At 67.3% G+C, this 191,611-nt stretch carries 236 protein-coding genes, 3 tRNA genes and 2 pseudogenes; 110 read left to right on the top strand and 131 right to left on the bottom strand.

The genetic code is table 11. The annotated features are described in order from the left end of the window. Positions 1 to 565, bottom strand: a pseudogene (locus ACJ4V0_RS15145) (IS630 family transposase); the annotation flags it as partial. A gap of 240 nt (positions 566 to 805) precedes the next feature. On the opposite strand from ACJ4V0_RS15145, the gene ACJ4V0_RS15150 reads away from it, so the two are divergent. Continuing rightward, entirely contained in the window at positions 806 to 1,327 is a 522-nt protein-coding gene (locus ACJ4V0_RS15150; RefSeq protein WP_448300429.1) for a hypothetical protein, read from the top strand. Between the two features lie 326 nt (positions 1,328 to 1,653). On the opposite strand, the gene ACJ4V0_RS15155 is transcribed toward ACJ4V0_RS15150, so the two are convergent. The 13 genes from ACJ4V0_RS15155 to ACJ4V0_RS15215 form a co-directional block, all read right to left on the bottom strand. Continuing rightward, the gene (locus ACJ4V0_RS15155; RefSeq protein ID WP_448300430.1) at positions 1,654 to 2,454 is read right to left on the bottom strand and encodes an MBL fold metallo-hydrolase; all 801 of its coding nucleotides are present in this window, start codon (positions 2,452 to 2,454) and stop codon (positions 1,654 to 1,656) included. An 8-nt stretch (positions 2,455 to 2,462) separates the two neighbouring features. Further along, positions 2,463 to 3,257 carry a TatD family hydrolase gene (locus ACJ4V0_RS15160; protein ID WP_448300431.1) on the bottom strand — a complete coding sequence of 265 codons (795 nt, stop codon included), beginning with the start codon at positions 3,255 to 3,257 and terminating at the stop codon, positions 2,463 to 2,465. Next, positions 3,257 to 4,801, bottom strand: coding sequence for a methionine--tRNA ligase (gene metG, locus ACJ4V0_RS15165; protein WP_448300432.1), 1,545 nt, complete (start codon positions 4,799 to 4,801; stop codon positions 3,257 to 3,259). Before metG ends, ACJ4V0_RS15160 begins: the two co-directional genes overlap by 1 nt. Positions 4,802 to 4,824: 23 nt before the next feature. Continuing rightward, positions 4,825 to 5,874, bottom strand: coding sequence for a DNA polymerase III subunit delta' (locus ACJ4V0_RS15170; protein ID WP_448300433.1), 1,050 nt, complete (start codon positions 5,872 to 5,874; stop codon positions 4,825 to 4,827). Then, positions 5,871 to 6,536: a dTMP kinase gene (gene tmk / locus ACJ4V0_RS15175; RefSeq protein ID WP_448300434.1), complete on the bottom strand. Its 666-nt coding sequence runs from the start codon at positions 6,534 to 6,536 to the stop codon at positions 5,871 to 5,873. The genes ACJ4V0_RS15170 and tmk overlap by 4 nt, the downstream gene beginning before the upstream one ends. Next, a complete protein-coding gene (locus ACJ4V0_RS15180; RefSeq protein ID WP_448300435.1) occupies positions 6,533 to 7,726 on the bottom strand; it encodes a D-alanyl-D-alanine carboxypeptidase family protein in 1,194 nt (397 codons plus the stop codon). The genes tmk and ACJ4V0_RS15180 overlap by 4 nt, the downstream gene beginning before the upstream one ends. A gap of 54 nt (positions 7,727 to 7,780) precedes the next feature. After that, the gene (locus tag ACJ4V0_RS15185; RefSeq protein WP_448300436.1) at positions 7,781 to 9,022 is read right to left on the bottom strand and encodes a septal ring lytic transglycosylase RlpA family protein; all 1,242 of its coding nucleotides are present in this window, start codon (positions 9,020 to 9,022) and stop codon (positions 7,781 to 7,783) included. A 268-nt stretch (positions 9,023 to 9,290) separates the two neighbouring features. Next, positions 9,291 to 9,380 (bottom strand) — tRNA-Ser (locus ACJ4V0_RS15190). 124 nt (positions 9,381 to 9,504) lie between these two features. Beyond that, positions 9,505 to 9,747 carry a hypothetical protein gene (locus ACJ4V0_RS15195; protein ID WP_448300437.1) on the bottom strand — a complete coding sequence of 81 codons (243 nt, stop codon included), beginning with the start codon at positions 9,745 to 9,747 and terminating at the stop codon, positions 9,505 to 9,507. A 59-nt stretch (positions 9,748 to 9,806) separates the two neighbouring features. Then, positions 9,807 to 10,412 (bottom strand): acyl-homoserine-lactone synthase, encoded by a 606-nt coding sequence (locus ACJ4V0_RS15200; protein ID WP_448300438.1) that lies wholly within the window; start codon positions 10,410 to 10,412, stop codon positions 9,807 to 9,809. Positions 10,413 to 10,482: 70 nt separating this feature from the next. Beyond that, positions 10,483 to 11,190, bottom strand: coding sequence for a helix-turn-helix transcriptional regulator (locus ACJ4V0_RS15205; protein ID WP_448300439.1), 708 nt, complete (start codon positions 11,188 to 11,190; stop codon positions 10,483 to 10,485). 163 nt (positions 11,191 to 11,353) lie between these two features. Continuing rightward, positions 11,354 to 11,653 carry a hypothetical protein gene (locus ACJ4V0_RS15210; protein ID WP_448300440.1) on the bottom strand — a complete coding sequence of 100 codons (300 nt, stop codon included), beginning with the start codon at positions 11,651 to 11,653 and terminating at the stop codon, positions 11,354 to 11,356. 115 nt (positions 11,654 to 11,768) lie between these two features. Then, entirely contained in the window at positions 11,769 to 12,251 is a 483-nt protein-coding gene (locus ACJ4V0_RS15215) for an Hsp20/alpha crystallin family protein (protein WP_448300441.1), read from the bottom strand. Positions 12,252 to 12,414: 163 nt separating this feature from the next. Here ACJ4V0_RS15215 and rimO point away from each other — a divergent pair, with 163 nt between their 5' ends. Together rimO and ACJ4V0_RS15225 are read left to right on the top strand one after the other, a co-directional pair. Then, a complete protein-coding gene (rimO, locus tag ACJ4V0_RS15220; RefSeq protein WP_448300442.1) occupies positions 12,415 to 13,755 on the top strand; it encodes a 30S ribosomal protein S12 methylthiotransferase RimO in 1,341 nt (446 codons plus the stop codon). Between the two features lie 274 nt (positions 13,756 to 14,029). Next, positions 14,030 to 14,701, top strand: a complete 672-nt coding sequence (locus tag ACJ4V0_RS15225; RefSeq protein ID WP_448300443.1) for a L,D-transpeptidase — start codon at positions 14,030 to 14,032, stop codon at positions 14,699 to 14,701. 457 nt (positions 14,702 to 15,158) lie between these two features. Here the strand turns inward: ACJ4V0_RS15225 and lpdA are convergent, their stop codons facing one another. From lpdA to ACJ4V0_RS15280, 11 genes are all read right to left on the bottom strand, one after another. Continuing rightward, on the bottom strand, positions 15,159 to 16,598 hold the full coding sequence (gene lpdA, locus ACJ4V0_RS15230; RefSeq protein WP_448300444.1) for a dihydrolipoyl dehydrogenase: 1,440 nt from the start codon (positions 16,596 to 16,598) through the stop codon (positions 15,159 to 15,161). Positions 16,599 to 16,624: 26 nt separating this feature from the next. Then, positions 16,625 to 17,110: a hypothetical protein gene (locus ACJ4V0_RS15235; protein ID WP_448300445.1), complete on the bottom strand. Its 486-nt coding sequence runs from the start codon at positions 17,108 to 17,110 to the stop codon at positions 16,625 to 16,627. A gap of 7 nt (positions 17,111 to 17,117) precedes the next feature. Next, complete coding sequence (locus ACJ4V0_RS15240; RefSeq protein WP_448300446.1) at positions 17,118 to 18,461, bottom strand: pyruvate dehydrogenase complex dihydrolipoamide acetyltransferase; 1,344 nt, start codon at positions 18,459 to 18,461, stop codon at positions 17,118 to 17,120. Positions 18,462 to 18,484: 23 nt separating this feature from the next. Next, complete coding sequence (locus tag ACJ4V0_RS15245; RefSeq protein WP_448300447.1) at positions 18,485 to 18,778, bottom strand: DUF5076 domain-containing protein; 294 nt, start codon at positions 18,776 to 18,778, stop codon at positions 18,485 to 18,487. A 291-nt stretch (positions 18,779 to 19,069) separates the two neighbouring features. After that, entirely contained in the window at positions 19,070 to 20,476 is a 1,407-nt protein-coding gene (locus ACJ4V0_RS15250) for a pyruvate dehydrogenase complex E1 component subunit beta (RefSeq protein WP_448300448.1), read from the bottom strand. A gap of 21 nt (positions 20,477 to 20,497) precedes the next feature. Further along, positions 20,498 to 20,773 carry a hypothetical protein gene (locus ACJ4V0_RS15255; protein ID WP_448300449.1) on the bottom strand — a complete coding sequence of 92 codons (276 nt, stop codon included), beginning with the start codon at positions 20,771 to 20,773 and terminating at the stop codon, positions 20,498 to 20,500. Between the two features lie 10 nt (positions 20,774 to 20,783). Beyond that, positions 20,784 to 21,893 carry a pyruvate dehydrogenase (acetyl-transferring) E1 component subunit alpha gene (pdhA, locus tag ACJ4V0_RS15260; RefSeq protein ID WP_448300450.1) on the bottom strand — a complete coding sequence of 370 codons (1,110 nt, stop codon included), beginning with the start codon at positions 21,891 to 21,893 and terminating at the stop codon, positions 20,784 to 20,786. Between the two features lie 184 nt (positions 21,894 to 22,077). Further along, on the bottom strand, positions 22,078 to 22,395 hold the full coding sequence (locus tag ACJ4V0_RS15265; protein ID WP_448300451.1) for an FtsB family cell division protein: 318 nt from the start codon (positions 22,393 to 22,395) through the stop codon (positions 22,078 to 22,080). Positions 22,396 to 22,441: 46 nt separating this feature from the next. Beyond that, a complete protein-coding gene (locus ACJ4V0_RS15270) occupies positions 22,442 to 23,347 on the bottom strand; it encodes a DMT family transporter (RefSeq protein ID WP_448300452.1) in 906 nt (301 codons plus the stop codon). 101 nt (positions 23,348 to 23,448) lie between these two features. After that, positions 23,449 to 23,868, bottom strand: coding sequence for a nuclear transport factor 2 family protein (locus ACJ4V0_RS15275; RefSeq protein WP_448300453.1), 420 nt, complete (start codon positions 23,866 to 23,868; stop codon positions 23,449 to 23,451). 112 nt (positions 23,869 to 23,980) lie between these two features. Then, positions 23,981 to 25,060 (bottom strand): helix-turn-helix domain-containing protein, encoded by a 1,080-nt coding sequence (locus ACJ4V0_RS15280; RefSeq protein WP_448300454.1) that lies wholly within the window; start codon positions 25,058 to 25,060, stop codon positions 23,981 to 23,983. A gap of 22 nt (positions 25,061 to 25,082) precedes the next feature. On the opposite strand from ACJ4V0_RS15280, the gene ACJ4V0_RS15285 reads away from it, so the two are divergent. Further along, positions 25,083 to 25,724, top strand: coding sequence for a YbjN domain-containing protein (locus ACJ4V0_RS15285; protein ID WP_448300455.1), 642 nt, complete (start codon positions 25,083 to 25,085; stop codon positions 25,722 to 25,724). A gap of 79 nt (positions 25,725 to 25,803) precedes the next feature. Here the strand turns inward: ACJ4V0_RS15285 and eno are convergent, their stop codons facing one another. Next, positions 25,804 to 27,087 (bottom strand): phosphopyruvate hydratase, encoded by a 1,284-nt coding sequence (gene eno, locus ACJ4V0_RS15290; protein ID WP_448300456.1) that lies wholly within the window; start codon positions 27,085 to 27,087, stop codon positions 25,804 to 25,806. A 267-nt stretch (positions 27,088 to 27,354) separates the two neighbouring features. On the opposite strand from eno, the gene queF reads away from it, so the two are divergent. From queF to rpmG, 11 genes are all read left to right on the top strand, one after another. After that, the gene (gene queF / locus ACJ4V0_RS15295; protein ID WP_448300457.1) at positions 27,355 to 27,801 is read left to right on the top strand and encodes a preQ(1) synthase; all 447 of its coding nucleotides are present in this window, start codon (positions 27,355 to 27,357) and stop codon (positions 27,799 to 27,801) included. 143 nt (positions 27,802 to 27,944) lie between these two features. Beyond that, positions 27,945 to 28,844, top strand: coding sequence for a hypothetical protein (locus tag ACJ4V0_RS15300; RefSeq protein WP_448300458.1), 900 nt, complete (start codon positions 27,945 to 27,947; stop codon positions 28,842 to 28,844). Between the two features lie 103 nt (positions 28,845 to 28,947). Beyond that, a complete protein-coding gene (gene pimA / locus ACJ4V0_RS15305) occupies positions 28,948 to 30,606 on the top strand; it encodes a dicarboxylate--CoA ligase PimA (protein ID WP_448300459.1) in 1,659 nt (552 codons plus the stop codon). 74 nt (positions 30,607 to 30,680) lie between these two features. Beyond that, positions 30,681 to 31,520: a hypothetical protein gene (locus ACJ4V0_RS15310; RefSeq protein ID WP_448300460.1), complete on the top strand. Its 840-nt coding sequence runs from the start codon at positions 30,681 to 30,683 to the stop codon at positions 31,518 to 31,520. A gap of 115 nt (positions 31,521 to 31,635) precedes the next feature. Further along, entirely contained in the window at positions 31,636 to 32,613 is a 978-nt protein-coding gene (locus ACJ4V0_RS15315; RefSeq protein WP_448300461.1) for a DMT family transporter, read from the top strand. 172 nt (positions 32,614 to 32,785) lie between these two features. Beyond that, entirely contained in the window at positions 32,786 to 34,249 is a 1,464-nt protein-coding gene (locus ACJ4V0_RS15320; protein WP_448300462.1) for an OpgD/OpgG family glucan biosynthesis protein, read from the top strand. Further along, positions 34,225 to 36,399 (top strand): glucans biosynthesis glucosyltransferase MdoH, encoded by a 2,175-nt coding sequence (gene mdoH / locus ACJ4V0_RS15325; RefSeq protein WP_448300463.1) that lies wholly within the window; start codon positions 34,225 to 34,227, stop codon positions 36,397 to 36,399. Before ACJ4V0_RS15320 ends, mdoH begins: the two co-directional genes overlap by 25 nt. Positions 36,400 to 36,607: 208 nt before the next feature. After that, positions 36,608 to 38,386: a NirA family protein gene (locus ACJ4V0_RS15330; RefSeq protein ID WP_448300464.1), complete on the top strand. Its 1,779-nt coding sequence runs from the start codon at positions 36,608 to 36,610 to the stop codon at positions 38,384 to 38,386. Beyond that, entirely contained in the window at positions 38,383 to 39,990 is a 1,608-nt protein-coding gene (locus ACJ4V0_RS15335; RefSeq protein WP_448300465.1) for a sulfite reductase subunit alpha, read from the top strand. Before ACJ4V0_RS15330 ends, ACJ4V0_RS15335 begins: the two co-directional genes overlap by 4 nt. A 10-nt stretch (positions 39,991 to 40,000) precedes the next feature. Beyond that, positions 40,001 to 41,488 (top strand): siroheme synthase CysG, encoded by a 1,488-nt coding sequence (gene cysG / locus ACJ4V0_RS15340; RefSeq protein WP_448300466.1) that lies wholly within the window; start codon positions 40,001 to 40,003, stop codon positions 41,486 to 41,488. A gap of 117 nt (positions 41,489 to 41,605) precedes the next feature. After that, a complete protein-coding gene (rpmG, locus tag ACJ4V0_RS15345; protein ID WP_448300467.1) occupies positions 41,606 to 41,773 on the top strand; it encodes a 50S ribosomal protein L33 in 168 nt (55 codons plus the stop codon). 168 nt (positions 41,774 to 41,941) lie between these two features. Here rpmG and ACJ4V0_RS15350 read toward each other — a convergent pair whose 3' ends face one another. The 3 genes from ACJ4V0_RS15350 to ACJ4V0_RS15360 form a co-directional block, all read right to left on the bottom strand. Then, on the bottom strand, positions 41,942 to 43,216 hold the full coding sequence (locus ACJ4V0_RS15350) for an outer membrane protein (RefSeq protein ID WP_448300468.1): 1,275 nt from the start codon (positions 43,214 to 43,216) through the stop codon (positions 41,942 to 41,944). Positions 43,217 to 43,763: 547 nt separating this feature from the next. After that, positions 43,764 to 45,137: a PleD family two-component system response regulator gene (locus ACJ4V0_RS15355; protein WP_448300469.1), complete on the bottom strand. Its 1,374-nt coding sequence runs from the start codon at positions 45,135 to 45,137 to the stop codon at positions 43,764 to 43,766. A 16-nt stretch (positions 45,138 to 45,153) separates the two neighbouring features. After that, positions 45,154 to 45,525, bottom strand: coding sequence for a response regulator (locus ACJ4V0_RS15360; protein ID WP_448300470.1), 372 nt, complete (start codon positions 45,523 to 45,525; stop codon positions 45,154 to 45,156). A 94-nt stretch (positions 45,526 to 45,619) separates the two neighbouring features. Between ACJ4V0_RS15360 and ACJ4V0_RS15365 the strand changes: the two genes are divergently transcribed. Then, positions 45,620 to 45,922, top strand: a complete 303-nt coding sequence (locus ACJ4V0_RS15365; RefSeq protein ID WP_448300471.1) for a DUF3572 domain-containing protein — start codon at positions 45,620 to 45,622, stop codon at positions 45,920 to 45,922. A gap of 49 nt (positions 45,923 to 45,971) precedes the next feature. Next, positions 45,972 to 47,234 (top strand): DNA polymerase IV, encoded by a 1,263-nt coding sequence (locus ACJ4V0_RS15370; RefSeq protein WP_448300472.1) that lies wholly within the window; start codon positions 45,972 to 45,974, stop codon positions 47,232 to 47,234. A gap of 9 nt (positions 47,235 to 47,243) precedes the next feature. Here the strand turns inward: ACJ4V0_RS15370 and ACJ4V0_RS15375 are convergent, their stop codons facing one another. After that, a complete protein-coding gene (locus ACJ4V0_RS15375) occupies positions 47,244 to 48,218 on the bottom strand; it encodes a cell envelope integrity EipB family protein (protein ID WP_448300473.1) in 975 nt (324 codons plus the stop codon). Between the two features lie 57 nt (positions 48,219 to 48,275). On the opposite strand from ACJ4V0_RS15375, the gene ACJ4V0_RS15380 reads away from it, so the two are divergent. Genes ACJ4V0_RS15380 through ACJ4V0_RS15390 form a run of 3 tightly spaced genes read left to right on the top strand, consistent with a single transcriptional unit; the run spans position 48,276 to position 50,681 of the window. After that, a complete protein-coding gene (locus ACJ4V0_RS15380) occupies positions 48,276 to 48,734 on the top strand; it encodes a RidA family protein (protein WP_448300474.1) in 459 nt (152 codons plus the stop codon). Further along, positions 48,734 to 49,489 carry a glycerophosphodiester phosphodiesterase family protein gene (locus ACJ4V0_RS15385; RefSeq protein WP_448300475.1) on the top strand — a complete coding sequence of 252 codons (756 nt, stop codon included), beginning with the start codon at positions 48,734 to 48,736 and terminating at the stop codon, positions 49,487 to 49,489. Before ACJ4V0_RS15380 ends, ACJ4V0_RS15385 begins: the two co-directional genes overlap by 1 nt. A 10-nt stretch (positions 49,490 to 49,499) precedes the next feature. Further along, positions 49,500 to 50,681 (top strand): GNAT family N-acetyltransferase, encoded by a 1,182-nt coding sequence (locus ACJ4V0_RS15390; RefSeq protein ID WP_448300476.1) that lies wholly within the window; start codon positions 49,500 to 49,502, stop codon positions 50,679 to 50,681. Between the two features lie 10 nt (positions 50,682 to 50,691). Here the strand turns inward: ACJ4V0_RS15390 and ACJ4V0_RS15395 are convergent, their stop codons facing one another. Further along, positions 50,692 to 51,111, bottom strand: coding sequence for a hypothetical protein (locus tag ACJ4V0_RS15395; RefSeq protein ID WP_448300477.1), 420 nt, complete (start codon positions 51,109 to 51,111; stop codon positions 50,692 to 50,694). Between the two features lie 238 nt (positions 51,112 to 51,349). On the opposite strand from ACJ4V0_RS15395, the gene ACJ4V0_RS15400 reads away from it, so the two are divergent. The 3 genes from ACJ4V0_RS15400 to ACJ4V0_RS15410 all read left to right on the top strand — a co-directional run bounded on the left by ACJ4V0_RS15400 (position 51,350) and on the right by ACJ4V0_RS15410 (position 52,530). Then, complete coding sequence (locus ACJ4V0_RS15400) at positions 51,350 to 51,607, top strand: hypothetical protein (protein WP_448300478.1); 258 nt, start codon at positions 51,350 to 51,352, stop codon at positions 51,605 to 51,607. Between the two features lie 162 nt (positions 51,608 to 51,769). Beyond that, positions 51,770 to 52,012, top strand: a complete 243-nt coding sequence (locus tag ACJ4V0_RS15405) for a hypothetical protein (RefSeq protein WP_448300479.1) — start codon at positions 51,770 to 51,772, stop codon at positions 52,010 to 52,012. A 71-nt stretch (positions 52,013 to 52,083) separates the two neighbouring features. Further along, the gene (locus ACJ4V0_RS15410; protein WP_448300480.1) at positions 52,084 to 52,530 is read left to right on the top strand and encodes an HIT family protein; all 447 of its coding nucleotides are present in this window, start codon (positions 52,084 to 52,086) and stop codon (positions 52,528 to 52,530) included. On the opposite strand, the gene ACJ4V0_RS15415 is transcribed toward ACJ4V0_RS15410, so the two are convergent. From ACJ4V0_RS15415 to ACJ4V0_RS15440, 6 genes and pseudogenes are all read right to left on the bottom strand, one after another. Continuing rightward, positions 52,531 to 52,881 (bottom strand): AzlD domain-containing protein, encoded by a 351-nt coding sequence (locus tag ACJ4V0_RS15415; RefSeq protein ID WP_448300481.1) that lies wholly within the window; start codon positions 52,879 to 52,881, stop codon positions 52,531 to 52,533. Positions 52,882 to 53,069: 188 nt separating this feature from the next. Further along, positions 53,070 to 53,621: pseudogene (locus ACJ4V0_RS15420) on the bottom strand (AzlC family ABC transporter permease); the annotation flags it as partial. 132 nt (positions 53,622 to 53,753) lie between these two features. Continuing rightward, positions 53,754 to 56,237, bottom strand: coding sequence for an ATP-dependent Clp protease ATP-binding subunit ClpA (clpA, locus tag ACJ4V0_RS15425; RefSeq protein WP_448300482.1), 2,484 nt, complete (start codon positions 56,235 to 56,237; stop codon positions 53,754 to 53,756). A 54-nt stretch (positions 56,238 to 56,291) separates the two neighbouring features. After that, positions 56,292 to 56,627, bottom strand: coding sequence for an ATP-dependent Clp protease adapter ClpS (clpS, locus tag ACJ4V0_RS15430; protein WP_448300663.1), 336 nt, complete (start codon positions 56,625 to 56,627; stop codon positions 56,292 to 56,294). A 282-nt stretch (positions 56,628 to 56,909) separates the two neighbouring features. Continuing rightward, entirely contained in the window at positions 56,910 to 60,428 is a 3,519-nt protein-coding gene (gene mfd / locus ACJ4V0_RS15435; RefSeq protein ID WP_448300483.1) for a transcription-repair coupling factor, read from the bottom strand. After that, complete coding sequence (locus ACJ4V0_RS15440; RefSeq protein ID WP_448300484.1) at positions 60,428 to 60,727, bottom strand: FAD assembly factor SdhE; 300 nt, start codon at positions 60,725 to 60,727, stop codon at positions 60,428 to 60,430. Before ACJ4V0_RS15440 ends, mfd begins: the two co-directional genes overlap by 1 nt. A 126-nt stretch (positions 60,728 to 60,853) precedes the next feature. On the opposite strand from ACJ4V0_RS15440, the gene recG reads away from it, so the two are divergent. From recG to ACJ4V0_RS15475, 7 genes are all read left to right on the top strand, one after another. Beyond that, a complete protein-coding gene (gene recG, locus ACJ4V0_RS15445) occupies positions 60,854 to 62,968 on the top strand; it encodes an ATP-dependent DNA helicase RecG (RefSeq protein ID WP_448300485.1) in 2,115 nt (704 codons plus the stop codon). 3 nt (positions 62,969 to 62,971) lie between these two features. Continuing rightward, the gene (locus ACJ4V0_RS15450) at positions 62,972 to 63,337 is read left to right on the top strand and encodes a YbaN family protein (protein ID WP_448300486.1); all 366 of its coding nucleotides are present in this window, start codon (positions 62,972 to 62,974) and stop codon (positions 63,335 to 63,337) included. Then, positions 63,334 to 64,239, top strand: a complete 906-nt coding sequence (locus tag ACJ4V0_RS15455) for a PfkB family carbohydrate kinase (RefSeq protein WP_448300487.1) — start codon at positions 63,334 to 63,336, stop codon at positions 64,237 to 64,239. Before ACJ4V0_RS15450 ends, ACJ4V0_RS15455 begins: the two co-directional genes overlap by 4 nt. A gap of 8 nt (positions 64,240 to 64,247) precedes the next feature. Continuing rightward, positions 64,248 to 65,030: a hypothetical protein gene (locus ACJ4V0_RS15460; protein ID WP_448300488.1), complete on the top strand. Its 783-nt coding sequence runs from the start codon at positions 64,248 to 64,250 to the stop codon at positions 65,028 to 65,030. A gap of 84 nt (positions 65,031 to 65,114) precedes the next feature. Further along, positions 65,115 to 65,861: an SDR family oxidoreductase gene (locus ACJ4V0_RS15465; protein ID WP_448300489.1), complete on the top strand. Its 747-nt coding sequence runs from the start codon at positions 65,115 to 65,117 to the stop codon at positions 65,859 to 65,861. 308 nt (positions 65,862 to 66,169) lie between these two features. After that, entirely contained in the window at positions 66,170 to 66,421 is a 252-nt protein-coding gene (locus tag ACJ4V0_RS15470; protein WP_448300490.1) for a type II toxin-antitoxin system RelE family toxin, read from the top strand. 2 nt (positions 66,422 to 66,423) lie between these two features. Next, positions 66,424 to 66,813: a helix-turn-helix domain-containing protein gene (locus tag ACJ4V0_RS15475; RefSeq protein ID WP_448300491.1), complete on the top strand. Its 390-nt coding sequence runs from the start codon at positions 66,424 to 66,426 to the stop codon at positions 66,811 to 66,813. Between the two features lie 82 nt (positions 66,814 to 66,895). Here the strand turns inward: ACJ4V0_RS15475 and ACJ4V0_RS15480 are convergent, their stop codons facing one another. From ACJ4V0_RS15480 to ACJ4V0_RS15690, 43 genes are all read right to left on the bottom strand, one after another. Further along, a complete protein-coding gene (locus tag ACJ4V0_RS15480; RefSeq protein WP_448300492.1) occupies positions 66,896 to 67,258 on the bottom strand; it encodes a DUF1937 family protein in 363 nt (120 codons plus the stop codon). Next, positions 67,255 to 68,718 carry a hypothetical protein gene (locus tag ACJ4V0_RS15485; RefSeq protein ID WP_448300493.1) on the bottom strand — a complete coding sequence of 488 codons (1,464 nt, stop codon included), beginning with the start codon at positions 68,716 to 68,718 and terminating at the stop codon, positions 67,255 to 67,257. The genes ACJ4V0_RS15480 and ACJ4V0_RS15485 overlap by 4 nt, the downstream gene beginning before the upstream one ends. An 87-nt stretch (positions 68,719 to 68,805) precedes the next feature. Further along, positions 68,806 to 69,174: a hypothetical protein gene (locus tag ACJ4V0_RS15490; RefSeq protein ID WP_448300494.1), complete on the bottom strand. Its 369-nt coding sequence runs from the start codon at positions 69,172 to 69,174 to the stop codon at positions 68,806 to 68,808. A gap of 61 nt (positions 69,175 to 69,235) precedes the next feature. Continuing rightward, the gene (locus tag ACJ4V0_RS15495; RefSeq protein WP_448300495.1) at positions 69,236 to 69,538 is read right to left on the bottom strand and encodes a hypothetical protein; all 303 of its coding nucleotides are present in this window, start codon (positions 69,536 to 69,538) and stop codon (positions 69,236 to 69,238) included. A gap of 49 nt (positions 69,539 to 69,587) precedes the next feature. Further along, entirely contained in the window at positions 69,588 to 69,731 is a 144-nt protein-coding gene (locus ACJ4V0_RS15500; protein ID WP_448300496.1) for a hypothetical protein, read from the bottom strand. A gap of 25 nt (positions 69,732 to 69,756) precedes the next feature. Further along, positions 69,757 to 70,173 carry a hypothetical protein gene (locus ACJ4V0_RS15505; protein WP_448300497.1) on the bottom strand — a complete coding sequence of 139 codons (417 nt, stop codon included), beginning with the start codon at positions 70,171 to 70,173 and terminating at the stop codon, positions 69,757 to 69,759. Further along, positions 70,173 to 70,427, bottom strand: a complete 255-nt coding sequence (locus ACJ4V0_RS15510; protein WP_448300498.1) for a hypothetical protein — start codon at positions 70,425 to 70,427, stop codon at positions 70,173 to 70,175. Before ACJ4V0_RS15510 ends, ACJ4V0_RS15505 begins: the two co-directional genes overlap by 1 nt. Positions 70,428 to 70,467: 40 nt before the next feature. Then, positions 70,468 to 71,007, bottom strand: a complete 540-nt coding sequence (locus ACJ4V0_RS15515; protein ID WP_448300499.1) for a TIGR02594 family protein — start codon at positions 71,005 to 71,007, stop codon at positions 70,468 to 70,470. 37 nt (positions 71,008 to 71,044) lie between these two features. Beyond that, positions 71,045 to 72,151, bottom strand: a complete 1,107-nt coding sequence (locus ACJ4V0_RS15520) for a phage late control D family protein (RefSeq protein WP_448300500.1) — start codon at positions 72,149 to 72,151, stop codon at positions 71,045 to 71,047. Between the two features lie 8 nt (positions 72,152 to 72,159). Further along, on the bottom strand, positions 72,160 to 72,372 hold the full coding sequence (locus tag ACJ4V0_RS15525) for a tail protein X (RefSeq protein WP_448300501.1): 213 nt from the start codon (positions 72,370 to 72,372) through the stop codon (positions 72,160 to 72,162). A 5-nt stretch (positions 72,373 to 72,377) separates the two neighbouring features. Then, complete coding sequence (locus ACJ4V0_RS15530; RefSeq protein WP_448300502.1) at positions 72,378 to 72,899, bottom strand: phage tail protein; 522 nt, start codon at positions 72,897 to 72,899, stop codon at positions 72,378 to 72,380. A gap of 29 nt (positions 72,900 to 72,928) precedes the next feature. Then, entirely contained in the window at positions 72,929 to 75,508 is a 2,580-nt protein-coding gene (locus ACJ4V0_RS15535) for a hypothetical protein (RefSeq protein WP_448300503.1), read from the bottom strand. A 23-nt stretch (positions 75,509 to 75,531) separates the two neighbouring features. Beyond that, on the bottom strand, positions 75,532 to 75,720 hold the full coding sequence (locus ACJ4V0_RS15540) for a GpE family phage tail protein (RefSeq protein ID WP_448300664.1): 189 nt from the start codon (positions 75,718 to 75,720) through the stop codon (positions 75,532 to 75,534). Continuing rightward, positions 75,717 to 75,998 carry a phage tail assembly protein gene (locus ACJ4V0_RS15545; RefSeq protein ID WP_448300504.1) on the bottom strand — a complete coding sequence of 94 codons (282 nt, stop codon included), beginning with the start codon at positions 75,996 to 75,998 and terminating at the stop codon, positions 75,717 to 75,719. The genes ACJ4V0_RS15540 and ACJ4V0_RS15545 overlap by 4 nt, the downstream gene beginning before the upstream one ends. Positions 75,999 to 76,043: 45 nt before the next feature. Next, positions 76,044 to 76,550: a phage major tail tube protein gene (locus ACJ4V0_RS15550; protein WP_448300505.1), complete on the bottom strand. Its 507-nt coding sequence runs from the start codon at positions 76,548 to 76,550 to the stop codon at positions 76,044 to 76,046. Between the two features lie 80 nt (positions 76,551 to 76,630). After that, a complete protein-coding gene (locus ACJ4V0_RS15555) occupies positions 76,631 to 78,067 on the bottom strand; it encodes a phage tail sheath C-terminal domain-containing protein (protein WP_448300506.1) in 1,437 nt (478 codons plus the stop codon). Positions 78,068 to 78,151: 84 nt separating this feature from the next. Then, complete coding sequence (locus tag ACJ4V0_RS15560; protein WP_448300507.1) at positions 78,152 to 78,679, bottom strand: hypothetical protein; 528 nt, start codon at positions 78,677 to 78,679, stop codon at positions 78,152 to 78,154. Between the two features lie 9 nt (positions 78,680 to 78,688). Next, the gene (locus tag ACJ4V0_RS15565) at positions 78,689 to 81,292 is read right to left on the bottom strand and encodes a glycine-rich domain-containing protein (protein ID WP_448300508.1); all 2,604 of its coding nucleotides are present in this window, start codon (positions 81,290 to 81,292) and stop codon (positions 78,689 to 78,691) included. Between the two features lie 24 nt (positions 81,293 to 81,316). Next, positions 81,317 to 81,511 (bottom strand): hypothetical protein, encoded by a 195-nt coding sequence (locus ACJ4V0_RS15570; protein ID WP_448300509.1) that lies wholly within the window; start codon positions 81,509 to 81,511, stop codon positions 81,317 to 81,319. A gap of 12 nt (positions 81,512 to 81,523) precedes the next feature. Further along, positions 81,524 to 83,788 carry a hypothetical protein gene (locus ACJ4V0_RS15575; RefSeq protein WP_448300510.1) on the bottom strand — a complete coding sequence of 755 codons (2,265 nt, stop codon included), beginning with the start codon at positions 83,786 to 83,788 and terminating at the stop codon, positions 81,524 to 81,526. A 4-nt stretch (positions 83,789 to 83,792) separates the two neighbouring features. After that, on the bottom strand, positions 83,793 to 85,082 hold the full coding sequence (locus tag ACJ4V0_RS15580; RefSeq protein ID WP_448300511.1) for a phage tail protein I: 1,290 nt from the start codon (positions 85,080 to 85,082) through the stop codon (positions 83,793 to 83,795). Next, positions 85,079 to 85,972 carry a baseplate assembly protein gene (locus ACJ4V0_RS15585; protein ID WP_448300512.1) on the bottom strand — a complete coding sequence of 298 codons (894 nt, stop codon included), beginning with the start codon at positions 85,970 to 85,972 and terminating at the stop codon, positions 85,079 to 85,081. The genes ACJ4V0_RS15580 and ACJ4V0_RS15585 overlap by 4 nt, the downstream gene beginning before the upstream one ends. Before the next feature lie 10 nt (positions 85,973 to 85,982). Then, positions 85,983 to 86,357 (bottom strand): GPW/gp25 family protein, encoded by a 375-nt coding sequence (locus tag ACJ4V0_RS15590; RefSeq protein WP_448300513.1) that lies wholly within the window; start codon positions 86,355 to 86,357, stop codon positions 85,983 to 85,985. Continuing rightward, complete coding sequence (locus ACJ4V0_RS15595; RefSeq protein ID WP_448300514.1) at positions 86,329 to 86,529, bottom strand: hypothetical protein; 201 nt, start codon at positions 86,527 to 86,529, stop codon at positions 86,329 to 86,331. The genes ACJ4V0_RS15590 and ACJ4V0_RS15595 overlap by 29 nt, the downstream gene beginning before the upstream one ends. Positions 86,530 to 86,545: 16 nt before the next feature. Beyond that, positions 86,546 to 87,070 (bottom strand): phage baseplate assembly protein V, encoded by a 525-nt coding sequence (locus ACJ4V0_RS15600; protein WP_448300515.1) that lies wholly within the window; start codon positions 87,068 to 87,070, stop codon positions 86,546 to 86,548. Between the two features lie 16 nt (positions 87,071 to 87,086). Then, on the bottom strand, positions 87,087 to 87,626 hold the full coding sequence (locus ACJ4V0_RS15605; protein WP_448300516.1) for a hypothetical protein: 540 nt from the start codon (positions 87,624 to 87,626) through the stop codon (positions 87,087 to 87,089). After that, a complete protein-coding gene (locus tag ACJ4V0_RS15610; protein ID WP_448300517.1) occupies positions 87,623 to 88,048 on the bottom strand; it encodes a phage virion morphogenesis family protein in 426 nt (141 codons plus the stop codon). The genes ACJ4V0_RS15605 and ACJ4V0_RS15610 overlap by 4 nt, the downstream gene beginning before the upstream one ends. A 1-nt stretch (position 88,049) precedes the next feature. Further along, positions 88,050 to 88,493, bottom strand: coding sequence for a phage protein Gp36 family protein (locus ACJ4V0_RS15615; RefSeq protein WP_448300518.1), 444 nt, complete (start codon positions 88,491 to 88,493; stop codon positions 88,050 to 88,052). 15 nt (positions 88,494 to 88,508) lie between these two features. Continuing rightward, a complete protein-coding gene (locus ACJ4V0_RS15620) occupies positions 88,509 to 88,748 on the bottom strand; it encodes a hypothetical protein (RefSeq protein WP_448300519.1) in 240 nt (79 codons plus the stop codon). Between the two features lie 7 nt (positions 88,749 to 88,755). Further along, entirely contained in the window at positions 88,756 to 89,112 is a 357-nt protein-coding gene (locus ACJ4V0_RS15625; protein WP_448300520.1) for a hypothetical protein, read from the bottom strand. Positions 89,113 to 89,168: 56 nt separating this feature from the next. Then, a complete protein-coding gene (locus tag ACJ4V0_RS15630) occupies positions 89,169 to 90,119 on the bottom strand; it encodes a major capsid protein (RefSeq protein ID WP_448300521.1) in 951 nt (316 codons plus the stop codon). A 92-nt stretch (positions 90,120 to 90,211) separates the two neighbouring features. Continuing rightward, positions 90,212 to 91,039: a hypothetical protein gene (locus tag ACJ4V0_RS15635; protein WP_448300522.1), complete on the bottom strand. Its 828-nt coding sequence runs from the start codon at positions 91,037 to 91,039 to the stop codon at positions 90,212 to 90,214. 84 nt (positions 91,040 to 91,123) lie between these two features. Next, positions 91,124 to 91,294, bottom strand: coding sequence for a hypothetical protein (locus ACJ4V0_RS15640; RefSeq protein ID WP_448300523.1), 171 nt, complete (start codon positions 91,292 to 91,294; stop codon positions 91,124 to 91,126). Positions 91,295 to 91,466: 172 nt separating this feature from the next. After that, on the bottom strand, positions 91,467 to 91,649 hold the full coding sequence (locus tag ACJ4V0_RS15645; protein ID WP_448300524.1) for a hypothetical protein: 183 nt from the start codon (positions 91,647 to 91,649) through the stop codon (positions 91,467 to 91,469). Next, complete coding sequence (locus ACJ4V0_RS15650) at positions 91,621 to 91,884, bottom strand: hypothetical protein (protein WP_448300525.1); 264 nt, start codon at positions 91,882 to 91,884, stop codon at positions 91,621 to 91,623. Before ACJ4V0_RS15650 ends, ACJ4V0_RS15645 begins: the two co-directional genes overlap by 29 nt. A 21-nt stretch (positions 91,885 to 91,905) precedes the next feature. Next, positions 91,906 to 91,979, bottom strand: a tRNA-Gly gene (locus tag ACJ4V0_RS15655). 253 nt (positions 91,980 to 92,232) lie between these two features. After that, entirely contained in the window at positions 92,233 to 92,460 is a 228-nt protein-coding gene (locus ACJ4V0_RS15660) for a hypothetical protein (RefSeq protein WP_448300526.1), read from the bottom strand. Positions 92,461 to 92,627: 167 nt separating this feature from the next. Next, positions 92,628 to 94,244: a DUF4055 domain-containing protein gene (locus tag ACJ4V0_RS15665; protein ID WP_448300527.1), complete on the bottom strand. Its 1,617-nt coding sequence runs from the start codon at positions 94,242 to 94,244 to the stop codon at positions 92,628 to 92,630. Continuing rightward, positions 94,244 to 95,839 (bottom strand): phage terminase large subunit, encoded by a 1,596-nt coding sequence (gene terL / locus ACJ4V0_RS15670; RefSeq protein WP_448300528.1) that lies wholly within the window; start codon positions 95,837 to 95,839, stop codon positions 94,244 to 94,246. The genes ACJ4V0_RS15665 and terL overlap by 1 nt, the downstream gene beginning before the upstream one ends. Then, positions 95,769 to 96,341, bottom strand: coding sequence for a hypothetical protein (locus ACJ4V0_RS15675; protein ID WP_448300529.1), 573 nt, complete (start codon positions 96,339 to 96,341; stop codon positions 95,769 to 95,771). Before ACJ4V0_RS15675 ends, terL begins: the two co-directional genes overlap by 71 nt. Then, positions 96,319 to 97,017, bottom strand: coding sequence for a ParB/RepB/Spo0J family partition protein (locus tag ACJ4V0_RS15680; protein ID WP_448300530.1), 699 nt, complete (start codon positions 97,015 to 97,017; stop codon positions 96,319 to 96,321). The genes ACJ4V0_RS15675 and ACJ4V0_RS15680 overlap by 23 nt, the downstream gene beginning before the upstream one ends. Then, positions 96,989 to 98,377, bottom strand: coding sequence for a putative antirestriction adenine methyltransferase (locus ACJ4V0_RS15685; protein WP_448300531.1), 1,389 nt, complete (start codon positions 98,375 to 98,377; stop codon positions 96,989 to 96,991). Before ACJ4V0_RS15685 ends, ACJ4V0_RS15680 begins: the two co-directional genes overlap by 29 nt. Before the next feature lie 93 nt (positions 98,378 to 98,470). After that, entirely contained in the window at positions 98,471 to 98,917 is a 447-nt protein-coding gene (locus tag ACJ4V0_RS15690) for a hypothetical protein (protein WP_448300532.1), read from the bottom strand. A 183-nt stretch (positions 98,918 to 99,100) separates the two neighbouring features. Here ACJ4V0_RS15690 and ACJ4V0_RS15695 point away from each other — a divergent pair, with 183 nt between their 5' ends. The 19 genes from ACJ4V0_RS15695 (at position 99,101) to ACJ4V0_RS15785 (ending at position 109,348) form a co-directional block, all read left to right on the top strand. Continuing rightward, the gene (locus ACJ4V0_RS15695) at positions 99,101 to 99,490 is read left to right on the top strand and encodes a hypothetical protein (RefSeq protein WP_448300533.1); all 390 of its coding nucleotides are present in this window, start codon (positions 99,101 to 99,103) and stop codon (positions 99,488 to 99,490) included. Positions 99,491 to 99,525: 35 nt separating this feature from the next. Next, the gene (locus ACJ4V0_RS15700; RefSeq protein WP_448300534.1) at positions 99,526 to 99,801 is read left to right on the top strand and encodes a hypothetical protein; all 276 of its coding nucleotides are present in this window, start codon (positions 99,526 to 99,528) and stop codon (positions 99,799 to 99,801) included. A gap of 150 nt (positions 99,802 to 99,951) precedes the next feature. Further along, positions 99,952 to 100,842: a ParB/RepB/Spo0J family partition protein gene (locus ACJ4V0_RS15705; protein WP_448300535.1), complete on the top strand. Its 891-nt coding sequence runs from the start codon at positions 99,952 to 99,954 to the stop codon at positions 100,840 to 100,842. 117 nt (positions 100,843 to 100,959) lie between these two features. Next, positions 100,960 to 101,565 (top strand): DUF488 family protein, encoded by a 606-nt coding sequence (locus ACJ4V0_RS15710; RefSeq protein WP_448300536.1) that lies wholly within the window; start codon positions 100,960 to 100,962, stop codon positions 101,563 to 101,565. Positions 101,566 to 101,718: 153 nt separating this feature from the next. Continuing rightward, entirely contained in the window at positions 101,719 to 101,919 is a 201-nt protein-coding gene (locus ACJ4V0_RS15715) for a hypothetical protein (RefSeq protein ID WP_448300537.1), read from the top strand. Between the two features lie 53 nt (positions 101,920 to 101,972). After that, complete coding sequence (locus ACJ4V0_RS15720; protein ID WP_448300538.1) at positions 101,973 to 102,107, top strand: hypothetical protein; 135 nt, start codon at positions 101,973 to 101,975, stop codon at positions 102,105 to 102,107. A gap of 177 nt (positions 102,108 to 102,284) precedes the next feature. Further along, a complete protein-coding gene (locus ACJ4V0_RS15725) occupies positions 102,285 to 102,470 on the top strand; it encodes a hypothetical protein (protein ID WP_448300539.1) in 186 nt (61 codons plus the stop codon). 3 nt (positions 102,471 to 102,473) lie between these two features. Continuing rightward, positions 102,474 to 102,740, top strand: coding sequence for a hypothetical protein (locus ACJ4V0_RS15730; RefSeq protein ID WP_448300540.1), 267 nt, complete (start codon positions 102,474 to 102,476; stop codon positions 102,738 to 102,740). Next, the gene (locus tag ACJ4V0_RS15735; protein ID WP_448300541.1) at positions 102,737 to 103,156 is read left to right on the top strand and encodes a hypothetical protein; all 420 of its coding nucleotides are present in this window, start codon (positions 102,737 to 102,739) and stop codon (positions 103,154 to 103,156) included. The genes ACJ4V0_RS15730 and ACJ4V0_RS15735 overlap by 4 nt, the downstream gene beginning before the upstream one ends. Further along, on the top strand, positions 103,153 to 103,683 hold the full coding sequence (locus tag ACJ4V0_RS15740) for a hypothetical protein (RefSeq protein WP_448300542.1): 531 nt from the start codon (positions 103,153 to 103,155) through the stop codon (positions 103,681 to 103,683). The genes ACJ4V0_RS15735 and ACJ4V0_RS15740 overlap by 4 nt, the downstream gene beginning before the upstream one ends. 101 nt (positions 103,684 to 103,784) lie before the next feature. Beyond that, a complete protein-coding gene (locus ACJ4V0_RS15745; protein WP_448300543.1) occupies positions 103,785 to 103,997 on the top strand; it encodes a hypothetical protein in 213 nt (70 codons plus the stop codon). Beyond that, a complete protein-coding gene (locus ACJ4V0_RS15750; protein WP_448300544.1) occupies positions 103,994 to 105,100 on the top strand; it encodes a hypothetical protein in 1,107 nt (368 codons plus the stop codon). Before ACJ4V0_RS15745 ends, ACJ4V0_RS15750 begins: the two co-directional genes overlap by 4 nt. A gap of 2 nt (positions 105,101 to 105,102) precedes the next feature. Further along, the gene (locus ACJ4V0_RS15755; protein WP_448300545.1) at positions 105,103 to 105,714 is read left to right on the top strand and encodes a hypothetical protein; all 612 of its coding nucleotides are present in this window, start codon (positions 105,103 to 105,105) and stop codon (positions 105,712 to 105,714) included. Next, entirely contained in the window at positions 105,711 to 105,977 is a 267-nt protein-coding gene (locus ACJ4V0_RS15760) for a hypothetical protein (protein ID WP_448300546.1), read from the top strand. Before ACJ4V0_RS15755 ends, ACJ4V0_RS15760 begins: the two co-directional genes overlap by 4 nt. Positions 105,978 to 106,042: 65 nt before the next feature. Then, the gene (locus ACJ4V0_RS15765; protein ID WP_448300547.1) at positions 106,043 to 106,228 is read left to right on the top strand and encodes a hypothetical protein; all 186 of its coding nucleotides are present in this window, start codon (positions 106,043 to 106,045) and stop codon (positions 106,226 to 106,228) included. Next, positions 106,225 to 106,551, top strand: coding sequence for a DUF5983 family protein (locus ACJ4V0_RS15770; protein WP_448300548.1), 327 nt, complete (start codon positions 106,225 to 106,227; stop codon positions 106,549 to 106,551). The genes ACJ4V0_RS15765 and ACJ4V0_RS15770 overlap by 4 nt, the downstream gene beginning before the upstream one ends. A 3-nt stretch (positions 106,552 to 106,554) precedes the next feature. Beyond that, positions 106,555 to 107,127, top strand: coding sequence for a hypothetical protein (locus tag ACJ4V0_RS15775; protein ID WP_448300549.1), 573 nt, complete (start codon positions 106,555 to 106,557; stop codon positions 107,125 to 107,127). Between the two features lie 3 nt (positions 107,128 to 107,130). Further along, positions 107,131 to 108,558 (top strand): DUF4942 domain-containing protein, encoded by a 1,428-nt coding sequence (locus ACJ4V0_RS15780; protein ID WP_448300550.1) that lies wholly within the window; start codon positions 107,131 to 107,133, stop codon positions 108,556 to 108,558. A 91-nt stretch (positions 108,559 to 108,649) separates the two neighbouring features. Continuing rightward, positions 108,650 to 109,348, top strand: coding sequence for a DUF2786 domain-containing protein (locus tag ACJ4V0_RS15785; protein WP_448300551.1), 699 nt, complete (start codon positions 108,650 to 108,652; stop codon positions 109,346 to 109,348). On the opposite strand, the gene ACJ4V0_RS15790 is transcribed toward ACJ4V0_RS15785, so the two are convergent. Beyond that, complete coding sequence (locus ACJ4V0_RS15790; protein ID WP_448300552.1) at positions 109,345 to 109,734, bottom strand: hypothetical protein; 390 nt, start codon at positions 109,732 to 109,734, stop codon at positions 109,345 to 109,347. The two genes, ACJ4V0_RS15785 and ACJ4V0_RS15790, sit on opposite strands and share 4 nt — an antisense overlap. A gap of 177 nt (positions 109,735 to 109,911) precedes the next feature. Here ACJ4V0_RS15790 and ACJ4V0_RS15795 point away from each other — a divergent pair, with 177 nt between their 5' ends. The 8 genes from ACJ4V0_RS15795 (at position 109,912) to ACJ4V0_RS15830 (ending at position 112,544) form a co-directional block, all read left to right on the top strand. Next, positions 109,912 to 110,415, top strand: a complete 504-nt coding sequence (locus ACJ4V0_RS15795; protein WP_448300553.1) for a hypothetical protein — start codon at positions 109,912 to 109,914, stop codon at positions 110,413 to 110,415. 10 nt (positions 110,416 to 110,425) lie between these two features. Further along, positions 110,426 to 110,659, top strand: coding sequence for a hypothetical protein (locus ACJ4V0_RS15800; protein WP_448300554.1), 234 nt, complete (start codon positions 110,426 to 110,428; stop codon positions 110,657 to 110,659). After that, the gene (locus tag ACJ4V0_RS15805; RefSeq protein WP_448300555.1) at positions 110,656 to 110,841 is read left to right on the top strand and encodes a hypothetical protein; all 186 of its coding nucleotides are present in this window, start codon (positions 110,656 to 110,658) and stop codon (positions 110,839 to 110,841) included. The genes ACJ4V0_RS15800 and ACJ4V0_RS15805 overlap by 4 nt, the downstream gene beginning before the upstream one ends. Then, positions 110,826 to 111,248 (top strand): hypothetical protein, encoded by a 423-nt coding sequence (locus tag ACJ4V0_RS15810; protein WP_448300556.1) that lies wholly within the window; start codon positions 110,826 to 110,828, stop codon positions 111,246 to 111,248. Before ACJ4V0_RS15805 ends, ACJ4V0_RS15810 begins: the two co-directional genes overlap by 16 nt. 4 nt (positions 111,249 to 111,252) lie before the next feature. Continuing rightward, the gene (locus ACJ4V0_RS15815) at positions 111,253 to 111,489 is read left to right on the top strand and encodes a hypothetical protein (protein ID WP_448300557.1); all 237 of its coding nucleotides are present in this window, start codon (positions 111,253 to 111,255) and stop codon (positions 111,487 to 111,489) included. Next, positions 111,486 to 111,860, top strand: coding sequence for a hypothetical protein (locus ACJ4V0_RS15820; RefSeq protein ID WP_448300558.1), 375 nt, complete (start codon positions 111,486 to 111,488; stop codon positions 111,858 to 111,860). The genes ACJ4V0_RS15815 and ACJ4V0_RS15820 overlap by 4 nt, the downstream gene beginning before the upstream one ends. Further along, positions 111,860 to 112,075, top strand: coding sequence for a hypothetical protein (locus ACJ4V0_RS15825; RefSeq protein WP_448300559.1), 216 nt, complete (start codon positions 111,860 to 111,862; stop codon positions 112,073 to 112,075). Before ACJ4V0_RS15820 ends, ACJ4V0_RS15825 begins: the two co-directional genes overlap by 1 nt. Positions 112,076 to 112,229: 154 nt before the next feature. Next, a complete protein-coding gene (locus ACJ4V0_RS15830; RefSeq protein WP_448300560.1) occupies positions 112,230 to 112,544 on the top strand; it encodes a hypothetical protein in 315 nt (104 codons plus the stop codon). Between the two features lie 184 nt (positions 112,545 to 112,728). Here ACJ4V0_RS15830 and ACJ4V0_RS15835 read toward each other — a convergent pair whose 3' ends face one another. From ACJ4V0_RS15835 to ACJ4V0_RS15900, 14 genes are all read right to left on the bottom strand, one after another. Then, positions 112,729 to 113,349 (bottom strand): hypothetical protein, encoded by a 621-nt coding sequence (locus ACJ4V0_RS15835; RefSeq protein WP_448300561.1) that lies wholly within the window; start codon positions 113,347 to 113,349, stop codon positions 112,729 to 112,731. A gap of 1 nt (position 113,350) precedes the next feature. Beyond that, positions 113,351 to 113,965, bottom strand: a complete 615-nt coding sequence (locus tag ACJ4V0_RS15840) for a hypothetical protein (RefSeq protein WP_448300562.1) — start codon at positions 113,963 to 113,965, stop codon at positions 113,351 to 113,353. Beyond that, positions 113,965 to 114,351 (bottom strand): hypothetical protein, encoded by a 387-nt coding sequence (locus ACJ4V0_RS15845; RefSeq protein WP_448300563.1) that lies wholly within the window; start codon positions 114,349 to 114,351, stop codon positions 113,965 to 113,967. Before ACJ4V0_RS15845 ends, ACJ4V0_RS15840 begins: the two co-directional genes overlap by 1 nt. A gap of 4 nt (positions 114,352 to 114,355) precedes the next feature. Next, complete coding sequence (locus tag ACJ4V0_RS15850; protein WP_448300564.1) at positions 114,356 to 114,550, bottom strand: hypothetical protein; 195 nt, start codon at positions 114,548 to 114,550, stop codon at positions 114,356 to 114,358. After that, positions 114,550 to 115,083, bottom strand: a complete 534-nt coding sequence (locus tag ACJ4V0_RS15855; RefSeq protein WP_448300565.1) for a single-stranded DNA-binding protein — start codon at positions 115,081 to 115,083, stop codon at positions 114,550 to 114,552. Before ACJ4V0_RS15855 ends, ACJ4V0_RS15850 begins: the two co-directional genes overlap by 1 nt. Positions 115,084 to 115,220: 137 nt before the next feature. Continuing rightward, entirely contained in the window at positions 115,221 to 115,730 is a 510-nt protein-coding gene (locus tag ACJ4V0_RS15860; RefSeq protein WP_448300566.1) for a hypothetical protein, read from the bottom strand. Beyond that, positions 115,687 to 116,577 (bottom strand): hypothetical protein, encoded by an 891-nt coding sequence (locus ACJ4V0_RS15865; protein ID WP_448300567.1) that lies wholly within the window; start codon positions 116,575 to 116,577, stop codon positions 115,687 to 115,689. Before ACJ4V0_RS15865 ends, ACJ4V0_RS15860 begins: the two co-directional genes overlap by 44 nt. 9 nt (positions 116,578 to 116,586) lie before the next feature. Continuing rightward, positions 116,587 to 117,198 carry an MT-A70 family methyltransferase gene (locus tag ACJ4V0_RS15870; RefSeq protein WP_448300568.1) on the bottom strand — a complete coding sequence of 204 codons (612 nt, stop codon included), beginning with the start codon at positions 117,196 to 117,198 and terminating at the stop codon, positions 116,587 to 116,589. After that, entirely contained in the window at positions 117,195 to 117,542 is a 348-nt protein-coding gene (locus ACJ4V0_RS15875) for a hypothetical protein (protein ID WP_448300569.1), read from the bottom strand. The genes ACJ4V0_RS15870 and ACJ4V0_RS15875 overlap by 4 nt, the downstream gene beginning before the upstream one ends. Positions 117,543 to 117,553: 11 nt before the next feature. Next, a complete protein-coding gene (locus tag ACJ4V0_RS15880) occupies positions 117,554 to 117,796 on the bottom strand; it encodes a hypothetical protein (RefSeq protein ID WP_448300570.1) in 243 nt (80 codons plus the stop codon). After that, positions 117,793 to 118,272: a dATP/dGTP diphosphohydrolase domain-containing protein gene (locus tag ACJ4V0_RS15885; protein WP_448300571.1), complete on the bottom strand. Its 480-nt coding sequence runs from the start codon at positions 118,270 to 118,272 to the stop codon at positions 117,793 to 117,795. The genes ACJ4V0_RS15880 and ACJ4V0_RS15885 overlap by 4 nt, the downstream gene beginning before the upstream one ends. Then, entirely contained in the window at positions 118,269 to 119,039 is a 771-nt protein-coding gene (locus tag ACJ4V0_RS15890) for a helix-turn-helix domain-containing protein (protein WP_448300572.1), read from the bottom strand. Before ACJ4V0_RS15890 ends, ACJ4V0_RS15885 begins: the two co-directional genes overlap by 4 nt. Before the next feature lie 15 nt (positions 119,040 to 119,054). Beyond that, complete coding sequence (locus ACJ4V0_RS15895; protein WP_448300573.1) at positions 119,055 to 119,444, bottom strand: hypothetical protein; 390 nt, start codon at positions 119,442 to 119,444, stop codon at positions 119,055 to 119,057. A 163-nt stretch (positions 119,445 to 119,607) separates the two neighbouring features. Then, positions 119,608 to 120,093, bottom strand: a complete 486-nt coding sequence (locus ACJ4V0_RS15900) for a hypothetical protein (RefSeq protein ID WP_448300574.1) — start codon at positions 120,091 to 120,093, stop codon at positions 119,608 to 119,610. A 158-nt stretch (positions 120,094 to 120,251) separates the two neighbouring features. Here ACJ4V0_RS15900 and ACJ4V0_RS15905 point away from each other — a divergent pair, with 158 nt between their 5' ends. The 32 genes from ACJ4V0_RS15905 to ACJ4V0_RS16060 all read left to right on the top strand — a co-directional run bounded on the left by ACJ4V0_RS15905 (position 120,252) and on the right by ACJ4V0_RS16060 (position 139,412). Further along, positions 120,252 to 120,950: a helix-turn-helix domain-containing protein gene (locus ACJ4V0_RS15905; RefSeq protein ID WP_448300575.1), complete on the top strand. Its 699-nt coding sequence runs from the start codon at positions 120,252 to 120,254 to the stop codon at positions 120,948 to 120,950. Positions 120,951 to 121,109: 159 nt separating this feature from the next. Beyond that, complete coding sequence (locus ACJ4V0_RS15910) at positions 121,110 to 121,541, top strand: hypothetical protein (protein ID WP_448300576.1); 432 nt, start codon at positions 121,110 to 121,112, stop codon at positions 121,539 to 121,541. Positions 121,542 to 121,552: 11 nt separating this feature from the next. Continuing rightward, positions 121,553 to 122,197 carry a siphovirus Gp157 family protein gene (locus ACJ4V0_RS15915; RefSeq protein WP_448300577.1) on the top strand — a complete coding sequence of 215 codons (645 nt, stop codon included), beginning with the start codon at positions 121,553 to 121,555 and terminating at the stop codon, positions 122,195 to 122,197. Positions 122,198 to 122,199: 2 nt separating this feature from the next. Then, on the top strand, positions 122,200 to 123,273 hold the full coding sequence (gene bet / locus ACJ4V0_RS15920; protein ID WP_448300578.1) for a phage recombination protein Bet: 1,074 nt from the start codon (positions 122,200 to 122,202) through the stop codon (positions 123,271 to 123,273). A 42-nt stretch (positions 123,274 to 123,315) separates the two neighbouring features. Beyond that, on the top strand, positions 123,316 to 123,855 hold the full coding sequence (locus ACJ4V0_RS15925) for a transglycosylase SLT domain-containing protein (protein ID WP_448300579.1): 540 nt from the start codon (positions 123,316 to 123,318) through the stop codon (positions 123,853 to 123,855). A 109-nt stretch (positions 123,856 to 123,964) separates the two neighbouring features. Next, positions 123,965 to 124,441, top strand: a complete 477-nt coding sequence (locus tag ACJ4V0_RS15930) for a DUF1367 family protein (RefSeq protein WP_448300580.1) — start codon at positions 123,965 to 123,967, stop codon at positions 124,439 to 124,441. Then, positions 124,438 to 124,935 (top strand): hypothetical protein, encoded by a 498-nt coding sequence (locus tag ACJ4V0_RS15935; RefSeq protein ID WP_448300581.1) that lies wholly within the window; start codon positions 124,438 to 124,440, stop codon positions 124,933 to 124,935. The genes ACJ4V0_RS15930 and ACJ4V0_RS15935 overlap by 4 nt, the downstream gene beginning before the upstream one ends. Then, positions 124,932 to 125,099, top strand: a complete 168-nt coding sequence (locus ACJ4V0_RS15940; protein WP_448300582.1) for a hypothetical protein — start codon at positions 124,932 to 124,934, stop codon at positions 125,097 to 125,099. The genes ACJ4V0_RS15935 and ACJ4V0_RS15940 overlap by 4 nt, the downstream gene beginning before the upstream one ends. An 11-nt stretch (positions 125,100 to 125,110) precedes the next feature. Next, positions 125,111 to 125,299 carry a hypothetical protein gene (locus ACJ4V0_RS15945; protein WP_448300583.1) on the top strand — a complete coding sequence of 63 codons (189 nt, stop codon included), beginning with the start codon at positions 125,111 to 125,113 and terminating at the stop codon, positions 125,297 to 125,299. After that, positions 125,296 to 126,006, top strand: a complete 711-nt coding sequence (locus tag ACJ4V0_RS15950; RefSeq protein WP_448300584.1) for a GcrA family cell cycle regulator — start codon at positions 125,296 to 125,298, stop codon at positions 126,004 to 126,006. The genes ACJ4V0_RS15945 and ACJ4V0_RS15950 overlap by 4 nt, the downstream gene beginning before the upstream one ends. Further along, complete coding sequence (locus tag ACJ4V0_RS15955) at positions 126,003 to 126,170, top strand: hypothetical protein (protein WP_448300585.1); 168 nt, start codon at positions 126,003 to 126,005, stop codon at positions 126,168 to 126,170. Before ACJ4V0_RS15950 ends, ACJ4V0_RS15955 begins: the two co-directional genes overlap by 4 nt. Further along, positions 126,167 to 126,610 (top strand): hypothetical protein, encoded by a 444-nt coding sequence (locus ACJ4V0_RS15960; RefSeq protein ID WP_448300586.1) that lies wholly within the window; start codon positions 126,167 to 126,169, stop codon positions 126,608 to 126,610. The genes ACJ4V0_RS15955 and ACJ4V0_RS15960 overlap by 4 nt, the downstream gene beginning before the upstream one ends. After that, positions 126,607 to 127,113 (top strand): DUF1643 domain-containing protein, encoded by a 507-nt coding sequence (locus ACJ4V0_RS15965; RefSeq protein WP_448300587.1) that lies wholly within the window; start codon positions 126,607 to 126,609, stop codon positions 127,111 to 127,113. The genes ACJ4V0_RS15960 and ACJ4V0_RS15965 overlap by 4 nt, the downstream gene beginning before the upstream one ends. A gap of 17 nt (positions 127,114 to 127,130) precedes the next feature. After that, the gene (locus ACJ4V0_RS15970) at positions 127,131 to 127,334 is read left to right on the top strand and encodes a hypothetical protein (RefSeq protein WP_448300588.1); all 204 of its coding nucleotides are present in this window, start codon (positions 127,131 to 127,133) and stop codon (positions 127,332 to 127,334) included. Further along, positions 127,331 to 127,663, top strand: coding sequence for a hypothetical protein (locus tag ACJ4V0_RS15975; protein ID WP_448300589.1), 333 nt, complete (start codon positions 127,331 to 127,333; stop codon positions 127,661 to 127,663). Before ACJ4V0_RS15970 ends, ACJ4V0_RS15975 begins: the two co-directional genes overlap by 4 nt. After that, positions 127,653 to 128,570: an ead/Ea22-like family protein gene (locus ACJ4V0_RS15980; protein ID WP_448300590.1), complete on the top strand. Its 918-nt coding sequence runs from the start codon at positions 127,653 to 127,655 to the stop codon at positions 128,568 to 128,570. The genes ACJ4V0_RS15975 and ACJ4V0_RS15980 overlap by 11 nt, the downstream gene beginning before the upstream one ends. Further along, positions 128,561 to 128,698 carry a hypothetical protein gene (locus tag ACJ4V0_RS15985; RefSeq protein WP_448300591.1) on the top strand — a complete coding sequence of 46 codons (138 nt, stop codon included), beginning with the start codon at positions 128,561 to 128,563 and terminating at the stop codon, positions 128,696 to 128,698. Before ACJ4V0_RS15980 ends, ACJ4V0_RS15985 begins: the two co-directional genes overlap by 10 nt. After that, positions 128,698 to 129,618, top strand: a complete 921-nt coding sequence (locus tag ACJ4V0_RS15990) for an exonuclease domain-containing protein (protein WP_448300592.1) — start codon at positions 128,698 to 128,700, stop codon at positions 129,616 to 129,618. The genes ACJ4V0_RS15985 and ACJ4V0_RS15990 overlap by 1 nt, the downstream gene beginning before the upstream one ends. 92 nt (positions 129,619 to 129,710) lie before the next feature. Next, positions 129,711 to 130,835: a DNA polymerase III subunit beta gene (gene dnaN, locus ACJ4V0_RS15995; protein WP_448300593.1), complete on the top strand. Its 1,125-nt coding sequence runs from the start codon at positions 129,711 to 129,713 to the stop codon at positions 130,833 to 130,835. 65 nt (positions 130,836 to 130,900) lie between these two features. Further along, entirely contained in the window at positions 130,901 to 132,988 is a 2,088-nt protein-coding gene (locus ACJ4V0_RS16000) for a DNA cytosine methyltransferase (RefSeq protein ID WP_448300594.1), read from the top strand. A gap of 245 nt (positions 132,989 to 133,233) precedes the next feature. Further along, complete coding sequence (locus tag ACJ4V0_RS16005) at positions 133,234 to 133,461, top strand: hypothetical protein (RefSeq protein ID WP_448300595.1); 228 nt, start codon at positions 133,234 to 133,236, stop codon at positions 133,459 to 133,461. A 40-nt stretch (positions 133,462 to 133,501) separates the two neighbouring features. Then, entirely contained in the window at positions 133,502 to 133,747 is a 246-nt protein-coding gene (locus ACJ4V0_RS16010) for a DUF2312 domain-containing protein (protein WP_448300596.1), read from the top strand. 67 nt (positions 133,748 to 133,814) lie between these two features. After that, on the top strand, positions 133,815 to 134,345 hold the full coding sequence (locus tag ACJ4V0_RS16015; RefSeq protein WP_448300597.1) for a hypothetical protein: 531 nt from the start codon (positions 133,815 to 133,817) through the stop codon (positions 134,343 to 134,345). After that, positions 134,345 to 134,536, top strand: a complete 192-nt coding sequence (locus ACJ4V0_RS16020) for a hypothetical protein (protein ID WP_448300598.1) — start codon at positions 134,345 to 134,347, stop codon at positions 134,534 to 134,536. Before ACJ4V0_RS16015 ends, ACJ4V0_RS16020 begins: the two co-directional genes overlap by 1 nt. Before the next feature lie 11 nt (positions 134,537 to 134,547). After that, entirely contained in the window at positions 134,548 to 135,066 is a 519-nt protein-coding gene (locus tag ACJ4V0_RS16025) for a hypothetical protein (protein ID WP_448300599.1), read from the top strand. Then, positions 135,066 to 135,500: an ASCH domain-containing protein gene (locus ACJ4V0_RS16030; RefSeq protein ID WP_448300600.1), complete on the top strand. Its 435-nt coding sequence runs from the start codon at positions 135,066 to 135,068 to the stop codon at positions 135,498 to 135,500. The genes ACJ4V0_RS16025 and ACJ4V0_RS16030 overlap by 1 nt, the downstream gene beginning before the upstream one ends. Then, positions 135,487 to 135,879 (top strand): hypothetical protein, encoded by a 393-nt coding sequence (locus tag ACJ4V0_RS16035; protein ID WP_448300601.1) that lies wholly within the window; start codon positions 135,487 to 135,489, stop codon positions 135,877 to 135,879. Before ACJ4V0_RS16030 ends, ACJ4V0_RS16035 begins: the two co-directional genes overlap by 14 nt. Next, positions 135,876 to 136,166 (top strand): hypothetical protein, encoded by a 291-nt coding sequence (locus tag ACJ4V0_RS16040; protein ID WP_448300602.1) that lies wholly within the window; start codon positions 135,876 to 135,878, stop codon positions 136,164 to 136,166. Before ACJ4V0_RS16035 ends, ACJ4V0_RS16040 begins: the two co-directional genes overlap by 4 nt. Then, positions 136,159 to 137,097, top strand: a complete 939-nt coding sequence (locus tag ACJ4V0_RS16045) for a DUF5131 family protein (protein ID WP_448300603.1) — start codon at positions 136,159 to 136,161, stop codon at positions 137,095 to 137,097. Before ACJ4V0_RS16040 ends, ACJ4V0_RS16045 begins: the two co-directional genes overlap by 8 nt. Then, positions 137,084 to 137,824 (top strand): DNA N-6-adenine-methyltransferase, encoded by a 741-nt coding sequence (locus ACJ4V0_RS16050; RefSeq protein ID WP_448300604.1) that lies wholly within the window; start codon positions 137,084 to 137,086, stop codon positions 137,822 to 137,824. The genes ACJ4V0_RS16045 and ACJ4V0_RS16050 overlap by 14 nt, the downstream gene beginning before the upstream one ends. Then, positions 137,821 to 138,111, top strand: a complete 291-nt coding sequence (locus tag ACJ4V0_RS16055) for a hypothetical protein (RefSeq protein WP_448300605.1) — start codon at positions 137,821 to 137,823, stop codon at positions 138,109 to 138,111. Before ACJ4V0_RS16050 ends, ACJ4V0_RS16055 begins: the two co-directional genes overlap by 4 nt. Then, positions 138,108 to 139,412, top strand: coding sequence for a site-specific integrase (locus tag ACJ4V0_RS16060; protein WP_448300606.1), 1,305 nt, complete (start codon positions 138,108 to 138,110; stop codon positions 139,410 to 139,412). Before ACJ4V0_RS16055 ends, ACJ4V0_RS16060 begins: the two co-directional genes overlap by 4 nt. 174 nt (positions 139,413 to 139,586) lie before the next feature. On the opposite strand, the gene ACJ4V0_RS16065 is transcribed toward ACJ4V0_RS16060, so the two are convergent. Continuing rightward, positions 139,587 to 139,661 (bottom strand) — tRNA-Lys (locus tag ACJ4V0_RS16065). Positions 139,662 to 139,798: 137 nt separating this feature from the next. Next, positions 139,799 to 140,056 carry a hypothetical protein gene (locus ACJ4V0_RS16070; RefSeq protein ID WP_448300607.1) on the bottom strand — a complete coding sequence of 86 codons (258 nt, stop codon included), beginning with the start codon at positions 140,054 to 140,056 and terminating at the stop codon, positions 139,799 to 139,801. A 173-nt stretch (positions 140,057 to 140,229) separates the two neighbouring features. Between ACJ4V0_RS16070 and ACJ4V0_RS16075 the strand changes: the two genes are divergently transcribed. Further along, positions 140,230 to 140,736, top strand: a complete 507-nt coding sequence (locus ACJ4V0_RS16075) for a DUF2937 family protein (RefSeq protein ID WP_448300608.1) — start codon at positions 140,230 to 140,232, stop codon at positions 140,734 to 140,736. A 2-nt stretch (positions 140,737 to 140,738) separates the two neighbouring features. Here ACJ4V0_RS16075 and ACJ4V0_RS16080 read toward each other — a convergent pair whose 3' ends face one another. Further along, the gene (locus tag ACJ4V0_RS16080; protein WP_448300609.1) at positions 140,739 to 141,101 is read right to left on the bottom strand and encodes a hypothetical protein; all 363 of its coding nucleotides are present in this window, start codon (positions 141,099 to 141,101) and stop codon (positions 140,739 to 140,741) included. Positions 141,102 to 141,222: 121 nt separating this feature from the next. Here ACJ4V0_RS16080 and ACJ4V0_RS16085 point away from each other — a divergent pair, with 121 nt between their 5' ends. Next, positions 141,223 to 142,080, top strand: a complete 858-nt coding sequence (locus ACJ4V0_RS16085) for a polyphosphate kinase 2 family protein (protein WP_448300610.1) — start codon at positions 141,223 to 141,225, stop codon at positions 142,078 to 142,080. Positions 142,081 to 142,102: 22 nt separating this feature from the next. Here ACJ4V0_RS16085 and tgt read toward each other — a convergent pair whose 3' ends face one another. From tgt to coaD, 5 genes are all read right to left on the bottom strand, one after another. Continuing rightward, positions 142,103 to 143,239 carry a tRNA guanosine(34) transglycosylase Tgt gene (gene tgt / locus ACJ4V0_RS16090; protein WP_448300611.1) on the bottom strand — a complete coding sequence of 379 codons (1,137 nt, stop codon included), beginning with the start codon at positions 143,237 to 143,239 and terminating at the stop codon, positions 142,103 to 142,105. Next, the gene (gene queA, locus ACJ4V0_RS16095) at positions 143,236 to 144,312 is read right to left on the bottom strand and encodes a tRNA preQ1(34) S-adenosylmethionine ribosyltransferase-isomerase QueA (RefSeq protein WP_448300612.1); all 1,077 of its coding nucleotides are present in this window, start codon (positions 144,310 to 144,312) and stop codon (positions 143,236 to 143,238) included. The genes tgt and queA overlap by 4 nt, the downstream gene beginning before the upstream one ends. Positions 144,313 to 144,391: 79 nt before the next feature. Next, on the bottom strand, positions 144,392 to 144,892 hold the full coding sequence (locus tag ACJ4V0_RS16100) for a peptidylprolyl isomerase (protein WP_448300613.1): 501 nt from the start codon (positions 144,890 to 144,892) through the stop codon (positions 144,392 to 144,394). A 36-nt stretch (positions 144,893 to 144,928) separates the two neighbouring features. After that, positions 144,929 to 145,495: a peptidylprolyl isomerase gene (locus ACJ4V0_RS16105; RefSeq protein WP_448300614.1), complete on the bottom strand. Its 567-nt coding sequence runs from the start codon at positions 145,493 to 145,495 to the stop codon at positions 144,929 to 144,931. 35 nt (positions 145,496 to 145,530) lie between these two features. Further along, positions 145,531 to 146,037, bottom strand: coding sequence for a pantetheine-phosphate adenylyltransferase (gene coaD / locus ACJ4V0_RS16110; RefSeq protein ID WP_448300615.1), 507 nt, complete (start codon positions 146,035 to 146,037; stop codon positions 145,531 to 145,533). A gap of 181 nt (positions 146,038 to 146,218) precedes the next feature. On the opposite strand from coaD, the gene ACJ4V0_RS16115 reads away from it, so the two are divergent. The 5 genes from ACJ4V0_RS16115 to ACJ4V0_RS16135 all read left to right on the top strand — a co-directional run bounded on the left by ACJ4V0_RS16115 (position 146,219) and on the right by ACJ4V0_RS16135 (position 150,491). Beyond that, positions 146,219 to 147,385: a M20 family metallopeptidase gene (locus ACJ4V0_RS16115; protein WP_448300616.1), complete on the top strand. Its 1,167-nt coding sequence runs from the start codon at positions 146,219 to 146,221 to the stop codon at positions 147,383 to 147,385. Between the two features lie 116 nt (positions 147,386 to 147,501). After that, a complete protein-coding gene (locus tag ACJ4V0_RS16120; protein WP_448300617.1) occupies positions 147,502 to 148,293 on the top strand; it encodes an SDR family NAD(P)-dependent oxidoreductase in 792 nt (263 codons plus the stop codon). Next, on the top strand, positions 148,290 to 149,276 hold the full coding sequence (locus tag ACJ4V0_RS16125) for a small ribosomal subunit Rsm22 family protein (RefSeq protein WP_448300618.1): 987 nt from the start codon (positions 148,290 to 148,292) through the stop codon (positions 149,274 to 149,276). Before ACJ4V0_RS16120 ends, ACJ4V0_RS16125 begins: the two co-directional genes overlap by 4 nt. Further along, positions 149,273 to 149,512, top strand: a complete 240-nt coding sequence (locus ACJ4V0_RS16130; protein WP_448300619.1) for a cysteine rich repeat-containing protein — start codon at positions 149,273 to 149,275, stop codon at positions 149,510 to 149,512. Before ACJ4V0_RS16125 ends, ACJ4V0_RS16130 begins: the two co-directional genes overlap by 4 nt. An 85-nt stretch (positions 149,513 to 149,597) precedes the next feature. Further along, positions 149,598 to 150,491: an EamA family transporter gene (locus tag ACJ4V0_RS16135; RefSeq protein ID WP_448300620.1), complete on the top strand. Its 894-nt coding sequence runs from the start codon at positions 149,598 to 149,600 to the stop codon at positions 150,489 to 150,491. Here ACJ4V0_RS16135 and ACJ4V0_RS16140 read toward each other — a convergent pair. The 3 genes from ACJ4V0_RS16140 to ACJ4V0_RS16150 form a co-directional block, all read right to left on the bottom strand. After that, positions 150,478 to 151,569 (bottom strand): 5-(carboxyamino)imidazole ribonucleotide synthase, encoded by a 1,092-nt coding sequence (locus ACJ4V0_RS16140; protein WP_448300621.1) that lies wholly within the window; start codon positions 151,567 to 151,569, stop codon positions 150,478 to 150,480. The two genes, ACJ4V0_RS16135 and ACJ4V0_RS16140, sit on opposite strands and share 14 nt — an antisense overlap. Continuing rightward, positions 151,556 to 152,065: a 5-(carboxyamino)imidazole ribonucleotide mutase gene (purE, locus tag ACJ4V0_RS16145; protein ID WP_448300622.1), complete on the bottom strand. Its 510-nt coding sequence runs from the start codon at positions 152,063 to 152,065 to the stop codon at positions 151,556 to 151,558. The genes ACJ4V0_RS16140 and purE overlap by 14 nt, the downstream gene beginning before the upstream one ends. A gap of 135 nt (positions 152,066 to 152,200) precedes the next feature. Beyond that, the gene (locus ACJ4V0_RS16150) at positions 152,201 to 152,413 is read right to left on the bottom strand and encodes a YdcH family protein (protein WP_448300623.1); all 213 of its coding nucleotides are present in this window, start codon (positions 152,411 to 152,413) and stop codon (positions 152,201 to 152,203) included. 229 nt (positions 152,414 to 152,642) lie between these two features. Between ACJ4V0_RS16150 and ACJ4V0_RS16155 the strand changes: the two genes are divergently transcribed. Next, positions 152,643 to 152,825 carry a YdcH family protein gene (locus ACJ4V0_RS16155; RefSeq protein ID WP_448300624.1) on the top strand — a complete coding sequence of 61 codons (183 nt, stop codon included), beginning with the start codon at positions 152,643 to 152,645 and terminating at the stop codon, positions 152,823 to 152,825. 105 nt (positions 152,826 to 152,930) lie between these two features. Here the strand turns inward: ACJ4V0_RS16155 and ACJ4V0_RS16160 are convergent, their stop codons facing one another. Further along, positions 152,931 to 153,482 (bottom strand): cytochrome b, encoded by a 552-nt coding sequence (locus ACJ4V0_RS16160; RefSeq protein ID WP_448300625.1) that lies wholly within the window; start codon positions 153,480 to 153,482, stop codon positions 152,931 to 152,933. Positions 153,483 to 153,737: 255 nt separating this feature from the next. Here ACJ4V0_RS16160 and ribA point away from each other — a divergent pair, with 255 nt between their 5' ends. Further along, a complete protein-coding gene (ribA, locus tag ACJ4V0_RS16165; RefSeq protein ID WP_448300626.1) occupies positions 153,738 to 154,859 on the top strand; it encodes a GTP cyclohydrolase II RibA in 1,122 nt (373 codons plus the stop codon). An 85-nt stretch (positions 154,860 to 154,944) separates the two neighbouring features. Beyond that, complete coding sequence (locus ACJ4V0_RS16170) at positions 154,945 to 157,215, top strand: glycosyltransferase family protein (RefSeq protein WP_448300627.1); 2,271 nt, start codon at positions 154,945 to 154,947, stop codon at positions 157,213 to 157,215. Here ACJ4V0_RS16170 and ACJ4V0_RS16175 read toward each other — a convergent pair. The 6 genes from ACJ4V0_RS16175 to ACJ4V0_RS16200 are packed head-to-tail and all read right to left on the bottom strand — an operon-like array spanning position 157,202 to position 162,695. Beyond that, positions 157,202 to 157,969, bottom strand: a complete 768-nt coding sequence (locus ACJ4V0_RS16175; protein ID WP_448300628.1) for a LamB/YcsF family protein — start codon at positions 157,967 to 157,969, stop codon at positions 157,202 to 157,204. The two genes, ACJ4V0_RS16170 and ACJ4V0_RS16175, sit on opposite strands and share 14 nt — an antisense overlap. An 11-nt stretch (positions 157,970 to 157,980) precedes the next feature. Further along, the gene (locus tag ACJ4V0_RS16180; RefSeq protein WP_448300629.1) at positions 157,981 to 159,015 is read right to left on the bottom strand and encodes a 5-oxoprolinase subunit C family protein; all 1,035 of its coding nucleotides are present in this window, start codon (positions 159,013 to 159,015) and stop codon (positions 157,981 to 157,983) included. Then, positions 159,012 to 159,737 carry a 5-oxoprolinase subunit PxpB gene (gene pxpB / locus ACJ4V0_RS16185; RefSeq protein ID WP_448300630.1) on the bottom strand — a complete coding sequence of 242 codons (726 nt, stop codon included), beginning with the start codon at positions 159,735 to 159,737 and terminating at the stop codon, positions 159,012 to 159,014. The genes ACJ4V0_RS16180 and pxpB overlap by 4 nt, the downstream gene beginning before the upstream one ends. 13 nt (positions 159,738 to 159,750) lie before the next feature. Then, a complete protein-coding gene (locus ACJ4V0_RS16190; protein ID WP_448300631.1) occupies positions 159,751 to 161,055 on the bottom strand; it encodes a TRAP transporter large permease in 1,305 nt (434 codons plus the stop codon). 46 nt (positions 161,056 to 161,101) lie between these two features. Then, positions 161,102 to 161,683 (bottom strand): TRAP transporter small permease subunit, encoded by a 582-nt coding sequence (locus ACJ4V0_RS16195; RefSeq protein WP_448300632.1) that lies wholly within the window; start codon positions 161,681 to 161,683, stop codon positions 161,102 to 161,104. Between the two features lie 13 nt (positions 161,684 to 161,696). Continuing rightward, positions 161,697 to 162,695 carry a TRAP transporter substrate-binding protein gene (locus tag ACJ4V0_RS16200; protein ID WP_448300633.1) on the bottom strand — a complete coding sequence of 333 codons (999 nt, stop codon included), beginning with the start codon at positions 162,693 to 162,695 and terminating at the stop codon, positions 161,697 to 161,699. 312 nt (positions 162,696 to 163,007) lie between these two features. Between ACJ4V0_RS16200 and ACJ4V0_RS16205 the strand changes: the two genes are divergently transcribed. After that, positions 163,008 to 163,526 (top strand): winged helix DNA-binding protein, encoded by a 519-nt coding sequence (locus ACJ4V0_RS16205; RefSeq protein ID WP_448300634.1) that lies wholly within the window; start codon positions 163,008 to 163,010, stop codon positions 163,524 to 163,526. Positions 163,527 to 163,555: 29 nt separating this feature from the next. On the opposite strand, the gene ACJ4V0_RS16210 is transcribed toward ACJ4V0_RS16205, so the two are convergent. Together ACJ4V0_RS16210 and ACJ4V0_RS16215 are read right to left on the bottom strand one after the other, a co-directional pair. Further along, positions 163,556 to 165,196, bottom strand: coding sequence for a hydantoinase B/oxoprolinase family protein (locus ACJ4V0_RS16210; protein WP_448300635.1), 1,641 nt, complete (start codon positions 165,194 to 165,196; stop codon positions 163,556 to 163,558). A 5-nt stretch (positions 165,197 to 165,201) separates the two neighbouring features. Then, positions 165,202 to 167,352, bottom strand: a complete 2,151-nt coding sequence (locus ACJ4V0_RS16215) for a hydantoinase/oxoprolinase family protein (protein WP_448300636.1) — start codon at positions 167,350 to 167,352, stop codon at positions 165,202 to 165,204. 322 nt (positions 167,353 to 167,674) lie between these two features. On the opposite strand from ACJ4V0_RS16215, the gene ACJ4V0_RS16220 reads away from it, so the two are divergent. Further along, the gene (locus ACJ4V0_RS16220) at positions 167,675 to 168,451 is read left to right on the top strand and encodes a creatininase family protein (RefSeq protein ID WP_448300637.1); all 777 of its coding nucleotides are present in this window, start codon (positions 167,675 to 167,677) and stop codon (positions 168,449 to 168,451) included. A 3-nt stretch (positions 168,452 to 168,454) separates the two neighbouring features. Here the strand turns inward: ACJ4V0_RS16220 and ACJ4V0_RS16225 are convergent, their stop codons facing one another. After that, positions 168,455 to 169,402 (bottom strand): acetamidase/formamidase family protein, encoded by a 948-nt coding sequence (locus ACJ4V0_RS16225; RefSeq protein WP_448300638.1) that lies wholly within the window; start codon positions 169,400 to 169,402, stop codon positions 168,455 to 168,457. A 191-nt stretch (positions 169,403 to 169,593) separates the two neighbouring features. Here ACJ4V0_RS16225 and ACJ4V0_RS16230 point away from each other — a divergent pair, with 191 nt between their 5' ends. From ACJ4V0_RS16230 to ACJ4V0_RS16240, 3 genes are read left to right on the top strand one after another with little or no spacing between them, the layout of a single operon-like run. Beyond that, a complete protein-coding gene (locus ACJ4V0_RS16230; protein WP_448300639.1) occupies positions 169,594 to 170,148 on the top strand; it encodes a glutathione peroxidase in 555 nt (184 codons plus the stop codon). A gap of 42 nt (positions 170,149 to 170,190) precedes the next feature. After that, positions 170,191 to 171,363 carry a ribonuclease D gene (rnd, locus tag ACJ4V0_RS16235; RefSeq protein ID WP_448300640.1) on the top strand — a complete coding sequence of 391 codons (1,173 nt, stop codon included), beginning with the start codon at positions 170,191 to 170,193 and terminating at the stop codon, positions 171,361 to 171,363. Positions 171,364 to 171,374: 11 nt separating this feature from the next. Then, entirely contained in the window at positions 171,375 to 172,532 is a 1,158-nt protein-coding gene (locus ACJ4V0_RS16240) for a dipeptidase (RefSeq protein WP_448300641.1), read from the top strand. A 93-nt stretch (positions 172,533 to 172,625) separates the two neighbouring features. Here the strand turns inward: ACJ4V0_RS16240 and ACJ4V0_RS16245 are convergent, their stop codons facing one another. The 12 genes from ACJ4V0_RS16245 to ACJ4V0_RS16300 form a co-directional block, all read right to left on the bottom strand. Next, on the bottom strand, positions 172,626 to 173,459 hold the full coding sequence (locus tag ACJ4V0_RS16245) for a universal stress protein (RefSeq protein ID WP_448300642.1): 834 nt from the start codon (positions 173,457 to 173,459) through the stop codon (positions 172,626 to 172,628). Positions 173,460 to 173,559: 100 nt separating this feature from the next. Next, a complete protein-coding gene (locus tag ACJ4V0_RS16250; RefSeq protein ID WP_448300643.1) occupies positions 173,560 to 175,092 on the bottom strand; it encodes an acyl-CoA carboxylase subunit beta in 1,533 nt (510 codons plus the stop codon). Positions 175,093 to 175,203: 111 nt separating this feature from the next. After that, entirely contained in the window at positions 175,204 to 176,145 is a 942-nt protein-coding gene (locus ACJ4V0_RS16255; RefSeq protein WP_448300644.1) for a hypothetical protein, read from the bottom strand. Between the two features lie 73 nt (positions 176,146 to 176,218). Further along, positions 176,219 to 177,016 (bottom strand): ATP12 family chaperone protein, encoded by a 798-nt coding sequence (locus ACJ4V0_RS16260; RefSeq protein ID WP_448300645.1) that lies wholly within the window; start codon positions 177,014 to 177,016, stop codon positions 176,219 to 176,221. 22 nt (positions 177,017 to 177,038) lie between these two features. Further along, positions 177,039 to 177,764, bottom strand: coding sequence for a DNA repair protein RecO (gene recO / locus ACJ4V0_RS16265; RefSeq protein WP_448300646.1), 726 nt, complete (start codon positions 177,762 to 177,764; stop codon positions 177,039 to 177,041). Positions 177,765 to 177,767: 3 nt separating this feature from the next. Then, positions 177,768 to 178,001: a DUF1737 domain-containing protein gene (locus ACJ4V0_RS16270; RefSeq protein WP_448300647.1), complete on the bottom strand. Its 234-nt coding sequence runs from the start codon at positions 177,999 to 178,001 to the stop codon at positions 177,768 to 177,770. A gap of 3 nt (positions 178,002 to 178,004) precedes the next feature. Then, on the bottom strand, positions 178,005 to 178,913 hold the full coding sequence (gene era / locus ACJ4V0_RS16275) for a GTPase Era (RefSeq protein ID WP_448300648.1): 909 nt from the start codon (positions 178,911 to 178,913) through the stop codon (positions 178,005 to 178,007). Further along, positions 178,910 to 179,653 (bottom strand): ribonuclease III, encoded by a 744-nt coding sequence (gene rnc, locus ACJ4V0_RS16280; RefSeq protein ID WP_448300649.1) that lies wholly within the window; start codon positions 179,651 to 179,653, stop codon positions 178,910 to 178,912. The genes era and rnc overlap by 4 nt, the downstream gene beginning before the upstream one ends. A gap of 8 nt (positions 179,654 to 179,661) precedes the next feature. Then, a complete protein-coding gene (gene lepB, locus ACJ4V0_RS16285) occupies positions 179,662 to 180,405 on the bottom strand; it encodes a signal peptidase I (protein WP_448300650.1) in 744 nt (247 codons plus the stop codon). 73 nt (positions 180,406 to 180,478) lie between these two features. Continuing rightward, positions 180,479 to 181,840: an SH3 domain-containing protein gene (locus ACJ4V0_RS16290; protein ID WP_448300651.1), complete on the bottom strand. Its 1,362-nt coding sequence runs from the start codon at positions 181,838 to 181,840 to the stop codon at positions 180,479 to 180,481. Positions 181,841 to 181,927: 87 nt separating this feature from the next. Beyond that, positions 181,928 to 182,212 (bottom strand): hypothetical protein, encoded by a 285-nt coding sequence (locus tag ACJ4V0_RS16295; RefSeq protein ID WP_448300652.1) that lies wholly within the window; start codon positions 182,210 to 182,212, stop codon positions 181,928 to 181,930. Between the two features lie 266 nt (positions 182,213 to 182,478). Then, positions 182,479 to 183,120 carry a glutathione S-transferase family protein gene (locus tag ACJ4V0_RS16300; RefSeq protein ID WP_448300653.1) on the bottom strand — a complete coding sequence of 214 codons (642 nt, stop codon included), beginning with the start codon at positions 183,118 to 183,120 and terminating at the stop codon, positions 182,479 to 182,481. Positions 183,121 to 183,545: 425 nt separating this feature from the next. Here ACJ4V0_RS16300 and ACJ4V0_RS16305 point away from each other — a divergent pair, with 425 nt between their 5' ends. Together ACJ4V0_RS16305 and ACJ4V0_RS16310 are read left to right on the top strand one after the other, a co-directional pair. Beyond that, positions 183,546 to 184,316, top strand: coding sequence for a motility protein A (locus ACJ4V0_RS16305; RefSeq protein WP_448300654.1), 771 nt, complete (start codon positions 183,546 to 183,548; stop codon positions 184,314 to 184,316). 7 nt (positions 184,317 to 184,323) lie between these two features. After that, a complete protein-coding gene (locus ACJ4V0_RS16310) occupies positions 184,324 to 185,148 on the top strand; it encodes an OmpA/MotB family protein (protein WP_448300655.1) in 825 nt (274 codons plus the stop codon). 3 nt (positions 185,149 to 185,151) lie between these two features. Here the strand turns inward: ACJ4V0_RS16310 and ACJ4V0_RS16315 are convergent, their stop codons facing one another. Then, the gene (locus tag ACJ4V0_RS16315) at positions 185,152 to 185,985 is read right to left on the bottom strand and encodes an alpha/beta fold hydrolase (RefSeq protein ID WP_448300656.1); all 834 of its coding nucleotides are present in this window, start codon (positions 185,983 to 185,985) and stop codon (positions 185,152 to 185,154) included. 142 nt (positions 185,986 to 186,127) lie between these two features. On the opposite strand from ACJ4V0_RS16315, the gene ACJ4V0_RS16320 reads away from it, so the two are divergent. Beyond that, complete coding sequence (locus ACJ4V0_RS16320) at positions 186,128 to 187,216, top strand: malate/lactate/ureidoglycolate dehydrogenase (RefSeq protein WP_448300657.1); 1,089 nt, start codon at positions 186,128 to 186,130, stop codon at positions 187,214 to 187,216. Positions 187,217 to 187,266: 50 nt separating this feature from the next. Then, a complete protein-coding gene (locus ACJ4V0_RS16325) occupies positions 187,267 to 187,881 on the top strand; it encodes a Pr6Pr family membrane protein (protein WP_448300658.1) in 615 nt (204 codons plus the stop codon). 26 nt (positions 187,882 to 187,907) lie between these two features. Here ACJ4V0_RS16325 and ACJ4V0_RS16330 read toward each other — a convergent pair whose 3' ends face one another. Together ACJ4V0_RS16330 and ACJ4V0_RS16335 are read right to left on the bottom strand one after the other, a co-directional pair. Then, a complete protein-coding gene (locus ACJ4V0_RS16330) occupies positions 187,908 to 188,711 on the bottom strand; it encodes a crotonase/enoyl-CoA hydratase family protein (protein WP_448300659.1) in 804 nt (267 codons plus the stop codon). A gap of 11 nt (positions 188,712 to 188,722) precedes the next feature. Further along, entirely contained in the window at positions 188,723 to 189,187 is a 465-nt protein-coding gene (locus ACJ4V0_RS16335; RefSeq protein WP_448300660.1) for a PaaI family thioesterase, read from the bottom strand. Between the two features lie 86 nt (positions 189,188 to 189,273). On the opposite strand from ACJ4V0_RS16335, the gene ACJ4V0_RS16340 reads away from it, so the two are divergent. Further along, positions 189,274 to 189,639, top strand: a complete 366-nt coding sequence (locus tag ACJ4V0_RS16340; protein ID WP_448300661.1) for a hypothetical protein — start codon at positions 189,274 to 189,276, stop codon at positions 189,637 to 189,639. Between the two features lie 439 nt (positions 189,640 to 190,078). Beyond that, a partial coding sequence (locus ACJ4V0_RS16345; protein WP_448300662.1) for a methyl-accepting chemotaxis protein occupies positions 190,079 to 191,611 on the top strand: 1,533 nt, incomplete at its 3' end.

Below are 191,611 nucleotides of genomic sequence, written 5' to 3' on the forward strand. Positions count from 1 at the left end.
TCCTGGAACCAGATCTCGATGGGCTTGCGGCGGGCTACCCGGCCGACATGGGCTTCGAGCGTGCGCGCGAAGTTTTTTTGAACGCCTGGATGACCTCGCCATCCTGTTTAGGGTGACGCGGACGCGCACTGACGTGCGAGAAGCCGAGCGTCGTCAGAAGCTTGCCAATCGTGCGCTCGTGGTACTGGACCCCGAAGCGCTCGGCGACCAGCGCCTGGAGGTCAACCCGCCGCCAGCGCACCACGCCATGGACCACACGGTCGGGACCGGTCTCGACGATGGCGGCCAACTCGGCCTCCTGCGCCGCAGTCAGCCGACGGGGCCTCGGCCGCGCGAGATCGTCCTTCAGGCCTTCCGGGCCGTGGTCTTTGAAGCGATGGACCCAATCCCGCAGCGTCTGGCGGTCCATCCCGCCGATCCTGGCCGCTTCCGTGCGGTTCATCCCGTCCAGCACCGCCGCCAGCGACAAAAGCCGCCGGCTCTGGTTCGCGTGCCGTGAGGCCGCCGCCAGCCGCCGCAGCTCCGGCGCCGTCCATTCTCCCGTGAGCGCAATCGGTTTGGCCATGGCATGGACCCTCCATGCTATCTTGAATCACGATCACGCGCCGATGGGAATCCCTCGCGAGTCAGCGGTCGCGCCCCTTGGTATTACACCACGAATTGAGCGTCGATCCGCGCGCCACAAGCGCGGAGCGTACCGCCAGATAGGTTTCCTCCGATCCAGCGACCGCCAAAGACAACGGAACGGAATGCCTGATTTGGTGCAACATGAATGTGTTAATAGCACCTGTTTCGGTGTCATTCAATGACCTACGACGAAGAATCGCTTGTTCGCGACCTGAAGGCGCTGATGAAAATGCGGAAGCGTTCCGCACGCTCAATCAGTGAGGCTATCAAGGTTCCCTATCGCTCCATCCAGAATTATCTTTCTGGGGAGAGTCGAATTCCAGCAGTTGTTTTGATTGCAATACTTGATGAATTAGGAGCCGATATAAGATTGCTCCGTCACGGGGACGCTCTATTAAGTCATTGGGATCTTAATGACGCAATTTTTCGCGTTTTTGGGGACTATTTATCTGAGATTGATATTGATGCTATTGGGCAGACGCGCAACCTCGGCCGGAGCGAGACAACGCCTGAAGACCTAATGGAGCAAACTCGGCGAGTTAAGAAGGCAAGCACCTTGGCGGGCCGTCTTAGCGAGGCTTACGACGAGATGGTCCGGGGGAATCGCATGGTGGCGGGCGGCCAATCCCCAACGATCAAGGAATTGAAAGAGCGGCATGAGCAACGCCTTGCCGCCCAAGAGCAAAAGGAAAAGGACTAGTTCGGCAATAGGTTCGGCAATCGTCGCCGTGCGCTGATTAAAGACGCAGGCAGTTCGCGAATAACGTCCGTATCATCAATCACTTCAGAGCTAAGTGGCGAAGAGCGATATCGGCTTGGCAGGGGTCGCCATTGCGCCGGCCGAAGTCCCATAACAATCAGCGGGTTAGGTCGGCGCTCCGCCAAATAGCTCCGACGCGCCTCCGCCAATTTTCGATGGCGCATCCACGGGACAGGGACAGCGATATCCTCAGGAGCCATCCGGCGTGATTCGCATAAGACATATTATGGAATATAAAGATCCGCACAAATGCGGGAGGATTGGGGTCAGGCGATATCCAGCACCATGCCGTCATAGGCCGGAACGACGCCATCCGGCAGGCGCGTCGCGATCGTCCGGTAGTCGATGTCCGAATGAAGGTTGGTCAGCACGGCCCGCCGTGGCTGGAAGCGGGCGATGACGGCCAGTGCCTCATCGACCGACAGGTGCGTCGGGTGGCGCGTGTAGCGCAGCGCGTCGAGGATGAAGATGTCCGCGTCGCGAAAGTGCCGCTCCGATAAATCCGGAAGCTCACTGATATCGGGACAATAGATGACATTCTTGAACCGGAATGCGAAGGCGCGGTAGCCGGCGCCGTGCATGACCGGTATCGGCATGAAGCTCAGATCGCCGCCGGGTCCGTGGATGACGATCGCCTCGTGCGGCGCGAAGAGATGCAGGTCAACAATGGGCGGATAGTCGCTGCCGGACGGCGAGGCAAAGCAATAGCCGAACCGCTCGCCGAGCGTGCCGGACGTGATCTCGTCGGCATGGATGGCGATGCGTCGGCGCATAGTCAGCACCAGCGGCCTCAGGTCGTCGATGCCATGGGTATGGTCTGCATGGTCGTGGGTGTACAGCACGGCATCGAGCCGCGTCACGCCGGCGTCCAGAAGCTGCTCGCGCACGTCCGGGCCGGTGTCGATCAGGACTGTGGTGACGCCTTCGGGCCCGGGCTGCTCGACCAGCAGCGCACAGCGGCGGCGCCGGTTGCGCGGCTCGGCGGGATCGCAGGCGCCCCAGCCCTGGCCCACACGCGGCACGCCGCCCGACGAGCCGCAGCCGAGGATGGTGACCTTCAGCGCCATCGCACGGCTCAGGCCGACAGGTGTCGGCCGGGATCGGCCTTGGCGAAGAGCCGGTAGAAGTTCTCGGTCGTCTGGCGCGCCATCTCGTCCGGCGTCACGCCGCGGGCCTCGGCGATGATGCGACCTGTTTCCACCACATAGGACGGTTCATTGGTCTTGCCGCGGAACTTGCCCGGCGCGAGATAGGGCGCGTCGGTCTCCACGAGGATGCGGTCAGCCGGCAGCTCGGCCGCCAGTTCGCGCAGATTGGCGGCGCTCTTGTAGGTGGCGATGCCGGAAAATGACACGTAGAGCCCGAGCTCGACGCCTGTCAGCGCCAACTCCCGCGAACCCGTGAAGCAGTGGAGAACGGCCTTGAAGGCCCCCTTCCCCATTTCCTCGGTCAGGATGGCGGCGACCTTGTCGTCGGCCTCGCGCGCATGGATCACCAGCGGCAGGCCGGAGGTGCGCGCTGCCGCGATGTGGGTGCGGAAGCCCTGTTCCTGCGCCTCGCGCGGCGACTTGTCGTAGAAATAGTCCAGGCCCGCCTCGCCGATGGCGATGACCTTGGGATGCGCGGCAAGCCGGACGAGGTCGGCGGCGGCGACGTCGAGTTCCTCGTGGGCATTGTGCGGATGGGTACCGACCGAACACCAGATGCCGTCATGGGCTTCCGCGATGGCGCGGATGCCGTCGAACCGGCGCACGCGGGTCGATATCGTCACCATGGACTGCAGCCCCGCCGCCACGGCGCGGGCAATCAGCCCGTCGCGGTCGGCGGCCAGTTCCGGAAAGTCGAGATGGCAATGGCTGTCGACCCACATCAGGCCGCGGCCTCCGGCTCGACATAGCGCGGGAAGACGCCGGCCGGTGGCGGAAGGGCTATGCCGGGCGTCAGGCGGTTTGAAAGCGCCGCGAAGTCGCGCGCATCCTCCGGCACCGCCAGGAGGTCGAGCAGTTTCGGCGCGCCCAGCGGAATGGCCGGGGCGGCAAGGATCGCCGCCTGGCGGATGATCTCCGCGGTCACGTAGAGCACCGTCTCCATGCGCGCCGGATCGGTCTTGCGCAGCGCCCAGGGCGCCTGTGCGGCGAAATAGCGGTTGGCCTCGCCGACGACGTTCCAGACCGCCTCCAGCCAGCGGTGCAACTGCTGGCTCGCCACCGCCTCGCGGGAGACGTCCAGCATGCCGTCGGCAGCGGCGAGCATCGCCTCGTCCTCGGCCGAGAAGGCGCCGGGCGTCGGCAGCACGCCGCCGCAGTTCTTGGCGATCATGGAGAGCGAGCGCTGGGCGAGATTGCCGATGTCGTTGGCGAGGTCCGCATTGGTACGCGCCACGATGGCCTCGTGCGAATAGGAGCCGTCGTTGCCGAAGGCCACCTCGCGCAGCAGGAAATAGCGCATGGCGTCGACGCCATAGGCCTCGGCCATGGTGAAGGGGTCGACGACGTTGCCGAGCGACTTCGACATCTTCTCGCCCCTGTTGAACAGGAAGCCGTGGCCATAGACGCGTTTCGGCAGTGGCAGGCCCGCCGACATCAGGAAGGCCGGCCAGTAGACGGCGTGGAAGCGGACGATGTCCTTGCCGATGACGTGCAGATCCGCCGGCCAATAAGCCCATTTCGGGTCGCTCTCGTCGGGAAAGCCGGCGCCGGTGATGTAGTTGGTCAGGGCATCGACCCAGACATACATGACGTGGCCGTCGGCGCCCGGCACCGGCACGCCCCAGTCGAAGGTCGTGCGCGAGACGGACAGGTCCGTCAGGCCGCCCTTCACAAAGCTGATGACCTCGTTGAACCGGGTGTCCGGACCGACGAATTCGGGGTTCGCCTCGTAATGGGCCAGCAGCCGGTCCTGGTATTTCGACAGGCGGAAGAAGAAAGTCTCCTCCTTGGTCCATTCGACCGGCGTGCCCTGCCCGCCGACGCGCACGCCGTCGGGTCCGACCGAGGTCTCGTCCTCGGCGTAGAAGGCCTCGTCGCGGACCGAATACCAGCCCTCGTAGCCGCCGAGATAGATGTCGCCGGCCGCCACCATGCGCTCCCAGATGGCCTGGCTCGCCCTGTAGTGGCGCGGCTCGGTGGTGCGGATGAAGTCGTCGTTGGAAATGGCGAGCGCCCCCGCCATGGCGCGGAAGCGATCGGCGTTGCGGTCGGCCAATGCGCGGACGGCCAGGCCCTCGCGTTCGGCCGTCTGCACCATCTTCAGGCCGTGCTCGTCGGTGCCGGTCAGGAAGAAGACATCGCGCCCGTCCGCCCGCATGAACCGGGCGACCGCGTCGGTGGCGATCACCTCGTAGGCGTGGCCGATATGGGGTGCGCCGTTCGGATAGGAAATGGCGGTCGTGACGTAGAAGCGGGGCTTCGACATGGGGCGTTTCGGACGGTTCGGGGTCAGGCGCGCCGCCGGCCGGCCTCGGCGAGCCAGCCGAAAACCTGGAAAACGAAGGGCTTGCGTTCGAGATTGAACGTGCGCACCTGCGCCGCGGTAGCCTCGACCTTCTCCCATACCTCGGCATGGGGTGCAAGGCTGACAGCCCCCTCGCCGGCCCGTGTGGTCACCTGCCGGTGAAGGTGGTCGAGCACCATGCGGACGAAGAGCTCGAAGAGCGCATCGTCGCGGCGCGCGAGCTTGTCGCCGACGGCATGGATGGCCAGAGGATCGGGCGCCGGCAGCGTCTCGAGCAGCCTGCCGACATCGCCCGCAAACCCCTCCTGGCCGCCTTCCGCCAGTTCCAGCGCCCGCCTGAGGCTCCCGTCGGCGAGCGCGGCGATGCGCGCCGCCTCGTCATCCGGCAGACGGATGTCCGCGAAGGTCTGTAAGCCCGCGGCGATTTCTCCGGGGGTGAGCGGATGGAGATGCAGCATGCGGCAGCGCGACCGGATGGTCGGCAGAAGGCGCCCCGGCAGGTGGGCGACGATGAGGAAGAGCGAACGCGGCGGCGGCTCCTCCAGGAGCTTCAGCAGGGCATTGGCGCTGGAGCGGTTGAGATCGTCCGCGGCGTCGACGATGCAGACGCGCCAGCCGCCCTCGCCGGCCGTCGAGCCGAAGAAGCGGACGATGTCGCGCATGGCGTTGACGGAGATGTCCTGCGGGATCTTCTCCTTGCCGGCCTCGGCGATGCGCCTGAGCGCCAGCAGGTCCGGATGGGATCCTGCGACGATCCGCCGGGCGGCCGGATGTTCCTCGGCAACCGCAAGATCACGAACGGTGGCCGGCACGCGTGCACCGACAGGATTCGCCAGCACGAAACGGGCGAAGCGATAGGCGAGCGTCGCCTTGCCGATGCCCTCCGGCCCGCCGATGAGCCAGGCATGGTGCATGCGCGGGCCGCGATAGGCGTCGAGCAGTTGCCGCTCGGCCTCGCCATGGCCGATCAGGATCTGACGCTCGCGCGGATGCGGCGCGCCATCGAGGCGGTCGGCGGCGTTCTCCTCGATCATGGCGAGACCAGCCTCACGCCGAGGCCGAAATGCTCGACGACAGCCGTGCGGATGGCGTCTGCCACCACATCGGCGTCGGCGCTGGCGTCGATCAGCTTGCAGCGCTCCGGTTCCAAGCGGGCGAGCGACTTGAAGCCCTGGCGGAGCTTGTTGTGAAAGGCGAGCCCTTCCTTTTCGAAGCGGTCGGCAGCCTCACCGCGGCTGACCACGCGGGCCATGCCGACCTTGGCCGGCAGGTCGAGGATGAGAGTGAGGTCGGGACCGTCTTTGCCGACCGTCACCCGCTCCAGCGCCATGACGAAATCGAGCGGAACCCTGCCGGCATGGCCCTGATAGACGCGGGTGGAATCGGCGAAGCGATCGCAGATGACCCAGGCCCCACGCGTCAGCGCCGGAAGGATCGTCACCGCGAGATGGTCCCGGCGCGCCGCCGCAAAGAGCATGGTCTCGGCCTCGGCTCCAAAGGGTTCCGCACCGCCCGACAGCAGCACGTGGCGCAGGATCTCGGCTCCCGGCGAGCCGCCGGGTTCGCGGGTGAGTACCACCTCGAAACCGCGCTGTTCGAGAAAGGCCACGAGGCGGCGGGCCTGTGTCGACTTGCCGGCCCCCTCCCCGCCTTCGAGCGTGATGAAGCGGCCGCGGGCCTCTGGCGTCTCCGTCACGGCCGGGCGACCCCGGACCGGATCCAGCCGGTGGAGAGTTCCCAGGCCCCCTGCATGGCGCGCTGCGTCAAGGTTCCCGCCGGCACGTCGACCGCGGCGAAGACCGGAACCTCCAGCGCCACCTGCGAACCCCGCATGACGCGCAGCTTGCCGACCTCGGCGCCCTGGCGCACCGGCGCGCGCACCGGACCCCGATAGACGATCTGCGCCGAGACGCGGTCCGACTGGCCGCGCGGCAGCAGCAGACGGACGAGCTTCTGCGCCGTCACCGGCACGCTGCCCTGCGCGCCGCCATAGACCGACACGTCACCGATGGCCTCATTCTCCTGGAACAGGTCGCGCAGTTCGAAGGAGCGGAAGCCCCAGTCCAGCAGCTTGCGCGCCTCGTTGGAGCGTTCCTGCAGCGAGCGTGCGCCCATCACCACGACGATGAGCCGCTGGCCGTTCTGCACAGCCGATCCCGCGAGGTTGAAACCGGCCTCCTCGATGTAGCCGGTCTTCAGGCCGTCGGCGCCGGTATAGGTGCCGAGCAACGGATTGCGGTTCTGCTGGCGGATGCCGCCCCAGGTGAACTCGCGCTCGGCATAGATCGCATAGTGTTCGGGAAAGGTGCGGATGATGTGGTCGGCGAGCCGGGCGACCTCGCGCGCCGTGGTCCTCTGCTCGGGGTCCGGCAGGCCGGTGGCGTTGCGGAACACCGAACGGGTCAGGCCGAGCGCCCGGGCGCGGTCGTTCATCACCGGGATGAAGTTGGCCTCGGTGCCGGAGATTGCCTCGGCCAGCGCGATGGAAGCATCGTTGCCGGACTGGATGATGGCGCCACGCAGGAGATCCTGCACCTTCACGCGCGAGTTGACGGCCGCATACATGGACGAGGTGCGCGAGGGCGCTCCGCCGCGGCGCCAGGCGTCCTGGCTGATGACGATCTCCTGGTCGGGCAGCAGCCGGCCCTGCCGCATCTCCTCGAAGATCACCGCCATGGTCATCAGCTTGGCGAGGCTGGCGGGGGACTGGAGTTCGTCGGCCGCCTTCTCGAACAGCACGGACTGGGTGCCGACGTCGACCAGGATGGCGTTGCGGACGGTGGTCTGGAAATTGTCCTGGGCACGCGCCGTGTCACCGCCGAACAGTGCGGTCGCCGCGAGAAGCGCGGCGCCAAGGCCTCTCCAGCAGATTCGCAATGCGGCCACGGCACGCCTCCCCGCTCCATGGATGGGACGGAGGCCGCGTGAAATCAAGGTCGATCAGTAGAGCGCGCCGAAACCGAGCGCGGCACGGACCGGAGCGCCGCCGGGCATGGCCTGGATCGCCGGCGCCGGGCGCGAGGGCGGCGCGAAGGCGGTGGCGGTCGGAACGGTGACCGGCCGGGACGATGCCGCGGCGAGGACAGGGCCGGAGGACGGAGCGACCTGCGGCGCCGGAGTGGCGACCACCGTCACGGTCGGGGCGACCTGCGCCGGGCCGGCGCGGCGCGCGACGACGGTGGTAGCGGCGGGAGCGGCGTCGCGCTGGCCCGGCCGTGCGAGCGGCAGCGGCGCCGAGGCCATGGTGACGGGCGATGCCGCAACCTGCGCCTGGGTGGCACCTTGAACGACCGGCGCTGCCGTCTGACCCGGATCGGGCTGGCGCATGTCCGGGTTCGGCATGTCCTGCCGGAAGAAGGCAAAGGACGGCGCCGGTGCAGGCTGGGACGAAGCCGCCGCCAGAACGGGCTGGGCGGGAACCGCAGCGATTGTCGGCTGCGCCTGGCGCGGTGCCGGGTCCGGCACAGTCTGCGGCGCGGCGGAGGCGATCATGGTCGGCGTGACCTGATTCGGGCGCGGCGCCGGGGTTCCGTCGGTGCGCAAGGTCGCGAGCAACTGGCGATCGTCCGAACCTTCCAGCGGTGCGCGACCGATATACTCCACCCGCACGCGGGCGAGGCCCTGGCCGCGGAAGTTCAGCATGTTCGAGGCGCGCTGCGACAGGTCGATCACCCGGTTGCCGTGGAACGGCCCGCGGTCATTGACACGCACGACCAGCGAATGACCGTTGGTCAGGTTGGTGACGCGGGCGTAGCTCGGCATCGGCATGGTGCGATGGGCGGCCGACAGCGTGTGCATGTCGTAGACTTCGCCATTGGCGGTCAGGCGGCCGTGGAACTGGCGGCCGTACCAGGACGCGACGCCCGTCTCGGTATGGCCCTCGCGCTTTTCGAAGGGCGTGTAGCGGCGCCCGGCCACCGTGTAGGACCGGCCGACCCGGTAAACGCCGCCGCCGCGCGGAACCGGGCGGCCCTCGTCGACGACCCGCGGGCTGGAGCTGACGCCGTAGCGGCTGTTGAAGCGGTCGACGGACGGCGCACCCTGCGCCACCCTGTCCTGCGAGGCGCAGCCGCCAAGCGCGAGGCCGACGCCGCAAAGCGCCGTGCAGAGCAGAAGCTTCGCCCGGGACGCGCCGATGTCGGCAGGCACAGGCGATGCGCCGCTCGTCGCTGGATGGGTCAAGCCGGTCGCTCCATGCCGCACGTCCGCGAGCCATTGCGGCCCGCATCCCGCCGGTTGTCATACCCGACGTTAATGAAGGGTTCCAGTGTCGGGGCAATTGAGACGAATTCGTGGCGCGGCCCGAAACCAGGAGGCGGATGGTGTAGCAGGCATTAACCGCGTTGGAGGGCGGCACGCATCGGTCAGCGGGGCCATCAGGCACCCGGCAATTGTCGCAGCCAAGGATGATGGTGCAGCCTGCCGAGCCTGGGCAGCCATGCCGGGGATCTGGCGGATGGGGTGAGATTCGAACTCACGGTGAGCTTGCGCCCACGGCGGTTTTCAAGACCGCTGCCTTAAACCACTCGGCCACCCATCCAGACCAGGCCACGATGCAGGTCTGGCGTCCGGCGATTGGCGCCGCAGGGACGGCAGTCCCCCGAACGCATCCGCCGGCTGCGGAGCGTCTCTGTATGGCGAGAGGGCAGCTGGCGTCAACGCGGTCACGAACCGCCTGCGGCCGCGGCGGCGGGGGGTGCGCTGGCGGGTGCCCGGAGGCTCTCGGCCGTTCCGATGCGGCTCTTCTCGTCCTCTTCCGCATAGACGATCTTGGCGAGGGCGATGGAGCCCTCGGCATGGGCCATGTCGAGCAGATAGCGCATGGTCTCGAGCCCCTCCGCGCCGGCCTGCATCCGCACCGCGTCGAGGCTCCCCAGCAACTGACGTACCTGGTCCGAGCGTTTCATCTGTCCCTCCTCAATCAACTGTTTCCTCCGGAATGGCCCGGGCGCTGGCGGCGCCCGGCCTATGGACGCGCGGCCGTTGCCGTGCGGATGTCCGGCTCAGCCATGATGTGGTCGAGCGCGCGCACCGAATCCTCGGAAATGGTCGCGACGAAGGGCACGACCAGCGCGCCGTCGCAGACCGCGCCGAGGCCAATGGGGCGCGTCGGGATGCCGATCCGCTCGAAGGACAGGATCCAGTCGGGATGACCCTGCAGGCTCAGCTCGTCGACGCCCCGGTCGAGCGCATAGGCGACCACGTGGCGCAGCATGCTGTGGAAACCCGAGGGGCGCCGGCCGCGCGTGTTCTGGGGCACGCACAGGCGCGACCATTCGAGCGTGGTCTCGCGCCGCGGCACCTCGGAGGCCATATGCGGATAGACGTCGGCAAGGAGATGCGGGCCGGTGGTGGGGAGAATGCGGCTGTAGACGAGCAGCCGGTCGCCCTCGCACAGGGTGAAGTGGACGGTCTCCTCACCGTCGAACTGGTCGACCTCCCGGCCGTCGCGGGCCATCGGCAGGGTCCAGCCGTAGTCGACGACAAAGGTCTGGTAGCGCAGCCGCCAGACCTGCTCCATCAGGCTGGCATGACGCCCGGCGTCCCGTCCGCGAATGACCTGCAACTGCATGACCGCACCCCCGTGTGTGGAGGTATCGTCATGCCAATGGCGGGCTGCAGAAATCCCACGATCGCGGGATTTACAGCCAGTCGCGTCTCATGCACTCGGCAACGAGGTGGGGGCCGCTGACCGTGCCGGTCTTTTCGCGGGCGTGACGGAGGAAGTCCTTCACCGTCTGCTCGCCGACGCCGAGTATCCGGCCGGTTTCCCACGCGCTCTTGCCGGCCGCCAGCCAGCGCACACACTCCCGCTCGCGCGGCGTCAACCCGCTGATCTGCGGAGGAGGCGACAGCGCCTGGAACGCATAGAGGCCGATGAGATGGATGGCGCTCTCGTCGCGCTTGGAGATCATGTACTTGTCGGTGCCGAAGGACAGCGCCGAGCGGAATCCGCCGGCGCCACGGAACGGCACGATGAAGCCGTCGTTGAGCCTGAACTCGCAGGCTTCGTCGAGGACGACATTGCTCCGGGCGCGGCCGGGTTCGCGCGTATCACTCCACCGGAACGGTGCAGGGCTCGAATGGACGCGCTGGAGCGCGCTGTCGAGCGGCCCGTAGTTCTGCTCGTGGTAGCGCTGCGACCAGCCCTCGGGCCAGTCCTGCACCACGACGTGCGGCTTGAGGGCATCGTCGGGATTGGGGATGCCCGCCAGGATCATGCTGGTGAAGCCGAAGGTCGACATGAGTCGGGTCAGTTCATCGATGACGCCCCGCCGGTTCGAGCCGCGCATGCGGTCGATCACGTCGAAAGCGAAATTTTCGATGCGGAATTCACCATCCCTGTCCACGACGCGCCATCCCCCTCGCGCACCATCCGTCCCCTTGGCAATGACGCGCGAACTTGACGTGCAAGTCAACTTCCCGTCGCCGGCGTCGACCGGCGATGAGCAAAAAAGAAACCCCGCCGCCCGCGAGGGCGACGGGGTTCTGGTCAGGACCCGCGGTCCCGGATCAGAAGCGGCAGACGCGCTCGCCCCACTGGTTGATCCAGCACCGGCGAACCGGGCGGAAGGGACGCGGACCGTAGAAGCCGTACGGACGATACGGGCGATACGGGCGATACGGGCGATACGGACGGTAGGGGCGGTAGTAGCGGCGGCGGGGATAGCCATAGCCCCACTGCATCTCAAGCGGTGCACCGGCCGCCGGAGCGGCAACGGTGGCAGGAGCGGCCATGACCGCCGACGTGCCGAGGGTACCGACGGCGACGGCGCCACCTGCGAGCGAAAGGAAGAAGCTGCGACGATCCATGTAATACCTCCTTGGATACCGAGGCGGGAAGATTGGCCCGCCCTGCTTGAACGAATGATGAACCGTCCAGCGCGGACAAGGTTCATGGCGATGCTGCGTACCTCCGCCGCGGCGCTCACTCGCCCTTGATGGCGATGGTCTTCTTTTCGGCGACCGCCTCGGCGGGCTTCGGCAGATGGATCTTCAGGACGCCCTTCTCGAACCGCGCCTCCACCTTGGTGGTGTCGATGTCGAAGGGAACCGGGATCGACCGCGAGAAGGAGCCGTAGCTGCGCTCGGTGACGTGCCAGTCCTTGTCGGTCGTCTCCTTTTCGCTCTTCTTCTCGCCGCGAATGGTCAGCGTGCGTCCGGCCGCGGAAATCTCCACGTCCTTCGGCTCGCAGCCGGGAAGTTCCACGGTGATGTCGAGGGCGCCGGCACTCTCGGCGATGTCGAGGAACGGGGCGAAGTCCAGAGCGCCGGACGAGGGGCTGAGACCGCCCGACCTGCCGAAGGCCTCGAACAGGCGGTCGATCTCGTTCTGGAGCGACGCGAAGGGATGGCGGGACAACTCGCCGCCACGGGTGAACAGCGAGGGCAGGAAACCATGCTGGGCCATGACCGTCTCCTCTTGTGGCCGTTGCAACATCATCAAGATGGGAACGAAAGATCGCGGCGCACTTGATCCACCTCAAGCATCGCCGACCAGCCGGGCCTCCGGACTTGCTTGTCGAAAGCGGCGCTTTCCCCTATTGGCGGCCCTTGCCCCGCGATGAGCCCCGATGACCGCCACCACCGCCCTGCCCGCTGACGACCGCCCCGCCCCGAAGATTTCCTTCGTTTCGCTGGGCTGCCCGAAGGCGCTCGTCGATTCCGAGCGCATCATCACGCGCCTGCGCGCCGAAGGCTACGAGCTGTCGCGCAGCCACCAGGGCGCCGATCTCGTGCTGGTCAACACCTGCGGCTTCCTCGATTCGGCAAAGGCGGAAAGCCTCGCCGCCATCGGCGACGCGCTGAAGGAGAACGGCCGCGTCATCGTCACCGGATGCATGGGCGCCGAGCCGGAACAGATCCGCGCGGCGCATCCGTCGGTCCTCGCCATTACCGGCCCTCAGCAGTACGAGAGCGTGATGGCGGCCGTCCACCAGGCCGCACCGCCCAAGCATGATCCCTTCCTGGACCTGGTGCCGCCGCAGGGCATCAAGCTCACCCCGCGCCACTACGCCTATCTGAAGATTTCCGAGGGCTGCAACAACCGCTGCACCTTCTGCATCATCCCGAAGCTGCGCGGCGATCTCGTGTCGCGGCCGCTGGGCGAGGTCATGCGCGAGGCGGAGAAGCTCGTCGCCGCGGGGGTGAAGGAACTCCTCGTCGTCAGCCAGGACACTTCGGCCTACGGCATCGACGTGAAATATGCCGAGAGCTCATGGCGCGACCGTACCTGGCGCACGAAGTTCCTCGATCTCGCGCAGGCCCTGGGCGAACTCGGCGTCTGGGTGCGCATGCAGTATGTCTATCCCTACCCCCATGTCGACGAGGTCATCCCGCTGATGGCCGAGGGCAAGATCCTCCCCTACATCGATATCCCCTTCCAGCACGCACATCCCGACGTCCTGCGCCGGATGAAGCGGCCGGCGCATCAGGAGAAGACCGCCGAGCGCATCCGCCGCTGGCGCGAGGTCTGTCCTGACCTGACCATCCGCTCCACCTTCATCGTCGGCTTTCCCGGCGAGACCGAGGAGGAGTTCGAGTTCCTGCTCGACTGGCTGGACGAGGTCGGCCTCGACCGCGTCGGCTGCTTCAAATACGAGCCGGTGGCTGGCGCCACCTCCAACGGCCTCGAGGGCCATGTGCCGCCCGAGGTGATGGAGCGCCGCTGGCACCGGTTCATGAAGAAGCAGGCGGAGATTTCCGCCCGCCGCATCCGCAGGAAGGTCGGCACCCGCCAGCAGGTGCTGATCGACGAGGTCGGGCCGACCGTCGTCAAGGCGCGCTCCAAGGGCGATGCGCCGGAGATCGACGGTTCGGTCTTCATCCAGACCAGGCGCAAGCTCGCCGTCGGCGAGCTGGTCACCGTGAAGATCGACCGGGCCAGCGAATACGACCTCTTCGCGAGCTTGTGATCGCCGGCCTGGACGCCGCGGTTGCCAAGAATTAACCCTTTTCTGCCATAGTGTTGCCCGGTTGGCGTGAGGCGCGAGGGTGTCGTGACGGTTGAGTGGTGCAGCGCGGCAACAGTCAGTTGCGCATCCTGTCCGGCTCACGGTTTCGTCATGTTTGACGCCCTCCGCCAATGGTAACGACCCTCCCCCGGCTCACGAAGCTGTTGCGAGACCATGACCCTTCTTCGACAGGGGCAGGGAACCTGTTTCGCGCTGGCATGTTACGAGGCTTATGATGACGATCGACCGACGTTTCCTTGTCCTGGGTGCCCCGTTCATTCTCGGCGCCTGCACCACGCGCCGCGAGGAGCTGGTGCTCGAGACGCCGCGTATCGATCCCTATTACGCCGCCATGTATGCCGAGGTTCAGGGCGAGCCCCATCCCGTCCCGGCCGTCGACCTGTCCAAGGTCGACGAGCGCTGGCTGCGCCGTGAGGTTGCCTATCGCGGCCGCGAGCAGCCCGGAACGATCGTCGTCGACCCCTCTGCCCGCTACGCCTATCTCGTCATGGAGAACGGCCGCGCCATGCGCTACGGCGTCGGCGTCGGCAAGGAAGAGGGCTTCAACCTCACCGGCATCGCCTCGATCGGACGCAAGGCCGCGTGGCCGCGCTGGACCCCGACGCAGGAGATGATCCGCCGCGAGCCCGATCGGTACGGCCCCTTCGCCGGCGGTCTGCCCGGCGGCCCGGAGAACCCGCTCGGCCCCCGCGCGCTCTACCTCTACCGCGGCAACCGCGACACGCTCTATCGCCTGCACGGGACGACCGAGCCCTGGACGATCGGCACGCAGGTCTCCTCGGGCTGCATCCGCTTCCTGAACCAGGACATCATCGACCTCTACGGCCGCGTGCCGGTCGGCACCACGGCCATCGTCCTGCCCCCCGATGCGAGCGTCACGAGCTGACGCGCCGGCCTCTCTTCCGCCGACGTCTGAAAGGCCGGCCTCGCGCCGGCCTTTTCGTGTCGGCGCGCCGCGGCGGCTCATGCCGGCGATGTATCCGATCGCCGCGTGACCGGTGCGGGACACCAGCGCCAGCACGACGGCGGCGAGAGCCGCGAAACCCGTCATCATCATCATCATCGCCCTGCCCTCCTCCCGCTTCAGGATGGAGAATAAGGCCATGCGGGTTTTCGGGGATTAGTTTCGTCTCGAAAAGATCGACGCGGCCAAAGGGGCAAGGCCGGAACCCAGCCCGTTGGCGATCCGACCGCACGAAAAAAAATCCGCGGACGGACACCGCAGGTCGGACTTATCACCGGCCCGCCGTGCATTCGGCGTTCCGTAGGAGGCTACCACCATCCATCAGCGATGTTGATGGGACATCATTCCTTGCGGACTACGGTCCCATTCGTTTCGCTGATCACGTGTGGACAACGCGACCATAGGCGTCGAGAACGCTCTCGTGCATCATTTCCGACAGGGTCGGGTGCGGGAACACCGTGTGAATCAATTCCTCTTCCGTGGTCTCGCAGTTCATGGCGACGACGAAGCCCTGAATCAATTCCGTCACCTCGGCGCCGACCATATGGGCGCCGATCAGTTTGCCGGTCTTCGCATCGAAGATGGTCTTCACCAGACCCTCGGGCTCGCCGAGGGCGATCGCCTTGCCGTTGCCCATGAAGGGGAAGCGGCCGACCTTCAGCGTGTAGCCGGCTTCCTTTGCCTTCGCCTCCGTCAGCCCGACCGAGGCGACCTGCGGGTGGCAATAGGTGCAGCCGGGGATCATCGCCTTGTCCATGGCGTGGGTGTGGAGGCCCTTGATCGTCTCGACGCAGATGACGCCCTCGTGCTCGGCCTTGTGGGCGAGCATCGGCGGGCCGGCGACATCGCCGATGGCGTAGATGCCGGTGATATTGGTGCGGCCGAACCCGTCGGTCTTCACCGTGCCGCGATCGAGCGTGACGCCGAGCGCCTCGAGGCCGAGGCCCTCGACATTGCCGACGACGCCGACGGCGGAGATGAGACGCTCGGCGGTCAGGGTCCGCTTCGCCCCCTTCTCGTCCTCCACGGTGGCGGTGACGGAATTCGCGCCCTTCTCCACCTTCGTCACCTTGGTGGAGGTCATGATCCTGATGCCCTGTTTCTCGAAGCGCTTGCGGGCATGGGCCGATATCTCGGCGTCCTCCACCGGCATGATCTGCGGCAGCACCTCGACCACCGTCACTTCGGCGCCCATGCTGCGGTAGAAGGAGGCGAATTCGATACCGATGGCGCCCGAGCCCATGACGATGAGGCTCTTCGGCATGGCCTCGGGCTTCATGGCCTCGAAATAGGTCCAGATCAGCTTGCCGTCCGGCTCGATGCCCGGCAGGACGCGCGGCCTCGCCCCGGTCGCGACGATGATGTGCCTGGCCTGATAGGTCCCGGCGCCGAGCGTGCCCTTCGGCGGCGGCACCTGCGGCTGGACGGCGGGCTTGGCGGAGGCCGAGACGACCACCTGACCGACCTTCGCGATCTTCGCCTCGCCCCAGATGACGTCGATCTTGTTCTTCTTCATCAGGAAGCCGATGCCGCCGTTGAGCTGCGCCGAGACGCCGCGCGAGCGCTTCACCACGGCGGCCATGTCGACGGTCATCGTGCCGTTCAGCGTCAGCCCGTAGTCCTTGGCGTGGGTGGCGTAGTGGTAGATCTCCGCCGAGCGCAGCAGCGCCTTGGTCGGGATGCAGCCCCAGTTGAGGCAGATGCCGCCGAGATGCTCGCGTTCCACCACGGCCGTCTTGAACCCGAGCTGTGCCGCGCGGATGGCGGCGACATAGCCGCCGGGGCCGCCGCCGATGACGATGATGTCGTAGTTGGACATGGGTGACGCCTTTCGTGGGCTCTCGGTCACAGGAACGACAGGCGCGCCGTGCGGGCGCAGTCCTCGTTCATCTCTCCAAACAGGGTGTCGGCCTCGGCGAAGGCCTTGTCGAAGGCCGCGCGCGGCTGCTTGTAGGTGTCGCGGGCGATCGCCAGCAGCTTCCAGGAGAGCTGCGTGTAGCGCTCGCGGATGGCATCGTCGCGGAAGTTGGCGAGGAAGGTGCCGAGCGCGCCGAACCTGAACACGCTCGCCTCCACCTCGCGCTGCACCAGCGGTTCCGCTGCATCGGCGGCGCGACCGGAGGCCGCCGCCTCGTGCATGGCATAGGTCCGCATCTTGATCTGGAAATAGGCGTCGATGATGTCGCGGCAGGTGCGCAGATACTCGCCGCGGATGACGTTGCGCTGCACGACGTCGAGATTGCGCGAGTAGTTGTAGCTCTGGAAGAACGACGAGGCCATGGCGAGGGTCGCCACCACGATCGACACCAGCGTCCACCGCGCGCCGCTCATGCCCGGCTCACACCAGCATGCCGATCGGGTTCTCGATGTAGCCGCGGAACGCCGCCATCAGCTCGGCGCCGAGCGCGCCGTCGACAGCCCGGTGGTCGGTGGAGAGCGTCACGCTCATCACGGTCGCTACCGCCGGCGCGTCGTTCTTCACCACCACGCGCTTCTCGCCGGCGCCGACGGCGAGGATCGTCGCGTGCGGCGGGTTGATGACAGCGGCGAAGTCCTTGATGCCGAACATGCCGAGGTTGGACACCGCCGAGGATCCGCCCTGATACTCCTCCGGCTTCAGCTTGCGATTGCGTGCCCGCACCGCGAGGTCCTTCATCTCGTTGGAGATGACCGAGACCGGCTTGTGGCAGGCGTCGCGGATCACCGGGGTAATGAGGCCGCCGGGAATCGAGACGGCGACGCCGATATCAGCATGCTTGTGCTTGAGCATGGCGCCGTCGGTCCAGGTGACGTTGGCGTCGGGCACGGCGCGCAGCGACAGCGCCAGCGCCTTGATGACGAGGTCGTTGACCGAGAGCTTGTAGGCCGGCTTGCCGTCGATGACCGGCGCCGCCTTGTTGATCTGCTCGCGCAACGCCAGCAGGGCGTCGAGTTCGCAGTCGATGGTCAGGTAGAAATGCGGGATGGTCGTCTTCGCTTCCGTCAGGCGACGGGCGATGACCTTGCGCATGTTGTCATGCGGTACCTCCTCGAAGGAGCCCGGCGCGAAGAGCTTGCGGACCTGATCGTCGGAGGGTGCCGAGACCGGAGCCGGCTTCGGTGCAGCGGCCGAGGGGGCTGCGGCAGGCGCAGCCTTGGCCGTTCCGCCGGCGGCGGCGGCCTTCACGTCGCGCTCGACGATGCGGCCGTGCGGGCCGGTGCCGGCGACCTTCGACAGGTCGATGCCCTCGAGGCTGGCGATGCGCTTCGCAAGCGGCGAGGCGAACAGCCGGATACCGGAGGCGGCAGCCGCGAGACTGGCAGGAGCAGGCGGCAGCGGCTCGGCCTTGGCGGCGGGCGCAGCCGCCGGCTGGGGAGCGGCAGCGGGCTTCGGCGCGGCAGCCGGTGCGGCGGCGGCCGGCTTCGCCCCTGCCCCGCCGGCGGCGGCCTTCACGTCCTCGCCCTCGGCGGCGATGACGGCGATGAGCTGGTTCACCGGCACGTCCTGCGAGCCCTCCGGCACGAGGATCTTCGCGAGGATGCCCTCATCGACTGCCTCGACCTCCATGGTCGCCTTGTCGGTCTCGATCTCGGCGATGACGTCGCCGGCCTTGATGGCGTCGCCTTCCTTCTTCAGCCACTTCGCGAGATTCCCCTTCTCCATGGTCGGGGACAGCGCGGGCATCAGGATGTCGATGGGCATGGTCGGTGCTCCGGACGGGGCCGTTAGCTGATGGCGGTGGTGGAGCCCGGATCGGTCGGGCTGTCGAGTTCGGCATCCAGCATGTTGCGGATGCGGTCGAGGGTCAGCGCCTCGGAGGCGCCGGTTTCCATGGCGTGGATGCGGGCGACGTGGCGGGCGATGTCGGCGAGCACCATGCCCCAGGCCTGGGCGTCGTCGAAGGCACGGCGCATGGAGATGTGCAGTCCGCCCTCGACGATGCCGGCACGCACGATCTCGACACCGCCCTTCTCGAGGGCGGCCGGCGGGATGGCCAGGGCGTCGAAGGGGAGCGTCATCGGTCAGTACAGTCAGCAGAGACGAGCTTACACACTTGCCAATCGCCGTCGGACTGCCAGCTTTGCCGTTTAGCGCCTGCGTGAGCTGCAATGACACCCTCGTTGAGGCGAATGGCCTCGAATTGCTCCTCGCGCGAGCCCCCAGCTTTGAGACAGTCGGTTAGGTACTCTAGCGACATCTCGACGCAAAGCCGCGTTCCGTCATCATCGCGGAAGCCGGCGTTCAAACCAAAGCTGTCCGACCTGACTGCGATCTCACCATCTTGAAGTGCCAGCAACACTGCCTCCACATCACTTGTAGGTCACGGCCTTGACGGCCTCGATCACCTCGGCGACCGAAGGCAGCGCGAGCTTCTCGAGGTTGGCGGCATAGGGCATGGGCACGTCCTTGCCCGAGACGCGGGCGGGCGGCGCGTCGAGATAGTCGAAGGCGCGCTCGACGACACGGGCCGTGATCTCGGCGCCGACGCCGGACTGCTGCCAGCCCTCCTCCACCGTGACGATGCGGCCCGTCTTCATCACCGAGGCGATGATCGTCTCGGTGTCGAGCGGGCGGAGCGAGCGAAGATCGATCACCTCGGCGTCGATGCCGAGCTTTTCCAGCTCCGCCGCCGCCTTGGTCGCGTAGGTCATGCCGATCGACCAGGCGACGATGGTCACATCCTTGCCGGGGCGGTGGATGCGCGCCTTGCCGATGGGCAGCACGAAGTCGTCGAGCTTCGGCACCTCGAAACTCTGGCCGTAGAGAATCTCGTTCTCGAGGAAGATGACCGGGTTCGGATCGCGGATCGCCGCCTTCAGGAGGCCCTTGGCGTCGGCCGCCGTATAGGGCGCGACGACCTTGAGGCCGGGAATGTGCGAATACCAGGCCGAGTAGTCCTGGCTGTGCTGGGCGGCGACGCGCGCCGCGGCGCCGTTCGGGCCGCGGAACACGATGGGGCAGCCCATCTGTCCGCCTGACATGTAGAGCGTCTTCGCCGCCGAGTTGATGATCTGGTCGATCGCCTGCATGGCGAAGTTGAAGGTCATGAACTCGACGATGGGCTTGAGGCCCGTGAAGGCCGCGCCGACGCCGATGCCGGCGAAGCCGTGCTCGGTGATCGGCGTGTCGATGACGCGGCGCGCGCCGAACTCCTGCAGCAGCCCCTGCGTGATCTTGTAGGCGCCCTGGTACTCGGCGACCTCCTCGCCCATGACGAAGACGGCCTCGTCCCTGCGCATCTCCTCGGCCATGGCGTCGCGCAGCGCCTCGCGCACCGTGATCGTCACCATCTCCGTGCCTTCGGGGACATCCGGATCGGCGGCGATGGTCGGGGCCGGGGCGGCAGAGGGCGGTGTCGCCAAGACGACGGGAGCAGCCGGCGGCGCGGACTGGTCGGCGCGCATCGCGGCCGCCTCGGGCGTCGGCTCCTGTGCTTTCGCCACAGGGGCCGGGCCGGCGGCGGAGGCGTCCTCGCCCTCCTGCGTCAGCACGGCGATGATCTCGTTGACCGCCACGTCCTGCGTGCCCTCGGCGACGAGGATCTTGGCGAGGATGCCCTCGTCGACCGCCTCCACCTCCATGGTGGCCTTGTCGGTCTCGATCTCGGCGATGACATCGCCGGGCTTGACCCTGTCGCCTTCCTTCTTGGTCCACTTGGCAAGGTTGCCCTTCTCCATCGTGGGCGACAGCGCCGGCATCAGGATGTTGACAGGCATGGATGGCTTCCGGTCAGGAGGTCAGGAACGGGCGGAAACGATGCCGGTGGCGATGCCGGCGATCAGGGCCATGAAGAACACGGCGATGGCGAGGTAGAGGCGCCTCAGGTGGGGCATCGCCTCGTCGGGCATATGGCGGATGGCGCCCATCCAGTTGACGAAGCGCCTGAAGCCGAGCGCCCGATAAGGCGGGTGGCGCTCCGATATGATCCACGCCCGGATCATCGACCAGGCCGCAACCAGCCACGCGCCGAAGGCGACGAGGGCGAGCGCGGTGGCCATCACCTGGGCGATCATCCCCCTCGCCTCACTTCAGGATGTCGGTCCAGAGCTCGGACGGATCCGGCTCCGGATCATTGGTGGCGAATTCGGCGCTCTCGGCGACGATGTCGCGCACGCCGGCGTCGATCTTCTTCAGCTCGTCCTCGGAGACCTGCCACTCCTTGAGAAGCCGCTCGCGCACCTGCTCGATCGGATCGTGCTCGGTGCGCATCTTCTGCACCTCGTCCTTGGAGCGGTACTTGGCAGGGTCCGACATGGAATGGCCGCGGTAGCGGTAGGTCTGCATCTCGAGGATGTAGGGGCCCTTGCCTGACCGGCACCAGTCCATGGCGCGCAGGCCGGCCGCGTAGGTCTCGCGGATGTCCATGCCGTCGACCTGTTCGCCGGGGATGTTGAACGACAGGCCGCGCCTGGAAAAGTCGGTCTGCGCCGAGGCGCGCGATACCGCCGTGCCCATGGCGTAGCGGTTGTTCTCGATGACATAGATGACCGGCAGCTTCCACAGCGCCGCCATGTTGAAGCTCTCGTAGACCTGGCCCTGGTTGGCGGCGCCGTCGCCGAAGTAGGTCAGCGAGACATTGTCGTTGCCGCGATAGCGGTTGGCGAAGGCGAGACCGGTGCCGAGCGAGACCTGCGCGCCGACGATGCCGTGGCCGCCGTAGAAGTGCTTCTCGGCGGAGAACATGTGCATGGACCCACCCTTGCCGCGGGAATAGCCGCCGCGCCGGCCGGTGAGTTCGGCCATCACGCCGTTGGCGTTCATCCCGGCGGCGAGCATGTGGCCGTGGTCGCGGTAGCCGGTGATGAGCTGGTCGCCGGGCTTTGCGGCCATCTGCATGCCGACGACGACGGCCTCCTGGCCGATGTAGAGGTGGCAGAAGCCGCCGATGAGGCCCATGCCATACATCTGGCCGGCCTTCTCCTCGAAGCGGCGGATCAGCAGCATCTCGCGATAGGCGGAGAGTTCCTGGTCGCGGGTCAGTGTCACCGACTTCGCCGATGCCGATTTCGTCGAGGGCGCCCTGCCGGCCGCCTTGGCGCCGGGGGCGGCTCTTGGCGCTTTCGCCGGAGCGGCCGAGGTCTTGGTGGCGGCTTTGACGCCGGCCGGAGCGCTCTTGGTCCGGGTTGCAGCCATCGGTGTCCCCTTCGCATGGAATGCCGTCCACATGTAGCGCCAAGCCCGGCGGCTGGAAAGGCCCAGGCACACGCCGTTGTGCGCCGCACAAACCATTGGCATTGCAGCGCATTCAGAGACTTAACTCGAATGTGGTTCAGAACAGGGCGTCAACCGATCTTCGGTTCATGACGCCCTTCCGCGGTCAGCGCCGGCGAAGGATCAGCACCAGATCGCGCGGATCGACGAAGTTCAGGATCTCGCGCGCGCGCTCGTCGAGCATGTCGGGGTCGATCGCCTCCGCGCGCAGGAGCGACACGCGCCGGGCGACATCGGCCTTCTCGCGGCGGAGCGCGGCCAACTGGCCATTGAGCTCGACGATCTGCTCCAGGAACTGCTGCTTGGCGTGAATGCCGTGCTCGCCATGATAGGCGTGGAAGCCGAAATAGGCGATCAGCGCCGCGGCGGCGGCATAGAGCCCCATCGCCTGAAGAATCCGCTGACGTCTCGTGCGCACGACCATGGCCTGACTATGCGCGATGGTCGGTTTCGGTTGCGTTAATGCTTCCTCAATCCGGCCGCCTGCGCCGGGTTCCAGCCACCGCCACGACCAGCAGGCCGCAGACGATGGCGGCGACGCCGACGGCGGCGAGCGGACTCGGGATCTCGCCGAGGGCGGGAATGCCGATAAGAGTCCCGAGAACCGGGATCATCGGCGGGAATCGGGCGGCGGTCGCTACCCCGAGCGTGCGCGTGCCGTAGGTCCACAGCAGCAGGCCGATGGCGATGTTGAGGATGCCCTGGTTGATGCCGTGGAAGGCGATGATCGGCCAGGCCACATTGCCGAGACCCGGCTCGAGGAAGGCGACATAGACCGGCAGGAAGGCCGCGGCCGACAGCGTGGACACGATGGCCGCGCCGACGACCGACGGCACCTGCCAGCGCCCGCACAGCCAGGTGAAGATGCCCCAGCCGGCGCCGCAGACCACGAAGAGGAGGTCGCCGACGACGGTCATCGGCCCCTCCCCGCCGCGCGAGCCCGCGATGGCGATGGCGGCCAGTCCGGAGAGCACGATGGAGAAGCCGACCATGGCGCCGAGCGGCACGCGCGCGCGCATGCCGATATAGGCGAGCGTCGTGGCGACGACCGCCACCATTCCGGGCTGGATTGCCGAGGCGTGGGCGGCCGGGGCATAGTTCAGGCCGATGTTGGACAGGACCGTCAGCGGCACGCCGCCGGTCAGCACCAGGATCAGCCCCCGGCGCCAGCCGAACCCTGCGCAGTCGAGGATGCCGGCGCGGATGAAGAAGGGCGCCATGACCGCGCCGGCGAAGATGAAGCGCAATGCCGCCATGTCATAGGCGGACAGTCCCGACTGGAGCCCCCAGCGCACCGAGACGAACTGACCGCCATAGATGGAGACGGCCAGGCCCATGGCGAGAAGGGCAAGGGTGCGGGGGGACGGGACCGACATCGGCGTTGACCCTTGGTCATTGCCACCGGCGCGACAAGGCTCATGGGCGCAGGCCGTCCATGTCCTCGCCGGCCGATCGCGCCCTCCGGGGCCGCCTAACCCTAGCGTCCGATCGCCTGCAGCATGCCGGGCGTGTCGACATAGGCCTCATAGCGGCGGATCGTCCCGTCCTCGACGGTATAGACATGCACCGCGGGCAGTTCGAACGGCGTCTTGCTGGCCCGCGCCACGCCGCGCGTGCGACCGACGCTGACCACCCGGTCGCCCGCCTCGAACAGCACCTCGCCGACGATCTGCGTATCGATCGCGCCCGTCAGGCGTTCGAAGAACTGCTGAAGACCCGCGTGGCCACCATAGACGCCGCCCCAGGGAAGCACTTCCGATTGGTAGAGTTCGCATTGGGGGTGGTAGAGGGCCGCGATGGCCTGAAAGTCCCTGCGCCCGTAGGCGTCATAGGCTGCCTTGATCACCTCGATCGGACGCGCCGCCGGCGCCTCGGTGCGGATTGCTCGCGACTGCATGGGAAAGCCTCTTCGTTTCCGGCCGGCACCAGCGCCGGCCCGCAGTCGAATAGGCAACGGGCACACGGCGGTCTTTCCTGCCGCTGCGGCGCTGTCTCACGGTTGCGAAAAACTATCGGCGCATCTCGGCACGCCATCGGCCCGGCGTCGTTCCGATCGCGCGGCGGAAGACCACGGTGAAATGGCTCTGGGTCTTGAACCCGATTTCGAGCGCCAGTTGCGCAAGCGGCAGGTCGCTGGCCGCCAGCAGGCCGCAGGCCAGTTCGATCCTGAAATCCTGCAGCCACTGGAAGGGGGTCCGCCCGGTCGAGGCCTTGAAGGCGCGCAGGAAATGGTACGGGCTGAGACCCGCCGCAGCGGCAATCTCGTCGAGGGAGGGATCGCCCGCGACCTGGGCCTGTAGGAACTCCTTGGCCCGGCGCAACCCGGCCGGTGACAGGCGCTCCCGCGCCACCGGCGCGTCGACGGCCTCGCCCGTCTCACTTGCCTGACGAGCCAGCCGCGCCAGCACCAGTGCAACCGCATGGTCCGCATGGAAACGCCCGATGTCGTCCTCCCGTCCGTCCCAGAGCTCCCGTGCGATCGTCGGCAGGACGGGATCGCGGACAACCCGCTCCGTCAGTCGATCGAGGGCGGAAAGCCCGTTCGGCATCAGTTCGTCGAGCAGCCGACGGGTCGTCTCGACAGGGAAGGCGAAGATCAGGCAGTCGTGCCGGCCCTCCACCCGCCATGCCACCGCAGTGTCGTGCGGGGTGACGATGCCGGCGCCCTGATGCCGGAACGACTCGGCGCCCTTCGGAATGGCGAAACCGTCTCCGAGGTCGCGCCAGGGCCGCGACCTTCCTGCCATCAGGATGGAGAGCGTGAACTGGGGCAGTTCCGGCTGGATGGTCTCGAAATCGGCATGGCGAAGCCGCGTCAGCGTCACGCCGGCCGAGCCGAGCCGACGCCGGGGATAGGCGCCCGGCCCGGCTTCGTCCACGCGTGCCGCGTCTGAGGTCGCTTCGGTCGATTTCTCCGCCATGGCGGCAAAAATACGGTGCTGACACCGAAGGGTCCAGCGGACGACGCCCGGCGCAACCGGCCGCTTTCGTCCTGCTGCGTTCCGTCGCAATATGATTGCGGTGGTCGCATCACGGAGCCGAAACGCCCGGCGGCCATCGTGATCCAGACGCGCCTCGTGCAGGCGCATGGTCGCGCAGGAGCCCCAGACGATGAAACGCCCGCCTGCCTTCGCCTCCCTCGCGGTCGCCGTTGCCCTCCTCGCCGGGGTGTCCATGGCCTCCGGCGCCCTGGCGCAGAAGCGACCGCCCCGCTCGCAGATGCAGGGCGAGACCATCGCGCGCATCTTCCCCGGCCAGATGGCGGCGCTGTTACGCGACCGCGGCAACCCGGCCGAGGTCGTCACGGAGAACAACCGCACGCGCATCCGCACGGAAATCGGCAACCGGCGCAGTTCGATCTATTTCTACGCCTGCAACGACGACGGCTGCCAGTCGATCCAGTATCGCACCCTGTTCCAGCGCCACGAGCGCTTCACGCTCGCCTTCGTCAATGCCTGGAACTTCGAGAAGCGCTTCGCCAAGGCCTATCTAGACCGCGACGGCGACCTCGTTCTGGAATGGGACGTGGACCTCGATGGCGGTGTGAGCGTCGCCTTTGTCGCCGAGAGCATCGCGACCTTCCAGACCATGCTGGCCAACTTCGACCGTTTCACCCCGCGCGATCACGGCGCCCCGGGTGGCGGCAATACGGGGCGTTCGCTGACGCCGGGCCGCCCGCCCGCCGATCCCGGCCAGTCGGGGACCGGCGGCAAGGGCTCGACGGGCGACGTGCCGGGCGAGCGGCGCACCTGATCTTCGCGCCGGCTGAAACAGAAACGGCGGGCATGGCCCGCCGTTCTCATGTCAGACTACAGGAGACGCCCAAGGCGGCTCAGCCCTTGACCTTCAAGGCGTTGCGGCCGGCATAGCGCGCCTGCGGACCGAGCTCCTCCTCGATCCGGATGAGCTGGTTGTACTTGGCGGTGCGGTCGGAGCGCGCCAGCGAGCCGGTCTTGATCTGTCCGCAGTTCGTCGCCACCGCGAGGTCAGCAATGGTCGAATCCTCGGTCTCGCCCGAGCGATGCGACATGACCGCAGTGTAGGCGGCGTTGTGCGCCATGGAGACCGCGGCCAGCGTCTCGGTCAGCGTGCCGATCTGGTTGACCTTGACCAGGATCGAGTTGCCGAGGCCCCTGTCGATGCCCATCGACAGGCGCTTGGTGTTGGTGACGAAGAGATCATCGCCGACGAGCTGGCACTTGCCGCCGACGAGGTCGGTCAGCATTTTCCAGCCGTCGAGGTCATCCTCCGACATGCCGTCTTCGATCGACAGGATCGGGTAGTCGCCGACGAGCTTGGCGAGGTACTTCGCCTGGGCCTTGGGATCACGCGTCTTGCGCTCTCCCTCATAGACATAGGCGCCGTCCTTGAAGAACTCGGTGGCGGCGCAATCGAGGGCGATGACGATGTCCTCACCCGCCTTGTAGCCGGCCTTTTCGATGGCAGTCATGACGAAGTCGAGCGCCGCCTGGGCCGACTTGAGGTTGGGGGCAAAGCCGCCCTCGTCGCCGACATTGGTATTGTGTCCGTCGGCCTTCAGAGCGGCCTTCAGCGTGTGGAAGACCTCCGAGCCCATGCGTACCGCCTCGGCGAAGGTCTTGGCCCCCACCGGCATGATCATGAACTCCTGAAAGTCGATGGGATTGTCGGCATGGGCGCCGCCATTGACGATGTTCATCATCGGCACGGGCAGGACGTGGGCGAAGGCACCGCCGACATACTTGTAGAGCGGCAGGTCGTGCGAGATGGCGGCGGCCTTGGCGGTCGCCAGCGAGACGCCGAGAATGGCGTTGGCGCCGAGCCGCGACTTGTTGTCAGTGCCGTCGAGGGCGATCATGGTCCGGTCGATCTGCACCTGGTCGGTGGCGTCGAGGCCGGACAGCGCGTCGAAGATCTCGCCGTTCACCGCATCGATCGCCTTGCCGACGCCCTTGCCGAGATAGCGCTTCGTGTCGCCGTCGCGCAGTTCGACCGCCTCATGCGCGCCCGTGGAGGCGCCCGACGGCACCGCCGCCCTGCCCTTCGAGCCGTCGTCGAGCAGCACGTCCACTTCCACCGTCGGATTGCCGCGGCTGTCGAGGATTTCGCGGGCGATGATGTCGACGATGGCGGTCATGGCGGCCTCTTTCGCGCTGACGGAGGGGATGGCGGCCTTCTACAGCATGGGGCGCGCCGTTCAAGCGGCCGAAAGGCAGGACGGACGGTCATTGCGGCATGGCTGCGCTCCTGCCGGCAAGCGTCGCGCGCCGGAGGTCATCGACTCCCCAATTGGCTGCCGCTGATGCTAAGACCCACGCCACGCAGGGCCCGACCCGGCGATCCCGGCGCGGCTGCCGGGGGCGTCGACAGGCTGGTCCGAATGACACTCACGCAGGATCACCCGATGACCGATCTGAAGCTGGGCAAGACCGTCGGCATGCCGGCCTCACCTGAGGAGGCCGAACTCGACCGGGTGCCCAATCCACATGCCGATACCAATTACGTCGCGCGCTTCGTCGCGCCCGAGTTCACCTCGCTGTGCCCGGTGACCGGACAGCCCGACTTCGCGCATCTCGTCATCGACTATGTGCCCGGCGACTGGCTGGTCGAGTCGAAGTCGCTGAAGCTCTACCTCTCGTCCTTCCGCAACCACGGCGCCTTCCACGAGGACTGCACGGTCGCGGTGGGCAAGCGCCTGCGCGACCTGCTCGGCCCCCGCTGGCTCAGGATCGGCGGCTACTGGTATCCGCGCGGAGGCATCCCGATCGACGTGTTCTGGCAGACCGGAGAGCTGCCGGCCGGTGTCTGGATTCCCGACCAGGGCGTCGCGCCCTATCGCGGCCGGGGCTGAACGGCTGGATCGCCGCAGCCGGCCGCAGGTGCGCCCCTGACGCTAGGGAATTGACTTTTCTGCCGGATTCGCCGGGCAAAGGCGCGTCCCACATCCCGTTTCGATGGACGCCGACCGGCCGAATCAGCCAAGGATTCGCCATCATGCTGAAGGCGAAACGCGACCTTGATGCTCCGGACCTGCCGGTGCGGCTCGACGGGCTCACCGATGAGCCGCCTCAGCGCAGCATCGCGCGCCTCATGACCTGGGCCGGTGTCGCGCTTCTCGCCGTCAGCGCTGCCCTTCTCGCAGCGCGCAGCGAAACAGGGGCACAGCGAATCGCCAGGCTCACCGCACCGGTCGCACCGGTGCAGCAGGCGCAGCGCGCAGAACCCCCGCGTCCGGCGACCGACCCCCTTCTTCTCTACGAGACCCGGCGCCTTGCCGACCAGGTGCGCCTGCTTGCCGCCGAGCGCGAGGCCCTCGCGGAGCGCGTCGCCAGCATGGAGCGCAGCGTCGGCGACGTGACGGCCTCCATTCCGAGGACCGAGGTCACGGGTCCCGCCACGCGCCAGGCGGTGCGGGTCATCCCGACCTCGCCTCCCCCATCTGCGGCGGCCACCCCTCCGGCGCCCCCTTCTTTGCCGGCTTCACCGGCGCCTGCAGCCACGGTGATACCGGATACACCGGCTGCAACCTCTGCACCGGCCTCCGCACCCGTTCCGACGCCGTCGCCCGCCGCTGTGGCCGCGGCGCCTCCCGAAGCGCAGGAGTCGACCACGATCCGCACCGACTTCGGCGTCGACCTGGCCGGTGACCAGTCGATCGACGCGCTGCGCAGCCGCTGGCAGCAGTTGCGCGCCCAGCACGGTCCCGTGCTCGAGGGACTGAGGCCGGTGATCTCGATCCAGGAGGGTGGCCGGCCGGGCAGCGTCGAACTGCGTCTCGTCGTCGGCCCGCTGTCGAACGCCAATGCCGCCGCCCGGCTCTGCGCGACGCTGTCTCTCGCCGGGGTCAATTGCAAAACGGCCGTTTTCGACGGACAAAGGCTGGCACTGCGCTAGACGGCGCGGGCCGCCGCCTCCTCGGGCTGGCGCTGGGCTCAGAAACGACCAAGAGCAGGCACCGGGCAGAACCGGACAAGCCGCCGACAGGGAGGAATGAGGCATGGCAGCCAGGCCCTTCGCTTGGGAAAAGTCCTATCCGGCCGGCGTGCGCTGGGACACACCGATCAAGATCACGACCCTCGGCAGCCTGATCGACGAAGCCACCGATTCATTCGCAACCCGCCCCGCCTTCGAGTTCCGTGACCGCATCATCACCTATGGCGATCTCGGCGAGCGTGTCAGGCAGTTCGGTGCGGCTCTGCTGCGCGCCGGACTGGGCAGCGACGATACGGTCGGGCTCTACCTGCCCAACATGCCGACCCATCCGATCAGTTTCTTCGGGGCGGCCAAGGCCGGCATCCGCCTCGTCCACCTCTCGCCGCTCGATGCCGAGCGGGTCCTCGCCTACAAGCTCAAGGATGCCGGTGCGCGGACGCTGGTGACCTCGAACATCGCGCCGCTGTTCGGCATGGCCCTGAAACTCCACGAACAGGGGCTGGTCGATCGGCTCATCGTAGCCGAGGACGCCGATTTCGGCCCTTCTGGCCTGCCCACCCTGCCCATTCCCGTCAAGCCGGGCATTGTGACCTTCTCGACCTTCGTGGCCGGGGCCGAGGCGCCGGACGCCTGGCCGCAGGTACAGCCCGAGGACGTCGCGCTGCTGCAGTACACCGGCGGCACGACCGGCATGCCCAAAGGCGCCATGCTCAGCCACAAGAACATCACGGCCGCCGTGTCGATCTACGACGCCTGGCAGGCCGCCCTGCCCTCCGGCGATCCCGCCAAGGACAAGGTCATCCTCGTCCTGCCGCTCTTCCACATCTATGCGCTGACCAGCGTCATGCTCCGGCAGATCACGCGCGGCTCCTGCATGCTGCTGCGCATGCGCTTCGACCCGGACCAGACCTTCGACGATTTCGAGAAGCGGCGGGCGACGATCTTCCCGGGCGTGCCCACCATGTGGATCGCTCTGGTGAACCACCCGCGCTTCGCCACCGCCGACCTCTCCTCGCTGATCTACGCGGCCTCGGGCGGCGCGCCTCTACCGGTGGAGATCGCGCGCCGCTTCGAAAGCCGCGCCGGATTCCGCCTCACCGGCGGCTGGGGCATGACGGAGACGTCTCCTGCCGGAACGAATGTGCCGAACTACGGCGCCCCCAAGCCCGGGACGATCGGCCTGCCGCTGCCCGGCCTCGAAATGGATATCTGCGCACTCGACGACCCGCATCGGACCCTCCCGACCGGTGAGATCGGCGAGATCCGCATCCGCGGACCCAACGTCACCCGCGGCTACTGGAACAAGGCCGAGGAGTCCCGGGCCTCCTATGCCGACGGCTGGTTCCTCACCGGCGACATCGGCTACATGGACGAGGACGGCTTCTTCTTCATCGTCGACCGCAAGAAGGACATGATCATCTCCGGCGGATTCAACGTCTATCCGCAGATGATCGAGCAGGCGGTCTACGAGCATCCGTCAGTGGCCGAGGTGATCGTTCTCGGGGTTCCCGACAGCTATCGGGGCGAGGCCGCCAAGGCCTTCGTGACGCTCAAGGAGGGTGCCGCCCCCTTCTCGCTTGAGGACCTCCAGGCCTTCCTGAAGGACAAGGTCGGCCGGCACGAAATGCCGGTGGCCGTGGAGTTCCGCGACGCCCTGCCGAAGACACCCGTCGGCAAGCTGTCGCGTGCCGAACTGCGGAGCGAGATCAAGGCGGCGGGCTAAGGGGCTGGCCGCGGGCAAGACTTGCGGCCATTGCGCGACATGCCGGCGAAACAAGGGGCCGGCACACGCAGCGCATGAGCCACCTCCCGCACCGTCGGAGCATCGAGACCGTCCACCGCGAGGGGTTGGCAGCCGGCTCCGCTATGCAGGTGGGGCACTACCGGCCTCCTCTCCGGCTGTTTCAGAGGATCGTGCTGTTTCTGGCACTGACCGTCATCTTCCACGGCTTTGCGCTCTTTGCCGTGTCACAGGTCGTGCGCAGCCATCCGGAGCTGATGACGGCCAATCCGGCCGTCGGCACGCTCCTGTGCGGAGAAGGCGCAACGCTTCGGCTCGACTTCAGGCCACCCGGCGCGGGACGTCCGCGCGGTCTTGCCAACTGGATCGAATGCATCGATGCCGCGGGAGCAGTCGACCGGGATGCCGGGACACTGGCGGCGGTGCTGTCGGGGCTTGTTCTCACCGTGCCCTTCGCTCTGATCATGGTGGGTGTCATCCTGCGGATGAACGGCGGCCCCGGCGGCCGGGGCTCCGTGATGATCAGGACACCGTCCGAGCCCGCCCGCTGGACCGACAGGCTCATCTTCTCCGTCATGGTCCTCGTGATCGCCGCCGTCATCACCGGCGCAACCGGCGCCTATGTGACGCAATACCATTCACACCTCGTGGAGCACCCCACCGCCAGCCGCCTTGCATGCGGCGAAAGGCTGACGCCGGCCATCGTCTTTCCCTACAGCCGCAACCGGCGGCTCGGCTGTTTCGACGAGGCAGGAACCGAGGACAGGTCAGTCAGCCGCTACGCCATGCTCCGGCTGCTGGCGCCGTTCTACATCGGTCTGGTCCTGCCGGGGATCTGGCTCGTGTTCCGAATCCGCAGCGTGCAGCGGCTGCGATCGATGCCGCTGCGCGACTGATTGGACGTTGTCGCCGCACAACAAGAAGTCCTGCCATGAGGGCCGGGCGCTTGTGCGGCACGAGCCTCCGTGCTGACTGGTGACGGGGCGGGGTGGCGCCCCGGAGGCACCGCATATGGCGACATCGGCAGAAGCAAGACGCGCCTATCTGCTGCTGCTCGCCATGCCGCTGTTCTTCTCGTCGAACCTCGTGATCGCCAGGGCCATGGGCGACGCCATACCGCCCTTCACCCTGGCGCTTCTGCGCTGGTCGGTCGCGGTGGCGATCCTTATCCCCTTCGTCCTGCCAGACCTCAGGCAGAATGCCGGGCGCATCGTTGCCAACTGGCGGCGGATCACGCTTCTGGGCTTCCTCGGCATGTGGATCTGCGGCGCCGGCGTCTATTGGGCGCTCGCACAGACGACAGCCACCAACGGCACGCTGATCTACACGACCTCTCCGGTCCTGGTTCTGCTCATCGAGCGCTTCGTCTTTGGCAAGCCGCTGCCCTGGGCACGGCTTGCTGGGGTGGTTCTCGCCATTGCCGGCGTCGCGGTCATTGTGCTGAAGGGCGACCTTGCCGCGCTGGCGCGGCTCGACCTCAATCTCGGCGATCTCGGCATCGCCGCGGCGGCGCTCGCCTGGGCCGGCTATTCGCTGGTACTGAGGAATGACCGGCTGGCAACGATCCCGACGCTGCCGCTCTTCGCCGCCATCGCCATGGCGGGCGTCGCGACTCTCCTCCCTTTCTCCGTGGTGGAACTCGCCATGGTTGGAGGCTGGCCCATGACGCTTCGGCTGTGGATCGGTATCGCCGCCCTCGCCCTGTTTTCCGCCGTCGGCGCCTTCTCGCTCTACCAGTACGGGGTGAAGATTGTCGGGCCGGCCGTAACCTCATGCTTCCTCTACCTTCTGCCGGTCTATGGCGTGGGCATGTCGGCGCTGTTCCTCGGCGAGGCCCTGCACGGACACCATCTCGTCGGCATGGCGCTCGTCCTCGTCGGGTTGATCGCCGCCACCGCGCCGCCGGACATCGTGTCCTCGCTGAGGCACTGGCTGGTGGCGCGGTTCTCCGTCGGGAACGGCGGCCCGCCCCCCTCCCCAGCGCCCTAATTTGGGCTATAAGCCGGGCCAGTCTGAACTATTCCTCCCGTCCAGCACGATCCTCCCGCAAAGTCCGCTGAACTCGCTCGTCATGCCGTCTCGCCGCGACCTTCTTGCATCTCTTCTGGCCGCGCCGGCGACATTGACGCTGGGCCGAACCGCATTCGCGCAGGCGACGCCATTGCAGGCGGCCGCCGCGGCCGTCGCCGACGGCCAGGCGATTACCCGCGACGGTCTGCTGGCCTTCGCCCGCGAGGTGGCCAAGAGCCCCTACCAGGCGCCCCGCGCCGATGTGCCGCGGACGCTGGCCCAGCTCAACCTCGACCAGTATCGCCAGATCCGGATGAAGCCCGACCAGCGGGTCTGGGCCGGCGAGAATCGCGGTTTCGCCCTCGATCTGCTTCCCGCCGGCAACGTCTTCACCACACCGGTGACGATCCGCACCGTCGATGGCGGTATCATCCGGGACAAGCGCTTTGCCGCCGAGCAGTATGATTTCGGCAGCAACCCTCCGCTGCCCGCAGACGCGGCCGTGCCCTTTACCGGATTTCGCGCCTATGCCGCGCTCAACGGCCAGGCCGCCACCGACGAGGCGCTGGTCTTTCAGGGCGCAAGCCTGTTCCGGGCGCTCGCGAGGGGGCAGGTCTTCGGCGTGATGGCGCGCGGCCTCACCCTCAACGTGGCGGAAGCCCAGGGCGAGGAGTTTCCTGCCTTCCGCGCCTTCTGGATCGAGCGGCCGGGCCCCGGCGCCTCGAGCATCGTCGTCCACGCCCTCCTGGATTCCGACAGCGTCACCGGTCTCTACCGGTTCGCCGTCAGGCCGGGCGATTCGACCGTCTGCGACGTTGAGGTGACGCTGTTCCCGCGCGTCGACCTGCCGCATGTCGGCGTCGCACCGATGACGGCCAACTACCTCTTCGCCCCGAACGACCGGACCAATGTCGACGACGTGCGCGGCGGCGTGCATGACGCCCAGGGCCTGCAGATCTGGAACGGCAACGGCGAGTGGATCTGGCGACCCGTGACCAATCCGGAAACCCTGCAGGTCTCAGCCTTCGTCGACCAGAACCCGCGCGGCTTCGGCCTTCTGCAGCGTGACCGGCGGTTCGAGGCGTTCAACGATCTCGATGCGCGATTCGAACGGCGGCCGAGCGTCTGGATCGAGCCTCTTGGAGAATGGGGACAAGGGCAGGTCCAGCTTGTCGAGATCCCGGTCAACGACGAGATGAACCGCAACATCCTCGCCTACTGGCGGCCGCGGGTGCCACTGGCGCGTGGCGGCGAGCACTTCTTCACCTATCGCATGCACTGGTGCTGGTCGCCTCCTGAGCGCCCACCTCTCGCGACCGTCACCGCCACCCGCACCGGCCGCGCCCAGGGTGGTGGCCGGCGGCGGCGCTTTCTGGTCGACTTTTCCGCAGACGACTTCGCGGACGCCGCGAAGACCAACGGCCTGAAGGCCAATCTCACGCACCTGCGCGGCCGCATCGGCAATGTCGATGGCCGCCTCGTGCCCGACCTCAAACTCTATCGCGTCGCATTCGATCTTGACCCCGAGGCCGCCAATCAGGTGGAACTGAGGCTCGTGCTGGAGCGCGAAGGACAGCCCCAAAGCGAGACATGGCTCTACCGATGGACGCCTTGACCGACCGGCCCCTGCCGACGCTGCGCGAGCGCCAGGCCATGCCTGGCCACGCGCCGCTGGCCATGCCGGCACAGTCGTTGCGCAGGTGGAGCAATGCCGAACGACGGCCGCTGAAGGCGCCGGAGCTCTGGCGCACACCCTGGTTTTCGCGCCTCGTCGCCTTCGGGGGCATGCTGGCGATCACCGGAGCCGGAAGCTGGCAGATGTACAAGGTGGTCGAGGCCGGCGGCGTGACGCTGCTGGAGTGGGCCTTCCTCATCTTCTTCGTCGTCAACTTCTCGTGGATCGCACTCGCTTTCACCACAGGCCTTCTCGGTCTTGGCCACCTCCTCAGGCATGGCCTCAACCGCAAGCCGGACCTGCCGGCTGCGCTGACCGAGCGCACGGCGGTCGTCATGCCGATCTACAACGAGAGTCCTGCCCGCGTGTTCGGCACGGTCCAGGCGATCGTCGAGGACGTGGTGGCGACCGGGCACGGTGCCTCGTTCGACTTCTTCTTCCTGTCCGACACCACCGACCCCGACATCTGGATCGCCGAGGAGCGCGCTTTCCTCGCCCTGCGCGAACGCCTTCCCGGCATGGCGATCCACTATCGCCACCGGCCGAAGAACACCGCACGCAAGGCCGGCAACATCGCCGACTTCGTGACCCATTGGGGCGGCCACTACGCCCATATGATCGTACTCGACGCCGACAGCCTGATGACCGGCGAGACGATCGTTGCGCTGGCCGATGCCATGGAACGCGATCCGGACGCCGGCATCATCCAGACCCTGCCGCGCCTCATCAACCGCAACACGCTGATCGCGCGCCTTCAGCAGTTCGCCGCCCGGGTCTATGGACCCGTCGTGGCTGCGGGCCTCGCCGTCTGGTCCGGCCGCGACGGCAACTACTGGGGCCACAACGCAATCATCCGCATGGAGGCCTTCGCGACCTCGGCCGGACTGCCGGACCTGCCGGGCAAGCCGCCGTTCGGCGGGCATATCCTCAGCCACGATTTCGTCGAGGCCGGGCTGATCCGCCGCAGGGGCTATGCGGTCTACATGCTACCCCATCTCGACGGGTCCTACGAGGAAAGCCCACCCTCGCTGATGGACCTCGCCATCCGTGACCGGCGCTGGTGCCAGGGCAATCTGCAGCACAGCCGGGTCATCGGCGCCAAGGGTCTGCACTGGGCGACCCGCCAGCACCTCGCCACCGGCATCATGAGCTATGTGTCGAGCCCGCTCTGGCTGATCCAGCTGCTGGTCGGCCTCGCCCTCGCCCTGCAGGCGGCCTTCATCCGCCCTGAGTATTTCACCAACCAGTTCACGCTGTTCCCGGCCTGGCCGGTGTTCGATTCCGAGCGCGCGCTCAATCTCTTCATCTTCACCATGGTCATCCTGCTGGCGCCCAAGATGTTCGGGTGGTTCGCAACACTGGTGGACGGGCCGGCACGCCGCGGCTGTGGCGGCGCGATCATGCTGACGGTTTCGGCCATCCTCGAGATCATCCTGACGGCCCTCATCGCTCCCGTCATGATGCTGATCCAGGCGAGTTCCGTGTCGTCGATCATCTCCGGCCGCGACACCGGCTGGAAGACGCAGCGGCGCGACGACGGCTCGATCCCATTCCGCGCCATCGTCCAGCGGCACTGGCGTCACACAGCCCTCGGCGTCGTCGCGGCCGTCGCCGCCTTCTCGATCTCGCCCTACATCTTCGCCTGGATGTCGCCGACGATCATCGGGCTCTGGCTGGCGATCCCGACCTCCTGGGCCTCGGCCTCGGCGGCCATCGGCTGGGGCATGCGGCGCCTCAGCCTGCTGCTGATCCCCGAGGAGCATTCTCCGCCGCCGATCGCCGAACGGGCCCACCGTCTCGGCATCGAGTTCGAGGCCCTGGCCCTGGAGGGTCACAAGGCGCTGGACCTCGTGCATGCCGACCCCGGCTTCCGGGAGGTTCATCAGCAGATCATCCAGGTGCCGCCGTCCCGCGTGCGCGGCAAGGTCGATACCGACCGGGTGATCGCCGAGGCGAAGCTCACCGACGCCCATTCCATAGAGGATGCGCGGCAATGGCTGTCGAGCCGCGAGACGATCCTTGTGCTGCACGACCGCGCACTGATCGCGCTGCTCGCCGCCCTCCCCCATGCAACGACAGCTGACACCTGACGGTTGCATTGCACAAAATGGCGGCACTTGTGCGTCCAGCGCTCAATCTGGCCGAACGCGAACACCGGCTGCCGCCCCGTTGCGCGACTTAACCTTCTGATCGCACAGACATTTGTCGCGCGCCACGAATCTGGCACCCGTCTTGCTCCGATGAGTCAGTTTCTTCGGCCGCCAATGACGCCGGCCCCTCGCATCGCACGGGGATCGGATGTCACAGGACTTCAGCGCGGAACAGAAGCGCTATCTGGAAGGTTTCGTCGCCGGCGCCGCCGCGACACGGGTTGTCGGCTCGGCCGCCACGCCCGAAATCTCTTCGCCGACCGGACCGGACGCGCCTCACCTGAAGGCGCAGGACCTCCAGACCAAGGCTGGCGGCAAGCTGGCCGACCAGGAGAAGTGGAAACGCGACGAGCATCCCTTCGACGCCTATCACCGCCTGACGCAAGAGGCCGCGACCGGCAAGCTGCCCGGTCCCGCCGACAATTTCCGCTGGCGCTATTTCGGCCTGTTCAATGTCGCACCTGCGCAGGACAGCTTCATGCTGCGCATGCGCATTCCCAACGGCATCCTGAAGGCCCACCAACTGGCGGGCTGCGCCGCGCTCGCAGAAACCCATGGCGGCGGTTACCTGCATGTGACGACGCGCGCCAATCTCCAGATGCGCGAGATCAGGCCGGAGAATGCCAAGGCGCTGCTCGAGGACCTCATGGATCTCGGGCTCGTCGCCAAGGGATCCGGCGCCGACAACATCCGCAACGTCACGGGATCGCCGCTGGCCGGCATCGACGCGCAGGAGCTGCTCGATACGCGCCCCCTGTGCCGCGACTGGCACTTCCACATCCTCAACGAGCGGGTGCTCTACGGACTGCCGCGCAAGTTCAATGTCTCCTTCGACGGGGCGGGGGTCTCGCCGGCGCTCGAGGAGACCAACGACATCGGCTTCCAGGCCGTGCGGGTGCTGGATGGCGCAGGGGTCGAGCCCGGCGTCTGGCTGCGCATCGTCCTCGGCGGCATTTCGGGTCACCATGACCTCGCCCGTCCCACGGGCGCCTTCTGCAGGCCCGAAGAGGCGACGGCCATCGCGGACGCCACCATCCGCGTCTTCATCGACCATGGCGACCGCACCAATCGCAACCGCGCCAGATTGAAATATGTGCTCGATGCCTGGGGCTTCGAGAAATTCCTGTCAGCCGTCGAGGACAAGCTCGGCCGCAAACTGGTGCGCATCGACGAGGTCCATGTCGCCCCGCGTCCCGCGACCGACCGCTACGCCCATGTCGGCGTCCATCGCCAGAAGCAGGCCGGACGCAACTGGATCGGGGTGGTGGTCCCTGTCGGCAAGCTGACGGCAGAGCAGGCGCAGGGGCTTGCCGCTGTCGCCGCCGATCTCGGCGACGGCGATATCCGCCTCACCGTCTGGCAGAACCTTGTTCTCTCCGGGGTGGCGGACGCCGATGTCGCCACCGCCGAGGCCCGCATCGCGGCGCTCGGCCTGTCGACGACGGTCACGCCCATCCGCGCCGGGCTCGTCGCCTGCACCGGCAATGCCGGCTGCAAGTTCGCCGCCGCCAACACCAAGAAGCACGCGCTGGAGATTGCCGACCATGTCGAGGCGCGGGTCGCCATCGACGTGCCGGTGAACATCCACCTGACCGGCTGCCACCATTCCTGTGCGCAGCACTATATCGGCGACATCGGCCTCATCGGCGCGCGCGTGCCGATCAACGAGGATGGCGACACGGTCGAAGGCTACGACATCGCGGTCGGCGGCGGCTTCGCCGAGAACGCGCGGATCGGGCGCTACCTGTGGAAGGGCGTGAAGGCGACGGACGCCCCGCGCCATGTCGAGGCGCTGCTCAAGGCCTACCTCGCCCATCGCGCCGACCCCGGCGAGACGTTCCAGGCGTTCACGATCCGCCATGACGTCGAGCCGCTCGAGCGCCTCGTCGCGCCCCATCTCTCGATGATGAAGGAGGCCGCGGAATGAGCGTCCTGCCGCCGCAGACAGTCTTTGCCCTCATTCCGGAGACGGCTCCCTTCTCCAGCGAGCAGCGCGAATGGCTCTCCGGCTTCTTCGCGGCGGCCCTCGCGCCGCTGGTGCCGGCCGGCGCGGCCATCCAATTGCCGGGAGGATCGGACGAGGCGCCGTCTTCGGCAGCCACCAATGATGACGCGCCCTGGCACGACCCTTCCATGGCGCTCGCCGACCGCATGGCGCTCGCGGAGGGACGGCCCATCGCGCCGCGCCTGATGGCGGCCATGGCCCAGCAGGACTGCGGCCAGTGCGGCTATAGCTGCGCCGACTACGCCAATGCGCTGACGTCGAAGGCCGAGGCGCGGCTCAATCTCTGCGTACCCGGCGGCAAGGACACGCTGCGCATGCTGAAGGCACTGGCCCCGGAGATCGATGCGGCACCCGCCGCACCGGCCAAGGCCGGGGTCACGGCCCCGGTCTCGCACGCGATCCCCGTCGCCGCTCCCGGCCGATCGCGGGAGGCGCCGGTGGAGGCCATCTTCCTGTCGCGCCGGCGCCTCAACGCGGCGGGCTCGGAGAAGGAGACCTTCCACGTCGAGTTCGACCTGTCAGCCTGCGGCCTCGACTATATGGTGGGCGACGCCTTTGGTGTGTTCCCGACCAACGACCTCGGCCTCGTCGACCAGATCATCGCCATGCTCGGCGCCTCTCATGTCACCGAGGTGCGGGGACGGTCGCTGCGGCAGGTGCTGGCCGAGGAGGTGTCGCTGTCGCCGGCCCCCGACGGCCTGTTTGAGCTGATCTCCTTCCTGACCGGCGGGGCGCAACGTGCGAAGGCCCGGGCGCTGGCCACCGGCGAGGATCCCGACGGCGACGCGGCGGCTCTCGACGTGCTGGCGGTGCTGATCAAATTTCCCGGCGTGCGTCCGCATCCGGAGGCCTTCGTCGAGGCGCTGGAGCCGCTCCAGCCGAGGCTCTATTCGATCTCGTCGTCGATCAAGGCCAACCCCGGCCGCGTGTCGCTGACCGTCGATGCGGTGCGGTATGTCGTCGGCAAGCGCCGGCGGCTCGGCGTCGCCTCCACCTTCCTCGGCGAGCGCGCCGGGCCGGGCACCCCGGTGAAGGTCTATGTGCAGCGCGCTCATGCCTTCGCCCTGCCCTCGGACCCAGCCAGGCCGGTGATCATGGTCGGTCCCGGAACGGGCGTTGCGCCGTTCCGCGCCTTCCTGCAGGACCGGGCCGCCGACGGGGCTCCGGGTCCCAACTGGCTCTTCTACGGCCACCAGCGGCAGGCGACGGACTTCTTTTATGCCGACGAACTCGATGCGCTGAAGAAGTCGGGTGTGCTGACGCGGCTGTCGCTCGCCTGGTCCCGCGACGGATCGGGGAAGATCTACGTCCAGGACCGCATGCGCGAGAATGGCGCGGAGTTGTGGCGCTGGCTCGACCAGGGCGCCCATTTCTACATCTGCGGCGACGCCAAGCGGATGGCGCGGGATGTGGAGGCCGCCCTGGTCGATGTCATCGCCGCGCATGGCGGCAATTCGCCCGACGAGGCAGTCCAGTGGGTGCAGGAGATGAAGAAGGCCGGCCGCTACCAGGCCGACGTCTATTGAGGACCGGCCGATGACCGATTTCACCTCCCGCCATCCGGAAGCGCGCCGCGCGGCGCGCATGGCGCCCCTCGCCGTGCTGCCGGTGTTCCTCAGGCTCGCCGGCCGGCGCGTGGTCGTCGCCGGCGGCAGCGAGCCCGCTGTCTGGAAGGCGGAGCTTCTGGCCGCCGCCGGAGCCCATGTCGACGTGATCGCCGACGACCCTTGCCCGGACATGGTGGTGCTCGCGGCATCCCCTCCGGACGGCTCCATCACGCTCATCCGCCGCGGCTGGGATCCCGCCGACCTCACCGGTGCCGTCTTCGCCGTCGGCGCCATGGAGCAGAACGCCGAGGCCGCCGCCTTCCGCGACGCCGCCCGCAGCGCCGGAGTTCCCGTCAATGTCATCGACAGGCCGGCCTTCTGCGACGTCCAGTTCGGCGGCATCGTCAACCGCTCGCCCCTCGTCATCGGCATTTCGACCGATGGCGCCGCGCCGGTGTTCGGCCAGGCGGTGCGCGCCCGCATCGAGGCCGTGCTGCCGCGCGGGCTCGCCGTCTGGGCGGCGACGGCTCGATCCTGGCGACGGCGCGTCGCCACCCTCGATCTGCCGTTCCGCGCCCGCCGTCGCTTCTGGGAACTCTTCGCCGACCGGGCGCTGGCCACACCGGACGCGATTCCGTCGCCGGCGCTGGCCGCTGAACTGGAGGCGGCCGCCACCCATGCCGCATCGGCCGCCGGGCGTCTCGTCCTTGTCGGAGCAGGTCCGGGCGACCCGGATCTCCTGACGATGAAGGCAGTGCGCGCGCTGCAGTCGGCGGACGTCATCGTCCACGACGATCTCGTGCCTGCGGCGGTGCTGGACGTCGCCCGGCGCGAATCGCAGCGCATTTCGGCCGGCAAACGCGGCCGCGGTCCGTCCTGCCGGCAGGACGACATCAACGCCCTGGTGATCCGTCTCGTCCGCGAGGGCAAGCATGTGGTGCGGCTGAAGGCCGGCGATCCGATGATCTTCGGCCGCGCGGGAGAGGAAATCGCTGCGGCGGAGTCCGCCGGGATTGCGGTGGAGGTGGTGCCGGGCATCTCGGCGGCGCAGGGGGCCGCGGCCTCCGCGCGCCTGTCGCTGACCCACCGAGACCATGCCCGCCGCCTGCAATATGTCACCGGCCATGGGCGCGACGGCCGCTTGCCGAAGGACCTCCGCTGGCAGGCCCTGGCCGATCCGGCGGCCTCGACGGTGGTCTATATGCCCGGCGCCACCTGGCACGAGATGGCGGAGCGCCTGCTGGCCGCGGGGCTCGCCGCGGAGACCCCGGCGCTGGCGGTGGTCAATGCCACCCGCCCCGACGAGGAGCGCATCGCCGGCACGGTCGGCTCGCTCGCGTCCCGACTGGCCTCGCGGCGATGGAGCGGCCCGTTGCTCATCCTCTATGGCAGCGCCTTCGGCCCGCCAGCAGGTGCACACGACACTGATGCCCCCGCGATGATGGCAACCAGGCGCGGCATTCAGCCTGTTCCTTGACAATCGGCGGGCGACCTGTCACATCCGCCCCAACCAGCCGGCGGCGACGCGGCGGGCGATCGCTCGCTATTCCCAAGGCCCGGCCCCGACTTCACAGACCTTCCGCGAGGACTTGCCATGGCCAAGGCCGCCACTATCAAGATCAAGCTGATCTCGACCGCCGACACCGGCTATTTCTACACCGCGAAGAAGAATTCGCGCACCATGACAGACAAGCTGTCCAAGAAGAAGTACGACCCGGTCGCGCGCAAGCACGTCGAGTTCAAGGAAGCCAAGATCAAGTGATCTTGCGGTCGGCCATGCCGGTCGACAATCCAAGCGGCCCCTTCGGGGGCCGTTTTTCGTTTTCGATGAGCGTGATGGACACGAAACAGCCCGCGCGCGCTATGCGACCACGGATCCGTGCGCCCGGTGGTTCGGACACCAGCCGGCAACCCGTTTGCCATCAGGCCATCAGTACCGCGCGATCACCGCCGCGTCCTCGCCGCCGAACTTCCATGTCACGCCGACCCGGGCCCGGCCCGAATCGGTCCGGTAGTTCAGTACACCCGGGATGAGCGGGCGGGACGCATTGAACTGGTGGACATACTCGGCGCGCAGGGCGACATTCGCCGTGATCATCGTTTCCACGCCCGCCGCAAGCTGGAAGCCGCTGATCGTCTCGCCAAACCCGACGCCGAGCCCCGACGCCGTGATGTGCGTCCACCCGTAGCCCGCTGCCACGTAGGGCATGATCGAGCCGCCCATCACATAGCCGAGTCGCGCCCTCACCCCGACGTTCCAGTCCGATCCGATCGATGCGGAGGGGCCGCCGGCCTCGATGGTCGTCTTGATGGCGGAAAGGCTTGCGTCGGCCTCGATGCCCGCGACAATCGAGGTTCCCGCGAACTGGTGGTCATAGCCGGCGATGACCCCGCCGAAGACGCCCTGCGAACCGATGCCGGTGAAGCCGAAGACACCCGGCGCGGACAAGGTGGTGTTGCCGAAGCCATAGCCGCCCTGGACACCGGCGTAGAAGCCGCTCCAGTTCCGCCGCGCTGCCGAGGCGAAGGCGGGATAGGCGCTGCCCATCCCGAAGCGGTAGCTCAGGCCGAGCCGCGCCGTGCCGGATGTCGGCTTGACGACGAGTGGGGCGAACTGACCGATGCCGTTCGAGAAGGTGTGCACATATTCGGCGTGCAGGAAGACGTTGCCCGCGAGGCGCGTCTCGATCCCGCCGCCAATCTGCCAGCCGCTCGTCATCAGGCTGGCATTGCCGAGGCCGGTCAGGGAGAAGGTCGTCCGTCCCTGCGACCAGCCGCCGGTGGCGTAGATCAGCGTTTCCGGCGTCAGCAGGAAGCCGAGGCGTGCCCGGATCGCCCAGCGCCGGTCGCCGGAGAGCCGCGCGACGGTCAGGCCGCCGGCCGATATGGTGGTGTCGATCCCCTGCAGATTGCCCTCCGTCAGGGCGCCGATCACCCATCGCTGGGCGAACTGATAGTCGGCCCCGACCTTGCCGCCGACGAGCCAGCCGTTGGCGCCGATCCCGCTGAATCCGAACAGGCCGGGAACCGAGACGGAGGTGTTGGCGAAGCCGTATCCCGCATGCAGGCCCGCATATATACCCGTCCAGCCGAATCCCGGTGCGGCAATCTCGCTCACCACCAGCCCGCGGGGCGATTCGATATCGGCGGCGTGGGCGCTGAACGCCAGTGACACGACGATGGATGCCAGACCTACGCGACGCATGACACAACTCCCTGACGATCGCCGACTGTCGGACCTCCACGAGAGGATCACGCGTCGTCTTTTGTTACGCCGACAGTAATGCCCTAGGGTAATCCGCGTCAACCTCGCGGCGTTGCGTGCCGCTCAGGCACGTCGCAACGAACTTCAACGCCCGCATTATTGCAATATGGACGTCTGCTCTGTTCGCTGTCTTGTTCTACACGTTCTGCTTGGCATGCCAGCGGCACTTTGACGCAACACTGCGCCTCACGACCCCGGTAACACGCTGGATGAGGTGGCCGGCCGGGCCAACGGCATTGCGGAGAGGCCATCCGCGCCGAACCCGACCGGCCGACCCTACGATCCCAGGAGATGCGGCGGACCTGAGCGGTCGCAGGGGTACGCGACCGGATCGACTCAAGCCGTGAAAGTCACGACCATGATCCGGTCTGGCAGGACCCTAGAGGAGCGGATGTTGTGCTTCAATGCAGACAGGTCTATCCGGCGCGTAAACCGCGCCTTAACCTAAAGCAACAGGGTTGATCAACAGGGTAAACGCCACGGAGTCTCACGCGGCGTCCAGAACAACCCTGTTCCGTCCGTCGCGCTTGGCGCGATACAGCGCCTGATCCGCCCGCTTGAGAAGCGTGTCGGCGTCGGTGTCGCCGGCAAGCCGCTGGGCCATGCCGATGGAGACCGTGACATCGATGGCCCGGGCGCCCTTGTGAATGGCGAAAGGTTCGCTCGCCACACGGTTGCGGATGCGCTCGGCGACGATGGAGGCGACGCCGGCATCGGTGTCCGGCATGACGACGACGAACTCCTCGCCGCCGAGACGGCAGACGAGGTCGATACCGCGCACGCTCTTGCGCAGGCGCTGGGCGAACTCGCGCAGCACTTCGTCGCCGGCGTCGTGGCCCCAGGTGTCGTTGACCGCCTTGAAGTAGTCGATGTCGAGAACGAGAACCGCGAGAGGCTTGCCGCGCATCGACGCCTGGTCGACCAGCGTGCCGAGGTGGCTCTCCATGTAGCGGCGATTGTGCAGGCCGGTGAGCCCGTCGGTGATCGCCATTTCCATGGACTGCTGGACATTGTCGCGAAGCCGCTCGGTGTAGCGCTTCTTGCGGATCTGGGTGCGTACGCGCGCCGCCATCTCGTTGCGGTCGATCGGTCGCATCAGATAGTCGTTGGCGCCGATGTCGAGGCTGCGCAGCAGCCGCGCCTCGTCCTCCGGCTCGGCGATCACCAGGATCGGCAGGCCGCGCGTACGGTCGAGCGAGCGTATCTGCGAGCACAGACGCAGCGGATCGAAATCGGCGAGCCCGAGGGAAATCATGACGAGGTCGTAGTCGTTCTCCGCGGCCTTGAAGAGCGCCTCCTGCGGCCGCGACTCGACCTCGACGTGGTGCTGGTTGCGCAGCGCCTGGACAATGCGCTCATGGGAGGACGCGCGGTCATCGACCACGAGAATGCGCCCGTTCAGGCCCGACTCGGCAACGGCTTCCGTCAGCGGATCACGCATGCCGATCTCGCGTGAGGTGACGGCGCGCATCCTGAGCTCGTCCTGCACCATCTTCAGGCGGACGAGCGAGCGGACGCGGGTGATGAGGGCGAGGTCGTTGACCGGCTTGGTCAGGAAGTCGTCGGCGCCCGCCTCGAGCCCCTTGACCCGATCGGCGGTCTGGTCGAGCGCGGTGACCATGATGACGGGAACGTGGTGCGTCGCCGGATTGGCCTTCAGCCGCCGGCAGGTCTCGAAGCCGTCCATGCCGGGCATCATGACGTCGAGCAGCACGATGTCGCACTGGCCGCGCTCGCTGATCGACAGGGCTTCGAGCCCCGAATGCGCCGTGACCACGTCGAAATACTCGGCGGACAGCCGCGCCTCGAGCAGCTTCACATTGGCGAGGATGTCATCGACGACGAGAACGCGCGCAGTCATGCTGACCCAATCCCTCTCAAGCCCCGCCCAGGAAGTGCCGGACCGTCTCGATGAACTTCATTACCGAAATGGGTTTCGACAGGTAGGCCTCGCAGCCCCCTGCCCTGATCCGCTCCTCGTCGCCCTTCATGGCGAAGGCCGTGACGGCAATGATCGGGATGTGCCGGATCGTCTCGTCCTCCTTGATCCAGCGGGTCACGTCGAGGCCGGAGACCTCGGGGAGCTGGATGTCCATGAGGATGAGATCGGGGTGATGCTCACGCGCCAGCGCCAGCGCCTCGGTGCCGTTGCGCGTCTGGATCGTCCGATAGCCGTTGGCCTCGAGAAGATCGTGGAAGAGCTTCATGTTGAGCTCGTTGTCTTCCACGATCATGACGGTCTTGGACATTGCCGACTCGCATTTCCGGGCCAGCGCGGGATGGTTGCCGGACATTGACGGATAGCCCACAAGCTAATCTCAAATCCTTTCTAAAGGACAAACCATGACGTTGCGTCCGCGGGAACGAAACAGGACCGCTGCAGAGGCGGTCGCGGTCAGTGCCCTCGCCTTCCTGGCCGGCGACGAGGAACGGCTCGACCGCTTCGTGGCCCTCGCCGGGATCGATGTCGGCCGCATCCGGGAGATCGCCGGACAGCCGGAATTCCTCGCCGCCGTGATGGACCATCTCATGTCCGACGAGACGCTGCTCCTCGCCTTCGCCGCCAATGACGGCATCCGGCCGGCGGACGTCGTCCGGGCCGCGCACGCGATGGGCGCGGGGCCGTGGGAGCGCGATCACGCCTGATGACACCAGCCCCCTTGAGGGCCAGCCCCATCGCGCCCACTGTGCGCCGATGGCCCTGATCGCCTTCTGCCGGGACTGCCTTGCCGAGACGCGCGCGGGCGCCACGCGCTGCCATGCCTGCGGATCGCCGCGCATCGCCCGAAACGATGAACTCGCCGACCTCTCCATCGCCCATATCGATTGCGACGCCTTCTATGCCGCGGTCGAGAAGCGCGACGATCCGCGCCTCGTCGACCAGCCGCTGATCATCGGCGGCGGCAAGCGCGGTGTCGTTTCGACCTGCTGCTACGTGGCGCGCATCCACGGCGTTCGTTCGGCCATGCCCATGTTCAAGGCGCTGAAGCTCTGCCCCGAGGCGGTCGTCATCAAGCCCGACATGGAGAAATACGTGCGCGTCGGCCGCCAGGTGCGCACCGCCATGCGCGACCTGACGCCGCTGGTGGAACCCATCTCCATCGACGAGGCCTTTCTCGACCTCACCGGCACGGAGCGGCTGCATGGCGCCCCACCCGCCATGGTGCTCGCCCGGTTTGCGCGGCGGGTCGAGCAGGAGATCGGCATCACGGTCTCGGTGGGGCTGTCCTACAACAAGTTCCTCGCCAAGATCGCATCCGACCTCGACAAGCCGCGCGGCTTTGCCGCTATCGGGCGGTCTGCGGCGCTGGACTTCCTCGCCGGCAAGCCGGTTTCGCTCATCTGGGGCGTCGGCCGCGCCCTGCAGGAGGCGCTGGAGCGCGATGGACTGAGGCTGATCGCCGATCTGAGGCGGATCGAGGAAGGCGACCTGATGCGTCGCTACGGCGCGATGGGCCTGCGCCTCGCACGGCTCTGCCGCGGCATCGACGACCGGCGCGTGTCACCGGATTCGGAGGTCAAGTCGATTTCTGCCGAGACGACGTTCGAGACCGACATCCGCGATGCCCGAGCGCTCGAGAAGAAGCTGTTCCGGCTGTGCGAGAAGGTCTCCGCCCGCGCCAAGGCGCAGGGCTTCGCCGGATCGACCGTGACGCTGAAGCTGAAGAGCGCCGACTTCAGGATCCGGACCCGCTCGCGCGGGCTCGCCTCGCCGACCGTGCTCGCCACGCGCCTGTTCGAGACGGGCCGCGACATGCTGATGAAGGAGGCGGATGGGACGGCCTACCGCCTGATCGGCATCGGCATCTCGGATCTCGCGGACATCGACAAGGCCGATCCGGCCGACCTCGTCGACACATCGATCGTCCGGTCGACGAAGGTGGAAAGTGCGGTCGATGCCCTGCGCGCCCGCTTCGGAAAGGACGCCGTCGTCAAGGGAATCACCTTCGACGACTGAGCGAAGCCGTCAGTTCCGTGTGCAGGCCGTTTCCGGCTGCCATTCGATGCTTGCGAGGTCGCCCCGCAGCGAGAACTCGCTGTAGTTGATGACGAGTTGGCGCGACACGCCGTTCTCGTAGAGTTCGAAAGAAATGGAATAGAGCGGATTCGGGCTGTCGAGGCCCGCCTCGAAATAGCTGATCGTCACCGGCCAGCGGGCCAGTTCCGCCAGTTTCGGGTTCCGCGCGGCCCCTTCCGGTTCGCCACTGCCCGGTGCGATCCGGCGGCCGATGACCGCGGTGGCATTGTAGAGCTTCTCGCCTGTCTCGGCCCCGTCATAGACCTTGACCTCGAGGATGTTGTGGCCTTCCCGCGCCGCCTCGACGATGCGGATGAGGTGTTCCGTCGGGAAGATCGTGGTCCGGTCGATTTGGCTGTTGATCTCCCGAGGCCTGCGCACGGCGAGACGAACGGCATCGGGGACGCGCGTGGCGCTTCCCTCGGTCTCCAGGTGTGGCCGTCCGTTCTGCGTCGAGCGCGAGGTGAAGCGGAAACTGCTGCCGTCACCCTCCTCGAAATGCGAGGTGCGCAGGTCCATCACCATGCTGTTGCCGTTCATCGACATTTCCACCACCTGGCGAAAGGCGGTCGTGAACCCCTCGCAGCGGTTTCCCGACGTCTCGAACAGGATGCGTCCGCGCACCTGATCGATGCCGCGCGCCGGCCGGCGGCCGTCGAGCCTGAGATCATAGACCGCGCGATGCGGCGCCAGCACTGGCGCCGACGCCGCCTGCGCCTGAACTGCCCGCGTGTCGGCCGCCAACAGCAGGAGCCCAAGGGTGGCAACGGCGACGACAGTGCGGATGGATGGCATCAAATCGAAATTCCCTGCATGGTCGGCGGCAGGACCCACGTCCCGTTGCCACCGCGCTTCGCACCATAGAGAGGCTGACGGGTGGCGACAACGCGGCATGGATGTGTCGCTCGGCGCGACCTTGCCCACGGGCCCGCATTCGGGCAGTTTCCGCGGCACTTCCGTTCCCTTTGCCCGAGGTCCCCGATGTCCGTCATTGCAGCCCGTCTCGCCGAACTCGGCATCGTCCTGCCCAATCCCGTGGCGCCGGTCGCCAACTATGTGCCGTTCGTGCGCATGGGCTCGCTCCTCGTCGTCTCGGGGCAGATCTCGCTCGGCCCGGACGGGCTGGTGGCCGGCAAGCTCGGCGGCGGCATCTCCATCGAGGACGGCCAGAAGGCGGCGCGTCTCTGCGGCCTCAACGTGCTGGCACATATCCAGTCGGCCGTCGGCAATCTCGACAACGTCATCCGCATCGTACGCCTCGGCGGCTTCATCAACTGCACCCCCGACTTCCCCGATGGGCCGAAAGTGATGAACGGCGCCTCCGACCTGATGGTCGAGGTGTTCGGCGAAAAGGGCCGCCATGCCCGGTCGACGATCGGCGTCGCGGCGCTTCCGTCCAATGCGGCGGTCGAGGTCGAGGCGATGGTCGAGATCGCCTGATGGCCGGACGGGCTGATCTAGGCTGGCTGACGGCAAGGCCTATCGCCCATCGCGGGCTGCATGGGCTGGCGCCGGGCGTCGTCGAGAACTGCCCGCGCGCTTTCGAGGCGGCGATCGCCGGCAACTACGCCATCGAATGCGATGTCCAGCCGACGGCGGACGGCGATGCGGTCGTCTTTCACGATCCGACCCTCGACCGGCTCACCGTTGCGAACGGCCGCGTCGACCAGAGCACGGCCGCCGTATTGAAGGCGACCGCCTTCAGGTCGACCGATGACCGCATGATCACCCTCTCCGAACTGTTCGCGCTGGTTCAGGGGCGCGTGCCGCTGGTGGTCGAGATCAAGTCCGAGTTCGACGGAAAGCGCGCGCTCACCGAACGCGTGGTGGCACTGGCCGCGGGCTACCGGGGGCCGCTGGCCCTGATGTCCTTCGATCCCGCGCCGATCGCCTGGCTGAAGGAGCATGCCCCCGCGCTCGTCCGGGGGATCGTGGCAGAGTCGCACTATGCCGGAGCGCACTGGGCCCGCCTGCCGAACCCAATGCGCGAAGAGCTCGCCACCCTGGCGCATATGGACCGCACCGATCCCGATTTCCTCTCCTGGCGCGTCGCCGACCTGCCGAACGCGACCACCGACCATTTCCGCAACTTCCTCGGCCGTCCCCTGATCTGCTGGACGGTGCGGACCGATGACGAGCGTGTGATCGCCGCCCGTCATGCCGATCAGGTGACCTTCGAGGGCTATCTCGCCTAGACTTGCGCGGATGAGTTCCCCGCCCTTTACCATCCGCGTCGCCACACGTCTCGCCGACATCCCTGCCGCTGACTGGAACGCCTGCGCCACCGATGCCGACGGCCACGTCGACCCGTTCCTCGATCACGCCTTCTTCCTGAGCCTCGAGGAATCCGGCTCGGCCGTGCGCGAGACCGGCTGGCTCGGTCATCACCTCTTGCTGGAGCGCGAGGGTCGGCTTGAGGCCATCCTTCCCTGCTACCTGAAGAGCCACTCCCGCGGCGAATATGTCTTCGATGCGGGCTGGGCGGAGGCCTATGAGCGGGCCGGCGGACGCTATTATCCGAAGCTACAGGCAAGCGTCCCGTTCACGCCTGCGACCAGCCGGCGGCTTCTGGTCCGTGCAGGCCCCGACACCGACATCGCCCGGACGGCGCTGGTTCAGGGCGCGGCGCAGGTGGCCCTGCAATCGGGCGTCTCCTCCCTGCACGTCACCTTCTGCCCCAAGGACGAATGGGACCTGACGGGCGCCGCCGGCTACCTGCAGCGGACGGACACCCAGTTCCACTTCGAGAACGACGGCTATGGCGGATTTGACGACTTCCTCGGCGCCCTGTCGTCACGCAAGCGCAAGGTCATCAGGCGCGAAAGGCGGGAGGCGCTGGAAGGCCGCGGCATCACCATCCGCTGGCTGACCGGAAGTGACCTGACGGAAGAGGTCTGGGACAGGTTCTACGAGTTCTACATGGACACCGGTTCCCGCAAATGGGGGCGTCCCTACCTCACCCGCAGGTTCTATTCGCTGATCGGCGAACGCATGGCCGATCGCATCCTGCTGGTCATGGCCGAGAGGGAGGGCCGCTACATTGCCGGCGCGATCAACTTCATCGGCAGGGATGTGCTATACGGACGCCACTGGGGCGCGCTGGAGGAACATCCCTTCCTGCATTTCGAGGTCTGCTACTATCAGGCCATCGACTATGCGATCCGCCATGGCCTGAAGCGCGTCGAGGCTGGCGCCCAGGGCGAGCACAAGCTGGCTCGCGGCTATCGCCCGGTTACGACCTACTCGGCGCATTTCATCGCCGATCGGGGCCTCAGGCGGGCGGTCGACGACTATCTCGCGCGCGAGCGCTCCTATATCGCCGAGGCGATCGAGGAACTGGGGACGCTGACGCCGTTCCGGCGTTCGGAAGCCGAGGTCGACGAGTAGGTCCGAGGGGCTAGAGGTCAAGGCCGGACAGGCCTTCGCCGACGCTGCCGACCACATTGGCCGCGCCCGAGGCGAGGGAACCGGCGACATCCACGGCTCCCGAAGCCACCGTACCTGCGACCTGAACCGTACCTGAAGCGATGGACCCGGCCGTATCGATGGCGCCGGATGCAATCGTGCCCGCCGTTTCGAAGGCGCCCGAGGCAATGGATCCGGCCGTATCCGTCACTGTCGAGGCCGCTGAGGCCGTCGCGCGTCCGACCGAGGACACGGCGCTGCCCACCACGTCGAACAGTGTGCCCGCGGCATCGCCGATGTCGAACCAGCTACCGGAATCGGCCTGCTGCGCCTGTTGCCTGCGCTGCTCCTCCTCCTGCGCCTTTTGCATCGCCTCGGCGGCCTGGGCTGCGGCATTGGGATCGATGGCCATGCAGGCTCTCCCGGAATGGAGCGTCGGGCGGCACGGTGCCGGTCCGATCAACCTCATCCTGCCGACGGTTCGTTTCCGTTCCATGGCGTCCGTCGGTCCGACCATTGGCCGGCGATGTCGGCGTGCTTCGATGAACCGCGACTAAACGCGGCGATATGTCGGGTTCAGAATGGGCGGAGCAGGATGCGTGTCGAACCGGTTCCCACCGTTTCGCCAGTCCACCCAAGGAGACATTCCCATGATGCATCGTCGTTCGTTCTTCGCCGCCCTCGGCGCCGGCGTCGCCGCCACCGCTCTCGCCGCTGCCGCCGCCCAGGCAGCTCCGCTCGCCGACCTCGCCGTCGCCCAGCCGGTCGGCACCGACACGCTGGCCGCACCCGTTGCCGGCGAGCCGGTCGAGATGCGCCGCCACGGCCGCCGCCGCGCCCGCCGCGTCGTGCGTCGGAGCCACCGCCGCGCCCGTCGCGTCGTGCGTCGCGCCCGCCGCCGCTCCTGATCCGCAACGCAGCCGCCCGGCGACACGACCTCCGCCGCCGGGCGGCGTCTTTCAGAAACAGTGTCGATTCAGGATGAACCACGAAGCGGCTTGACGTTGCGTCACCGCGCGCACCAGACTTTCATCAGGATGCGCAAGGCCACCTGCCAGGAGGACTATTCCATGCTTCAGCGTCGTACGTTCGTTGCCGCCGTGTTTGGCGGTCTTGCCGTCGCCGCGGCCGCCGGATCGGCTCAGGCCGCTCCCGCCACGGCCACGGCCCCCGTTGCTCCGGCGACGGCGCCTGCGGGCCAGCCCACGGAAATGCAGTACTACATCGTCCGTCGCCGCCGGTACTACTACCGCCCGCGCCGCCGCGTCTACTTCATCCGCCGCCGCTACTATCGTCGCCGCTACTACTGGTGACCGGCCGCGGCGCTTGACGCCGCGCGCTGCGATTGCGACACCCTCGCGGGACCTGCCGCGAGGGTGTTTTCATGTCTGCTGCCGCCTATGATCCGAGCAACGTCTTCGCCAAGATTCTCCGTGGCGAAATGCCGGCCGAGAAGGTCTACGAGACCGACAAGGTCCTCACCTTCATGGACATCATGCCGCGCGCCGACGGCCACGTGCTGGTGATTCCGAAGACCGCCGCCCGCAACATCCTCGACATCCATCCCGAGGATCTCGCCGAACTGGCCAAGGCGACGCAGTTCGTCGCCAAGGGCGTCAAGCGCGCCATGGCGGCCGACGGTCTGACGATCCAGCAGTTCAACGAGAGCGCCGGCGGCCAGGTGGTGTTCCACATCCATGTCCACGTGCTGCCGCGCTGGACAGGCGTTTCCCTCAGGCCGCACACCGGCGCGATGGAGAACTCCGATGTCCTCGCGCAGCATGCCGCGACGATCCGGGCTGCGCTCGAAGCCATGCAGGCCGGCGGCTGATCACTTCAGGCCGAGCCATACCGCCCCGCCGACGATGACCGCTTCGGCGGCAAGGACGCCATAGAGCACGGACTTCCGCGCGGCCCAGTAGATGCCGACACCCGCCACAAAGGCCGCGGCACGCCAGCCGAGTGGCATGCCCGCGAGTTCCCCGCCGGGAAAGAAGGCGAGCTTGGCGACGACTGCCGCGAGGGTCGCCGTGGCGACGGCGCGCACCCAGGTCAGGATTTCCGAGGATTCGTCGAGGCCGCGCCCCACGACAAGGGCGAGCCAGCGCCAGATCTCGCTCGGCAGGAATCCGACGAGAATCAGCGCGAGGTAGGGCGTCAGGTCGGAGCCGACGAAGGTCATGAAGCCGCCCTCGCCCGCTTCAGACGCGCCAGGGCATAGGCGAGCGTGCCGCCGCCGACGCCCGCGTAGAGAAGTTCGAGCCCGTCGCCGGCGAGCGCCCCGAGCAGCAGCCCGAAGAACCCGGCGACGATCGCCAGCCGGTCGGACAGCATACGTGCCGTCGTGAACAGAGACAGCAGGAAGAAGATCGGCGTCAGGAACAGGAGGCCTGCGGCGAAAGCGGGCGGAATGATGCCGGCGAGGCCGTATCCGACCGCCGTCGCCGTCGTCGCCGATGTCAGGAGCCCGGTTCCAAGGCCAAGGAAGAAGGGCACTCGCCCCTCCCCCTCGATCTGCGGAAGCAGGCGCAGGCCCTCGACCCACATGGAGATCGCCACCAGATGCGCGCAGAGGATGGCCGTCAGCGGATGGCGGTTCTGCAGCCTCAGATAAGGCAGCAGCGAGACGACCATGGGCAGGAGGCGGACCGAGGACAGGCCGACCGTCAGCGCCACCGCGAGCCACGAGGCGCCGGAGCCGAGTCCGCCGACGAGGATGAGGTGGGCCGGCCCAGCCCAGATCAGCACGGTCGCCAGCATGGCCCACAGGAGCGGCATGCCGTAGTCGGCGCAGACAGAGCCGATGCCGATGAAGGTGGCGGCAAGGATCACCGCCGGCAGGGCGAGCGCCGCCCGGAGACCGCGCCGGTAATAGGCGCCCTGGGACAGCGGTCGATAGGGGGGCTCGCGAGCGTCGATCACAGAAGGATCACTCGGCCAGGCGCAGCGTCATGGCAAGGCGCGAAGCTGCATGCGGGCCATTCGGCCGCCCGAAAGACAGAGCCCGGCCGGGTGGCGACACCGGGCCGGGCTCCATCATTGTGTCGCGACCGTTCAGTCGGCCTTGAGCGGAACCTTCGGAACCGAGCCTGACGGGCGCCTCGGCTCTGCCGGACCAGGACCGTCGCCGGGTCCCCCGGAACCACCCTTCGGTTTGCGCTTGCCTGACGTGCCGTGCACCTTCTTCGCAGCAGCGCGCCTGGCGATGCGGCGCACGTCCGGGGCGACAGGCTCGGGCTTCGGCGTGACGGGGCCCGCCGGATAATCGAAGCCGAGAATGGGGAAGCCCTCCTCGTCCTTCGACACGATCACCCTGACATGGCCGCCATTCTTCAGGCGCCCAAAGAGCAGGTCCTCCGCGAGCGGCTTCTTGACGTATTCCTGGATCACGCGGGCCATGGGGCGGGCGCCCATCTGCTCGTCGTAGCCGCGTTCGATCAGCCACTCCTTGGCGTCGGGTGCCAGTTCGATCGTCACCTGGCGGTCGGCGAGCTGCGCCTCAAGCTGCAGGATGAACTTCTCCACGACATTGCCGATCACCTCGGTCGAGAGGTGGCCGAAGGCAATGACGGCATCGAGGCGGTTGCGGAATTCGGGTGCAAAGAGCCGATTGATCGCCTCCGAATCGTCGCCGGTCCGCTTGTTGCGGGTGAAGCCGATCGCCGGCTTGGCGAGATCGGCGGCGCCCGCGTTGGTCGTCATGATCAGGATGACATTGCGGAAGTCGACCTGCTTGCCGTTGTGATCGGTCAGCTTTCCGTGGTCCATGATCTGCAGGAGGATGTTGAAAAGGTCCGGATGGGCCTTCTCGATCTCGTCCAGCAGCAGCACGCAATAGGGGTTCTGATCGATGCCGTCGGTGAGCAGGCCGCCCTGATCGAAGCCGACATAGCCGGGCGGCGCGCCGATCAGTCGCGAGACCGTATGGCGCTCCATGTATTCCGACATGTCGAAGCGCAGAAGCTGGACGCCGAGCACCTGCGCGAGTTGCTTGGCGACCTCGGTCTTGCCGACGCCGGTCGGGCCGGAGAACAGGTAGTTGCCGATGGGCTTTTCCGGCTCGCGCAGGCCGGCGCGGGCGAGCTTGATGGAGGCCGAGAGCGCCTCGATCGCCTTGTCCTGGCCATAGACGACACGCTTCAGCGTCGTCTCGATGTTGCGGAGCACTTCGGCGTCGTCCTTGGAGACGGTCTTCGGCGGGATCCGGGCCATGGTGGCGATCGTCGCCTCGATCTCCTTGATGCCGATGGTCTTCTTGCGCTTGCCCTCGGGCACCAGCATCTGCGCCGCGCCGCTCTCGTCGATCACGTCGATCGCCTTGTCGGGCAGCTTGCGGTCGTGGATGTAGCGGGCCGACAGTTCCACCGCTGCCTTGATGGCCTCGTTGGTGTAGCGCAGCTTGTGATAGGTCTCGAAGGCGGTCTTGAGCCCTTTCAGGATCTCGATGGAATCTTCCACCGTCGGCTCGGTGACGTCGATCTTCTGGAAACGGCGGACGAGGGCGCGGTCCTTCTCGAAATACTGGCGGTATTCCTTGTAGGTGGTCGAGCCGATGCAGCGCAGCGTGCCCTGGGCCAGCGCGGGCTTCAGCAGGTTCGAGGCGTCCATGGCGCCGCCGGAGGTGGCGCCCGCACCGATGACGGTGTGGATCTCGTCGATGAACATGATGGCGTTGGGGTGGGCCTCCACCTCCTTGATCACCTGCTTCAGACGCTCCTCGAAATCGCCGCGATAGCGCGTGCCGGCAAGCAGCGTGCCCATGTCGAGCGAGAAGACGGTCGCGTCCTTGAGAACCTCCGGCACGTCGTTCTCGACGATGCGCTTGGCGAGGCCCTCGGCGATGGCGGTCTTGCCGACACCGGGATCGCCGACGAGCAGAGGGTTGTTCTTCTGGCGGCGGCACAGCACCTGGATCGTTCGGCTGATCTCGCTGTCGCGGCCGATCAGCGGGTCGATGCGGCCTTCGCGCGCCTTCTTGTTGAGGTTGACGCAATAGGTATCGAGTGCGTCGCCCTTCTTCTTGTCGCCGTCGGAGACCTTCTCCTTGGCCTCCTCGGGCTCGTCGGCTCCCTTCGGCGGCCGGCTCTCGGAGAGCCCTGCCCGCTTGGCGATGCCGTGCGAGATGTAGTTGACCGCGTCATAGCGGGTCATGTCCTGCTCCTGCAGGAAATAGGCGGCGTGGCTCTCGCGCTCGGCGAAGATCGCCACCAGCACGTTCGCCCCCGTGACCTCCTCCCGCCCCGACGACTGGACGTGGATCACCGCGCGCTGGATGACGCGCTGGAACCCCGCGGTGGGTTTGGAATCCTCCGAGCCGTCGGTGATAAGGTTTTCAAGCTCGGTGTCGACGTAGCCGACGAGGCTCCTCTTCAGCCTGTCGAGATCGACGCTGCACGCCTTCATCACGGCGGCGGCGTCCTGGTCGTCGATCAACGCCAGCAGGAGGTGCTCAAGCGTCGCATATTCGTGCCGGCGTTCGTTGGCGAGCGCGAGGGCACGATGGAGCGACTGTTCTAGGCTGCGGGAGAATGCGGGCAAGGGAACCTCGTCAACGATCGATGCGCGCCGGAGCGCGAAGAGTATCGAGCAGTTTCACTTTTTTTCCATCACGCACTGCAACGGATGCTGGTTCTTCCGTGCGAAATCCATGACCTGGGTGACCTTGGTCTCCGCGACTTCGTAGGTATAGACCCCGCACTCGCCGACGCCGTGCTGATGGACATGAAGCATGATACGCGTGGCGTCGTCGGTGCTCTTGTTGAAGAATTTCTGCAGAATGTGCACGACGAACTCCATGGGCGTGTAGTCGTCGTTCAGCAGCAGCACGCGATACAGGCTCGGCCGCTTCGTCTGCGGGCGCGTCTTGGCGATGACCGAGGTGCCCGGTCCGCCCGGATCCTGGTCGCGCTCGTCACGTTTCCCTGCCATGGCCCGGGTCGAACTCCGCGCGGCCCGGCCGCAGTCGATAGACATAGCGTCCTCAGTCATGGTCCAGTCTGGTGCCGGAGCGCCGGCACATCCAAGATGTGTGATCCATCAATGTCCAAGCCAGAGCCAGCCTGGCGGGGAAGAATGCGAGAATCGTGCCGGGACAGGCAAGACCACTCTAATCGTAATAGTGGGGTTCGGTGAACGCTCCCGCCAGTCCCCTGCAGCTACGCCGCAAACCACGCGCCGGATTGGCCGGCCGGCGCGGCGGCGCCCCGGAACTCACACCGCCTTCTTGGCCTCGGCGATCTTCACGAGATTTCGCAGGATAATAGCCGTGCCCTTCAGACGGTCATCGGCCTTCGGCCAGTCGCGGATGAACACGATCTTCTGATCGGGTCTCACCTTCGCCAGCGAGCCCTGCTCGCCGATGTAGCGGACGAGGCCGGCAGGATTGGCGAATTTCTGCTCGCGGAAGGTGAGAACGATGCCGCGCGGGCCGGTATCGACCTTCTCGACATTGGCCCTGCGACAATAGGCCTTGATCACGGCAACCTTGACGAGGTGCTCCACCTCTTCGGGCAAGGGCCCGAATCGGTCGATCATCTCGGCGGCGAAGGCGTCGATTGCCTCGTCGGTGTCGAGATCGCCCAGACGCCGATAGAGCGAGAGGCGCAGGTTGAGGTCCTCGACATAGGCCTCGGGAATGAGGATCGGCGTGCCGACCGTGATCTGCGGCGACCACTTGTCTTCCACCGTCTCATCGACAAGGCCTGCCTTCATCATGGAGACGGCCTCCTCCAGCATCTGCTGGTAGAGTTCGTAGCCGACCTCCTTGATATGACCCGACTGCTCGTCGCCGAGCAGGTTGCCGGCGCCACGAATGTCGAGGTCATGCGAGGCAAGCTGGAAACCGGCGCCCAGCGTGTCCAGCGACTGCAGCACCTTCAGGCGACGCTCGGCCTGTGGCGTCACGGGCTTGTTGTCGGGAATCGTGAACAGCGCATAGGCACGGATCTTCGCCCGGCCGACGCGACCACGCAGCTGGTAGAGCTGGGCGAGGCCGAACATGTCGGCGCGCCAGACGATGAGCGTGTTGGCCCGCGGAATGTCGAGCCCGGATTCGACGATGGTGGTGGACAGGAGAATGTCGACCTTGCCGTCGTAGAAGGCGCCGATCCTGTCCTCGAGCTCGCCGGCCGCCATCTGTCCGTGGGCCACGATGAATTTCGCCTCCGGCACGTGCTCGCGCAGGAAGGCCTCGGCCTCACTGAGATCCTCGATGCGCGGGCAGACAAAGAAGGCCTGGCCGCCGCGGTAACGCTCGCGCAGCAGCGCCTCACGGATGACCAGCGGGTCGAAGGGCGTCACGAAGGAGCGCACAGCGAGGCGGTCCACCGGGGGCGTGGCGATGATCGACAGGTCGCGAACGCCGGTCATGGCGAGCTGCAGCGTCCGCGGGATCGGGGTCGCCGACAGGGTGAGGACGTGCACTTCGGCCCGCAGTTCCTTCAGCCGCTCCTTGTGGGCGACACCGAAGTGTTGCTCCTCGTCGACGATGACGAGGCCGAGATCCTTGAAGGCAATGGCCTTGCCGAGCAGGGCATGGGTGCCGACGACGATGTCGGCCGTACCGTCCGCAAGCCCCTTCCTGGTGGCAGCGAGATCGGCGGAGCCGACCATGCGCGAGGCCTGCGCCACATGGATCGGCAGGCCCTTGAAACGCTCGGAGAAAGTCTTGAAATGCTGGCGCGACAGCAGCGTCGTCGGTACGACGACCGCCACCTGCTTGCCGCTCATCACAGCGGCGAAGGCCGCGCGCAGCGCCACCTCCGTCTTGCCGAAGCCGACATCGCCGCAGACCAGGCGGTCCATCGGACGGCCGGCGCCGAGGTCCTCCAGCACCGCGTCGATGGCGCCGGCCTGGTCCTCGGTCTCCTCGTAGGGAAATTTGGCCGCGAATTCGTCATAGGCGCCGTCGGGGGGCACCAGCTTCGGCGCCTCGCGCAGCGCGCGCGCGGCGGCGATCTTGATGAGGCCCGCCGCCATTTCGAGGATGCGCTTCTTCATGCGCGCCTTGCGCGCCTGCCAGGCCCCGCCGCCGAGACGGTCCAGTTGCGCCTCGGCATCCTCGGAACCGTAGCGGGAGAGGAGCTCGATGTTCTCGACCGGCAGATAGAGCTTGTCGCCGCCCGCATAGTGGATCTCGGCGCAGTCGTGCGGCGAGCCTGCGGCGGTCACCGTCTCCAGGCCGATGAAACGCCCGATGCCATGGTCGACATGGACGACGAGGTCGCCCGCCGACAGGCTGGTCGCCTCGGAAATGTAGTCCTGTGCGCGCTTCTTGCGCTTCTGGGCGCGCACGAGACGGTCGCCGAGAATGTCCTGTTCGCCGATCACGGCGAAGTGAGGGGTCTCGAACCCCTCCTCGACCCCGAGCACGGCCAGCGCGATCTCGTCGCCGCGCAGCGCCTCGGCGGATGACCAACTGGCCACGGGCCGCATCGCCTTCAGCCCGTGATCCTCGAGGATCGGCTGCAGGCGCTCGCGCGAGCCTTCGGACCAGGCGGCGATCAGGACCCGCTTCTTGTCCTTGCGCAGCGCGGCGACGTGGGCGGTGACGGCGTCGAAGACATTGGCGTTCTCGTCTGCGCGCTCGGCGGCGAAGGACCGGCCGCGGCGACCCTCGAGGTCGATCAAGGCCCCGTCGGAAGACCCGGCCAGCGCAAAGGGCGAGAGCCTGACGACGGCCTCGCCGCCCCGCCGACGATCCCAGTCCTCGGCGGTGAGATAGAGTGCATCCGGCGGCAGCGGCTTGTAGGCAGCGCCGCCCGCGTCGTGCTCCATCGCCGTCTTGCGGGCATCGTAGTAGTCGGCGACCGTCGTGAGCCGTTCTTTCGCGGCCTCCTCAACCTGAGCGTCCAGCACGATGCCGGCGTCCGGCATGTAGTCGAACAGCGTGTCCAGCCGGTCGTGGAACAGCGGCATCCAATGCTCGACACCGGGATAGCGACGGCCTTCCGAGACGGATTCGTAGAGCGCGTCGCCCTTGGTCGAGCCCCCGAAGGCCCTGACATAGGCGAGGCGGAACTTCACCATGGTCTCGGTGGTGATCTGCACCTCCGAGGTCGGCACGAGGTCGAGGCGTTTCAGGTTGCCCGTGGTGCGCTGGCTCTCCGGATCGAACGAGCGGATGGATTCCAGCGTGTCGCCGAAGAAGTCCAGCCGGATCGGCGCATCCATGCCCGACGCATAGAGGTCGAGAATGCCGCCGCGCACGGCATATTCGCCGACCTCGCGGACGGTGGAGGTGCGCAGATAGCCGTTGGTCTCGAGCCAGACCTGGAGGTCCGCCATGGCAATGACATTGCCGGCGGCGGCCGACAGCGACTGCTTCGCCAGAAGCGCGCGCGCCGGGACCCGCTGCAGTGCCGCATTGACCGTCGTCAGGACGATGGCGGGGGTCGCGCGCCCGGTCGTGCGCGCGAGCCGCGACAGGGTGAGCATGCGCCGCGCCATGAGCGCGCCGTTCGGCGAGGCACGGTCATAGGGCTGGCAGTCCCAGGCCGGAACAGGAAGGATCTCGATCCCCGGAGCGAAGAACGTCAGGGCCGTCTCGAGCGCCTGCATGCGCGGCCCGTCGCGGCAGATCACCAGAAGTTCGGGCGACGCCTGGTTGCCCTTGGCGTGGAGCTGGCGGGCGAGGTCGGCGATGACGAGCGCGTCATAGCCCTGCGGCACGCCAGCCAGGGTCAGGCGGCCGCGCGAGGCGACGACATCGGCGGGGGAACGTTTGGCCATCAGCCGTTCCAGGCTCCCTTGCCCGCGGCATGGAAGGCCTTCAGCGACCGGAAGACCGTCGTGTCATAGTTCCCCGGCGTCTCTGCCTTGCCGGTGACCCATGAGAACAGGTCGCGGTCCGGCACCTCGATGAGCCTTTCGAAATCGTCCAGTTCCGCCTCGGTGAAGTCGCCGATATGGACATCGGCGAAGCGGCCCATGATCAGGTCCATCTCGCGCGTGCCCCGGTGCCAGGAGCGGAACAGGATCTTGCGCCGACGCGGATCGAGATCGGCGGAGGAACGGGTGGTCCCGGTCATGGGGCGGCTCCGGTGCAGAACGGCGAAAGCCGGGGACGTCCATTCTGACGTCGCCCGGTGGTGAGCGTGTCACTATCAAACGTCACGACCGATGTCAGCGGTTCAATCAGGCAGTACATTCCCGCCATGCGTCCCGCGCGACTCGACCCCCTTTTTGCTCCCCTCACGACCCTGAAGGGCGTCGGAGCCAAGCTCGAAAGCCTCTATGCGCGCCTCCTCGGCACGGAGGGGCCGCCGCGCGTGATCGACCTCCTGTTCCACCTGCCCTCAGGGCTCATCGACCGCCGGGCGCGGCCGACACTGGCCGAAGCCGAACCCGGCGCGATCGTCACTGTGGAGGTTCTGATCGAGAAGCACCGCCCTGCCCCGCCGGGCAAGTCGCGCGCGCCTTACAAGGTCCTCGTCTCCGACGAGAGCGGCGACCTGACCCTCGTCTGGTTCAATGCGCATCGCAGCCGCATCGAGCAGATGTGCCCGGTGGGCGAGACGCGGGTGGTCTCGGGCCGCATCGAGCTGTTCGACGGCATGAGGCAGATGGTCCATCCAGACCGCGTGGTGACGCGCGAACAGGCAGAGACCATGCCCCTCATGGAACCGGTCTATCCGCTCACCGAAGGGCTCGGCTCCGGTCATGTCCGCCGCGCCGCCGAGGCCGCTCTCGCCCGGCTGCCGCAGCTTGGCGAATGGATCGACGCGTGGCTCGTTGCGCGCCAGGATTGGCCGGCATTCGCCGCGGCTCTGCGCGCGATGCACACACCGGACAGCCCCGAAACCTTCGCTCCGGCGGGAGCGGCCTGGTCCCGCCTCGCCTATGATGAACTGCTCGCCAACCAACTCGCCCTCGGCCTCGTGAGGGCCAATCTGAAGCGGCCCGCCGGGCGGCGGAATGTCGGCGACGGCCGCCTGCGCAAAGCCATCGAGACCGCCCTGCCCTTCGCCCTCACCGGCTCGCAGACCAGAGCGATCGCCGAGATCGCCGCCGACATAAGCGCGCCAACCCGGATGCTGCGGCTGCTGCAGGGCGATGTCGGCTCGGGCAAGACGGTGGTGGCTCTCATGGCCATGGCCGCTGCCGCCGAGGCAGGGCGGCAATCGGCGCTCATGGCACCGACGGAACTGCTGGCGCGCCAACACGCGCGGACCCTCGCGCCGCTCGCCGCCGCAGCCGGACTCACGGTGGCCATCCTCACCGGCCGCGAGAAGGGCCGCGAGCGCGAGGACATTCTCACCGGGCTGGCCTCCGGCGCGATCCATATCGTGGTCGGCACCCACGCGCTGTTCCAGGATCACGTCCGGTTTCGCGACCTCGGCCTCGCTGTCATCGACGAACAGCACCGCTTCGGCGTTCACCAGCGCCTCGCCCTCGCCGCCAAGGGCGAGGCGGTCGATCTCCTCGTCATGACCGCGACGCCCATTCCGCGCACGCTGGTGCTAACCTATTTCGGGGACATGGAGTCCTCCCAACTCACCGAGAAGCCAGCCGGCCGCAAGCCGGTCGATACCCGTGTCATCGGCATGGAGCGGCTCGGCGAGGTGGCGGACGGGATCGGCCGCGCTCTGGAGACCGGCCGGCAGGTTTACTGGGTCTGCCCTCTGGTCGCCGAGGATGAGGAACCGGACGAGAGCACGCCCGACCTCGCCGCCGCCGAGGAGCGCTTCGCCATGCTGCGCCAGCGATTCGGTGGGCAGGTCGATCTCGTCCACGGCCAGTTGAAGGGCTCCGACAAGGATGCGGTGATGGGCCGCTTCTCGCGTGGCGAGACCCGCCTGCTGGTCGCGACGACCGTCATCGAGGTGGGCGTGGACGTTCCGGATGCCTCCGTCATGGTCGTCGACCACGCCGAGCATTTCGGCCTCGCCCAGTTGCACCAGCTGCGCGGGCGCATTGGCCGTGGCGCCGCCGCGTCCACCTGCATCCTGCTCTACAAGGGACCGCTAGGGGAGACGGCGCGCCGTCGCCTCGACATCCTGCGCGCGACGGAAGACGGCTTCCGCATCGCCGAGGAGGATCTCAAACTGCGCGGCGAAGGCGATCTCCTCGGCACCAAGCAGTCGGGCATGCCCGGCTTCCGGCTGGCCCGGCTTGAGCATCACGCACCGCTGCTGGAAACCGCCCGCAATGAGGCGCGTCTTGTCATCGAGACCGACCCACAGCTGGTGTCTCCCCGTGGCGAGGCGCTGCGCGATCTGCTCTACCTGTTCGGACGCAACGAGGCGATCCGCCTCATCAAGGCCGGCTAGAGCATGGTCGCCCGTCCGCTCCGTTTTCTGCTCTTTCTCGCCGGATGCCTGTTCACCGTGATTGGCATCGCCGGCGTCATCCTGCCCGGCCTACCCGGCACGATCTTCCTCATCCTCGCCGCCTGGTGCTTCGCGCGTTCCTCGCCGCGTTTCGAATGGTGGCTCCTCAATCATCCCCGCCTCGGGCCGCCGGTGAGGCGGTGGCGCGCCCGCGGCGCCATCGCACCGCGGATCAAGGCGATCGCCATCGGCTCGATGGCCCTGTCCTGGGGCCTCGTCTGGCTGACGGCCCCGCCCATCGGCATCGCCGTCTCGGGCATCGCCCTTGCCGCCAGCGCCCTCTATGTCGGGACAAGGCCGAACGCATGACTACATCCGCGCGACCGCGCATCGTCTGTGCCGGCATCACCACACTCGACGTCATCTACGGGCTCGACGCCATTCCGACGGTCCCGCTGAAATTCCGGTCGTCACGGATGACGACCTCCGGGGGCGGTCTGGCCGGAAATGCGGCGACTGCCTGCGCCCGACTGGGAGCCGACGTGTCTCTCATCGCGAGGCTCGGCGATGATCCCTTCGCCGGCATCATGATCGAGGAACTGGAGCGGGATGGCGTCGACTGCAGGTGGGTCCGACGCTGCCCCGGTCATCGCTCGCCGGTGTCGGCCGTCATCGTCGACCGCCTCGGCGAACGCCTGGTCGTCAGCTATTCCGATCCGGACATTCCGTCCGATACCGGCTGGCTCCCTGCCGACGTCCTGCATGGCGCTGACGCCTTCTACGCCGAGACCCGCTGGATCGAGGCGGCGCTGGCCTTGCTGCCAGAGGCGCGGCGGCTCGGATTGCCTTCGGTCCTCGACGCCGACCGGCGGCCGACGCATCCCGAGGTGCTGGCGCTCGCGAGCCATGTCGGATTTTCCGCCCCGGCCCTGCGCGAATGGACGGGGATCGACGATCTGCCCGTGGCGCTGGCCGAGGCTTCGAGGGGTGCCACCAACGTCCATCTCGTCACCGACGGGGCAAACGGGGCCTGGTTCATGGAAGATGGAGCGATCCGACATGTTCCCGCCTTCCCGGTCCGGGCGGTGGATACGCTGGGGGCGGGTGACACCTGGCACGGCGCCCTCGCCGTGGCTCTGGCAGACGGCCAGCCGCTCGCCCTGGCAGTCCGTTTCGCCAATGCCGCCGCTGCCTTGAAATGCACCGAATTCGGAGGCCGAAAGGGAATGCCGCCCCGGGAGCGGGTGGAAGCCATGCTGGCGGGAGGATGACGGTCGTCATGGTGAACGATGCCGTGAATTGGGATAAGCTGCCGCGTGTGACGACAATCCTGCGCTCCCTCTTTCTTCCCGCCCTCGTCGGCCTCCTCCTGCTCGCGGGTGGCGAGCCGGTCCGCGCCCGGGCAACCGATACGTTGCTGCGTGGCCTGACGGACGCGCAGTTCCTGTATCGCGCGACGACGATGAGCCTGAGGAACGGACGCGCCGACGAGGCCGAGGCTTCGCTCAAGGCGCTCATTGCTCTGTGGGACGAGACCACCGTCGCCGTCACGGCCGCCCCTCCGCCGATCGCAGCGCGCATCAATCTCTTCGCCGAGATGATGGAGGGGGGGCGGGCGCGCCTACGCCGCGCCGCCGAGGTTCTGGCGCAGGGACGCCAGGACACCGCGCTCGAGGAACTCGCACCGCTGAAGCGTGAATGGATCGGCATGCGCCGCAGCGTCGGGCTCTACGGCCTGATCGAGTGCCTCGAGGAATCCACCGAAGCCCTCCAAACACTGGTCGCGCTCCGGCACCCGTCGACCGACATGACACGCGGCGAGAGCCGCGCCGACATCGTTGCGCGCTCCGCCGTCTATCGCTTCGCACTGAAGCGTTGCGAGGCCTTTGCCGCCCTCGATCCGGCCGGAAACGGCGAATTCCGCCGCGGTTCGGAAGCCATCGCAGCGGCCATCGACGTCATCGATTCCGCCCTGCGCCTGCGCGACCCCGTCCTGCTCGACCGCGTCCTTGGCGATCTCAAGACCTTTGACACGCAGCTCTCCCAGCGTTTCGGAGGATAGCTCGCCGCTGGACAGCGCAGCGCGGTGCATGGCACGACTTCAATCGATTTGAGCCGCAGAGAACGGCAAGGCTGGGAGAGACAAATGGCCAAGAGGCTGGCGGGCAAGGTGGCGGTGGTGACGGCCGCCGGACATGGAATCGGGCGAGCCATCGCCGAGGCCTTCGTGGCCGAAGGCGCGAAGGTGATCGCCACCGACATCGACAAGTCGAAGCTGGAGGGGATCGCCAAGGCGAGGAAGCTCCGCCTCGACGTCACCTCGACTCGCGCTGTCGAGGCGCTCGCCGCCAAGACCGGGCCGATCGACATCCTGGTCAATGCGGCCGGCTGGGTGCATCACGGAACGGTGCTGGATACCAGCGAAGCGGACTGGGACCGCTCCTTCGACCTCAACGTGAAATCCATGCACCGGGCCATCCGCGCCTTCCTGCCGGGCATGCTGGAGAAGGGCGCGGGGTCCATCGTCAACATCGCCTCCGGCGCATCCTCCGTGCGCGGCGTTCCCAACCGCTACGCCTATGGCGCATCGAAGGCTGCTGTCATCGGCCTCACCAAGTCCGTGGCCATCGACTACATCCGCAAGGGCATCCGGTCGAACGCGATCTGCCCGGGGACCATCCAGTCGCCCTCCCTCGACGAGCGCATCAAGGCGCTGGCTGTTGCGACCGGTCAGACGGAAGCCGCCGCCCGGAAAGCGTTCATCGACCGCCAGCCGATCGGCCGGCTCGGGACGGCGGAGGAAGTGGCGATGCTGGCCGTCTATCTGGCGTCCGACGAGGCCGCTTATACGACCGGCGCCATCCACATCGTCGATGGCGGCTTCTCGCTCTGAGCGGAAACGCCTGAGGCCGGCCAGGTCAAGGCTGTTCGGATGGTGAGCGGGGAGGGGATCGAACCCTCGACCACATGATTAAAAGTTTCAAGGCAGCCGATTTTCCGCTGCAATAACAGTAGATCGAGTTGGCACCGATCCCGCAAATTTGACCCCATTCATTGGGTTTGCGGGCATCGGTGCCAACCGTTTTTGCCGTCCAGAACACCCCTCCCCTGCACGCGAGGCCCGGCATCCCGCGCATGACATTATCGCCAAGACAGCGATATATCACTTGCCATAAGCGATATTATCACATACATTGGGACATGAAGACGATCATCCTGACGACGGCGGCGGCGAAGGACCTGGATGCTCTCCCTCGGGAGGCTCGGGTCTCGGTCAATCAGGCCCTCACGGCCTATGCGATCAGCGGCCACGGCGACGTCCGGGCCCTTTCCGGCCGGCCCGGCTACAGGATGCGCGTCGGCGCCTACCGCATCATTTTCGACGAGGACCAGAAGACGATCCTCGCGATCTATATCGGCAGGCGGGCGACCACGACCTACAGGAGGAATTGACCATGGACATTCAGACGCTCCGCTCCCCTTCTGGCGACGAGATGGTGGTCATCCCCCGCGCCGAGTATGACGCACTTGTCGCGCGCATCGCCGATCTCGACGAGGACGAGGCCGACGTCGCGGTCTATGACGCCCGCAAGGCTGAGTTGGCGGCCGGCGAGGCCGAGGCGCTGCCGGAGCGGGTGACCCAGCATCTCCGCTACGGCCATTCGCTCCTCCGTTCGGTGCGCCTGTGGCGCGAGGTTCGGCAGGTCGACCTCGCCAAGCAGGCGCGCGTCTCCCAGGGGTTCGTCTCCGACATCGAGAACGGCAAGAAGGCCGGCGACCCGGACACCATGGCGCGGATCGCGGCGGTCCTCGACGTCCCTGCCCGCTGGTTCACCAAGGGCTGAAGATCCACTCCCTGAAACGCAAAAAACGCCCCCGCCCCCAGACCCGAAGGTCCGAGGGCGGGGGCGTTCTTGTCGGTGGAGGTCAGACGAACTCGGCGGCCATCTTGCCGGTGACCGGGTCGTAGTAGTGGATCGGCTTGCCGGCTTCGAGGAAGTGGGTGATCTCCAGGCTGATCCCGTAGGATTCGCGCCAGCCGTCCATCATGGCGACGATCATCCCCTCCGCCGCGTCCATCATGTGCTGATCGAGAGGCATCCAGATCGTGTGATCGTAGGGGTCGAGCCCGGCCGCGATGGCGATCGGGTGGGTGTGGGCGATTGGGGAATAGACCGCGGTGCCCTCGGCGATCAGCTTGCCGGCGATCTTCGAGATGTCGGCGGCGGCGAAATCGATGCCGGCCGGATACTTCGAGTAGGGAGAAGCCAGATACCAGAGGCCGGTCATGCTGCATCCTTGATGAGGGCGAGGTTGAGGTTTGCGGCGACCGTCTGGCGATTGAACTCGCCGGTCTCGCGGTGGTGCGTGATCGCGACCATGGAGCGGCCGGAGACGTAGCCCTTGCCGGCGTGCCATGCGTCCTTGGCGCTGAGCGTCTGGAAGGTCTCCCAGACGACCCCGTGGCGCTCGCCGCCGCCCCGGCTCTTGTGGTGGACGTGGCCGAAGTAGGCGTAGCGGAATTCCGAGGCGCCCCAAGCCTTCGGATACATGGAGGCCATGTAGCCGGGCATCTCCTCGGGCTTCAGCATGTCGCCATGCGTCGCCGCGATCAGCACTCGGCCGAACGAGAACTGGAAGAACTTCGACGGGTCGCAGTCGACGGCCACCCGGTCATTCGAGCGGAAGAACGCCGACAGGGCGACCGCCAGAGCGAGGGCGGTGTGGGGATCGTGGTTGCCGGGCAGGCATCGGACGATGACGCGGGCGTGCTTCTGCAGCGCCATCTCGATGCAGTCGATCATCAGCTGGACGCCGATCTCGAGGACCTTCGCATAGCGGGTGTCGACGTCGAGCGCGTTGCCGCTCTGGGCGGTGCGGTTCTCGTTCGTGTCGGCGTGGAAGAAGTCGCCGAGGTTGAGGACGATGGCGGTTTCCGACGGCGGCGCGCTGGCAACCAGGGTCGCCATGGCGGCGCGGAGCGTCGCCTCACCGATCTTCAGGTCGTAGTCGGCGCCGGTTTCCTTCGCCCACGAGAACAGGCCGAGGTGATGGTCGGCGATGTTGTAAACCGTCAGCAGGTCGGCATCGACGGCGGTGGGGGCCGGCGGCAGGACTGCGAAGCCCTCATAGCGGGCGAACCGTTCGGTCAGCGCCTCCAGCAGCCCCGATGCGGACGGGTCGATCTGGGTCTTCACCCACTGGGCGAGGAGGAGCCCGTCGCTGTTCAGGAGGGCGGAGACACCCTTGACGCGGTGGCCATCCGGCAGGGCGAACGCCTCGCCTGGCTCTCGGGTTGAGCCGATCCATTGCTTGGTGATCTCGCCGTCCTTGTCGACCTCGGCGGTCTTCGAGGTGATGACGAAGCCTTCCGGCGGCACGGCGGCCTTCGGCACGCTGCCGTCGAGGCCGAAGCCAGATGCGGCGCGCAGGCGCATGTCGAGGGTCGTCGTGGTGATGCAGAGGGCGGCGGCGGCAGCAAGCAGAGAGCCGTGGGCCGCCAGCGCATCGACAGCTTCCTTCGCGATCTCTCGCGGCAGCGGCGGGATCAGCGTGCGGGCGAGGGTCGAGGGAGCAGCGGTGGTCGAATGGCGCGGCAGGCCGAGCCGGTCAACCTTCTGCTGCATCGTGCTCCGGGAGACGCCGAGGGACAGGGCCGCTGCGGAGACGTTGATGCTCCCGTCGGCCTTTCGGGTGCGCTCGATGGCGGCCAGCGTTTCCGCTGCGGTCGATTTGGCGGGCGGGCTCATGCGGGACGGCCTCCAGATGCGTTCGATGGCAGGACGCGCCCGGCGGCCCGAAGGCATCCGGGCGCGGGATCGTCGTTTCGGGAGGGGTCAGGTCGGACTGTCGCGGGATGCCCGGTAGATCGGCAGGACGATGTCCATGGTGCTCTCGTGCGTGGCGCAGAGGCCGGCATCCGTCATGAAGAGGAAGAGGACGGATCGGTCGGCCGGGACGACCGCGTAGATCGCCGTAGCCTCGTAGCTGGTGCCGAACGCGGCATTCAGGCCGGCGAGGAACGCCGCCACCTCATCGGGCTTGACCTGCGCGAATATCGCGCCGCGCTGGCTGGCGATGGTCGCCGCATGGGGCACCGCGACCTCGGCGGAAATGCACGTCTCGAGCTTGGCCGCATCGGCGCTCGCCACCGGCGCGAACGCCAACAGCAAGGCCGTGCAGACGATGGCGAGCCATCTCGGCATGGGGATCTCCTGAAGATTGTGGGGGTGTGGGCTGGTTGGCGCTGGCCCGCGGTGCGCGGGGTCAGTCGTGAGGATGGGTCGCCCGTTCCATCATTTTCTGCATCACGGCGTCGAAGCGATCACCGAGACGATTGAAGCCCTGGGCCATCTTGTCTTCCATCTGGCGCAGGGTCGCGGAGGTGGCGTATTCGCGCGCCACCCTCTCCTTGAAGAGGTGGAATTCCTCTCGGTGGCGCTGCAGCGACTCGCGCTCGGCGCGGAACTGAGCCTGAATCCAGAAGACGGCGCCCAGCGCGACCGCGATGGTCGAAAACTGGACCCCGATCATCCAGAGCAGGATTTCCCAACTGACAGTCCCGGTCATGACGGCATTCCTCTCCCGGCGGGGAGCGTTCGGTGGTGAGGCGAAGGGGTCACTGGACGCTGACGCCGGCTGACCGGCGCTCCTCGCAGATTTCGAGGTTGGTCCGGTCGGTGCTCCAGGCGGTGAAGACCTCGCGCTGGGTCATCGCCCGGTCCGGGAGCGCGACGGGATCGGCGCAGGGCTCCTTGGCCACAGCGGGGATCTCCGAGCGCACGATCTCAGTTCGCACGACGGGCGGGAGGGCGGGCAAGGAGGCGCACCCGCTCACGAGAAAGGGCAGGAGCAGCAGCATTGGGAAGCGCCGCATTGCGGGTCTCCAGTTCGGCGAGTTGTTCGGTGTGGCGGGCGGCGGCGGCGCGAGCGGCGGCGTCCGCGGCGAAAGCGGCCTTGGCCTGAGCGAGCCGGGCGGCCGCGACCTCGGCGTTGGACTTCTCGATCTGGGCGAGCCAGTGGTTCCGCTCGGCCGCTGTGGCCATGCGTTCCACCTGCGCGTCCCGCTTGGCGAGGTAATCGGTGACGGTGGTGCTCGCCCGCCACGCGCCGAGACCGGCGATGGCGAGGAGCGCGGCGAAGGCGAAGGCGATCAGGACCGGCTTCGACAGCTTGGACAGCGCCCAAGCGAGGAGCGTCGGCATCAGCCGGCGTCCTTGGTGGGGTCGCTGACCTTTTCCGCGGTGCCCACGCCGGGGACGGGGCCGTTGGTGATGAGGCGCAGCGCGACGCCGATGACGTTCACGCCGAGGACGACGAGAGCGAGCGTCTTGGGGTCCTCGACGAAGGCGGTGAAGTTGAACGCCTCCAGGAAGGCCCACATGCCGGTGATGAGGTGGAGGGCGATCGTGCGGAAGCCCGAGAGGGCCTCCCAGAGCTTCTTGGCATTTTCCCACATGGCGGTTGTCCTTCGCAGATGGGGTGGATGACGGGGGCGATCAGGCTTCGCTCTGCCCGGTGGGGATGCCCGCGCCGTTGAGCGTCACGCGGCGGACGTTCGCGGGCTGGGAGATGCGCCACGGCGCGCGGCGCGCGGCGATGAGCGGCACCTTCGGCTTGGCGATGATGCTGACCTCGTTGCCCTGGTTGCCGCCGAGGACGAAGAAATTGCGGGAGTCCTCGCCGATGTAGAGGCCGACATGGCCGCCGGCACCCCGCGGAAACACCAGCACGTCGCCGAGCATGGGGATGTCGGCGGGGGTGCCCCAGTGCGCCCAGTTGCGCGCCCAGAGAGCGTTCGTCTTCGGCTTCGCCTCCCAGCCGGCACGGTGCGCGGCAATGCCCATGAAGAGGCCGCACCAAGCGGTCTCGTCGCTTGTGTAGCCGGGCTGGCCGATCTCCTTCGCCCAGCCGAGGATCACGGGGTTGTGGGTCGGCCCGACGAATTCCCTCGTGCCGTAGAGCTTCAGGGCCTCGTGGAGCATCTTCGGGCCGGGCTCGTTGGCCAGCCAGGAGTAACGCGCAGGAAGGGCGGTCATCGGTCATCCTCGAGTTGGAGCGCGGCCGGGCGGGCCGCTATTCGGAGCCTTCGCCGTCGCCATGTTCCTCCGCCGCCGGAGCGGGGGTCGGGGCGGGCGTCGGGGTGGGCGTGGCGCCAGCGGCTGGGCGCGCGGCGCGGGAGGCGCCAGCGGAGGCGGCAGGCTTGTTGTCGGCCTCAATGGTGGTCGTGTAGCCACCGCCGGTTCCGGCAATCGTGTGGGTGACGGTCTTGACGAGATAGGTCTCGTCGACACCGTCGCGGACGCCGACAATCGTCAGCTGGCCCTCGGCCTTGATGTTGGGGTTCCCGGTGATCTGGAACGAGGCGGACTTCTCGGAGCGCCGCAGTTCCCGTAGGCGGGCCTCGGCGGCGACCTGAGCCCGGTCCCGGTTCGGGAAGATGTTGCGGAGATAGAAGGTAGCGCCGTCGGCATCCTGGTCGTTGGTGGCCGTGGTCTCCTCGCGCTGCGAGGTGTGCCGGTTGCCGTGGGCGGCCTTCACCTTGCCGTGCTTCGGTCGCCCCTTGTGGGAGACGCGCCAGCTGAGGAGGTCGGTGTATCTCAGGACCACGGTCGGCATGGCGCCGCCGCTGGCCGAGATCCCCTGCCCTGACGGCACGAAGGTCAACCGCCCCTCGGCGATCTTGGCGACCGCGCCGACCTCGCGCTCCATCCGGCGGATGAAGTGCAGATCGGACTCGTCCGTCTGATGCAGCATCGGGTAGCGCATGGCCGAGAACGAGGAGTGGATGGCGGCCTGCCAGCCGTTGCGGCCGGCGACCTGCTGCATCACCTCCTGGAGGCTCTTGTTCTGGTAGTGCTCGGTGCGCTGGCCCTTGCCCTGCGCCTTATAGACGTCGGCCGCGGTGCCCGTGACCTTCATCCGGCGGGGGATGCCGGAGAGCTCGACCTCGTCGATCTTGAACGAGCCCATGCGGCGAAGGTTGCCGCGATACCCCATCTCGACAACGACTTCCTCGCCGCGCTTCGGCAGCTTCAGGATGCCGTCGCGGTCGTCGAGGTTCACCGAGAAGGTGTCGTTCGTCTTCCCGGAGTTGTCGACGACCGTCAGTTCGAGGACGTAGCCGCGCATCCGGGGCGTCACGTCGAGCCCGGCAATCGTGATCCGATAGTCGGGGAACATGGCTCACCTCAGTCCCAGATGTTGACTTGGGCCGGGGAGACCGGCGCGATCGCGGCAGGCAGGAGGATGGTGTCGCCGAGGGGGAGCCGGATCGGCTTGGCGGCGAGGCCCCGATTGGCGTCGATGATCTGCTCGGTCGTGGTGCGCTCGGTGCCGAAGGCTTTCTCGGCGATCCAGTCGAGGCGATCCCCCTGGAGCGTCAGATAGGTGCGCGCGGACATGACGGTCACTCGTTCTGCAGCGCGCTGGAGACGCGGTTGATGACGGACTGGACGGATGCCGTCGAAAGGACCGGGACGGCTCCAGTAGCGCCCGCCAGAGCCCCGGCGAGATCGAAGATGCCGCCGGCAAAGCCGCCCTCGTCCTCGCCGTAGGCGTGGAGCTCGACCGTGAAGTCGACCTTCCGGGGGACGCCGGCAGAGGTGAAGAACTGGTCGTCGTTGCTGGCGTCCTTGATGACCCAGGGTCCGAAGACCTCGCCGGTCGAGGCCGCGAGATCGAGGATTTGGCCTTCGCGGGCGGCGTTCTGCATCCCGAGCAGAAGATCCATCCCGCCGAGGGCATGGGGATAGAAGACGCCCTCGATAGTGACGGTCTCCTCGCCGGGGCCGAGGAACTGCATGGCCGGGCGGCGGCCCGCGCGCTCCTGCCCGATCCACCGGATCGGAACCTTGTGCTTGAGCTTCTGGAAGGAGGGCCAGGTCGTGTAGAACGCGAAGGGGCCCAGCCCCAGAAGCACATTGCTCATCGGGCGGGCCCCTTCAGGTTTCAGGTGGATCAGCCGACGTCGGAGATCGCTCCCCGGACGGCGGCGGCATACTGCTGGGAGACACCGCGCGCCGTGGCGCCCGGATCGCTGGTCCCATGGACGGTGATGTTCGCGCCCGCGACGTGGACGGTGTTGCCGCCCCCTCCCCCGCCCGTGTGGTGGCTCTGGCGCTGGAGAAGCGAGGGAGCCGGCCGCTCGCCGCCGCCAGCCGGCGCACCAGCACCCGGAAGACCGGGGGCGGAGACGTTCGGCGTGATGGTGACGTTGGGTCGCATGTTGAGGTTGGGAAGCTGCAGGGATTGCCACCAGCCGAGGATTTCTCCCCATTTGGCCTGCGCGCCCTGCTGGAAGGTGCCCATGACCTGCGCGCCCTGGCCAGACAGGTTGTCGTTGGCGGCCGGGGTCGAGGACAGAGGTGCCATCTGCGGCACGCCTTGCGCGGCGCGCTGCTCGTTCATGGTGTCGCGGAACGCGGCGTTGGCCCTGCGGCGCTGGCTCTGGCGAGCATCGTGCTGCGCGCCGTCGGGAACACCCTGGAACCGGGCGGCGTTCGCCTCGCCAATCGTGTTGACCGCGGCGACACCGTCCGCCGCGAGCATCACCCACCCGATGCCGGGCAGGAAGCGCATCCCGGCGCGGGCGGCTGCGCCGGCACCGGCTCGCATTGCACCGCCGGCAGCGGCCTTCGCTACGGTCGGACCAGCGCCAGAGGCACCGGAACCGGCCCCGGCGAGGGTCCAGCCAACGGCAGCGCCAGGAAGGCCCCCGACTGCGCCGCCGAGACCTGCAGCCATCAGGCGGCGGGCCGTGGGGGAGCCGAGCGCCCTCTTGGCGATCAGGGTAGTGGCGATGGCAGCGCCGCCGAGGATGAGGCTGTCAGCGCCCATGCGGCCGCCGCCTCCCGGACCTCCGGGGGAAGTCGGCCCGCCGGAAGGATGGGGGCCGCCGGACTGAGCATCGTCCGGCCTGCCGCTGATGGCATTCGAGATGCCCCTCGCGAGCGCAGCCACGCTCTGCATCGCCGAGATCGCTTGAGGGATCAGCGGAGATGCCAGCGAGGCCAGCATGTCCTCCCACGCCGTCCTGAAGGCGGTGAAGTTCTGCGTCGGATCGTGCTGCTGCAGGGTGGCGAAGGTCTGCCCGAGGGTGCCGATCTGGGCGATCATCTGGCGAAAGCCCTCGAACTGGGCCTGCGTCGTCGACATGGACGACAGCGCCGACACCGTGTTCGGGTCGCCAGAGAGGCCCATGACGTGGCGGCGGATGTCCGCCTCGCCCGTGATCCCCTTGGCGGCCAGGGCCGGCATGAGGTGCTGCTGGACCCATTCGTAGGGGTTCGAGGCGAGCAAGGCGGAGTTGACCATGCCGTTCGGCTGGATGCCCGTGATGCCGCCGCGCGAGTTGCGGCGGAGGCCCTCTTCCGGGACCAGCCCGAGAGCGTGCCAGTTCTGAGCGTGGCGACCCTGCATTCGACCGCCGACCAGCGAGCCCTGCATGGTCCTCATCATGGTGCCGGCGGCGTGACCGCCCATCTGCTGGACGAGTTCGGGCAGGCGATCCCTGATGAAGTCCGGCGAGAGCAGCTTAGCCGAGGCGCGGGCGTGCCGCATGGCGGCGTGCATCTCGGTCGGGTTGACGCGGCCGCGAGAGGCGACCGAGGCCCGGAGCATCGAGTCCATGAACTGCTCATAGCGCGGCGTCGTGGCGGTGGCGCCGGAGAGTTCGGCCGCCCTGACAGCGTCATAGGTGAAGTCGTGGCCGCTGACGTTGCCGTGGGTGAAGGCGCCGCGCGACATCAGCGACTTGATGACCGCGTCCAGCTGCATGTGCGTCCCGAGGAATTCGCGAGCGTGCGCGCCATTGCCCTGGAGACCCATGCGGAGGTCGGACTGCATCTTCAGGCCCTCGGCGACGGTGCCGTATCGGGTCTGCTGCGTGACGCGACGGGCGTTCGCCTCGTAGAGGTCCACTTCCGCGTCAGGGATGTTGTTGGCGCGCATCAGGGCGCGCTCGTGGCCGAGGGAGCCCGCCTGCGTCAGCGTCTCGTGGCGGAGGGCCTGCGTGCGGTGGCCGAGGCGCGGGACATGGACGCCAGCGCGGCCGCCGGGGGTTCCGGGCGTCCGGGGGACGTTCCCGGCCGGAGACGGCATCCGCATGGAGGACATGCGCTGATAGTTGAGGGAAGCGCGGGACTGAAGCTGGATCAGCCGCTCCATCGCGCGGGCCTCGCGCTCGGCCCACGAGTTGCCGCGCCGGCCGCTGGCGGCGTTCATCTGGTGCTGCGACTGCACCAGCTTCGACATCGCCGACTGCAGCGAGGAGAGCGTGCTCTGCATCTGCTTGGCGGCCGAGGCCCCCTTCGAGAAGGGGGACGCGAGGTCGATGGCCTTGACCTTGTTCAGGTCGCCTGCGAGGCCCTGGGCGGACTTCCGCGACTTGTCGAGGTCGGTGGCGAGGCGGTCAGCCCGCAGCTTCTCCAGCATCTTGCCGGAGTTGGCCATGTCCTTGATGGCGGCCGCTGCCTGCTTCGCCTTGCCGGTCAGGTCGCCGTTCATGGAGAGGTTGACGGACATGCTGTAGGAGGCCATCGCTTTTTTCCTTCAGCATGTCGTCATTGCAGGGGTTTGCCGGTCGTGGCGGCCAGGATTGCCGCCTCGCGCCGCTTCTTCACTTCGTCGAAGAGCCATTCGGCTTCCTCGAACCACTCGGCGAACTCGTCGAGGTCGAGCCCCGAGAGTTCGCTGGGTGACCAGTGGAAGGCGTTGGCAAGCTGGATCGCCTTAGATCGCCAGACGGTCAGGCCGCCTGCGCGGCGAAAAAACCGTCAACCCAGGCGATCATGGCGCGGCAGTCCTGCAGCGGCGCCTCGTCGAGGACGTCGACCGGGACCTCCGCCAGATTGGCGATGACGTCGAAGTAGCCTGCAGTCGAGCCGCGCGCCTCGCTGACCGTGGTCAGGGTGCGAAGATCGCGCCCTTTCGGCTTGCGAAGTCGCAGTTCGGTGTAGGTTCCGCTCTTGACGGTCACCGCCTCGGAAAAGGTGAACGTCTTGCGGTCGCCGTCGCTCTGGGGTTCCATGATCTCTCCTTGGGCTGCGTTGGTCGTGGGTGGTCTGGCCCGGCCTTAGAGGCCGAGGCTGGAGCGTTTCGCCGAGGCGAGATCCTGGCCGCCGACGACATGGATCATGTCGCGCGCAGCGAGCTCGATCAGGACCTGATCGTCGAGGACGTGCTTGTAGTAGGAGAGCGCGAAGGTGAAGACCTTCTCGTTCTTCTTGCCGGGGGCGATGGTGTCCTGGGCGATGCCCTTGATGAAGCCGCGCATGTGGACGATGCAGGACTTGGCGGTGCCGGTGGACGAGATGACGTGACCGCGGAAGGTCAGCGGCGTGCCCTCGATGTTCGAGTGCATCCCGAACAGCGAATAGACCTGCGGGTCCCACTGGGACAGCGTGATCTCCGCTTCGAGCTTCTCCATGCCGAGGTCGATCTCGACGGGGAATTCCATGCCGCCGCCGCGATACTCGTCGGTCTTCTTCATCAGGGCGGGGAGTTTGACGGTCTCGGCGTCGCCGAGCTTGCCGACACCGTCGAGGAAGACGGTGAAGTCGCGGAGGATGTTGTCGAGCATAGCGGCCTCGGGAAAGTGAGAAGGGCCGCAGCCGGCGAAGGCTACGGCCCAGGAGGGGGTTCAGGGATGGAGGCCAGCGGTTACTGCTGGATCAGCGTCGCCTGCCGGATCGCGTTCTCGACCATCTCGGTGTAGTAGCCGGCGTTGCGGCGAGCCCTGAAGATCAGGTGCTCCAGGCCAGCCGGCGGCTCGATGTCGAAGTCGATCGTGAGCTTGCCCTGCATCAGTTCGGCCGGCGTGTTGACGGCCCGGTCGAGCCACGCGCGGCCGCCGAGGATCGCGCCATACTGCTTCAGGAGGCGCAGGTAGGCGTTGACGCTCTCCTCGATCTCCAGGATCAGGTTGACCGAGATCGGGCGGTCGACGGCCCACTTGAGCGTCTTCTCGATGCTCTCATAGACCATGTCGGCGGTGCGGCGGACCGAGTAGAAGCGCCACTTCGGATCGGAGGTGGCGGAGCGCATGCCCATCAGGCGGTAGCCCTCGTCATGGACGACGACGGAGACTCCCATCTCGTTGAGCAGCTGGCCCTCGAGGTTCGGATCGTAGAACGACCAGTCGATGGGGCGGCCGACGCCGACGATGCCGGGGAGCGTCTGGTTGGAGAAGGCCCACCAGAAGCCGCGCTTCTGATCCATGACCGCCTGGCCACCGGCCCAGCGGGCGGAGGCGGGTTTCAGGACGGCCGCGTCGACCTGCGTGTCCCAGACCATGCAGCCGCCGTCGATGATGTGGAGGCGCATGTCGGACCAGTCGTTGCGGTAGGCAACGGCGGCCTCGTAGGTCGTGCCCGGACCGTCGGCGCCCACGATGGCGCGGATCTGCGGCGCGAGCGACAGAAGCTCGGCGACGACAGGGTTGCCGACGGCACCCGTCACCGCGGTCGCGGCAGCGTTGAGGCCGACGCCCGTGATCGCGACGGTCGGCGCGCTGGTGTAGCCATAGCCCCGCTTGGTGAGGACGATGCCGGCAAGCGTGCCGTCGGTGTTGACGATGGCCTTGGCCGCAGCGCCAGAGCCGCCGCCGCCCGTCAGGGTCACGACGGTCGAGGCGGAGACGTAGCCGGTGCCGGGGGTGTTGAGGGTGATCGAGGCGATGCCGTTCGTCGGGCGCTGGGAGGTGTAGCCGGGGGCGACGAGCAGCTTCGGCGTCAGGCCGAATTTCGCCTGTGCCTTACGGAAGGCCCAGACGCCGGTCTTCAGCGCCGAGTTGCCGATGATCGCCGAGAAGGCGGTATCGACCGACACGCCGGGATCGACGCGGACGACGATGACGGTGCAGGAGCCGTTGTCGAAGATGGCGTCCAGGCCGTCGGGAAGGGTTCCGGTGAGGCCGAGCGCCGCAGCGGCGGACGGCGTGCCGGGGATCAGGACCGGCTCGTTGAGGGGGAAGAGATCGACGTCGGCGTCGGGAGCCGTGCCGATGATACCGATGACGGCCGAGCGGACGGTTTCGATGGGGCGCAGGCCGTCGTCAAGTTCGACGGTCTCGATGCCGTGGAGATACTGGAGCGTCATCGTGGGGTGCCTCGTTGAGCGGGCGGAAAGAAAGAGCCCGGCGCGATGGCCGGGCTCGGAGAGGGCGTTGGTGGGGTTCGGGCGTCAGAGAGACCGGGCAAAGGCCCAGAAGGCGTTGACCTCCGCGCCGGACCAAGGCGTAGGCATGGCCCCCGCGATCGCTGCGACCATAGGATGCGACCGCTCGAATTGCTTCGCGCCAGAGAGAAGCATTTCGGCGTTGTAGCGGGTGTCCTCATCAGGGATCGCGTCAACGATCGCCTGCAGCGAGGCCGGCAGGTCGCCCACCTTCACCGCTGCCAGCGCTTCCGCCCTCGTGATGATGGAGTAGGGCGGGAGCGAAAGCGCCTGGTAGAACTGCCTGTCGCTGATGTCGGGGAAGACCGGAGCGGGCGGCTCCGGCTCCGGCGGGGGCGAGAAGGTCTCGCCGTCATAGGTGTAGCCGGGGCCGACATCGGCGGGCGCCTCGACGGCAGTGAACCCATCCGGCACGACATAGCCGACCGGGAGTTCGCCGTTCGCGAGGGCCGCCGCGACCGCCTCAGCCGTCGTGATGGTCTCGACCTCGACGACGTTGTCGACGAGGCCGTTCTTGATGAGGGCGTAGCGCATGGGGTCCCCTTACGAGCGAATGACGGTGACGCGAACTTCGCCGCGAGCGCCGGCCCCGCCGGTGGTATTCCAGCCGCCGCCGCCGCCGCCGCCGGGGGCGTTGCCCGCTGCGGGGGCAGCGCCGCTACTCGCGGAGCCGGAGCCACCAGCGCCACCGTGCATAGAGACACCGCCGAGACGGATGGTGGCATTCGACGCATTGGTGCCACCCCCACCGCCGCCGTAGATGACCGGGGGCGCGGCGGTTGCGGCGGAACCCCCGCCGCCGCCGAAGAAGATGTTTTGGAGTGGCGTCTCGTGGCCGTTGCCAATGGTGGCGATGTTCGTGCCACCGTAGCGGTCGATTGCTCCGTAGGCAGTGACGTATGAGCCGAAGGTGGTAGTGCCGCCGTTCGTCGCACCGCCGAAGCTGGCCCTGCCAGCCCCGCCCGCGCCAATGGTGACGGAGACGGTTCCGGGTAGGTCCGCAGCCCGCATATCGCGACGCGTGTATGCGCCGCCACCGCCGCCGGGGCCATTGCCGTCGCCGCCGGTCATGCCGCCGCCGCCGCCCGCACCCCATGCCTCGATAACGACGATCTCGTTTCCGGTGAGCCCGGCCGGTTTCGTCCACGTCCCCGAGGCGGTGAACGCCTGATAGTCAGGCCCGCCCGCGACAAGGCCGTCGAGCTTGGTCTTGTCGGCGGCCGACAGGAAGCCGGCGACGGAGGTCGTGGCCGCCGCGTGCGTGTGCCCGGTCAGGGCATAGCGTGTGTCGCCCCACGCCACGTCGAAGGACAGGGTCCGGGAGGCTGCGAGGGAGCCGCCGCCGGACAGGCCGGTGCCGGCGCTGATCGAGGTCGCGGGCAGAGCGGCGAACTGCGTAATCGCATCCTTGGTCCGCACCGGCGTCATCGCCGTCGTATCGTCCGTGCCAGCCTGCGCCTGCGCCAGGCTGGATTTGGTCACCGTGAGGGTGAGATCGGCGGAGAGCGACCCGCCGCCGCTGACGAGGCCCCCGCCGCTGACCGTGCGGGTTGCGGCGACGAACGAAGCGGTCGCCTGCGTCGCCATCGTGCCGAGGCCGAGATTGGTCCGCGCCGCCGCCGCGTCCGCCAGGCCAACGAAGGCAAGGCCGAATGCGGTCAACGCTGAGCTGTTCAGCTTGTTGCCGAGAGCGGCCGTGATGGACGAGGCGTAGCTGGCGTTGTTGTCGATCGCCGCTGCCAGTTCGGCCAGTGTGTCGAGCGCACCGGGAGCGGCGCCGACGAGGGCGTTGAAGCGAGCGTCAACGGCTGCCTTGAACCCAGCCGGATGGATCGCGAGCGTCGTGCTAGTACCGGTGATCGTCTCGGCCGCCGTAGCGAGCTCGACGATGCCGGAAGCCGTCTCCGAGGAGGCGCCGGGGGCCGGGGCCAGAGCGATGATCGCGTCCTTGACCCGGACCGGGGTCATGGCGGTGGTGTCATCGACGCCAGCGATCGCCTGAGCGTTCGACGACTTGGTGACGGTGATGGTGCGGCTGGCGGAGATGTCGCCGCCGCCCGACGCAAGGCCCCCGCCGACGACCGTGACGGCCTTGTCGGCCTTCAGGGCGATGGCGGTGCCGATGGCATCGAGAACGGCCTGGACGGTCGCCCCAGTGAGACCTGCGGGTGCAGTCGCATCGACCATGGCTGCGGTGTAGTCGCTCGTCACGGGATTGACGCCGCCGACACGCCCGTTGAACGAGGTGACGGAGGTGTCCGACGCGGCAACGAGGGAGCGCCAGACCACAGGGCCGACGCTCGACACGTAGTCGATGTAGGTCGTGGCCGGCGGGCCGACGACTTCCTTGAAATACCAGTCGCTCACCTGGAGCGCGCCGCCGTCGAGGCGGAGCGTCGGCGGGGTGGTCGAGGGATGGGCGCCGAGGAACCCGGTCATGTAGGCGAAGGCGAGGTTCTTGGCGGCCTCGGTCGCGGCCTGCGCGATCTGGGCCTGATTGCGAGCGTCGTCGGCCGTCTCGGCATCGTTCTCGGCGGAGTTCTTGGAGGCGAGCGCGGCGGCGGCGGAGGCAGCGGCCTCGTCCTTGCGGAGAAGGGCCTGACCGGCAGCAGTCTCGGCGTCGACCTTGTAGGCATAGACGTCGGCGATGGCGGCCGCGTTGTCGGTGGCGCTCGCTGCCGTGATCGTCCAGCCGGTATGAAAGCCGGAGCCCTCGAAGCGGTCGATGGTGACGGTGAGGTCGCCAGACTGCGGATCGTAGGCGTTCAGGACGCCCAGCATCGCCTGGCTCGGGTCGCCGGTCTTGATGACGGCGAGGTAGGCGGACGGGGCGAACTGAAGGCGGAGGGCCTCGGAGACGACGAAGGTCTTCTGGCCGTCGCCGGTCTCGATGTTGCTCGCCGACTGGGTGGTGAGGATCGCGCCAAGCGAGGCGTAATCGGTCAGCTTGGAGGTGATCGGCTGCATGATCTCGTCAAGGCGAGCGAGGCCCGCCGTGACGAATTTTGCCTTCTCGATGTCGAAGCCGACGGCCTTCTCCTCGACCGCAGCCGTCCGCAGATCGAGGTCGCGGAGGATGGGATTGAAGCGCTCGGCGTTGGCTTCGTCGCCATCCTTGAGCCGATACTTCTCGAAGCGCGAAGCCATGGCCGTTCCTCAGAGTTGGGGGTGTCAGGAGACGTCGGGGACGAGCGCCGAGGTCTCGACGGCCTTGCCAAGGGCATCCTTGACGTGGGCTTTGACCGTGTAGGTCTTGCCCGGCCGGAAGTAAGTGTTCGCCGCCTGGGTGACCTTGTTGACGGTCACCTCGAAGAACACGTCGGGGGTCGCCGTGGCGGGTGCCACGGCGCTGGGCTTCTTGGTCATGTGCGGGGTTCCTTAGAAGGCGACGTCGACGCGGCTGGAGACGAGATAGGTGTCGAGCGCCGTGGTGGTGCCGCCCGTCTGCTTGATCTTGAACGTCGTCTGGGGAGCCGCGAGGTTGAAGGTGTATTCCCGGATGATCGCGTCCGGGTCCTCCGTCGGCGTCGTGTCGGTGACGTCCGCCGTCTCGACCGTCGCGAAGCCGGCACCGCAGAGCAGCACCATGGCGTGCGTGTGGTGGCCGGCGTCCCAGTTCTCGAGCCGGGTCTTCACCTTGACCTGACTGGTGGGCGCGGGAAGCGTCCGGGCAGTCGAGACGTGGACGAAGTCGGTCCGGGGACGGTGCAGAAGGATTCGGGAACCCGAAATCTGGATGCCGGGCGCGACGTCAGAGGTGCCGATGAAGATGGCACGGAACTGAAGCAGCGGCGGCAGCCCGACGAGCTTGGCCGGGGTGATGGCGTCGAGCGTCTCCCAGGTTCCACCGGAAGCCTGCACCTCGAAGAACGCCTGGCACGAGGACGGGATGACCATGCCCGCCATGATGTCGATGGCCGCCATGCCGCCGCTCAGGGTGAGCGGCTGGAGGGCAACCACGGTGCGGACGCGCTCGAAGCGGGCGAATTCCACCGAGAAGACGAGATCCTTGGTGAAGTCGCCCTCGAACCATGCCCCGTCGGTCGAATAGAACAGGGTGCCCTGAGCGTAGGCGCCGCCGGATGCGACCGCGACATAGTGGTCGGCGGTCGTGATGAGGACGACACCATAGCGCGAGCCGGCCGAGAGGAAGGTCGGGGGCAGCGGGAACAGCGTGGTTCCATCGCCCGGATAGACCTTCAGGTCGGCGCGGGGCAGCGTCACCTGAGCGACGACCTTGTCGAGCGCCGGAGCGCCGCGATAGGTCTCGCAGAGGGCGAGCGTGACCGACCCGGAGCCGGCAAGGCGGGTGAAGCCGACGCGGATGCCCGTGCACCAGCCGTCCTGCGAGTTGAGGAAGGTCTGCGCGCCCGTCTGGCCGTTGATGGCCGTGGTGGTCGTCAGGACGTCCCAGTAGGGCTCTTCGTAGCTGTCGTCCCAGAACTGCTGCAGCCTGATCCACGAGTGACCGCCACGAAGCTCCTCGGGGTTGAGGATCGTGAAGGTCTCGCCGGCTTTGGTGAAGACGTTCGACACCGGGTCGATCTGACCCTGGGTCCAGTAATTCCGGTTGTTGGTGCAGACCGAGTAGGTCTGGCCGTAGCGGATGCGGCGGCGCGACATGGTCTTCTGGACGAGGGTCTGCGTCTGGAACTGATACTGGGAAAGCCGAAGCTCGCCGGCATATTCCGTGACGTTGATCCGCGCAGCCGAGGTGAAGGCCGGGAGCAGGATGCCGTTGCGGACCGCATGGGCGGGGTCGAGCGGGTTATAGACCGCGATCTGGGTGTCGGACGCGCCGGCATCGGAGAAGCGGATGCCCTCCTCGACCTTCGCCAGGTAGTCGAGGTTCGCGACGTCGCTCTCGCCGGGGTTGAGGTAGAAGTCGGCGGCGTAGGAGGCGGCGGTGTCCGGGATGCCGGCGAGATCCTTCAGCCGGGCCACGTCCGAGGCGATCTCGATCAGGGCGCGGTTGCTGGACGTGCCGCGAACGCGGTTGTTCAGGGCGGAGATGTCCGACGCGATCGTCTGGATGCGCGGCTCGGCCGACGCCTGGAACGCCTCCAGCATGGAGACGCGGTTGTCGACCGCGGTGAGGCGCGGGATGCGGTTCGCGGCGATCATGGTGATGCCGTTGTCGGCGATGCCGACCGGCGTCAGGAGGATGTCGCAGACGGCGAGATACTGGGAGCCGATGGGCGCCCGCTGCGGATCGGCGCTCTCGATGCCCGAGATGATGCCGACGTTGGCGATCCGGTTGGTCTGCATCGCGACGGACGACGGCTGGGTCGTCCGGGTGTCGATGTCGATCAGGTAGGAGCGCGGCTGCACGTCCACATCGGCGACGCCGGTCCAGACGATGACGGTGACGATCTTGCTGGCGGCCGCCGGCAGTTCGTCGAAGAGGCTCTTCGGCACGACGACGTCCGAGGAATACATCTCGCCGTTCGAGTAGAGCCGGCCGATGGCGACGTTGATGGCCGTCGCGGTCTCCGAGGTGACCTCGAACCCGGCAAACCGCTTCTCAACAGCAATGGTGTCGCCGACGAGACGGTCGAACGTCTCGGCAGTGAAATCCTGGATGTTGTTGTGGTCTGCGGCCTGCTGCTCCTGCCGGTTGCGGAATTTGACCTTCTTGAGCATCGCTCTAGCCTCTGACGGGTTGGCCAAGTCGGAAGGCACCGATGAAGATGTCGCCGCCGAGAAGCGGAGGACGGTCAACGGTGGTGTCGACGAGGATGGTTTCGTGAGCGGCCTTCGCTGCCATGACGGCATCCAGCACGCGGTCGAGTTGGGTGGTCGGGGTCTCGACGAAGAAGCCCCAGACGAAGTCGTCGGAAGCCCAGGGCGACCGGACGCCGTTGACGGCTATGGCGAGTTCGGCGGTGTGCGCGTCGATACCGAAGCGCTCCGTCCCCATGAACGAGATGGCCACCCGGTTCAGGACGTCGCGGCGCGCGTCGTGAAGGCGGATGCTGGTGTAGAGGAAGAGGGAGGCGCGGCTTTCGACGAAGTGGAAGCCGTCGGCGAAGGTGCCGGAGAAGACGCCGTCGGGGACGACGCCGGTCTCATGCACGTATTCGGGGATCAGCGGCACCGGGAACATGCTGTCACGGGCGGCGGTCATCCCGTCGCTCTCGTCCAGCGCCGAGGCGCCGAGCGAGACGGTGACAAGGCGGGCCTCCTGGAAGGGCTCGCAGAAGTAGAGCGTCCAGAGGGGCCCGGCGTCGAGGAACGAGCCCCCTGCCCCGTCGCCGGGGATCAGGAACCGTTCCGCACCGGAGACGAGGTTGCCGACGTCGTCGCGCACGGTCTCGATGACCAGCGGGGTGATCTCGCCGAGATCGCGAAGCTCTGCGCGCCGCCCCATCAGCTGGGGCGCCTCGCTCTCGACGTAGAAGGACGGGATGAGCCCGCCGGCATCGACGTCGAAGGAGGAGATGCTGCCCTCCAGAGGGCCGGAGAAGGTGCTCATCCGGTCCACGGAGGCGTCGGCGTGCGACCTGATCCTGATTTCCGGCAGGCGGCGCATGAAGTCGCGGCGCTCTTCGGCAGTCAGGGACGCCGACAGGTAGGACTTGGCCGGCGGCACGATGGCGCGGGCAACCTCGCCGCCAGCCAGCGCGGCATAGCGGCGGATGCCTTCGAGCGTGCCCTTGATGCCGTGCATCTCCAGGCTGGCGGCCGCGACGGACCGCTTTTTCTCGATGGGCCAGTCGTCATACCAGACGTCGACCGACAGGGCCCATGCCAGGAACGGCAGGACTTCGGCCGGGCAGAGCATGGGATTCCAGAGCGTCTCCAGCGGAACGTCGATCTGGTGGAAGAAGTGAGCGGCGAGAGAGGCGCGCTCGAACGGGGTTGCGTTGCGAGGGAGCGCCCCAGTCGCCTCCTCGACGAGCCGGGTAAGCTCGCCGGGAGACATCAGGGCGGTCATTGCGCGATCTCCGACGTCAGGGTGACGGTGCCGAGGCGAGCGAGGCCGTCAGGGCCGGGCTCGAAGTCGGAGGCGGGGGACTGGAGGACGACGCTGTCGATGCCGGCGACGCTGAGGGCGGCGATGATGCCGCTGATGGGGATCGCCTTGCCGACGCGGAAGCGCCGGGCTGCGTAGGCTCGCAGGGCCGCCTCGGCATTGGTGCGGAGCACCTGAGCATCAGGGCCGCGCAGCACCTTCAGGGAGGCCGTGACGTTGTAGGGCTTGATGGTGGCGGCGCGGGCCGTCACTGCGACGGTCAGGGGCCGGATGTCGTCGCGCATGAGGCGCAGACGGACGTTCTCGACCACGGTGGGCGATGCCTCGCCGCTCTCGCCGGCCTGGACGATGACGTCCACCTGTCCCGGCGTCGGCACGATGAGGCCGACAAAGGTGACGGTCGGATCGGCCGTGAAGGCATGGAACATATAGCCGCCGCGCGTGCCGGCGCAGGACAGCGCCTCGGGGGCCAGCTGGACGCGCAGGCGCAGGCGCTCGTCGTCCTCCATGACCGCGGCTTCGGTGAGCGTTGCCGGGGTCACCACCTGCCGGCCCACCTTGTAGAGAGCGGCGAGGTGGTCGAGGTTGTCGCCCATGGCGAAGGCCAGCATGACCTCGCGAGCGGCGTCGTTGACGCGCCCTCGGTCGAGCAGGCGCATGTAGGAGAACGCCTGGCTCATGATGGCGACCGGATCGGTCTCCAGCGCCGTGACGTCGTAGGAGAAGCCCACCTTGACGGCCGCCTCGACGAAGGCGGTCAGGTATTCGCTGTTGAGGCGCTCGAAGTCGAGCGGCTCGATCACGTCCGGGGGCACAAGCTGAGACAGGTCGACGGAGTCGAAGCGGTTCATGGCGGGTGCCTCACACCGAGAGATCAGAGGAAGTCTCGAAGGAGGTCGTCCGATCTCCGAGGTGGCCGTAGGGGTAGTAGATGCCTTCGATCTGGAGCGTCGCGCGGCCGTCCCCCGAGAGGGCCAGCATGTTGACGCGCTTCAGGACGAAGCCCGGCTCCCAGAGCCGCAGGGCTCGAGCCATGGCCGTGTAGAACATGACGAGCGTCGCCTCGTTGCCGGGGCGGTCGAGCAGGTTCGGCACGGTCGAGCCGAAGGAGAGCCGCATCAGGCGCTCCTTCAGCCTCGTGGTGAGGATGACTTCGATGCACTGGACGACGTGGGGCCAGCCGGTCAGAACCTTGCCGGTCCGGCGGTCAATCCCGGTCCGAACGTCGCTTGCCACCCCCGGCTTCCGCTGCGTCGTCATGGGTCACCGCCGGTTTGATGAGGTCCACGGAGCCGTCGAGCAGGAGATACTGCGCGGCGGCGTCGGTGAGGGAGACGGGATCGCCCGCGTGGAAGAAGGTCGTGCCGATCCAGCGATCGACGAGGACGAGGTAGTCGCGCTTGGGCATGTGAGCTCCTTGAGCGTCAGTTGGGCTCGCCGGAATTTCCGCCGCCGGGCTCGACGTTCTTGTGGGTGTGGGTCTTGCCGACGTTCTGGCCGTCATGGGCCATCTGGCCGCCGGTCTGCTTGAAGCCGTTGGCCCCGAACTCGAACGTCGTGCCGCCGCTCTTGACGGTCAGGGTGCCGTTGAGGAGCGAGACACGGGCGTTCCCGACGCTGGCCAGCACAACCTCATTCGGGTTGGAGGACGGCGCCTTGTTCTGCTTGTTGTAGGAGCCGGGCATCAGAAGCCCCTGCCCCGGCTCGCCGGATGGCGAGAACATCACCGCCTCCTGGCCGACGCGCGGGGCGGTCCAGGTGCGGTTGTGGCCGTTGCCGGGCTCCTGCCAGTCGAGCCAGTCGGTCGAGCGGACCGAGGCGTCGGAGAAGCGGGCCTGAGCGCGCTGGGGGTTGACCTCGGAGATCTTGCCGATGCGGATCATGCCGTGGAGGCGGCGATCCATCTCTTCCATGCGGTGGAGGATGTCGACGAAGGGGTTGTCGGACATTGCGGCCTCGCATGGCTCAGGGTTCGGGGTGTTCCTCGACCACGGTCAGGGCGACGTCCTCGGGGAACATCGCGTTCGTCCAGCCGCCGACGGCGGCCTCGGCGGCGCCGAAGTCGGTTCCAAGCTCGATGAAGACGTCCCAGGACAGCCCGATCACGCCGAGGCCGTCCGAGATGGTGTCGTCGTTCATCATGTTGTCGACGTCGAAGCCGGTCACGGGCGACACGGGCTCGAAGGCGAAGCGGTTCATGCCGGCGAGCTTGGTCACCGAGATGGCGAGTTCCCAGGCCGCGACTTCCGCCGGCAGCTTGGGTCCAAGGTCGCGGACGATGCAGAGGACGCCGAGCTTCAGCTTGCCCCAGATCATCCCCCGGCTGTCGGCCTTCGTCTCGGTGATGCCGATGGCGCAGACGAGGATCGCGGGGGCGTCGGTGGAGAGGTTCTTGATGTCGGCCGGCGTGACCTTGCCCGCGGTCGTCTTGACCGTGCGGACCAGAGGCAGCGCGTCCTTGATCGTGTCGCGGACCTGATTTCGGTAGAGGATGACAGAGTTCATGCCGCCATCCTCCGAGCGATCCAGGCGTCGCAGATGCGACAGAGTTCGTCGACATTGGCCTCGTTCAGCCCCAGCGAGGGGCGAGCGGCCATCTTGCGGGTGCCGGTGTGGTGGTAGCCGTAGTAGTCGACCATGATGCGGACCTGGGCGGAGGTGCCCGAGATCGACGCTTTCACGGAGCCGGCCATCTTTCCGGTCTTGACCATGAGCGGCCACGAGTAGGAGCGGGTTCGGGCAGGCCAGGCGGCCCCGTCCGGGGAGGTCTTGGTCGAGATGATGCGTTCGCGCGTCTGGCGAACGACCGCCCTCGCCATGGAGCGCATGAGGTCATAACGCTGGTCTGACGAGAGGCTGGTCAGGCCGTTGAGGGCGCGATAGATCGCCTCCATGCCGGAGAACTTGACGCCGAACAGCCCGGCCATGTCAGTTCGCCCGGCGCGTCTTCAGGGAGCCGAAGGCATTGATGCCCGTGCCCGGCGAGTTGCCGCCTGCGATCACGTTGCCCTCGCCGTCGACCGTTGCCACGGTGGAGGCGATGCCGAGACCGGCTTTGCCGTCGGCGATGCGGAGCAGCATCTTCAGGGCGTCGTCGTAGCGGACGCGCATTTCGTCGGTGCGCCGCGAGTAGCCGAAGGCGACATGGTAGATCGCCATGTCGACGTTGAGCTTCCGCAGGATCGGCGGCACCGGATGGATCGGGATCGGGTAGCGGCCGGACAGATGCGTGTCGATCTCGGCGGCGGCCTCGGAAAGCGCCCGCTCGATGGCGGGGGTGTTCACCGCCTCGGTGATCTCGTCCCAAGCGATCTTATCGACGAGTTCCTGCGTGTAGAGCGAGACGATGTCGGCTGCCGTCGCATAGGGCATGGGACGGCTCCGCGGTCAGGCCGCGCTGGGCGGCGTCGAGGGAATGGGCTGGTCCGAGCGCAGGATGGTGGCCTCACCGTCCTCTGGGACCATGGCGACCACGATGGCGCAGCACTCGCCTCGGTAGGCGGCGGTCCAGGCTTGATCGAGGACGGCGCGCATGGCGGCGAGGTTCTGGACGGCGGGCGGCGCGGGCAGGCCCGCATCCGAAGATGCGAGCCTCTGGCGGGTCTTGAAGTCGATGACGTCTGCCATGGCGCGCTTACGCCGCCGGGGCAGCGTCCTTCTTCGCGGGAGCGGGTTCCGGGGCCTTGACACCCTTCGCCGAGGCGGCGGGGGCGGGAACCTCGGGAGCGAGGGGATCGACCGGGGCGGCGGCGGGCGGGTTCTGGATGCGCTCCAGCACGTCCTCGGCCTCGAGGAGCGCCATCTGGACGGCCTCCCGGTCCGGGTGGCCCTCGGCGAGCGAGGCGAGTTCGAGGGTCAGCGAGCGGACACGGCCGAAGGCGCCAAGCTGGGCCTCCTGGCTGCGGCTCTGGATCGCCGAGATGTCCTTCAGCTTCGCCTGCAGTTCCTTCGCCCGCCAGCCGGACGGGTTGACGAATTCGGTTTCGGCCATGGGCCTCTGTCTCCTTGTGGGGATGGTCGGCGGAGCCCGAAGGCCCCGCCGGTTCATCAGGCGATCTTGTGCTTGAACGCGACGGCGCGGACGAGCTTCGGATCATAGACGCGGGTCCAGTTGGTCCCGACGGCGAGTTCGGTGTTCGACGGCGTCGAGAGGGCCGGGGTGCCGATCCACTTCACGCCGCGAACGTGGAACGAGAAGCGCTCGCGGGTGATGACGTAGTCGCGGCCGCCGTTCTTCAGCGGGTCACGGCCCACCTCGACGGCGTTCTCGCGGCCCTTCTGGGCGTAGGCGATCGCGCCCTGGCCGAAGAGGTAGCTCGTATAGACGGTCGAGACCTTCGGGAGGCTGTCGTCCACGACGACGCGCTTGCCCTGGTAGAACGGGATGGGCAGGCCGCCGAGCGAGGGCATGATGTAGTCGATCAGGTCGGCCTTCTTCATGGCCTTCTCGGTGTCCGAGTGGACAGCGATGCCGGTCAGGAGGCGGGAGTGATCGCCGAGCGCGTGGGTCGCGTCGATGAAGGCGGAGGCGCCGAAGTTCTCGGCACCGCCGGTCAGGGCGGAGATGTCGAACACGTTGGCCGACATGGAGGCCGCGCCGAAGATGCCCGTGAGGGTCTTCAGGAGGACCTTCTGGCGCTCGCCGGCCCAGTATTTGCCGATGCGGGAGCCGATGGCGCTGGCCGGGTCGGCACCGGAAAGCTCGGCGGACAGCTGGGTGGCACCGAAGGCGTCGTCGCGCATCAGCGCCGGAGCCACGTCGAGGCCGGTGGTGATGCCCTTGACCGCGATGTCGGCGGTGTCGTCGGACACGTTGGAGTCACCGGACAGGTCGTTGAAGAACGGCACCTTCACGGTGACGCCCCAGTCCTCGATCTCGTCGGAGACGTCGGCGGCGACGCCGGACTCCAGGAACGCATCGAGACGGGTGGTCTCGGCGATCATGTAGGGGCGGAAGATCTCGGGGACGATGACGTCGGAGAGGCGGGTCTCGGTCATGGTGTTCTCTCAGTCAGAAATGAAAGCCCGCCACGGCGCTCTGGCCGGGCGGGCTTGGTTGGGGAGGAAGGTCGCTGACCGAGAGGCGTCGATCAGACGCCGGCCTGGGCCTTCATTGCTTCGTACATGGTGGGATCGGAGCGCTTCAGCTTGCTCTGTTCGGTCAGGTTGAAGCTCTCCTTCAGGAAGGGGTTCTTGCCGCCCAGCGCGCCACCGGCGGCGGGGAGCTTGGCACCGGAGCCGGAAGCTCCAGATGCGCGGAACGCGACGCCGAAGTCCGGGTCGGCCTTCATGGAAACGACCAGATCGTCGATGGTCATGGGCATGACCTTGCCCTCCTTGACGACGACGTCGGGGACGCCGGCCTTGGAGAGAACGGCGATGCCGAACTTGCCGTCGGTCTCGGTCACCTTGATCCTCGGACGGAGGGCCGGGGTGAGGAGCGAGCCGATGCCGTTGTGCTTGGCGACGGCGGTGGTCAGTTCGTTGTCGACGAGGAGCGCCTCGATCTGCCCGCGGTAGGCGCCGATGGTCCCGTCGCGCGCCGAAAGCTCGACGGCGTGGGTCTCGGCGAGCTTCAGCGTGGCAGCCTCGATCTTGGCAGCGGCGAGCTTGCCGGCCTCGGTCTCGGGGTCGAGCTTCTCCAGCGCCTCCAGCCTCTTCAGCTTCTCCGCGATCGTCGAGGGCTGCAGCTTCAGACCAGCGAAGCCGGCCGAGGCCGACTTGACGGTCGTCAGTTCGTCCTGCGTCTTGGCGAGCGTGCTCTTGAGACCGCCGATGTGCTCCAGAGCCCAGTCGCCGACGGCCTCGACGTCGAGGACGAACTTGTCCTTGAAGTCGCCTTCGGTGACCTGACGATAGAGCGGTCGCTGCGGTTCGGGCACGCTGTCGAGAGCGTCGAGGATTGCTTTCAGGGCCATGAGGGTTTTCGGGATTGCGGGGCGTCGCCCCTGAAGGCCGGAGATGCGCCCGGCGCGCGATCCATCGGATCAGTGGAGGCCGCTTTAGGCTCGGCGAGCCGCCCTCGAAGCCGACGTCTCGCGCCGGAGAGGGCTATTGAACGGGAAGCCCCGCTCAAGATGCTGGATGCCGAGGCGGACGGTCATCGACCAGACCGCTTCGGCGGAACGAATGAGGAAGGCGCCCACGGAGCCTGCGACGATGAACAGGTCCATGACGGCGTCCTTCCGGGAGATGAAGAGGTGGCGACGGGCGGCCGGGTGCGCGGGCTTGGGGAAGCTCGGGCCTATCGACCGGCGGGCGTATCGCGCATTCGCCCGTCGCCGGGACGCGGACCCAGTGGGCCGGCATCCCACGCCAGGCACCGAGGAGGGGCGGTGCCGGCGATCAGGAATGGAGTTGTTCGGGCGTCTCGACCGTGAAGTCGACGTCGGCGAGAGTGAACTGCAGCGTCACGACGCCGCCGGCCGGGTTGGCCTGGACGGAGATCATCTGGCAGCCGGTGATCTCCTCCCCGTTCACGGTGGGGACGAGCAGGCCGTTATCGGTTCGCACGAGTGTCAGGATCACGGCGCTTCCCTCCAGGGATGTCGATTTGGACGATGGCGAGGCCCGCCCCTTCGTGGGGCATCCCGAAGCGCCGGTAGAGCGCGGCGCTGCGGTGGTCGGGGAACCGGGTGATGAGCGAAGGCGCGCTCGTCCACATGGCGAGCTTCGGAGCCGTCAGCGACGCGCTGCGGCCCATGAAGGCCGTGGCACCGCCGAGGGGATGAGCGCCCGAAAGCGCAAACGACATCTGCGCCATGGCCGGGTCCTCACGGGAGAATGGAGCGGATCGCCGGGATCGAACCGACATCTCTTGCCTGGACAGCAAGCGCTCTACCGTTGAGCTATCTCCGCGAAAGGGTCCGAGGGTCGATGCGCCGGCCTAGCAGCGCTACCTATCCCCCTGCTCCAGCGGCGTGAGCTACACTGGCGGGGCTCGGAAAGTCGTCCAGCGCCGGTCGAAGGCGAGGACGTTCGGCACACGACGTTGCCCCGTGGGGGCGAATTCAGGTGGTTGGGGAAGGCCGACGCGCCATGTGCCGACCGTAGCTGCACAATAGCCGCAAGGCCGCCCTGTCTGAAGACCTATCGGTGCCGGTTACAGACGTTACAGCTGTGACGGGGTGCGGCGACGTTCGACCATTTTGCGGCAGGGCTTGCAGCGGAATTCGTCGAAGGCGACCCCGTCGATCACGCGCCGGGTGACGGTGACGACTGGCGGAAAGTCGAGGCGAAGCTCCTCGCAGCGGTCGCAGAGCGTGAAAAGCTCGCCGTCCATCTCCGCCGTGTCATGCGTGGTCGGGGGCGTCAGGGGAAAGGCGAGGACGTCACCCATGGGAGCGTCGCGGCCGCCGAAGTCGATCTGTCGCCATGCGAGCCTCCATCGGGGGCGACCGTAGGCGATGCGAATCGGTCGAACAAGGCCGCGCCGGTCGAATTCCGGCGCGGCTGGGGTTGGCCCTCGCGTATGCGCGTGGCGCGTGGCGCGCTACGCACGAGGGATCAGGCGGCGGCGGGGAGCTTCCCCGGCACCGGCTCGTTCTGGTTGGCGGGGAGCGCGGCTGCCAGCTTGGCCTTCGCAGCAGCCTCCGCCTCGGCGAGCTTGATAGCCCGTTCGGTGGCGGCCGCTTCGTTGGCGCTCATGCGCTCCGCCTCGACCTTGGGGTCGAACTGCGGGCCGAGCACGTTGCGGCGGCGCCACTCGTCCCAGAGCGTCTCGTTCGAGATTTTGCCTTCCTTCGCGGCGTTGAGCAGGGTCTCGACCTCACCGTTCGCGTCGGAGATGCCGAAGTCGGTGTTGATGGAGACCTTCGCCGTGGTGGTGGTCTTCAGCCATTTGGCGGCGATCTGGAAGCAGCGGGTCAGCGCCTTGGCGAGGTCGTTGGCCCAGGCTTCGGCGGTGGCATGGGCGCGGGCGGCGTTCACCGCCTCGCCGGTAGCCGTCACGTTGCCCGTCTGCCTCACGAGGGGCTGCTTGCCGAGCTTGGCCATCTGGCGCTCCAGGTCGAGGACATGCGCCTGCAGCTTCTCGATGGAGGTGCCTTCCGGCTCGACGAACTTCCACCCGCTGGTCGAGGACGAGGAGCCATGGAGAGGCGGGGCGAAGAGGACGATGCCAGGGCCGACCACGACCGACTGCTCGACGACGGTGCCGTCGGTAAGGGTCTTCGGTCCGGGCGGGGTGACGCCGTTGCCGGACAGCATGGGGAAGCCGGCCAGCAGCAGGATGTTCTTCAGGCTGGACGACTGCTCGTAGTGCTCGATCTGGAGGTGGGCGAGCGCGATCAGCGGCGCGACGTAGCGGCCGTTGATGATCTTGCCCGTGACGAAGGGCTCGAAGGGGATCTCGTCGATGCTCAGGCTACCGTGCTCGGTGATGACCCAGGAGCCGTTCAGGACCCGCTCGAAGACCTGATATTCCGGTCGTGCCATGCTGGCGTCGTGGGTATAGGAGCGCACCCGGACAAGGGGCTGCTCGCGGAAGCCGTTGCGCCGGACGTCGCGCTGGCGGAACCGCAGGTGGGACACGACGCGCTTGCCGCCCCGCTGCTCGGTGAAGCAGGCCAGGATGTCCTCGGCGGGGATGTCGAGGAAGGTCGGGCGGGCGCCGGCCGCGCGCTCATCGGCGAGGGTCGCCCCTTCGGCAATCGTCGGGTAGTCGACGAAGATGCCGGCAAGGCCGAGGCCGACGCCTTCCTCGAACACGTCCTTGGCGAACGAGTGCAGGGAGCGGCCGGCCCCGTCGATGTCCTCGGCCATCTGCTTGATCTGCGGGGTCTCGTCGTCCTTCACCTCGACCTGCTTGGTGAACGGCTTGGAGGTGATGCCCTCCAGCGAGTCCGAGAAGTGCCCGATGAAGGGAGCGGTGCGGACGCGCTGGTCGTAGTCCTTCTGATCCTCGGAGGGGAACTTGGGGAGATAGGTCGTCCCCCTCGCCCGGACCTGCCGCGCGCCGCCGAGGATGTCGCGGATCATCTGCCACTCGTAGGCGGAGGACAGGGCCAGGGTGGACAGGGTTTCAGGGGATGCGTTCGGCATCTGCGACAGGGGGTTGACCGCCGACGTCGTCGTCGTGGTCTTGCCCTGCGTCGGGAGGGTCTTGGTCGGGGCTCGGGCCATCAGTTGCGCCTTTGTTGTCCGGTGAGCGAGCCAGAGAAGCCCGCCATGAGGGTGTTGAAGGCGTCCGCGGTCGCATCGACCTGATCGTCGTGCGATGCCGTCGGAAACCCGATGAATTCGTCGATGAAGGCGTCATTCCAGTGCCCAGCCACGAGCCGGACGTTCCCGGCCTCGCATTGGGCAGCGAAGGGGTCGGACCGGACGTCCTTCGATCCGGTGGGCTGGATGATCTGGAAGGTGTAGCCGGCGAGCGCCCGTGCGAAGTCGAGCACCTGGAACTTGCCGGCCTGTCCGGGGTCCTGCGGCAGGGTGATGGTGGTGCCCGCCGGATCGACGCCGGCCATGCTCTTCAGCGCGACGCGGACCTCGTGAGGGTTGGCCCGGAAGCGATGGACATGCTCGACGTAGAAGTAGCCGTCGATGCCCTGCGCCATCTTGACGCCAGCGGTCCAGTCGGGGTCGGACTTCGCGGCTTCGGTTCCGGCCAAGTCCCATGAGCGGACGCGCTTGACGACGCCGAGCGGCATGGAGGGCACGATGGGGAACATCGAGCGGGAGAACTTGCCGCCCTCACGCGGGGCCGGTCGCTGCTGAAGCTGGCCAGCGGCGGCGTAGGAGCCCAACGTGACGAAGAGCGGGGACAGCACCTTCTGGGGGAAGCGACTGGCCCACAGCACCTCCCCTGGCTCACGGCGGTCCGCCCAGACCTCATCGGTGCCTTTGCGGAGCACCGTGGTCTTCATGCCGACCGGATGATCGGGTTCGGCGAGGGCCGGGAGGCAGACCGCGGTGAAGCGGTTCTCCTCGGTCAGGTCGACCAGCGTCGCGCCGAGTTCCTTGGCGAGGATGTGGCCGACCAGATCGCGCTCGTGGATGCGCTGCATGATGACGATGAAGGCGCCGGTCTCGGGATCGTTGAGACGGGTGGGCAGCGCCTCGTCCCATGTCCGCAGGACTTCCTCGCGCACGGCGGAGCTTTCGCCCTCTCGGACGTTGTGGGGGTCGTCGATGACGATGATGTCGCCGCCGTGCCCGGTGATGCGGCCGCCCATGGACGAGGACCAGCGGTGACCGCCATGCGTGTTCTCGTAGTAGGTCTTCTGGTTCTGGTCGGTGCGGAGCGTCACCCGGTCGCCCCAGCGGTCCTGATACCAGTCGCTTTCGAGGAGCAGCCGGCACTTGACGCTGTCGCGGGTCGTCAGGGTGCTGTCGTAGGAGAGCGACATGAACTTGGTGCCCGGCCCGCGCCAGGTGCCAGGCCGGATCGGCAGGCCGTGGCCGGTCTTGTCCGGGTCGGGGTTCTGAGCCCAGGTGTAGGCTGGCATGAAGACGTTGCCGCCGAGGCTCTTCATGTGCCGGGGCGGGATGTTGAAGATGACGCGCTTGATCTGGCGGTCGAGCACGGCCTCGAGATGCTCGTTGATGCAGTCGATGTGCCAGTTCCACGAGATCGACGCGGGCTCGCCGGCATGTCTCCAGCCCTGACGGGTGAAGGAGGACAGGCTGTGCTCGGCCTCGGCACGCTCAGCCTGCCACTGGAGCGCCGCCTCCATCCGGTCCAGCCTCGCGGGCAGCCTCGATACGGGTGCGGACATTCTGCTTGACCTTCTCGGCGGCGATCAACGCTTCCAGTTCTGCCGGCTCCATGGCCCGCAGTTCGGCGTCGGTGAATTCGGGGGTGCTGTCGCGGTGTTCGATGGGGCCGCCGTCCTTGCCGACCGTCTCGGTCCGCTTGACGTAGCCTCGGGCCTTGCCGAGGGCCTCCAGGAAGAAGTGCAGCGACCGCTCTTTCTTCTGGTTGATGGCGAGGTCGATGAGGACGGCTTCGGCGGCGTCCAGATGGACCTCGCGCACCTCGGTCAGGGCCTCGGCCACCTCGGGGAACTGGTCCCGGTAGTTGTAGAGGGTGCCCCTGGAGATGTTCAGGGCCTTGGCGACCTCGGAGATGATGCCGCCCTTCAGGTTGATGGCCTCGATCACGCGCTCGGGGGTGAGCTTGTGGTGGACGAAGCGATCCCGGTAGGCGGTGGACCCCGGTTCGAGACCGTGGGCGCTGGTGGCCGCCGGAGCGGCTTCAGGCGGCGACTGGTTGGGCATCGGCCCGTTCCTTTTCGAGTTGGTCGAGGCGTTCGGTGGCGAGTTCCGCCATGACGAGGATGGCCAGCGCGCTGTTCATCACGGCCAGCTGGTGCTTGACGCGGACGATGGCGTCGAAGATGCCCTCGAACGACTGGATGTGGGCGAAGTGTGTGGGCGGCAGCGGCTTGGTCTCGGCGGACTTCGCGAGCTTGACGCACATCTGCTCGAAGGCTGCGACGTCCTCGGGCAGGAACTGGATGGTGAGGGTCTCGTAGCGCAGGGCCGCCGCACCGAAGGCGCCGACGTCGATCTTGGCCATGGCGGCGATGACCGAGTCCGTCAGGCCGGAGAACTTCTTCGCGCTCAGGTCGAGGGAGGCGTAGAGCTCGGCGAGGACCGTGGGGTTGTCGTTGCCGGAGATGGCGTTGTGCGACAGCTGGATCGCCACCTTGCGCTCTTCGTCGAGCGGGGTGGTGATGCAGAGGACTTCGATCAGGGGCAGGTCCGCCTCGATCGCCGCCTCGGTGCGGTGATGGCCGGAGAGGATCTCCAGCGACCCGTCCGGCTCCAGGCACACCGTCACGGTCCCGGTCAGCTTGCCGTCAACGCGCACGTTGGCGACCAGCCGCTTGAACTGGGCGGGCTCCATGAAGCGGGCGTTGACCTCACGCCGCTTCAGCGACCTCGGGTCCACCGTCCTGATCTCGGTTTCGATAGGCAGCCACGGCTTTTTTTCCATCGCGCTTCCACCACCATTGATAGGTGGCCTCCAGAGGTTCCGCCCGGACCGGGCTGTAGTAGTTGAGGAGAAACTTGCCCTCGGGCGCGTTGACCTCGGTGCGTTTGCCGATCTCGTAGGAGCCCCGGTATTTCATCGAGACGGGGTGATCGGAGAAGGCCGTCGTCATGACCTTGGTGTATCGGTCGAGCCAGCGGCGCTCCATTTCGCTCGTCACGGCGATGTTCGTCGCGAGGCGGGCGATCAGCTTGGCGACGCGCCCTGCCCGCGTCGTCGAGAAGTCGCTCATCAGATAGACCTCGTTCTTCGCCCCGTATTTCGAGAGGGAGAAGACCATGGCGCCCGCGAGCATCCCGTCGAGATAGACGAGCGCGTTCCACATGCCGGGCGCATGGATGATCGACTTCTTGAGGAAGACGTTCTTCAGGAAGGTGACCTTCGCGCCGTCACAGGGGACGATGGCGACCTTGGTGCTCTCGGTCAGGGCCCCGACGTCGAGCGCCTTGTAGGGGAAGGGCTGGCCGACCGGCGTCTTGTGGTCGAAGGCGGTCTCGGTCGAGCCGGCGAAGGCATAGACCGGCTTGGCCCGGCCCGACTGGAACTCGGCGACCGCGGATCGGCCTTCGAGCAGCTGGTCGGTGAGGATGCACCACGGAACGCCGCTCTCCTGGATGCGGTCGACGATGGCCGGCAGGTCTTTCGGATCGAAGACCCGATAGCCAGGCGCTTCCCAGCCGGTGTTTGCGGCGATCCAGACGAATTGCTTCTCGAAGCCGCCCTTGTAGGTCGGCGGATAGGTGACGATGCCGGCGCCCCGCGCGATGGCCGCGTCAACATGGTCGAGCCAGTCGACGGGCGAGAAGGAGGCCAGCGGCATCTCCTGGGTGGCGATCTCGAGATCGGCCGCCGTCTTCTCGACGAAGCTGGCGAAGTGCGTCCGGTAGTGCGCGGCGTGGCTTTCCTTGTAGCGGTTGGGCTTGCCCATGACGTAGCCGCCGAGGTCGAGGGCGACCATGAGGGCTGCGACGCGCTCCACGGGCCGCTGGAGCCCCATGTCTTCGATGAAGGCCAGATCACCCGTGAAGGTGAAGGTCTCCGGCTTGCCTAGCGCCAGCCCCGCGAGCGCACAGGAGAGCAGGGAGACGTCGTTGGAGTGGATCGACAGGCCCGGCCACTTCGACAGCAGCGCCCGCTCGATGCGGAACGTCCCCGAGCAGGCGACGAAGACCTCCGGCCAAGCCGAGAAGTCGATGATGCGAGCGATCTGCTGGAGTGATCCAGCGGGCACCGCGCCCTGAAAGCCCTTCGCATACATGGCAGCCCCCTCGGAATGGCCGTTTTCAACCGGCGGTAGGTATTGACCCCCTATTTCGGGGGCTTCAGGCGGACAGGCCAACCTGAGATTGCGTTATTTTCCCGATCCAGGGTCGCCGTCAGCGGTCGCCGGGGGCCTCGAAGCCGCCAGACGGGCGAGGAAGGCGTCGATGGTCTCCCTCGCCTGCACACGTTGAGCAGCTGTCAGCCCGGCAAGGGCCTTGGCGAGGCAGGCAGGCTGCCGATCCGCATCGGCCGAGGCCAGAAGATCGCGGAAAGCCGCCAGTTTCCTCTCCGCACACAGGGGGACAGGCAGAACGCCCCCGCGTGGCATGGCCGCACCGATCCGCATCCCCTTGCCCTCCCCAGCGATGAGCCAGCCCGCGCTCGTGAGCACGTAGCCGCCCGTGAATGCCCAAGGCGTTGACTTCGCCGAAATGGTTCCTGCTGCGATCAGCGCGCCCTCGTGTTTGCCTAAGTCTTTGAGATTGCGCGTCTTTTCTTTGTGATCGGGTATTTTTCCCTTGTTCTTCTGCGACAATCGGATATTATGTCTGGAACGGCAAGGAGAATGCGCCCACAGGCTCACCCCGCGCCGGACCTCTCGGGGTCTCGTCCGTCTTCGCTCGGTGGGTCATCGGGCTCCTGGACAGGACGACACCCTTTCCCCGGCGGCCCGGCCTCCAGGCTCCCGCCTCTTCTCTGGCCTTCCTCGGAGCCTTCCGTGCTGGTTCGTCCCCTTCTTGCTCTCGCCTTCTCCGGGTTGGTCCTGTTCTCGCCTGCCGGCGCCTCTGACGCGCCCCGTGACGCGATCCTCGCCGATCTGCGCTCCCGTGTGGCTCAGGCGAACGTCGCGCTGTCTGGGGCGGAGACCTGCGGCACCGACGCGGCCTGTCAGGCTCTCCTGCGCTCCTACGGGCTGGACCCCGTCTATTTCGAGATGGGCGAGGAGGAGATGGGCGAGGCGTGCGAGCGGGACGACGACCGGACCGCCTGCGACTGGCTCGACGCGATCTTCCTGCCCCCCGGTGTCGGTGAGGCCCGCCAGCGCCATCAGGACGCCTGCCGCGCCACCCCGGACCACGACGACTGCGCTGCCTTCCGCCGCGACTGACGCCCTCCCCTGTCCCTCCCATCAGGAGCTACCCCATGGCCCTCGACGTCCTCACGCAGATCGCGCACCTCCAGTCCGAGATGAGCCGCGCCGGCCTGATCCTCGCGAACGACGCGCAGGTGATGCGCTCCGACGCCGACAAGACCCGGCTCGGCCGCGAGTTCATGGCCCTGTCCCCCGCCTTCGCCAAGCTGGCGGCGACCGTCTGCCAACTGCTCGCCGCGCTCAACACCGCCCAGGCATCGGCATCCGGCTCTCCCCTCTCGGAGATCGAAGCTGCTCAGGCCCGCGCCGCCGGCATCGGCCACTGACCGGACCGCCGATAGAGCCCCGGCTAAGCTGTTGCGATTGCTGCATTATTTTCGGAAATCGGGAATTTTTCCCTTGTCTCCGACGCCAAACCCGATAGTATGAATTCAAGGCCAACGAAGAGCCCTCACCTGACCACCGGAGCCCACCCCATGATGAAGCGCCTCTCCCTCTCAGTAGTCGTCCCGAACGCGGACCAGCCGCGGAAGTTCTTCGATGCCAAGGAGATCAGCGACCTCGCCGACTCCATCGCAGCGAACGGCCTGCAGCAGCCGATCACGGTCCGCCCCCTGCCCGCCGGCAACTTCGAGATCGTCATGGGCGAGCGCCGCTTCCGGGCTCACCAGCTTCTGGAGAAGACCGGCCGCCTGCCGGCTGGCTCGATCCTCGCTCACGTCCGCCGGATGGACGACCAGCAGCGCGACATCGAAGCGATCGTCGAGAACATGCAGCGCAAGGACATCACGCCCCTGGAGGAGGCTCGCGCCTTCCAGCGGATGATCTGCGGCGGCATGACCGTCGAGGAGCTCGCCACCCGCGTCGGTCGCCACACCCACCGGATCGAGGAGCGCACGCGCCTCCTGAACCTCGAAGCCTCGCTCATGACCCTCTACGAAGGCGGCCAGCTGTCGCAGGAAGCGGCCAGCGAGATTTCCCGCCTGACCAACCCGGCGATGCAGACGAAGATCGCCCGGCTCATCAATTCCGGCCAGATCGTCGGCTTCAAGTCGATCCGCTCGGCAGTCGATGCCGCCCTCGGCCTCGTCGACCAGCAGGCGCTCTTCGGCGACATGCCCGACGCCCCGTTGGAGAAGGACGTCGCCACCGTGACCGGCATGGAGAAGCGGGTCGACGTCATCATCGGCATGGTCAATCAGGGCTGGAAGGACGGCGAGTGCGTCATTGCCACCAAGGTCGACGCCAACCGCGCCCGGCTCATGGCCGACAAGCTGGAGACCATTCAGAAGATGTTGCGGATCATGACCCGCGACCTCCGCTCCGTCGCCGCGCAGGGCGACATCCTCCTTCAGGCTGCCGAGTAAGCTCGCCTCACCTCACAGCCTGCACTCGGCGTCCCGTGTCTCCCCAGCGCACGGGGCGCCGCTTTCCCTTCCCCACCGAGTTCCCGCGTTCCCTTCCCCCCGGCCTGGAGGCCCCACATGACGGCTAAAATCGTGACAAGCTGGTGGTATGGCAAATTGCCGCCCGACCATCTGAAGATCGGCATCTCGCGAGGAACGCCGCGCGGGATGGCCGCCGGCTATCGCCTGTTCAAGATCCTCGCGCCCGGCGTCTGGTTCAACTCGGTCCCGGCCGACGAGTATCGCAAGCGCTACTTCGACGAGACGCTCGGCCCCCTCGACCCGGCGAAGACCGTCTCGGACATCGAGGGGATGGCCCAGGGTCGGACCGCGGTGCTCGTCTGTTACGAGAGCCCGCTGAAGCCGGAGGAATGGTGTCATCGCGGCTACGTCTCGGCGTGGCTCCACGACAAGCTCGGCCTCGAGGTCCCCGAACTGGGGCACGAGGCGCAGGGGTTCGGCTGGAGCCATCCGAAGCTGCCGGCATCCCACCGCCAGGCGGGCGCACCGGGCGCGTTCGACCTGACGCCGTTCCTCGGCAAGGCGCTGCGCGACCCGCAGGGCCGGGACTGGCTGGTGACCGAGCCCGACCGCGCGGACCCCTCGCAGATCGTGATCGAGTGCGGCCCCTTGCGGAAGACCGTCGACCAGAAGGTGATCCTCGCCCGGTTCGCGCCGGCCTGATCCACCTCCCCCGCGCCGGCAAATTGGCCCGTCCCTCAACCAGGGGCGGGCTTTTCTGTGCGCTTTTTTCCCGATCTAGAGCGTTATCTTGTTGCAAATGTTGATGTTTTTCCCTATTGTGAAGCATCAACCAAGGCAACAGGAGCAGCCCCAATGACCACCGTGACCCTCACCACCCACGATGTCCGCCACATTGCCAGCGGCAGGGTATACACCGGGGTCGTGGCGCTCGGCGCCTATACGGCCCGCGCCAACCTCGCCGCCAAGCTGCACGGCAAGGCCAAGTTCATCAGCTTCGTGAAGGACTACGAGACGATCGCCACCTATGACGGCGGCGTCCTGCGCGTCGCCTGAACCCAGACGGGGCGCGAATGCCCCGTCCCCTCGACCCTCCAGCGGAGACGATCATGGGCAAGCCCGTCGAATACGAGTTCACCCTGCCGGACGGCTCGAAGCGATACGAGATCGTCTGCGAGCGCAGCGACGTCTGGGCCTTCGAGAAGATGCACAAGGCGGTCTCCTCGCGCCCCCTGAAGCCCTGATCCCAGCCCTCCCCTTCTGCCAGGCATCGAGCCCGCTTCCCGCCCCGGAAGCGGGCTTTTTCTTTGTTTTTTTCCCGATTTTGCGCGCTATTTTGTTGCCATATCTGATATTTTTCCCTATGTTCAATCAACAAGAAAAACACGGCAAGCCCCTCACCCGACCACGGAGCCCACCCCATGAAAAGCGCCTTCTCCCCCTGCCAGTTCGAGATCGTAGGGCGGCACGCCCCGACCGCCCCCGCCTTCGGGATCGGCTCGATCTACGAGACGGCCCGCGAGGCCCAGCAGACGGCCCGCGCTCTCGCCCCCCAGTTCTCCGGCGTCCTGCTCCAGGTGCGCTCCATCCTCTCGCTGAAGGCTTGATCCATGGCCCGCTTCCGCCTCATCAGCTACTTCGCCGAGAAGATGCCCGGTGGCTCGATCCAGATCGAGATCACCTCGGCCAGCAAGCCCATCCCCACCGAGACCGTCGAGGCCCGCACGACCGCGGAAGCTCTCCAGGCCCTCGCCGTCTTCGCCGAGAAGGCCAAGGCCGCCGGCCACGGCGCGCAGGTTCACATCTCGCTGGATCGCAACGAGCGCGCCCCGAACGGCTTCAAGGCCGCCAAGACCCACATGGAGGTCAACCTGTGACCGCCCCCCTCGCCATTAGGGTCGCCCTGCCGGAGACGCTGGAGGCCACCGAGGCCGCCATCAAGGCAGCCCGCGACCGCGCATCTCGGGCAGAGACCCGCGAAGCCGCCTACCACGACGAGTTCGTGACCCAGCAACTCCGCGATCACAGGGCCTCGCTGGTGGCGCCCAAGGCGCTCGCCTACCTCGGCACCCTTTCCAGCGGCGACTTCAGTCTGGTGGGCAACCGCTGGTCGCGGGGCATCGACTGGTTCGTGTTCCAGGCCGGGGACCAGTGGAAGGTCTGCGACAGCTTCGGCCCCTTCCCGCTCTACCCGACCCAGGACGAGGCTTACGAAAACGCCACCGACGTCCTCCTCGCCGAGTCCCACCGCCGCGCCCGCGCGAAGAACGCCTCCATGGAGATGAGCCAGTGACCACGATCAGCGCCTTCGAGACCGCCCGAAACAAGCTCATCGCCGAGCACGAGGCGGCCCTTCGCGACCTCGACATGATGCACGCAGCAGCCTTCGCGGCCGAAACGCTCGCCGCCTGCTGGCGGGCCGGCGACCCCAGCCGGGTCACCCGCGTCTATGTCTTCGGCCGCGGCGTCCATCTCGGCCTTGGGCTCGGCAAGGGCGAGAGCTTCGGCGACGCCGAGGAGGCTTTCGCTGAAGCGCAGGACGCTCTGACGGCCGCTCTGGCCGGCGGGCCGGCCGAATGGAACGAGGTCAAGGACGAGAGCACCGCTTACGAGGCGGTCCGCACCTCACGCGCCTTCGTGGACGACGCCTACTTGAGCGTCGCCGTCTTCGCGGTGCCCAGCACCGGCACCGCCTGCAGCCTCGTCAAGGTCGGCACCCGGCAGGAGACCCGCCGCACCGAGCAGAAGGTCGAGGTCCCGGTCTATCGGTCTGTCTGTCCCGGCGACCCGGTGCCTCTCGGCGCGCAGGTGGCGGCATGACCCGCGAGATCCTCTTCATGGTCCGCGACGGTGCCGCGCTCACGCTTTTCCTCGGCGGGTTCCACGCCTGCCTTCTCATCTTCACCTGAAGGGCCAGGGCCATGCCTCGCGACCGCAAGCGCAACGACCACGACGGCCACTGGTGGCGCGGCTGCCGCGTCGAGCAAGTCAACTCGGCGTTCCGCCCGATGCTCGCCGGCCGCTTCTGGCGGGCCCACCCCGCACCCTTCGCCAAGACCGAGCGCGGCAGGTTCCGCCGGGCCGCTCGCCTCTTTGTCCTCTCGTTCGATCACCCTGAAGGATCAGCACAATGACCGCGAACCCGACCCCCGGCCCGTGGTGGCAAGACGAAGACGGCTTCGTCGCTGCCGGCTCCGGTGATAGCCGCGTGACCGTCGCCGACTTCGACTGCTCGCCGGACATCGACATCGACGAGCGGGAGGCGAACAAGCTCTTGGCGATTGCCGCGCCGTTGATGCAACAGACGCTGCGGAGCGCCATCTCGGCCTTCGGTCAAGCGTTCGACATGGACGAGGAGATCAACGGGGCCGACCTCGTCGAATGGTTCTCTGGCTGGCGCACCGAAGCCATGGCCGTCGTCGCGTGCGTCCCGCTTGCATTGCCGCCGCGCCTCAGCCTGCGCGACCTGGAGTGCATCGAGAACCTGCTGGTGGCCGAGATCGCCGGGCTCGACCGCATCATCCGCGCAAGCGGCATGGATCACCCGGACGCGATGAAGGCGAAGACCGACGAGCGGCGCGACCTCGCCGCCACGCTCAGGGCCATCAGCATCGCCCGCAAATTCGCGGCGCCCGCTGCGCCCACCGCCCCCTCGGATGCGCCCGCGCTCGCTACTGCGATTGCCGGGCTGGAGGAGATTTCCGGCCGCTGGCCCGCCGACATGGGGGAGCCCGAGCCGGAGAATTACGACGACACCGAAAGCGCCTATTCCAACGGCGAAGACGTGGGCTTGCATTGCTGCGCCTCAATCGCACGGGAGACGCTCGCCAAGCTGGCAGCGCCTGCCCCCTCCGCTGCGCCTCCGGCCCCCTCGGATGTGCCAGCACTCGACCACGACTATGCGCCTGCCGTCGCCGCTGGCTGGGCGAAGGTCGATCGCGACCCGTCGCCGGATCGCTGCGAGGATGGCCCCGTCTGGTATCACGCCGCGCTGGACCGGGCGATGCCGCTGGACACGTCGCCCCGCGACCTCTGCCGTGAAGTCGGGGCCGACGATGAGGAGGAGCCCGCTCCTGCAGATCCGGTCAAGGCGGAAATGCTGGCGGCGTTGAAGGACGCGCACCATGAGGTGAGCACCGACGTTGACGGCATTTCGCGCGACGAAGCCTTGGCGCTGATTTCCACGCTGCGGCTGGACCTCGCCGCCGCAATCGCCCGCGCCGAAGGGAGGGCGTGACCATGGCAAAGCATCGCTGGATCGAAGACATCGGCGAATTTGCTATCTGGGCGACGCCCGGCGGCCAGTTCGAGGTCTATACCCCCACGGTCAGGGTCGCGATTTTCTCGACCGTGGTCCGGTGCCGCGAGTGGGTCGCCGGCCTTGCGACCGCGGCGGCCCTCAAGAGCTACCGCATCGCTCTCGGCTGCGACGTCCGGGCTTGGCTGAAGGCTGACATGCAGTTCGCCGACGACGCGGCCGCCCTCGCCCACGCGCAGGATGTGGCCAAGACGGTCCGCGAGATCGGAGCCCCGCCGCCCGGCCATCCGACCGAAAGCGCGGCGTTCGAGACCGACTTCCATCCGGGCGGCTGCTTCACCGTCATGATGGACCGACTGGACGCCAACAACGAGCCGAGCGGAGAGATAGCCGACATCTACGCCCCGTCGCAACGGGAGCGGGTTGAGGATGCCGGGGCCGAGCTTCTGGCGCTCCTCGAGGACGCGGTTCCGATCCTCGACGTGCTGATCGAGGATCGCGAACTGGTGATCGAGGACCAGTGCGAGGTCGCCCGCGATCTGCGGACGCGCTTCAAGGAAGCGATCGCCAAGGCCAAGGGAGCGGCGTCATGACAATGCGCTTTGACGGACATCGCTATCGCGATTGCAAATGGTGCGGCGGGCGCGGCTGCCTCTCCTGCGAGGCAGAGGCCAACGCCGCCTACAAACGGGCCTTCCCGGACGGGCCGAAGCCGTTCGCCACCTTCGACATCTCGACCCCGGAGGGCGCGGAGCGCGCCCGCCGGGCCATCGGACCCGACGCCCTGCGGAAGGCTTTCGGCCCCGGCGGCGGCGGCATCGCGGACATCACCGAAGCGGCCAAGGCTTCATCGTGATGGCCAAACTCCAGCGATGCGCGACCTGCGAGCAGCCCACCGGCCGGTGCCAGGAGGATCAGCATATGATCCAGGGTAACGGCCCCTTCTGCGACGACTGCTTCGGCGAGCGGGCCTGCTCGCTCTGTGCCGGGGACGGCCATGTGCCGGCGTTGCGCGATGCCGCCGGCAATCTCGATTTCATCTCAGGGCGGCCGACCGGCGAGCATATCGAGTGCCAGGTCTGCCAAGGCGAAGGATACGTCCGATGATCCGCAAGTTCCTCGACCTCTCGACCGGCCACCTGTCGCCCGCGACGCACCGCTGGATGCGGGAGCAGGGCAAGATCACCGCCAGCATGGTGACGGGCACGGACCCGTCACCGGCTTTCCTCATGGGTCCGATGCCTTATGGCTGGTTCTGCTGGGCCGGCATGGAGGATGACGCGGACAATCTCGGCGCCCTCCCGAAAGACCTCCGCAAGTGCATCCGTCACGCCAAGTCGAGCGGGTGCGACTACATCCTTTTCGATGCCGACGCGAGCATCGTCGCCGAGTTGCCGACCTACGACCACGACCGCAAAGCGGGGCGCTGAGCCATGGCCCATTCCTTCATCAAGACCCTCGCCGACTTCGCTGCGACCGGACGCGACGAGGCCGACCTTGGCGCGGCCCTGCAGGAAGACACCCTGCCCGGTGTGCCCGGCCGCCTCTACGTCGATGTCCTCTATCTGGAGAAGACGGCCACAGGCTGGAGCCTGCTGATCGGCCGCGAGTATGAGGAGAGCCCGGACATTGCGGCTCTGGAGAGCGGCCTGTTCGAGTTCGCCCTGGACGAGGGCTATGTCGACGACTGGAACCGGAATGCGAGCGAAGCGCGTCACGGTGCCGGAACGGAGGCGGCCCTGATCGACGAGCTCGAAGCCTTCGCGGCGGTGCATGGTCTCGCCCTGCAGAGCGCAGACAAGATGCTGGCGGAGATCAATGCGCCCGCGCCCCCCTTCCCGGTGCTCAGGGCCGACGAACCGCTCGCCGAGATCAAGTTCGCCGCTGTGCATCGCCTGACACCCCGCCCGACGCGGGCGGACAGTCATCGGGCGTGGCTGGGCGACTTCATTATTCGCTGGGGCGACTGGAAAGCCACCGCCGCTGCAGCGCGCAAGGGAGCCTGAGCCATGAACGCCGTCATCCCCCGCGCCTCGATCGCCGAAATGGTCCTGCAGCGCAACAAGGCCATCGCCCTCTTCGAGAGCGCGCACATCCTGCTCGGCGAGACCAGCCGGGCGCTCGCCGAGGCAAGGGCGGTCGGCTTCAGCGCCTCCCCGTCCAATTCCTACACCCACGCCAGCCGCGACGAGCAGACGTCGTTCCTCACTGGCCTGCATGTGCCGGAGCAGGCCAATTTCATGAAGCAGGCGACGCGGATGATCGACACGACCGCTTGGGCGCGGATCATGGAGATCACCGACCTGGAGCGCCTGATGGACAAGAAGGCGAAGGACGAGTTCCGCGCCCAGATGCAGCAAGAGCCGCCGGAGCTTACCGAAGGCAACGTCATGGCGACGCTGGAGCAGTTCTTCTCGACCGCCGACACCATCTTCCAGCGCGGCATCGCCGAGTGCTTCTCGAACCTCGACCGTCGTTTCCGCAGTCATGACGGATGGAAAATCGGCTCCAGGGTCATCCTCTCCTATGCGTTCAACGAGTGGGGCTCGTGGAGCCATCACCGGGGCCAGCGCGACACGCTGATGGACATCGAGCGGACGTTCCTCGTGCTGGACGGCAGATCTGCGAAGCACGCCTATGCCGGGATCGTCGGCGCGGTGGACGCCGCACGCGGCGGCGGCCACGGCCGGCGACAGGGCGACGTGGAGTCCGACTACTTCAAGATCCGAACCTTCATGAACGGCAATTGCCACATCTGGTTCAAGCGCGATGACCTGCTGGAGAAGGTCAACCAGTTGCTCGGTGCCTACTACAACGCCGGCATTCCGCAGGAGCGCGAGCCGGAAGACGATGGCGGGCTGTTCACGCCGAAGACGTCGCTGGCGAAGAACATGGGATATTTCCCCACCCCCGACGCGGCCGCCGCGACCCTTCTGGAGCGCGCCTCGCTCTATCGTCGCGACGACGAGCCGGCGCTGACCGTCCTCGAACCCAGCGCCGGAGATGGCGCGCTGGTCCGGCTGGCCCTGAAGGAAGGCGCTATCGTCGATGCCGTCGAGCTTCACCAGGACCGGGCGAATTCGCTGCGCGGGATCGGCGCGCGGCGCGTCACATGCCAGGACTTCCTGACCCTCCTGCCGTCCGCGGATCGCCTCTACGACCGGGTCGTCATGAACCCGCCGTTCGACCGCGAGCGCGACATCGACCACGTCGTTCACGCGCTCAAGTTCCTGAAGCCCGACGGCCGGCTGGTGGCCATCATGTCGGCCGGGACCGAGTTCCGCGAGACGCGCAAGTCGGTCGCCTTCCGCGCCATGGTCGAGAAGATGAACGGCAGCTTCCGAGACCTGCCCGCGGGCTCGTTCTCCAGCGTCGGGACGAACGTGAACACCGTCATCCTCGCCATCCGGCAGGACGGAAGGCCGACAAATTATTGAGGCAATTCAGTTATTTAGGTGCCTCCAGACAGTCAAGGTGCTATGATCCTTGAACCAAGAAACGACCGCACCTGCCCAACGGAGACGAGCGATGGACGACCGCAAGAAGCTGCTGGCCCGCATCAAGGCCATCCTCCTGAAGACCGTAGAGAACGGCTGCACCGAGGCTGAGGCCATGGCCGCGATGCAGAAGGCCGGCGAGTTGATGGACCTCTACAACGTCAGCGACGGCGACCTCGCCTTCAACGGCGAGAGCGTCGTCACCGAGAAGCGCAAGCGCGATGCGATGGACATTGCCACGGCGCTCGCCATGGGCGTCGCATCCTTCACCGAGACGACGGCGTGGCGCAGCCTCGACGGCCACATCAACTATGTGGGGCTCGAGTCCGATGTGCTGTTCGCCGGCTGGCTGCTCGACATGCTGGAGGAGTTCGTCCGCCGCGAGTTCATGAAGTATATCGTCACCCAGCCCGCCATGCGGACAGGCGGCGAGCGCAAGCATTTCCAGCGATCCTTCATCATGGGCGCGACCGGGAGGATCTCGACACGGCTCTACGAACTGGCAGCGGAGCGCCGCAAAGCGCGCGGCACCGGCAAGAGCCTCATCGTCTCCAAGCAGTCGCTCATTCTGGCTGAACTGAAGCGACTGGGCATCACGCTGGGCGGCACACGTCGGCAGACGCGCACCGTCGACCGCAACGCGCATGGCGCCGGCAGGGCTGCGGGAGACCGCGCCTCGTTCTCCCGCCCGGTGGGTCAGGAGGGCGGCGTTCGGGCCATCAGGGGCTAGAACGCCTCGAAGGCGCCCGGCGTGACGGCCACCCGCCGCCTGCACGCCGGGCAGTCGTGGAATGAGCGAAGCTGGCCCTTCTCCAGAGCGGGCAGCGCGATCTCGGTCTGGCATTGCGGGCACGCGCCCCGCCAGAAGCCGACGAATTCCTTGCGCCGCCACCGCAGGATGATGGCAGCGGCCGCGACCGGCAGCACGGCGAACCAGCGCGAATAGCCGAGATCGGCCGCCAGCACGTAGGCGATGACCGCGGCGGCCAGGCAGAGCCCGGCGACCAGAACCCGGACCGCCCCGAGGGCAAGGCGCTGCCAGCGCGGGAAGAGGTAGAGCCCGTCCTTCCGCTGCACCAGATCATGATCGAACGTCGTGGCGGTCCGTGTGGCCATGGCGAAGCAGTCTCCTCCGATCCAGCAAGTGACAGGTGGCTCCTGCCCTGGCAAGCCGCGTGAAATTATCGGTCTTTTTTCCCGAATAGATGCGCTATTTCCTTGCCTGATCTGATATTTTTCCCTATATTCAATCAACAAGAACAAACGGCCCTCACCCGACCACGGAGCCCCAAAATGGCGAGCTACCTCACCCAGGACGGCCAGATCAGCAGGCGGGCAGTAATGCTCGCAGCCCATGCCGAGGCCCGGCAGTTCCGCTACCTCTACCGCCGCACGGCGATGTCGCAGGCTTGGAAGGCGGCCAAGCGCGAGCGCGCCGACTACGTCGAAGCGACCCGCATCAAGCACCCGGTCGAGCAGATCATCGGGACGAACTGGCACGACGGCGATGACTTCGCCCTTGCGGTCGAATGCTTCGACGCAGGCCGCCCGTGCTTCATCGCCCGCGGTTCGCAGCCCACCTCCTGCATCGAGAAGATCGCCAACCTGCATTCCTTCGCGGATGCGGTCCTCTGGCTCGACGGCCACGCGATCCCGGCGGTGAGCGCGCATTTCGGCCCCGGCGGCTGTGGCTACGGGCGCGGCCTCAAGATCGCGACCGAGACCCTCAACCCCATCAACGAGGCCGCCCGCTGGGCGGTCGCCAATTCCACCCCGTCCCTCAGCATCGCAGCGTAAGGAGCGTCCAGTGAAGGTCCGCATCGAACTCGACCCGGCCGACCACATCATCCTGATGCAGATCGTCGCCATGCGCGCGGCGGCCTGCGTCGTCAGCAGGGACCGCGTGGAGCGCACCCCCGGCGCCTCGCGCTACTGGTCACACGCCGCCCTGGAGGCGGAGCGCCTGAACGGCATCGTCCTCACCGGGACGACGGTCTTCCCGGCCCTTGCCAACCCCCCGGCCGGATCGGGCCGGATATGAGCCGCGAGATCGACGACGACGAGCGCCGCGACGCCATCGACGAGCGCCGCGCCCTCGCCAGGAGCCGGGTCTGCCAGTGCGGCCCCGACATGCCAGGGCGCTGCCCCGGCCCGCGATCCTGCCCCTACAGCGACTACAGCGAAGAAGCCGAAGAGGACGAAGAGCTATGCAGCGCGACATGACACCGGCACCGACGCCAGACGAGAAGCTGCATGGCCTCCCTCTGGTCCGCGCGGCACTGAAGCGGCTCGAGGACGCCTGCGAGCGGCTGGCCGTGATCCGCTCGACGGCCGCCTACTTCGCGGTCTCGGCCGACCCCGGAGCGACAGAGGCGCTGATCGAGCTCGACAACGCCCGGCGCTCTGGGCGCGCGGCCATCGCCGTTGCTCAGGACGAATGGCGGCAGTTCCCGGCCCCCGACCTTGACCGCATCATGGTCTCCGGCTGGCAGAAGCGCAGCGGGGCGACCAGAGGATACTGGTGGGTCCACGAGGACTTCACCGATGAGCGCGGCCGCCCGATGGAGCGCCCAGAAGCCGAACTCTGGCAGCCGATGCCGGCCGCCCCCACCAGACCGCACGGGGATTGAGACCATGTCGCACGACCATGTCGCCATGCGAAAAAACCCGGAATTCATCCGGCATTACATCAAGGTGCTGATGCGCGAAGCGCGGGCGCGCAGGGGCACCCGATTCCACGCGACGCTCATGGAATGGATTGCCAACGGGCGCCGGCAACTGATCGCGGCGAAACTCGCGGCCCGGCCGCGGCAGACCGACCTCTTCGCCTCTTTCGGCGAGCCATCACCCACCAAGGGAGCAGCGACATGAGACCGCGCCAGGAAGTTCAAGTCGAGAAGCTGACCGCGAAGGTCACGCCGTTTTCATCCATCGTCGGCGGCGGGCTGGTGCTCAACCACCCGGACGGCCGCTGCGTCGCGGTCGTGGCCCTGCTCAACGTCGAGGGCGAAGGTGAAGCGCGCAAGGCGCTCACCAAGGCCATCGCGGAGCGGGTGGCTGGCGTCATGAACCAGCGCGGGTCGGTCCAGGACGAGATCGACGGTCTCTGCGGCGCGCTGCTGGGCGCGATCGAATGGATGTCCTCCGTCGAGGGCCAGCTGCGCGATGGCCGCCCGTTCCAGCGGGACATCGCCCGCTACAAGAAGATCCTCGCCAGCAGCGCGCCGAAGGCTGCGGCGTGATGGCCGCCGAAAGCGTGACCTACGTTCCGGCGACGCGCCCCTCGCCCATCGGCTTCAAGCCCATGGTCGTCGTGCGGATCAACGGCCGCATGGCGGGCAGCCGGATCGCCTGGAAGACCTACTCGTCGCAGGACGCGGCGATGTATTGGGCGCGGCTCATCGCGACCGGCGCGAACCGCCGTCTCGCCATGAAGAGGCGAAAGCTGGCGGCATAGCCCCCTTGATCGTCCGGCCCGTCGTCCCTTGGCGGCGGGCCGGCTGGATCAGCGCCGCGCGACGCTCTACCCTTCCCCTATGGACCCCCGCCCCCTGATCGCCGTGGAAGACCCACCGGATCACGCCGGCCAAGCTCGCAGCAACCGCTATCGCGTGATCGACGCCAACCGGAACCGGCTGGCTGGCAGCGTCCGCGCCGAACAGACCGGCAGGCCGAATGAGCGGTGGGTCTGGTCGATCATCATCCCCTCGTCTGGCGGCACCGGGGGGCCGCCGCCGAACGGCGCGGAGCGGACGCGGGCCGAGGCCCTGCAGGCGATGAAGGCGGCGTGGCTCGCCTACGACGACAGGCCGGACTGGCCGCCGCTGCAATCGGCATCCCGGCTCTCGCCCCCGCCGCTCGAAGGCATGGGGCCATGGCGTCACGGCGAAGAGCCGCGAGGATGGAAGCGGGCCGGGCGGCTATGAAAAAGCCCCGCCTCACGAGGAGACGGGGCGGGAAGTTTCACCTGACCAACGGGACGGATGCCCCGCAGTCGCGGCCTGCTATGGGCCTCACCCGGCGGAATGTCGAGCCCTCATCATGGATTGGACCTGCGCGGGTTGCGTCGCGCGCATCATGCCCGCATGACCACGCTGAAGCCGCCCTCTGTCAAGAACTGCCAGAGATGTGCGTATTCGGCAGGATGTTACGGGGTCCGAGCCGCTTCTCGACGAAGGCCCATTGGGCGGCAGTCGGATAGTAGGGCTTCAGCCGGACGGAGACCGCGAGCCATTGCCGGTCGAGCCGCTTGCCGACCGTGCTCCAGTGGAGCCCGAGAACCTTGGCGATGGCCTTGCGCTCCATGCCGCGCGCCGCCAGCCACATCGCCGTCCAGTCGTCTTTCCGCTGGCTGCCGACGAGCAGCTTGGGGATGACCATGGTGACGATCTCGTAGGTCGTCACCTCGGCCGCCGTGACGCGGAACCGCGGTGCGAGCGCATCCGTCGACACGGTGCCATCCTGGATCGAGCGAAGCGTCTCCTCGTAGGCGCCCAACTCCCCCTCACGGTCGACCATGCCCGAAGGCCAGACCGTCCGCATCGAATAGACATAGCCCTTCTCGCGGTCCGGCAGCCGGCGCTCGGTGTCGGACGCGGACTTCAGAAGCTGGCGCAGGATCGCCCGGTCGGTCGCCGCCGAGCCGATGTCGGCATAGGTGTCCTCCATGGCGCGGAGCAGCGGCAGGCGCATCGCGTCGAGAAGCTCGGCATCGGTCAGCGGCCTGTCCATGTCACCCCACCTCGGACTCGTGCGAGAAGATGTCGGGCCAGAGGGCGAGCAGGCCCGCCGCGATGGAGTTTAGGGCCACCCTGGAGCGGCGCTGCACATTCATCCGGTATGTCCCCACGACGCGGGCGACTTCCGCCTGCGGCAGCCCCTCCGCGAGCAGCCAGAGGATGGCGAAGTCGATGCGGCGGGTCGCCTCCGGCAGGAACAGGGGGAAGACCTCCGTGAGGACCTCGGCGAGGATGAGGTCCTCGGCCGTCGCCCGCTTCATGCCATCGACCGAGCCGGCCGACGATTGCAGCAGGGTACGAAGCTGATCGGCTCCGGGCTCCAGCCCTGGGACCGGGATACCCCCCTTCAGTCTGGCGGCCGCCAGTTCCTCGCCGACCGCGAGGGCGGTGGCTGCGGACCCAGGGAGGACCCCTCGCAGGGCATAGAGCCGCTTCAGGTGCGGCTTGCCGGGCAAGGCTTCGAGCGCGCCTGCGGCCCGCTCCATGACGGAGAGAAGGATGTTGCGGATGACGGTGTCGTCGCCATCCCCCTTGTCGGGCGCGGACGCCACACGGTTCTGGACCGCCCAGTAGATCGAGATGCCTTCGGCCGTCGTGAGGGCGCGCATCACGCGGCCCTCTTCGCCGGGGCGGCGCGCTCTCGGACCGCGGCGACGAAGCTCGCGGCGTCGGCGCTCGTGCGCCAAGCCATATACCGCCGGACGCCGGGGGCCACCCGAACCTGAGCCAGCCGGACCAGCGGCGGGTTCGCCGCCGCCGCGTCCAGGAGAACCTGCGCGATCGAGTTGAGCATCGCCCCGGTCGTGAACGGGAGGAGCGAGCCGAGGCCGACGGCCCGGTCTCGGGCAAGGTCGCCCTGATAGTAGTCGGTCGCGTCCCCCGCCTTCGCCTCGGCGATCCAGTCGGCAGCGGAGGAGAAGAGGCTCCAGCGCATTTCCCACTGGCGCGGGGCGCCGTCCTCGAGGACGGTGCCGGACATCCTGATCGTCGCCATGGCGTCAGACTCCCGAACGGCCGGGCGGGCCGGCGCTGGTGGTGGGATGGCGGGGCTCGTCGGCGTCGAGTTCGGCGAGCGCCTCGCGGATCAGGCAGAACACCCGCCAGGCGATGGCGAGCACCGGGATCAGGATCGCGAGGACGCACGAGAGCACGATGATGGCGAGCATCATCAGGATGGTGAGAATGATGCTCATCACCGCGTCTCCGGCCCGAACGGGATTTCGTCGTCGTCATAGGGGCTGCCGCCAGAAGCCCCCTTGCCAGCGCCGGGAGAGGAAGCCGCGCCATCGGAGCGCGACGTGCGCGAGCCGTCACTGCTGGGCGCCGCCCCTGCCCCACCGGCCGCGCGGGCATCGCGGTTCTCGTCGAAGCGCCGGGCGCTGATGATCGTGATGCCACCGCCGAAGCCGGAGATCATCACCTCGGTCGAAAACTTGTCTTCGCCCTTGGCGTCCTGCCACTTCCGCGTCTGGAGCTTGCCATCGACGAGGATCTGATCGCCCTTCGAGAGCCACTGCTCGCAGACGCCGACCAGCTTGTCGTTCATGATGACGAGGTTGTGCCACTCGGACTTCTCGCGGCGCTCGCCCGTCTGCTTGTCCCTCCAGTTCTCGGAGGTGGCGATCCGCATGTTGCAGACCCGGTCTCCGCTGTTCAGGCGCTTGATTTCGGGGTCGGCCCCGAGCCTCCCGATCAGCAGAACCTTGTTCATTGAACCCGTCGACATTGCGCTGTTTCCCCAGTGCTGCCCTCGTCTGGGCGTGCATCCGGGTTGCGGCAGATGGCGCGATGGTGGAATCCGAGCGCGCGCTGTCTTGCACTGGACCCGCGCCATTCACAGGGGCTGTGGACGGATTGCGGCCCCTATGCCGCCGCGCGGCGGGAACGATCCAGGGTCCGCATGAGGGCGCGGACCTGCTCGGCGCGGGCCTCGCGCTGCTCGTCCGTCATAGGCTCGGCCTTGGGCGCAGCCGCAGCGGCGGCCGCTCGCTCGAAGTCGGCAAGGCGGCAAGCCGCCCGCGCCCGCATCTCGGCGAGTTCCTTCAGCTTCGCGTCGCACCACCCCTTCACCTCGGCCATGGCCGGGAGGAAGCGCAGCGAGGCAGGCAGGCCGCGCAGCGGGTGGGCGATGTCCCTCGTGACCCACGGCGCATAGGCCGCGATGATGGTGGCGATGCCCTGGCTATAGACCGCCGGGTCGCCGACGTCGGTGCGGGTGTAGGAGCCCATCAGGCGCACCGTGAGCGCCAAGGCTTCGCGGGTGGGTGTCGTCTCCGGCTCGGCGGCGATGGCGGCCAGCAGGTCACGGCAGGCCCGCTGCGACGGACCTTCAGTGAGGGAGACCGGGAGAGGCGACGAGAACGAGGTCGTCATCCCGACGGTCAGGGGCAGCGTCTCGGCCATCTGCAAGTTCGAGGGCCTGGAGGGCGACGTCTTGCACGGAAGGGCGTCCATTGCGGTTTCCTCGGTAGGGCGATTGGAGCGAGACGACGGCCGGCTGATGGTCGACGACGGTTGGCGGTGGGCGGGCACGTTCGGCGGCGATGCGGGCGTGCTCCCGGTCCAGCTGGGCCGAGAAGTAGGACAGGGTGCTCGCTCCCCTCGCGATCCCCGCCCGGCAGATGCCGATGACCATCTCGGGGTCATAGCCGCGCTCGACCCAGACGGTGACGTCGTGCATGGCCGGCGGCAGACGGCCCGCCTCCTCGAAGGCAGCGCAGAGGGCCTTTCGGATCGCGATGGCAGGTGACAGCGATGCGGGGCTCGGCGCCGGGGCTGCCACGACGGTAACCGCTGGCTCGCTCTCGCGTCCCCCCCCCACCTCTTCTGTATCTGCCTCTGTCTCTGGTGGCGTCGCGCGACGTCCCTGCAACGTTGCATCGGCGTTGCGTCTCGTTTCACGGTGTTTCCGGGACCGCTCGGTGCTGCTGTCGCTCTCGAATTGCCGCCGCGCCCACGCGACGACCTGCCCGTCAGCCAGAAGGTCCAGTTCGGTCAGGGCCGCGAACAGCCCTTCGATGGCCGCCATGGGCTCCCCGAGGATGACGGCGATCCGGCGCGGCGAGGTGTCGTATTGGCCGCCGCGCGCCGAGGCGCACGCCTCCAGCAATGCGTGCCAGGTGGCGATGGCGACCGAGCGCGACACGCCAGCGACGACAGCCGCCTCGTGCAGCTTGGCGTCGGTGACGGTGCCCTCATAGGCCCGATACCAGCGGGTCATGACCGTAGCTCAGGCTGCAAGGGCATGGGTGTCCCCGGCGAACTTGTCGGTCTCGTTGCCCCAGCTGGCCCATCCGTGCCGGGGCTCGCGGGAGAAGATCTCGAGATATGGCCCGGCGCAGAACCTCTCGATCCGGTCCTGGGTCTCACGCGGCTTGCGGGAGTGCTCGCGCGGCGGAGACAGGATCACCTCGAAGACGTCCTTCGCCTGACGCATGGGCTTGCCGATGCGGAACAGCAGGACGTCCTCGGCGTTCTTGCGGGTCGTGTAGCCCTGCCCCCGGTGGAGGCTGTCAGGGTGGACGAACATCGCGCTCTGAAGCCCGTTGAGCCTGCGGTGCGTCTTGATCCAGACGAACGCGCGGCTCGAGTATTTGAAGCCCAGCTTCTCACCGAGCCGGATAGCATGGTGCAGCTTCGGCGGCGTCGCCCACATGAAGAGCCATGCGCCTTCCGGGTGGGCAAGCTCGCGGATCGGCATCTTCACGAGCTCGCTGTCGCGGAGCCTTGGATAGTGCTGCGGCCGGTGCTTGGTGCCGCCCGACATGAACCAGGGCGGGTCGATCAGGATCGCGCGAGCCTGTCCGCGCTCAACCCCGGTCATGGTCTCGTGGTCGCTCATGGTGTGCGCCTTGTCCGGTTGATCTCCAGCCTCGCGGCGGCTTCGATGAAGCCATACTCGCGGAGCAGCGAAGGCGTAGGGGCCGGGTGTGCGGCCGGATGGTCGCTCCCATAGGTGACGAAGGCGGCGAGGCCAGTGCGGTCAGCGTCGCTGATCTTGACGGCCCTCGCGACGATGTCGGGGGCCAGCCCGGTAGCGAGCCACTCCATCGCGTCCAGGGAGGACACGGCGAAGACCGCATCGCGCACGGCCGTTCGCACCTCTGAAGGCAAGCGGTCGTAGGCGCACATCTCGTTGACGACGGTTGCGACCCGCGTTCCCTTGGAATTGCCCCCGCGCCTCATCGCGCGCCCCCCTACCGGGGCCGGTCAGGCGCGATCCGTTCCGTCTCGACGGTGTGGCGCACGGCGTCGAGCGATGCCATGGCGTCCTTCGGGTCGGTCGAGGCGATGAACAGCGCAGACGCCTTCAGGGTCACATGGGCAACCTTCAGCGCCACGTCGCGCCCCGATGTCCGGGCGCGCTCGTGGAACTGGTTGATCGCCTTCATCAACTCCGGCGTGGCCGGCGTGTGGGTCGGATGGCCCCAGAAGCTCACGGCGCTGATCCGAGGGCTGCCGACACCGCCGGGCTCTCGTCTCCAGGGTCGGACTGGTCGTCGTTCGCGGCCATGAGGCTTTCCTGCCGGGCGGTCGCCTCTGCGGTCATCCGGTCGACCATCTCCGAGAAATTGCCGGGGATCGGCCGGTCGTCGTTGAGGCGGCCGGTCTCGAACGCATCGGCGAGGATGCCGAGGCAGGCCATGGCGTGGCCGAGGTGCGGCTTCCCGCTCTTGCGATCCAGCCATTCGCCATCGTAGCAGGCCATCATGTGCCGCATCATCGCGTCGTAATAGACGCTGAAGCTGACGCTCTTGCCCCGCCAGTTCATCAGCCCATAGCGCGGGGCGCCGTCGGCGAAGGCGAGGCCCATATAGACGATCGCGGCCGGCGGGATCGCATGGAAGCTCGGCTTGAGAATGCCGAACGCGGTCTTCGGATTGTTGTCCGGCAGCTTGAATTCGGCGGCGCTCATGAGTGCATCTCCCCGATGTCCTTCTCTCGACCGTCCAGCACGAGCCCGGTGTAGGTCCGAACGCCGTGCAGGACGGTGGTGTGGTCGCGCCCGCCAAGGAACCGGCCGATGCCGGGATAGGACCAGCGCGTGTGCTTGCGGAGGAGGAAGCAGACCTCCTGCCGGGCTCGCGACACTTCCCGGCGGCAGATGCGGCTATAGATGTCGGCCGGGGTCACGCCCCGTCGCTCGGCGACGTGCTCGACGATCATCCGGGCAAGGCGCGTGGTGTTGATGACCGCGTCGACCGGGATGCCGCGCTTCAGGCAGAGGTAGCGGGTGAAGGAGGTGAAGCCTTCGAGCAAGCGGTGGAGCCGGTTGGCGTCATCGTCGCTGACCGCCACAAGGAACAGGGCCTTGACCATCTCGGTCTGGCCGACAGCTTCGATCCATGCCGCCTTGCTGGAGACACCGGCCCGGATGACGGACTGGGCCCGTTCGCGGACGAGGGTTTCCGCGACCGGGGCTGCCGACGCGATGCTGTTCTGGACGATCTGCCGGTGCTGCTCCATCGCATCGGCCTCGCGCCGGTCGCTGTCCATGGCCGCCTGCCGGCGCCGCGCCAGCATGGCGGCCTTCAGGCGTTCGTCATGCGCGAACCCCACTCCCCCACCGGGCAGTCGGACGATGGCAGAGGCGACGGGACGGGCGACGGGACGGGCGAAGGCCGCCGGGCGCTCCCTGGCTGGACGAACGTCGTCGGGGGACAGTCCCACCGCGGCGCTCACGGCCGGGTCCGATCTTTAGTTCCGAAGAACGCCGTCGCATGACCCGGACGGATATTGAACAGGTGCGCCTTCTCGGCGAAGTAGATCGCCAATCGGACGCTCCACAGCTTCAGCAATCTCATGACCATGCTCCCCAGCAATGTCGTTGATGCGCTCTGAAATCTTCACGGCCTGCCGATGGCATTCGGCCGCGTAGGCGGTCTTGATCTTCTCGACGACGTCCCAGAAGATCCCCTTGGGCCGTCTGTATCGCAGCGCCCAGAGGACCCCGTAGGGGATGCCGTAGCGGCGGGACACCTGCTTCATGGCCTTCTGGGTGTCGCCGCCACCGCGCGAATTCCAGCGCACGATCTCCTCGACCCGCTCGGCCGCAACGTCGATGTAACGCTCATCCGACGTGGACATTTCACCCCTCCACACTTTGCCCATCGCCACACCTTTTTGCGCTCCAGCAAAGCGATGACGGGCAGATTGCCTCTCGTTGGAACGGGAGGACGCCAATGAATGAGTTCAACTCGATCGGGGCACTTGCTGCGGCCATTGTCGAACGAGTTGGGCGGGACATGATCTACGACGCTCCGGCAGACGGCAGGCGCGTCAGGAACGCAGGAATTCCGATCTCTTCATCGGCGGCTTCCCCAGCGCCGGTGTCGAGGACGAGGGCGGTCGGCTCCCCAGCGCCGCCCTCGCCGCTCGACCTCACAGCCTCGGTTCGGGGCTGGTCGGACTGGCGCGATCCGCTGGACTGATCTCGCGCGCCGTGCGCCACGCGCGAGGAGGCCGTGATCTCCAGGAGGATTTCGTCGGCGAGGGCTTCACGCTCCTCGGCGCCGGGCGATGGGTTGGCCAGGGCGCGGCGCTGCCGGATCGCGGCCTTCAGGGCGGCAACTTCCGCACGCACAGCATCGGCAGCAACCCCTTGACCCTTCAACGCTTCGCGGTAGGAAACGAAGGTACAGAGCTTGCCCGACTGAAGAACGGAAATTTCAGCATCGTATGCGTCAATGGCGTCTGCAATCTGCAGCCGGCTGAGCACGCTCTCGGAGTTGGACATCAGGCGGGCCTCGGGCCGGGAAAGCAGTCTCTAGTCGGAATATGGAAAGTTTACCGATCTCTGGCAACAGAAATCTTCGGATCGGGTTTTTAGGCCGATGGCTCAGCCCGCGCCAACGGAGTATAGGGCGCGGCAGTGGTATTGAGGGGTGACGTGCAGTGACCAAGACTTTCGGAGAGCGAGTCCGCGAAGAACGCGACCGCATAAACATGAAGGCGCCGGAACTTGCCCGCCTTCTTGGGGTTGATGTGTCGTCTGTTTACAGCTTGGAGAAGGGGAAATCCAAGCTGCCCAACAGCCCAGAGATGATTGCTCGATACGCGGAAATACTTAAGTGTTCTCCCTCATATCTGATGGGGTATACGGAGGAGAAATTTCCCGGTCTAAGAGCATCAGCAACATTTATTCGAGGGGTCCCTGTAGTGGGAGTCGTGGAAGCCGGGGCGTTTCGTTCAAGTAAAGCAGTAGAACTCGCGGACCCGCTTATCCCAGCAAGTCCTGATCCGCGCTTCGCAAATGCAGAGCAGTTCGCTCTCCGTGTTGACGGCAACTCGGTCAATAGAAAGGTGGGCGACGGTGGCTATGTAATCGTCACCCCGTTCGCCGATGCCAGGCACCAGCCGGCGAACCACGACCTGTTGGTGATCTCGCGCTGGCTCGGCACCCTCTGCGAGCGCACGGTGCGCGAATTGATCTATACAGCGGGAGGTTACGAACTGAAGCCCGTCTCAACCGACCCTCAGCATCAGGAGAGCATCCTGATTGACCCGAAACTGAAGGTCGTCGGCTCCGATGACCAGCGCGTGACGCTCGATTATCTGGTGCTGGGCTTCTACACGCCGGCTCACCTCGCCTGAGCAGGCGGCGGGTTGTTGTTCGGGTAATTTCCCTGCTTTGGTGTCGAGAACGGTATTCTTTTCTTATATTTTGATTGACAATCTGATATTTTTCCCTATACTCGTTGTCATGCCCAACAGCCTCCTTAGAAGGCCGGGCCACCTGACAACGAGGGCAGCATGTCATTTTCGGTCATTGAGGCGACCCCCAAGCGAGGGGCGACGAACAACAGCCTGAAGGGCGCGGTTCGCGTCGCTCGGCATTCCAGGCACACCATTGCCCTCCGTATCGCGCCGGACGTCGTCGCCGCCGCAGGGTTCCAGCCCGACGGCATGGTGAGCGTCTGGATCGGCGCGGGCCGGGATGACGGAATGGTCTCCATCCGCCGCCCCCGCGGCTGCGAGGGCGATTTCCGGCTGAAGTCCGGCCTCGACCAGCGGTCGTCGAGCATCCTGATCTCCGGCGTCGAAGCTCCGCGGAGCTTGAGCGGCAGCACCACGACCGCGTGGCACAAGGTCGCTGCCGGCCAGATCGACATCGACCTGCTCAATGCCGGTCAGCGTTCCGAGATCACCGCCGCCGAGGCGGCCACCACCCAGCAAGCCGCTTGAAGGAGGGGACCATGTCGTCCGCACCCCACTATCTCCATCAGGAGATCATGGCCGCCCGCACGCTCCGGGCGCAGATCGAGACCCTGCTTCGCGGCCCGGTCCCGGAAGGCAGCGATGCAAACAGCGTCGAGGTCGATCAGGAGGCCGTCGCCGACACCCTGGAGGGCGAGGTCAATCTGGAAGGCCAGATCACCCGCGCGCTGGAGTTGATGCAGAACGACCTGATCCTGGTCGAGGGCGCCGCGCTCCGCCTGAAGGCCATGCAGGAGCGGAAATCCCGCTTCGACAAGAGGATCGACGCCACCCGCGCGCTGGTCGAGCAGGCGCTGCAGATTTCCGGCAAGGAGCGGATGGATTTCCCCATGGCGTCCATCTACCTCTCGGGGTCGGCCGCGAAGCTCTTCATCACCGACGAGTTGGAGGTGCCGGCCAAGTTCTACGAGGCCCAGCCGGCCAAGCTCGACAAGACGGCCCTCGGCAAGGCCCTGCGCGATCGCGCCAAGGCGCTCGCCGCCATCGACAAGGCGGTGGCCAAGAAGAAGGTCACGGACGAGGAGGCCGCCGCGCAGCGCGCCTCGGTCGAGATCGAATTCCCGCCCGTCCCCGGCGCTCATCTCGAAGATCAGGGCCAGTCTCTCACCTTGTCGTGGAAGTGACCATGTCAGCCAGCGCCCTCGCCATCTCGACCGAAGCGGCACCGCCGATCTCTGCGCCGCTCCCCATCACCCAGGCCCGGCAACTCGGCTGGACCCCGCGCCAGATCGACCTGATCAAGCGCAATCAGGCAGCCGACCTGACGGGCCCGGAATTCGACTTCTTTATCGAGGTCGCCCGGCGCTCGGGCCACGACCCGCTGCTCAACGAGATCACCGCGGTCGTCCTCAACAAGCACGACCCGGCCCGCCGGTCGGTGCTGCATATCGTGAAGATCCAGGGGCTCCGCGCCCGCGCCGCCCGCGAGAAGAACTATCGGCCGGACGAGGAGGAATTCGAGCTCCACTTCGACGAGCGGTTGAAGGACATCGCGACCAACCCGCTCGGGATCGACCGCTGCGTCGTGCGCGTCTGGAAGCTCGACGACAGCGGCGTCTGGAACAAGATCACCGGGGTCGCCCACTGGGACGAGTATGCCCCGGTGCGCGAAATCTGGACCTATGACCGCGAGGCCGAGAAGAACGTCCCGACCGGCCGCTACGAGATCGACCGCAAGGGGCTCTGGCCCCGGATGGGTCGCCACATGATCGCGAAGTGCGCCGAGGCGAACGCGCTGGCCAAGGGCTGGCCTGACCAGACGGCCGGCGTCTATGCCGAGGAGAGCGTCGACAAGGAGCGTTTCCTCGACCTCTCGGCAACCGAGATGATGGAGGAGGACGAGAAGCGCCGGATCACCCGCGTCGGCCCCAAGGCCGAGAGCCTGATGATCGACTGGCTCGACCCGTCCAAGCCCATCGAACACGTCGCCATCCCGGAACTGTTCGACCGGGTGGTCAGCTGGCTGCAGAAGGACTGCCAGAGCGCCGAGGACATCACGACGTTCAAGCGGCAGAACCGGCCGTCGCTGGAAGGGTTCAAGGCGAAGGACCCCTCGCGGTTCCTCGCCATGAAGGTCCAGTGGGAGGAGGCGGAAGCCCGCCTCACCCCCGCTGGCAAGATCGACCCGCGCCTGGAGACGGCCATGAAGGTCGCCCCGACAATGAAGCGCGGCTCCGAGTTCTTCGCCGAGCGCCGTTGAGGGCGCTCGGTTCCATCACCTGAAACAATCTGGGGTCTTTTCATGAAGCGAACCATTTTCGCGGCAACGGCCGCCTGCATCCTGATGGCGGGGATCGCCGCTCCGGCTCGTGCCGGCGACGACCTCTGGCAGGTCTTCTGGGCCGGGCACCGCGCCCCGCTCGCCGCGCCTGTCCCGGTCCCGCGTCCGCGCGGCCGGGTTCTCGGTGGCACCGCCGAAGTCCGGGCTCTCGTCAGCCAGGTGGCCCGTCGCGTCAGGGTCGACGTCGCGACTGCCCATGCGGTCGTGCTGCTGGAGTCCAACTATCGACCCTCGGTGCGCGGCGCTGCCGGCGAATACGGCCTGACGCAGATCAAGTGCCCGACGGCGCGCGGCATCGGCTTCCGGGGCGCCTGCAGCGCGCTCCTCGACCCGGCGACCAACCTTCACTGGGGCCTGACGCACCTGCGCCTCGCCTCCGGCGGATCGACGGCATGTGCCTACGTGGCCCGCCACAACCTCGGCATGTATGCGCGGCCGCGATGCACCGCCTACGGCGTCAGGGTGGTGTCGCTGGCCCGCCAGATGGGCAACCAGTCGTGAGCGCGCTCGGCGTCGACATCCTCCTGACGCTCGGCGCGCTCGGCGTCGTCGCGGTGGTGTTCTTTGCGAGCGCCGCCTTCCCCTCGAAGCCGACCGGGGAGCGATGAGCATGGCCAAGGCCGCCCGCAAACGCGACCCGGAAGACCCTCCGATCATGATGCGGGTCGGCCTTGGCCCGAGGCTCGAGCCCTCAACGCCCTTCGATCAGGAGCGGCTCGCCGGCTACGGCTTCGGCCGCGAGGTGCAGGTCTGGATTTGGCAGAGCCGATCCGCCCCGCATCTCAACCTCTACTGGGCCTGTCTCGGCTCTGCAGTTCGCAATTCGAGCGACTGGATGAACGTCAAGCAGCTGCACAAGGCCATCAAGGTCGGCCTCGGCTACGTCGAGCGCATCCGCCTCTTGGACGGGACAGAGATCAAGGAGCCCGCCTCCATCGCGCTCGATCGCATGGATCAGGCCGAGTTCAAGCAGTTCTTCGACGCGGCCATCGACCTCATCTGCCGCGAGATTTTCAAGGGGATGCGGACGGACACCTTCATCCGCGCCGTCAAGGAAGAGATGGGCATGAAGAGGAACGCCGCGTGACCGATCCCATCCGCCCGGCTGGCCTGAAGACCTCCGATCTCCGCAAGGCGATCCCGGCCGCCGTCAAGGTCCAGGTGTTGCTGAACCAAGGCGGCCGCTGCGCCGCGACGGGCGCCCCGCTCACCGAGGCGTCCAAGGTCCGCTTCGATCATCGCCCCCCGCTCCAGGACCGCCCTTGGTCGAACGAGGCGCAGGACTTCGTCCCGCCGCAGAACGACCCCAAGCACATTCAGGCCATCGCGACGGAAGCGCACGACGTCAGGACGTTCGGCCTCGGGGGCACGTCCCGGATCACGACGCGCGGCTCCGACATCGGCGAGGCCGCCCATGTGCGCCACCTCACCACCTCTCAGGCCGAGTTCCGCGCCCGCATCCTCGCCAAGGGCGAGCCGGCCGCCGAGCCGCAGCGGCAGAAGTTCAAGAGGAAGATTCCGTCCCGGCCGTTCCCCGGCCGTGGCCAGCGCAGCTTCAGCAGCAAGAGAGGAACGGCATGACCGCGCGACACCGTGAAAATGCGCCGCCGTCGGCGAGCGTCCACCGCCTTCCCAGGGCCAGGTGGGTGAAGCCCCCCGATGTCGAGGCCGAGCACGACGACCCCATCCGCGGCAGCATGGTCGTCGAACCGGAAGTCGCAGCTGCCGTCGCGGCGCTGGATTGAAGGAGGCTGGCATGGCCGTCGATCTCGAAGAATTCGAGGCGCTGAAGGCGCGCGTCGGGAAGACCAAGCCCAACTCCGATGCCCGCATGAGGGCCCGGATCGAACTGGGGAGGGCGATCAACACCGCCTTCGCCGAGCGCATCCCGGACCGGAAGCGCCGCCTCGCCATCCGACGGATCATCGAAGGGAAGACGCCATGAACGCCCATGTCTCCATCGCCGACCTCGCGGCAGCCCGCCCGGTCAGCATCCCGTGGCGCGCACCGGCCATGTGCGAATGGCTGGAGCGCCAGACGGCGGGCGGGGCGTCCTTCTCCGAGATCGCCGCCGACGTCCAGCACCAGTTCGGCCAGATGGTGACGCGCAGCATGGTTGCAGGTGCGGTCCGGCGTGAACGAGAGGGCCGAGGTGTCGACACCCGCCAGTTCCCGGCACCGGCAAGCCGTGAGAGCCATTCCCTGCGGATCGGGGCGGGCAAGGCGCGGGTCATCAAGGAGAGGCCCCCCGCCACCCCTAAGCCGAAGCGCCCAGCGCCATCGCCGAAGGCCCCGCTCCAATACCGCGCCAAGGCCCGCGTCGCCGACACGGTGGCGGAGGCGGCCGCAGCCATCGGGCTTTCCGACGCGCCGATGAAGTGCGTGCCGCTGATCGACCTGAAGCCCGAGGATTGCCGCTTCCCGGTCTCGGAGGATGACCGCGGGCGGCATCTCTTCTGCGGTCGGATCAAGCGCAACTGGCCGAGGCCCAACCAGGGCTCCTACTGCGAGGCGCATTCCCGGACCGCATGGACCGTCGACCGCACCACGCTGCACGAGCCGGTCCCGCCGCCGGCCCGCCCCGACCCGGTCGCCGTCGCATGGCAGCCGACGCCCCTCGACCGCCTGTTCCAGGCACAGGTCACCCGATGAGCCCGGTTCGTCAAAGCGTCATGACGCTCTCGTCGGAATGGAAGGACCGGAGCCTCATGTATCCGGGCGAATGGCTGATGACCCACGCCAGGATGGCCGGAACGGGCATCTGGTTCCTGATCGACATGCGCCCCTACAAGCCCGAGAAGGTTGGCCCCAAATGACCCCTCAGAAGCAGAGCATCGCACACGACCCGGCGAATGGCCGGTATGGGGACTGTCACCGCGCCGCGCTGGCAACCATCCTCGACATGCCGATCGCCGACGTCCCGCATGTCTATGACGGGGGCATCAGCGGGGCAGAAGCGAGCCTCAACGAGCGGGCTTTTCTCGCCAGCCTCGGCCTCGTGCCGATCAACGTCGCCTACGGCAGCGACGCATCGCTGAAGGACGTTCTCGCCGCGACAGGGGCCTTCTGTCCGGGCCTCTGCGCCATCCTCGGAGGCAAGTCGCCGCGCGGTTTCGGCCATTCCGTGGTGATCGCCGACGGCGAGATCGTCCACGACCCCCACCCCGACGGCGGGGGGCTGGTCGGCCCCTTCGACGAGGACAGCAGCTGGTGGGTGACGTGGATCGGATCTTCCCGCGCGCAGGTGGCATCGTGACCCTTATCCCCCTCGACCGGCCCGCTGCCGTCTTCTCGACCTGCCGCTCGTGGCGCTACGTGCTCCGCCGGCAATGGCGGGATGGCCCCTGCGTCGGCTTTGTCCTGCTCAACCCCTCGACCGCGGACGAGGACAACGACGATCCGACCATTCGCCGCTGCATCGCCTACGCCAAGGCGTGGGGCTTCGGTCGGCTGGTCCTCGGCAACATCTTCGCCTTCCGGGCGACCGACCCCGCCGTGATGCGCGCGGCGCCGGACCCCATCGGACCCGAGAACGACGCCCACCTCCGCAACATCGTGCAGGAGAGCAGCGGCGAGATCGTCTGCGGCTGGGGCGTGCATGGCGAGTTCCAGGGCCGGGGCGCGGCCGTCCTCGACCTCATCCGGGCGAAGAGCGGCCGCGAGCCGCAGGCGCTCTCGTGGACAAAGGGCGGCCACCCCGGCCACCCGCTCTATCTGCGCGCCGACCTTCGGCCGATGCCCTGGAGGGCGGCAAAATGAGAGACCGGCGTTTGATTATGACCGCGGCAGCAGCCGTTCTCGGCGGGGCCGCCTTCACACCAGCCATGGACAGCGACTATCGACGCGACGGCTGGGTCAGCTACCACCGGACGCCGCTCGGAGCGTCGGAGCCCCGGCGGCAGCGCGCCGACCCCGTCAAGGCGGCCGCCCGCAAGCGTCAGAAGAAGGCCCGCGCCATCACCCGGACGAAGTCCCGATGACCGCTAACCTTGCAGACCGCGTGGAGGGGCTGAAGCGGATGCCAATCATGCTCGGATGGCGCGCGGAGCAGATCATCAGCGAGGTCAGGTCGGCGGGTGTGTCTGTCGTGGTCGTCAGCGTCCCATGGCACATCATGGAACCGCATGAACGGCAGGCTCGCGAGAACCATGGGCAAAGCCTGGCAAGACTTGCGGAACGTGGGGGGCTCTCTGCCTGCGAAGCTCTTGCGATCATTGAGGACCGTAAGTGGCAGCGCATGACACCCGCCGAATCCCACTCCGCTCTCGCCGCCCTCCTCCGCGCCAAGGAGGCCGACCGTGAAGGATGACACCCTGCGGAAGCTGGCCCAGGCGGCAACGCGCGGGCCGTGGACCCACTACCGCAACAAGCTCCGCCCCTGGATGAAGGGCGGCAAGATCAATGAGGTCCAGTGCGGCGAGCGGACGCCCGTCGTCGCGTGGAGCGGTTTCGACGACAGCAACCGGCCCGAGGCCCAGCACGCGCGCAACGCCAAGTTCATCGCCGCCGCGAACCCCGAAACGATCATCGCGCTGCTCGACAGGATCGAGGCCGCAGAGGCGGCATTACGCGCCAAGGAGTCCACCATGCCTGACGAGATCGAGAAGGTGGCGCGGCCGGCCCCGCAGGCGGCCAGAGGTGAGATCGCCAAGCTGCGAGCGATGCTGAAAACTACGGAGACGGCGCGCGACGAGGCGATGGCCGACCTCCGGCGGGCCACAGACCCGACGCTCCAGCACATGCACCTCGAGAACGGCCGGCTCGACATGGCGGTCGCGGGCCCTGTGGTCGAGCGCATGTCTCTGGTCTTCGTCGAGTGGTTTCGCGAGACAGGGGCTCGGAACAACATCGAGATGTCGTTCAGCGCCAAGAGCGAGCCCTTCGAGCGATACATCGTGACCGTGCAGAAGGTGCTGGCGAAGACGCCTGCCGAGCAGCGCAAGGAGGCCGAGAAGCGCGCCGAGGCCGCCGAAGCCGCCCTCGCACGGTTGACAGCGCCCTCGCCGCGCTACGGCCACAAGAAGCGCGGCACGACCTATGCCGTCGTCGGGATGGCCAGAGTCCAGACAGCCCGACCGCTGAAGGACATGGAGCCGGTGACCGTCTATCGCTGCGAGCAGACGGGGGATCTTTGGGCTCGCCCTTCCGAAGAGTTCTATGACGGCCGTTTCGAGCCCATTTACGATCTGCGCCAGGAGCCACCCCCATGTTCATGATGCTCACCTTCGCGGCCGGCGGCATCCTGCTCATGGCGACGGCTCAGGGCTGGGGGCAGGTCATCATGGGGGGCACGATCCTCGGCCTCTGCATCCTGATGGGTCTATCCCGCTATCGGAGGGGTTGATGGACGGGTTCCTGATCTCCGTCGTCGACCTCGAAACCACGGGTCTCGAGCCCGGCGCCAAGGTCGTCGAAGCGGCCGCGGTCGATCTGCTCTTCCGGCCGGACGGCAGCGCCATGATCGCCGACATGCGCGACGCGCTGTTCAATCCAGGCTCACCGATCCCGGCCGGCGCGATGGCGGTGCATCACATCCGGGATCATCAGGTGGCGCACTGCCCGCCCTTCGCCTGCTCGTGGCAGGCGGTAATCGGCCAGCCGCCGGGCCGCCCTCCAGTGCGAGCCTTCGCCGCCCACAACGCCGCCTTCGAGCAAGGCTTCGTCCTGCCGGCCATGACCGGCGATGTCCCTTGGATTTGCACATGGAAGTGCGCGATGCGCGCCTACCCCGACGCGCCAGGGCACAGCAACCAGACGCTCCGATACCACCTCGGCCTTCTCTTCGACGAGACGATCGCCCCCCTACCCCACCGCGCGCTCCATGACGGCATCGTCACGGCCGTCCTCCTGAAGCACATGCTGCAGGACGGCTACGACGTCGAGACGCTCATCGCGTGGTCGGCCGAGCCGGCGGTCTATCCGACGATCACCTTCGGCAAGCATCGCAATTCCGGGTGGGACCAGCCCCCGAAGGACTATCTCATCTGGCTCAGGGACAGGTCGGACATGGAACCGGACGTGAAGTGGAATGCCGACCGCGAGCTACAGCGCCGCGAGCGCGACACCTATGTCCAGATGGCCCTGAAGGCGATCCTGAAGGCGACGTCAGCGGACGACCTTCGGCGCTGGTGGAAGGAGTCGGCGCACCACCGCTTCGAGAACCATATCGATGACGGCAGCCCCGAGTATCTGGCCCTCGTCACAGCCTGCGCCAGCCACATCGACAACATGGGAGATGAGGAAAAATCTCAGATTTCTGCCTGAGATCGGTATTTTTTTGTTTACAGATCGGATATTTTTCCCTATATTCGGAAGGTCAACAAGAACAACTTCACCTGACCACCGGAGCCGACCTCATGCACGCCACTTTCGAGCGCGAAGCCTTCCTGAAGGCGCTTCAGTTCTGCGACAAGGTCGTAGAGCGCAAGAGCGCCATCCCGATCCTGTCGAACGTCCGGGTGGCCTTCTCTGGCGCCACCGCGACCCTGCACGCGACGAACCTCGACGAGATGGTCAGCGTCACCGTCCCGGCCGAGGTCGAGGGCGGCGCGGACACCACCGCCCCCTCCGACAAGCTCCGCAGCTTCGTCCAGAAGCTCGCCAAGGGCGCGCAGATCAAGATCACGGCGAAGAACGACGGGATCGACATCTCGTCGAGCCGGTCGCGCATGTCGCTCGCGACGATCCCGGCCTCCGACTTCCCGAACATCGCCGACAACGTCCCGGACGTCACCTTCACCCTGGAGGCGGCGGCTGTCCTCGAACTCTTCCGCCGACCGCAGTTCGCCATCTCGACCGAGGAAACCCGCTACTATCTGAACGGCATCTTCATCGAGATCGCCGACGGCAACCTCAATGCGGTGGCAACCGATGGCCACCGGCTCTGCAAGACCTCGGTCGCCCTGCCGGATGGGCTCACCGAGATGAAGAGCGTGATCGTTCCGCGCGGCTCGGTGGCCAGGATCATCGACTTGGCGGCCGCCGGCTCCCCGCTCGAATTCGGCATCTCGGCCGCCAAGATCACCGTCAAGGTCGGCGAGACGTCCTATTCCTCGAAGCTCATCGACGGCACCTTCCCGGAATGGCGGCGGGTCGTCCCCTCGGCCAGCCCCCGCATCCTGACGCTGGACCGGCTGGAACTGGCGGCCGTGATCGACCGGGTGTCGACAATCGCCACCGAGCGCGGCCGGGCCGTCAAGATGACGGTGAACGCGGAGGCGGAGGAGATCTGCCTGTCCACGATCAACCCCGACAGCGGGGCCGCCGAAGACTTCGTCCGGTGCGTCTCCATCGTCGACACCGAGACGGTCGACCCGCATTGCACCGAGATCGGCATGAACGCGCGATACCTGATCGACATCCTGTCGAGCATGACCGGCGAGAATGTCGCCCTGCATCTCGACACGCCGGGCTCGCCGATGAAGCTCACCGAGCCGGGCAACCCCCTGTCGATCTTCGTCCTGATGCCGATGCGCGTCTGACCCCGAACCGGCGGGCGGCATCGTCGCCCGCTGCCTTCCCCATCCTCAGACGGCAGGAATTCCCCATGGACGGTCTCGTAATCGACTCCTTCGCTGGCGGCGGCGGCGCCTCGCTCGGCATCACGGCGGCCCTCGGCCGCGAACCCGACTTCGCCATCAACCACAACCCCGAAGCCCTCGCGCTCCACGAGGCGAACCACCCGACGACGGTGCATCTCACCGAGGACGTCTGGAAGGTGAACCCGACGAAGCTCGCCGCCGGCAAGCCGGTCGCCATGCTCTGGATGTCGCCGGACTGCCGCCACTTCTCGAAGGCGAAGGGGTCGGCCCCCGTCTCCAAGGCCGTTCGCGGTCTCGCGTGGGTCGCGCTCCGCTGGGCCAAGACGGTCCGGCCGAAGGTGATCTTCCTGGAGAACGTCTCGGAGTTCCAGGACTGGGGTCCGCTGACGCGCGACGGCAAGCCGTGCCTGAAGCGGAAGGGCCAGACCTTCGCCGATTTCGTCACCAAGCTGGAGCGGCAGGGATACCGCGTCGAGAAGGGCATGCGGAAAGCCTGCAACGACGGCTCGCCGACGGTTCGCGACAGGCTCGTGATCGTTGCGCGCTGCGATGGCCTGCCGATCGTCTGGCCTGAAGGCACCCACGCCGCGCCAGGTTCCGCCGCCGTGGCGCGCGGCGCCAAGCTGCCGTGGAAGACGGCCGCCGGGATCATCGACTGGTCCCTCGTCACGCCCTCGATCTTCGACACCGCCGAGCAGATTTATGCCCAGCACAAGCTGCGCGCGAAGCGGCCGCTGGAGAAGGCGACGCTCGCCAGGATCGCCAAGGGCGTGAAACGCTACGTCCTCGACGCGGCGACACCCTTCATCGTCGGCGTCGGCGGCCGCATGGGCCAGAGCGCCGAGCGCCCGGTCACCGCGCCGTTCCAGACCGTCACGTCGAAGGCGGACTCCAGCATCGTCGCCCCGACGCTCGCGATCTTCCGCCACGACTCCGACGGCCAGAGCCTCGAAACGCCGATGCCGACCATCACGGCCAACTCGTTCCTGAAGCGGGCCGGCGGGGCGGCCCCCCTCGGGCTCATCGCCCCTGTCCTCTCCTACGCGCAGCAGGGCGGCCGCAGCCGGAGCCCGGAAGACCCCGTCAACACGATCACCGCGAGCGTGAAGGACCAGAACCAGATCATCGCGCCGCACCTCATGACCATGAGGAACAGCCAGAAGCCGCACACGGCGATGGACGAGCCGTCCCACACGGTCACCTCGCAAGGGGCGGGGCTCAGCATGGTCGCGCCCTTCCTCGTCCCTCGCTACGGCGAACGGCCGGGCCAGGAGCCCCGCACGATGGCGGCAGACCAGCCCATCGGGACGGTCGTGCCGACCGGCAATCAGGGCTCGCTCGCGGCCGTCTTCCTGACGCAGAACAACACCGGGATGGTCGGCCACGCGGTCGAAGATCCTCTCTCGACCATTGTCGGCCTCGGCTCGACGCAGTCGGTGGTGGAAGCGGCGCTCCTCACAAACTTCTACGGCTCGAACGTCGCCGGGAACGGTGACATCGACCAGCCCCTGTCGACGGTGACCGCGGAAGGCGGGCATCAGGGCAGGATCGGCGCAACCCTCGTCCCCTACTACGGGACGGAGCGTGACGGTCAGGCCATGGATGAGCCGGTCCGGGTGGTGACGTCGAAGGCCCGCTTCGCCCTCGCCGACGTCTCGGCCTCCATGCCGCCGATGACGGACGCGCAGCTTGACCGCGCCCGGCAGGTTGCCGCCTTCCTCCGCGGCTTCGGGTGCTGGGACGAGCGGGAATTCGTGACGGTGGGCGACTTCATCGTCGCCGACATCGGCCTGCGGATGCTCACGCCGCGCGAACTGGCACGGGCCCAGGGTTTCCCGGACAGCTACAAGCTCGACATCATGTTCCGGGGCAAGCCGCTCTCGCGCGGCGCGCAGACCCGCATGATCGGCAACTCGGTCTGCCCGCAGGTCGCCGAGGCCCTCGTCCGGGCGAACGTCACCAATGCGGCGAGCCTGAAGGCGGCCCCGACCTACAAGCCATGGGGAGACGTCCTGAAGCGACGACTGATCGCCGCTGAACAGGCTTCCCGGCCCGCGCCGAACCTCTTCGAGACCATGGCGGAGGCGGCCTGACATGCGCCGGCTTCCCACGGACCTTGTCTCCGCGCTCGATGAAACCGGCCTCCCTTGGTCGGTCGAGCGGGGCGCCAAGCACAGCAAGATCAGGCTGGGGGGCCGCCTCGTGGCGGTCGTCTCCCGCCGGATCAGGGACGGTGAGCCCTGCAGGGCCAGCGCCAACGTCATCTCGCAGGTCCGCCGCGCCGCGCGGGGGCAGGAAACCAGCCGGCGGGCAGCCGGCCAGAGCAGGAGCGCCTGACATGCCCGACATCGCCATGTGCCGCTCGCGCAGGTGCCCGATGCGCCCGAACTGCTACCGCCACCAGGACTCGGGCACCGCCCCAACCCCCGACCGGCAGCCGTTCCTGATCCTCTCCGATGACCCCCTTCTCGTCCCCGGCGAGGCCCCTTCGGAGGACGAGAACTGCCGGTTCTTCTGGCCTGCCGGACAGACCGAACTGTTCCACCCCGCCCTTACGGCGGCGTGATCCACCCCACCACCCAGCGAACCCTTGAAAGGGGAAGACCATGGTCGACACTCAGAGCGTCGCAGCCGATCAGCTGAAGTCCATCATCGAGCGCGTCGAGCGCCTCGAGGAGGAGAAGAAGGCGCTGCAGGAGGACATCAAGGAGGTCTATGGCGAGGCCAAGGCCAACGGCTTCGACACGAAGGTTCTCCGCAAGATCGTCGCCCTTCGGAAGCAGGACCGCGACGAGCGGATGGAGGAGGAGAGCATCCTCGACCTCTACCTGCAGGCGCTCGGCATGGCCTGACGGCCACCGCGCCACAGGGTCGGCTCCCTCTCGGAGCCGGCCCCCTTCCCTCCGCAGGAGCCGCCCGATGAGCTACGACAATATGGATCACGTCGATTGGATGGAGTGCAACATTGCGGCAGCCAAGCGCCGCAAGCCCACCGCCCTCCAAACGAGGAGGGCGAACGAAGCGCGCGGCTGGCTCGCCGCACCCGATGTCCTCAACCCGTTCCAGCGCCGGGCAATCACCCTGATCGGCGTCATCGGCAACGGCATCTACAACGCCCCGGTGGATTGGGAGACGGTCGTCTGGCGCAAGACCTACATGGTCCTCCAGTGGCGCAACCCGCTCGCGACCTTCGACTTCAACCAGCTGACCGTCGCAGTGATGATGGCGCACGACGCGGCCATCCGGCTCGCCGTCGCCCCGAAGATGCGATGCCTGGAGATCACCCTTCACCAGCGGGAGCCTCGCACCGAGACCTCCCGCATGAGCCAGGGCCACCCGACCCTCGCCGAGGCTGTCGCTGACCACCAGAGCCGGTTCCCGGCCGGTCACCCGATCCATTACCAGCCGGCTCCAGAGCCGGCACTCGCCCATCTGCAGGGCGCGGCGTGATGTGGAAACGGAACAACCCCGGCCGGACCACAAGCCACGAGCCGCGCTTCAGCGTGGTGCGCGCCCAATCCCTGCGCGCTCTCACCCTCGCCGTGGCGTTCTGCGCCGCTGGCCTGCTCGGGGCGCTGGTGATGGTCGCGGCCTCCCATTCCATTTCCCTTTTCGCCCGCGCCTGCGCGGCAGTTCTCTGAAGGAGGCAAGCATGTCCAGCACTGCCAGATCGTGGCTACCCTTCGACCTTCTGGACGAGAGCGTCCCCAGCCTGCGGGCGACACCGAGCGCATGGATCAGGGAGCGCGACCCCGAAGGCGGATGGATCATCGACGGCTTCGACGATGGAGAGGGCCAGCAGACCGTCCAGGTCGGCCAGCGCATCGGGTTCGGCTGGCACGAGAAGCGCGGCACCGCCATCGTCCAGGTGAGCGACGACCGCCTCGTCACGGTGCTCGGCATCAGGCCGGATGCGAACTGCTTCATCTCGGACGGCGACTACGAAACCGTCGTCAGCGGCTTTGACGAGTGCGTCCAGAACGAGATCGACAACGCCATGTCGTCGGACTTCCCCCTCGAATTCGAGGTCGAGGGCTATTTCTGGTCCGAGGCGATCCCGCACGTTCTGGAGGAAGCCGACGGCATCGCCCGCTTCGTGCCGGTCAATGCGGCGGACATCCCGCCGGAGCGCACCGCCACCCTCCCATTGCTCGCGTCGGCGGGCCTGTGATGGGCCTCCACCCCGACCTTCAGCGCGGGCTTAGAGCCCTCTCGATCATCCAGCCGTGGTCCTGGCTCATCGCCAACGGCCACAAGGACATCGAAAACCGCGACTGGCCGACGAGGTTCCGCGGCGAGGTGCTGATCCACGCCGGCCAGAAGCTCGACAAGGACGTCGCCGATGACCTCTGGCGCGGCGTCCATCCGGTCACCGGGGAGCCGGTCCAGATCCTCGACCCGATGGCGCCGCCATTCGACCGGGGCGGGATCGTCGGCATCTGCGAGATCGTCGATTGCGTGACCGAATCCACATCACCCTGGTTCGTCGGGGCGCGCGGTTTCGTGATCCGCAACGCCAGGCCCCTGCCCTTCACGCCCTGCAAGGGCGCGCTCGGCTTCTTCACCCCCACCTTTGCGATGGAGGCCGCCCATGGCTCCGCCTAGTTTCCAGAAGCGCGTCGGGCGCTGGATGAACCAATGCTTCGGCCGCGAGGTCCCCCGCGACCGCCGCGAGCGCGCCCATCGCTTCCTCGAGGAGGCGCTGGAGCTTGCTCAGGTCGCCGGCTGCACGGCTCACGAGGCCAGCCAGCTGATCGCCTACGTCTATTCCAGGCCGAAGGGCGAGAAGGAGCAGGAGGTCGGCGGCGTGATGGTGACGCTCGCGGCCCTCTGCACCGCCCTCAACGTCGATCAGAGCAAGAGCGCGGAGACCGAGCTCAACCGGGTCTGGACGAAGGTCGCGGCGATCCGGGAAAAGCACGCGAGCAAGCCGAAGCTCTCGCCGCTGCCGGGGGTCTCGCCGACGGCGGTCGGCACGCCATGACGATGACCCCCGTCCAGATCGAACTCGCCCGCCATGCTCTCGGCCTGCCGAACAAGACGATGCGGAGCTACCGGAACCGTTACTTCTGCGCGCCGGGCGGCATGATCGGCGTCGCGTGGGGCGAGATGGTTCAGGCCGGCTTCGCGGCTGTCGACACCAATTCGGGCGGGCAGAACGCCTGCTTCTCCCTCACCCCCGAAGGTGCGCGCCTCGCGCTCATCCCCTTTGAACGCCTTTGCCCGGAGGATTTCCCCGCGCAGGAAGACGAGGAGAGCGACCGTGGCTGAACGCACCGACATTTCCTGGGCTCGATACACGTTCTCCCCCTGGACGGGCTGCAGCCGCGTCTCGCCGGCCTGCGACGGCTGCTATGCCGCGCACCTCATGGACACCCGCATGGGGCGCGTCGCTTGGGGCGAGCCGGGCGCTGGCGAGGGCACCCGCTCCATCATGTCCGACGCCTACTGGAAGAAGCCCCTCGCCTGGAGCAGAGCGGCCGCCGGAAGCACCGAGCGGGCGTGGGTCTTCCCCTCGCTCTGCGACCCCTTCGACACGGCGGTTCCGGCCGAATGGCGTCATCGCTTCATCGCGCTGATGGATGCGACCCCCAACCTTCTCTGGCTGCTGCTGACCAAGCGCATCGGCAATGTCGTGAAGCTGACCGACCCGGCGCGGGGCGAGCGCCCTCTGCCGCCGAACGTCGCCATCGGGGCGACCTTCGCCAATCAGCACGAATGGTTGCGTGATGGATCGAAGCTCCAGGCGGCGGCGGGGCAGGTTGGCGCGCTCTTCTCGTTCGGGAGCTTCGAGCCGCTGCTCGGCATGATCGACTTTCAGGGCGGCTGGATGCCTGACTGGATCATCAGCGGCGGCGAGACGGACCAGGGCGACCACAAGGCGCGGCCCTCGCACCCGGACTGGTTCCGCAGTCTGCGGGATCAGGCAGCGGCCGCCGGCAAGGCGTTCCACCACAAGCAGAACGGCGAGTGGGTGTCGGTCAGCGAGGTCGGGGGGCCGGGCGAGCACTTCCGCTTTCCTGATGGGGCAACCGTTCGGCGGACCGGCCGGCGGTTGAGCGGCCGCACGATCGACTTCAAGGTCCACGACGCCTTCCCGACGCTCCCCGGCTGGGGCGCACTGCTCGGGGCCGCGCCGGGCGCAACCGGCAAGCTGAGCAGCGAAGCATTTGTCCGGGAGGCCCGCGATGGCTGGAACTGAAGCGATCCACGGCAGCATGGGCGGGCATCACTCGGCGGCGTCGGGCACGAACGAGTGGCTGACGCCGCCGGAGGTCATCGCGGCCCTCGGCGGGCCAGCGTCCTTCGATCTCGACCCCTGCGCGCCGGTCACCCGGCCATGGCCGACGGCATCGCGCCATCTCACCGTCGAGGACAACGGCCTGCTCCAGCGATGGGACGGCCGGGTCTGGCTGAACCCGCCCTATTCGACGGCGCTGATCGGCAAGTGGCTCGGCCGGATGGCGGCGCACGGATGCGGCGTCGCCCTGATCTTCGCCCGGACCGAGACGGAAGCCTTCACCCGCTTCGTCTGGCAGCAGTCGTCCGCGGTGCTGTTCCTGGAGGGCCGGCTGCATTTCCACTATGTCGACGGCCGGCGGGCGGCGGCCAACGCCGGGGCGCCCTCGGTGCTCTGCGCCTATGGCGTCGAGGATGCGGACGTTCTGGCCCAGTGTGGCATCAAAGGGCAGTTCGTGCCGCTGACGCTGCCGAGGCTCGTGGCGGCCGTTTTCGCCGCGACGTGGGCGGAGGTCGTCGGCGGCTGGATACGCGCTCAGCGAGGCCCTGTGCGGCTTGACGACCTGTATCGCCAGTTCTCGAAGCATCCGAAGGCGCGCGGCAACCGGAATGTCGAGGCGAAGATCAGGCAGACGCTCCAGCGGGGGCGGTTCCGCCGCGTCGCGCAGGGGATGTGGGAGGCAGCATGATCCGGCCCAACCAAATCCAGTTCCGGGTGGACCCGCGCCACATCCCCATGGAGAAGGCCGCGCGCCGGCTGTTCCTGACGCCCCGCATGTTCAAAGAGAAGCGGCAGGAGCTCGAACGCCGGGGCTTCCCCCGGCCGGATGCCACGACGGGAAACTATGACCTGAAGGCGATAGACGCCTGGATGGATCAGGAGAGCCAACTGCAATCGCCCGAGGCGGCCGCCCCCCTCACCCTCGGCGAACGCTATAGACAGGAGGTCGGGAAACGTAAGACGAAGGCGGCATGAGCACCGTCCCCCTGCCCCCGCACGTCAACCGCGTCGAAAAGGCGAACGGCAGGATCTTCCACTATTTCGCCAAGCATCGGCGCCGGCCGGACCGCTGGCCGCCTGTCCGCCTGCCCGACAACGCAACCGACCCCCTCTTCTGGACCCGCGCCAAACTCTGCGAGCGGCTCTATGCCAGGAAAGAGGGCGACAGGTGGGCCTGGAGCTTCATGGACGGCGGCGGCACGGCGCACGCTCTCCCCGACCCCAAGCAGGACGCGCCTGGCTTCTGGGCGGCCGTAGAGGCGGCTGAAGAGAGGGCCTCCGACCTCGCCCTCGGCCGCAAGACATTCCGCGCGCTGGTCGATGAGTATCGCAGCTTCGGCGGCGCGCAGCCGGAAGGTGACGAGCCGAAGCGGCGCGGCCGCCGGTCCAAGAAGCGGGCGCGGGGGTTCCTCGTCCTCGCCCCCTCGACCCAGGAGCAATATGGCCGGTATCTCGACCGCATCTCGTCGGTCTGGGGCGATGCCCGCGTTGCGGACCTCACGACGGTCGACGTGCAGGCAGCGATCGACGCGCACTCGGCCACACCCAGATCGGCGGACCTGTTTCGAGCGGTGCTCTCGGTCGTCCTGCAGTTCGGCATCCCGCGCGGCTATTGCCTGACCAACGTGGCGGAAGCCTCCGAGAAGATCGCGGACTCGGTCCCTTATGAGCCCTGGCCGGACTGGGCGATCAAGACCTTCTTCGCCTGCGCGCCGACGCATTTCCACCTCCCGGTGATCTCGGCCCTCTACACTGGCCAGAGGTCGGTGGACGTCATGAAGATGGTCCGGCCCGCCAAGGATGCGACCGAGATCGACGTCTTCGCGCAGAAGACCGGCGTGTATGTCCCCATCCTCATCCATGCCGACTATCGGGCGATGATCGCCGACCTCTGCCCGGCCGACGCGGCCGCGATGCACCTGAAAGGCGACGGCGAGCCCTGGACCCTCTCCAGCTTCAAGCGCGAATGGCAGCGGCTGTTCAATGGCACCTATCCAGGGCGGACCCCCGAGGAGAAGGAGAGGCGCGCGGAGCTACGGCGGATCAAGGAAGCCGGGCTGGTGTTCCACGGCCTGCGAAAGAACGCCGTCATTCTGCTGCGCGAGGCCGGGATCGAAACCGGGATGGTCTCCATCATCGTCGGCATGAGCGAGGCCATGGTGAACCACTATGCCGCCAAGGCGGACACCCGGCGAGCGGTCCGCGAGGCCCAGCTTGCCATCCACGCTGCCCGCGCCGGACTGGGCCGGCTCATCCGAGGCAACGACACCGATTGAGCACGCGCATGTGGATCGAGCGGACCCGCTCAGGAGCATCCAGCCGCGAATCCCCGGTGCCTCGGCGGGGGCCCAGAAACAGGCCGGGTGCCAACCATTTCCGAAATGTGCCAACCGATTGAGGTGCCAACCCCCGAAGGGGAGGCTTCAAGTCTTTGATCTTGCTGCTGGAAATGGTGAGCGGGGAGGGGATCGAACCCTCGACCACATGATTAAAAGTCACGTGCTCTACCGCTGAGCTACCCGCCCATCCGGCGGCGGGTTTGGCGGATTGGCACGGGGAAGTCAACGCCGGGCGACATCCGGCCGCGCCCCCTGCCCCGCAATAACGACAGTCAACAACGGCAAGGCCCGCCCCTTTCGGAACGGGCCCTGCGGCTTCGCAGTTACCAGCCGCGACGATAGGCACGGCGGCGCCAGTAGCGGCGGCGCTGGCGGCGGTTGCGCCAGTCACGGCGGTAGGCGCCGCGGCTCCGACGGCGCATCACGCGACCGCGCGGCGACTGCTCGGACTGCATTTCGACGGGCGCTGCCGGTGCGGGGGCAGCCTGGACCGGAGCGGCCTGAGCCACGCTAGCCACTCCACCTGTCGCCAGGGCGACGAGGCCCGCGATGGTCGCGAAGAACATTCGTCTGTTGGTCATCTGAGACTCCCTCATCGTTCCGTCGGCATGCTGCGAGAGCAGCAGCCCTTCCGCTTGTGGCGGTCAGACTGGAACGCATGGCGAGCGCGATTGTTCAGTTCTGCTACGGGGCAGCGATTGCCCCTCGGGGCGCAGGCGCCCAGGATGCTCGCCCGACAAGGACGAATCCCCTCATGATCCTGCGACGAATCGTCTTCTTTCTCGCGCTTTTGCTCGGTCTCATCGCCTCGCAGGTGCCGGAATTCGCCCAGCAGTACCGCCAGCGACTGGGCGGAGCCATCGACGAACTCAACCGGATAACGGGCGAGTTCGATGCGGACGCGGCACGGATGCAGATGGACCGTGCCTCCGGGCTCGACAGGCTGCTACGCAACACCGATGACTTCGTCCGGCAGCGCGGCGAGCAGATTCGTAGCGTTGCGGAACGCGCGGCCCGGCTCGAACGGCAGCTTCAATCCTACAGCGACGCCGGCCCATTCTGGCGGCTCGCCACGTTCGCCCGCAACCACGAGCCCGAGATCGTGCGCCGCGCCGCCGAGAATTTCGAGCCGGCCATCCCCGTGACCGCCGAGGGACTGGTCGCAACAGTCGCGGGATTCCTGATCGGGTGGCTCGGCGGCCGTGCTCTGATAGCCCCCGTCCAGCGTCGCCGCCGCCGGACCGCGATAACGCGGGCCTGAATTCAGTCAGGCGCCATCCGCCTGACGCCATCCCTGATGAACAGACGGAACGGGGTGGTACCTGACGCCGAACCGTCGGCGGAGCGCCAACGGCCGTTGGTGCAGAGGATGCCTCCCTGTTCGGAAACCGCGTCGAATTCGACGGTGTTGCGGTAGATCGTGCCGTCAGGCGTGGTCGCGGTGAAGGCGGTGCGGCACCGGCCGTCGGCGACGACCGGATCATAGCCGCCGATCATGATGCCGCCGCCGCCCGTGCTCGGGAACGGGTAGGTCAGGAGCGGCCAGCGGGCGTAGTCCTCCACCGCCCCGGCCGTCGATCCGCCGAGCGCGAGGCCCGCCATCAGCACGATCGTCGCAACCCGCATTGCCTTGCTCCCTGTCGTCAGCGCGAACTTCCACAAGGTCTACACGGCGACCGGCGCCGTTGGATGCACCGCTGAGACGCAGGGAATGAAGGCTTGCGCCGGAAGACGTCGCGCAGGAACAATGCTCGCCCAGAAGCGAGAGTGGTCGAGCCCGATGCAGCAATCCTGCCCCAAGCACATGAAGCATCTGATGGTGGCCCCGGGCACCAGGGTGAAGCTCGCGGATATCGACGCGCGGGAGGTCGACTTCCTCGGGGAGGAGGCGGCCGTGCGGGCGAGGCTCGCGGAGGATGTGATCGTCATCGACCGGCTGCAGGATAGGCTCTATGGCGAAGGCAAACGCGCGCTGCTCGTCGTGCTGCAGGGAACGGATACGGCGGGCAAGGACGGCACGATCCGCGGCGTCTTCAACACCACCGGCCCACTCGGCGTGTCCGTTACCGCCTTCAAGCGGCCCAGCGAGGAGGAACTCGCCCACGACTTCCTCTGGCGTGTGCACATGGCCGCGCCGCGGCGCGGCACAATCGGCATCTTCAACCGCTCGCACTACGAGGACGTGCTGGTCGGGCGAGTGCGCAATCTGGCGCCCAAGGCCGCCATCGAGCAGCGCTACGACCAGATCAACGATTTCGAGCGGATTCTCTCCGAGAACGGCACGGTCATCCTGAAGTTCATGCTGCACATCTCGAAAGAGGAGCAGGCGGAACGTCTCCAGGAGCGGCTCGACCAGAAGGACAAGAACTGGAAGTTCAACGCCGGCGATCTCGAGGACCGCAAGCTCTGGGACGAGTTCCAGAAGGCCTATGAGACCGCCCTCACCCGCTGCTCGACCGACCATGCGCCCTGGCACGTGGTGCCCGCAGACAGGAAGTGGGCGCGCAACGCCATCATCGCAGCTATCGTGCGTGACACGCTGGAGACGATGAACCCGCAATATCCGAAGGTGCCGTGGAAGGCGTCGGACTTCACAATCGAGTAGAGGGACCGGAGCGCAAGCAGGCTCAACCGGTCCAGGGGTCGATATCGCCCCTCACCCAGCCCTCCCTCACCTCGGCGACATAGTCGGCGTAGCGGCCCTCGGCGATCGCCGTGCGGGCGCCGGCCATCAGGTCCTGGTAATAGGCGAGGTTGATCCAGGTGATCAGCATGGAGCCGAGCATCTCCTCGGTGCGGACGAGGTGATGCAGGTAGGCGCGCGAATAATCGTGGGCCGCCGGGCAGGACGAGGCTTCGTCCAGCGGGCGCGGGTCCTCGGCGTGGCGGGCGTTGCGGAAGTTGATCCGGCCGAAGCGAGAGAAAGCCTGCCCGTGACGGCCGTTGCGGGTCGGCATGACGCAGTCGAACATGTCGACCCCGCGCGCTACGGCCGCCAGCAGATCGTCCGGCGTGCCGACGCCCATCAGATAGTGCGGCTTCTCGTCCGGAAGGTGCGGCATGACCTCCTCGATCATCGCCAGCATGACCTCCTGCGGCTCGCCGACGGCAAGGCCGCCGATGGAATAGCCGGGGAAGTCCATGGCCGCGAGAGCCTTCGCGCTGGCGATGCGCATGTCCGGCTGGTCGCCGCCCTGCACGATGCCGAAGAGCGCCCTGCCCGCCGGCTGCACCTCAAACGCGCGCTTCGACCGCTCGGCCCAGCGCAGCGACAGCTGCATGGCCCTGTCGATGGCGGCGCGCTCGTTCGGCAGCGCAACGCACTCGTCGAGTTGCATCTGGATGTCGGCGCCGAGCAGGCCCTGGATCTCCACCGAGCGCTCCGGCGTCAGTTCGAAGCGCGTGCCGTCCACATGGCTTGAAAAGGTCACGCCCTGCTCCGTGAGCTTGCGCAACTTGGCGAGCGACATGACCTGAAACCCGCCGGAATCGGTCAGTATCGGCCCGGACCAGCCGCCGAAGCGGTGCAGGCCGCCGAGTTTCGCAATGCGTTCGGCGCCGGGGCGCAGCATCAGGTGGTAGGTGTTGCCGAGGATCACGTCGGCGCCGAGCGCCTTCACCTGATCCATGTACATGGCCTTGACCGTCGCCTGCGTGCCGACCGGCATGAAGGCGGGCGTACGGATGGCGCCGCGCGGCGTCGAGACGATACCGTTGCGCGCCGCGCCGTCGCGGGCCTGGATCGCGAAGGAGAAGCCGGTCATCGCGCATCCTCGCGGAAGAGAAGCGAACCGTCGCCATAGGAGTAGAAACGGTATCCGGTGGCGATGGCCTGCTCATAGGCCGCCCGCATGGTCTCGAGCCCTGCAAAGGCCGAGACCAGCATGAACAGGGTCGAGCGCGGCAGGTGGAAATTGGTCATCAGGATATCGACGGCCCGGAACCGGTAGCCCGGTGTGATGAAGATGGATGTTTCTGCGGCGAAGGGCCGGATCGTGCCATTCTCGGTCGCGGAACTTTCCAGAAGCCGCAGCGAGGTGGTCCCCACCGCGACGATGCGCCCACCGGACGCGCGCACCGCATTAAGGGCTGCGGCCGTCTCGGCCGCCACCCATCCGTATTCAGGATGCATCCGGTGGTCCGCCGTGTCGTCGCTCTTCACGGGCAGGAAGGTACCGGCCCCGACGTGGAGCGTCACGAAATGCAGGCCCACGCCCCGCGCGCGCAGCCGATCCAGTAGCTCCGGGGTGAAATGCAGGCCGGCTGTGGGTGCGGCCACCGAGCCCTCGTCCCGCGCATAGACCGTCTGGTAGTCGGCGCGATCCTGCGCGTCCTCCGGCCGCTTCGAGGCGATATAGGGCGGCAGCGGGATATGGCCAACGCGGGCGATGGCCTCGTCGAGATAGGCTCCGGCGAACTCGAACTCCAGCACGACTCCGTCGTCGTCCTTGGACACGACGGTGGCATGCAAGGCCGACAGGAGGCAGGCCTCGGGCGTCTCGCCGAAGCGGACGAGGTCGCCGGGCTGCAGCTTCTTCGCGCCCCTGACGAAGGCGAGCCAGCGGTTGTCGCCGAGCCGCCGGTGCAGGGTCGCGGAAACCGAGGCCACCTGCCCCGCCCGCTCGCGGATACCCTCAAGCTGCGCCGGGATGACGCGCGTGTCGTTGAAGACGAGGGCATCGCCCGGCTGCAGAAGCTCTGGCAGGTCGCGCACGACGCGATCCTCGATTCCCTCGCCCGGCCGCACCACCATGAGGCGTGCGGCATCGCGCGGGCTCGCGGGCCTCAGCGCGATCCGGTCGGGCGGCAGGTCGAAATCGAAGAGGTCGACGCGCATGGTTTGGGGCGATCGGGCTTCCAGCAAAAAGAAACGGCGCCCGGATCGCTCCGGGCGCCGCGCTCCCTATCACAGGGGATCAGAGCTTGGCGATGACGTCGCCATAGGTCGCCAGGTCGTCGGCGGCGATCTTGGCCACGACGATCTTGTCGGGATCCCGCACGGGCTCGCCGCGCTTGATCCCGTCGACGTTGTCCATGCCTTCGACGACCTTGCCCCAGACCGTGTATTGCTTGTCGAGGAAGCGGGCGTCATCGAAGCAGATGAAGAACTGCGAATTGGCGGAATTGGGGTTCTGGGCGCGGGCCATGGACGTCGTCCCGCGCACATGCGGCTCGGCGTTGAACTCGGCCTTGAGGTCCGGGTACTTCGAGCCGCCGGTGCCGGTGCCGTGCGGGCAGCCGGTCTGGGCCATGAAGCCGTCGATGACACGGTGGAAGACGATTCCGTCATAGAAGCCCTCGCGGACGAGCTTCTTGATGTGGTCGACATGGCCGGGCGCCAGGTCCGGGCGCATGGCGATGACGACACGACCCTTGGTCGTTTCCAGGATCAGGGTGTTTTCTGCGTCGAGGGCCATGGTGGCCTCCTTGGTGGTTGTCGTTGGATATCGGCGTCAGCGGATGTCGGCGGCGACGCGGACGCGGACCATGCGGTCCGGCTGCGCGACGGTGCCGTTGGCGGCCGGATTGCCGCGCTTGATCTTGTCGACCGCCTCCATGCCGGAGACGACGTTGCCGAAAACCGTATACTGGCCGTTCAGGAACGAGCCCTCGGCGAACATGATGAAGAACTGGGAGTTGGCCGAGTTCGGGCTCTGCGAGCGGGCCATGCCGAGCGTGCCGCGCACGAAGGGCTCGCGCGAGAACTCGGCCGGCAGGTTCGGCATCGGCGAGCCACCCATGCCGGTTCCTTGCGGATCGCCGGTCTGGGCCATGAAGCCCTCGATGACGCGGTGAAAGACGATGCCGTTGTAGAAGCCCTGACGGGCCAGGATCTTGATGCGCTCGACATGCTTGGGGGCAAGGTCCGGCCGCAGGCGGATGATGACCGGCCCGTCCTTCAGCTCGATGACGAGCGTGTTTTCGGGATCGGCGCCCGCCGGCAGGCGGATCGCCTGGGCGGCGGCGGGGCCGGCGGCGGCAAGAGCCAGCGAGCTGGCGAGGAAGGTGCGGCGCTGCAAAGGGGATTCTCCGGTTAGAACGGGACCGCGCGGGATCAGGCGCGGCGCTTGACCTTGGCGCCGAGCGCCTCGGCCACGGCGGGGGGCACGAAGGAGGTCACGTCGCCTCCCATCATGGCGATCTGGCGGACGAGCGTGGCGGTGATGGGGCGAACCGTGGGCGAGGCCGGCAGAAAGATCGTCTGCACGCCCGGCGCCATGACAGCATTCATGCCGGCCATCTGCATCTCGTAGTCGAGGTCGGTGCCGTCGCGCAGGCCGCGGATGAACAGGCTCGCACCGACGCGCTGGGCCGCCCAGACCGCAAGGTCGTCGAAGGTGACGGTCCGGAACAGGCAGTCCTCCTCGGCGGCGATAGGCGCGCACACGGCGTCGAGGAGGGCGAGACGTTCTTCGGCGCTGAACATCGGCGCCTTTCCGGGATGGACGCCGACCCCGACCACCAGTTCGTCGGCGAGGCGGCAGGCATGGCGGATGACGTCGAGATGGCCGTTGGTGACCGGATCGAACGAACCCGTGTAGAGCGCGATGCGTTTCGTCATGGGGCTCCGCCGCGACAGGACCGGCGAGGCTTACCGAAGCGGCAGGGTCGGCGCAAGAGATGCCGCGCCCGGCACACGCGGTCGGCATGGTCAGCATGTCGCAGACCGATTGCCTCGGCCGCAGCGACACGTGAAGAATGAACCTCAATGTTCAGGGGCCGACGCCCCGGGGGAGACCGCCATGGCCGAGACGACCGAAACCCGCATCACCGAGTGGCTGGCCGCGCACAAGGACGCGATGGTCGAGCTGCTGCGCGAGGTGGTCGACATCGATTCCGGGTCCTATGACAAGGCCGGGGTGGACGCGGTCGGCGCGCGCTTCGAGCGCTTCTTCGAGGAGCACGGCATTTCCGCCTGGCGCGAACATCACGAGGTGTACGGCGACGCCATCCACGCACTGGTGACGGAACCTGGATCAAACGAGAAGCCCATTCTGCTAATGGGTCATAGGGATACGGTGTTTCCCAAAGGCGAAATCTCAAGACGCCCCTTCAGCATCGAGGGCGACCGGGCCTACGGACCGGGAGTCGCGGACATGAAGGGTGGTCTCGTGATGAACGTCTTCGTCGCCGCCGCCTTCAAGGCGCTGGGTGGCGCGCCGTGCCCCATCAGGGTCCTCATCACGTCCGATGAGGAAATCGCGTCACCCTCGTCGCGCCCCATCATCGAGCGCGAAGGCCGGGCGTCGCGGGCCGTCTATAATTCGGAGCCAGGACGGCCCACAGGCAATGTCACCACAGGGCGCAAGGGCGGTGTCTTCATGCGCTTCGACGTCTATGGGAAAGCGGCTCACTCCGGAGGTAATTTCACAAGCGGCATCAGTGCTATCGGCGAGCTTGCTCACAAGATTGTTCAGATCCATGCGCTCACCGATCTCGACAAGGGGATCACGCTGAATGTCGGCCTCGTCTCGGGCGGGCAGTCGGTCAACACGACCGCTCCGCACGCGGAGGGGCAGATCGACCTGCGCTACATCGACCCCGCCGACCGCGCCCGGACCCTCGATGCCATTCGCCGCATCATCGATACGCCGACCGTCGCGGGCACCACCGCGAAGCTGGAGATCAAGGGCGAGTTCCTGCCCGTGGTGCAGACGCCGGAGGCGAAGGCGATCTTCACGGCCTATCAGTCCGCGGCGCGTGACGCGGGGCTGCCCAATCTCGATGGCGAGTTCTCGGGCGGCTGCGCCGATTCCGGCTTTACCGCGAGTGTCGGTACGCCGACCATCTGCGGTGTGGGCCCGGTCGGCGGCAATGCCCATACGGTGGAGGAGTATCTGGAGATCGACAGCATCGTGCCGCGTGCCCAGGCTCTGGCCCTGGCGATCCTGAGAACGAAGGTCGACTGACGGTTCCGAGTCCCGACCGCCGGACGGGGCCGCGCCGTCGGCCATGCGCACCGCCTCTCCCGCCGTCCGACGTTCTGGTCTAGAAGCACGCACGAACCCGATCACAGGAGATCACCATGGGCGCACTCGACGGCAAGGTTGCCATCGTCACGGGGGCCGCGCGCGGCATCGGCAAGGCGATCGCCCAGCGCTTCGTCGCCGAGGGGGCGAGTGTGGTTCTGTCCGACATCGCCGCCGAGGCGGGCAAGGCGACGGCCGACGAGCTCGGAAAGTCGGGCAAGACCGCCTTCATCGCGGCAGACGTCGGTGATGCGGCATCCGTGGCGAACCTCGTCGAGGGCGCCCGCAAGGCCTTCACCGGCGACGTCGACATCCTCATCAACAATGCCGGCATCGTTCATACGTCCGAGTTCCTCGATCTTGCCGAAGCCGACTTCGACAAGGTGCTGCGCGTCAACCTGAAGGGCTCCTTCCTGGTCGGCCAGGCGGTCGCCCGCCTCATGGTGGAGCAGGTGAAGGCCGGCAAGGCGCCCGGTGCCATCGTCAACATGAGCTCGGTCAACGCCCGGCTCGCCATCGTCAACCAGATCCCCTACTGCGTCTCGAAAGGTGGCGTCAGCCAGCTCACCAATGTCATGGCGTTGGGGCTGTCCGAATACGGCATCCGCGTCAACGCCATCGGTCCCGGCTCGATCGCCACCGAGATGCTGGCGAGCGTGAACACCGACAAGGCCGCCCGTCACCGGCTGTTCTCGCGCACGCCGCTGCGCCGCCTCGGTGAACCCGACGAGATCGCCCGCGTCGCCGTCTTCCTCGCCTCCGACGCGTCGAGCTATATCACCGGCCAGACCATCTATGTCGATGGCGGCCGCCTCGGCCTCAACTACACGGTGCCGGTGCAGGATTGAGCGGCGACCTCCCTGCCGCGCTGAGGTCCGGGCTGGAGGCGCTCGCCGCCACCTTTTCCGGCCGGGATCTCGCGGCCGCGAGCGCGCGGCTGTCCGCAGACTACCGCTCCGGCCGCGGCACCCGCCTGCCCGCCCCCATCGATGTCGCGGCCTATGCCATCGCGCGCATGCCCGCGACCTACGCCGCCTGCGTCCACGCCCTGTCGGAGGCGTCGGACCGCGCCGCCTTCGTTCCACGCACGCTGCTCGACATCGGTTCCGGTCCCGGCACGGCAGCCTGGGCCGCTGTCGAGGCCTATCCGTCGCTGGAGGCCGTCCGGCTTCTCGACAGCCATCCCGGCATGGTCGCGACCGGAAGGGGCCTGGCGGCCCATGCGACCGGCGTCCTGTCGACCGCGGAGTGGATTGGGGCCGATCTCAGGAGCCTTCCTGCCGATCTGAAGGCCGATCTCGTGGTCGCCAGCTATGCGCTGAACGAATTGAGCGCCGCGGAAGCATCGCGTCAGGCCGCAGAGCTCTACGACCGTTGCGGCGGCCTCCTGGTGCTGGTCGAACCGGGATCGAAGGCCGGTTCCGCCGTCGTGAGGGCAGCCCGCACAGCGCTCATTTCGGCGGGCGGGCGCATCGTCGCCCCCTGCCCGGCCGATGGCCCCTGCCCCATGGCCGATCCGGACTGGTGCCATTTCGCCGCACGCCTGCCGCGCCTGAAGGCGCACAAAGCCGCGAAATCGGCCGACGTGCCCTTCGAGGACGAGCCATTCTCCTATCTGGTCGTCGCGCGTCCCGGCATCAGCATCCGTCCGGCGGCAGCCCGCATCCTCAGACCGCCCCGGGCCGCGAAACCCGGCACCAGCTTTGCCCTGTGCACGCTGGCGGGCCTTAAGACGCGCTTCATTGCGACCCGCGACCGCGAAGCCCATCGCCTGACACGCCGTCTGGGCTGGGGAGATGCCATGCCGCCCGCCAACGGAGAAGCCTCGTGATCCGCATCCTGCTGATGGCCACCGTGGCGTTCGCGCCGCTTCCTGCGTTGTCTCAGACCGAGACCCTGTCGTTCTCGCAGAGGGTCTCGATATACCGTGCCTGCAAGCCCGACATCGACCGCCGCTGCCCGGACGCAGGCCGCGATTCCACCCGGGTATCGACTTGCCTGCGCACCCATCAGGCGCAGCTCTCGCAGGACTGTGTGGCGGCAGTGCGCCAGACGGGAGCACGGTGACTGAAGGCTAGCACCGCAGCCCTGCGCCGGTCCCGATTGACCGTCGCCGCCGGGGGGCGCGATAGCAGGGCATCGGGAGATGCTGATGTTGGTCATGCCGTGGCTCTGGGCCGTGTTCACCGTAGTCGCGGCCGCTGCCCAGACGGCGCGCAACGCCATGCAGCGCAGCCTGACGGAGCGCCTCGGCACCATCGGCGCGACCCATGTGCGCTTTCTCTACGGCTTTCCCTTCGCGCTGGTCTTCCTCGGCCTCGTGCACCTCGCCGTCCCGGCGAAGGCGCCGACCGTCCATGGGGCGTTCCTCGCCTGGACGACCTTTGGGGCATTGTCGCAGATCGGCGCGACGGCGCTGATGCTCGCCGCCATGCGCGAGCGCTCTTTCGTCGTAACGACGGCCTACACGAAGACCGAGCCCGTCCTTGTGGCGCTGTTCGGCGTGGTCCTTCTCGGCGACCACCTGACGACCTGGGCCTGGGCGGCGATCCTCATCGCCACGTCCGGCATCGTGCTGATGTCGTGGAAGCCGGGAACCGAGCAGTCGCTGCGCCCGGCAGCCCTCGGGATCGTGTCGGCGGCCCTGTTCGGCATGGCGGCCGTCGGATTTCGCGGCGGTATCCGAACCCTCGACACATCCAGTTTCGTACTCGCCGCCACCACCACCCTTGCCTGGAGCCTCGCCATCCAGACGGCTGTCCTGACGGCCTATCTGGCGGTTGCCGACCGGGCCGGCCTGATGGCCATCTTCCGGGCGTGGCGGCCTTCGGTCGTCGCCGGGTTTCTCGGCGCCTTCGCCTCGCAGTTCTGGTTTCTCGCTTTCGCGCTGGAGACGGTGGCGAAGGTGCGGACCCTGGCACTGGTCGAGGTGCTCTTCGCCGGGATCGTCTCCGGCGCCATCATCAAGCAGGCGACAAGCCCGCGCGAGGGCCTCGCCATCGCGTTGATCGTCATTGGTGTCGCGGTCCTGCTCAGCTTCGGCTGAGTGGCGAAAGCCGTGTCAGATGGCCCATCTTGCGGCCGTCGCGCTGGTCGCGCTTGCCGTAGAGGTGCAGGACCGCCCCCTCCTCCGCCGCAATCCGGCGCCAGTCCTCGACATCGGCGCCGATGAGATTGTGCATCACGGCGTCGGAGTGCCGCAGTGTCGAGCCGAGCGGAAGGCCGGCGACGGCGCGCATATGGTTTTCGAATTGTGAGCAGTGACAGGCCGCCTCGGTCCAGTGGCCCGAATTGTGGACGCGCGGCGCCATCTCGTTGAGGAGCAGGCGATGGTCGCGCGTCACGAAGAGCTCGACGGCGAGGACGCCGACATAGCCCAGCTTCTCTGCGAGAACCGTGCCGGTGAGAGCCGCCTTCGCCGAAAGCGACACGTCGATGTCGGCCGGCACGGTCGAGGTGCGCAGGATGCCGCCGCGGTGGACGTTCTCCACCGGGTCGTAGTGGCGGATCTCGCCATCCTGTCCGCGCACCACCAGAACCGAGATCTCGCGCTCGAAGGGAACGAAGGCCTCGAGGATGGCCGGCTGGTTGCCGATCGTCGCCAGCGCGCGGACGGGATCGTCTCCCTGCCGCATGACGACCTGGCCTTTGCCATCATAGCCGAAACGGCGCGTCTTCAGCACCGCCGGCAGACCGATCTCGGCCATCGCCCGGACGAGATCATCGACGCTGTCGATGGCGGCGAATGCGGGAACGTCGATGCCGCAATCCCGGGCAAAGGTCTTCTCGATGACGCGATCCTGCGAGACGATCAGGGCATGCGGCCCGGGCCGCACTGTCAGGCGGCTGGCGAGGAAATCGGCCGCCCGGCCGGGAACATTCTCGAACTCATAGGTAACGATGTCGACGTCCTCGGCGAAGCGCGCCAGAGCCACCTCGTCCGAATAGTCGGCCTCGGTGATCCGCCGCACCACATCGAAGGCGGGGCTCTCGGGTTCGGGGGCATAGACATGGCAGCGCAGGCCGAGACGTGCTCCGGCCAGCGCCAGCATGCGGCCGAGCTGGCCGCCGCCCAGGATCCCGACGATCTGGTCCGGGCCGACCGAACGGTCAGAGGTCGTCACGGGGACGCTCCGCGATGGCGGCGGTCTGGCGCGCACGATAGGCGTCGAGGCGATCGGCGAGTGCCGGATCGTTCAGGGCCAGAACGGCGGCGGCGAGCAGGGCCGCGTTAATTGCCCCCGGCTTGCCGATGGCGAGGGTGCCGACCGGAATGCCTCCCGGCATCTGCACGATGGAATGCAGGCTGTCGACGCCGGAGAGCGCCTTGCTCTCGACCGGGACGCCGAAGACCGGCAGCGGCGTCAGGGCCGCCGCCATGCCCGGCAGGTGGGCCGCGCCGCCGGCCCCGGCGATGATGATCCTGAACCCCTTGTCCCGCGCCGATTTCGCGAACGCGAAGAGGCGATCCGGCGTGCGATGGGCGGAGACGATGAGCGCCTCATGCGCGATGCCGAGGGCATCCAGCGTCTCGGCCGTATGCCGCATGGTCGCCCAGTCCGACTGGGACCCCATGATGATGGCGACGGGCTTTTCCCCGTTCGCGGCCGCCTGCGGCATCGATGCCTCCCCCACCCGTCGAGGGACCGACGGCATCCAGAAAGAAGCGGCGGAGAATAGGCAGGCGACGACGCCGGAGCAAGACGGTCGAGGCTGCGACCTTTGGGTCAGGCATTGACCCGCGGAAATACGGTCTCAGGCACTGATGTCCGGCGTCAGGACGTCTTCCAGGTAGCTGATCCGGTCGCGCAGTACGAGCTTGCGCTTCTTCAGGCGCTGGATCTGCAGCCTGTCGGAGACTGCCACGCGTTCCAGTGCGTCGATGGCCGCATCGAGATCGCGGTGCTCCTGCCTCAGCCGCTCAAGCTCCTGCAGGGCCTCGTCTTCTTCCGTTTCCGTCAACGCCATCGTCCAGTCGCATGCCAGAGCCGCCGCGCCGCAGCCAACAGGGTCAGTATGCAGCCCATCGATCCCGCCCGGCAAGGCAGCCAAAGGCCGCAGGAGGCCGGCCCGGACAATTCGCCGTAACATTCCGTGACTTTACTTTGCCGCATACGGGTTCAGACTGATCACCAGTCCGATGCGTTTCGGACCTCGTCCGGGGCCGTCGGCACATTCTCTTGCAAGGAGGATATGGATGAGCCTGCAGTCGCATCTCTCGGAACTCGAACGGCGCCACGAGGCGCTTGAGCGTGAACTGGCTTCGGCCGTTGCGTGCCCGTCCTCCCAGGACGAGGAAATCGCTGCGCTGAAGCGGCGAAAGCTCCAGTTGAAGGACCAGATCACGCGCCTCAGGACAGGCAGCGTCAGCGTGCACTGAACTCATCCGTCCGCGCGACCGAATCGCGCTCATATCAGAAAACGCCGCTGCCGGCCTTGTCCCCATGGCCGGCAGTCGCGTTTCTGCGGAAGCGTCAGATCGAAGTCACGGCCACATGCGCCGGAACACGCCATCCTTGATGATGACGAGATGCATCAGCGCGGCGCCGACATGGGCGAAGACCAGCAGCGTCATTAGCACGGCCCCGCCGAAGTGGACCCGGTACACGGCGGCGCAGGTGCTCTCCTGCGCCGTGAACGGCAGCGTCACCGGAATGGTCCAGAACAGGCGCACGGGCCCATAGCACATGGATGTTGCGAGCCATCCCGCCAGCGGCACGAAAAAGATCAAGACGTAAAGCAGATGATGCGTCGCGCCCGAGGCAATCCGCTGGAAACGCGTCAGGGTGGGAACCGGCGCCGGGGTGCCCTGCGTCACCTTCAGCGCGACCCGGGCGACCGCCAGAATCAGGACGATGAGCCCGAAGGACTTATGCAGTTCATACAGGGTGTTCTTCAGCGCCGGATTGGCGCCGGGATTGGGCGGATAGGGAATATTGGACATATAGATGCCGACGGGCACCAGACCGATGATGAGGGCGGCTGTGGCCCAATGGACGAAGCGGTGAGGCGTCGAATAGACATCGGTCTGCGACATGGCTGGCATTCCTCTTCGGCTTCAGTCCGGGATGATGATCAGCCTGACCCGCCGATGCAAGAGAGCGGAAGCCCCGGATGCGGGTTTCCGGCCATGCCGCGCGGCGTGCCGACGTCTTGCTGCCATGATCGATCGCGACACTTTTTTAGCCTGACTTGATCCAAATGGGGCGCAGACGACATACATAGGGGTATTGCCGCCGGCCGGACCACCAATCCGGCAACCGTGCGCGGCGCGAAGGACCGTTTTTTGACGATGGATACTTCCGGAATCCTCGGTGACGAGGTCGATATCGTCCGGGCGCAGGTCGAAAGGGCCATCGCGGAATTCCGTGCCGCCCGCCCGGTGCTCATCACCAGCGCTGGCCGCGCTGTCCTCGCCTTCGGTGTCGACGGCATGGATGCCACGGCGGCGGAGGCGGCCGCGCGTTTTGCGTCCACCATGCCGCATCTTCTTCTGCCCGCAGCGCGTTTGCGCCGTCTGGGGCTGGATCGCTCCGCTCCGGCCCGCATCGCCCTGCCGCAGGTCGATCCCGCACGCATCGAGATGTTGGCGCTCATGATTGGCGCCCATGTCGATGCGCCCGTCTTTCCCGTCGACGAACTCGACGAGGCTGCTCTCGAGCTCGCCCGTCTCGCACTGGTGGTTCCCGCCGTGGTGATGATCCCGCTGCCGGCAACCTTTGGCACGAATACGCACATCCTGACGGTCGATGCGGAGGCCTTGTTCGCCTTCCGCCGGTTGCAGGCGCGCAATATCCGCATCGTCGGCCGCGCGCCGGTGCCGCTCGAAGGGGCTCCGGAGACGGAGTTCGTGGTGTTCCGCGGCGGCGAGGGCTTGCGCGACCAGGTGGCGATCGTCATCGGCAAGCCGGACCTGACCCGGCCCGTCCCGGTTCGCCTGCATTCCGCCTGCCTGACCGGCGATCTCTTCGGCTCGCTCAAGTGCGACTGCGGCGACCAACTCCGCGACACGGTGGAATGGATGGCTGCGAATGGCGGCGGCGTGCTGCTCTATCTCGACCAGGAAGGGCGCGGCAACGGCATCGCCAACAAGATGCGCGCCTACCGCCTCCAGTCCATGGGCTGGGACACCTATGATGCCGACGAGGTTCTCGGCTTCGATCTCGACCAGCGCCGTTTCGATTTCGCCGCGACGATGCTGAAGCAACTCGGGGTGACCTCGATCGACGTGATGACCAACAATCCCGCCAAGATCGCCGCCATGGCCGAGGCAGGGATCGATGTGCGCTCGGAACGGCGGGTCATCGGGCGGGCGACGGACGAGAACGTCCGCTACCTGACGTCGAAGCGCGACCGTGCCGGCCATGCCATCGACGCTGATGCGCTTCTCGCCAGCCTGACCGCCGGCAAGTGACCGGCCGGACAGTGACCTGCCGGCGGCCAGTGGCGGAGACCGCGCGGCTCGGCTAAGACGCTGGGTGTCCCGGCCGGCTGATCCCATGCACCCCATCGCCCCAGCGCCCTTCCGCCTCGCCCTGGTGCTTGTGCTGTTCGCTCTGGGCTGGCTTGTGCTGGCCGGCCCCTGGCTCACCGGTTCCGTCACCATCCCTTGGGACGCGAAGGCGCACTGGTATCCGCATCTGGTCTTCGCGGCGCGCGCGATCCACGGCGGGGTCTCTCCAGCCTGGTCACCGAACATCTTTGCCGGCTCACCTGAAATCGCCGATCCGCAGTCCGTGCTGTTCTCGGCGCCGCTCCTGGCGCTCGCTGCCCTCGACCCGCGGCCCTCGCTTGTGGCCATGGACCGCGCCGTCTTCGCCATGCTGCTGGCCGGCGGCATCGCGGTCATCCTGATCTTCCGTGATCGCGGCTGGCACTGGGGCGGCGCCCTGGTTGCCGCCCTCGCCTTCGCCTTCGGAGCCGCCGCCAGCTGGCGCATCCAGCATCTGAGTCAGGTCTTCTCCCTGTGCTGGTGGCCCATTGCATGGTGGCTGCTGTCGCGCGCCCTCGACCGCGGATCCGTCGGTTACGGCGTTGCGGCAGGCCTCGCCGCGGCCCTGATGGTGCTGGGGCGCGATCAGGTCGCCATGCTTCTCGCCTATCTGCTGGCGGGCGCGGTGGTGCATCACTGGGTTTCTGCGGAGAGGATCGGCGCTTCCATCCGCGGCAGCATCGCGCCGCTGGCGGCGGCCGCCGTGACGGGCGCGCTGGTCGTCACAGTGCCGGTCCTCATGTCGGCTCTCTGGGGGGCGGAATCCAATCGGATCGTCATCGACGAGGACGGTGCCGGCCGGGGCTCCCTTCATCCGGCCCATCTCCTCACATGGTTGGTCGGCAACCTCTACGGGGCCGCCGGGCCGCTCGTGGAGCATTGGGGCCCGCCGAGCCCGACCTGGGGCGAGACCGGGCTCTTCCTCGCCCGCAACATGGGCAACCTCTACGCTGGTGCCCTGCCCCTGTTTCTGGTTCTCGCGACGCTGCGGACCGGCGCTGCTTTCGACCGCGACATCCGCTTCGTGACGATCGCCCTGGCGCTGATGCTGCTTTATGCCCTCGGCTGGTACACGCCCGCCTTCCGGCTGTTCTGGCATCTGCCGGGCGTCGAGCTCTTCCGCCGTCCGGCCGATGCCGCCTTCGTCATCGGCGGTCTTTTCGCCTTCCTTGCGGGCTACGGCGCCCACCGGATTCTGACCGGCCGACTTGCCACGAGTTGGCGCGTCGAAGGTGCGATCGTTGCCGCAGTCATGCTTGTTGCCGTCGGCCTGATCATTGGCAAGCAAGCGCCGCAGGCGGCGTGGGTGTCGCTCGCCATCGGCGCCGCGTCGCTGGCGATCTCCCTCGCTGTCCTCGCGGCTCGCCCGCGTCTCGCAGCCACGACCATGGCGCTCGTCATGGCGGTCATCCTCACGGCCGACCTCAGGCTCACCAACGGCCCGAGCGAATCCACCGCCCTTCTGCCATCGGCCTACGCCGTGCTGGAACCCCAGACACGGGATCCAGCCATCGCACTCATCCGTTCCCTGACGGTCCGCGACGAGACCCGACGCGACCGGGTGGAGCTGATCGGCCTCGGCTACGAGTGGCAGAACGCCGCCATGTCCCACGACTTCGAGGACGTGCTCGGTTTCAATCCCGTGCGCTCCGCCGCCTATGCCAATCTGGTCGGCGCCGAGGACATTGCGGCCCTGCCGAACCAGCGCCGCTTTCCGCCGGCCTTCCCGTCCTACCAGTCCGTACTCGCCGATATTCTGGGCCTGCGCTACGTCGTGACGCGCGGGCGCGTCGAGGATGTCGACCGGAGGCTACCGTCGGGTGCGATGGCGATGGTGGCACAGGAGGGCGAGGTGCGCATCTACGAGAACCCCCGCGCCCTGCCCCGCGTCTGGATCGCCCGGTCGGCGGCGCCGACACCGCCCGACCTCGCCGTCGCCGGCTTTCCCTCCGACCTTGATCCGCGAGACACCGTCCTCATCGAGGGGATTGTTCGAAGGGCTGGCTCCGCCGGAGGGAGCGCGCGGCTCCTGTCCTATGGCAACAGCACGGTGACGGTATCGACCACCACCAGCGAAGGCGGCCATCTCGTCCTGGCGGACGCCTGGCACCCATGGTGGCGCGCCACGATCGACGGGCGCGCGGTGCCGATCCGCCGGGCCTACGGTCTCGTCCGGGCGGTCGAGGTGCCACCGGGCGCCGCGACGGTGCGCTTCACCTTCTCGCCCCTGCGCGGGCTGGTCGATCAGGTGACCCGACGCGGCTCTAGCCGGCCTTGAACGGCCGGATGGCGATGCCGGCCGCCTTCAGCGTCTCGCGCACCGTCTTCGCCATGGCCACCGCCGCCGGGTTGTCGCCGTGGACGCAGATCGTGTCGATCTTCACCTTCAGCTTCTTGCCCGTGACGGTGACGACCTCCTGATCCTCGACCATGCGCAACACGCGCGTGGCGGCCAGGGCCGCATCGTGAATGACGGCGCCTTCCACCTTGCGGCTCGTCAGGTTCCCCGAGTCGTCATAGGTGCGGTCGGCGAAAACCTCGCGCGCCATGGGCAGGCCGAGCTTCTCGGCCGCCCTTTCGGTAGCGAGGCCCGGCATGACGACATAGACCAGCAAGGGATCGACCGCCTTGATGGCGCGCCCGACGGCCATCGCCATGTCGTCGTCGTCGTTGGACATGTTGCCCATGGCGCCGTGGGTTTTCACATGCGTGACCTTGTGACCGGCCATGACGGCGAGCGCCTGCATGGCTCCGACCTGATAGGCGATCTGCCTCTCGAGGTCCGACATGCTGTCGCCGCGGATGACGCGCCGCCCGAAGCCCCAGAGGTCACCGAAGCCGGGATGGGCGCCAATCGAGACGCCCTTGGCCTTCGCGGTCGCGGCCGTCCTGTGCATGATAATCGGATCGCCGGCATGCCAGCCACAGGCGATGTTGGCGGATGAGACGATGGACAGCATCGCCTCGTCGTCGCCCATCTTCCAGGGTCCGAACCCCTCGCCCATGTCGGAATTGAGATCGACGCTCGTCATGGAGGCCTCCTTCAGGGAGTGTCGGTGAGGGAATCCGCCGGCGCGTGGGCATCGACCCAGCCGTCGACCAGATTGACGGACAGCAGATGCTCCGCATCCATTTCGATGCCGACCGGTCGCAGACCGTCGCGCACGGCGGCGAGCATCGCGGCCTGGTCGCGGGCCGCAGCAATGGCCTCGGCGAGCGAAACGGCAGCGAAAGTCAGCTCGCTTCCCGGGCGTTGATGGACGAATCGCGGCAGGTCGGCGGAAACGATGGTGGCGATCTTGGGGTAGCCGCCGGTCGTCTGGCGGTCGGCCAGCAGCACGATGGGCTCGCCGGATCCAGGCACCTGGATGGAACCGGTGACGATGCCGTCGGAGACGATGTTGAAGCCCTTGGCGTGCTCGATGGCGGGGCCGGACAACCGGTAACCCATGCGGTCGGCCTCCGCCGAGACGCGGTAGGCCTCGCCGAGGAAAGTCGCGATGCCGGCTTCGGAGAAATAGTCGTCCTGCGGGCCGAGCACCACGCGATAGGCTCCCGCCGCAACCCGCGGCGTCACCGTCGCGGTGAGGTCGGGCCCCTGCGGCGCGCCGCCGACGGGCAGCACCTGCCCCGCGCGCACGGGCGCGCGATCGATGCCGCCGAGCCCTCCCCGCAAATGAAACGAGCGGCTGCCGAGATCCTGCCGGACGGCGCACCCGCCGCTGACGGCCAGCACCATGAAGGTGCCGAGCCGGGCGGGCCCCACCGAGACCGTCTGGCCGTCCAGCGCCGTGGCGCTCGTCAGGGCGGGAACGGCATCGCCGTCAATTCTCAGATCGGCGAGCGCACCGGCCAGCGCCACGCGCACCGGGCCGCCCTCGACCACGAAGGTGCCGCCGAGGACGGTGAACTCGATCGCCGCCTCGCCGGGAGCATTGCCGACAAGCATGTTGGCGACGGCCAGCGCCACCTTGTCCATCGCCCCTGCCGGACCGACGCCGTAGCGCTGGTAGCCGAACCGCCCGGCATCCTGGATCGTGGTGCCGGCCCCGCAGTCCCTGACGAGAAGGCGCATCATGATCCGACGAGCTCCGCCACGGGCTCTCCCGCCGCGGCGGCGCGGTCGAGCGCATCCCACTCGCGGGCAGGAATGGCGTGGAAGACGACCTCGTCGCCGGCGCCGACCAGGAAGACCGGGTCGCGATCCGGCATGAAGTTGCGCACCGGCGTGCGGCCGAGGAGATGCCAGCCGGAGGGCGCCTCCACCGAGGCGAACAGCGCCTGCACGCCGCCGATGGAGACAGTGCCGGCCGGTGTCTTCAGGCGCGGGCTGATGCGCCGCGGCAGCGCAATGGACGGGTCGGCGCCCGCGAGATAGCAGAACCCCGGCAGGAACCCGAGCATGGCGGCGCGGTAGGTGCGGCTGGAATGCCGGCGGACGACCTCCTCCGGCGTGAGGCCGTGGGCCCTGGCGACATCCTCGAGGTCGATGCCGAACTCGCCGCCATAGACGACGGGAATGGACCAGCGGCGCGGCGGTGCCCGGTCCGGCACCAGAACCGCAAGAATCTCATGGACCCTTTGCTCGAAGGCCGGCATGTCGATGACGAGGGGATCGACCTGGACGAGCACCGATCGATAGGTCGGCAGCGTCTCGACGACGCCGGGGATGGCGGCCGCCGTCAGGGCCTCGTCGAAGACGAGGCACAACGCATTGACCGCATCGTCGATCTCGGTGCCGAACTCGATCGTGACGGCGGTGTCGCCACACGGCAGGAAGCGCGGTTTGGGGCCACCCATGGCTCGCTTCCGTCTAGCCCGCCAGAAGGTTTGGCAGGAACATCACGATCTGCGGGAAGACCACGAGGGACATGGTGAAGATGACCATGATGAGAAGATAGGGCATCGTCACCTTGGCAAGATAGGACAGGCTGTCCCCGGTGATGCCCTGGATGACGAAGAGGTTGAACCCGACAGGCGGCGTGATCTGCGCCATCTCCACCACCAGCACGATGAAGACGCCGAACCAGATCGGATCGAAGCCGGCCATCTTGATGATCGGCAGCACGATCGGCAGGGTCATGACGATCATCGAGAAGCCGTCGAGGAAGCAGCCGAGCAACAGATAGAAGATCACCAGCGCGAACATGAGCTGGAACGGCGACAGGCCGAGGCTTTCAACGAAGGCCGCCACCTTGGCGGGAATGCCGAGGAAGGCGGCAGCGGAGCCGAGGATCGATGCGCCGAGCAGGATCAGCGCGATCATTGAGCAGGTAACGACCGAGCCGATGGCGATCTGGCGGATCGCCACCCAGGTCAGCGAGCGCTGGACCAGGGCCACAAGGGCGGCGCCGAGCACGCCGACGGCGGCGGCTTCCGATGGAGTCGCGATGCCCCCATACATCGAGCCGAGAACGCAGGCGATGAGAAACAGCGCGGGGGCGAGGTCCTTCAGCGAGGAGAACCGCTCGCCCCACGACAGGTTGCGCAAGGCCCGTTCGCTCTCGGGCACCAGGTCCTTGCGGATCGTCGTATGGATCATCACCCAGGACATGAACAAGCCGGCCAGCAGCAGGCCCGGAATGAGGCCTGCGGTGAACAGCTTGATGATCGAGACGTCGGCGAGAACACCGTAAATGATGAGGATGTTGGACGGCGGGATGAGGAAGCCGAGCGTGCCCGCTCCCGCCAGCGACCCGACGGCGATGTCGCGCGAATAGCCGCGCTTGAGGAGTTCGGTGAGCGCGATGCGACCGACGACCTGCGTCGTCGCCGCCGACGAGCCGGAGATCGCCGCGAAGATGGTGCAGCCGATGACGTTCACATGAATGAGCCGCCCCGGAAGGAGGCCGGCCCATGGTGCGAGGCCGGTAAACAGCGAGCGCGACAGGTTGGTGCGGAACAGAAGCTCGCCCATCAGGATGAACAGCGGCAGGGCCAGCAGTTCCTGGGTCGTCAGGATGTTCCACGAATACTGCGATACCAGCCGGTAGAGCGGGATGTCGCGGAAAATCGCCAGCAGGATGGTGCCGGTCACGCCCAGGGTCAGGCCGATCCACAGCCCGCCGGCCAGGAGGCCGAACAGGATGGCGAACATGACGATGACTTCGACGGCCATGGACGGCTCCGCTCGGCGAAAGAGGATCAGGACGACGCGAGGGCCGCTATTCGACGGGGTTCGACGCCCGCATGGACGGATCTTCCAGCGGCAGGTCGAGAGCGGCGCGGATGGTCCGTGCCAGGAACTGCAGGGTCAGCAGGGCGATACCGATGGTCACCAGGACCATGGGCGGCCACACGGCCGTGCCGGACGAGATCGACACCTGGCCCCGGGCGTAGGAACTCCAGGTGAACATCACCATGGAGACCGTCAGGTAGCTGGTCGCCGCGAAGGCGAAGGCCGAAGACAGGATCTCCAGCACCTTCTTCAGCCGCGGACCGGCATTGCCCACAACCAGCGTCACCCGGATATGACCGCCGCCGCGCAAGGTCATGGCGGCGCCAAAGGTGAAGGCGGCCGCCATGAGATAGGAGGAATATTCCCAGGCATTGGGAACCACGCCCGGTCCGATGCCAAGGAAGTTCGACGCCGCGCGGGCGATGATCTCCGACAACATCAGGCAGGTCAGCGCCAGAAGGCAGAGCGCGCCGATCCAGCCGTCGAGGCGGCCGAGGCGGTCGATGCCGTCCAGGAACCACCGGATACCCGATGGCGCCCCGGCATTGAGGTCGAGGTGGGGAGCCATCGGGCGATCCTCGTCAGGAACGCTTCACTTCGGCGAGGTAGGCCTCGATCGGACCCTTCGCAGCCGGCACGCGCTTGATGTAGTCCTGCACCATGTTGGCGGTGCGGCGGCGCATGTCGGCCATCATCGGCGCCGGGATGTCGACCACCTCCATGCCGCCCTGCTTCAAACGGGCGAGGCTGTCCGTGTCGGCCTTCACCGACGTGGCCCAGAACTCCGGCTCGAGCTTCTTGGCGACCGCCTCGATGGCGGTGCGATGATTGGCGGGCAGCCTGTTCCAGGCGTCCATGTTGACGTTGACCATCTGGCAGGACCAGACGTGGTTGGTCGGATAGACGTACTTCAGGAACTCCCAGAACTTGCCGTCGACGCCGGACACGGCCGAGGTCGAGACGCCCTGCACGGCGTTCGAAGCGAGTGCGGGAATGGTCTCGCCCCACGGAATGACGACGCCCGTCATGCCCAGCGCATTGACCATGTCCTGCGCGCCGCGATCCGGGCAGCGCACCTTCTGGCCGGCGAGACCCGCCAGCGTGTCCGCTTTCACCTTGAGGTGCAGGTACTGGGTCGGCCACGGCACGATGTAGAGGTTCTTCTGGTTGTTGTTCTGCACCACCCGCTCGAACACCGGGCGAATGTACTTGTGGTAGATGCGCAGTTCGTCGACGGAACCAACGAGGAAGGGAATGCCCTCGGCACCGAGGATCGGCTCGTCGCCGATCTGCTGGATGTTGAGAACGTCGGCGATCGGCACGAGGCCGTCGCGCACGGCGCGCAGGTGCTCCGGACCCTTGAAGCCGAGCTGGCCGCCGCTCTTGACGGTGATGTTCACCGCGCCGCTGGTGGCTGCCTTCACGTCCTCGGCGAACTTCTTGGCGTTGACCGTGTGGAAATTGCCGTCCGGCCAGACCGTCGAGAGGTCCCAGTTCGCGGCCTGGGCGCGCGCCACGGTCGGTGCGGCGAGAATGCTTGTTCCGGCAAGGCCGGCTACGAATTGACGACGATCGAACATGGCGGGACTCCTGGTTCCTGGCTCTGGATGCTCCGCCTGTCTCGGCGGCAAGGCTTGGCGCCCTTGTGGGGATTGGACCGCTGTTTGGCCATGTTGACAAGGCCGAAATCCGCATCGCGCGAACGACAGCTACGCGTAGCGAAAACGCCTGCCATGCCGCCGTGAGCCGGCGATCGTTGGCTAACGATCACGCAGGGCCGGCTATGTGTCAACATGATGTTGACGTTTTATCGTCAATTTCTCTGCTTGATCTCGACATCGGGCCGCGGCAATCTGTCAGGCCGTCCTAGTGCGCAGGTTCGAGGTCTGCCGATGACCCCTCCGTCCATGCTTGGCCCGATCGTATCTTCCGCGCATCTGGCCTCGGGTGACTTGCCGGCGCTGTCCGAATTCGAGTTCGGCATGATGATGGTCAGCCATGCCTTTCATCGCTGGACCGTGCGATGCGCGGCCGCCGGCGGCGCGCCGGGGCTGTCGGCGCTTGAGAACATGATCCTGCACACGGTCTATCACCGCGGTCGTCCGAAGCGGCTCGCCGACATCGCGCTCGTCCTCAATGTCGAGGACATGCACCTCGTCACCTATGCGGTGAAGAAGCTCGAGAAGGCCGGTCTCGTGAAGGGCGAGAAGATCGGCAAGGAAAAGGCGGTGTCGGTGACGAAGAAGGGGGCCGAGGCCGTCATGCGCTACCGCGAGGTCCGCGAAGCCCTGCTGATCCAGAGCGTCAAGGCCTTCGGCACAGAGCCCGCCGTGCTCAGCCGCATCGCCACCGAAATGCGCGCGCTCTCCGGTCTTTACGACCAGGCGGCGCGGGCCGCCGCCAGCCTCTGAGGCGACCGGCCCGGTCCGCGCGTCGCCGATCAACCGCCGTAGGCCTTGGCGCCCTTCGCACTGACGAGGCCCTCGCCGACGTCCTTCGCCAGAGCGGCGCGGTCGCGCTTGGCCGGATCGCCGATTCCGGCGCCGCCCGGCGTCATCACCACCAGCCTGTCGTCCGGCGGGATGAGCTGGAAGCCCTTGCCCTTGAGGACCGTGCCCGATTTCAGCGACACCGCGCCGGGAGCGCCGTCCCTGCCGCCATCGCGTCCGCGCGGGGGATGATCGATCCGGTCATAGGCCGCCAGCAGGTCGAAGGGCTTGCCGATGCGGCTACCGACCTCGATGACCTGGCCGAGGCCGCCGCGCGTCGTTCCGGCGCCGCCGGAATCCTCGCGGAACTCCTTGCGCCAGAAGATCAGCGGCGTAATGGACTCGGCGATCTCGACCGGCGTTCCCTTGACGCCCGAGGGATAGGCGGTGGCGGAGAGGCCATCCTTCATCGGGCGCGCGCCCGTGCCCCCGTTCGACGTCACCGCCATCATGAACCCGTAGTTGCCCAGGCCCTCCTCGTCGGTCTGGCCGCGCACATTGAGGTTCCACAGGCACGAGGTGCCCTCGGCAGGAACGCGGTCCGGGATCGCGTGGCGAAGGGCGCCGAAGACCACGTCGGGCAGCATCTGGCCGATGATGTGACGCGAGGCGACCGGTTTCGGCTTTAGCGCATTGACGATCGAGTTCTCCGGCGCCGACACGGTCAGCGGCGCGAGCGAACCGGCATTGTTGGGGATGTCCTTGCCGACGATGCAGGCGAGCCCGAAGACCGTGTAGGCGGTCGTGTAGGCCAGCGGCACGTTGATGCCGCGCTTCGAGGCCTCGCCCGTGCCGGTATAGTCGACGTGGATGCCCTTCTTCGTCACCTCGACGGTGCAGGCCAGCGTCACCGGCTCGTCGTAGCCGTCCACCGTCATGGTGTTGGACCACCTGCCCTGCGGCAGGGCGGCGATGGCCTCCAGGACCGCGGCCTTCGAGCGGGTCAGGATGTGCTTCGACAGAACGTCGAGATCCTTCAGGCCGAACTCCTCCATCATCTCCGACAGGCGCTCGCAACCGACGTCGTTGCAGGCGGCGAGCGAATAGACGTCGCCCTCGGTGTCGATCGGCAGGCGCGTGTTGGCGCGGATCATCGCCATCAGCGTATCGTTCAGCTTGCCGCGATCGGCGAGCTTCAGGAGCGGGATGTAGAGCCCCTCCATGAACACGTCGGTCCCGTCCGGGCCGAAGCCGATGCCGCCGATATCCATGAGGTGGCTGGTGCAGGAGAACAGACCGACGAGCTTGCCCCTGTGGAACGCCGGGGTCGTCAGGACGAAGTCGTTGAGGTGGCCCGTGCCCATCCAGGGATCGTTGGTGATGTAGATGTCACCCGGCTTCATCGTCTCGACGGGAAAGACGCGGACGAAGTGCTTGACGCTCTCGGCCATGGAATTGACGTGGCCGGGCGTACCGGTGACGGCCTGGGCCAGCATGTTGCCCTCGCGGTCGAAGACGCCAGCGGAGAGGTCGCCCGCCTCGCGCACGATGGGTGAGAAGGCGGTGCGCAGCAACACCTGCGCCTGCTCCTCGACCACCGCGATGAGGCGGTTCCACATGACCTGCAGTTCGATGTCGGAAAGCTTGCTCATGACGGTCACTTTCCCTTCTTCGCAGCGGACTTGGCGGCAGGCTTGGCTTTGGCGGCGGGTTTGGCTGTGGCGGCGGACTTGCGGGCCGTCAGTACGAGGCCGAGGCCGGCGTCGATGGCCGCGTCGAACGTGGCGGTGACGTAGGTCGATGTGCCCGCCTCGACGATGATGGCGGGCCCCTCGATGCGCGCGCCCGGCGTCATGGCGAGCCGATCGTACATCGGCACCTTCACCATCTTGCCCGACTTTCCGTCGAAGACCGGCCGCACGCCGATCGGCTTCGGACCCGCCTTGGCCTTCGGCTTGCCGAGCACGGCCGGCCTCGCCGTGTCGGTCGTCACCAGCACGGCCCAGGAGAGGATCTCAATGGCGGCGCCGGGAATGTGGCGAGCGAAGAGCTGACGATAGCCCGCCTCGAAGGTCTCGCGCATCTTCGCGACATCCTTCTCGACCAGCCCGCGGTTGGGCAGCGCCACCGCGATCTCGTGCCCCTGCCCCGCATAGCGCATGAAGGCGGTGCGGGTTTCGGTCAGCTTGCGGTTGCCGGCGGCGGCCTTGGCGAGAGCCGTCGCCTCGGCGCTCATGGTCGACAGAAGGCGGTTCGCCTCCTTGAGGTCGAACCGGTCCAGCCGCATGAACTTCGAATGGACGAGCTCATAGGCCGCCGGCGCGCGCAGGAAACCGACGGCCGAGCCGACCCCGGCATCGGCCGGGACCACCACGCGGGCGATGCCGAGCTTCTCGGCGAGGCGGGCGGCGTGGAGCGGCGCAGCGCCACCGAAGGCCACCATCGTATGGTCGGAGACGACGACGCCGCGTTCCACCGAATGGACCCGGGCGGCATTGGCCATGTTCTCATCGACGATCTCGGCAACTCCGTGGGCGGCCATGGAGGTCGTGAGCGACAGCGGCTTGCCGACGCTGGCGTCGAGCGCCGCATCCGCCTTCTCCGGATAGAGCTTGATCGCACCCCCGGCGAAGCGTGCCGGTTCGATCTTGCCGAGTGAAACGTCGGCATCGGTCACGGTTGGCAGTTCGCCGCCGCGGCCGTAGCAGGCGGGGCCAGGAACCGAGCCTGCCGAGTCCGGGCCGACGGTGATGCGCTTGAGGGTATCGACCCGCGCGATGGACCCGCCGCCGGCGCCGATCTCCACCATCTCGATGACCGGGATACGGACGGGCAGGCCCGAGCCCTTCATGAAGCGTGACTGGCGATCGACCTCGAAGGTGCGCGCCTTGTAGGGCGTGGCATCGTGGATCAGGCAGATCTTCGCGGTGGTGCCGCCCATGTCGAAGGACAGAACCTTGTCCTCGCCCCGCTCGGCGGCGATGTAGGCGGCGAGGATGGCACCGCCGGCCGGACCCGACTCGACGAGGCGGATGGGAAAGCGCGCCGCGGTCTCCAGCGTCGCCAGCGACCCGCCCGAGGTCATGAGGTGGATCGGCCTGGAATAGCCCTCGGCGGCGAAACGCGCCTTCAGGCGGCCGAGATAGCCGGACATCAGCGGCTGCACATAGGCGTTGGCCACGGCGGTGGACGTGCGCTCATACTCGCGCATTTCCGGGCAGACTTCCGACGACAGCGTCACCGCAATTCCCGGCGCCTCTTTCGCCAGGATCTCGCGCACCCGCTCCTCATGCGCCGCATTGGCGTAGGAATGAATGAAAGCCACGGCGACGGCCTCGACCTTCTCGGCCTTCAGGGTTTTGGCGACCTTCCGGACAGCGGCCTCGTCGAGATCGATCCAGACCTTGCCCATCACGTCGATGCGTTCGGGAACCGTGAAGCGCAGCTGGCGCGGCACGAGCTGGCGCGGCTTGTCGATGAAGACATCGTATTGATCGTAGCGGCTCTCGTCGGCGATCTCGATCACGTCGCGGAAGCCCTCGGTCGCGATCAGCGCCGTCTTCGCGCCCTTGCGCTCGATCACGGCGTTGGTGGCCAGCGTCGTGCCGTGGACGAAGACGTCGAGATCGGCAAAGCCGATTCCGGCCTCCTCCAGCACGAGACGGGTGCCCTCCACCACAGCCTCTTCCGGCGCCTGCGGGGTCGTCAGCAGCTTGGTGGTGAAGCGCCTGTCCCCCTGCTCGAGGACGATATCGGTGAAGGTGCCGCCGATATCCGTGGCAAGGCGCGTGATGACTGGCTGGGCCATGCGTGAAATCCGGTCCGATCCCCGTTGCGGGACGCGTGCTGCGCCATGCAGCCCTCGCCCTGGAAGCTGTGGATTGTCTCGCACGAAACCCTTGGTCCGACGACTGCCATCCACGCGGGACCAAACATTCATGCGCGCACTTCACGATGTCAACATTTCATCGACAATTCGTCGTTGAAATGTTGTGCAGCCTATTCTGGCGCCAATCGCCCGCATCCTTCGCACATCTCTGGCGCACCCCTCTTGCGCCGTCATGGGGCTCGACGCTGGCGCCGTAGCGATGCCACGATCGACCTCATTACCCGACTATTCGGAGATCACCATGGCACTGAGCCCGCGCCCCATCGTCGAATGGGCCAAGCTGACCGCCCCCGAACTGAACGCCCTCGCCGCCGCCGGTGCCACCGTCCTGCTTCCGGTGGCGTCGACCGAACAGCACGGTCCGCATCTTGGCACCGGCGTCGACACCACGCTCTGCGGCGCGGTGTGCCGCATTGCCGCGGAAAAAGCGATGGACCACCGCCCGGTCGTCGTGGCGCCGACGCTCTGGGTCGGCATGGCCGAGCACCACATGGCGCATGGCGGCACGTTCACCCTCGATATTCCGACCTACAGGGCCGTGCTCCTCTGCCTGATCCGGTCGCTGACGCGGCATGGGTTCAGGCGGGTGCTGATCGTCAATGGCCATGGGGGCAACATGACGGCCCTCAACGCCTTTCTGCCCGACCTCGAGCGCGAGACGGGCCTTGTCGTTGCGGCGACCACCTATTTCGAACTCGCCCAGGCGGTCTTTGCGCCCTTGCTCGAGGACCAGCAGAGCGTGCTCCATGCCTGCGAGGCCGAGACCGCCATGATGATGGTTGTCGCGCCTGAGGCCGTGCGCGAGGGCAAGATGTCCGAGGCTTTCGGGCCTCATTTCGGCGACCCGCGCGCCGTCCTGTCGCCCCCTGCCCAACGCTTCCGCTCCTTCGCGACGCTCACGGCGTCCGGCGTCCTCGGCGATGCGCGCAAGGCGAACCGCGAGAAGGGCGAGAAGCTCCTCGCTGCAGCCACCGACGCACTGGCCGACGTCATTGTCAGGGGCGTGCCGTGGGAGTGAGCCTCAGCGCACCTGCGCCAGCCATTTCCTGTCGAGCATGACGTGGATGCCCTTGTTGCCGTTGACGACCTGCGTCACCCGCACATCGGCGACGAGCGACATCAGCGCGAAGGCCTCGTCCCGGTCGAGACCGGAGCGGGCCGTGACCAGATCGATCATGGAGCGCAGCGCGATCTGAACCGCCGTGTCGAGGTCCGGATCGAAGGCCATGGTGAGGACATGGGTCGGCGTTTCCGCCATCGGCCAGACGAGGCTCATGTCGTCGCGGACAGTGAGCCTGAACGTGCCGATCAACCCTGTCTCGATGGCCGTGATGCAGACCTCGCCGTCGCCCTGCGCGCCATGGGCATCACCCACCGAGAAATTCGCCCCGTCGATGAAGACCGGCAGGTAGAGCGTCGTGCCGGCCACCAGTTCCTTGTTGTCGAGATTGCCGCCGTTGCGGCGCGGCGGCAGGGTATTGACCCGGCCCCATTCCGGCGGCGGCGCCACCGCCATGACGCCGAAGAACGGCCGGTCCAGCGCAATTTCGTGGCCCCAGGGCATGGTCGCGACCTTGCGCGCACGGTCGATGCGCGAATGGAACAGGCGCTTGGCCTTCACGTCGTCCGGCAGCGCGCCGACCAGCGGCGCGACGAAGGTGTAGCCCCAGTCGTAGTGCAACTCGATCGCCTCGATATCGACCTGCAGCACCTGTCCGCGCGTCGCCCCCTTCACCGCCACCGGTCCGGTGCAGATGTGACCCGGCAGGGTCGGACCGCCGAACCGCTGGTGGATGGCGGTGAGCCCCGGCGGAATGCCCCAGTCGGCCGGCGGCAGCACGTCCGGTCCACCGGAGACAGTGGAGATGGTGATCGTGTCACCGGAGTTGATGGTGGCGCGGGGCGCGAGGGTGGCGTCGAAATAGCCCCAGTGGGCGGTATCGGCACCAGCGTCGAGACGAGGAGTCATCAGTTTCCCATCCATGAGAGAGAAGTCGCTCAGTGTAGCGACCGGCAGCGCGCCGCCTACCCCGTCTGCCGCAGGCCAAGGACACGGTTCAGGCGGGACAGGCCTTGGGACAGACCGGATGCTCACTTCTGCGTGCGGTGCATCCATGGCGCCGGCAATCGCGTAAGATCATCAGGTCAGCCGGAGCACCCATGATGCTGTCACGCCGCACCCTTCTCGCGACCACGCTCGCCGCGTCGGCCGCCCTGCCCGCCGGGGCCCAGACCTCCTCGACGGCCTATGCCTTTTCCTTCGAGGGGCTGGACGGAACGACGATCCGCCTGTCGGATCATGCCGGCCGCGTGCTGCTGGTGGTGAACACCGCGTCGTCCTGCGGTTTCACGCCGCAATATGCCGACCTCCAGCAGCTCTGGACCCGCTACCGCGACCGCGGCCTGACAATCATCGGCGTGCCCTCCGACGACTTCAACCAGGAGCGCGGGACCGCCGCAGAGATCGCCGCGGTGTGCCAGGGCGTCTATGGCGTGTCCTTCCCCATGGCCGCCAAGCATCGCGTCACCGGCGGTGCGGCCCACCCCTTCTATCGCTGGGTGGCGGGCCAGAGGCCGACCGAGATTCCGACCTGGAACTTCCACAAATATGTGGTGGGCCGTACCGGCCAGGTGATCGGCGCCTTTCCGGCGCGTATCCGCCCCACCGATCCGCGCATCACGGCCCTGATCGAAGCTCAACTGGGCAGCGCCTGAAGGCCTTTCGCATCGGCCAGCGACTCCTGTAAGGAGGACGTGATGCTGATCACGTCCTCCGCCGAACTGGCCGCCATCTGCGCGCGCCTCGCCAAGCACCCTTTCGTCACGGTCGACACGGAGTTCCTCCGTGAGACGACCTTCTGGCCGAAGCTCTGCGTCATCCAGCTAGCGAGCCCCGACGAGGCCGTCGCCATCGACGCGCTTGCGCCGGGCATGGACCTCGCACCCTTCTTCGACCTGATGGTCGACCCGAAGGTTGTGAAGGTGTTCCACGCCGCCCGCCAGGACGTCGAGATCGTCTGGCACCTGTCGAAGCGCATCCCCGAACCGCTGTTCGACAGCCAGGTCGCCGCCATGGTGCTCGGCTATGGCGATTCCATCTCCTACGACCAGCTCGTCCAGCGTACCAACGGCACGCAGCTCGACAAGACCAGCCGCTTCACCGACTGGTCGAAGCGCCCGCTCAGCAACGCGCAGATCGACTATGCGATCGCCGACGTGACCCACCTGCGCGACATCTACGTGAAGCTCACAGGCGAACTGGAGAAGCGCGGACGCAGCGACTGGGTCGCCGAGGAAATGCGCGTTCTCACCTCGCCCGACACCTACCGGCAGGAGCCGGAACGCGCCTGGGAACGTTTCCGCAGCCGCGTGCGCAAGCCGAAGGAACTCGCCGTTCTCATGGCGGTGGCCGGCTGGCGCGAACGCGAGGCCCAGGCCCGCGACGTGCCGCGCTCGCGCGTGCTCAAGGACGACTGCCTGTTCGACATCGCCCTCACCGGCCCGAAGACCGTCGAGGCGCTCGGCGCCATGCGGTCCATTCCGAAGGGGTGGGAGCGGTCGCGCGACGGCATGGCGGTCGTCGAGGCGGTGCAGGTCGGGCTTGCCCGCGATCCGCGCGATCTGCCGCCCATCGACAAGCACCGCCCGCAGAGCCAGTCTCAGTCGGCGACGGTCGAGCTGCTCAAGGTGCTGCTCAAGATGGTCGCTGAAAAGCACCATGTCGCCGCCAAGGTGGTGGCGACCTCCGACGATCTCGACCGAATCGCCGAAAACGACGAGGCCGACGTCGGCGCCCTCAAGGGCTGGCGGCGCGAACTGTTCGGAGACAAGGCGCTGGCGCTCAAGCACGGCAAGCTCGCTCTCGCCATCGAGCGCGGCCGCGTCACGGCCGTCGACCGGGTGTCGTCCGTGGTGATTGCTGAAGCCTGACGGGACGCGACATGAGCAGGATCGATCCGGCCCTCGCGAGGGCCCACGAACTTCTCGACCGTTTCATCCTCTTCGACGGGCACAACGACCTGCCCTATACCATCCGCCGCGCGGCGGATGGCGACGTGAAGGCCTATGGGCTCGACCGCGTCCACCAGGAGAGCGACACCGACATCCCGCGCCTGCGGGAGGGCCGGGTCGGCGCCCAGGTCTTCGCGGCCTTCGTACCGACATCGGTGCCCGACCCCGGCCGCTTCACGCTGGAGCAGATCGCCATCGGCCTCGACATCGAGGCGGTCCATGGCGACGTCTTCCGTCCGGCGCGCAAAGCCTCGGACATCGCCAGGGCGCGCCGGGAGGGCAAGATCGCCTCGGTCATCTCGGTGGAAAGCGCCGTCGGCCTCGCCGGCTCGCTGTCGCCCCTGCGGGTCTGGCATGCTGCGGGCGTGCGCATCCTGACCCTTTGCCACAATGAAACTCTCGACTGGATCGACTCAGCGACCGATGCCCCCCGCCACGACGGCATCACCGATTTCGGCCGCGCCGTGGTCGCCGAGTGCAACCGCATGGGCATTATGGTGGATCTCGCCCACGCCTCGCACAGGGCGCAGCATGCCGTGCTCGACGTGACGGCCGCGCCGGTTCTCTGGTCGCATTCCAACGCGACTGCGCTCTGTCCCCACCCGCGCAACGTGCCCGACGACGTTCTCGACCGGGTGAAGGCCAATGGCGGCGTGGTCATGGCCACCTTCGTGCCGAACTTCATCTCGCGGAAAAGCCATGACTGGATGGCGCCGCTGCAAGTGTACGGCAAGACGCGCCCGGACATCGACATCGACGCCGCCGTGTCGCGCAAGGCGGCCGAGACCGGTCCCTGGCCGCGCGCGTCGATCCCCGAACTGTGTGATCACATCGGCTATATCGTCGGGCGCACCGGTCTCGCCCACATCGGAATCGGCTCCGACTTCTTCGGCGGCCCCAACCCGCCGGACCTCGCGGATGCCTCGCGCTTTCCCCACCTCGTCGCCGAACTGATCCGGCGAGGCTGGTCGGATGCCGCGCTCAAGGGCCTGCTGTCCGGCAATGTCCTGCGCGTCTGGCGGAGCGTTGAGAAGGTGTCGGCAACCCTGCGTCGGAGCCGCCCGCCGGCAGTCGCCCGGATCGGCTAGCAGGGGGCGCTGAGGCCCAAACGGACGAAGCCGACGACCTGAGGACGCCGGCTTCGAAACGAATGATCAGCCCGTCGGTCGAACGAATGGCGCTCAATGCGCCATCAGCACAGGCACCGGCGAATATTGCAGCAACGTCGTCGTCGTGCCGCCGAGCACCATCTGCCGCAGGCGCGAATGGGCGTAGGCGCCCATCACGATCATCTGGGCCCGGGTGTTCTGGGCATGCTCGACGATCGTCTTGCCGACGTCGCGGCTGTACGGGAGGTTGGTGACCGTCACCTTCACGCCGTGATGGGCCAGCATGGGCGCAAGGTCGGCGCCGGCCACCAGGTCATCGGCATGGCGGTCGCCGAGCACCGAGACGATCTCCACCTGGCCCGCCTTGTCGATGAAGTCCGAGGCCGAACCGATGGCGCGGGCCGCAACGGCCGAGCCGTCCCAGGCGACGACGATGGAGTTCGTGGCGCGGGACGGGTCGAAGCCATCGGGCGCGAGAATGGTGGGGCGACCCGAGGACAGGAGAAGCGTCTCGGCAAGTTCGGTGGCCCAGACATCGTCGGGACGCGGGCGGCCGCAGACGCAGAAATCGTGGAGGCGGGCGCGCTTCCCGATCCGGCTGAACAGCGGGTCGATCGCGTCGGTGACCACCTCGACAGTGGCAGAGACGCCAGCGGTCTGAGCGGCGTGGCGGATCGATTCGCTCAGTTCGTCGGCCTTATCGGTCCGGGTGTCGTTCTCGTCGGCAACGATGGCCTGTACTTCCGCGACGCCGGAATAGACGACGACGGGAACCTTGATGGCTCCCACCACGACCGACAGGTGGGCGCCGTTGGCCGCTGCCAGCGAGACGGCGTAATCAATGGCGCCCTGCGGCTTGGCGCCATCTCCTGCGATGAGGGCCAGCAGAATCGACTTGATGGACATTGGGGGAGCTCCCTATTCAGGACCGAACACGCGATAAAGTTGCGTGTTCCATGCGAAGCGTCCTTGATGGAGATCAGACGCCGGGCGACACCCTAGCCCATCACAGCGGAATGTTGTCGTGCTTCTTCCAGGGCGTCTCCGCCGCCTTGTGCCGCAGCAGGGACAGGGCGCGCGCGACCCGCCGCCGCGTCGAATGCGGCATGATGACCTCGTCGATGTAGCCCCGCTCGGCGGCGACGAAGGGCGACAGGAAGCGCTCCTCATATTCCCTTGTCCGCGCCGCGATCTTGTCGACATCGTTCATATCGGCGCGGAAAATGATCTCCACGGCACCCTTGGCGCCCATCACGGCGATCTGCGCAGAAGGCCAGGCATAGTTGATGTCGCCGCCGATATGCTTGGACGCCATCACGTCATAGGCGCCGCCGAACGCCTTCCGCGTGATGACGGTCACCAGCGGCACCGTGCACTGGCTGTAGGCGAAGAGGAGCTTGGCGCCATGCTTGATCAGGCCGCCATATTCCTGTGACGTCCCGGGCAGGAAGCCGGGAACGTCGACGAAGGTGACGATCGGGATCGAGAAGGCATCGCAGAAGCGCACGAAGCGCGCGGCCTTGCGGCTGGCGTCGGAATCGAGGACGCCGGCCAGCACCATGGGCTGATTGGCGACGATGCCGACCGACCGGCCTTCGATGCGCGCAAATCCGGTGATGATGTTCGGCGCGAACTTCGCCTGGATCTCGAAGAAGTCGCCCTCGTCGACCGCCTTCAGGATCAGCTCCTTCATGTCGTAGGGCTTGTTGGGATTGTCCGGGACGAGCGTGTCGAGCGACATATCGATCCGGTCCGGCCGGTCGAAGGACGGAATCTCGGGCACGCCCTCGGTGTTGTTCGAGGGCAGGAAGTCGATGAGGCGCCGCATCTGCAGAAGCGCCTCCAGATCGTTCTCGTAGGCGCCGTCGGCGACCGAGGACTTCACCGCATGGACGGAGGCGCCGCCCAGTTCCTCTGATGTGACGACCTCGTTGGTCACCGTCTTCACGACGTCCGGTCCGGTCACGAACATGTAGCTCGTGTCCTTCACCATGAAGATGAAATCGGTCATGGCCGGTGAATAGACGTCGCCGCCGGCGCAGGGGCCCATGATGAGCGAGATCTGCGGGATGACGCCCGATGCGATAACATTTCGCTTGAAGACTTCGCCGTAACCACCAAGGGCGTCGACACCTTCCTGGATTCGTGCGCCACCCGCATCGAACAGGCCGATGATCGGCGCGCGCGCCTTCAGCGCCATATCCTGGATCTTTGTGATCTTGGCGGCATGCGCGCCCGAGAGCGAGCCGCCGAAGACCGTGAAATCCTTGGAGAAGATGAAGACCGTGCGGCCGTTCACCGTGCCCCATCCGGTGACCACGCCGTCGCCGGGGATATGGGAGTTCTCCATGCCGAAATCCGCGCAGCGGTGCTGCACGAACATGTCGAACTCCTCGAAGGAGCCCCTGTCGACGAGAAGCTCGATGCGTTCGCGCGCCGTGAGCTTGCCGCGGGCGTGCTGGGCGTCGATGCGCTTCCGGCCACCGCCGAGGCGGGCCTCCGCACGGCGCTCTTCCAGCTTTTCGAGGACGTCCTTCATGAATACGCCGGGGGTTGCGCCCCGCCCCTCATCGGTTACAGGCCAGGATGCCCGGATAGCACGCAAGCTGCGGGCCAACCAATGAGACTGTCGGCGGATGCGCGCCCGGCATCAGGCCGGGATCGTCTTGCCCTGATTGTACTTCCAGATGCCGATGGCAAGCGCGAGGGTCGTAACACCCGCGACGAGGACCGTGAAGGGCGTGGCGCCGAGCTTCTCGAACCACTGGGTATAGAAGTGGATGGCGCCGAAGACCGCGGCCAGATTGAGCACCCAGGGCCGGTTGGCGCGCGCCGCCCAGACCCCCGCGCCGATGATGGCGGTGATCCAGAGCACCGAGAAGGTCCAGGCCGGAATGGCCGGCGCATAGCGCGACGTCGTCGTCCTGTCGATGAACCAGGTGAGCCGGTCGCCCCAGAGCGAGCCGATCCAGAAGCCGAAATTGACCAGCAGAAGCGATGTGCGTGCGGCCACGATGGCGAGGCGGCTCTGGTCCGCCTTCAGCAGCTTGGACGCCTGGTACGCAGCGATCGCAAGAGCAGAGAACAGCAGCACCGTGACGGCCGGCTGCTCGATGGCGAGGAAATAGGTCGCGCGCATGTAGCCCGTGCGGGCGCCGATGGCGGCCGACAGCGCCAGAACTGCCAGAGCGATGAGCAGGCCGGATCGCGCGACGACACCGCAACCAACGAAGATGGCGGTGACCGCCAGCAGCGCCGTCACCGATCCCTTGGCCATGAACATGACGCCGCCGGCGAGCATCAGGGCTCCGGTGAGGAGGCAAATCTGCGCGAGAATCGCCCATGTCCGCTCGCCCCTGAGGACGAAGCCGAGGCCCACGCCGCCGAGAATGCCGCCCAGAACGACGGCGACGGTCGGTTGCGGCACGAGCCCCATGACGCCGAGCGCCACGGCGACCACGCCGAAGCCGACGAGCATGTTCATGGCGAGCGAGCCGGTGGATTCGGCGGCGAGCCCCTTCAACCTCACGGCCTCCTCAGGGGTGATGCGGCCATCCTCCACCAGTTTGGCGATGTCGAGCGTGATCTTCATGCAGCCTCTCCGGACCCCTGTTGTGGCGGCCAGCGTGGATGAGGAATGGCGCTACGCCGGTTTCCCGACGATGTCACACGGTGGCGAGCACCGTTGCCGCCGCGTCGAATTCGCGCCGCCGCGCCACACGCCGCTCTGCCGCTTCGGCATCCCCGCCCCATTGCGATATCTGGAAATCCTCATCGACATGGGCTGTGGTCCAGACCTCACTGGCGTCGAGGCGTCCGTGCAGCAGCGCGATCGCCAGAAGGGCGGAGCCGGTCAGCGTGGTGACCACATGGGTCGCGCCGAGGCGCCAGCCATCGCCCGCGGGCAGCGCCGCAGCGATGGCGTCCAGCGCGGCCTGCGGCTGGGTGACGAACATCACGCCCTCGGAGAGGATCAGGCGCGCGCCGAGCCCATCGCGAACCCAGTCCAGAACCGGATCCCAGGCGGCGGACTGCTGCTCCACCAGCGTCCTCGGACCGTCGGCGCGGTAGCAGAGGAGATCGGAGGAGGCGTAGCGGACAATCTCGGCCGCCACCGGCGCCGGATCCGGCAAGACCCCGTCGATGATGGAGTTGGCGATGCGGGTGATCGGCATGCGCAGCGGCTCGATGAACTCGCCAAGCCCGTCCCACTCAGCCGCGACCGCCGATGCCAGCGCCTCGGTCGGGAAGGCCCATGGGTTCCGGCCGGGGGTTTTCGCCGGACGGCCATCCAGCAGCAGCCGCCATCCATCCGCCGATGGGCCGGCCGTCGCCTCCTTGTAGAACCTCTTCGGGTAGCTCGGCTTCATGGCGAGACGCGCCGCCGCCACGGGGTCGTAGGCGGCAGGGTCCATGTCCCTGGCGAACCAGTCTTCGAAGACGCTCTTGCTCATGGCGGCCATGTAGAGGCTTGAGGCGGCGAATTCAAACGCCCGGCGCGGCGCCGACGAAACGGAGAAAAACTTCGCGCGCATCGGGCATGGCGAGACCGCGCGGCTCGAAGACGTGGCGGTTGAGAAAATAGCCGGTCAGACGGAAGCCGGCCCTCACATCGTCGGGTGCGACGGCCGCAGCGCCGACGAGAAACGCCGGCAGCGCCAGCAGCCGTTCCCGCCAGGGCTCGCCGGCGGTTCTGGAGACGGCGCGGCCGGACTTCGGGGAGACGTAGGCAAGGTCGTGCGTCTCGCCTGTGGCAGCGCATTCGGACAGGTCGACGCCAAATCCGAGGAGCCTCAGAACCTCCAGTTCGAACCGCACCAGCAGCGGCGCGGCAATGGCGACGTCCGGCAGGGCGTCGGCGATCAGCTCGATCGCCTCATAGATCCCCTCGTGGGCCTCGCGTTCCGGCATTAGCCGCGCGAGCGCCGCCAGATGCGTGATGCCGGCCACGCCCTCGCGCTTTTCCATCAGGCGGGCGGCGCGGGAGACCGACGCCTCGATGACGTAGTTGCCGAGGTGCTCGTCCAGTCGCGCCGACCAGGTCGCATGGACCCGGTTCCCCGGTTGCAGGACCGGCTGCTGGCGGCGCGACCTGCCGCCCCTCACCAGGCCGAGATGACGCCCGTGTGCGCGCGTGAAGAGCTCAAGGATGACGCTCGATTCCCCGTAGGAGCGTGCTCCGAGGACAATGCCGTCATCGGTCCATTGCATCGATCAGAAGTCGGAGAGCTTCAGGTCGGGGGAATTGGCGACGTCCTCGACCTCCCGGACGATGGCCTGGCCGCAGATGACGCGCCCCTTGACGGCATCGAAGGTGAGCGTGGGCGGCCCGTAGAGCTGCCAGCCCTTGTTGATGGCTTCGCTGACGCGGTGGCAGAAGGCCGAGTCGTCCGGCCCGGTGAGGTAGCGGTAGAGGGTCGTGGTCTGCTTCGCACGGACGGACAGCATGGCTCACCTGCCTTTCGGATATTCGAGCCCCATGCGCTCGTAGCGCTCGGGATCGTCGCCCCAGTTCTCGCGCACCTTCACGAAAAGAAACAGGTGCACCTTCGTTTCGAACAGCTTTGACAGTTCCTCGCGGGCGGACTGCGAGATCAGCTTGATGGTGTCGCCGCGCTTGCCGAGCATGATCTTCCGCTGGCCTTCGCGCACGACATAGATCGTCTGCTCGATGCGGATGGAGCCGTCCTTGCGCTCCTCGTAGCTCTCGGTCTCCACCGTCGCATCATAGGGCAATTCGTCGTGCAGCCGGTGATAGAGCTTCTCGCGGGTGATCTCGGCGGCGAGCATGCGGGCCGGAACGTCCGAGATCTCGTCTTCCGGATAGTGCCAGGGGCCGATGGGCGCACTCGCGGCCAGATGCCGCCGAAGGTCAGTGACGCCTGACCCGGTCGCAGCGGAGATCATGAAGGTCTTGTCGAAATGCGCCCGCGCGTTGATCGCCGTCGCCAGGTCGAGAAGCTTCGGCCGGTCGACGAGATCGACCTTGTTGAGGACGAGGTCCTTCGGCTGGCGCACGTCGCCGAGCTTGTCGAGAATCGCCTCGACAGACTCGTCCAGCCCCTTCTTCGCGTCCACCAGCACGATGACGCGGTCGGCGTCCGCCGCCCCGCCCCAAGCGGCCGAGACCATGGCGCGGTCGAGCCGCCGACGGGGCGAGAACAGTCCGGGCGTGTCGACGAGGATAATCTGGGCGCTGCCTTCCATGGCGATGCCGCGGACCAGCGCGCGGGTGGTCTGGACCTTGTGCGAGACGATGGTGACCTTGGCGCCGACCAGCGCGTTGACCAGCGTCGACTTGCCGGCATTGGGCGCGCCGATGATGGCGACGAAGCCGCAGCGCGTCGGTTCGGTGGTCATGTCCGGGCTCCCGCCTCGTTCGTCGCGGCCCAGACGCCCTCGCGCAGCAGCACGGTGGTGGCGGCAGCGATCTCGGCCTGGCGCTTGGCGGGCCCCTCGCCGGTCCCGTCGGCCAGTCCGGGGATGACGACAGCCATGGTGAACTGTGGCGCGTGATCGGGCCCGCTGCGGCTGACGACGCGATAGACGGGTGTCGCCAGGCCCCTGCCCTGCGCCCATTCCTGCAACGCGCTCTTGGCGTCTCTCTGCGGCGCCGATCCGGCCGTCAGGCGCACACCCCAGTTGCGGACGACGAAAGCCTCGGCCGGCAGCCAGCCGGCGTCGAGATAGATGGCGCCGATGACCGCCTCGCAGAGATCAGACAGGACGCCGGCGCGCTTGCCGACGGCCGACTGGCTTTCCGTCGGGCCCACCTTCACGCCATCTCCAAGGGCGAGTTCGGCCGCGATCTCCGCGCAGGTCTCGGCGCGCACGAGATCGGACAGGCGGCGCGACAGCGCCCCCTCGTCCTCGTCCGGAAGAGCGCGGACGAGCATGGACGCAACAGCGAGGCCGAGGACGCGATCGCCGAGGAACTCAAGCCGCTGATAGGATCCGCTCCGCTTCTCGATACCGGACACAGCGCTCGGGTGCGTCAGCGCCCGCGCCAGAAGGTTGGGATCGGAGAATGGATGACCGATGCGAGCCTCGATCTCCTCGAGACTCGCCCGCTGGGCCTTGGCTTTGCGACCGGGCGCCACCGCCTGATTCACCTCACAAGATTTCCGAATCGGGTCCAGCGGAACGACCAGGGCCAGCGCCAGAAGGCCCAGGGGCTCGCCCCCTCCTTGACGTCGTTGGAGAAGAACAGGATCTGCGCCCGGCCGATCAGATGATCGAGCGGAATCGGTCCGACCTGGCTGAGGACGCGACTATCGGTCGAGTTGTCGCGATTGTCGCCCATGACAAAGACATGGCCTGCTGGCACTTCATAGACCGGCGTGTTGTCGTAGAAGCCGTTCTCGTAAAGGTCGAGGGTCGTGTGAACGACACCATTGGGCAGCGTCTCGCGGTACCGACGCACCCGAACCTGGCGGCCGTCCTCGGTATCGATGAAGTCGTCGATCCGCTCGCGCGGCACCGGCGTTCCGTTGATGTGGACCTGGCCGGCAACCATCTGGATGCGATCGCCCGGCAGGCCGATGACGCGCTTGATGTAGTCGACGTCGGGCTCGCGCGGCAGGCGGAAGACCACGACATCGCCGCGGGCCGGCACCGATCCCATGATCCGCCCGTCGAAGAGGTTGGGCGAGAAGGGGAACGAATAGCGGGAATAGCCGTAGGAGAACTTCGAGACGAAGAGATAGTCGCCGACGAGCAGCGTCTCCTTCATCGAACCCGAGGGGATGTTGAACGGCTGGAACAGGAACGTGCGGATCACGAAGGCGATGAGAAGTGCGTGGATCACCACGCGGACCGTCTCGCCCAGTCCGCCCTTGTTGTCATCGGCCACGCGCGTCGAACCTCATGTCGAATGAGCCCGCCGTATAGCCCGCGGTACGGCCGTCATGCAACGACATCGCCGATCAACTGCAATTCGTCACCTGGTTGGAACAGATGCCGTTCCACCAGCCGCGCACACCCTCGATCTCGACCAGGCCCCAGTTACCGGAACAGGCGTGGAGCCGCTCGACGATGTCGCCGGTCGAGACAGGTTCGCCCTGGCGCATGGCCGCCCGCGTGGCGGCATGTTCGCTCGGCGCCTGATGGAGTTGGCCCGGAACCAGGCCGCCGTTGGCCAGCGCCGCGCCGACGAGGCGCGCTGAAACCCATCCCTGACCTCGATAGGGTTGCGGACGGTTGCGAGGATACCGCTCCCCATAGGCGACGCCGGGTGCGGTGATGTCCCGGATGAGGAACCAGCCGTCGCGGAAGCCGACGATCCGGAACTCGGCACGGTAGGTATCGCTGGTGTCGCCGGAAGAGTCCGGTGCCTTCCAGGGTGGTGGAATGCGGCCGACGATGCGGGCGGTGGCATTGGGTGCTGCCCGCACGTTCATGCCGGCCGGGTCGGAATCGGCAGACCAGCCGGCGATATCGCAGGGCTCTGTGCGAGGCGGCAGGCGGCGTCGGGTCTGGCGCGCCTCCTCCTGTAGCTCGACGAAACCTGTCCAGTGCTCGACATCCTGGACCATGTGCGGCTCCACGACCTCCGCGCCCTGCGACACGAGGAGGTCGCCCTCCAGCGCCAGCTTCACCTCGATCGCCCGGCCGGCGTCGAAGGCGCTTCCGGGACGGGCGGGATCGTCGGCCCCCGTGCGGAAGATCGAGACAAAGCCGCGCATCTGGCTGAAGGACACCCGTCGAACCGGGCCAGGAACCCATCCGGGCCCCGCCGCCGTGCCGATGCCTGCGACCCACGCATGCGCGTCGATGCGACTCACGCGGTCTCCGCTGATGCGGTAGGCGTTCGGCACCTTTTCGCCGAGTTCGACGAGCACGCCGTCCTCCCTCGCATGAACCAGGGTGTGGAAAAACGGTTTGTCCCGGGACACGTCATAGGGTTCGAGAAAGCGCGCCATGACGTGCGCGCCAGACGTGGTCTCGCGGACGAGCATGAAGAGGTTGACCGATTGTTCAACCCCCTCGCCGCTTTCCCTCGCCTCGAAAACCTTGGCCTGAACGATCCGCAGTTTGTCGGCGCCAAAGGGCCAGAGACTGGATTCGACGGTGCGGCAGCGCAAATCTCGCACGGGGAGATGCCGCTGGGAGGGGTGGCGGCTCGCCTGGAAGACAGGGTCGATCCGCCAGTCCGTCTCGCCGAGGCTGCACGGCGGCAGCGGGGGCTGATCGGTGGCCCGGGCCGGACCCGCGTCCGCGGACATGAGCGCGGCGATCGCGGCGGCCGACGGGATCAACGAGCGACGAAGGCGGGCAAGCCAGGACATGGTGCGGTTCCTCTCGCCATGTCCTCTCGCAACACCCTGCTGCGCACCGATCCCTTGCGCGGCCTCCGATTGTTTCGATGGTTTCTGCTAGAACTGCACTTCCTGCCGGTTGCGGATCGACCGCCCGGTCGTATCCCGCAGTTCCGGTGCGATGATCGGCGGCGGCGTACCCGGTCCGAGCGGATCACGCGGGGCGCTCGAGCGCACGCGCACCGCCTCGCGGTTGCGGTCGATCGTCGTCGGGATGGCGCCCGCTGTCTGGCCGCTGACGATGGTCCCACCCAGCGGGTTGCCCGATGTCGGCGCACCGGTCGAGACACGGGAGACATTGGTGAGGCTGGCGCTTTCGCGGGCGCCCGGCGCGGTGCGCATGCCGTCGACCTCCATGCGGGACGGCGCACTTGCCTGCGGTTGCGCCGAAACCGGAACCGCCGAGGATGAGGCTGGCGGCGCGGTTGCGACGACCGTCGTTCCGGCTCCGGTTGGTGGCGGCAGGGAGGATGATTCGACACGACCGACGGGCACGGCCGTGACCGGCGCCTGCGAGGCCACGGGTGCACTCCCGCCCCCCATGCAGCCCGCCATGCACAGTCCGGCCAAGGTCAGGACGGCAGTCTTGTAGGTCATCATGGGTCCAATCACGCGGCCGGCAGTGCGCTCGGCATCATCTCGTAGGGTGGCTTCCAGCCCGGCAGCGCTGCGATCCGCTCGCGCCAGGCGTGCAGGTGCGGATAGGACGCGGCGATGTCATAGCCGGTCTCCGCATTGGGGTAGAACATGTAGCCGGCCAGCGAGATATCGGCGACCGTCGGACGCCCCGCCACCATAAACGGGGTCGTCGCCAGATGCGCCTCGGCCACCGCAAGCGCCGCGTCGACACGCGTCCGGAGGAACGACAGGACGGCGGGGTCCGCCGGCTTGCCCGCCAGCGACAGCATGAAGCGGTGCGTGGCGAAATAGCTGGTGAACTTGTGGTTGTCGAAGAGGATCCAGCGCAGGATGTCCATCTCCTCATCCTCGTTCGCCGGTGCGAACTGCCCCGTCTGTCGAGCGAGAAAGGTCAGGATCGCGCCGGACTGCGACAGGCGACGACCCTGATGCTCCAGCACCGGAACCTCTCCCATCACATTGACGTCGTGCCGCCACTCCGGAGCGCGCGTGGCCCCGTCGAAATAGCTGACGAGCACGGGCTCCCAGTCGAGCCCGCAGGCCGACAGCATGAGGGCGACCTTGTAGGCATTGCCCGACTGGGCGAAGCAATGGAGGCGATAGTCGGCCAAGCTGCCTCCTTGCGGCAACGACGGGAAAGTCGATTGGACCGACGCGCTATGTCAAAATAGAGGCGCCCGTCAGCGGCGGCGGGCGCGCTGCGCGGGCTCCTGTGCCGGGGTCGCATGCGGACCCAGAGCCGGATCCGGAGGCAGCGGCGGCGGCGTGGCATTGACGACGGGCGGACCGGGAGGCGCGGAGGGAGCCGTCTGCGCGCAAGCGCCGAGAGCCAGCAGGCCAAGAACAGTACAACATCTCAAGACCAGCATGTTCATGGCGTTCCCTTCCGAGCGGACATTCGACCAGCCCTTTAGCCGCACCCTGCCCCCTGCCGCAAGACGTCGGCTTTTCGTAAAGGCGGCGGCAACCTTAAGCAACTCTTAGGCGCCGTCGCTTAGGCTCCGTGCAGTGCAAGGATGCATGATCGGAGTCGCGGATGGATATCGCCACAATCCTGGGGCTGGTTGGGGCTGTCGGCGTCATTTTCGGCCTCATCATGATCGATGGAGGCAACTTCGCCCAGTACGTCGACAAGCATGCCATCATCATCATCTTCGGCGGTTCGGCCGTCGCCACGATGACGCGCTTTCCGCTGGGCATCATCGCCCACAGCCTGCCCATGGGGTTCAAGGCGGTGCTGGCCATGCCATCCACCAGCCCGCGCGATCTCGTGGAGGAGATCGCCCGGATCGCCGACGTGGCGCGCAAGCAGGGTCCCAACGCGCTTGAGAAGCTCGACATCGACAATCCGACCCTGGCCCAGGGCGTCCGCTACATCGCTGACGGCTATGATGCCGACTTCATCCGCCAGACGATGGAGACGGACAAGGACAACGTCTACATGCAGTTGGACGAGGCGCAGAAGGTCTACCGCTCCATCGGAGACTGCGCCCCCGCCTTCGGCATGGTCGGCACCATCCTCGGCATGGTCAACATGTTCGCGAACATGACCGACCCTTCGAAGCTCGGTCCCATCATGGCCATGGCGCTCCTCGCGACGCTCTACGGTGCCGTGGTGTCCAACTTCGTCTGCCTGCCGATCGCCGACAAATGCCACCTCAAGATGGCCGAGGAAGACATGACCCGCTCGATCATCATCGACGGCATCCTCCAGATCCGCAACCAGAAGAGCCCGCAGGTGGTCAAGGAGATGCTGCTCGCCTACCTGACGCCGCACGATCGAGAACACCTGGCAGAAGCCGCCTGAGGACGTCATGGCAAAGCGCAAGGGCGGCGGTCACGCGGGCGGTCACGGCTGGTATGTCACCTTCGCCGACCTGATGGCGCTGCTGATGTCGTTCTTCGTCGTGCTCGTGGCGACGTCCAACCAGGACGAACGCAAGAAGCACATGATGACGGGCTCCTTCCGGGAAGCCTTCGGCACGACCAGCAACACCAGTCTGACGGGCATGATCGAACTGCACGGGATCCCGACCCGCCCCTACATCCAGAACCTGTCGAACTCGCCCGAGCAGCCGACCGACCGACCCGCGCCGCAGACGCAGGAGCGCAATCCGGAGGCCATAAGCGCCATGGCCGACCGGCGGATGGCGCTCGCCGCCGCCAGCCTGCGCCAGGCACTGCAGGCCTTCCCGGAGATCGCCGAACTCTCGAAGAACGTGATCATGGAGGAACGGCCGGACGGTCTCGACATCCAGATCGTCGACCAGGACGGCCGGGCCATGTTCCCGCCCGACGGCCGCGAGCCCTACGAGCGGACGCGTCGCCTGATCGCCGCGCTGACCCCGGCCCTGCGCCAGCTCTCGAACCGGATCACAATCACCGGCCATACCTCGGGAACGCGGGTGCTCGGCCGGCCGGGCTATGGCCCCTGGGATCTCACCGCCGACCGCGCCAATGCCGTCCGCATGATTCTCGAGGAGAACGGGCTTCCCCCGGATCGCGTCTTCGCGGTGACGGGCAAAGGCGACAGCGAGCCGATGTTTCCCGACGACCCCTACCTCGCCGCCAACCGTCGCGTCTCGATCCTGATCATGAAGGAATCGCCCGTCACGCCGCGGGGCTTTCTCGGCAATTGAGGGCTACCGCCAGCCGATCTCCCCGAGGAACCGCTCGACGCAGGCGTTGAAGATCGTCGCACGCTCGAAATAGACGGAATGGCCCGATACCGGCACGCGAACGATGCGGGCATTGGGGAAGTTCTCCGCCACCCGCTCGATGCCGCGCGGACAGATCAACAGGTCCTCCTCGCCGATCACGAACAAGGCCGGGCAGCCGATGCGCGCGGCGTCCTCCGGCCCGCGCTTGCGCATGGCGCGGATGCGATTGCCGATCTCGTTCTTGTCCAGCCCCAGGGAAAGGCGGTCGACGGCCTGGTAAAGGGCGTGCAGGCCGGGTTGCTCGTCGGCCATGCGCGCACCCGCGGCGCGGTGAATGCCGCGCTCGGCCAGACGCGCGATGGCAGCCGGCGCGTCCTGCCGCCACGCTGCGACCGCGGGATCGCCGAAGCGGTCATAGTCGAAGGAGCCGGAGGTGCAGGCCATGACGATGCCGACCACCCGCTCCGGGGTGGCGAGCGCCGCCTCGACGCAGGTCCAGCCTCCCATCGACTGGCCGATGATCACCGCCTTGGGGATCGAGAGGTGATCGAGAAGTGCCTCCAGGTCAGAAGCGTAGAGCCGGGGATCGGGAATGCCTCCCGGCGTTGTCGAAGGCGCAAAGCCCCGATGCGAGAAGGCGACGACCTGATGGCGCTCGGCGAAGACCGGCGACGACTGCCACCAACTCAGATGATTGCCACCCAGCCCGTGGGCGAAGACGAGCGGGGGTCCCTCCCCGCCAACCTCATAGTGGATGACGGCGCCGTCCGGGCGCTCCAGCCGGCCGGCGGTGAAGGCGGGGATCACGGTCGTCATCGGCAAACTCCTTGCGGTTAGGAGTTTAGCGTTCCTGGACATGGTCGGGAAGGTCGCGCGATGCAGGCCGAACGTGTGAGGGCCTCCCTTTCCGCCGGCACACTAAGACGCCATCATCATTCCAAAGAACAGGGAGGATGACATGGCATTGGTCGATGCGGGGCGGCTCGAGGCACTCGTTGCGGCGGTCTTTGAGGAGGCGGGCTGCGACGCCGAGGAGGCGGGGCGCATCGGTCACTATCTCACCGAAGCCAATCTGACAGGGCACGACAGCCATGGCGTCGCGCGCGTCCCGCGCTATGTCGACTGGCTGCGCGAAGGTCGTGTCGAGGCGGGAAAATCGGTGACCGCCCTCGTCGATACCCCGGCTATCACCGTGCTCGATGGCCACTACGGGTTCGGCCAGACCGTCGGACCCCAGGCAGTGAGGATTGGCATCGCCAAGGCGAAGCAGAACGGCCTCGCCGCCGTTGCCCTGCGCAAGGCCGGCCATCTCGGCCGCATCGGCGATTTCGCCGAGATGGCGGCAGCCGAAGGCCTGGTCTCGATCCATTTCGTCAATGTCGTCGGCTCGATCCTCGTCGCCCCCCATGGCGGCGTCGACCGCAGGCTCTCCACGGCCCCGTACTGCATCGGCGTGCCACGGCCGGGCGAGGCGCCGCTGCTGCTCGATTTCGCCACGTCGCTGGTGGCCGAGGGCAAGGTCCTGGTGGCCTCGCTCGGCGGCAAGCCCATCCCTCCGGACGCGCTGATCTCACCCGACGGCAGCAAGAGCAGCGACCCCGCCGTCCTCTACGGCCCCTATCCCGCCGGTCCCGGCACCCGTGATCCCATGAACGGCCCTGGAGCCATCCGCGCCTTCGGCGAGCACAAGGGCTCCGGCCTCGCTTTCATGTGCGAGATCCTCGGTGGTGCGCTGAGCGGCGCCGGCACGACGGGGCCGGACAAGCGGTTCTGCAACGGCATGATGTCCATCTACATCGACCCGAAGGTGGTCGACCCCGACGGCTTCTTCCCCGGCGAATGCGCCGAGTACGTCGCCTACTACAAGAGCGCGCGGCCGGTGGAGGTAGGTGGCGAGGTGCTGGTGCCCGGCGAGGCGGAAATGCGCTCGAAGGCGAAAAAGCTGGCGGAGGGCGTGCCACTCTCGGACGGCACCTGGGACGCCATCGCGGCAACCGCCCGCGAACTGGGCATCGGCGACAACGTCATCAAGGCGGCGCTCCGCTAACGGGGCGCTGGCGGCGCCGATCCGCTTGTGCAAAGGAGAACGCAAGACCGATGCATCTGCCACGGGCCCTTCATCTGACGACGGCGGTCGTGGCGTGGGCGGCCCTCGCGCTGCAGTTCTGGCTGCTTGCCGGAACGCCGATGGCTGACGGAGCGACGCTGGGGTTCGCCGCTTGGCGCTTCCTCGGATTTTTCACCATCCTGACCAATGGCATGGTCGCCGTGGCGTCGACGATCCTTGCCGTCCATCCGGGCTCGACGCTGCTGGGACCTCGGAGCAAGTTGAGCCTCGCGACTGCAATCGCCCTCGTCGGACTTGTCTATTCCATCGCCCTGCGGTCGGTGTGGGACCCACAGGGCCTCCAGGCCGCGGTCGACCACGCGCTCCACGATGCGACCCCGGTCCTCTTCCTTGCCGCATGGCTCGCCGGATACCGGGGAGCACTGCGGTGGAGGGACAGTCTGTGGGCCACGGTCCTCCCGGCGGCCTATTGCATGTACGCGATGGCGCGGGGCGCCGTGGACGGCTGGTACGCCTATTTTTTCCTCGACCCCCGGACAGTTACGGCCAGCCTGTTCGCGCTGAACATCGTGGGTCTGCTGGGATTCGTGGTCGCCATAGCGCTGACGCTCATCGCGCTCGACCGCCTTCTGGCCCGATCCTGACGACTGCGGGGCCGCAGTCCGGACGCTCAGATGCTGCCGAAGTCGCCCCCACGCCCCTTGCCGGCAGCAAATCGGGCAGCACCGGCAATCCCCTCCTCGACCGCCATGCCCGCCGAGGTTCGCCACTCATTGCGCAGAGCGTCCGCCATGGGCAGATCCCATTGCGCGAGCGCGGAGGCCCGGTCGGCCCTGAGGCACCCTTGGGGGAAGCGTGCAATTTCATGGGCGAGAGCCTCGGCCGCCTCGCGGGACCGGCCATGCGGCACGACGCGGTCGGCCAGGCCGATACGCAGGGCTTCGTCGGCGTCCACCTTGCGGCCGGTCAGGATCAGGTCCAGCGCCCGTCCCTGCCCGACCAGTCGGGGCAGGCGCACGGTGCCGCCATCGATCAGAGGTACGCCCCAGCGTCGGCAATAGACGCCCATATAGGCGTCTTCCTCCATGACACGCAGGTCGCACCACAGCGCGATCTCCATGCCGCCGGCAACGGCCGGACCGGCGATCGCGGCGATGACCGGTTTGGACAGTTGCAGCCGCGTCGGACCCATCGGACCGCGCGGCCAGGCCCTGTCCCCATCGGGAATGTCGAGGAGGCCGCCGAAGGGCGTGCCGCCGGGAGCCGCGGCGGCATGTTTCAGGTCGAAGCCGGCGCAGAATGAGCCCCCGGCGCCCCACAGGACCCCGACGCTGGCGCTCTCGTCGGCATCGAAGGCCACGAGCGCATCGTGAAGCGCCTCTGCACCTTCCGGGTTCATCGCGTTGCGCGCCGCCGATCGCGTGCGGATGAAGGTCGTGACCGGGCCTGACGTCTCTATGGCGAGGTCGGGCATGACTCATCTCCTCAGTCGACGATACCCGGCGCGGTGATCACCATCATGGTGGCCGTCATCATGGCGATGAGCTTGCGCTCGCCCGCTTCCTCCGCGAAGCACTCGCCGAGTGTGACCATGATCGTCTTGCCCGGGCGGATCACTCTGCCGACGCCGATGAACCGCTCACCCTTGCCGGGCGACATCAGGTTCACCTTGAATTCGACGGTGAGCACGCCCGTGCCCTTCGGCATCAGGGTCATCGCCGCAAAGCCGCAGGCGTTGTCGATCAGCGCCGAGAGGGCCCCCGCGTGGACGAAACCGTGCTGCTGCAGGATGTGGCGGCCATAGGGCATCGTCATTTCGGCGTGACCGGGCTCAAGCCTGTCGAGGCCGACGCCGAGGGTCGCCATCATTGGCTGCCTCGCGAAGCTCGCCCGGCCGCGCGCCTCGAAATCCGGATCATTCACGGAAAAGTTCTGCTGGGCGGCAGCCATGCCTAGGCACCTTCATTGCAATATCGCCAAATGGTCGCAAACTGTCGTTGTGCCGGGCAACCCGTCCGGACGATCGAGGGATTGCATTGTTCTTCTGGTACCTGCCCCGCTTCACCGAAGCCGCCTTTGGCGCGGCGTCGCTTTCCGCGACCACTGCCGTGGCCGCCAGCGTCACCATCGCTCACCGCATGGCGCTCATGTCCGACCCGTCGACCCTCTTTCACGGTCCGGCGCGGGCCGAGGCGATGAGGATGATCGGCGAAAAGGTGGATGCGGCGGCTCAAGGGTCGCTCGACGCCGCCTTCGAGGTCGGGCGCCTCGCCATCCGCTCAACGACCGGACGAATGTCCACCGACGACGTCGCACACGGGCTTCTCGCCATCAGCGTCGCGGCGACGCGGCCGGCGGCGCGGCGGGCCAAGGCCAATGCGCGCCGCCTCAGCCGGGCTTGACAGCACCGGCCCGGCTTAGCTTTTTCCAAGGCGCCAGACCCCCACAGGCCTGGTCTCTACCGGCGGATATGCGCTCCCGACAGGCGAATCGGCCGCCAAGTTGCGCTTGCCAGCAGGCCTGGCGCGAAGACTTCATCCCCCACCGACATCAGACCATCGGGTTACATCAACCGATTGGCACAACCACAGGTCCGCGACCCGCTGACGCAGCGGTATCAGAATGCAGCGCTTTGCTGCACTCCAAGAAGGTATCGTTAATAACTCGCAATTTAAGCAAATTGGCATGCGTGTGCCAGACTCTTGGCCTCTCGCAGAATTCCATTCTTCGTAGGGGATCAGAATGCTTGCTTGGTTTCGTGATCGCACGATAGCGACGAAGGTTTTTGCTGCTGCGGCTGTCCTGGCCGTAGCCATGGTCTGCGTCGGAAGTATCGCCTTCTTGTCCCTTCTGCAGATGCACAACGCCAAGAAGGAATTGCACCAGGCCAGCGAAAGGCTGTTCGTGTCCGGTCGCGCCGCCGGATACCTGCTGTCCTATGTGACCGATGTGCGCGCGCAGACGTCCGAACTGACGCTGGCGCAGCGGCAGAAGTACGAGCGCGAGGCAGAGGAGGAATACAAGAGTGCCCTCGGCCGTATCGGCGAACTGAAATCGATGACGTTCGCTGCAACAGACCTCGCCGACTTGGACAAGGTCAGGCAGACTCTGGAACGCTATGAGGTGGCTCACCGCAAACTGCGTTCGCAGGCGCGCGGCGGCGACTATTCGGGCGCCGCCGAAACGGCGCGCGAGGCTCAGCCCATCGTGGACGAGGCCCGGCAGTTGCTCCGGTCGTTCGACGTCCGCAACGAGGACCTCAAGAAGGAGATGCTCGCGCATTCCGAGGATGTTTATGGTCGCGCGGTCTGGCTGATGATGGCCGCGACCGTCCTCGGCCTTCTGCTTGGCGGTGGATTGACGACCGCCATCGTCGTCGGAATGGTGACTCGCCCCCTGCAGGCCATCACTGCCGCCATGCTGAAGGTGGCCGGCGGCGATGCTCAGGCGGAGGTCCCTGCACTCGGCCGCAAGGACGAGGTGGGGCATCTGGCCGGCGCCCTGGAGACCTTCAAGCTCAACCTCGCGGAAAGTCGCCGTCTCGCCGTCGAGCAGGAGGCCGAACGTGCCGCCAAGGAGCGCCGGGCCAACGTCGTGGCGGGAGCCGTGGCCGAGTTCGAGAAACAGATCAGCGAGGTGGTCAGCACGGTGAGTTCGGCATCGGCGGAGCTCGAGGCGGCCGCCTCGACGCTGACGCAGACTGCCGGCTCGGCGCAGCAGCTTTCGACCATCGTCGCTGCGGCCTCGGAAGAGGCTGCCGGCAACGTCCAGTCTGTCGCCGCCGCGACCGACGAGATGTCCTCGTCGGTCGGAGAGATCGGACGCCAGGTGCAGGAGTCGTCACGCCGGGCCCATGAGGCGGTGCAACTGGCCAATTCCACCGACGCCAAGGTCAGCGAGTTGCTCGATGCCGCCGGACGCATCGGCGACGTCGTCAAGCTGATCACCGCCGTCGCCGACCAGACCAACCTGCTGGCGCTGAATGCCACGATCGAGGCGGCGCGCGCCGGTGAGGCCGGCAAGGGCTTCGCCGTGGTGGCGAGCGAGGTGAAGGCGCTGGCGAGTCAGACCGCCAAGGCCACCGAGGCGATCTCGGCGCAAATCGTGTCGATGCAGCAGGCGACCCGCGAGGCAGCCACCGCCCTCCGGACGATCGGCACGAGCATCGTCGAGGTTTCGGAGATTTCCACCGCCATCGCCGCCGCCGTCGAGGAGCAGGGCGCCGCAACGCTGGAGATTGCCCGCAATGTCAAATCGCTTCCAATCGCCACCCCTATTTCGCGTCCAAAGCAGGCCCCCATTGAGGGCGCAGATGCGAGCGGCCGCCCCGGCGTAGCTGGCCAGGGTTTCGCAGCCGGGGCGGCCGCGTTTCCA

The sequence above is a fragment of the Phreatobacter aquiterrae genome, from assembly GCF_053471285.1.

Bases quoted from the DNA above. Each gene is read 5' to 3' on its own strand.
- ACJ4V0_RS15785 (WP_448300551.1), top strand. From the start codon at position 108,650: ATGGACGACCGCAAGAAGCTGCTGGCCCGCATCAAGGCCATCCTCCTG.
- ACJ4V0_RS15300 (WP_448300458.1), top strand. From the start codon at position 27,945: ATGCTGAAGGCGAAACGCGACCTTGATGCTCCGGACCTGCCGGTGCGG.
- ACJ4V0_RS15555 (WP_448300506.1), bottom strand. From the start codon at position 78,067: ATGACGCTCCAGTATCTCCACGGCATCGAGACCGTCGAACTTGACGAC.
- mfd (WP_448300483.1), bottom strand. From the start codon at position 60,428: ATGGCCAAACGTTCCCCCGCCGATGTCGTCGCCTCGCGCGGCCGCCTG.
- ACJ4V0_RS16015 (WP_448300597.1), top strand. From the start codon at position 133,815: ATGAGCTACGACAATATGGATCACGTCGATTGGATGGAGTGCAACATT.
- ACJ4V0_RS15725 (WP_448300539.1), top strand. From the start codon at position 102,285: ATGAAAAGCGCCTTCTCCCCCTGCCAGTTCGAGATCGTAGGGCGGCAC.
- ACJ4V0_RS15970 (WP_448300588.1), top strand. From the start codon at position 127,131: ATGACCGCGGCAGCAGCCGTTCTCGGCGGGGCCGCCTTCACACCAGCC.
- ACJ4V0_RS15635 (WP_448300522.1), bottom strand. From the start codon at position 91,039: ATGGCCCTGAAAGCAATCCTCGACGCTCTCGACAGCGTGCCCGAACCG.
- ACJ4V0_RS15955 (WP_448300585.1), top strand. From the start codon at position 126,003: ATGAGCCCGGTTCGTCAAAGCGTCATGACGCTCTCGTCGGAATGGAAG.
- ACJ4V0_RS15475 (WP_448300491.1), top strand. From the start codon at position 66,424: ATGGACATTCAGACGCTCCGCTCCCCTTCTGGCGACGAGATGGTGGTC.
- ACJ4V0_RS16225 (WP_448300638.1), bottom strand. From the start codon at position 169,402: ATGACTCCTCGTCTCGACGCTGGTGCCGATACCGCCCACTGGGGCTAT.
- ACJ4V0_RS16085 (WP_448300610.1), top strand. From the start codon at position 141,223: ATGCTCGCCCAGAAGCGAGAGTGGTCGAGCCCGATGCAGCAATCCTGC.
- ACJ4V0_RS16230 (WP_448300639.1), top strand. From the start codon at position 169,594: ATGATGCTGTCACGCCGCACCCTTCTCGCGACCACGCTCGCCGCGTCG.
- ACJ4V0_RS15665 (WP_448300527.1), bottom strand. From the start codon at position 94,244: ATGGCCCGAGCCCCGACCAAGACCCTCCCGACGCAGGGCAAGACCACG.
- pdhA (WP_448300450.1), bottom strand. From the start codon at position 21,893: ATGGCTGCAACCCGGACCAAGAGCGCTCCGGCCGGCGTCAAAGCCGCC.
- ACJ4V0_RS16040 (WP_448300602.1), top strand. From the start codon at position 135,876: ATGACGATGACCCCCGTCCAGATCGAACTCGCCCGCCATGCTCTCGGC.
- ACJ4V0_RS16100 (WP_448300613.1), bottom strand. From the start codon at position 144,892: ATGGCCCTCGACGCAGAAAACACCCTGATCCTGGAAACGACCAAGGGT.
- ACJ4V0_RS15150 (WP_448300429.1), top strand. From the start codon at position 806: ATGACCTACGACGAAGAATCGCTTGTTCGCGACCTGAAGGCGCTGATG.
- ACJ4V0_RS16310 (WP_448300655.1), top strand. From the start codon at position 184,324: ATGGCAAAGCGCAAGGGCGGCGGTCACGCGGGCGGTCACGGCTGGTAT.
- pxpB (WP_448300630.1), bottom strand. From the start codon at position 159,737: ATGGGTGGCCCCAAACCGCGCTTCCTGCCGTGTGGCGACACCGCCGTC.
- ACJ4V0_RS15315 (WP_448300461.1), top strand. From the start codon at position 31,636: ATGGCGACATCGGCAGAAGCAAGACGCGCCTATCTGCTGCTGCTCGCC.
- pimA (WP_448300459.1), top strand. From the start codon at position 28,948: ATGGCAGCCAGGCCCTTCGCTTGGGAAAAGTCCTATCCGGCCGGCGTG.
- ACJ4V0_RS15825 (WP_448300559.1), top strand. From the start codon at position 111,860: ATGGCCGCCGAAAGCGTGACCTACGTTCCGGCGACGCGCCCCTCGCCC.
- ACJ4V0_RS15990 (WP_448300592.1), top strand. From the start codon at position 128,698: ATGGACGGGTTCCTGATCTCCGTCGTCGACCTCGAAACCACGGGTCTC.
- ACJ4V0_RS15395 (WP_448300477.1), bottom strand. From the start codon at position 51,111: ATGGCCATCGATCCCAATGCCGCAGCCCAGGCCGCCGAGGCGATGCAA.
- ACJ4V0_RS15835 (WP_448300561.1), bottom strand. From the start codon at position 113,349: ATGGACAGGCCGCTGACCGATGCCGAGCTTCTCGACGCGATGCGCCTG.
- ACJ4V0_RS16315 (WP_448300656.1), bottom strand. From the start codon at position 185,985: ATGACGACCGTGATCCCCGCCTTCACCGCCGGCCGGCTGGAGCGCCCG.
- ACJ4V0_RS16020 (WP_448300598.1), top strand. From the start codon at position 134,345: ATGTGGAAACGGAACAACCCCGGCCGGACCACAAGCCACGAGCCGCGC.
- ACJ4V0_RS16335 (WP_448300660.1), bottom strand. From the start codon at position 189,187: ATGGCTGCCGCCCAGCAGAACTTTTCCGTGAATGATCCGGATTTCGAG.
- mdoH (WP_448300463.1), top strand. From the start codon at position 34,225: ATGGCTCTACCGATGGACGCCTTGACCGACCGGCCCCTGCCGACGCTG.
- tgt (WP_448300611.1), bottom strand. From the start codon at position 143,239: ATGACCGGCTTCTCCTTCGCGATCCAGGCCCGCGACGGCGCGGCGCGC.
- ACJ4V0_RS15570 (WP_448300509.1), bottom strand. From the start codon at position 81,511: ATGACCAAGAAGCCCAGCGCCGTGGCACCCGCCACGGCGACCCCCGAC.
- ACJ4V0_RS15925 (WP_448300579.1), top strand. From the start codon at position 123,316: ATGAAGCGAACCATTTTCGCGGCAACGGCCGCCTGCATCCTGATGGCG.
- lpdA (WP_448300444.1), bottom strand. From the start codon at position 16,598: ATGTCCAACTACGACATCATCGTCATCGGCGGCGGCCCCGGCGGCTAT.
- ACJ4V0_RS15240 (WP_448300446.1), bottom strand. From the start codon at position 18,461: ATGCCCATCGACATCCTGATGCCCGCGCTGTCCCCGACCATGGAGAAG.
- ACJ4V0_RS15660 (WP_448300526.1), bottom strand. From the start codon at position 92,460: ATGGGTGACGTCCTCGCCTTTCCCCTGACGCCCCCGACCACGCATGAC.
- ACJ4V0_RS16215 (WP_448300636.1), bottom strand. From the start codon at position 167,352: ATGGCCCAGCCAGTCATCACGCGCCTTGCCACGGATATCGGCGGCACC.
- ACJ4V0_RS15370 (WP_448300472.1), top strand. From the start codon at position 45,972: ATGGCCCTGATCGCCTTCTGCCGGGACTGCCTTGCCGAGACGCGCGCG.
- ACJ4V0_RS15985 (WP_448300591.1), top strand. From the start codon at position 128,561: ATGTTCATGATGCTCACCTTCGCGGCCGGCGGCATCCTGCTCATGGCG.
- ACJ4V0_RS15505 (WP_448300497.1), bottom strand. From the start codon at position 70,173: ATGCCGACGCTCCTCGCTTGGGCGCTGTCCAAGCTGTCGAAGCCGGTC.
- rpmG (WP_448300467.1), top strand. From the start codon at position 41,606: ATGGCCAAGGCCGCCACTATCAAGATCAAGCTGATCTCGACCGCCGAC.
- ACJ4V0_RS15545 (WP_448300504.1), bottom strand. From the start codon at position 75,998: ATGGAACCCCAGAGCGACGGCGACCGCAAGACGTTCACCTTTTCCGAG.
- ACJ4V0_RS15195 (WP_448300437.1), bottom strand. From the start codon at position 9,747: ATGAAACGCTCGGACCAGGTACGTCAGTTGCTGGGGAGCCTCGACGCG.
- ACJ4V0_RS15450 (WP_448300486.1), top strand. From the start codon at position 62,972: ATGGTCGCCCGTCCGCTCCGTTTTCTGCTCTTTCTCGCCGGATGCCTG.
- ACJ4V0_RS15705 (WP_448300535.1), top strand. From the start codon at position 99,952: ATGATGAAGCGCCTCTCCCTCTCAGTAGTCGTCCCGAACGCGGACCAG.
- ACJ4V0_RS16255 (WP_448300644.1), bottom strand. From the start codon at position 176,145: ATGAAGATCACGCTCGACATCGCCAAACTGGTGGAGGATGGCCGCATC.
- ACJ4V0_RS15675 (WP_448300529.1), bottom strand. From the start codon at position 96,341: ATGCCCAACCAGTCGCCGCCTGAAGCCGCTCCGGCGGCCACCAGCGCC.
- ACJ4V0_RS15390 (WP_448300476.1), top strand. From the start codon at position 49,500: ATGAGTTCCCCGCCCTTTACCATCCGCGTCGCCACACGTCTCGCCGAC.
- ACJ4V0_RS16070 (WP_448300607.1), bottom strand. From the start codon at position 140,056: ATGACCAACAGACGAATGTTCTTCGCGACCATCGCGGGCCTCGTCGCC.
- ACJ4V0_RS15895 (WP_448300573.1), bottom strand. From the start codon at position 119,444: ATGTCCACGTCGGATGAGCGTTACATCGACGTTGCGGCCGAGCGGGTC.
- ACJ4V0_RS15285 (WP_448300455.1), top strand. From the start codon at position 25,083: ATGAAACGCCCGCCTGCCTTCGCCTCCCTCGCGGTCGCCGTTGCCCTC.
- ACJ4V0_RS15310 (WP_448300460.1), top strand. From the start codon at position 30,681: ATGAGCCACCTCCCGCACCGTCGGAGCATCGAGACCGTCCACCGCGAG.
- ACJ4V0_RS16260 (WP_448300645.1), bottom strand. From the start codon at position 177,016: ATGGCCGCCATGAGCAAGAGCGTCTTCGAAGACTGGTTCGCCAGGGAC.
- ACJ4V0_RS16060 (WP_448300606.1), top strand. From the start codon at position 138,108: ATGAGCACCGTCCCCCTGCCCCCGCACGTCAACCGCGTCGAAAAGGCG.
- ACJ4V0_RS16000 (WP_448300594.1), top strand. From the start codon at position 130,901: ATGGACGGTCTCGTAATCGACTCCTTCGCTGGCGGCGGCGGCGCCTCG.
- ACJ4V0_RS15715 (WP_448300537.1), top strand. From the start codon at position 101,719: ATGACCACCGTGACCCTCACCACCCACGATGTCCGCCACATTGCCAGC.
- ACJ4V0_RS15455 (WP_448300487.1), top strand. From the start codon at position 63,334: ATGACTACATCCGCGCGACCGCGCATCGTCTGTGCCGGCATCACCACA.
- ACJ4V0_RS15630 (WP_448300521.1), bottom strand. From the start codon at position 90,119: ATGACCGAGACCCGCCTCTCCGACGTCATCGTCCCCGAGATCTTCCGC.
- ACJ4V0_RS15730 (WP_448300540.1), top strand. From the start codon at position 102,474: ATGGCCCGCTTCCGCCTCATCAGCTACTTCGCCGAGAAGATGCCCGGT.
- ACJ4V0_RS15265 (WP_448300451.1), bottom strand. From the start codon at position 22,395: ATGGTCGTGCGCACGAGACGTCAGCGGATTCTTCAGGCGATGGGGCTC.
- purE (WP_448300622.1), bottom strand. From the start codon at position 152,065: ATGCCGCAGGCGGCCGCGAACGGGGAAAAGCCCGTCGCCATCATCATG.
- ACJ4V0_RS16155 (WP_448300624.1), top strand. From the start codon at position 152,643: ATGAGCCTGCAGTCGCATCTCTCGGAACTCGAACGGCGCCACGAGGCG.
- ACJ4V0_RS16290 (WP_448300651.1), bottom strand. From the start codon at position 181,840: ATGTCCTGGCTTGCCCGCCTTCGTCGCTCGTTGATCCCGTCGGCCGCC.
- ACJ4V0_RS15750 (WP_448300544.1), top strand. From the start codon at position 103,994: ATGACCGCGAACCCGACCCCCGGCCCGTGGTGGCAAGACGAAGACGGC.
- ACJ4V0_RS15200 (WP_448300438.1), bottom strand. From the start codon at position 10,412: ATGCAGTTGCAGGTCATTCGCGGACGGGACGCCGGGCGTCATGCCAGC.
- coaD (WP_448300615.1), bottom strand. From the start codon at position 146,037: ATGACGAAACGCATCGCGCTCTACACGGGTTCGTTCGATCCGGTCACC.
- ACJ4V0_RS15620 (WP_448300519.1), bottom strand. From the start codon at position 88,748: ATGGCAGACGTCATCGACTTCAAGACCCGCCAGAGGCTCGCATCTTCG.
- ACJ4V0_RS15685 (WP_448300531.1), bottom strand. From the start codon at position 98,377: ATGTATGCGAAGGGCTTTCAGGGCGCGGTGCCCGCTGGATCACTCCAG.
- ACJ4V0_RS15405 (WP_448300479.1), top strand. From the start codon at position 51,770: ATGCTTCAGCGTCGTACGTTCGTTGCCGCCGTGTTTGGCGGTCTTGCC.
- ACJ4V0_RS15465 (WP_448300489.1), top strand. From the start codon at position 65,115: ATGGCCAAGAGGCTGGCGGGCAAGGTGGCGGTGGTGACGGCCGCCGGA.
- ACJ4V0_RS16135 (WP_448300620.1), top strand. From the start codon at position 149,598: ATGTTGGTCATGCCGTGGCTCTGGGCCGTGTTCACCGTAGTCGCGGCC.
- ACJ4V0_RS16075 (WP_448300608.1), top strand. From the start codon at position 140,230: ATGATCCTGCGACGAATCGTCTTCTTTCTCGCGCTTTTGCTCGGTCTC.
- ACJ4V0_RS15885 (WP_448300571.1), bottom strand. From the start codon at position 118,272: ATGAGCGCCGCCGAATTCAAGCTGCCGGACAACAATCCGAAGACCGCG.
- ACJ4V0_RS16205 (WP_448300634.1), top strand. From the start codon at position 163,008: ATGACCCCTCCGTCCATGCTTGGCCCGATCGTATCTTCCGCGCATCTG.
- ACJ4V0_RS15600 (WP_448300515.1), bottom strand. From the start codon at position 87,070: ATGTCCGACAACCCCTTCGTCGACATCCTCCACCGCATGGAAGAGATG.
- ACJ4V0_RS15850 (WP_448300564.1), bottom strand. From the start codon at position 114,550: ATGAGCATCATTCTCACCATCCTGATGATGCTCGCCATCATCGTGCTC.
- ACJ4V0_RS15605 (WP_448300516.1), bottom strand. From the start codon at position 87,626: ATGAACTCTGTCATCCTCTACCGAAATCAGGTCCGCGACACGATCAAG.
- ACJ4V0_RS16240 (WP_448300641.1), top strand. From the start codon at position 171,375: ATGAGCAGGATCGATCCGGCCCTCGCGAGGGCCCACGAACTTCTCGAC.
- ACJ4V0_RS15585 (WP_448300512.1), bottom strand. From the start codon at position 85,972: ATGAACCGCTTCGACTCCGTCGACCTGTCTCAGCTTGTGCCCCCGGAC.
- ACJ4V0_RS15575 (WP_448300510.1), bottom strand. From the start codon at position 83,788: ATGCTCAAGAAGGTCAAATTCCGCAACCGGCAGGAGCAGCAGGCCGCA.
- ACJ4V0_RS15915 (WP_448300577.1), top strand. From the start codon at position 121,553: ATGTCGTCCGCACCCCACTATCTCCATCAGGAGATCATGGCCGCCCGC.
- ACJ4V0_RS16150 (WP_448300623.1), bottom strand. From the start codon at position 152,413: ATGGCGTTGACGGAAACGGAAGAAGACGAGGCCCTGCAGGAGCTTGAG.
- ACJ4V0_RS15765 (WP_448300547.1), top strand. From the start codon at position 106,043: ATGATCCAGGGTAACGGCCCCTTCTGCGACGACTGCTTCGGCGAGCGG.
- ACJ4V0_RS16115 (WP_448300616.1), top strand. From the start codon at position 146,219: ATGGCCGAGACGACCGAAACCCGCATCACCGAGTGGCTGGCCGCGCAC.
- ACJ4V0_RS15870 (WP_448300568.1), bottom strand. From the start codon at position 117,198: ATGAGCGACCACGAGACCATGACCGGGGTTGAGCGCGGACAGGCTCGC.
- ACJ4V0_RS15280 (WP_448300454.1), bottom strand. From the start codon at position 25,060: ATGCGCCTGCACGAGGCGCGTCTGGATCACGATGGCCGCCGGGCGTTT.
- dnaN (WP_448300593.1), top strand. From the start codon at position 129,711: ATGCACGCCACTTTCGAGCGCGAAGCCTTCCTGAAGGCGCTTCAGTTC.
- ACJ4V0_RS16245 (WP_448300642.1), bottom strand. From the start codon at position 173,459: ATGTCCATCAAGTCGATTCTGCTGGCCCTCATCGCAGGAGATGGCGCC.
- ACJ4V0_RS15940 (WP_448300582.1), top strand. From the start codon at position 124,932: ATGACCGCGCGACACCGTGAAAATGCGCCGCCGTCGGCGAGCGTCCAC.
- ACJ4V0_RS15810 (WP_448300556.1), top strand. From the start codon at position 110,826: ATGCAGCGCGACATGACACCGGCACCGACGCCAGACGAGAAGCTGCAT.
- ACJ4V0_RS15530 (WP_448300502.1), bottom strand. From the start codon at position 72,899: ATGAGCAATGTGCTTCTGGGGCTGGGCCCCTTCGCGTTCTACACGACC.
- ACJ4V0_RS15400 (WP_448300478.1), top strand. From the start codon at position 51,350: ATGATGCATCGTCGTTCGTTCTTCGCCGCCCTCGGCGCCGGCGTCGCC.
- ACJ4V0_RS15245 (WP_448300447.1), bottom strand. From the start codon at position 18,778: ATGACGCTCCCCTTCGACGCCCTGGCCATCCCGCCGGCCGCCCTCGAG.
- ACJ4V0_RS15225 (WP_448300443.1), top strand. From the start codon at position 14,030: ATGACGATCGACCGACGTTTCCTTGTCCTGGGTGCCCCGTTCATTCTC.
- ACJ4V0_RS15270 (WP_448300452.1), bottom strand. From the start codon at position 23,347: ATGTCGGTCCCGTCCCCCCGCACCCTTGCCCTTCTCGCCATGGGCCTG.
- ACJ4V0_RS15170 (WP_448300433.1), bottom strand. From the start codon at position 5,874: ATGATCGAGGAGAACGCCGCCGACCGCCTCGATGGCGCGCCGCATCCG.
- ACJ4V0_RS15495 (WP_448300495.1), bottom strand. From the start codon at position 69,538: ATGACCGGGACTGTCAGTTGGGAAATCCTGCTCTGGATGATCGGGGTC.
- ACJ4V0_RS15745 (WP_448300543.1), top strand. From the start codon at position 103,785: ATGCCTCGCGACCGCAAGCGCAACGACCACGACGGCCACTGGTGGCGC.
- ACJ4V0_RS16330 (WP_448300659.1), bottom strand. From the start codon at position 188,711: ATGCCCGACCTCGCCATAGAGACGTCAGGCCCGGTCACGACCTTCATC.
- queF (WP_448300457.1), top strand. From the start codon at position 27,355: ATGACCGATCTGAAGCTGGGCAAGACCGTCGGCATGCCGGCCTCACCT.
- bet (WP_448300578.1), top strand. From the start codon at position 122,200: ATGTCAGCCAGCGCCCTCGCCATCTCGACCGAAGCGGCACCGCCGATC.
- ACJ4V0_RS16010 (WP_448300596.1), top strand. From the start codon at position 133,502: ATGGTCGACACTCAGAGCGTCGCAGCCGATCAGCTGAAGTCCATCATC.
- ACJ4V0_RS16005 (WP_448300595.1), top strand. From the start codon at position 133,234: ATGCCCGACATCGCCATGTGCCGCTCGCGCAGGTGCCCGATGCGCCCG.
- ACJ4V0_RS15460 (WP_448300488.1), top strand. From the start codon at position 64,248: ATGGTGAACGATGCCGTGAATTGGGATAAGCTGCCGCGTGTGACGACA.
- ACJ4V0_RS15510 (WP_448300498.1), bottom strand. From the start codon at position 70,427: ATGTGGGAAAATGCCAAGAAGCTCTGGGAGGCCCTCTCGGGCTTCCGC.
- ACJ4V0_RS16170 (WP_448300627.1), top strand. From the start codon at position 154,945: ATGCACCCCATCGCCCCAGCGCCCTTCCGCCTCGCCCTGGTGCTTGTG.
- ACJ4V0_RS15855 (WP_448300565.1), bottom strand. From the start codon at position 115,083: ATGTCGACGGGTTCAATGAACAAGGTTCTGCTGATCGGGAGGCTCGGG.
- clpS (WP_448300663.1), bottom strand. From the start codon at position 56,627: ATGGCAGGGAAACGTGACGAGCGCGACCAGGATCCGGGCGGACCGGGC.
- ACJ4V0_RS15380 (WP_448300474.1), top strand. From the start codon at position 48,276: ATGTCCGTCATTGCAGCCCGTCTCGCCGAACTCGGCATCGTCCTGCCC.
- ACJ4V0_RS16220 (WP_448300637.1), top strand. From the start codon at position 167,675: ATGGCACTGAGCCCGCGCCCCATCGTCGAATGGGCCAAGCTGACCGCC.
- ACJ4V0_RS15490 (WP_448300494.1), bottom strand. From the start codon at position 69,174: ATGCCGAGATGGCTCGCCATCGTCTGCACGGCCTTGCTGTTGGCGTTC.
- ACJ4V0_RS15595 (WP_448300514.1), bottom strand. From the start codon at position 86,529: ATGCCCAAGCGCGACTACCTCGTCCTCGTCGATCGCTGGATCGGCACG.
- ACJ4V0_RS15975 (WP_448300589.1), top strand. From the start codon at position 127,331: ATGACCGCTAACCTTGCAGACCGCGTGGAGGGGCTGAAGCGGATGCCA.
- cysG (WP_448300466.1), top strand. From the start codon at position 40,001: ATGACCGATTTCACCTCCCGCCATCCGGAAGCGCGCCGCGCGGCGCGC.
- ACJ4V0_RS15950 (WP_448300584.1), top strand. From the start codon at position 125,296: ATGAACGCCCATGTCTCCATCGCCGACCTCGCGGCAGCCCGCCCGGTC.
- ACJ4V0_RS15550 (WP_448300505.1), bottom strand. From the start codon at position 76,550: ATGCTCGACAACATCCTCCGCGACTTCACCGTCTTCCTCGACGGTGTC.
- ACJ4V0_RS15865 (WP_448300567.1), bottom strand. From the start codon at position 116,577: ATGACCCGCTGGTATCGGGCCTATGAGGGCACCGTCACCGACGCCAAG.
- ACJ4V0_RS15355 (WP_448300469.1), bottom strand. From the start codon at position 45,137: ATGACTGCGCGCGTTCTCGTCGTCGATGACATCCTCGCCAATGTGAAG.
- ACJ4V0_RS16190 (WP_448300631.1), bottom strand. From the start codon at position 161,055: ATGGCCGTCGAAGTCATCGTCATGTTCGCCATCCTGTTCGGCCTCCTG.
- ACJ4V0_RS15795 (WP_448300553.1), top strand. From the start codon at position 109,912: ATGGCGAGCTACCTCACCCAGGACGGCCAGATCAGCAGGCGGGCAGTA.
- ACJ4V0_RS15235 (WP_448300445.1), bottom strand. From the start codon at position 17,110: ATGAGCGGCGCGCGGTGGACGCTGGTGTCGATCGTGGTGGCGACCCTC.
- ACJ4V0_RS15560 (WP_448300507.1), bottom strand. From the start codon at position 78,679: ATGCGCTACGCCCTCATCAAGAACGGCCTCGTCGACAACGTCGTCGAG.
- ACJ4V0_RS16195 (WP_448300632.1), bottom strand. From the start codon at position 161,683: ATGGCTCCCCACCTCGACCTCAATGCCGGGGCGCCATCGGGTATCCGG.
- ACJ4V0_RS15775 (WP_448300549.1), top strand. From the start codon at position 106,555: ATGGCCCATTCCTTCATCAAGACCCTCGCCGACTTCGCTGCGACCGGA.
- rnd (WP_448300640.1), top strand. From the start codon at position 170,191: ATGCTGATCACGTCCTCCGCCGAACTGGCCGCCATCTGCGCGCGCCTC.
- ACJ4V0_RS15760 (WP_448300546.1), top strand. From the start codon at position 105,711: ATGACAATGCGCTTTGACGGACATCGCTATCGCGATTGCAAATGGTGC.
- ACJ4V0_RS15770 (WP_448300548.1), top strand. From the start codon at position 106,225: ATGATCCGCAAGTTCCTCGACCTCTCGACCGGCCACCTGTCGCCCGCG.
- metG (WP_448300432.1), bottom strand. From the start codon at position 4,801: ATGTCGAAGCCCCGCTTCTACGTCACGACCGCCATTTCCTATCCGAAC.
- ACJ4V0_RS15535 (WP_448300503.1), bottom strand. From the start codon at position 75,508: ATGGCCTCCTACAGCATGTCCGTCAACCTCTCCATGAACGGCGACCTG.
- ACJ4V0_RS15360 (WP_448300470.1), bottom strand. From the start codon at position 45,525: ATGTCCAAGACCGTCATGATCGTGGAAGACAACGAGCTCAACATGAAG.
- ACJ4V0_RS15615 (WP_448300518.1), bottom strand. From the start codon at position 88,493: ATGCCCTATGCGACGGCAGCCGACATCGTCTCGCTCTACACGCAGGAA.
- ACJ4V0_RS15720 (WP_448300538.1), top strand. From the start codon at position 101,973: ATGGGCAAGCCCGTCGAATACGAGTTCACCCTGCCGGACGGCTCGAAG.
- ACJ4V0_RS15960 (WP_448300586.1), top strand. From the start codon at position 126,167: ATGACCCCTCAGAAGCAGAGCATCGCACACGACCCGGCGAATGGCCGG.
- ACJ4V0_RS15160 (WP_448300431.1), bottom strand. From the start codon at position 3,257: ATGTGGGTCGACAGCCATTGCCATCTCGACTTTCCGGAACTGGCCGCC.
- ACJ4V0_RS16175 (WP_448300628.1), bottom strand. From the start codon at position 157,969: ATGACGAGCGTCGATCTCAATTCCGACATGGGCGAGGGGTTCGGACCC.
- ACJ4V0_RS15250 (WP_448300448.1), bottom strand. From the start codon at position 20,476: ATGCCTGTCAACATCCTGATGCCGGCGCTGTCGCCCACGATGGAGAAG.
- ACJ4V0_RS16210 (WP_448300635.1), bottom strand. From the start codon at position 165,196: ATGAGCAAGCTTTCCGACATCGAACTGCAGGTCATGTGGAACCGCCTC.
- ACJ4V0_RS16160 (WP_448300625.1), bottom strand. From the start codon at position 153,482: ATGTCGCAGACCGATGTCTATTCGACGCCTCACCGCTTCGTCCATTGG.
- ACJ4V0_RS15815 (WP_448300557.1), top strand. From the start codon at position 111,253: ATGTCGCACGACCATGTCGCCATGCGAAAAAACCCGGAATTCATCCGG.
- ACJ4V0_RS15805 (WP_448300555.1), top strand. From the start codon at position 110,656: ATGAGCCGCGAGATCGACGACGACGAGCGCCGCGACGCCATCGACGAG.
- ACJ4V0_RS16080 (WP_448300609.1), bottom strand. From the start codon at position 141,101: ATGCGGGTTGCGACGATCGTGCTGATGGCGGGCCTCGCGCTCGGCGGA.
- ACJ4V0_RS15365 (WP_448300471.1), top strand. From the start codon at position 45,620: ATGACGTTGCGTCCGCGGGAACGAAACAGGACCGCTGCAGAGGCGGTC.
- ACJ4V0_RS15580 (WP_448300511.1), bottom strand. From the start codon at position 85,082: ATGACCGCCCTGATGTCTCCCGGCGAGCTTACCCGGCTCGTCGAGGAG.
- ACJ4V0_RS15625 (WP_448300520.1), bottom strand. From the start codon at position 89,112: ATGGCCGAAACCGAATTCGTCAACCCGTCCGGCTGGCGGGCGAAGGAA.
- ACJ4V0_RS16320 (WP_448300657.1), top strand. From the start codon at position 186,128: ATGGCATTGGTCGATGCGGGGCGGCTCGAGGCACTCGTTGCGGCGGTC.
- recO (WP_448300646.1), bottom strand. From the start codon at position 177,764: ATGCAATGGACCGATGACGGCATTGTCCTCGGAGCACGCTCCTACGGG.
- ACJ4V0_RS15330 (WP_448300464.1), top strand. From the start codon at position 36,608: ATGTCACAGGACTTCAGCGCGGAACAGAAGCGCTATCTGGAAGGTTTC.
- ACJ4V0_RS15710 (WP_448300536.1), top strand. From the start codon at position 100,960: ATGACGGCTAAAATCGTGACAAGCTGGTGGTATGGCAAATTGCCGCCC.
- ACJ4V0_RS15860 (WP_448300566.1), bottom strand. From the start codon at position 115,730: ATGACGACCTCGTTCTCGTCGCCTCTCCCGGTCTCCCTCACTGAAGGT.
- ACJ4V0_RS15610 (WP_448300517.1), bottom strand. From the start codon at position 88,048: ATGGCCGGGCTGTTCGGCGTCAAGTTCTCCGGCATGGAGGCGATCTAT.
- terL (WP_448300528.1), bottom strand. From the start codon at position 95,839: ATGTCCGCACCCGTATCGAGGCTGCCCGCGAGGCTGGACCGGATGGAG.
- ACJ4V0_RS15335 (WP_448300465.1), top strand. From the start codon at position 38,383: ATGAGCGTCCTGCCGCCGCAGACAGTCTTTGCCCTCATTCCGGAGACG.
- ACJ4V0_RS15930 (WP_448300580.1), top strand. From the start codon at position 123,965: ATGGCCAAGGCCGCCCGCAAACGCGACCCGGAAGACCCTCCGATCATG.
- ACJ4V0_RS15215 (WP_448300441.1), bottom strand. From the start codon at position 12,251: ATGGCCCAGCATGGTTTCCTGCCCTCGCTGTTCACCCGTGGCGGCGAG.
- ACJ4V0_RS16120 (WP_448300617.1), top strand. From the start codon at position 147,502: ATGGGCGCACTCGACGGCAAGGTTGCCATCGTCACGGGGGCCGCGCGC.
- ACJ4V0_RS15255 (WP_448300449.1), bottom strand. From the start codon at position 20,773: ATGATCGCCCAGGTGATGGCCACCGCGCTCGCCCTCGTCGCCTTCGGC.
- ACJ4V0_RS15525 (WP_448300501.1), bottom strand. From the start codon at position 72,372: ATGTCCGCGCGCACCTATCTGACGCTCCAGGGGGATCGCCTCGACTGG.
- rimO (WP_448300442.1), top strand. From the start codon at position 12,415: ATGACCGCCACCACCGCCCTGCCCGCTGACGACCGCCCCGCCCCGAAG.
- ACJ4V0_RS15385 (WP_448300475.1), top strand. From the start codon at position 48,734: ATGGCCGGACGGGCTGATCTAGGCTGGCTGACGGCAAGGCCTATCGCC.
- era (WP_448300648.1), bottom strand. From the start codon at position 178,913: ATGACCACCGAACCGACGCGCTGCGGCTTCGTCGCCATCATCGGCGCG.
- ACJ4V0_RS15275 (WP_448300453.1), bottom strand. From the start codon at position 23,868: ATGCAGTCGCGAGCAATCCGCACCGAGGCGCCGGCGGCGCGTCCGATC.
- ACJ4V0_RS16305 (WP_448300654.1), top strand. From the start codon at position 183,546: ATGGATATCGCCACAATCCTGGGGCTGGTTGGGGCTGTCGGCGTCATT.
- ACJ4V0_RS16030 (WP_448300600.1), top strand. From the start codon at position 135,066: ATGGGCCTCCACCCCGACCTTCAGCGCGGGCTTAGAGCCCTCTCGATC.
- ACJ4V0_RS15820 (WP_448300558.1), top strand. From the start codon at position 111,486: ATGAGACCGCGCCAGGAAGTTCAAGTCGAGAAGCTGACCGCGAAGGTC.
- ACJ4V0_RS16180 (WP_448300629.1), bottom strand. From the start codon at position 159,015: ATGATGCGCCTTCTCGTCAGGGACTGCGGGGCCGGCACCACGATCCAG.
- ACJ4V0_RS16200 (WP_448300633.1), bottom strand. From the start codon at position 162,695: ATGTTCGATCGTCGTCAATTCGTAGCCGGCCTTGCCGGAACAAGCATT.
- ACJ4V0_RS15440 (WP_448300484.1), bottom strand. From the start codon at position 60,727: ATGACCGGGACCACCCGTTCCTCCGCCGATCTCGATCCGCGTCGGCGC.
- ACJ4V0_RS15415 (WP_448300481.1), bottom strand. From the start codon at position 52,881: ATGACCTTCGTCGGCTCCGACCTGACGCCCTACCTCGCGCTGATTCTC.
- ACJ4V0_RS15790 (WP_448300552.1), bottom strand. From the start codon at position 109,734: ATGGCCACACGGACCGCCACGACGTTCGATCATGATCTGGTGCAGCGG.
- queA (WP_448300612.1), bottom strand. From the start codon at position 144,312: ATGCGCGTCGACCTCTTCGATTTCGACCTGCCGCCCGACCGGATCGCG.
- recG (WP_448300485.1), top strand. From the start codon at position 60,854: ATGCGTCCCGCGCGACTCGACCCCCTTTTTGCTCCCCTCACGACCCTG.
- ACJ4V0_RS15650 (WP_448300525.1), bottom strand. From the start codon at position 91,884: ATGGCGCAGATGTCGTTTGCGCTTTCGGGCGCTCATCCCCTCGGCGGT.
- ACJ4V0_RS15700 (WP_448300534.1), top strand. From the start codon at position 99,526: ATGGCCCTCGACGTCCTCACGCAGATCGCGCACCTCCAGTCCGAGATG.
- ACJ4V0_RS16325 (WP_448300658.1), top strand. From the start codon at position 187,267: ATGCATCTGCCACGGGCCCTTCATCTGACGACGGCGGTCGTGGCGTGG.
- ACJ4V0_RS15480 (WP_448300492.1), bottom strand. From the start codon at position 67,258: ATGACCGGCCTCTGGTATCTGGCTTCTCCCTACTCGAAGTATCCGGCC.
- ACJ4V0_RS15910 (WP_448300576.1), top strand. From the start codon at position 121,110: ATGTCATTTTCGGTCATTGAGGCGACCCCCAAGCGAGGGGCGACGAAC.
- ACJ4V0_RS15640 (WP_448300523.1), bottom strand. From the start codon at position 91,294: ATGGACCTGTTCATCGTCGCAGGCTCCGTGGGCGCCTTCCTCATTCGT.
- ACJ4V0_RS15755 (WP_448300545.1), top strand. From the start codon at position 105,103: ATGGCAAAGCATCGCTGGATCGAAGACATCGGCGAATTTGCTATCTGG.
- eno (WP_448300456.1), bottom strand. From the start codon at position 27,087: ATGACCGCCATCGTCGACATCATCGCCCGCGAAATCCTCGACAGCCGC.
- ACJ4V0_RS16050 (WP_448300604.1), top strand. From the start codon at position 137,084: ATGGCTGGAACTGAAGCGATCCACGGCAGCATGGGCGGGCATCACTCG.
- ACJ4V0_RS15900 (WP_448300574.1), bottom strand. From the start codon at position 120,093: ATGTCCAACTCCGAGAGCGTGCTCAGCCGGCTGCAGATTGCAGACGCC.
- ACJ4V0_RS15515 (WP_448300499.1), bottom strand. From the start codon at position 71,007: ATGACCGCCCTTCCTGCGCGTTACTCCTGGCTGGCCAACGAGCCCGGC.
- ACJ4V0_RS15350 (WP_448300468.1), bottom strand. From the start codon at position 43,216: ATGCGTCGCGTAGGTCTGGCATCCATCGTCGTGTCACTGGCGTTCAGC.
- ACJ4V0_RS15520 (WP_448300500.1), bottom strand. From the start codon at position 72,151: ATGTTCCCCGACTATCGGATCACGATTGCCGGGCTCGACGTGACGCCC.
- ACJ4V0_RS15410 (WP_448300480.1), top strand. From the start codon at position 52,084: ATGTCTGCTGCCGCCTATGATCCGAGCAACGTCTTCGCCAAGATTCTC.
- ACJ4V0_RS15780 (WP_448300550.1), top strand. From the start codon at position 107,131: ATGAACGCCGTCATCCCCCGCGCCTCGATCGCCGAAATGGTCCTGCAG.
- ACJ4V0_RS15845 (WP_448300563.1), bottom strand. From the start codon at position 114,351: ATGGCGACGATCAGGATGTCCGGCACCGTCCTCGAGGACGGCGCCCCG.
- ACJ4V0_RS15875 (WP_448300569.1), bottom strand. From the start codon at position 117,542: ATGAGGCGCGGGGGCAATTCCAAGGGAACGCGGGTCGCAACCGTCGTC.
- ACJ4V0_RS16250 (WP_448300643.1), bottom strand. From the start codon at position 175,092: ATGAAGGACGTCCTCGAAAAGCTGGAAGAGCGCCGTGCGGAGGCCCGC.
- ACJ4V0_RS16025 (WP_448300599.1), top strand. From the start codon at position 134,548: ATGTCCAGCACTGCCAGATCGTGGCTACCCTTCGACCTTCTGGACGAG.
- ACJ4V0_RS16035 (WP_448300601.1), top strand. From the start codon at position 135,487: ATGGCTCCGCCTAGTTTCCAGAAGCGCGTCGGGCGCTGGATGAACCAA.
- ACJ4V0_RS16055 (WP_448300605.1), top strand. From the start codon at position 137,821: ATGATCCGGCCCAACCAAATCCAGTTCCGGGTGGACCCGCGCCACATC.
- ACJ4V0_RS16295 (WP_448300652.1), bottom strand. From the start codon at position 182,212: ATGCGCACCGCGCCGGGCGCCCGCGAAAGCGCCAGCCTCACCAATGTC.
- ACJ4V0_RS15155 (WP_448300430.1), bottom strand. From the start codon at position 2,454: ATGGCGCTGAAGGTCACCATCCTCGGCTGCGGCTCGTCGGGCGGCGTG.
- ACJ4V0_RS16270 (WP_448300647.1), bottom strand. From the start codon at position 178,001: ATGCTGTCCGTCCGTGCGAAGCAGACCACGACCCTCTACCGCTACCTC.
- ACJ4V0_RS15470 (WP_448300490.1), top strand. From the start codon at position 66,170: ATGAAGACGATCATCCTGACGACGGCGGCGGCGAAGGACCTGGATGCT.
- ACJ4V0_RS15565 (WP_448300508.1), bottom strand. From the start codon at position 81,292: ATGGCTTCGCGCTTCGAGAAGTATCGGCTCAAGGATGGCGACGAAGCC.
- ACJ4V0_RS15945 (WP_448300583.1), top strand. From the start codon at position 125,111: ATGGCCGTCGATCTCGAAGAATTCGAGGCGCTGAAGGCGCGCGTCGGG.
- ribA (WP_448300626.1), top strand. From the start codon at position 153,738: ATGGATACTTCCGGAATCCTCGGTGACGAGGTCGATATCGTCCGGGCG.
- ACJ4V0_RS15485 (WP_448300493.1), bottom strand. From the start codon at position 68,718: ATGAGCCCGCCCGCCAAATCGACCGCAGCGGAAACGCTGGCCGCCATC.
- ACJ4V0_RS15840 (WP_448300562.1), bottom strand. From the start codon at position 113,965: ATGCGCGCCCTCACGACGGCCGAAGGCATCTCGATCTACTGGGCGGTC.
- ACJ4V0_RS15210 (WP_448300440.1), bottom strand. From the start codon at position 11,653: ATGGATCGTCGCAGCTTCTTCCTTTCGCTCGCAGGTGGCGCCGTCGCC.